Origin of the sequence: Kribbella ginsengisoli (genome assembly GCF_039537185.1) — a bacterium.
Classification (GTDB): domain Bacteria; phylum Actinomycetota; class Actinomycetes; order Propionibacteriales; family Kribbellaceae; genus Kribbella; species Kribbella koreensis.
Genome location: NZ_BAABAA010000001.1, coordinates 1378090 through 1600609, shown reverse-complemented (window position 1 = coordinate 1600609; position 222520 = coordinate 1378090). Strand labels below are relative to the sequence as shown.

211 protein-coding genes and 1 pseudogene (1 of these 212 cut by a window edge) are annotated in these 222520 nt (G+C 67.9%); 127 read left to right on the top strand and 85 right to left on the bottom strand.

The features are described 5' to 3' along the window. Window positions 1–127 precede the first annotated feature (127 nt). The 3 genes from ABD768_RS07210 to ABD768_RS07200 all read right to left on the bottom strand — a co-directional run bounded on the left by ABD768_RS07210 (window position 128) and on the right by ABD768_RS07200 (window position 3943). Window positions 128–3058, bottom strand: coding sequence for a hypothetical protein (locus ABD768_RS07210; protein ID WP_344838628.1), 2931 nt, complete (start codon window positions 3056–3058; stop codon window positions 128–130). 68 nt (window positions 3059–3126) lie between these two features. Further along, window positions 3127–3414, bottom strand: coding sequence for an Lrp/AsnC family transcriptional regulator (locus ABD768_RS07205; protein WP_343980764.1), 288 nt, complete (start codon window positions 3412–3414; stop codon window positions 3127–3129). Window positions 3415–3490: 76 nt separating this feature from the next. Continuing rightward, a complete protein-coding gene (locus tag ABD768_RS07200; RefSeq protein ID WP_343980762.1) occupies window positions 3491–3943 on the bottom strand; it encodes a hypothetical protein in 453 nt (150 codons plus the stop codon). A gap of 81 nt (window positions 3944–4024) precedes the next feature. Between ABD768_RS07200 and ABD768_RS07195 the strand changes: the two genes are divergently transcribed. Next, a complete protein-coding gene (locus ABD768_RS07195) occupies window positions 4025–5029 on the top strand; it encodes an aldo/keto reductase (RefSeq protein ID WP_344838625.1) in 1005 nt (334 codons plus the stop codon). On the opposite strand, the gene ABD768_RS07190 is transcribed toward ABD768_RS07195, so the two are convergent. Both ABD768_RS07190 and ABD768_RS07185 read right to left on the bottom strand, forming a co-directional pair. Further along, complete coding sequence (locus ABD768_RS07190; protein ID WP_344838622.1) at window positions 5015–5992, bottom strand: ArsR/SmtB family transcription factor; 978 nt, start codon at window positions 5990–5992, stop codon at window positions 5015–5017. The two genes, ABD768_RS07195 and ABD768_RS07190, sit on opposite strands and share 15 nt — an antisense overlap. Window positions 5993–6017: 25 nt before the next feature. Continuing rightward, the gene (locus tag ABD768_RS07185; protein ID WP_343980754.1) at window positions 6018–7784 is read right to left on the bottom strand and encodes a DEDD exonuclease domain-containing protein; all 1767 of its coding nucleotides are present in this window, start codon (window positions 7782–7784) and stop codon (window positions 6018–6020) included. Window positions 7785–8000: 216 nt separating this feature from the next. On the opposite strand from ABD768_RS07185, the gene ABD768_RS07180 reads away from it, so the two are divergent. The 4 genes from ABD768_RS07180 to ABD768_RS07165 all read left to right on the top strand — a co-directional run bounded on the left by ABD768_RS07180 (window position 8001) and on the right by ABD768_RS07165 (window position 10884). Further along, window positions 8001–9308 (top strand): NYN domain-containing protein, encoded by a 1308-nt coding sequence (locus ABD768_RS07180; RefSeq protein ID WP_343980751.1) that lies wholly within the window; start codon window positions 8001–8003, stop codon window positions 9306–9308. Window positions 9309–9351: 43 nt separating this feature from the next. After that, window positions 9352–10185: a GNAT family N-acetyltransferase gene (locus ABD768_RS07175; RefSeq protein WP_344838618.1), complete on the top strand. Its 834-nt coding sequence runs from the start codon at window positions 9352–9354 to the stop codon at window positions 10183–10185. Between the two features lie 88 nt (window positions 10186–10273). Continuing rightward, window positions 10274–10519 carry a hypothetical protein gene (locus ABD768_RS07170; RefSeq protein WP_343980745.1) on the top strand — a complete coding sequence of 82 codons (246 nt, stop codon included), beginning with the start codon at window positions 10274–10276 and terminating at the stop codon, window positions 10517–10519. Between the two features lie 86 nt (window positions 10520–10605). Continuing rightward, window positions 10606–10884 (top strand): LuxR C-terminal-related transcriptional regulator, encoded by a 279-nt coding sequence (locus ABD768_RS07165; RefSeq protein ID WP_343980742.1) that lies wholly within the window; start codon window positions 10606–10608, stop codon window positions 10882–10884. Between the two features lie 9 nt (window positions 10885–10893). On the opposite strand, the gene ABD768_RS07160 is transcribed toward ABD768_RS07165, so the two are convergent. After that, entirely contained in the window at window positions 10894–13149 is a 2256-nt protein-coding gene (locus ABD768_RS07160) for an ATP-binding protein (protein ID WP_344838615.1), read from the bottom strand. A gap of 267 nt (window positions 13150–13416) precedes the next feature. On the opposite strand from ABD768_RS07160, the gene ABD768_RS07155 reads away from it, so the two are divergent. The 5 genes from ABD768_RS07155 to ABD768_RS07135 all read left to right on the top strand — a co-directional run bounded on the left by ABD768_RS07155 (window position 13417) and on the right by ABD768_RS07135 (window position 20169). Beyond that, window positions 13417–14481: a C40 family peptidase gene (locus tag ABD768_RS07155; RefSeq protein WP_344838612.1), complete on the top strand. Its 1065-nt coding sequence runs from the start codon at window positions 13417–13419 to the stop codon at window positions 14479–14481. Between the two features lie 149 nt (window positions 14482–14630). Further along, window positions 14631–16163 (top strand): hypothetical protein, encoded by a 1533-nt coding sequence (locus tag ABD768_RS07150; RefSeq protein WP_344838610.1) that lies wholly within the window; start codon window positions 14631–14633, stop codon window positions 16161–16163. Next, window positions 16156–17400 carry a M48 family metallopeptidase gene (locus ABD768_RS07145; protein WP_344838608.1) on the top strand — a complete coding sequence of 415 codons (1245 nt, stop codon included), beginning with the start codon at window positions 16156–16158 and terminating at the stop codon, window positions 17398–17400. The genes ABD768_RS07150 and ABD768_RS07145 overlap by 8 nt, the downstream gene beginning before the upstream one ends. Beyond that, complete coding sequence (locus ABD768_RS07140; protein ID WP_344838605.1) at window positions 17397–18518, top strand: glycosyltransferase family 4 protein; 1122 nt, start codon at window positions 17397–17399, stop codon at window positions 18516–18518. The genes ABD768_RS07145 and ABD768_RS07140 overlap by 4 nt, the downstream gene beginning before the upstream one ends. Window positions 18519–19014: 496 nt before the next feature. After that, window positions 19015–20169, top strand: a complete 1155-nt coding sequence (locus tag ABD768_RS07135) for an alanine--tRNA ligase-related protein (protein WP_344838602.1) — start codon at window positions 19015–19017, stop codon at window positions 20167–20169. Here the strand turns inward: ABD768_RS07135 and ABD768_RS07130 are convergent. The 4 genes from ABD768_RS07130 to ABD768_RS07115 all read right to left on the bottom strand — a co-directional run bounded on the left by ABD768_RS07130 (window position 20158) and on the right by ABD768_RS07115 (window position 24384). After that, entirely contained in the window at window positions 20158–21636 is a 1479-nt protein-coding gene (locus ABD768_RS07130; RefSeq protein ID WP_344838600.1) for a carboxylesterase/lipase family protein, read from the bottom strand. The two genes, ABD768_RS07135 and ABD768_RS07130, sit on opposite strands and share 12 nt — an antisense overlap. After that, window positions 21584–22597 carry an EamA family transporter gene (locus ABD768_RS07125; RefSeq protein ID WP_344838598.1) on the bottom strand — a complete coding sequence of 338 codons (1014 nt, stop codon included), beginning with the start codon at window positions 22595–22597 and terminating at the stop codon, window positions 21584–21586. Before ABD768_RS07125 ends, ABD768_RS07130 begins: the two co-directional genes overlap by 53 nt. Window positions 22598–22720: 123 nt before the next feature. Next, window positions 22721–23392 carry a hypothetical protein gene (locus tag ABD768_RS07120; protein WP_343968800.1) on the bottom strand — a complete coding sequence of 224 codons (672 nt, stop codon included), beginning with the start codon at window positions 23390–23392 and terminating at the stop codon, window positions 22721–22723. Between the two features lie 14 nt (window positions 23393–23406). Continuing rightward, entirely contained in the window at window positions 23407–24384 is a 978-nt protein-coding gene (locus tag ABD768_RS07115) for a DUF5937 family protein (RefSeq protein WP_343968798.1), read from the bottom strand. Window positions 24385–24759: 375 nt separating this feature from the next. Here ABD768_RS07115 and ABD768_RS07110 point away from each other — a divergent pair, with 375 nt between their 5' ends. Further along, a complete protein-coding gene (locus ABD768_RS07110; protein WP_344838595.1) occupies window positions 24760–25983 on the top strand; it encodes an MFS transporter in 1224 nt (407 codons plus the stop codon). On the opposite strand, the gene ABD768_RS07105 is transcribed toward ABD768_RS07110, so the two are convergent. Continuing rightward, window positions 25949–26995, bottom strand: a complete 1047-nt coding sequence (locus tag ABD768_RS07105) for a LacI family DNA-binding transcriptional regulator (protein WP_344838593.1) — start codon at window positions 26993–26995, stop codon at window positions 25949–25951. The two genes, ABD768_RS07110 and ABD768_RS07105, sit on opposite strands and share 35 nt — an antisense overlap. Further along, entirely contained in the window at window positions 26995–28749 is a 1755-nt protein-coding gene (locus ABD768_RS07100; RefSeq protein ID WP_344838591.1) for a glycoside hydrolase family 36 protein, read from the bottom strand. The genes ABD768_RS07105 and ABD768_RS07100 overlap by 1 nt, the downstream gene beginning before the upstream one ends. Before the next feature lie 107 nt (window positions 28750–28856). On the opposite strand from ABD768_RS07100, the gene ABD768_RS07095 reads away from it, so the two are divergent. From ABD768_RS07095 to ABD768_RS07080, 4 genes are read left to right on the top strand one after another with little or no spacing between them, the layout of a single operon-like run. Beyond that, window positions 28857–30131, top strand: coding sequence for a glucosidase family protein (locus ABD768_RS07095; RefSeq protein ID WP_344838589.1), 1275 nt, complete (start codon window positions 28857–28859; stop codon window positions 30129–30131). Continuing rightward, the gene (locus ABD768_RS07090) at window positions 30128–31396 is read left to right on the top strand and encodes an extracellular solute-binding protein (RefSeq protein ID WP_344838587.1); all 1269 of its coding nucleotides are present in this window, start codon (window positions 30128–30130) and stop codon (window positions 31394–31396) included. The genes ABD768_RS07095 and ABD768_RS07090 overlap by 4 nt, the downstream gene beginning before the upstream one ends. Before the next feature lie 7 nt (window positions 31397–31403). Continuing rightward, on the top strand, window positions 31404–32468 hold the full coding sequence (locus ABD768_RS07085) for a carbohydrate ABC transporter permease (RefSeq protein ID WP_344838585.1): 1065 nt from the start codon (window positions 31404–31406) through the stop codon (window positions 32466–32468). 3 nt (window positions 32469–32471) lie between these two features. Further along, on the top strand, window positions 32472–33368 hold the full coding sequence (locus tag ABD768_RS07080) for a carbohydrate ABC transporter permease (RefSeq protein ID WP_344838582.1): 897 nt from the start codon (window positions 32472–32474) through the stop codon (window positions 33366–33368). Between the two features lie 143 nt (window positions 33369–33511). Here ABD768_RS07080 and ABD768_RS07075 read toward each other — a convergent pair whose 3' ends face one another. Further along, complete coding sequence (locus tag ABD768_RS07075) at window positions 33512–34981, bottom strand: peptidase M16 family protein (RefSeq protein WP_344838580.1); 1470 nt, start codon at window positions 34979–34981, stop codon at window positions 33512–33514. 143 nt (window positions 34982–35124) lie between these two features. Here ABD768_RS07075 and ABD768_RS07070 point away from each other — a divergent pair, with 143 nt between their 5' ends. Together ABD768_RS07070 and ABD768_RS07065 are read left to right on the top strand one after the other, a co-directional pair. Continuing rightward, the gene (locus ABD768_RS07070; RefSeq protein ID WP_344838578.1) at window positions 35125–35784 is read left to right on the top strand and encodes a hypothetical protein; all 660 of its coding nucleotides are present in this window, start codon (window positions 35125–35127) and stop codon (window positions 35782–35784) included. A gap of 128 nt (window positions 35785–35912) precedes the next feature. Continuing rightward, the gene (locus tag ABD768_RS07065) at window positions 35913–37331 is read left to right on the top strand and encodes a PepSY-associated TM helix domain-containing protein (RefSeq protein WP_344838575.1); all 1419 of its coding nucleotides are present in this window, start codon (window positions 35913–35915) and stop codon (window positions 37329–37331) included. 105 nt (window positions 37332–37436) lie between these two features. Here the strand turns inward: ABD768_RS07065 and ABD768_RS07060 are convergent, their stop codons facing one another. The 3 genes from ABD768_RS07060 to ABD768_RS07050 all read right to left on the bottom strand — a co-directional run bounded on the left by ABD768_RS07060 (window position 37437) and on the right by ABD768_RS07050 (window position 39365). Beyond that, window positions 37437–38423 (bottom strand): hypothetical protein, encoded by a 987-nt coding sequence (locus ABD768_RS07060; RefSeq protein ID WP_344838573.1) that lies wholly within the window; start codon window positions 38421–38423, stop codon window positions 37437–37439. Window positions 38424–38520: 97 nt separating this feature from the next. Continuing rightward, complete coding sequence (locus ABD768_RS07055) at window positions 38521–38649, bottom strand: hypothetical protein (RefSeq protein WP_344838570.1); 129 nt, start codon at window positions 38647–38649, stop codon at window positions 38521–38523. Window positions 38650–38693: 44 nt separating this feature from the next. Beyond that, window positions 38694–39365, bottom strand: a complete 672-nt coding sequence (locus ABD768_RS07050) for a GAF and ANTAR domain-containing protein (RefSeq protein WP_343968772.1) — start codon at window positions 39363–39365, stop codon at window positions 38694–38696. Between the two features lie 216 nt (window positions 39366–39581). Between ABD768_RS07050 and ABD768_RS07045 the strand changes: the two genes are divergently transcribed. Further along, window positions 39582–39932, top strand: coding sequence for a hypothetical protein (locus ABD768_RS07045; RefSeq protein WP_344838566.1), 351 nt, complete (start codon window positions 39582–39584; stop codon window positions 39930–39932). Window positions 39933–40011: 79 nt separating this feature from the next. Next, on the top strand, window positions 40012–41076 hold the full coding sequence (locus ABD768_RS07040; RefSeq protein ID WP_344838564.1) for a substrate-binding domain-containing protein: 1065 nt from the start codon (window positions 40012–40014) through the stop codon (window positions 41074–41076). Window positions 41077–41095: 19 nt separating this feature from the next. Here ABD768_RS07040 and ABD768_RS07035 read toward each other — a convergent pair whose 3' ends face one another. Next, entirely contained in the window at window positions 41096–42955 is a 1860-nt protein-coding gene (locus tag ABD768_RS07035; protein WP_344838562.1) for a DUF2264 domain-containing protein, read from the bottom strand. Between the two features lie 143 nt (window positions 42956–43098). Between ABD768_RS07035 and ABD768_RS07030 the strand changes: the two genes are divergently transcribed. Genes ABD768_RS07030 through ABD768_RS07010 form a run of 5 tightly spaced genes read left to right on the top strand, consistent with a single transcriptional unit; the run spans window position 43099 to window position 48418 of the window. Further along, a complete protein-coding gene (locus ABD768_RS07030) occupies window positions 43099–44436 on the top strand; it encodes an ABC transporter substrate-binding protein (RefSeq protein WP_344838559.1) in 1338 nt (445 codons plus the stop codon). Continuing rightward, complete coding sequence (locus tag ABD768_RS07025) at window positions 44433–45401, top strand: carbohydrate ABC transporter permease (RefSeq protein ID WP_344838557.1); 969 nt, start codon at window positions 44433–44435, stop codon at window positions 45399–45401. Before ABD768_RS07030 ends, ABD768_RS07025 begins: the two co-directional genes overlap by 4 nt. Continuing rightward, window positions 45398–46258, top strand: a complete 861-nt coding sequence (locus ABD768_RS07020) for a carbohydrate ABC transporter permease (protein ID WP_344838555.1) — start codon at window positions 45398–45400, stop codon at window positions 46256–46258. Before ABD768_RS07025 ends, ABD768_RS07020 begins: the two co-directional genes overlap by 4 nt. After that, window positions 46255–47268 (top strand): hydroxyacid dehydrogenase, encoded by a 1014-nt coding sequence (locus tag ABD768_RS07015; RefSeq protein ID WP_344838552.1) that lies wholly within the window; start codon window positions 46255–46257, stop codon window positions 47266–47268. Before ABD768_RS07020 ends, ABD768_RS07015 begins: the two co-directional genes overlap by 4 nt. A 22-nt stretch (window positions 47269–47290) precedes the next feature. Next, window positions 47291–48418, top strand: coding sequence for a substrate-binding domain-containing protein (locus tag ABD768_RS07010; RefSeq protein ID WP_344838550.1), 1128 nt, complete (start codon window positions 47291–47293; stop codon window positions 48416–48418). Window positions 48419–48461: 43 nt separating this feature from the next. Here ABD768_RS07010 and ABD768_RS07005 read toward each other — a convergent pair whose 3' ends face one another. Continuing rightward, window positions 48462–49964 (bottom strand): hypothetical protein, encoded by a 1503-nt coding sequence (locus ABD768_RS07005; protein ID WP_344838547.1) that lies wholly within the window; start codon window positions 49962–49964, stop codon window positions 48462–48464. Between the two features lie 30 nt (window positions 49965–49994). Further along, window positions 49995–51887, bottom strand: coding sequence for a glycoside hydrolase family 27 protein (locus ABD768_RS07000; protein WP_344838545.1), 1893 nt, complete (start codon window positions 51885–51887; stop codon window positions 49995–49997). A 276-nt stretch (window positions 51888–52163) separates the two neighbouring features. Here ABD768_RS07000 and ABD768_RS06995 point away from each other — a divergent pair, with 276 nt between their 5' ends. The 11 genes from ABD768_RS06995 (at window position 52164) to catC (ending at window position 60519) form a co-directional block, all read left to right on the top strand. Continuing rightward, a complete protein-coding gene (locus ABD768_RS06995; RefSeq protein ID WP_344838543.1) occupies window positions 52164–52556 on the top strand; it encodes a DinB family protein in 393 nt (130 codons plus the stop codon). Window positions 52557–52573: 17 nt separating this feature from the next. Then, on the top strand, window positions 52574–53485 hold the full coding sequence (locus tag ABD768_RS06990) for a LysR family transcriptional regulator (RefSeq protein ID WP_343968766.1): 912 nt from the start codon (window positions 52574–52576) through the stop codon (window positions 53483–53485). Window positions 53486–53575: 90 nt separating this feature from the next. Beyond that, on the top strand, window positions 53576–53998 hold the full coding sequence (locus ABD768_RS06985; protein WP_344838540.1) for a hypothetical protein: 423 nt from the start codon (window positions 53576–53578) through the stop codon (window positions 53996–53998). Window positions 53999–54000: 2 nt separating this feature from the next. After that, window positions 54001–54936 (top strand): ferritin family protein, encoded by a 936-nt coding sequence (locus ABD768_RS06980; RefSeq protein ID WP_344838539.1) that lies wholly within the window; start codon window positions 54001–54003, stop codon window positions 54934–54936. Window positions 54937–54961: 25 nt separating this feature from the next. Continuing rightward, a complete protein-coding gene (locus ABD768_RS06975) occupies window positions 54962–55246 on the top strand; it encodes an MmoB/DmpM family protein (protein WP_343968760.1) in 285 nt (94 codons plus the stop codon). A 2-nt stretch (window positions 55247–55248) separates the two neighbouring features. Beyond that, a complete protein-coding gene (locus tag ABD768_RS06970; RefSeq protein ID WP_344838536.1) occupies window positions 55249–56775 on the top strand; it encodes a ferritin family protein in 1527 nt (508 codons plus the stop codon). A gap of 3 nt (window positions 56776–56778) precedes the next feature. Then, a complete protein-coding gene (locus tag ABD768_RS06965; protein WP_344838533.1) occupies window positions 56779–57099 on the top strand; it encodes a phenol hydroxylase subunit P4 in 321 nt (106 codons plus the stop codon). Window positions 57100–57109: 10 nt separating this feature from the next. Continuing rightward, a complete protein-coding gene (locus ABD768_RS06960; protein ID WP_344838530.1) occupies window positions 57110–58162 on the top strand; it encodes a 2Fe-2S iron-sulfur cluster-binding protein in 1053 nt (350 codons plus the stop codon). A 16-nt stretch (window positions 58163–58178) separates the two neighbouring features. Continuing rightward, the gene (locus tag ABD768_RS06955; RefSeq protein ID WP_344838527.1) at window positions 58179–59282 is read left to right on the top strand and encodes a mandelate racemase/muconate lactonizing enzyme family protein; all 1104 of its coding nucleotides are present in this window, start codon (window positions 58179–58181) and stop codon (window positions 59280–59282) included. Between the two features lie 42 nt (window positions 59283–59324). After that, window positions 59325–60167: a catechol 1,2-dioxygenase gene (catA, locus tag ABD768_RS06950; protein WP_344838524.1), complete on the top strand. Its 843-nt coding sequence runs from the start codon at window positions 59325–59327 to the stop codon at window positions 60165–60167. Window positions 60168–60234: 67 nt separating this feature from the next. Next, window positions 60235–60519 carry a muconolactone Delta-isomerase gene (gene catC / locus ABD768_RS06945; protein ID WP_343968748.1) on the top strand — a complete coding sequence of 95 codons (285 nt, stop codon included), beginning with the start codon at window positions 60235–60237 and terminating at the stop codon, window positions 60517–60519. On the opposite strand, the gene ABD768_RS06940 is transcribed toward catC, so the two are convergent. Further along, window positions 60506–61294, bottom strand: a complete 789-nt coding sequence (locus ABD768_RS06940) for an alpha/beta fold hydrolase (RefSeq protein WP_344838520.1) — start codon at window positions 61292–61294, stop codon at window positions 60506–60508. The genes catC and ABD768_RS06940 overlap by 14 nt on opposite strands. Window positions 61295–62014: 720 nt before the next feature. Between ABD768_RS06940 and ABD768_RS06935 the strand changes: the two genes are divergently transcribed. After that, window positions 62015–62410: a VOC family protein gene (locus ABD768_RS06935; protein ID WP_343968744.1), complete on the top strand. Its 396-nt coding sequence runs from the start codon at window positions 62015–62017 to the stop codon at window positions 62408–62410. An 86-nt stretch (window positions 62411–62496) separates the two neighbouring features. Here the strand turns inward: ABD768_RS06935 and ABD768_RS06930 are convergent, their stop codons facing one another. After that, a complete protein-coding gene (locus ABD768_RS06930) occupies window positions 62497–62928 on the bottom strand; it encodes a VOC family protein (RefSeq protein WP_344838517.1) in 432 nt (143 codons plus the stop codon). A 249-nt stretch (window positions 62929–63177) separates the two neighbouring features. Between ABD768_RS06930 and ABD768_RS06925 the strand changes: the two genes are divergently transcribed. Further along, complete coding sequence (locus ABD768_RS06925; RefSeq protein WP_344838514.1) at window positions 63178–65241, top strand: phosphocholine-specific phospholipase C; 2064 nt, start codon at window positions 63178–63180, stop codon at window positions 65239–65241. A gap of 25 nt (window positions 65242–65266) precedes the next feature. Continuing rightward, entirely contained in the window at window positions 65267–67063 is a 1797-nt protein-coding gene (locus tag ABD768_RS06920) for a ricin-type beta-trefoil lectin domain protein (RefSeq protein WP_344838511.1), read from the top strand. A 3-nt stretch (window positions 67064–67066) separates the two neighbouring features. Here the strand turns inward: ABD768_RS06920 and ABD768_RS06915 are convergent, their stop codons facing one another. Further along, complete coding sequence (locus tag ABD768_RS06915) at window positions 67067–67435, bottom strand: nuclear transport factor 2 family protein (RefSeq protein WP_344838509.1); 369 nt, start codon at window positions 67433–67435, stop codon at window positions 67067–67069. Between the two features lie 59 nt (window positions 67436–67494). Here ABD768_RS06915 and ABD768_RS06910 point away from each other — a divergent pair, with 59 nt between their 5' ends. Next, the gene (locus ABD768_RS06910; protein WP_344838506.1) at window positions 67495–68367 is read left to right on the top strand and encodes an RNA polymerase subunit sigma-70; all 873 of its coding nucleotides are present in this window, start codon (window positions 67495–67497) and stop codon (window positions 68365–68367) included. A 24-nt stretch (window positions 68368–68391) separates the two neighbouring features. Here the strand turns inward: ABD768_RS06910 and ABD768_RS06905 are convergent, their stop codons facing one another. Continuing rightward, entirely contained in the window at window positions 68392–69786 is a 1395-nt protein-coding gene (locus ABD768_RS06905; protein WP_344838503.1) for a S8/S53 family peptidase, read from the bottom strand. A gap of 221 nt (window positions 69787–70007) precedes the next feature. Here ABD768_RS06905 and ABD768_RS06900 point away from each other — a divergent pair, with 221 nt between their 5' ends. Continuing rightward, window positions 70008–72638, top strand: a complete 2631-nt coding sequence (locus tag ABD768_RS06900; protein ID WP_344838500.1) for a CHAT domain-containing protein — start codon at window positions 70008–70010, stop codon at window positions 72636–72638. 5 nt (window positions 72639–72643) lie between these two features. Here ABD768_RS06900 and ABD768_RS06895 read toward each other — a convergent pair whose 3' ends face one another. Both ABD768_RS06895 and ABD768_RS06890 read right to left on the bottom strand, forming a co-directional pair. After that, window positions 72644–73120 (bottom strand): hypothetical protein, encoded by a 477-nt coding sequence (locus ABD768_RS06895; protein WP_344838498.1) that lies wholly within the window; start codon window positions 73118–73120, stop codon window positions 72644–72646. After that, window positions 73117–73665 carry an RNA polymerase sigma factor gene (locus ABD768_RS06890; protein ID WP_343968726.1) on the bottom strand — a complete coding sequence of 183 codons (549 nt, stop codon included), beginning with the start codon at window positions 73663–73665 and terminating at the stop codon, window positions 73117–73119. The genes ABD768_RS06895 and ABD768_RS06890 overlap by 4 nt, the downstream gene beginning before the upstream one ends. 330 nt (window positions 73666–73995) lie before the next feature. Between ABD768_RS06890 and ABD768_RS06885 the strand changes: the two genes are divergently transcribed. Further along, a complete protein-coding gene (locus ABD768_RS06885) occupies window positions 73996–74532 on the top strand; it encodes an isochorismatase family protein (RefSeq protein ID WP_344838495.1) in 537 nt (178 codons plus the stop codon). A 94-nt stretch (window positions 74533–74626) separates the two neighbouring features. Beyond that, on the top strand, window positions 74627–75055 hold the full coding sequence (locus ABD768_RS06880) for a hypothetical protein (RefSeq protein WP_344838493.1): 429 nt from the start codon (window positions 74627–74629) through the stop codon (window positions 75053–75055). A 115-nt stretch (window positions 75056–75170) separates the two neighbouring features. On the opposite strand, the gene ABD768_RS06875 is transcribed toward ABD768_RS06880, so the two are convergent. Further along, window positions 75171–76964, bottom strand: coding sequence for an AMP-dependent synthetase/ligase (locus ABD768_RS06875; protein WP_344838490.1), 1794 nt, complete (start codon window positions 76962–76964; stop codon window positions 75171–75173). Window positions 76965–77069: 105 nt separating this feature from the next. Here ABD768_RS06875 and ABD768_RS06870 point away from each other — a divergent pair, with 105 nt between their 5' ends. The 6 genes from ABD768_RS06870 to ABD768_RS06845 all read left to right on the top strand — a co-directional run bounded on the left by ABD768_RS06870 (window position 77070) and on the right by ABD768_RS06845 (window position 82705). Then, window positions 77070–77975, top strand: a complete 906-nt coding sequence (locus ABD768_RS06870; RefSeq protein ID WP_344838487.1) for an SRPBCC family protein — start codon at window positions 77070–77072, stop codon at window positions 77973–77975. A 4-nt stretch (window positions 77976–77979) separates the two neighbouring features. Then, entirely contained in the window at window positions 77980–79332 is a 1353-nt protein-coding gene (locus ABD768_RS06865) for an ArsA family ATPase (RefSeq protein ID WP_344838484.1), read from the top strand. Next, a complete protein-coding gene (locus tag ABD768_RS06860; RefSeq protein ID WP_343968714.1) occupies window positions 79329–79748 on the top strand; it encodes a hypothetical protein in 420 nt (139 codons plus the stop codon). The genes ABD768_RS06865 and ABD768_RS06860 overlap by 4 nt, the downstream gene beginning before the upstream one ends. Beyond that, window positions 79739–80710, top strand: a complete 972-nt coding sequence (locus ABD768_RS06855) for an ROK family glucokinase (protein WP_344838481.1) — start codon at window positions 79739–79741, stop codon at window positions 80708–80710. The genes ABD768_RS06860 and ABD768_RS06855 overlap by 10 nt, the downstream gene beginning before the upstream one ends. 61 nt (window positions 80711–80771) lie before the next feature. Continuing rightward, complete coding sequence (locus ABD768_RS06850; protein ID WP_343968710.1) at window positions 80772–81917, top strand: ROK family glucokinase; 1146 nt, start codon at window positions 80772–80774, stop codon at window positions 81915–81917. Further along, window positions 81914–82705, top strand: a complete 792-nt coding sequence (locus ABD768_RS06845; RefSeq protein WP_343968708.1) for an endonuclease/exonuclease/phosphatase family protein — start codon at window positions 81914–81916, stop codon at window positions 82703–82705. Before ABD768_RS06850 ends, ABD768_RS06845 begins: the two co-directional genes overlap by 4 nt. A gap of 6 nt (window positions 82706–82711) precedes the next feature. Here ABD768_RS06845 and ABD768_RS06840 read toward each other — a convergent pair whose 3' ends face one another. Genes ABD768_RS06840 through ABD768_RS06820 form a run of 5 tightly spaced genes read right to left on the bottom strand, consistent with a single transcriptional unit; the run spans window position 82712 to window position 86738 of the window. Then, window positions 82712–83461 carry an enoyl-CoA hydratase-related protein gene (locus tag ABD768_RS06840; protein ID WP_344838477.1) on the bottom strand — a complete coding sequence of 250 codons (750 nt, stop codon included), beginning with the start codon at window positions 83459–83461 and terminating at the stop codon, window positions 82712–82714. An 18-nt stretch (window positions 83462–83479) separates the two neighbouring features. Then, window positions 83480–83866: a VOC family protein gene (locus ABD768_RS06835; RefSeq protein ID WP_344838474.1), complete on the bottom strand. Its 387-nt coding sequence runs from the start codon at window positions 83864–83866 to the stop codon at window positions 83480–83482. Between the two features lie 31 nt (window positions 83867–83897). After that, window positions 83898–85127, bottom strand: a complete 1230-nt coding sequence (locus ABD768_RS06830; protein ID WP_344838471.1) for an ornithine cyclodeaminase, nickel-pincer nucleotide-dependent — start codon at window positions 85125–85127, stop codon at window positions 83898–83900. 56 nt (window positions 85128–85183) lie between these two features. Then, window positions 85184–85981: a hypothetical protein gene (locus ABD768_RS06825; RefSeq protein WP_343968700.1), complete on the bottom strand. Its 798-nt coding sequence runs from the start codon at window positions 85979–85981 to the stop codon at window positions 85184–85186. Next, window positions 85974–86738 (bottom strand): alpha/beta hydrolase, encoded by a 765-nt coding sequence (locus ABD768_RS06820; protein ID WP_343968698.1) that lies wholly within the window; start codon window positions 86736–86738, stop codon window positions 85974–85976. Before ABD768_RS06820 ends, ABD768_RS06825 begins: the two co-directional genes overlap by 8 nt. A gap of 196 nt (window positions 86739–86934) precedes the next feature. Here ABD768_RS06820 and ABD768_RS06815 point away from each other — a divergent pair, with 196 nt between their 5' ends. Further along, complete coding sequence (locus ABD768_RS06815; protein WP_343968696.1) at window positions 86935–87723, top strand: lysophospholipid acyltransferase family protein; 789 nt, start codon at window positions 86935–86937, stop codon at window positions 87721–87723. Between the two features lie 10 nt (window positions 87724–87733). Beyond that, window positions 87734–88126: a DUF2237 family protein gene (locus ABD768_RS06810; protein WP_343968694.1), complete on the top strand. Its 393-nt coding sequence runs from the start codon at window positions 87734–87736 to the stop codon at window positions 88124–88126. Here the strand turns inward: ABD768_RS06810 and ABD768_RS06805 are convergent. Further along, complete coding sequence (locus ABD768_RS06805) at window positions 88123–89280, bottom strand: type IV toxin-antitoxin system AbiEi family antitoxin domain-containing protein (protein WP_344838467.1); 1158 nt, start codon at window positions 89278–89280, stop codon at window positions 88123–88125. The genes ABD768_RS06810 and ABD768_RS06805 overlap by 4 nt on opposite strands. Before the next feature lie 225 nt (window positions 89281–89505). Between ABD768_RS06805 and ABD768_RS06800 the strand changes: the two genes are divergently transcribed. The 4 genes from ABD768_RS06800 (at window position 89506) to ABD768_RS06785 (ending at window position 93646) form a co-directional block, all read left to right on the top strand. Next, window positions 89506–90879 (top strand): class II 3-deoxy-7-phosphoheptulonate synthase, encoded by a 1374-nt coding sequence (locus ABD768_RS06800; protein ID WP_343968690.1) that lies wholly within the window; start codon window positions 89506–89508, stop codon window positions 90877–90879. A 64-nt stretch (window positions 90880–90943) separates the two neighbouring features. Further along, window positions 90944–91966 (top strand): threonine aldolase family protein, encoded by a 1023-nt coding sequence (locus ABD768_RS06795; protein WP_344838465.1) that lies wholly within the window; start codon window positions 90944–90946, stop codon window positions 91964–91966. Window positions 91967–92067: 101 nt separating this feature from the next. Further along, entirely contained in the window at window positions 92068–92631 is a 564-nt protein-coding gene (locus ABD768_RS06790; RefSeq protein ID WP_344838462.1) for an NADPH-dependent FMN reductase, read from the top strand. A 37-nt stretch (window positions 92632–92668) separates the two neighbouring features. Beyond that, window positions 92669–93646, top strand: coding sequence for a ribose-phosphate diphosphokinase (locus ABD768_RS06785; RefSeq protein WP_343968684.1), 978 nt, complete (start codon window positions 92669–92671; stop codon window positions 93644–93646). Here ABD768_RS06785 and ABD768_RS06780 read toward each other — a convergent pair. Both ABD768_RS06780 and ABD768_RS06775 read right to left on the bottom strand, forming a co-directional pair. Continuing rightward, entirely contained in the window at window positions 93643–94257 is a 615-nt protein-coding gene (locus tag ABD768_RS06780; protein ID WP_343968682.1) for a GNAT family N-acetyltransferase, read from the bottom strand. The two genes, ABD768_RS06785 and ABD768_RS06780, sit on opposite strands and share 4 nt — an antisense overlap. Beyond that, window positions 94254–94835 carry a mycothiol transferase gene (locus tag ABD768_RS06775; RefSeq protein WP_344838457.1) on the bottom strand — a complete coding sequence of 194 codons (582 nt, stop codon included), beginning with the start codon at window positions 94833–94835 and terminating at the stop codon, window positions 94254–94256. The genes ABD768_RS06780 and ABD768_RS06775 overlap by 4 nt, the downstream gene beginning before the upstream one ends. A 58-nt stretch (window positions 94836–94893) precedes the next feature. On the opposite strand from ABD768_RS06775, the gene ABD768_RS06770 reads away from it, so the two are divergent. After that, on the top strand, window positions 94894–95847 hold the full coding sequence (locus ABD768_RS06770; RefSeq protein ID WP_344838454.1) for a helix-turn-helix transcriptional regulator: 954 nt from the start codon (window positions 94894–94896) through the stop codon (window positions 95845–95847). Here the strand turns inward: ABD768_RS06770 and ABD768_RS06765 are convergent. The 3 genes from ABD768_RS06765 to ABD768_RS06755 form a co-directional block, all read right to left on the bottom strand. Next, window positions 95844–98444 (bottom strand): NPCBM/NEW2 domain-containing protein, encoded by a 2601-nt coding sequence (locus ABD768_RS06765; RefSeq protein ID WP_344838451.1) that lies wholly within the window; start codon window positions 98442–98444, stop codon window positions 95844–95846. The genes ABD768_RS06770 and ABD768_RS06765 overlap by 4 nt on opposite strands. A gap of 106 nt (window positions 98445–98550) precedes the next feature. Further along, a complete protein-coding gene (locus ABD768_RS06760) occupies window positions 98551–99399 on the bottom strand; it encodes a GNAT family N-acetyltransferase (RefSeq protein WP_344838448.1) in 849 nt (282 codons plus the stop codon). Window positions 99400–99414: 15 nt separating this feature from the next. Continuing rightward, entirely contained in the window at window positions 99415–102534 is a 3120-nt protein-coding gene (locus ABD768_RS06755; RefSeq protein WP_344838445.1) for an amidohydrolase family protein, read from the bottom strand. Between the two features lie 139 nt (window positions 102535–102673). Between ABD768_RS06755 and ABD768_RS06750 the strand changes: the two genes are divergently transcribed. Continuing rightward, window positions 102674–103264 (top strand): hypothetical protein, encoded by a 591-nt coding sequence (locus ABD768_RS06750; protein WP_344838442.1) that lies wholly within the window; start codon window positions 102674–102676, stop codon window positions 103262–103264. A gap of 57 nt (window positions 103265–103321) precedes the next feature. Here the strand turns inward: ABD768_RS06750 and ABD768_RS06745 are convergent, their stop codons facing one another. Then, on the bottom strand, window positions 103322–104539 hold the full coding sequence (locus ABD768_RS06745) for a hypothetical protein (protein ID WP_344838439.1): 1218 nt from the start codon (window positions 104537–104539) through the stop codon (window positions 103322–103324). Next, a complete protein-coding gene (locus tag ABD768_RS06740; protein ID WP_343968667.1) occupies window positions 104529–105035 on the bottom strand; it encodes a SigE family RNA polymerase sigma factor in 507 nt (168 codons plus the stop codon). Before ABD768_RS06740 ends, ABD768_RS06745 begins: the two co-directional genes overlap by 11 nt. A 150-nt stretch (window positions 105036–105185) precedes the next feature. Between ABD768_RS06740 and ABD768_RS06735 the strand changes: the two genes are divergently transcribed. After that, window positions 105186–106259, top strand: a complete 1074-nt coding sequence (locus ABD768_RS06735) for a glycoside hydrolase family 172 protein (RefSeq protein WP_344838435.1) — start codon at window positions 105186–105188, stop codon at window positions 106257–106259. On the opposite strand, the gene ABD768_RS06730 is transcribed toward ABD768_RS06735, so the two are convergent. Both ABD768_RS06730 and ABD768_RS06725 read right to left on the bottom strand, forming a co-directional pair. Next, window positions 106256–107515, bottom strand: a complete 1260-nt coding sequence (locus tag ABD768_RS06730; protein ID WP_344838432.1) for a glycoside hydrolase family 15 protein — start codon at window positions 107513–107515, stop codon at window positions 106256–106258. The genes ABD768_RS06735 and ABD768_RS06730 overlap by 4 nt on opposite strands. A gap of 13 nt (window positions 107516–107528) precedes the next feature. Continuing rightward, complete coding sequence (locus tag ABD768_RS06725; RefSeq protein WP_344838429.1) at window positions 107529–108410, bottom strand: DMT family transporter; 882 nt, start codon at window positions 108408–108410, stop codon at window positions 107529–107531. Window positions 108411–108881: 471 nt separating this feature from the next. On the opposite strand from ABD768_RS06725, the gene ABD768_RS06720 reads away from it, so the two are divergent. Continuing rightward, window positions 108882–109112, top strand: coding sequence for a hypothetical protein (locus ABD768_RS06720; protein ID WP_344838426.1), 231 nt, complete (start codon window positions 108882–108884; stop codon window positions 109110–109112). A gap of 53 nt (window positions 109113–109165) precedes the next feature. Here the strand turns inward: ABD768_RS06720 and ABD768_RS06715 are convergent, their stop codons facing one another. Together ABD768_RS06715 and ABD768_RS06710 are read right to left on the bottom strand one after the other, a co-directional pair. Further along, on the bottom strand, window positions 109166–109666 hold the full coding sequence (locus ABD768_RS06715) for an Hsp20/alpha crystallin family protein (RefSeq protein WP_344838423.1): 501 nt from the start codon (window positions 109664–109666) through the stop codon (window positions 109166–109168). A 647-nt stretch (window positions 109667–110313) separates the two neighbouring features. Next, complete coding sequence (locus tag ABD768_RS06710; RefSeq protein ID WP_343968657.1) at window positions 110314–110757, bottom strand: Hsp20/alpha crystallin family protein; 444 nt, start codon at window positions 110755–110757, stop codon at window positions 110314–110316. 161 nt (window positions 110758–110918) lie between these two features. Between ABD768_RS06710 and ABD768_RS06705 the strand changes: the two genes are divergently transcribed. Next, on the top strand, window positions 110919–111584 hold the full coding sequence (locus ABD768_RS06705) for a hypothetical protein (RefSeq protein WP_344838419.1): 666 nt from the start codon (window positions 110919–110921) through the stop codon (window positions 111582–111584). Between the two features lie 7 nt (window positions 111585–111591). Here ABD768_RS06705 and ABD768_RS06700 read toward each other — a convergent pair whose 3' ends face one another. Beyond that, the gene (locus ABD768_RS06700; RefSeq protein ID WP_344838417.1) at window positions 111592–112728 is read right to left on the bottom strand and encodes an epoxide hydrolase family protein; all 1137 of its coding nucleotides are present in this window, start codon (window positions 112726–112728) and stop codon (window positions 111592–111594) included. A gap of 99 nt (window positions 112729–112827) precedes the next feature. Between ABD768_RS06700 and ABD768_RS06695 the strand changes: the two genes are divergently transcribed. The 4 genes from ABD768_RS06695 to ABD768_RS06680 all read left to right on the top strand — a co-directional run bounded on the left by ABD768_RS06695 (window position 112828) and on the right by ABD768_RS06680 (window position 115128). Further along, the gene (locus tag ABD768_RS06695) at window positions 112828–113337 is read left to right on the top strand and encodes a CGNR zinc finger domain-containing protein (RefSeq protein ID WP_344838414.1); all 510 of its coding nucleotides are present in this window, start codon (window positions 112828–112830) and stop codon (window positions 113335–113337) included. Window positions 113338–113352: 15 nt separating this feature from the next. Further along, window positions 113353–113745 carry an ester cyclase gene (locus tag ABD768_RS06690; protein WP_344838411.1) on the top strand — a complete coding sequence of 131 codons (393 nt, stop codon included), beginning with the start codon at window positions 113353–113355 and terminating at the stop codon, window positions 113743–113745. Between the two features lie 67 nt (window positions 113746–113812). Then, window positions 113813–114667 (top strand): enoyl-CoA hydratase/isomerase family protein, encoded by an 855-nt coding sequence (locus ABD768_RS06685; RefSeq protein WP_344838409.1) that lies wholly within the window; start codon window positions 113813–113815, stop codon window positions 114665–114667. A gap of 35 nt (window positions 114668–114702) precedes the next feature. After that, window positions 114703–115128, top strand: coding sequence for an OsmC family peroxiredoxin (locus ABD768_RS06680; RefSeq protein ID WP_344838407.1), 426 nt, complete (start codon window positions 114703–114705; stop codon window positions 115126–115128). A gap of 37 nt (window positions 115129–115165) precedes the next feature. Here ABD768_RS06680 and ABD768_RS06675 read toward each other — a convergent pair whose 3' ends face one another. From ABD768_RS06675 to ABD768_RS06665, 3 genes are read right to left on the bottom strand one after another with little or no spacing between them, the layout of a single operon-like run. Then, the gene (locus tag ABD768_RS06675) at window positions 115166–115765 is read right to left on the bottom strand and encodes a TetR/AcrR family transcriptional regulator (protein WP_344838405.1); all 600 of its coding nucleotides are present in this window, start codon (window positions 115763–115765) and stop codon (window positions 115166–115168) included. A 26-nt stretch (window positions 115766–115791) separates the two neighbouring features. Beyond that, window positions 115792–115932: a hypothetical protein gene (locus ABD768_RS06670; RefSeq protein ID WP_344838402.1), complete on the bottom strand. Its 141-nt coding sequence runs from the start codon at window positions 115930–115932 to the stop codon at window positions 115792–115794. Between the two features lie 42 nt (window positions 115933–115974). Next, window positions 115975–117027 (bottom strand): aldo/keto reductase, encoded by a 1053-nt coding sequence (locus ABD768_RS06665; protein ID WP_344838399.1) that lies wholly within the window; start codon window positions 117025–117027, stop codon window positions 115975–115977. 162 nt (window positions 117028–117189) lie between these two features. Between ABD768_RS06665 and ABD768_RS06660 the strand changes: the two genes are divergently transcribed. The 3 genes from ABD768_RS06660 to ABD768_RS06650 all read left to right on the top strand — a co-directional run bounded on the left by ABD768_RS06660 (window position 117190) and on the right by ABD768_RS06650 (window position 119904). Continuing rightward, window positions 117190–117822 carry a cysteine hydrolase family protein gene (locus ABD768_RS06660; protein WP_344838397.1) on the top strand — a complete coding sequence of 211 codons (633 nt, stop codon included), beginning with the start codon at window positions 117190–117192 and terminating at the stop codon, window positions 117820–117822. Next, window positions 117822–119321, top strand: a complete 1500-nt coding sequence (locus ABD768_RS06655; RefSeq protein ID WP_344838395.1) for an MFS transporter — start codon at window positions 117822–117824, stop codon at window positions 119319–119321. Before ABD768_RS06660 ends, ABD768_RS06655 begins: the two co-directional genes overlap by 1 nt. Before the next feature lie 100 nt (window positions 119322–119421). Beyond that, window positions 119422–119904: a winged helix-turn-helix transcriptional regulator gene (locus tag ABD768_RS06650; protein ID WP_344838392.1), complete on the top strand. Its 483-nt coding sequence runs from the start codon at window positions 119422–119424 to the stop codon at window positions 119902–119904. On the opposite strand, the gene ABD768_RS06645 is transcribed toward ABD768_RS06650, so the two are convergent. Together ABD768_RS06645 and ABD768_RS06640 are read right to left on the bottom strand one after the other, a co-directional pair. Further along, window positions 119901–121130: a low temperature requirement protein A gene (locus ABD768_RS06645; protein ID WP_344838389.1), complete on the bottom strand. Its 1230-nt coding sequence runs from the start codon at window positions 121128–121130 to the stop codon at window positions 119901–119903. The two genes, ABD768_RS06650 and ABD768_RS06645, sit on opposite strands and share 4 nt — an antisense overlap. Beyond that, window positions 121127–122368, bottom strand: a complete 1242-nt coding sequence (locus tag ABD768_RS06640) for an MFS transporter (protein WP_344838387.1) — start codon at window positions 122366–122368, stop codon at window positions 121127–121129. Before ABD768_RS06640 ends, ABD768_RS06645 begins: the two co-directional genes overlap by 4 nt. Between ABD768_RS06640 and ABD768_RS06635 the strand changes: the two genes are divergently transcribed. The 5 genes from ABD768_RS06635 to ABD768_RS06615 all read left to right on the top strand — a co-directional run bounded on the left by ABD768_RS06635 (window position 122367) and on the right by ABD768_RS06615 (window position 126912). Beyond that, window positions 122367–124181: an FAD-dependent oxidoreductase gene (locus ABD768_RS06635; RefSeq protein ID WP_343968629.1), complete on the top strand. Its 1815-nt coding sequence runs from the start codon at window positions 122367–122369 to the stop codon at window positions 124179–124181. The genes ABD768_RS06640 and ABD768_RS06635 overlap by 2 nt on opposite strands. Window positions 124182–124229: 48 nt before the next feature. After that, window positions 124230–124784, top strand: a complete 555-nt coding sequence (locus ABD768_RS06630; protein ID WP_344838385.1) for an alpha/beta fold hydrolase — start codon at window positions 124230–124232, stop codon at window positions 124782–124784. Beyond that, window positions 124781–125134, top strand: coding sequence for a UBP-type zinc finger domain-containing protein (locus ABD768_RS06625; RefSeq protein WP_343968625.1), 354 nt, complete (start codon window positions 124781–124783; stop codon window positions 125132–125134). Before ABD768_RS06630 ends, ABD768_RS06625 begins: the two co-directional genes overlap by 4 nt. Window positions 125135–125179: 45 nt before the next feature. After that, complete coding sequence (locus tag ABD768_RS06620; RefSeq protein ID WP_344838382.1) at window positions 125180–125992, top strand: alpha/beta hydrolase; 813 nt, start codon at window positions 125180–125182, stop codon at window positions 125990–125992. 80 nt (window positions 125993–126072) lie between these two features. Next, the gene (locus ABD768_RS06615; protein ID WP_343968621.1) at window positions 126073–126912 is read left to right on the top strand and encodes an alpha/beta fold hydrolase; all 840 of its coding nucleotides are present in this window, start codon (window positions 126073–126075) and stop codon (window positions 126910–126912) included. Window positions 126913–126956: 44 nt separating this feature from the next. Here ABD768_RS06615 and ABD768_RS06610 read toward each other — a convergent pair whose 3' ends face one another. Further along, the gene (locus ABD768_RS06610) at window positions 126957–127364 is read right to left on the bottom strand and encodes a winged helix-turn-helix transcriptional regulator (RefSeq protein WP_344838380.1); all 408 of its coding nucleotides are present in this window, start codon (window positions 127362–127364) and stop codon (window positions 126957–126959) included. A gap of 1157 nt (window positions 127365–128521) precedes the next feature. Between ABD768_RS06610 and ABD768_RS06605 the strand changes: the two genes are divergently transcribed. From ABD768_RS06605 to ABD768_RS43090, 6 genes are all read left to right on the top strand, one after another. Then, entirely contained in the window at window positions 128522–129115 is a 594-nt protein-coding gene (locus tag ABD768_RS06605) for a PadR family transcriptional regulator (RefSeq protein ID WP_344838378.1), read from the top strand. Window positions 129116–129216: 101 nt separating this feature from the next. Continuing rightward, the gene (locus tag ABD768_RS06600) at window positions 129217–130182 is read left to right on the top strand and encodes an ATP-binding cassette domain-containing protein (RefSeq protein ID WP_344838375.1); all 966 of its coding nucleotides are present in this window, start codon (window positions 129217–129219) and stop codon (window positions 130180–130182) included. Further along, the gene (locus ABD768_RS06595) at window positions 130179–131024 is read left to right on the top strand and encodes an ABC transporter permease (RefSeq protein WP_344838372.1); all 846 of its coding nucleotides are present in this window, start codon (window positions 130179–130181) and stop codon (window positions 131022–131024) included. The genes ABD768_RS06600 and ABD768_RS06595 overlap by 4 nt, the downstream gene beginning before the upstream one ends. 103 nt (window positions 131025–131127) lie before the next feature. Beyond that, a complete protein-coding gene (locus ABD768_RS06590) occupies window positions 131128–131550 on the top strand; it encodes a DoxX family protein (protein WP_344838369.1) in 423 nt (140 codons plus the stop codon). Between the two features lie 48 nt (window positions 131551–131598). Next, the gene (locus tag ABD768_RS06585; RefSeq protein WP_344838367.1) at window positions 131599–132411 is read left to right on the top strand and encodes an alpha/beta fold hydrolase; all 813 of its coding nucleotides are present in this window, start codon (window positions 131599–131601) and stop codon (window positions 132409–132411) included. 12 nt (window positions 132412–132423) lie between these two features. Continuing rightward, a complete protein-coding gene (locus ABD768_RS43090) occupies window positions 132424–132774 on the top strand; it encodes an ATP-binding protein (protein WP_425558405.1) in 351 nt (116 codons plus the stop codon). Window positions 132775–133002: 228 nt separating this feature from the next. On the opposite strand, the gene ABD768_RS06575 is transcribed toward ABD768_RS43090, so the two are convergent. Next, window positions 133003–133395 (bottom strand): winged helix-turn-helix transcriptional regulator, encoded by a 393-nt coding sequence (locus ABD768_RS06575; RefSeq protein WP_344838365.1) that lies wholly within the window; start codon window positions 133393–133395, stop codon window positions 133003–133005. A 56-nt stretch (window positions 133396–133451) separates the two neighbouring features. On the opposite strand from ABD768_RS06575, the gene ABD768_RS06570 reads away from it, so the two are divergent. From ABD768_RS06570 to ABD768_RS06560, 3 genes are all read left to right on the top strand, one after another. Continuing rightward, entirely contained in the window at window positions 133452–134216 is a 765-nt protein-coding gene (locus tag ABD768_RS06570) for an alpha/beta fold hydrolase (RefSeq protein ID WP_344838363.1), read from the top strand. A gap of 224 nt (window positions 134217–134440) precedes the next feature. Continuing rightward, complete coding sequence (locus tag ABD768_RS06565; protein WP_344838361.1) at window positions 134441–134965, top strand: hypothetical protein; 525 nt, start codon at window positions 134441–134443, stop codon at window positions 134963–134965. Window positions 134966–135055: 90 nt separating this feature from the next. After that, a complete protein-coding gene (locus ABD768_RS06560; protein WP_343968602.1) occupies window positions 135056–135685 on the top strand; it encodes a DUF305 domain-containing protein in 630 nt (209 codons plus the stop codon). Window positions 135686–135866: 181 nt separating this feature from the next. Here ABD768_RS06560 and ABD768_RS06555 read toward each other — a convergent pair whose 3' ends face one another. From ABD768_RS06555 to ABD768_RS06530, 6 genes are all read right to left on the bottom strand, one after another. After that, window positions 135867–136778 (bottom strand): sulfite exporter TauE/SafE family protein, encoded by a 912-nt coding sequence (locus ABD768_RS06555; RefSeq protein WP_344838357.1) that lies wholly within the window; start codon window positions 136776–136778, stop codon window positions 135867–135869. A 187-nt stretch (window positions 136779–136965) separates the two neighbouring features. Next, window positions 136966–138135: an ROK family transcriptional regulator gene (locus tag ABD768_RS06550; protein ID WP_344838355.1), complete on the bottom strand. Its 1170-nt coding sequence runs from the start codon at window positions 138133–138135 to the stop codon at window positions 136966–136968. Window positions 138136–138174: 39 nt separating this feature from the next. Next, the gene (locus ABD768_RS06545) at window positions 138175–139674 is read right to left on the bottom strand and encodes a glycoside hydrolase family 36 protein (protein ID WP_344838353.1); all 1500 of its coding nucleotides are present in this window, start codon (window positions 139672–139674) and stop codon (window positions 138175–138177) included. Between the two features lie 33 nt (window positions 139675–139707). Continuing rightward, window positions 139708–141051 (bottom strand): ABC transporter substrate-binding protein, encoded by a 1344-nt coding sequence (locus ABD768_RS06540; RefSeq protein WP_344838350.1) that lies wholly within the window; start codon window positions 141049–141051, stop codon window positions 139708–139710. Window positions 141052–141087: 36 nt separating this feature from the next. Then, on the bottom strand, window positions 141088–141975 hold the full coding sequence (locus ABD768_RS06535; protein ID WP_344838348.1) for a carbohydrate ABC transporter permease: 888 nt from the start codon (window positions 141973–141975) through the stop codon (window positions 141088–141090). Window positions 141976–141986: 11 nt separating this feature from the next. Further along, the gene (locus tag ABD768_RS06530; RefSeq protein WP_343968590.1) at window positions 141987–142868 is read right to left on the bottom strand and encodes a carbohydrate ABC transporter permease; all 882 of its coding nucleotides are present in this window, start codon (window positions 142866–142868) and stop codon (window positions 141987–141989) included. A gap of 114 nt (window positions 142869–142982) precedes the next feature. On the opposite strand from ABD768_RS06530, the gene ABD768_RS06525 reads away from it, so the two are divergent. Both ABD768_RS06525 and ABD768_RS06520 read left to right on the top strand, forming a co-directional pair. Continuing rightward, complete coding sequence (locus ABD768_RS06525; RefSeq protein ID WP_344838344.1) at window positions 142983–144923, top strand: DUF4832 domain-containing protein; 1941 nt, start codon at window positions 142983–142985, stop codon at window positions 144921–144923. A 78-nt stretch (window positions 144924–145001) separates the two neighbouring features. After that, the gene (locus ABD768_RS06520; protein WP_344838341.1) at window positions 145002–146060 is read left to right on the top strand and encodes an ABC transporter substrate-binding protein; all 1059 of its coding nucleotides are present in this window, start codon (window positions 145002–145004) and stop codon (window positions 146058–146060) included. Between the two features lie 3 nt (window positions 146061–146063). Here ABD768_RS06520 and ABD768_RS06515 read toward each other — a convergent pair whose 3' ends face one another. Both ABD768_RS06515 and ABD768_RS06510 read right to left on the bottom strand, forming a co-directional pair. After that, window positions 146064–146735 (bottom strand): ANTAR domain-containing protein, encoded by a 672-nt coding sequence (locus ABD768_RS06515; RefSeq protein WP_344838339.1) that lies wholly within the window; start codon window positions 146733–146735, stop codon window positions 146064–146066. Window positions 146736–146908: 173 nt separating this feature from the next. After that, window positions 146909–147466 (bottom strand): hemerythrin domain-containing protein, encoded by a 558-nt coding sequence (locus ABD768_RS06510; protein ID WP_344838336.1) that lies wholly within the window; start codon window positions 147464–147466, stop codon window positions 146909–146911. A gap of 182 nt (window positions 147467–147648) precedes the next feature. Here ABD768_RS06510 and ABD768_RS06505 point away from each other — a divergent pair, with 182 nt between their 5' ends. Both ABD768_RS06505 and ABD768_RS06500 read left to right on the top strand, forming a co-directional pair. Beyond that, window positions 147649–148113: an SRPBCC family protein gene (locus tag ABD768_RS06505; RefSeq protein WP_343968580.1), complete on the top strand. Its 465-nt coding sequence runs from the start codon at window positions 147649–147651 to the stop codon at window positions 148111–148113. A 15-nt stretch (window positions 148114–148128) separates the two neighbouring features. Next, window positions 148129–148539: an SRPBCC family protein gene (locus ABD768_RS06500; protein WP_344838333.1), complete on the top strand. Its 411-nt coding sequence runs from the start codon at window positions 148129–148131 to the stop codon at window positions 148537–148539. Between the two features lie 80 nt (window positions 148540–148619). On the opposite strand, the gene ABD768_RS06495 is transcribed toward ABD768_RS06500, so the two are convergent. Together ABD768_RS06495 and ABD768_RS06490 are read right to left on the bottom strand one after the other, a co-directional pair. Next, on the bottom strand, window positions 148620–149381 hold the full coding sequence (locus ABD768_RS06495) for an ABC transporter permease (protein WP_344838330.1): 762 nt from the start codon (window positions 149379–149381) through the stop codon (window positions 148620–148622). Next, window positions 149378–150157 carry an ABC transporter ATP-binding protein gene (locus ABD768_RS06490; RefSeq protein WP_344838327.1) on the bottom strand — a complete coding sequence of 260 codons (780 nt, stop codon included), beginning with the start codon at window positions 150155–150157 and terminating at the stop codon, window positions 149378–149380. Before ABD768_RS06490 ends, ABD768_RS06495 begins: the two co-directional genes overlap by 4 nt. Window positions 150158–150342: 185 nt before the next feature. Here ABD768_RS06490 and ABD768_RS06485 point away from each other — a divergent pair, with 185 nt between their 5' ends. Both ABD768_RS06485 and ABD768_RS06480 read left to right on the top strand, forming a co-directional pair. Beyond that, window positions 150343–151335 (top strand): glutathione S-transferase family protein, encoded by a 993-nt coding sequence (locus tag ABD768_RS06485; RefSeq protein ID WP_344838666.1) that lies wholly within the window; start codon window positions 150343–150345, stop codon window positions 151333–151335. Between the two features lie 101 nt (window positions 151336–151436). Then, window positions 151437–152423 (top strand): hypothetical protein, encoded by a 987-nt coding sequence (locus tag ABD768_RS06480; protein WP_344838323.1) that lies wholly within the window; start codon window positions 151437–151439, stop codon window positions 152421–152423. Window positions 152424–152436: 13 nt separating this feature from the next. Here ABD768_RS06480 and ABD768_RS06475 read toward each other — a convergent pair whose 3' ends face one another. From ABD768_RS06475 to thiO, 6 genes are all read right to left on the bottom strand, one after another. Further along, window positions 152437–153360, bottom strand: coding sequence for an alpha/beta fold hydrolase (locus tag ABD768_RS06475; RefSeq protein WP_344838321.1), 924 nt, complete (start codon window positions 153358–153360; stop codon window positions 152437–152439). 422 nt (window positions 153361–153782) lie between these two features. Continuing rightward, window positions 153783–155774: a Stk1 family PASTA domain-containing Ser/Thr kinase gene (pknB, locus tag ABD768_RS06470; RefSeq protein WP_343968568.1), complete on the bottom strand. Its 1992-nt coding sequence runs from the start codon at window positions 155772–155774 to the stop codon at window positions 153783–153785. An 87-nt stretch (window positions 155775–155861) separates the two neighbouring features. Further along, on the bottom strand, window positions 155862–156854 hold the full coding sequence (locus ABD768_RS06465) for a LysM peptidoglycan-binding domain-containing protein (protein WP_344838317.1): 993 nt from the start codon (window positions 156852–156854) through the stop codon (window positions 155862–155864). Window positions 156855–157060: 206 nt separating this feature from the next. Continuing rightward, entirely contained in the window at window positions 157061–157837 is a 777-nt protein-coding gene (locus ABD768_RS06460) for a thiazole synthase (RefSeq protein WP_343968566.1), read from the bottom strand. Window positions 157838–157846: 9 nt separating this feature from the next. Next, window positions 157847–158047, bottom strand: coding sequence for a sulfur carrier protein ThiS (gene thiS, locus ABD768_RS06455; RefSeq protein WP_343968564.1), 201 nt, complete (start codon window positions 158045–158047; stop codon window positions 157847–157849). Next, window positions 158044–159198 (bottom strand): glycine oxidase ThiO, encoded by a 1155-nt coding sequence (gene thiO / locus ABD768_RS06450; RefSeq protein ID WP_344838312.1) that lies wholly within the window; start codon window positions 159196–159198, stop codon window positions 158044–158046. The genes thiS and thiO overlap by 4 nt, the downstream gene beginning before the upstream one ends. Window positions 159199–159240: 42 nt before the next feature. Here thiO and thiE point away from each other — a divergent pair, with 42 nt between their 5' ends. Genes thiE through ABD768_RS06435 form a run of 3 tightly spaced genes read left to right on the top strand, consistent with a single transcriptional unit; the run spans window position 159241 to window position 160783 of the window. Further along, window positions 159241–159906 (top strand): thiamine phosphate synthase, encoded by a 666-nt coding sequence (thiE, locus tag ABD768_RS06445; RefSeq protein WP_343968561.1) that lies wholly within the window; start codon window positions 159241–159243, stop codon window positions 159904–159906. Then, window positions 159906–160358, top strand: a complete 453-nt coding sequence (locus ABD768_RS06440) for a guanyl-specific ribonuclease (RefSeq protein ID WP_343968560.1) — start codon at window positions 159906–159908, stop codon at window positions 160356–160358. The genes thiE and ABD768_RS06440 overlap by 1 nt, the downstream gene beginning before the upstream one ends. Next, the gene (locus ABD768_RS06435; RefSeq protein ID WP_343968559.1) at window positions 160355–160783 is read left to right on the top strand and encodes a barstar family protein; all 429 of its coding nucleotides are present in this window, start codon (window positions 160355–160357) and stop codon (window positions 160781–160783) included. The genes ABD768_RS06440 and ABD768_RS06435 overlap by 4 nt, the downstream gene beginning before the upstream one ends. Here the strand turns inward: ABD768_RS06435 and ABD768_RS06430 are convergent. Further along, on the bottom strand, window positions 160761–161456 hold the full coding sequence (locus ABD768_RS06430; protein WP_344838307.1) for a YqjF family protein: 696 nt from the start codon (window positions 161454–161456) through the stop codon (window positions 160761–160763). The genes ABD768_RS06435 and ABD768_RS06430 overlap by 23 nt on opposite strands. Then, on the bottom strand, window positions 161434–161775 hold the full coding sequence (locus ABD768_RS06425; protein WP_343968557.1) for a DUF4180 domain-containing protein: 342 nt from the start codon (window positions 161773–161775) through the stop codon (window positions 161434–161436). Before ABD768_RS06425 ends, ABD768_RS06430 begins: the two co-directional genes overlap by 23 nt. Window positions 161776–161840: 65 nt before the next feature. Between ABD768_RS06425 and ABD768_RS06420 the strand changes: the two genes are divergently transcribed. Then, window positions 161841–162251 (top strand): helix-turn-helix domain-containing protein, encoded by a 411-nt coding sequence (locus tag ABD768_RS06420; protein ID WP_343968556.1) that lies wholly within the window; start codon window positions 161841–161843, stop codon window positions 162249–162251. Between the two features lie 21 nt (window positions 162252–162272). Here the strand turns inward: ABD768_RS06420 and ABD768_RS06415 are convergent, their stop codons facing one another. Continuing rightward, window positions 162273–163343, bottom strand: coding sequence for a polyprenyl synthetase family protein (locus ABD768_RS06415; RefSeq protein ID WP_344838302.1), 1071 nt, complete (start codon window positions 163341–163343; stop codon window positions 162273–162275). A 58-nt stretch (window positions 163344–163401) separates the two neighbouring features. Here ABD768_RS06415 and metF point away from each other — a divergent pair, with 58 nt between their 5' ends. Both metF and ABD768_RS06405 read left to right on the top strand, forming a co-directional pair. After that, window positions 163402–164316: a methylenetetrahydrofolate reductase [NAD(P)H] gene (gene metF / locus ABD768_RS06410; RefSeq protein WP_344838299.1), complete on the top strand. Its 915-nt coding sequence runs from the start codon at window positions 163402–163404 to the stop codon at window positions 164314–164316. An 18-nt stretch (window positions 164317–164334) separates the two neighbouring features. Then, entirely contained in the window at window positions 164335–164865 is a 531-nt protein-coding gene (locus ABD768_RS06405; protein ID WP_344838295.1) for a SixA phosphatase family protein, read from the top strand. Here the strand turns inward: ABD768_RS06405 and ABD768_RS06400 are convergent. From ABD768_RS06400 to ABD768_RS06385, 4 genes are all read right to left on the bottom strand, one after another. After that, a complete protein-coding gene (locus ABD768_RS06400) occupies window positions 164862–166313 on the bottom strand; it encodes an alpha/beta hydrolase (protein ID WP_344838292.1) in 1452 nt (483 codons plus the stop codon). The two genes, ABD768_RS06405 and ABD768_RS06400, sit on opposite strands and share 4 nt — an antisense overlap. Window positions 166314–166333: 20 nt before the next feature. Then, on the bottom strand, window positions 166334–168553 hold the full coding sequence (locus tag ABD768_RS06395; RefSeq protein WP_343968546.1) for a HelD family protein: 2220 nt from the start codon (window positions 168551–168553) through the stop codon (window positions 166334–166336). A gap of 72 nt (window positions 168554–168625) precedes the next feature. Next, window positions 168626–169933 carry a phytoene desaturase family protein gene (locus ABD768_RS06390; RefSeq protein WP_344838288.1) on the bottom strand — a complete coding sequence of 436 codons (1308 nt, stop codon included), beginning with the start codon at window positions 169931–169933 and terminating at the stop codon, window positions 168626–168628. Then, the gene (locus tag ABD768_RS06385) at window positions 169933–170544 is read right to left on the bottom strand and encodes a DUF4126 domain-containing protein (protein WP_344838285.1); all 612 of its coding nucleotides are present in this window, start codon (window positions 170542–170544) and stop codon (window positions 169933–169935) included. The genes ABD768_RS06390 and ABD768_RS06385 overlap by 1 nt, the downstream gene beginning before the upstream one ends. A 139-nt stretch (window positions 170545–170683) precedes the next feature. On the opposite strand from ABD768_RS06385, the gene ABD768_RS06380 reads away from it, so the two are divergent. Continuing rightward, on the top strand, window positions 170684–172618 hold the full coding sequence (locus ABD768_RS06380) for an N-acetylmuramoyl-L-alanine amidase (RefSeq protein WP_344838282.1): 1935 nt from the start codon (window positions 170684–170686) through the stop codon (window positions 172616–172618). Between the two features lie 2 nt (window positions 172619–172620). After that, entirely contained in the window at window positions 172621–173400 is a 780-nt protein-coding gene (locus ABD768_RS06375) for a hypothetical protein (protein WP_344838279.1), read from the top strand. Here the strand turns inward: ABD768_RS06375 and ABD768_RS06370 are convergent. The 3 genes from ABD768_RS06370 to ABD768_RS06360 all read right to left on the bottom strand — a co-directional run bounded on the left by ABD768_RS06370 (window position 173397) and on the right by ABD768_RS06360 (window position 175561). Continuing rightward, the gene (locus tag ABD768_RS06370; protein WP_344838276.1) at window positions 173397–173867 is read right to left on the bottom strand and encodes a YbaK/EbsC family protein; all 471 of its coding nucleotides are present in this window, start codon (window positions 173865–173867) and stop codon (window positions 173397–173399) included. The two genes, ABD768_RS06375 and ABD768_RS06370, sit on opposite strands and share 4 nt — an antisense overlap. A gap of 10 nt (window positions 173868–173877) precedes the next feature. Then, window positions 173878–174909: a DUF4037 domain-containing protein gene (locus tag ABD768_RS06365; protein WP_344838274.1), complete on the bottom strand. Its 1032-nt coding sequence runs from the start codon at window positions 174907–174909 to the stop codon at window positions 173878–173880. A gap of 76 nt (window positions 174910–174985) precedes the next feature. Continuing rightward, on the bottom strand, window positions 174986–175561 hold the full coding sequence (locus ABD768_RS06360) for a DM13 domain-containing protein (RefSeq protein ID WP_344838271.1): 576 nt from the start codon (window positions 175559–175561) through the stop codon (window positions 174986–174988). 349 nt (window positions 175562–175910) lie between these two features. Here ABD768_RS06360 and ABD768_RS06355 point away from each other — a divergent pair, with 349 nt between their 5' ends. Next, the gene (locus tag ABD768_RS06355) at window positions 175911–176270 is read left to right on the top strand and encodes a DUF6504 family protein (protein ID WP_343968530.1); all 360 of its coding nucleotides are present in this window, start codon (window positions 175911–175913) and stop codon (window positions 176268–176270) included. Next, window positions 176267–176740, top strand: coding sequence for an SAV_6107 family HEPN domain-containing protein (locus tag ABD768_RS06350; protein ID WP_344838268.1), 474 nt, complete (start codon window positions 176267–176269; stop codon window positions 176738–176740). Before ABD768_RS06355 ends, ABD768_RS06350 begins: the two co-directional genes overlap by 4 nt. Before the next feature lie 529 nt (window positions 176741–177269). Here ABD768_RS06350 and ABD768_RS06345 read toward each other — a convergent pair. Both ABD768_RS06345 and ABD768_RS06340 read right to left on the bottom strand, forming a co-directional pair. After that, window positions 177270–177725 (bottom strand): pyridoxamine 5'-phosphate oxidase family protein, encoded by a 456-nt coding sequence (locus ABD768_RS06345; RefSeq protein ID WP_344838265.1) that lies wholly within the window; start codon window positions 177723–177725, stop codon window positions 177270–177272. Further along, complete coding sequence (locus ABD768_RS06340) at window positions 177722–179491, bottom strand: right-handed parallel beta-helix repeat-containing protein (RefSeq protein WP_344838263.1); 1770 nt, start codon at window positions 179489–179491, stop codon at window positions 177722–177724. Before ABD768_RS06340 ends, ABD768_RS06345 begins: the two co-directional genes overlap by 4 nt. 79 nt (window positions 179492–179570) lie before the next feature. On the opposite strand from ABD768_RS06340, the gene ABD768_RS06335 reads away from it, so the two are divergent. The 4 genes from ABD768_RS06335 (at window position 179571) to ABD768_RS06320 (ending at window position 182057) form a co-directional block, all read left to right on the top strand. Next, window positions 179571–180266, top strand: coding sequence for a phosphotransferase (locus tag ABD768_RS06335; RefSeq protein ID WP_344838261.1), 696 nt, complete (start codon window positions 179571–179573; stop codon window positions 180264–180266). Next, window positions 180266–180499 (top strand): hypothetical protein, encoded by a 234-nt coding sequence (locus ABD768_RS06330; protein WP_344838258.1) that lies wholly within the window; start codon window positions 180266–180268, stop codon window positions 180497–180499. Before ABD768_RS06335 ends, ABD768_RS06330 begins: the two co-directional genes overlap by 1 nt. 103 nt (window positions 180500–180602) lie before the next feature. Beyond that, window positions 180603–181349, top strand: a complete 747-nt coding sequence (locus tag ABD768_RS06325) for a class I SAM-dependent methyltransferase (RefSeq protein WP_343968520.1) — start codon at window positions 180603–180605, stop codon at window positions 181347–181349. 243 nt (window positions 181350–181592) lie between these two features. Further along, window positions 181593–182057: a DUF3040 domain-containing protein gene (locus tag ABD768_RS06320; protein WP_343968816.1), complete on the top strand. Its 465-nt coding sequence runs from the start codon at window positions 181593–181595 to the stop codon at window positions 182055–182057. Window positions 182058–182269: 212 nt separating this feature from the next. On the opposite strand, the gene ABD768_RS06315 is transcribed toward ABD768_RS06320, so the two are convergent. From ABD768_RS06315 to ABD768_RS06305, 3 genes are read right to left on the bottom strand one after another with little or no spacing between them, the layout of a single operon-like run. Continuing rightward, complete coding sequence (locus ABD768_RS06315; protein WP_344838255.1) at window positions 182270–184633, bottom strand: transglutaminase TgpA family protein; 2364 nt, start codon at window positions 184631–184633, stop codon at window positions 182270–182272. Then, window positions 184630–185916: a DUF58 domain-containing protein gene (locus ABD768_RS06310; RefSeq protein WP_343968516.1), complete on the bottom strand. Its 1287-nt coding sequence runs from the start codon at window positions 185914–185916 to the stop codon at window positions 184630–184632. Before ABD768_RS06310 ends, ABD768_RS06315 begins: the two co-directional genes overlap by 4 nt. Window positions 185917–185919: 3 nt before the next feature. After that, window positions 185920–186873 carry an AAA family ATPase gene (locus ABD768_RS06305; RefSeq protein WP_343968814.1) on the bottom strand — a complete coding sequence of 318 codons (954 nt, stop codon included), beginning with the start codon at window positions 186871–186873 and terminating at the stop codon, window positions 185920–185922. Between the two features lie 304 nt (window positions 186874–187177). Here ABD768_RS06305 and mraZ point away from each other — a divergent pair, with 304 nt between their 5' ends. From mraZ to ftsZ, 13 genes and pseudogenes are all read left to right on the top strand, one after another. Beyond that, window positions 187178–187609 (top strand): division/cell wall cluster transcriptional repressor MraZ, encoded by a 432-nt coding sequence (mraZ, locus tag ABD768_RS06300; RefSeq protein ID WP_344838252.1) that lies wholly within the window; start codon window positions 187178–187180, stop codon window positions 187607–187609. Between the two features lie 209 nt (window positions 187610–187818). Then, a complete protein-coding gene (rsmH, locus tag ABD768_RS06295) occupies window positions 187819–188799 on the top strand; it encodes a 16S rRNA (cytosine(1402)-N(4))-methyltransferase RsmH (protein WP_344838248.1) in 981 nt (326 codons plus the stop codon). Then, window positions 188799–189470 (top strand): cell division protein FtsL, encoded by a 672-nt coding sequence (gene ftsL, locus ABD768_RS06290; RefSeq protein ID WP_344838246.1) that lies wholly within the window; start codon window positions 188799–188801, stop codon window positions 189468–189470. Before rsmH ends, ftsL begins: the two co-directional genes overlap by 1 nt. Before the next feature lie 406 nt (window positions 189471–189876). Further along, window positions 189877–191844: a peptidoglycan D,D-transpeptidase FtsI family protein gene (locus ABD768_RS06285; RefSeq protein WP_343968509.1), complete on the top strand. Its 1968-nt coding sequence runs from the start codon at window positions 189877–189879 to the stop codon at window positions 191842–191844. A gap of 50 nt (window positions 191845–191894) precedes the next feature. Further along, window positions 191895–193436, top strand: coding sequence for a UDP-N-acetylmuramoyl-L-alanyl-D-glutamate--2,6-diaminopimelate ligase (locus ABD768_RS06280; protein ID WP_343968508.1), 1542 nt, complete (start codon window positions 191895–191897; stop codon window positions 193434–193436). Next, window positions 193433–194857, top strand: a complete 1425-nt coding sequence (locus tag ABD768_RS06275; RefSeq protein ID WP_344838243.1) for a UDP-N-acetylmuramoyl-tripeptide--D-alanyl-D-alanine ligase — start codon at window positions 193433–193435, stop codon at window positions 194855–194857. The genes ABD768_RS06280 and ABD768_RS06275 overlap by 4 nt, the downstream gene beginning before the upstream one ends. Further along, window positions 194854–195930, top strand: a complete 1077-nt coding sequence (gene mraY, locus ABD768_RS06270; protein WP_343968505.1) for a phospho-N-acetylmuramoyl-pentapeptide-transferase — start codon at window positions 194854–194856, stop codon at window positions 195928–195930. Before ABD768_RS06275 ends, mraY begins: the two co-directional genes overlap by 4 nt. Beyond that, window positions 195927–197366 carry a UDP-N-acetylmuramoyl-L-alanine--D-glutamate ligase gene (gene murD, locus ABD768_RS06265; RefSeq protein ID WP_344838241.1) on the top strand — a complete coding sequence of 480 codons (1440 nt, stop codon included), beginning with the start codon at window positions 195927–195929 and terminating at the stop codon, window positions 197364–197366. The genes mraY and murD overlap by 4 nt, the downstream gene beginning before the upstream one ends. A 15-nt stretch (window positions 197367–197381) precedes the next feature. Then, the gene (gene ftsW, locus ABD768_RS06260; protein ID WP_344838238.1) at window positions 197382–198659 is read left to right on the top strand and encodes a putative lipid II flippase FtsW; all 1278 of its coding nucleotides are present in this window, start codon (window positions 197382–197384) and stop codon (window positions 198657–198659) included. Between the two features lie 5 nt (window positions 198660–198664). Beyond that, complete coding sequence (murG, locus tag ABD768_RS06255) at window positions 198665–199753, top strand: undecaprenyldiphospho-muramoylpentapeptide beta-N-acetylglucosaminyltransferase (RefSeq protein ID WP_343968499.1); 1089 nt, start codon at window positions 198665–198667, stop codon at window positions 199751–199753. Beyond that, window positions 199750–201189, top strand: a complete 1440-nt coding sequence (murC, locus tag ABD768_RS06250) for a UDP-N-acetylmuramate--L-alanine ligase (RefSeq protein WP_343968497.1) — start codon at window positions 199750–199752, stop codon at window positions 201187–201189. Before murG ends, murC begins: the two co-directional genes overlap by 4 nt. Before the next feature lie 21 nt (window positions 201190–201210). Next, complete coding sequence (locus tag ABD768_RS06245; RefSeq protein ID WP_344838235.1) at window positions 201211–201951, top strand: cell division protein FtsQ/DivIB; 741 nt, start codon at window positions 201211–201213, stop codon at window positions 201949–201951. A 232-nt stretch (window positions 201952–202183) separates the two neighbouring features. Next, window positions 202184–203179 (top strand): annotated as a pseudogene (gene ftsZ / locus ABD768_RS43085) (cell division protein FtsZ); the annotation flags it as partial. Between the two features lie 676 nt (window positions 203180–203855). On the opposite strand, the gene ABD768_RS06235 reads toward ftsZ, so the two are convergent. Continuing rightward, window positions 203856–204407, bottom strand: a complete 552-nt coding sequence (locus tag ABD768_RS06235) for an ArsR/SmtB family transcription factor (protein ID WP_344838229.1) — start codon at window positions 204405–204407, stop codon at window positions 203856–203858. Window positions 204408–204464: 57 nt separating this feature from the next. Here ABD768_RS06235 and ABD768_RS06230 point away from each other — a divergent pair, with 57 nt between their 5' ends. From ABD768_RS06230 to ABD768_RS06205, 6 genes are all read left to right on the top strand, one after another. Continuing rightward, window positions 204465–205466, top strand: a complete 1002-nt coding sequence (locus ABD768_RS06230) for a S41 family peptidase (RefSeq protein ID WP_344838226.1) — start codon at window positions 204465–204467, stop codon at window positions 205464–205466. 108 nt (window positions 205467–205574) lie between these two features. Then, window positions 205575–206318: a peptidoglycan editing factor PgeF gene (pgeF, locus tag ABD768_RS06225; RefSeq protein ID WP_344838223.1), complete on the top strand. Its 744-nt coding sequence runs from the start codon at window positions 205575–205577 to the stop codon at window positions 206316–206318. Then, window positions 206315–207031: a YggS family pyridoxal phosphate-dependent enzyme gene (locus ABD768_RS06220; protein WP_344838220.1), complete on the top strand. Its 717-nt coding sequence runs from the start codon at window positions 206315–206317 to the stop codon at window positions 207029–207031. Before pgeF ends, ABD768_RS06220 begins: the two co-directional genes overlap by 4 nt. Before the next feature lie 37 nt (window positions 207032–207068). Beyond that, window positions 207069–207593 (top strand): cell division protein SepF, encoded by a 525-nt coding sequence (locus ABD768_RS06215; protein WP_343968488.1) that lies wholly within the window; start codon window positions 207069–207071, stop codon window positions 207591–207593. A gap of 38 nt (window positions 207594–207631) precedes the next feature. Continuing rightward, window positions 207632–207937: a YggT family protein gene (locus ABD768_RS06210; RefSeq protein ID WP_343968486.1), complete on the top strand. Its 306-nt coding sequence runs from the start codon at window positions 207632–207634 to the stop codon at window positions 207935–207937. Window positions 207938–208122: 185 nt separating this feature from the next. Continuing rightward, the gene (locus ABD768_RS06205; protein ID WP_343968484.1) at window positions 208123–208893 is read left to right on the top strand and encodes a DivIVA domain-containing protein; all 771 of its coding nucleotides are present in this window, start codon (window positions 208123–208125) and stop codon (window positions 208891–208893) included. Between the two features lie 148 nt (window positions 208894–209041). Here ABD768_RS06205 and ABD768_RS06200 read toward each other — a convergent pair whose 3' ends face one another. Further along, window positions 209042–209509 carry a pyridoxamine 5'-phosphate oxidase family protein gene (locus tag ABD768_RS06200; RefSeq protein WP_344838215.1) on the bottom strand — a complete coding sequence of 156 codons (468 nt, stop codon included), beginning with the start codon at window positions 209507–209509 and terminating at the stop codon, window positions 209042–209044. 46 nt (window positions 209510–209555) lie between these two features. Here ABD768_RS06200 and ABD768_RS06195 point away from each other — a divergent pair, with 46 nt between their 5' ends. Continuing rightward, the gene (locus ABD768_RS06195) at window positions 209556–210035 is read left to right on the top strand and encodes a MarR family winged helix-turn-helix transcriptional regulator (RefSeq protein ID WP_344838212.1); all 480 of its coding nucleotides are present in this window, start codon (window positions 209556–209558) and stop codon (window positions 210033–210035) included. 341 nt (window positions 210036–210376) lie between these two features. Here the strand turns inward: ABD768_RS06195 and ileS are convergent, their stop codons facing one another. Further along, on the bottom strand, window positions 210377–213532 hold the full coding sequence (ileS, locus tag ABD768_RS06190; protein ID WP_344838209.1) for an isoleucine--tRNA ligase: 3156 nt from the start codon (window positions 213530–213532) through the stop codon (window positions 210377–210379). A 665-nt stretch (window positions 213533–214197) separates the two neighbouring features. Here ileS and ABD768_RS06185 point away from each other — a divergent pair. The 7 genes from ABD768_RS06185 to ABD768_RS06155 all read left to right on the top strand — a co-directional run. Next, entirely contained in the window at window positions 214198–214653 is a 456-nt protein-coding gene (locus tag ABD768_RS06185; RefSeq protein WP_343968476.1) for a TraR/DksA family transcriptional regulator, read from the top strand. Beyond that, a complete protein-coding gene (gene lspA, locus ABD768_RS06180) occupies window positions 214626–215240 on the top strand; it encodes a signal peptidase II (protein WP_343968472.1) in 615 nt (204 codons plus the stop codon). Before ABD768_RS06185 ends, lspA begins: the two co-directional genes overlap by 28 nt. Window positions 215241–215260: 20 nt before the next feature. After that, window positions 215261–216169, top strand: a complete 909-nt coding sequence (locus ABD768_RS06175) for an RluA family pseudouridine synthase (protein WP_343968812.1) — start codon at window positions 215261–215263, stop codon at window positions 216167–216169. A gap of 2 nt (window positions 216170–216171) precedes the next feature. Next, entirely contained in the window at window positions 216172–216813 is a 642-nt protein-coding gene (locus tag ABD768_RS06170; RefSeq protein WP_344838204.1) for a Type 1 glutamine amidotransferase-like domain-containing protein, read from the top strand. Between the two features lie 131 nt (window positions 216814–216944). Continuing rightward, window positions 216945–220493, top strand: coding sequence for a DNA polymerase III subunit alpha (gene dnaE, locus ABD768_RS06165; RefSeq protein WP_343968468.1), 3549 nt, complete (start codon window positions 216945–216947; stop codon window positions 220491–220493). A 22-nt stretch (window positions 220494–220515) separates the two neighbouring features. Next, window positions 220516–221145: a hypothetical protein gene (locus tag ABD768_RS06160; protein ID WP_343968466.1), complete on the top strand. Its 630-nt coding sequence runs from the start codon at window positions 220516–220518 to the stop codon at window positions 221143–221145. Window positions 221146–221191: 46 nt separating this feature from the next. After that, on the top strand, window positions 221192–222520 hold the 5' portion of the coding sequence (locus ABD768_RS06155; RefSeq protein ID WP_344838201.1) for a DUF3352 domain-containing protein. The gene runs 597 nt beyond the window's last position; only the first 1329 of its 1926 coding nucleotides appear in the window; it begins with the start codon at window positions 221192–221194; its stop codon lies off the right edge, out of view.

Here is a 222520-nt window from a genome sequence, read left to right as displayed (position 1 = left end):
GTCGGCGAACCAGTAGTCCGTGGGGGACGGGGCGGTGGGGTGGGGTGCTGACGGGGGTGTGTGGTTGTCGGCGGGGGGTGGGGGCGGCGGGGCGCTGTGGCGGGCAGGGGGGCGGGGTGGTTCGTTTTCAGCCAACGTTGATTCCCTTGTAGACCTGGCTCTCGGCCGTCCTCAGATCCGGCCGGTTGGTGGGGATGTCACTGATGTAGGCGACCGCGGTTCCGTCGCCGAGGTCGAAGACCGCGACCGTCAGCAGGAGTACCGACTTGACCTTGGGTGACTTCGCCGTGACGGTCTCCTGGAAGTACCAGCCCGCCTTGTCCGAACGCTTGATGGCGCCGTTGCCGACGGCCTTGTACGTGACCGGGATGTCGCCGTAGTTCCAGGTGTGTACCTGTCCGAGCAGTACCGCCGCCGTCGCCTTCGGGTCGCCGCTGAACGGGGTCTTGTTGCCGAGCCCGCCGACGAACATGTCCGCGTACCAGTCGTTGCTGCCGTCGAAGTCCTTCTGCAGCGTGACGTACTGGCCGCTGGAGTTCAGCAGTTGCGGGATCAGCCGCTTGCGGTCGGACCAGCCGTTGCCCTGGCGCGGGAACGAGATCGCGTCGGAGGTGATCCGGTTGCCCTCGTGGAGCTTGGGGTTCTTCGACTGGCCGGGTGTGCCGCCGGCGTTCGTCGGTACGCTGCCGGTGGGCGGCGGAGTCGGGTCGGCGGTGTTCTTGTCGCCCTGGTTGGTGATCAGGAAGATCGCCGCCACGACGAGCAGTACGACGGAGATTGCCCCGCCGACGATCAGCGGCGTCCTACCGCCGCCACCGCCACCGCTCCCATCCTTGCCCTTACGGGTCCCACCACCCTGCGGTCCATCATCACCCTGCCAAGGCGAAGCCTCGCCCGCCTGCGGCCCGGTAGTTCCCCACGGAGCACCACCCTGCTGCTGGGTAGCCACAGAGTTACCCCACTGGTCTGTACTGGCCTGCTGAGCCGCAGAACTACCCCACTGCCCCGCATCAGCTTCCTGTACGCCGCCAGTTCCCCACCCATCCCCAGCCGCTCCACCCTGCTGACCACCAGCTTGACCCCACCCACCAGCCAAACCCTGCTGCGCACCGGCCTCACCCCAACCACTGGTTCCGCCCTGCTGCGCACCGGCTTCACCCCAGCCGCTGGCGCCACCCTGCTGCGCACCGGACGCACCCCAGCCAGCAGCACCGTTCGCCTGCGTGCCGGACTCGCCCCAACCCGCAGCACCGTTTGCCTGCGTGCCGGACTCGCCCCAACCCGCAGCATTGTTCGTCGGCGCGGCGGACTCGCCCCAGCCTGCAGCACCGGTCTCCTGTGCGGGCGAAGATCCCCAGCTCGCGGCGCCGGTCTCCTGCGCTGCAGACGACCCCGAGCCCTCTGTACCGGCCTGCGTGCTGGGGGAGCCCCAGCCGTTGGTACCTGCTTCCGGCGAGCCAGAAGCTGCCGAGCTGTCGGGTCCGCCGGTCTGCGGGTCAGTGGAACCCCACCCGTTGTCGCCGGCCTGTTGTGTGCCGGAACCCCAGCCCACCGCACCGGTCTGCTGTCCGCCGGAGTCCGGGCCCACGATGCCGGTCTGCGGTACGCCGGAGTCCGGGCCGTTGGTGCCGGTCTGCTGAGGGCCATCGCCCCAGCCCTCGGCGGCCGTGTTCTGGGTGCTGGGGGTGTTCCAACCGCTGGCTGCCGCCTGCTGGGTGCCGGATGCTTTTGCGTCGTTTGCTGTGCCATCAGTACCTGCCTGAGGGCCACTGGTTGCGCCCCAGCCATCGCCACCAGCCTGCTGACCGTCGGCCTGGGTCCAGGCTCCTGCACCGCTCTGCTGGTTGCCTGCCTGGCTCCAGCCGCCCGTACCGGCCTGCTGGCCGTTGGCTTGGGGCCAGGTGCCTGCGTCGGTCTGCTGGCCGTTCGTCTGGGGCCAGGGACCAGAGCCGGTTTCTTGCGCGGGGGTTTGGCTCCAGCCGTCTGTGGCTGGTTGCTGGGGACTGGAGGTCCCCCACCCGGTGCTGGTAGCGGCGGGCTGTTGGCCGCTGGAGTTCTGGTTCGAAGCAGTTAGGTCGTCGCCGGCGGCCCAGGGGTTGCCTGCAGGTTGGTCGTCGGCCGGTTGACCGGTTTGCGGCGAGGTGGCAGGTGCTGTCTGGTCGTTGGTGGCGTTTGCGGTCTGCGACCAGCCGTCGGCTGCGTTCTGAGGTGACTGACCCCAGCCGGTCGCTGCTGCGCCTTGGGCTTGGGTGCCGCCGGCTTGGCCCCAGCCGCCGTCAGTACCTGTCGAACCAGCCTGCTGCTTCGAGGAATCGACCTGCGTGGTGTCTGGGGTTGGTACGGGGCCCTTGGGGGTCGGGGCGACCGTGGGGGGCTCGGTCCAGTTGGTGGCTGACCAGGACTGGGGTTCTGGGTCGGGAGTCGCAGTCGTTTCCGAGCTGGAGGTGTTGGGGGCCAGCTTCAGGGTCCAGCCGGTTTGGGGCGTGGGCTCGGCCTCGAACTGCTCCTGGGTGATCGGCTCCGCGTCGTCCGGTACCGGGCGCTGGGTCCAGTGGTTGGCGGCTTCCGGGATCTCGACGGGTGCCATCCATGTCGACTTCGCCTTCTCCGCCGGCGTCAGCGCCGCCGCCGAAGCAGCAGCATCGAGCACCGCACCATCAGGTTCGGCGTCGGCGGCGGGCCAGAAGCCGTTCGACGTCGAAGCGGCCGCGCCAGACGTGGGGGCTGTGCCACCGGACGTCGAAGCGGCGGCGCCGGACGCGGGGGCTGTGCCGCCTGACGTGGAGGCGGTGGCGCCGGACGTGGGGGCTGAGCCGCCCGACGCGGAGGCGGCGGCTCCGGAGGCCTTGGCGTCAGGGGTGACCGCCTTGATGCGGGGTGCCGACGAGGCGTCGGTCGCGGGTGACGGGTCGGGCGCGGCCGGGTCGTCCGTGGGGGCGGAGTCCGCAGCGGGGTCTTCTTTGTCGGTGCGGTTGGTCCATTGCGTCCCGTTCCACCAGCGGATGGTGTTGGGCTGTCCGGTGGGGTCCGGATACCAGCCGGCGGGAGGGTTGCTCATGCGTTCACCGTAACTTCAGCGCGTGTCAGTCAGACCGTGGAATTCTGCCCTCGAAAACCAGGAGAACCTCAGAAACCGGATTCCTCGCCCAGGCTGAAGGCAGCCTCGAGGTCGTGCGTCGAGTAGGCCCGGAAGGCGATGTGCGTCTCCGTGCTCAGTACGCCGGGCACCCGGTTGACGTGGTCGGGGATGACGGAGGCGAGGTCGTCGTGGTGGGCGACCCGGATCATCGCGATCAGGTCGAGCCCGCCGGTCACGGAGTACACCTCGCTGACGCCCTCGATCGCGGCCACCTGCTCGGCGACCTCCGGGATGCGTGCGACGTCGGCCTTGATGAACACGATCGCGGTGACCATGTCGTCCTCTCCTCGAAACCAGCCCCCTACCGCGCTGAAGCATAGTGCCGACCCCACCGGCACCACCCCAGCCGGTTCAGAACTTGGGGAACCGCGGAGCCGCCAGCACCCGGTAGTTGTACGTCCGCCCGCCGGCATGATCGATCAGCACCTGGAACCCCGCCTCCCGGAGCACCTCGACCAGCGCCCGCACGATGATCTCCGAGGCGTTCACCACGTAGGAGAACAGCCCGCTCGTCACGTCCTGCGTCAGCACCTTCTCGACGTACTCCGGACTGCCGGTGACCGGCGGATCCCAGTCGATCGTCACCCCGAACGGCTCGACCGTGTTCACCCAGACGTGCGCGCCAGGCGGCAACCCCTGCGGATCACCACCCGGTACCACGGAAGCCGCGAACCCCATCCGCTCCAGCTCCCGCCGCACCTCCTCGGCCAGCTTCTGCCAACTCTCGATCGCGTCGTCCGGCGCCCGATAGCCGGGGCCGCCGTGCCGGTGCGAGGGCGTGAAGAACTGGAACGGATCGGTCACCCCCCAACCTTGCCATGCGCGCCGATTAAGCGTCCGCCTTAATCGATTCGTGGACAGGCAGGCGAGCGGTTGGCTGGACCCATGACAGAGACGAAGGTCGGAGTACGACGCGAGCTGGGCCGGACCGGGGTCGAGGTGACCGCACTGGGGTTCGGCGGCGGCCCGCTGGGCGGACTGTTCGAGGCGCTGGACGACGAGACGGCCGCGGAGACGCTGGCCAGCGCGTGGGCCGGGGGAGTCCGGTACTACGACACGTCACCGCACTACGGCATCGGCCATTCCGAGCGCCGGATCGGCGAATTCCTCCGCCAACACCAGCGGGACGAGTTCACCCTGTCGACCAAGGTCGGCCGGTTGCTGGTCGAGCAGGATCCGCAAGGGCGGATGGACGAGGCGTTCCAGGTCCCGGCGACGCATCGAAGGGTCTGGGACTTCTCGCGCGACGGGATCCGGCGCAGCGTCGAGGACTCGCTCACGCGACTCGGGCTGGACCGGGTCGACGTGCTGTATCTGCACGACGCCGAGAAGCACTTCGATGATGCCCTGCGCAACGGCTATCCCGCGCTCGCCGAGCTTCGCGAAGAAGGCGTTGTGAAGGCGATCGGGGCCGGGATGCACGACCCGGCGTTGCTGACCACCCTCGTCCAGGAGACGGAGGTCGACGCGGTCATGCTCGCCGGGAGGTACACGTTGCTCGAGCAGAGTGCGTTGGACACGCTGCTGCCCGCCTGCGCCGAGCGTGGGGTGTCGATCCTGGCCGCGGCGGTCTTCAACTCGGGGTTGCTCGCGTCGGCGCGGCCGGCCGAGGGGGCGCGGTTCGACTATGGGCCGGCGTCGCAGGAGTTGCTGCAGCGGGCTCATCGGATCGCGGATGTCTGCGAGGCGCACGGGGTGACGTTGCCTGCGGCGGCGATCGCCTTTCCGTTGGCTCATCCGGTGGTGGCGGGGGTGGTGATCGGGATGCGATCGGCGGGTGAGGCACGGGCCAATCTTGGGTCGTTCGACACGCCGGTACCGCCGCAGTTGTGGGTGGATCTGCGGGCCGCAGGGCTGATCGACGAGAGGGCGCCGCTACCCGTCGAGTAGTTGGTCGCCGAGGGTGCTGCGGCGGTACAGGAGATACCGGCCGTCGCGCGCCCGGGTGACGAGGTTGGTTGCGTGGAGCACCTGTAGGTGTTGGGAGACGGCGCTCGGGGTGACCTCGAGGCGACGCGCGATCTCGATGGTCGGGAGCGGCTCGTCGAGCATCCGCAGCAGGACGGCGCGGGGCTGGCCGAGTAGCGCGGTGAGGGCGGCGGATCCGGCCGGTTTGTTCGAGGTGGACAGGGTGGCGACGCCCCGGCTGGGGTAGGCGAGTGCGGGGGATTCGTGCGGGCTGAGCGGTGGTACCGGTTTGTAGGCGAAGATCGACGGGACCAGTAGCAGTCCGCGCCCGGACACGGAGACGTCGTGTTTGCCGAGCATCTGGTCGATCCGTAGTACGCCGTCGTTCCACTGCACGTTCGGATGCAGATCGGCGAAGAGCAGCCGCGCGCCGCCGACCGCCAACTGCCGGGCCCGGTACGTCGTATCGCCCTCGAGCACGAGTCGCATCCTCGCCCACGACGGCGCGAGCGCGATCTCCCAATAGGCCTTGAGCTCCGAACAGATCGTGTCGAGCAGCCTGGCCACCTGGGCGTCATCGGACGATCGCGCAGCAGCCAACGCGTCCGGCGGCCGACCGCCATGCGTAGCCAGCAGATCCCGCCGGACCATCCCGACAGGCGTTGCCCGTACGACCTCCAGCTCCTCGTCGAACGACACCGCAAAACTCGTCGGCCGAGGAGTCAGAAAATCCGGCAGCGCCAGCGTCTCGCCCACCAACGACAACAACAGCCCGGTATCAACCGCCCCCAACTCGTCCACCACGGAACGCCGCCACGGCAGATGAATCGCCAGCAACCCCGGATCCCGCACCACCCAAAGGCTGAACAACGCCTCCTGCACTGGCGAAATCGCAAACCGCGTATCCGCCAGATCCTCAACCCCGAGCTCGAACCGAACCACCACGGCAATCACCACCCCGCACGTGAGGTCAGCGGGCGGTGGGGCTGAGGGGGCGCATTCGGCGGCGGCGTTCGCTGGGGTGGTGGTGAGCTTCGGAGTGGGAGTTGTCGAGGCGGGCGATGTGTCGGCCGGCGCCGCTGATCGGGCAGGTCCAGGTGCCGTCCATCTCGACCAGGCGGATGCCGGGGGAGTCGAGCCAGCGCAGTACGAGCTCGATCTCTTCCGGTGAGGCCGACGCGACCGGACCGATGCCTGGCAGGACCGTCTCGGCGGAGGCTCGGAGCATTTCGAGGTACTTGCGGGGATCCGTGCCCCGCGGGCTGATCCCGGCCGCCGCGAGCCGGCCGCGCCGGATCACGTGCAACTCCCACCCACCGTCGTCAGTACGCCGAGCCGCGCAGATCTCCGCGCAACTGGTGACGGACGCCATCCGCTGCATCTTCGCGCTGCTCCGCACGAAGGCGCTCAACCGATCCCGCTGCACGGCCGCATCCTCGAACCGCTCATCCGCCGACAGCACATCGATCCGCCGATCGAGCGCGGCGACCACCGGCGCCGGATCATCCGTCAGCGCAGCCCGCAACCCCGTCACGAACGGCGCATACGACTCCACCGAGATCCGCCCGTCGCAAGGCGCCACACACCGGCCCATCTCGGCCAGCACACAGGGCGACCCGGCAGGCGACCGCGACATCCGGTCCGTGCACTGGCGAATCGGAAACGCTTCATGCAGCGCCGCCATCGCCCGCTCGGCCGTCTTACGCGAGCTGAACGGCCCGAGATACCCGGCGTCGTCGTCCTTCACCTGCTTGACCAGCGACAGCCGCGGGAACGGCTCGACCGTCACCTTCAGCCAGTGCTGGCGCTCGGGAAACTTCGATCGCCGGTTGTACCGCGGCTTGTGCTCGGCGATCAGCCGCAACTCACGCACCTCGGCCTCCAGCGCGGTACCGCACTCGATTCCCCGTACGCCGGAAGCGATCCCGATCATCTCGCCGATCCGCGTGCGTTGCTCCGACGCGGTGAAGTACGACCGGACCCGGTTGCGCAGATCCTTCGACTTGCCGACGTACAGGACCTCGCCGCGATCGTCGGTGAACAGGTACACGCCAGGTGCGTGCGGCAACGACTCGGCCAGATGCCGCTTCGCCCGGACCTGCGGCGCGACCCGCGAGGAGAACGTTTGCAGATCCTCCAGCGTCTGTACGCCGAGCGAGCCGACCCGCTCGAACAGCCCGTGCAGCACGTCGACGGTGGCGCGTGCGTCGGACAGCGCCCGGTGGTTCGGCGTGACCGTTGTCCTGAACAACTTCGCGAGCGTGCCCAGCTTGCAGTTCGGTGTCTCGTCGGGCGTCAGCACCCGGCGGGCCAGCTGCGCGGTGTCGACGACGGCGAAGTCGGGCCAGTCGTAGCCGTGCACCTGGGTGTCGTGTTTGAGGAAGCCGACGTCGAAGGGCGCGTTGTGCGCGACCAGCACGCAGCCCCGGGCGAACTCGAGGAAGGCCGGCAGCACCGACTCGATCCGCGGCGACGAGGCGACCATATGGTCGGTGATCCCGGTCAGCACGGCGATGAACGGCGGAATCGGCTCGGCCGGATTGATCAACGTCTGGAACTCCGCGACCAGCTCGCCGGCCCGCACCTTGACCGCGCCGATCTCGGTGATGCCCGACTCGCCCGGCGCGCCACCGGTCGTCTCCAGGTCGACGACGCAGAAGGTGACGTCGCGCAACGGCGTACCGAGGTCGTCGAAGCTCGGCTGGACGCCGCGGATCGGCGAGCTTTGACTGCTCATGCCGACGACGCTAGAAGCCGCCACCGACAATTCCGTCCTGGGACACGCCACTTCGGTGAAGCATCAACAACAAACAGCGTGGCTGACGGGGGTGAACCGACTACGCTCTAGTCATGCGTACACAAGCGATCACCGCGATTCCGGGCCGCGCGCCCGGGCGTTGTGGTCTGCATCACTGGCTGTGCCAGGGGGCCGTTCCGACCGGACTGCGGACCGGTGGCTGAGGCAGGCACCGCCGCGAGCTCCGCTGCCACCACCTTGCCCGAACCCGTCCGGCAACGGGTTCTGACCCTGGCCGCCCAGGCCTTGGGGCAGTTGCCCGCGACAGACATCCCGGCTCCGCTGCGGCGGTTCGCCAGCTTCGCGCCCGGCAAGCGCGCGAAGCTCTCGGCGTCCGTACTCGGCCCGATCCTCGAGACCGACGACCACTTCCGCAAACTGGTCGCTTTCGAGGTACGCCGTGGGCACCCCGAATTGGGTGATGCCGTAGCCGACGGGCTCGCAGTACCGGCCGCCGAGCCGACAGAGGTCGCGGCACTCGCCTACCTGCTCAGGCCCGACGACTGGGAGCAACGCGTCGCCGAGGCCGCCCAGTTGCCGCCGGAGAAGCCCGGCGTCGACGAGGACGCCGTCACGCGCCTGCACGACCAGCTCGACCAGGCCCGGACCGAGACACGCCAGGTGCGCGAACGCCTGCGCGAGCAGGTCACCGAGCTCAAGGCCGAGAACGTCACGCTGCGCCGCAAGCTGAACGAAGCGCGCCAGCGGATCGCCGGCCTGCAGACCGATCTCGAACTGCGCACGGTCGAAGCCACGACGGCCGACGAGCGCGTCGACGCGGCCCGGGCCGAGGTCGAGCGCGAGCTGCGCAAGCTCCGGGCCCGGATCACCGAACTCGAGGCAGTCGAGCACGCGGCCCGGCGTACCGCGGGGCAGGAGAAGGAACTGGCCTCGACCAGAACCCGCCTGCTGCTGGACACCTTGGTCGAAGCAGCGGGAGGACTCCGTCGCGAACTGACCCTGCCACTCGGGGGAGACCTCCGCCCGGCCGACACAGTTGCCGGCGTCGAGCCCGCGACGGCGCCGGTCGGCCGTACCGCGCCCGCCGACGACCCAACGCTCTTCGACGAGCTGCTCGCGCTGCCGCAGGTGCACCTGATCATCGACGGCTACAACGTCACCAAGACCGCCTGGCCGAACACCCCGCTGCACTCCCAGCGCCAGCGCCTCGTCACCGCCCTCGGCGCACTGGTTGCCCAACGGCGAATCGAGGTCACCGTCGTCTTCGACGGCGCCGAACTGTCCGGCCCGGTCCAGCTGAACCCACCCCGCGGCGTCCGCGTCCGCTTCAGCCCCGCCGGTGTGATCGCCGACGAGGTGATCCGCCAACTGGTCCGCGCCGAGCCCCCGGGCCGCCCGATCGTGGTCGTCTCCACCGACCGCGAAGTGGCCGAAAGCACCGTCACGATGGGTGCCCGCGCCCTCTCCGCAACCACCCTCATCAACCGGATCGCCCGCGGTTAAAACCAATGGCCGGGTCGCCGTCCCGCTGCGTACCGTCGACCAGGTGGAGCTCAGACAGTTGCGGGAGGACGACCTGGCGGCCGTCGAACGCGTGTCCGAGCAGGTGTTCCTCGAGCCGGGGGAGTCCGCCCGGCCGCCGCACATCATCCAGGCATGGATCGGCTGGGCGCGGCACCTGCTCACCGTCGATCCGGCCGGCTGCTGGATCGCGGTCGATGCCTCGGGCATCAAGGGGTTCGCGCTTTCCCAGAACCGCGACGATTTCTGGTACCTGGCCACGTACGGCGTACTCCCCGAACTTCGCGGCACCGGCATCGGCAAGCAACTCCTCGACACAGTTCTCGCGTACGCCGGTGAGCGCCCCGGCATGTTCTCGTCGACGACCCACCCCGCCGCCACCCGCCGCTACCGGCTGGCCGGGTTCTCGCTGATCCCGCAGATGCGCATGATCGGCGCTGTCGACCGCTCCACGATCCCCGCGATCACCGGCCTCACCGAGGGCGACGAGAGCGACTTCGGCTGGATGGACGAGCTGGACACCCGCCTGCGCGGCGCCGGCCACGGCCCCGACCACGCCTTCTTGCTGACCACGCAGCGACTCGTCGTCGACCGCCCGCACCGCGGCTACGTGTACATCGACCAGCGTGCCCGCCCATCACTCCTGGCGGCCACCGACGCCCAAACGGCCCAAACCCTCCTCTGGGAGGCTCTGGCGGCCTCCTCGGACGACACTTTGGTCAACTGCATCACCAGCGCGAACGAGTGGGCGGTCGACGTCGGCATGGCCGCGCGACTCAACCTGGCGACCGAGGGATATCTAGCCGTCCGGGGCCTGCCCGCACCGGCCCCGTACCTCCCCGGCGGCCGCTTCCTCTGAGTGCTCCGCAGAAAACTGTCGGTGGGGGTCTTTAGCGTCCTTCTCAGCCGGATGCAAGTCCGGGTGCTTCCCCACTTTGGAGGACGTTGTGCTGATCGACTGCGACGCGTGTGCGATGAGAGGCCCCGGCTGCCGGGACTGCGTGGTCAGCGTGGTGCTCGGCATGCCACCCGAGCAAACCTCACTACGCATCGACGACGAGGAACTGGCCGCCCTGGACGTCCTCGCCCAATCCGGCCTGGTCCCACCCCTACGCCTGGTCCACGCCGTCAGCAGCATCGAGCTGCCGGCTGATGGACAGCAAGGTCCGCAGGCGTCCGCGGATACCGCCTGACTGCCGGGAAACTGCCGGTCAACCGCCTGTCACCGGGCGGTGACCCTGGATAGCGTCAGACCATCTACTGGGGAGAAGAGATGTCGATGGAGCAGTTGGTCTTGGCCGGGCAGAGAAACGACCAGATGCCGGCGGGGGTGTGCCAGGTCTACGAGCTCGGTGCGCTGGACCGCCCACCTGTCTTGAGCGACCGTCAGCGCGTCATCGGCGAGCTGATGGCCACCGGCGCCAAGGACGCCGCCATCGCGCGACAGCTGGGCATCTCGCTGCGCACCGTCCGAGCTGAGATCAGCGCGATGGTCGTCGCGCTCGGTGCCACGTCCCGCTTCCAGGCGGGCTGCCTGCTGGTACGCCGCTTCGGCTGAGGCCGGCTGTCATCGGACAGTGCCGGCCGCAGGCAGCGCGTCCAGGTCCGATTGCAGCTCAGCCTGCAGGCGTCGATCGCCGAGTTGCTCGGCCGCCTCGAGAGCAGCCAGGAAGACCGATCGCGCTTCGGCGGGCCGGTCCAGCGCGGCGAGTGTCTGCGCGATGTTTCCGCGAGCCTCGGCGAGTCCGATGAGATTGCCGTTCTGCTCGGCCACGGCGGCGCTTTGGCGGAATCGGTCGAGGGCGGGCTCGAGCTGTCCGTCGGCTTGCAGGATCAGGGCCAGCGCATTGATGGACCCTCCGATGACGTCGGCGGCGCCGAGCGTCTCACCCATCGGCAGGGCTTTCTCGAAGAGAACCCGGGCCTCGTCGAAGTTCTCCGCCCACAGGTGGGCGTAGGCGGTGTTGAAGACGGCGAGCATCGCGCCGTACGGGTCCTGGTCCTCCGCTGCGAGTCGCTCGCACTCGGCGAAGTGCTCCACGGCGGCTGCGTAGTCGGCCCGGTGCATCGCGAGAATGCCCAGCGCCGTCAGAGCCCGGGCGAGCGGAAAGCGGTGATCGCCTGCACGGGCGATGCCGGCAGCGGTTTCCTGGTACTTCGTTGCCTCGTCGATCCGGCCGAGTTCGAGACAGGCGATTCCCATCCCGGACAGCAGGATGCCCTCGTGCTCGCGGTCACCGACCCGGCGCGCGACCTCCAGCGCTGTCTGGTGAGTGGCCAGCCAGACCGGCCAGTGTTTGCGGACATGGAAGAAGTCGATCATGCTCGTCGGCAGCTGGATCGCGGCTGCTGAAAGGTTCGCGGCGGCGGCCACGTCGACGGCATCGGCGATCGTCGGCAGTTCCTCGGTGCACCACCGCAGGGCGGCGTCCGGAGTACTGAGTTCCTCCACGATCACGCCGTCGAGTGCCGGATCGATCGGGGACCGGACCCTGGTCGGCCGCAGTTGCCGGTTGGCCTCGTCAGCAGACTGCAGGTAGTAGTCGAGTGCCCGTTTCTGGGCGGCTTCGTCCACGGGCGCGCAGCGCTGGGCGAACAACTTGACGAGGTCGTGCAGCGCGAAACGGCCGTCGGCCCGGCTCTGCACCAGATTGAGTGCGACCAAGCGCTGGAGTCGTCGATCCGCGAGCTCGGCGGAGGTGGCCGTCAGCGACGCTGCGGCGTTCGTCCGGAAGATGCTGCCCGGCAGCAGGCCCAATCGGCCGAAGAACTCCTTGAGGTCACCGGGTAACCGGGCGAAGGACAGTTCGAAGGCCGGCAGGACCGACGAGGTCGGATCACCGGGCAACGAGAGGCGTTCCAATCGGTCCGCGGAGCTCAGTTCGTCGGCTGCCTGCCGGAGGGTTCGGTAGTCACCGAGCGAGATGCTGGCTCCGGCGACCCGCAGGGCCAACGGCAGCCGGCCACACAGCGAGATGATCTCTGCCGCGGCGGCACGGTCCTCGTCCACCCGGGCGTTGCCGAGGACGGTACGGAGAAGCTCGCCGGCCTCGGACTCCGTCATCGGGTCGAGGATCAGGGAATGAGCGCCTTCCCGCACCATCAGACCGGGAAGCCGCTCCCGGCTGGTGACGATCGTCGCGCAAGTGGGGGAGCCGGGCAGCAACGGCCGGACCTGGTCAGCCGTCGCTGCGTTGTCGAGAATGACGAGCATGCGGCGCCCGGCGACCAGAGATCGGTACAAGGTCGCGCGCTCTTCCAGCGTCGGTGGCTGATCGGCCGGCTTGACGTCCAACGCGGTGAGGATCCGGCCCAGCCCCTCGACCGGGTCGAGCGGTTCCTGGCCAGGTGTGAAGCCGCGCAGATCGACGTACAGGCGGCCGTCGGGGAAATGGCCGGTCGCTCCGTGGGCCCAGTGGACGGCAAGGGCGGTCTTTCCGCTGCCACCGATCGCCGAGATCGTCGCGATCCGGGTGGGTGGGCGTTCGGAGATCAGCAGATCCAGATCCCGGAGCTCGGCGAACCGGCCGGTGAAGTGGATGTCGTCCAGCGGAAGCTGATCGGGCCGGAGGACCGGTCGGGGCGTGGCGGCCGGTGCCGGTGTCTCGTCAACGATCAGGCTCAGGAGCTGCCGGGTCTCGTCGGTGGACAGTTCCAGTGCGCTGGCGATCAGCCGGATCGATTTCGCCCGGGGCTTGGTGACCCGGCCCGACTCGAGATCGCGTAAGGACCGTTCCGACAGCGATGACCTGTCGGCCAGCTCTTCCTGGGTCAGTCCTGAGCGCTGGCGCAGCGCTTTGACCCGCCGGCCGATCTCGCTCATCCCACCCCCGCCATCGATCCGTCCGTGTCGGGGGCAGTCTAGTGACCCCAAAGCAAAGGCTTTCCGGACGTTAAGTTTGGATCAAACCAGAGGGGCGGATTGCACCGGTCACGAATCGGTTACTACTGTTACCTCTCGTTGCCTCACAGTGTCGGTCGACCAGGCCGGACGGGCAGCGAAGATGTAGCCGAGGGGTGACCGACCGGCTGTAGTGGCCAGGTGGGTTGACGGGGACGGCGTCGAGAAGAGGAAGGGACCGACCGGGCTGTGTCCATCGGCCGCACGAAGCGCTTCAAGGGAATTGCCCTCGCCGCCATCACCTCCACCGCCGTCGTAGCGGGAGTGATCTTCATCCAGACGGGGGCGGACGCGGATCCGAAACCGACTCTGGAGCAGGCGAAGGCCCAGGTGGCGGCGCTGCAGACCAAGGCAGCTGACATCGGTGAGGCGGCCAACGACCTTCGTGGCCAGATCACCGCCGCGCAGATCCGGGTCAAGGCGCTGCAGGCCGGGATCGCCAAGCAGCAGGTGCAGGTCGACGCGGTCAAGCGCCAGATCGGCTCCCTCGCGGTCGCCGGGTACCAGACCTCCGGGATGACGACGACGGCGCAGTTGCTGCTGTCGACGAACCCCGACCAGTTCCTCAGCCAGGCCTCCACCGCGCAGGCGTTCGCCGGCCAGCAGAACTCGGCGCTGCGCCGGTTCCAGGCCGCCCAGGGCAAGCTCACCGACCTGCAGGCCAGTGAGCAGAGCGAACTCGCCGCGCTGCAGGCCGTGCAGTCGCAGCAGGACAGCCTGAAGAAGCAGGTGCAGGCCAACCTGGACGCCGCCGAGAAGGTGCTGGGCAAGCTCAGCGACGCCGAGCGCGACCGGCTCAAGCAGGAAGCCGACAAGGAAGCGGAGAAGGCCCGCGACGAGCGGCCGACCCGCGGCGGCGACCGGACCTCCGACGACCCGATCGGCAATGTGCCGGTCAGCGGCCGCGCAGGCGTCGCCGTCCAGGCCGCGCTGGACCAGCAGGGCGACAGCTACGTCTGGGGCGCCGACGGCCCGAGCTCGTTCGACTGCTCCGGTCTGACGATGTACGCCTGGGGCAAGGCCGGCGTCTCGCTCTCGCACTCGTCCAAGGCGCAGTACAGCGAGGGCCGGCACGTCAGCCGCTCCGAGCTCCGCCCCGGTGACCTGGTCTTCTACGGCAACCCGTCGATCCACCACGTCGGGATGTACATCGGCAACGGCCGGATGGTGCACGCCCCGAACCCGGGCAAGCCGGTCAAGACCGACGACCTCGACTACATGAGCGGCTACGTCGGCGCGGTCCGCCCGGGCTGAGCCCAGTCAGACATGCATCACGGCTCCGGGGACATCAGCCCCCGGAGCCGCCCTCGTTTGTTCACCCCCACCTCGCCCATGCTTGACTGTCCCCGGAGGGCTCTGAATTGACTCCTCTGACTGGGGCAGGCGAGCAGCGAGGGGCCGAGGTGGTCGACGAGCGCGGCAGCACGATGCCCCCTGCCGACCCCAGCGAGCACCCCGGCGGCGACCTCAGCCGGCACGACGACTTCGCCGAGCACCGGGTCTCGCCGTCCGAGCAGACCACCATCCAGATCCCGGCCCAGCACGCGGTCGGCGACGGTCCGGGTCGCCCGACCGCGATCCAGACGGTGAGCACCTGGACCTCCGCGCACGGCCCGATCGTCAAGAAGGTCGCGCTCGGCGTCGCCGTCTGCCTGGTCGGCGTGGCCGGGTTCGCCGGGCTCCGCAAGATCGCCGACGCGCCGGCCGATCCGGACGCGCACGGCCGCAGCGCCCAGACCCCCGGCACCGAGAAGTCCACCCCCGACGAGGCAGCCGAGGGCGTACGCCGGGCCGCCGCGGGCCAGGCCGTCCTGCAGAAGATGGCCGACTCGATCGACGAGAAGCGCAAGTCGGCCTTCCTCGGCACCATCGACCCGCTGGCCAAGAGCTTCGACGCGCAGGCCCGGACGATCTACAGCAACCTGGGCAAGTTGCCGCTGGCCACTTTCCAGTTGCGCTACGTCAGCGACGACATCGGCGCGCTGCCGCCGGACCGGCAGAGGGAGCTCGGCGGCACCGAGTCCTGGCTGGCCCAGGTCGAGGTGTCCTGGCAACTCAGCGGCTTCGACACCAAACCGGCCCGCGAGACCCTGCCGGTCACTTTCGTCACGCGCGACGGTACGACGTACGCGGCGTCCTTCAGCGAGCGCTTCGTGGCCGGCCAGCGGCGGCCGATCTGGGCGCTCGGCGGGATCGAGGTCGCCAAGGGCGAGCGCAGCCTGGTGATCAGCCTGGACTCGCAGGCCGACGCGGACGACTACGCGGACGTGACGGATCGTGCGGTCACCTCGGTGACGAAGGTCTGGGGCAAGAACTGGAAGCAGAAGGCGGTCATCTACCTGCCCGCCAAGCAGTCCGACATGGAGTACGTGCTCGGCGCGCAGCCGGGCACCTACACCCAGATCGCCGCTGTCACGATGGCCGAGCTGGACACCCCGGCGACCGGCGCGCCGACCCGGATCGTCGCCAACCCGAAGCTGTTCGACGAACTCGGCCGGCAGGGCCGCCGGATCGTGCTCACCCACGAGACCACCCACGTCGCCTCGACCGCTACCGCCTCGCCGGTACCGTTGTGGCTGGCCGAGGGTTTCGCCGACTACGTCGCCTTCACCGCCGTGTCCGTCCAGGACGAATCGGCGGCGAAGGAGCTGTTCAAGGCGGTCCGGGCCGGCAAGACGCCGAAGACGCTGCCCACCCCGGAAGCCTTCGCCGCCTCGTCGGCCGAGCTGCCCCAGGCCTACGAATCGGCCTGGTTGGCCTGCCGGCTGATCAGCGAGCGGGAAGGGCAGGGCAAGTTGGTGGAGTTCTACCGCGCTGTGCACACGTCGAAGAGCCGGACCGGACTGGCCGACGCCTTCAAGACCGTGCTCGGGACGACCGAGCAGGAGTTCACGGCTGACTGGCAGAAGTACCTGAAGAGGCTCGCCGGTGTCTGAGCGGGCCGCCAAACTGGCTCCCGCCGGAGCCGCCCTGGTGCTCGCCGCCGCCCTCGCCGTCGTGATCATCACGACGACGCCCTGGCACCTGATCGACCTGCCGAAGCCTGATGCCGCGCTCGACTTCAGCGCGGCCGAGATCGACAAGCAGAACCAGTTCCGGCACGAGTTGTTGCCCTGGTCAACGGTCTCCTGGGTGCTCTCGCTGCTGGTTCCGCTGACGATCGGGTTCAGCCCGCTCGGCCGCCGCCTGTACGCCGTGACGCGGATCCGCCGCTGGTACCTGGCCGTCCCGGTCGTGGTGCTGGCGCTCGGCCTGATCGCCAGCCTCATCACACTGCCGACCGACGCGATGGCCGAGCGGGTCACCCGGAAGTACGGGCTGTCCACCGAGGCGTGGGACCTGTGGCTGCGGGACCGGCTGGTCAACTGGTTGCTGCTGTCGCTGGCGTTGGTTGCCATCAGCCTCGGGTTGATTGCCTTGGCCAAGCGCTGGAAGACCTGGTGGTGGGCGCCGGCGGCGATTGCGTGCGCGGTGCTGGTGCTCGGGGTGTCATTCGCCTATCCAGTGATCGTCGAGCCTCGGTTCAACGACTTCACCTCGATGCCGGCCGGTGCTCAGCGCGACGAGTTCATCCAGTTGGCGAAGCAGGACGGCGTACCGATCAAGGACGTGCTCGTCGCCGACGCGTCCAAGCGGACGACCACGCTGAACGCGTATGTGTCCGGCTTCGGGTCGACGCGGCGGCTGGTCGTCTACGACACGCTCCTGAAGGATGCGACGCCGGCGCAGGTTCGGCTGGTGGTGGCGCACGAGCTCGGTCATGCTGCTGAGGACGATGTCTTGCACGGCACGTTGGTCGGCGCGTTGGGGTCGGCCTTTGCGATCGTGCTGCTGAGGTTGTTGCTCGGGGCCCGCGTCTCGGATCCACGCGGTACTGCGCTGTTGCTCGCGCTGATCGTCGCCGGTACGACGCTCGCGTCGCCGGTGCAGAACCTCGTCAGCCGCCGGATCGAGGCTCGGGCGGACTACCACTCGTTGCAGCTGACGAAGGATCCGACGGACTTCGTCGAGATGCAGCATGAGTTGTCGGTGAAGAACATCAGCGGGCTGGAGCCGAGCCGCTGGCGGTACTGGCTGTTCGCCAACCACCCGACGCCGCCGGAGCGGATCGCGATGGGGCGGGCGTGGGCTGCCGAGCATGGCGAGACCGTTCCGCCGCTGGTCGAGAAGTGACGGTCCTGGTCGTCACCAACGACTTCCCGCCCCGGCAGGGTGGGATCGAGACGTTCGTCCGGTCGCTGTGTTCGGAGTTGCCGGATCTGGTGGTGCTGACGTCGCGGATGGCGGGCTGTTCGGAGTACGACGCCGGGCTGCCGTTTCCCGTCGTGCGGGATCGGACGTCGATGTTGTTGCCGACGCCGCGGGTGACGCGGAGCGCGGTGCGGGTGATGCGGGAGTACGGGGCAGATCGGGTCGTCTTTGGGGCCGCGGCGCCGCTGGGGTTGATGGGGCCGGCGCTTCGGAGGGCCGGCGCGCGGCGGATCGTGGCGCTGACTCACGGGCATGAGACGTGGTGGGCCGGTACGCCGGGAACGCGGCAGGCGCTGCGACGGATCGGCGACGCGGCCGACACGTTGACGTCGGTCTCGGGGTGGTGCGAGGAGCAGATCGCGCCGGCACTGTCTGCCGATGCGGCCGCCCGGATGCGGCGGCTGACGCCTGGGGTCGATACGTCACGGTTCTTCCCGGATTGCGGGGGAGAGCAGGTCCGCAAGGGGCTCGGGCTCGAGGATGTGCCGGTCGTTGCCTGCGTCTCGCGGTTGGTGGCGCGGAAGGGGCAGGACACGCTGATCCAGGCGTGGCCGCGGGTGCTGGCCGGCGTACCGGAGGCCGTCCTGCTCCTGGTCGGCGGCGGCCCCGACCGAGACCGGCTCGAAGACCTGGCCAGACAAACTGGTGTAGCCCACGCCGTCCGCTTCACCGGCGCGGTCCCCTGGGAGGACATCCCACCGTACGTCGATGCCGCCGACATCTTCGCAATGCCCTGCAGAACAAGGCGTTTCGGCCTCGAACCCGAAGCCCTCGGCATCGTCACCCTGGAAGCCTCCGCCACCGCCAAGCCAGTGATCATCGGCGACTCCGGCGGCGCTCCGGACACCGTCCGCCACGGCGAAACCGGCTACCTCGTAGACCCCTACAACCCGATCGCCACCGCCCTCCGCATCACCGAACTCCTCACCAACCCGACCCGAGCCAAAGCCATGGGCAAGGCCGGCCGCGATTGGGTGCAAGCCGAATGGACCTGGCCCCGCTCCGGCCAACTCCTCCGCTCCCTACTCGACCTCCGCTGACCCCCCACCCCAGCCCAGCCCACCCACTCCAGCCCACCCACCACCCCACCCCATCTGAGGGGTTAACCCCTCAAATGGTGGGTTGCCCCTCCAGATCCCGAGGGGGCAACCCACCATCTCAGGGGTTAACCCCTCAGATGGGGTGGTGGGTGGGGCTGGCTCGCGCGGTGGGTTGCCGCTCGAGATCCCGAGGGGGCAACCCACCATCTCAGGGGTTAACCCCTCAGATGGGGTGGGGTGGCGTGGGGTGGTGGGTGGGGCTGGCTTGCGGCGTGGGGGGAGTGGGCTGCGGTGGAGGTTCGGGGGTGGTCGTGTAGTGTTGGTGACATGCATCAGATGTCGTTCCTCGCAGTAGCCGTACGAGCTTCGTGCTCTCCGGCTGCCGCTGCCTGACATCTTCTTCACCCAACCGGCGACCGGAAACGGTCCGCCGGTTTTTTGATGCCCCGGCCGCGGTCCCTTTCTGGTCAACACCTCAGACAAGGACAAAACCGCGATGACCATCGACCAGACCTTCATCGACTTCTTCCGCCGGCATGGCCACATCCCCACCACGGGATCCTCGCTGATCACCCGGCCCGGCGACCCCGTGCTGTTCACGACCTCGGGGATGCATCCGCTCACGCCGTACCTGGAAGGCGATCCGCATCCACTCGGCCGACGACTGGTCGGCGTGCAGCGATGTCTGCGCACGACCGACCTCGACGAGGTGGGTGACCCGACCCACCTGACCGTGTTCGAGATGCTCGGCTCCTGGTCGCTCGGCGACTACGGCACCGAGCAGACCCTCCGCTGGGGTTACGAGCTGCTCACCGAGGGCTTCGGCATCCCCAAGAGCAGCCTGTACGTGACCGTGTTCGGCGGCGACGACCAGGTCCCGCTCGACCAGGAGTCACTCACCACCTGGCAAGACCTCGGCCTGCCGATCGAGCTGACCACCGACGACAACTGGTGGTCGAACGGCCCGACCGGACCCTGCGGCCCCGACTCGGAGATCTTCGTCTGGACCGGCGACGGCGACCCCGAGGGCACCCCGACCACGGACGACCGCTGGGTCGAGGTGTGGAACCACGTGATGATGCGCTACCGCCGCCTGGACAACCACGACCTGGAACCCCTGCAGCAGCAGAACATCGACACCGGCCTCGGCCTCGAGCGCCTGACGATGCTGCTGGAGGGCAAGAACTCGGTCTACGAGACCAGCCTGTTCGAGCCGTGGACCAGGATCATCCCCGGCCTGTGGAAGCTCGACGAGCACGACGAGCGGATCGTCATCGACCACCTGCGCTCCAGCATGGTGATCATCGGCGACGGCGTGCACCCGTCGAACACCGGCCGCGGCTACGTCCTCCGCCGGCTGATCCGCCGGGTGCTCACCCTGCTCTGGCGCTCCGACGACACCCGGACGCTGTCCGACCTGCCGATGGAGCTGTTCGAGCACACCAGCGAGCACTTCCACCAGGGCGAGGTGCTCACCCTGATCCGGCGGATCCTGATCGACGAGGAGATCCGGTTCACCAACCTGCTCGACCGCGGCCGCCGGATCCTCAGCCACGAACGCTTCCAGAAGACCCTCGACGACTCCGACTTCGAGTACCTGCATGAGACCCACGGCTTGCCCCGCGATCTCGTCCTGCAGCTAGTTGCCTGACATCCAAAGGGCCAGCTCGTCAGCCCGCGGGTCCTCCACCAACCGAGTGGGGAGCCCGAACGTCATCACCGGCCGGGTGGTCCGCCGGTACGCCGTCCAGCCCGGCCGGCCGGTGGCAGCGAACGCGACCCACGCGGCGTGCATCGCGTCGGCCACCTCCTGCGGCGGCTGATCGCCGTACAGGGGTGACGTCGCCGTCGCCAACGTGTCGAACACGAACGGCAACTCGAGCGCATGGCAGGCATGCAGCCCGTCGAGCGCCGACTGCCAGTCGAACTCGTACAGGTACGCCGTCGCATGCGCGCGCTGAGCAAGAGCGAGCTGCAGCGTCGGCAAGCTGAAGAACCCGTCGCCGATGACCGCGCTGAAGATCTCACCGGGCGACTCGCCAGGCCGGTTCGCCGCATAGACCGCCGCGATCGCCGGATCGATCCCCGACCGGCCGAGCAGCACCGGCAACGCCTCGGCCGTGATCGCCGCGGCCATCCCGGACGGAATCGAGAAGAGCCGCATCTCCTCGGTCGTCGTACCGATCAACAAGTCGACCCCAGCTGCGGAGCCCGCCGCGATCGCGTCGAGCGGCCGCGCGTGCACCGACTCACCGTCGATCACCGGGAAGAACGGCATGATTCCGCCGCCCGCGCTGACCACGGTCGCACCCCAGCGCGCCGGATCCGGGTTCTGCCGCAACTCCAGCGCCACCACCCGTTGCGCGGCCAGCAGCTCCTCGATCGCCACCGACGCAAAACCGGCCGCAGTCGACTCGACGCCGAGCCGCTTCGCCACCTCCGCGGTGATCACAGCGCCGTCGGCCTCCAGGGCCGTGGCTGTCGCCGAACCACTCTGTACGATCGCCCGCTGGAACAGACCTCGTGCGGACGGCATCGACATCAGCGTCGCGACGCTCATCCCGCCCGCCGACTGCCCGGCGATCGTCACGCGTCCCGGGTCGCCGCCGAAGGCCGCGATGTTCTCCTGCACCCAGCGCAGGGCCGCGACCTGGTCGAGCAGCCCACGGTTGCTCGGCGCATCCTTCAGCACCCCGAAGCCCTGTACGCCGAGCCGGTAGTTGACCCCGACCAGGATCACCCCGTCGCGCGCGAACGCGGTTCCGTCGTACGCCGGAGTCGCGTTCGACCCGTTGCGGAACGCTCCACCGTGGAACCACACGACCACCGGCAACCCGGACCCGCCCGGCGTCCAGACGTTGAGGTTGAGGAACTCGGGTCCGGGGCGGAGCGGGTTCGTCAGCAGTACGTCGTACGGGGGCTCGTACGGCGGTTGTGGAGAGGTCGACCCCATGGCGGTCGCATCCCGGACGCCGTCCCAGCCCGGCGCCGGCTCGGGTGCCTGGAAGGCTTTCGGGCCGGCCGGGTCGGCGGCGTACGGGATGCCGAGGTAGGCGGTGATCCCGCTAGTGGTCGTTCCCCGAAGCTGCCCCGACGATGTCGTCGCGATGGAGTCCATACAGGTCATCATCTCGTGCGGGCGGAATTTCCGGCGGTGCGACCTTGCCCACCGACGACTGCGCGACGAAGGCGCCGAGCAGCACGATCACGCCGCCGATGATCTGGTTGGTGGTGAGCGTCTCATTGAGCAGGATCCAGGCGAAGATGCTGGCCGCCACGACCTCGACGTACGCGACCGCGCCGCCGATCGCCGCCGACAACCGCTGGACTGCTGCCGCGCCCGCCAGGTACGCCACGACGGTACTGACCACGATCAGCCAGGCGGCGAAGATCCAGCCGGGCGCGGACCGGTCGCCGATCGCGATCGTGTCGGTGAGGGTGTGCCACGGGATCGTCCACGGCACGGCCACGGCGGTCAGCGCGATGGCGCCGACGATGCTGCCGGCCGCCGTCATCACGAGTGGGTCGGCGACGCCGGTGAGCTTGTCGATCAGGATGAAGTACGTTGCCTGGCAGGCGGCCGCGCCGAGGCCGGCGAGCAGGCCGATCAGGTCGAGCTTGAGGCCGGACCAGATCTCGACGACGGTGGCCAGGCCGACCAGCGCGATGGCGACGCCGATGACGGCCGAGCGCGGTACGGCGACCTTGCGGCCGAACTTGAGCCAGCCGACCACGAGCAGCGGGCCGGAGAACTCCAGCAGCAGGGCGATCCCGACCGGGAGCCTGCTGGCGGCGACGAAGAACAGGGTCTGGCAACCGGCGATCCCGGTCAGGCCGTACAGAACGAGCTGCGGCCAGGAGCGCCGGGCGGCCGAGATGCCGGCGGTGCCGCGGAAGATCAGCACCAGCGGGACGAGGATGACGGTCGCGCCGAGGATCCGGATCCAGGCCGCCTGTTCAGGCGACATCCCGGCCTCGATCAGCGCCTTGGCGAACGGCCCTGATCCGCCGAAAGTGATCGCCGAGAACAGAGCGAAACCCAGCCCCACGGACTTGGTCCGCGCCGCGTCGTGTGCCACCTCACTACACCTCCCACCAGCTCTCCCCGGCCTTCATCAGGCAGGGGTCCTGTACATGGGCGTAACACTCTCACACTCATTACAGGGCCGTCGAGAGCTTTGCCGAGGCGTGGACGGGGGCGGTCAGAGCACGTTGACCGCCCGGGCGGCGATGACCGCGATGGTGAGCAAGGCCATCCCGGACTGGATCCCCATCAGGGTCTTGACCCGGGCGGTGAGCGGCATCGTGTCGGTCGGGCTGAACGCGGTGGACGCGGTGAACGCGACGAACAGATAGTCGGTGAAACCCGGGAGCCAGCGTTCCCAGCCCGGGAGATCGACGGTCATTTGCGGGAACAGCAGATCAGCGCGCTCTTCCTCGTGCTCATGCTCGGGCATCCGCGCGAACGGACCGCCGCGGTCGATCTCCCAGTACCAGAGCGCGAAGGCGACCACGTTCGTCACCCAGATCAGCAGCGCGGCCTTCACCAGCACCCTGCCGTCCGCTTGCTCTCCGGAGGCGAGCAGGACGATCAGGCTGATCAGATAGACGGCGTTGATCACCACCAGCACTGCCACCAGGACGAGCTCGATCCATCGCAGCCAGACCTCGTCCCGCTGCAGGTGGAACGGGTTGGTCCAGATCAACGGGATCAGCAGCCCGGCCCCGATGGCCGGCATGATCCAGCGCGGCGCTTCCATGATCTGCGGCGGCACGGCCAACTGCAGGCCCAGCGCGACGATCACGGCCAAGGAGGCCGGCCAGCGCCGGGTATGCCGGTTGGTGGGCGCAGGCGCTTTGCGAACCTTGCTCATCCGAGCATTCTCACTCACCCGATCGACGCGTCGACCACGGCTTGCCCTACGTCAGTACGCCGATAGTGCACCTGGTGACCGGTACGGCGGCGGGTCGCGAGGCCCGCGGCGTACAGGGCGGAGAGGTGCTCGGCAACGGTCGCCAGCGCCAGGCCGTACTGCTGGGCGAGCGCGGTGGTGGTGGCCGGGGGATCGAGGGCCACCAGGAGGGTGGCACGGGTGCGGCCGAGCAGGGTGGCGAGTGGGTCGGGCGGTGCCGGGGCGTCGGACCAGAGGCGGGCGGAGCCGCGGGCCGGATAGACGAGCGTGGGCTGATAGCCCTCCGTCGCGACGATGACGAGGAACGGCCAGGCGAAGGCGCCGGGGACGAGCAGCAGACCTTCGCCGGTCAATTCGTGGTCGGGGGAGTGGTGCCGGGAGGCGATCAGCTGCCCGTCCTCCCAGGTGAGCGTCGGATGCAGATCATCGAAGAGCTTCGCCAGCCCACCCGACGTCAACTGTTCACCCCGATGCGCGATGTCGTCGTCGAGAACCCGGCTGATCATCGGCCAGTCGGGCTTGATCAGCACCTCCCAGGCACTCTCGATCTGATCGGCCATCCGCTCCCGAGTCCCCGCAAGATCCTTCAGCATCCGCTCGATCTCCGGAGCCCCGGGATTGTTCCGCCCGTCCCGGGACCAGATCAGTTCCTGCCGTACCCGTTCCAACGGCGTACTCCGAACCCGAGCGATCTCCGTCGAGAACTTCGCCCGCGATGCCCGGGGTGGCGGCGTCAAGAAGTCCGGCGTAAACCCGAACCGAGGCTGCACCGCCCGCAACAACCCCAACTCAAGCCCCGCCGCCGGCCCCGCCTTCCCCTCCACCCACGGCGAATACAACGGCCGGTACTTGTGCAGATGCAGCACCCGGACCGCCGACATCGTCTCCCACAACGGCGAAGTGCCAAACCGGCACCGCAACGTGTCAGCCTGACTGAACCGCAGAACCGTCATCTTTCGGTCACAACCGAAGAATACAAGCGCAGGTACCGGACCGCGTGGTGCTTGCGGCACGAGCCGTGGCAGGCGGGGATTGGTTGCTGCAGGCAATGGCCGGAGCGCCCTGCACGCCCAAGCCCGGCGAGCAAACGGTTTCCTCGGCGTGGCGAGGCGATTTGCGGAGGTTATGCATGCCGGGGCAGTCGGCCCGGTGCGACCGGGGCTGTCGACTCGGCCCGGCCGGTGCCGTCGGCCTGGTCGGGCGGGCGGTGCCGTCGGCGCGGGCGGAGGGCGGTTGCTCAGGGGTGATCGATGGTGGCGCCCGGTGAGTTCTTTCGGGTGTCGCCGAAACAGTGGGGCGGTAGTGGAGGGTGCGTGCAGAGTCGGAGGGTGAGCGCGACTTCGTTGGGCGTCGGGTACCGGGCGGTGCTGCAGGTCCGTGGGATGCGGAGTGTGTTCTTGGCGCACGCCGTGTCGATGGCTGGGACGGTGGCGGCGCAGGTTGCCTTGTCGATCTTGGTGTTCGAGCGGACCGGGTCGAGTTTGTTGTCGGCGTTGGTGCTGGTTTGCTCGTTCTTGCCGTATGCGGTGGGTGGGGTGGCGCTCTCGTCGGTCTCCGATCGGTTTCCGGCTCGGAGGGTGTTGGTCTGTTGTGATCTGGTCAGTGCGGCTTGTATCGCGGCGATGTTGGTGCCGGGGCTGCCGGTGGGGGCGTTGCTGGGGTTGTTGTTGCTGACGGGGATTGTGGCGCCGGTGTTCGCGGGGGCTCGGGCGGCGAGTTTGGCGCAGTTGCTCGAGGTGGAGTTGTTTCCGGTGGGGCGGTCGTTGCTGAGGGCAATTGCTCAGGTGACGGTGCTGGCAGGGTTTGCGGTGGGGGCGGTCGCCGTGGCGGCGGTGGGGCCGAGCTGGTTGCTGGCGGTCGATGTGGTGACGTTTGTGGCGTCGACCGTGTTGATCAGGTTCGGTACGCCGTACACGCCGGCGGTCGGTAGTACGGGGAGTACCTGGCAGGACTCACTGGCCGGACTCCGGTACCTGCGCAGCAACGTCCCCTTGCGTCGACTCATGTTGCTCTCGTGGGTGGTGCCGGCGTTTTCGTCGATGCCGGATGGGCTCGCCGTCGCCTACGCCGTGCAGACCGGCGCGGCCGCCAGCGCTGCGGGTGCGCTCTTCGTCGGGTACTCCGTCGGCGGCATCCTCGGCGAGCTCGCCGCCGCCCGGCTCAGCCCGCGGACCAGGCGCCGACTCGTGCTCCCGCTCATCCTGCTCAGCCAGACCCCGGCGATCGCCTTCATCGCCGAGCCGTCCATCCCCACGGCTGCGATCCTCCTGGCGATCTCGGGCAGCGGCTACGCGTTCAACCAGGGCATCGACCCACTCGTCCTGCAAGCGACAGATCCGGCGTACCGGGGGCGGCTGTTCACCGTGCAGACGAGCGGCCTGATGGCGATCCAAGGTCTGGGTATCGCTCTGGCCGGTGCTGTCGGCACCCTCCTCCGCCCCAGCCTCACCATCACCCTCGCCGGCCTCGTCGGCACCACCGTCACCCTGCTCGTGGCCAGAAGAGCACTCGGACAGGTCAGGCGCTCGACCGAACGATCAGGGGAGCGGTGACCAGACGTCCTGGCTGATCGGCGTCGCCGTTGATCTCCGACAGGGCTCGGGTGAAGAGGCAGGCGGCGATGTCGCGCAACGGGATGCGGGCGGTGGTCAGGGGAGTGTCGAGCATACTGGCGAAGGGGAAGTCGTTGAAGCCGGTGACTGCTACGTCCTCGCCGACCTTCACCCCGCGCTGCTGGAGCGCGCGCATCGCGACCACGGCGAAGGCGTCGTTGTCGGCGACGAACACGTCAGGACTGTCGGGCCGGCCGAGAGCGCTCTCCACAAAACCGGCCACCGCATCCAAGGACCCGAACGACTGCAGCGAGTGCGGCGAGGTGAATTCCTGGAGGAAGCCGGCTTGGCGTTGGTGGACCCAGGGGAGGCCGCTGTCGGTCGCGAGGTAGGCCGCCCGCAAACGGCCGGTACCGCGGACGTGGCGCGCGATCCCCGCCATCGACTTCTCGTTGTCGACGTCCACCCAGCACTGCCGCTGGTCGTGGCCGGTCCGGCCGAATGCGACGAACGGGAACCCGCGCGAACTGAGGAACTCCAGTCGCGGATCATGCGGCATCGTCTCCAGTACGACGATCGCGTCGACCTGCCGGGCCGCGATCAGCTTCTCGTAGAGCGCGATCTCGGTCGCCCCCTCGGTCGGCGTCGTCACGTGGACGCCGTACCCGGCGACGGCCGCCGACTTCACCAGCCCGCCGAGCAGCCCATGCAAGAACCCACCAAGACCAGGGTTCTGATCGCTGAAGGTCTCGTCCTCGAGGTACAGCGGCAGCCCGATCACCTGGCTGCGACCCGACGACAACGCCCGCGCCGCGTGGTTCGGGGTGTAGCCGAGCTCGTCGATCGCGGCCTGCACGGTCCGTACCGTCGGCTCGCTCACCCGGTGCGGCGCATTCAGCACGTTGGACACCGTCATCGCCGAGACGCCGGCCAGCTTGGCCACGTCGGCCACCGTCGTCCGGCGTACCGGCCGTTTCTTCTCGCCTGCCATCGGGCCCCCCACGTCAGTCATCAGATCAGCTCGAGCCGGGCCACCCCGCCGGCCGGTACGTCGATCGGCCACGGCCCCGCAGGCGGCGTGACCGTCGCCCGGGACAGCTCGACGCCCGAGCAGTCAGACACTACGAGCTGGACGGGTCCGGCGCCCGCACCTTCGACGTACAGGCGTGGTTCGCTGCTGCCGTTGACCAGCAGTGTCACCCCAGGCCCGGTGCTCAAACGCACCACGGGGTTGGCGAAAACGACGACGACGGTCTCCGACCCACCGAAGGCAGCCACCTGCGTGTAGCGAGCGTCGGGCCGAGACGGAGTCAGTACGCCGTGCAGCAACGCCTCCGCGTGCTCCGCCATGAACCCGAGCCAGAACCGCACCACCCGCTCATGCTCCGGCGACAGCTCAGACAACGAGACCGACACCTGCGGCGTACTGAACAACACCCCGATGAACTGCTGAGCAACCGCCTCGGCCGAGGCTGACGGATGCCACATCAGCATGTCCGAGTGCACCGCCCGACCACCGGCCAACAGCCGGCAGTCGATCGTACGAACCCTGTTCTCGACCGCGTCCAAAGCGCAGTCGCCCGCCCGCAGGAACGTCCCGAACTGCCACAACCGCGGGCTCACATAACTCTGCCGGAACTCGATCAGCAGACTCGGCCGCAACCGGCGCAACTCAGCGGCGATCGCGGCGAAGACCAACTCGACACCCTCATCGATCGTCGCGCAATCGCCACCCGGCGCCGGGGGAGCGTCGTCCCAAGCCCAGGAGTCGATGAAGTCGAGCTTGAGCCCGTCCACACCCCAGTCCCGGACCGGCCGAATGCACGCCTCGACGATGTGCTCGCGCACCTGCGGGTACCGCGGATCGAGGATCCACGCGCTCAGCCCGTCGACGTACCCGACGGTGTAGTCCTTGAACCGCTCCCAAGCCTTCGAGTGCTCACCGATCAGCGGCGGCGCGATCCACAGCACGTAGTCCAGCCCGGTCTCGTGCACCTTCGCAACATGTGCAGCCATGTCGGGGAACGTGCTGCTCGTCGGCTCCCAGTCGCCGCAATGCGCATAACCGCGCGCAGTGTCCTCGGTCTGCCACCCGTCATCGACGATCACCGCACGGCATCCGTACTGCGCTCCCTCACGCGCGTGCGCTTCCACGGACACCGCCGACACGTGCTGATGATCGCTGTACCAAGTCGAGTACATCGCCGCACGCGCCAACTCAGGCACCGGCGTCACTCGGTCGCCGAGCTCAGCCGCCCAGGCTTCGGTGACGCCACGCAGCGCCTCGGCGAAATGCAGGCCGCGCAGGTCGATCCTGAGCGTGAAGCGGTGGACGCCGTCGACCGCCTCGACGTCGTCGATCGCCAACTGGAACAGCTGCTCCGCGCTCTCTTCGTTCACCCCGACCGCGAAGTCGCAGCCGCGAACGTCGGAGGACAGCGAGACCGTGCAAGGGCTCGAATCGTCCAGGTTCACGAACGACGCGACCGGCGCCGACCGCACCGAGCGGATGTCGCGATGCGAACCCCAGTCGGTCGGCAGCGTCCGGGCCGTGCCCTGGATCGCCTGCCACAGGGTGGCCGCGGAATCGACCGGCCAGGTCCACCGGAGCCGGACCGGCTCGGCGCGCAGGTCGGTGGCGATCACTTCGTAGTGGAGGACGCCAGGCCCGGCCGACGGCAGGGCGGTGACGGTGCCGGCGGACACCGTGCCGATCCGGCAGATGTCTCCGGCAGGGGAGCGGACCTCGAAGTCGGTGGCGGGCATGACACCGACTATAGCGGTAAAATCGAGGTGGTCGAAGGTATTGACGAATGCAATCCGGCTGCCTAGTTTTAGCGCTAATATCCCCTGTAGCCGGAAGTAGGCCAAGGATGTCCGAGCTGACCGTGGCGGCGGATCTCGGCTATGTCGAGGACGCGTTCGCCTGGGCCCGGAAGCGTGCCCTGGAGTGGGTCCGGACCGACGCCGCGCCGGGCAACCTGCCGTCGTACTGGGCGGGCTACCCGTCCCGGCCGATGTTCTACTCGCGCGACGTCTGCCACCAGGCGGCCGGCGCGCATCTGCTCGGGCTGGACGCGGAGAACTTCGCGATGTTCCGGCATTTCGCCAGGTCGGCGACCGCGGAGCGGAAGTGGTACCCGCTCTGGGCGTTCCATTTCGACGGGAGTATCGCCGCTCTCGACTATCACGGTGACGAGCACTTCGTCCGGGAGATCCCCGCGGTGTTCGACCTGACCTACCGGGCGCTGCGCCAGTACGGCTGGACCGGCGACCGTGAATGGCTCGACGATCCCGATCTGGCCGCGTACTACGAACGCTCGGCCGGCGACTTCGTCCGGGCACACGACCACGATGGCGACGGGCTCCCGGAAGCACCGGGCACCGGCGACATCTTCGAAGGCACCGCCACCTACAACGAGCACCCCGAACGGCCGCTGACGGTTGCGGCGGACGGTCTCGCCCTCCAGTACGCCGCTCTGCTCGAGCTCGCCCGGCATTTCGGGGACAACCACCGCTTGGCTGCCGAAGCTGTCCAGCGCGAGTTCCTGGGTTGGTGGGACGAGGCCAGCGGCAGCTACGCCCGCGGCCGGCTCGGCGACGGCACGCTCGACTTCGGCTGGGGGCTGGAGACGAGTTGGTTCGTACCCATGACGGGGCTGGGCGGGTCCGGCGTACGGGCCGAGCGGTTCCTGGATTTCATCGAGCAGCAGCTGGAGTCCGATCCGCCGCCGAACATCGAGGCGTTCAGCTATCTGCCGGAGGTGTTCTTCCGGTCTGGCCGCGACGAGTCGGCGTGGCGCTGGCTGCGGCACCTGATCGACAGCCGGGACGACTACCCGGAGATCTCTTTCACCGTTGTCGAGCATCTGGTGGCAGGCCTCCTCGGCCTGGTCCCGGATGCTGCTGAGGCAAGCCTGACCATCGACTCCCATCTGCCGGCCGAGATCGGTTGGCTCACCGCCGACCACGTCCACGTCGGCGACTGGGACCTACGCATCACCCAAGAAGGACGGCACACGACCGAGCTCACCGTGCACGGCGGACCGGGTCCGCTGACGGTGACGGTCGGCTCCGCCGGTCCCTGGATCCTCGAGCCCGGCCAGACGGTCCGGGCCACGTCCCCACATCCGAAGGACCTCCCATGAAGCTGTTCAACCGCCACCTGCTCCCGGTCGGAGCCGGTCTCGCCGCCCTCCTCCTCGCCGCCGGCTGTGCTTCCGGCAGTGCGCCCGCCGCCAACAACGCGGGCGGCGCCGACGACAACGGCGACATCACCTTCTCGTTCTGGGGTACGAACTCCGAGGCCGCCTCGCTGAAGGCGATCGCGGCGGCGTTCGAGAAGGCCAACCCCGGTACCAAGGTGACCACGAACTGGATCCAGGCCGACTACGAGCAGAAGATCCAGACCTCGATCGCGGCCGGCACCCAGTCCACCGTGATGGAGATCAGCAACACCAGCCTGGCCGGCTTCGCGCCGAGCTTCGCCGAGCAGCAGGTCGATCCGGGCAAGTTCATCCAGCCGAACATCAGTGAGGCGCTCAAGTTCGACGGCAAGTACTACGCGATGCCGTTCACCGCGAAGCCGAAGGTGATGGCGATCAACGTGGACGCCTTCAAGGCGGCCGGGCTGCCGTTGCCGAGTGCAACGACTCCGCTGTCGCTGGACGAATTCAGGGCGGTGGCCGCGAAGCTGTCGCACGGTGAGGGAAAGACGCGGGTGTTCGGGACGAGCAACCTGTGGTTCAAGGGCTGGCTGACCGCGGCCGGTGGCGGGTTCTACAACGCGGATGCGACGGCTTGCACCTTCGGGGACGCCCAAGGGGTGAAGACGGCGCAGTACGTCGTGGACATGCAGAAGGACAAGTACGCGCCGAACTCGCTCGACATCGACGGGCAGGACCAGGCGCAGTGGTTCGCGGCCGGCCGGCTCGGGACGTTCAGTGACTTCGGGCCGTGGACGGTCGCGGACTTCGCCAAGATCTCGAAGCCGAACTGGACGCTGGTACCGGTTCCTGGCAAGGGATTCCCGATGGAGGTCGGCGGGCTGGCGATCGCGAAGAACGCGTCCGGCAAGAAGGCGGAGACGGCGAAGAAGTTCGTCGAGTTCGCCAGTACCGACGCCGATGCGCAGAACCAGCTGATCCAGGGCAACACGGCGCTCGGCGTACCGATCATCGCTGAGTCCGTCGGGACCTTGGAGAAGATCCTGCCGGCCGATCGCAACCTGGCCGCGTTCACGACCGCGCTCAAGACGGGTCTGGTGAGCCCGTCGGTGCCGCGCGAGGCGCAGATCTCCGGTGACGCCGACAAGGGCATCACCAGCTACACCCCGCTGGGCAGCGGCAAGGACGACGTCGCGAAGATCCTGCCCGGCCTCAACGACAAGTGCACCGCCGCGCTGAAGAAGTGAGGCGGCCATGAACCCGACCATCGGCTGGATCCGCACGCTCGCGGAGTCCTGGGGTGTTCCCGCGGTGCTCGTGCCGCTGGTCCCGTTCCTGGTGCTGCTGATCGTCCTGTACGCCGCCATCGGACTGGCGGCGTACGGGGCTCGCCGGAAATGGCCGCGGGCGGACAAGACGATCGCGTTCTGGTTGTTCATCTCGCCCTGGCTGATCGGCTTCGTGGTCTTCACCGTCGGGCCGATGCTTTCTTCGGTCTACGTCAGCTTGACGTCGTGGGACTTGATCACACCGCCTCGCTTCGTGGGGGTGGCGAACTACACCGAGGCGTTCCAGGACCCGCGGGTCGGGCAGGCGATCAAGGTGACGCTGCTGTATGCGGTGATCTCGGTGCCGTTGCAGACCTTCCTGGCGTTCATGGTCGCGTTGCTGATGAATGCCGAGCTGCCGGGGATCCGGTTCTTCCGGACGATCTGGTATCTGCCGTCGCTGGTGTCGGGGGTTGCTCAGATCGTCTTGTTCCTTTGGGTTTTCAATCCGCAGTACGGGCTGGCCAATGATCTGCTCGCCAAGCTCGGGGTGCAGGGGCCGGGGTGGTTCAACGACGCGTCGTGGGCGTTGCCGACGGTGATTCTGATGAGCCTTTGGACTGTCGGTGGCGCGATGGTGATCTATCTCGCGGGTCTCAAGGACGTGCCTTTGAATCTCTATGAGGCGGCGGCTCTGGATGGCGCTGGACCGTTGCGGCTGTTCTGGCATGTGACGTTGCCGCAGTTGTCGCCGATCATCTTGTTCAATGCTTTGACCGGGATCATCGGGGCGTTGCAGATCTTCACCCAGGGGTTCGTCGCGAATGGTGGGCCGAAGGATTCGCTGTTGTTCTTCGTGTACTACCTGTACGACAACGCGTTCCAGAACTTCCGGATGGGGTATGCGTCCGCGCTGGCCTGGATTCTCTTCGTCATCATCCTGGCGCTGACCGCCGTCACCCTGCGCGGGAGTGCCTTCGCCGTGTACTACGAAACCGAACTCGGCGGCCGCCGCCGACTGCGGGCCGGCCGTCCCGCCAGGAGGAGTTGACCCATGGCGACTCTCGTCTCGACCCGAGCGCCTCTCGAGGTATCCCGTGCGGTCCGCCGCGCCGACCGGCCCTTCTGGCGCCGCAACCTGCCGCTGACGGTCGCGCTGTACGTCGTACTGGCGCTCGGCTCTCTTGCTTTCGTGTACCCGTTCCTGTGGATGATCGCGACGTCGCTGAGGTCTCTGGCCGGGGTGGGATCGTCGGGCGCGAGCATCTGGCCGCACGAGTTCCTGTGGGACAACTACAGTCGCGCGATCACGTCGTTCCCGTTCTGGCGCTATGCGCTCAACTCGGTGCTGACGACGCTGATCCCGATCGTCGGGACGGTGTTCTCCTGTTCGCTGGCCGGGTTCGCGTTCGCCCGGCTGCGGGTGCGTTTCTCCGGAGTGGTCTTCGGTGTCGTACTGGCGACGATGCTGCTGCCGGGGGAGGTGACGATGGTGCCGCAGTTCATGCTCTTCAACAACCTCGGCATGATCGACACCCTCTACCCACTGATCCTGCCGGCCTTCTTCGGCTCGCCCTTCTACATCTTCCTCTTCCGCCAGTTCTTCTCCCGAATGCCTTCGGAGCTGGCCGACGCGGCGGTCGTCGACGGCTGCGGCTGGTTCAAGATGTTCCTGCTCGTGTACTTCCCGCTGGCGCGACCCGCGGTCGTCGCCGTCTCGATCCTGCTCTTCATGGGCTACTGGAACAACTTCCTCGGCCCCGCCATCTACATCAACTCCGACCAGTGGAAAACCCTCCCGCTGGCTTTGGCCGGCTTCCAATCAGTCAACGGCACCGACACTCCGTTGCTGATGGCAACCTCAGTCCTCATCACCTTGCCCTGCTTGGCGATCTTCTTCTTCGCCCAAAAACAAATCACCAACGGAATCACCTTTACGGGCGGCCGCTGAACAACAACCCCCACGCCAGCCGTCTCCGCTCGCTCCTGCGTCGGGCGCTGGGTCTGGCTGGCGTGGGGCGGGTGCCGAATGGCTGGCGCTCCTGACGCTCGTGCAACCCGCTCTCGGCGGCCGCTCTCGCCCTCGGCAATTGGCTAGTGGTCGTCCTGGTCGCGGGTGAAGGCCGACTCGTCGAACCACAGGCCGGGGTCGGTACGGCGCGCCAGTTCGTCCAGGGCGGCGCCTGAACCGCGGAAAAGGTGTGGGTCCACCGGGATCGCGCAGCCGTTGATGCCAAGGACCACGGTGGGGTTGTCCGTGCGCATCACTCCGGCCACGTCTTGCCAGCGGATCTCGTGGACGCCGTCCTCGTCGCGCAATGCGAGTCCCTGCTCGGTCTGCACCAGTACGAGCGAGCGAGCGTCCTTGAAGAAGGTCCTTGCCGCCAGGGACGGCTTGTAGACCTTCCCCGCCGGCAGTTCGGGAATCACCCGGCAGTGCGTCTCGGGACGGAACCCGTGCGCCTTCCAGACGTCCACTACCTCCTGTTCGGCATATCCGATGGCCGAAGGAAGGGCGTCCCGCAGTACTGCCGCGATGTCCGTCGGGTGTACTTGCTTGGCCAGTGCTAGGTCAATCGGTGCCAGCGGCGGGTCACCCATCAACTGGTGCATCGTGGCGCCGAATGCCGAAGCCAGCTCTCTATCGGTGGTGGCAAGGTCCTCCTCCAGACGGGCAACCGCCAGCGCCAGCTCTTCTTCGCTGGGCCCATGGGCGGCGAGGTCGGTCAGGGCCGCTGCCACTGCCTGCGCTACCGGTTCCTCAGTGCCTTCGCGGGCTTCGGCAAAGATGACGAAGTCCCTACCCACGACCTGGCTGTCGACGACGTAGCTGTGTCCAGCGACGTGGCGACACTGCTCCTCGATCCTGTTCTCCAGCACACTCATCGCCAGTCTGGGCACGCGTGCAGCGTCGCCTGGTGGCACGGTGAGCAGTACTGCGGCTCCCGGGATGCCGTACCCGACCGCTGACGGTCCATCCAGCAACCGTCCGCGCGGGTACTCCCTGGTCGGCGCGGGCCCTTGCGGCAGCTTCAGCTCCAGCCCGTCCGGCAGCGGACCGCTCACCTGCAGTACTGCGTTGCCAGGCACGAACCACTTCCGCGCGAATGAGGTGACGTGCTCTGCCGTCAGGCCGTCGTACCCCGCACCTTCCAGCCAGGCCAGCCCCGGACCGGCAGCGCCGTACCGGACGAAGAGCAGGAAGGCAGCGATCGGATGCGCCGCCCAGCCGTCCTCGGCGGCCAGTACCCCGGCCTCGACCGCAAGCCGATCCACCGGCGGGTCGGCCAGCGCGGCGCAGAGCCGGTTCAGGAACTCGCCGACCCGCGCGGGCGATCCGGACGCCGCGAAGGTGGTCGTCATCAGATCGACCTCGGCCTCGACCTGGATCGGCAACTGACGCACCGTGCTCATCACCAGATGCTCGACGGCGTGCGCGACCCCGACGGTGCGCAGCGTCTCGTCCCGGGCTCCGACCGCGAAGGTCAGGGTGACGTCTGTGTGGTCCTGGGGATCCCGGTGCCGCAGCAGCCGCACGCCATCGACAAGCTCCGTTTTGATCACCGGCGAACTGTACTGCCGGAGCTGACGTCGGCAGGTGGGGGAGAGTTCCTGATCTGGTTGTGGGACTTGCCACAGGCGGGGGAAGGGGTTTGAGGTCTGGGCAGGTTCGTGATGGGGATGTGAGATGTCACGATGTCCGGAGCATGGCTGAACAGGGGTGGTCCCGGGTAGTGCGGGCGGCGTTGTTCGCAGTCGTCTGTGTGCTGCTCACTGCGCTGGGGCACGTGTTGATGTCCGGTGCGTCGCTGCCTTGGTGGGCGATCGGTGGGGCGTTCGCCGGGGTCTGGAGCTGCGGCTGGCGGTTGGCTGCGTGCGAGCGGGATGTTGTCTCGGTGACGGCGATCGCGGTTGCCGTACAGGCTGTCCTGCACGTTGGCTTCACCATCGCCGAGATGGTCGGCTCGGCCGGTGCCGCGCATCCGCAGATGGTGATGCCGGATGCGACTCCGGTCGCTCACCACCACGGGATGGCACACGCCCACGAGATGGCGCACGTGCAAGGGATGGGGCACGGCGGTGGCTTGGTGCTCGGGTCGATGCTGGGGATGTTTGCTGCTCACCTCGTCGTCGCGCTGCTGAGTGGGCTTTGGCTGGCGTACGGGGAGCGGGCGGTGTTCCGCATCGTCCGGTACGCCGCTCAGCGGGTGCGGGCCTCGTTGGCGCTGGTGGACAAGGTGTCTGCGCCGCTGGGGTTGCCTCGGATCAAGCCGGGGCTGGTGTTCCGCGTCCGCACCATGCGTCGGCTGCGTCTGGTGCACGCGATCGTTTCGAGGGGTCCTCCCGCTGGGGTCGCTGTCGGTTGACAGCTCGACCCACCCGTCGCTGAGCCTCTGGGGCCGCGGCGGGTTCGGCCATGCCTGCCCGGGCGTGGCCGTCGTGCGATCGGATCCGGCCGGACTGCCCGTCGGATCGTGGATTCCTGGAGAAGCAGATGCAATTCAGTGGTGATGTGGCAACAGAAGCCGGTGGCGCACCGGCGAAACAAGGTGTCAAAGGGGCCGGGTTGTTCCGGGCCTTTTGGCGATGGCATTTCTATGCGAGTTTTCTGGTCGTTCCGGTGGTGCTGGTGCTGGCGGTGACCGGTCTGATCTACCTGTTCCGGTTTCAGATCGAGCCGGTTCTGCATGCCGATCTGATGAAGGTGCAGCAGCCGGCCGGACTGGTGGCGCAGCCGTACGACACTCAGCTGGCTGAGGTGAAGAAGGCGTTTCCGGACGCGACCGTGGTGTCGATGACCGAGCCGTCCGGCGCCGATCGGTCGACGGTGTTCTCGGTGGAGACGGCGGGCGGCGCCACCCGGGACGTGTTCGTGGATCCGTACCAGGGTCAGGTACTGGGATCGCTGGATCCGGACTCGACGCTGTCAGGTGGCGCGATCCTGCTGCACGGTGAGTTGATGGCCGGTCGTTGGGGTGACGCGGTGATCGAGATCGGTGCCTGCTGGGCGCTCGTGATGGCGATCACCGGGTACTACCTGTTCGTCCGCGGGCGAGTCGCCCGGGCGCGTCGGCGTACGGCGAAAGCAGCGGGCGCCGTACTCCGGTCGCGGCACGCGTTGACGGGCTCGGTGCTGGGAGTCGGGCTGCTGTTTCTGATCGTGTCGGGCCTGCCGTGGACGGGGTTCTGGGGCGCGAAGGTGCAGCAGATCGCGACCAGCCAAGGCAGCTCGATGTGGGGCGAGGACCCTGGTGCGCTGTCGAATCCGACGTCGACCCTGGACGAGTCGCTGCCGCACAGTCATGCGGTGCCGTGGGCGCTGGGGGAGTCGAAGGTGCCGAAGTCGGACCCGGACCAGGACCGTCGTTCGGTGGCCACCATCGACACCGCGGTGGCTGTCGGCGTCCAGAACGGTCTGGCGCGGCCGTTGACGATCGCGCTGCCGAGCGGCGAGGAGGGCGTGTACTCCGTGATCGGGTACGCCTTCCGGAATCCGGCCGAGGAGCGGACGCTGCACGTCGACCAGTTCGGTGGGCAGGTGGTCTCGACGTACGGCTATCAGGACTATCCCTTGCTGGCCAAGACGGTCGCCCAAGGGATCGCGTTGCATGAGGGCCGGCGGTTGGGGACCGCGAACATGGTCGTCACCACGGCGTTCTGTCTCGGGGTGATCTTCATGTGCGTCTCCGGCCCGCTGATGTGGTGGCGCCGTCGCCCGAAGACGGCCGGCGCTGTCGGTGCACCACGGGGCCGGTTGCCGTTGAAGGCGACTCCGGTGCTGGCGGTTCTCGTGGTCGCGCTGGCGCTGTTCCTGCCGATGTTCGGGATCACGCTCGTACTCGCCCTGCTCCTCGACCAGTTGGTGATCCGGCGTACTCCGAGACTGCGCGCCTGGTTCAACACAACCGACTGAGAACGCCTGCAGCAACGGCGCCTGACGCGAAGCGCCGTTGCTGCCGGCAAGTCAGAGGTCGCGAGTGACGATCAGTCCGGTGGGCAGGGGCGGACGGCTTGGGGTTCAGTCGTGGGAGAGGCGGTCGCGGCGGTCTTGCTCTCGTTTGGAGTAGGCGGCGGCCCGGATTGCTTCGTCGGACTCGAGGCCGGAGCCTAGGCCGCCGCCGAGGGTTGCGGCGGAGGCGACGAACCAGGTGAGGACGAAGAGGTCCGCGTGGCTCATCGGGTTCTGGAGGTAGCTGCCCATCACGTCGGGGTCGAGGACGAAGTACGCCCAGGCGAGGTTCACGACGTAGAGGGCCGCGTAGCAGATGAGGACTCCGGCCGTGAGGGTCAGCAGTGTGGAGCCGTTGTAGAGGCGGGATCGGTGGCGTGCCTGGGTGGAGTCGTCGTCGGGGCGGTCCCACAGTTCACCGTCGATGACCAGCCAGCCGACGACCAGGGCGATCGAGGCGACTGTCGCGACGACCAGGCGCCACCACGACATCGAGCTGGCCAGTAGCCAGACCGTGGAGTTGACCGTGGCGACGGCTCCGGTTGCCAGTGCGGCGACGAGCGCCGATTTCAGGCCCGGTACCAGCAGCCACGGACGGTTGGCGAGCACCATGCCCGTGAGCAGACGCCAGTGGCCGCGGCGGCGGGGGAGGGTCACATGGTGCTCATCCGTCGGGTGGGGGTCTGACATGTCGGTGATCAGGGAGCGCACTGCACGGCGGGTGCGGGTACGCATCCGGAGTCCGCCCAACGCAGGCAGGGACAGTACGGCGGTCCGTTGCTCCGGGTCGGTCTCGACCAGCAAATGCCGGCCCTCGTGATCGTGGAGCGGGAGCTCGGTCAGGCCGACGACGAGGTCCCAGTCGTGTTCGCGCGCCCGGTCCTGCAGCCGGCCCACGGCCACGCCAACATCCTCGGAGCCGGTGGTGAACGGCTCACTCAGCACTGTGATGTCCCAGTGGCCACTGCCATCGTGGGGGCCCAGATCGGTCAGCCTCCGTGCGATCGCGGTCGGTGCGGCTGGATCTGCTACAAGGCCGACGCGGATGGGTTGCATCCCGGGCTGGTACCCCACTCGCTGCGAAGACACGCACAGCCACACCATGCAGCGGCACGAATCGGTTGCCCGGATCAACTGTCGGCGATCGGCTCGTTCAGCAGGACGGCTGGCCGGACGACGACACGGTCCTGCCGGTGCCGCAGGGTGGTGCCGCCTTGATCGCCCCGATCACCAGTTCCCTCGGGAGGTACGCCGTCTTCGCCGACCGGACCGGCACTTGCATCCGGCTGCTGTGGGTGTACTGCGGTTCCGTGGTGGCGCGACGGGCTAGACGGGGAGTTTGCCGGTGGTGGTGACGTGGGCGGCTACGGCGTACAGGCGTTGGTTGCGGTCCTGGGAGTAGCGCCGCAGGACGAGGAAGGCCTGGACGGCGTCGAGGCCGTAGCGCTCCATCAGGCGGCCTACTGCCTGACCGACGATCTTGCGGGAGTCGACGGCTTGCTGGAGCGAGGACTCCAGCCGGGACGACGCGATCGCGATCGACGCATGCAGGGCGAGCAGCCGGGCCGATTCGCGGTCCGCGTCGGTGAAGACGGTCGGCCGGGAGGTCACCAGGTTCAAGACCCCGCTGGTCGAGTGGGCGGTGACGAGCCGGATGGCCAGCAGGCTGCGGATTCCGTTGGCGGCCGCCGTGGGCGTCCAGGTGGGCCAGCGGTCGTCCGTGGCGGTGTCCTCGACCAGTACGTCCTCGTGATCGGAGATGGCCAGCAGGCTCGGGCCTTCCCGGAAGTCGATCTGGTACTGGTCGGCCTTGGTGATCAGCTCATCGGTGGCCGCGATGGTCTCGGGGTGGCGCCGGCGCATCAGCATCACCGAGGCGTGGTCGTAGGACAGTGCCTCGGTCGCGAACTGGAGAACGGCCTCGACCGTCGCCAGGGTCCCGATCTGGTCGTGCAGGTGCATGGCCAGCTCACCGAAGTCGCCAGCTTGGTTCGTCATCTGTCACTCCTCGTAACAGGCAATGCGCAGTACTGGCGCCAGCTTCTCGACGCCGCAAAGTTCCCGAAAATTATGCCTCAACCGGTTCAGCGACCCGGCTTCGGTCGTCAGCCCGGGCGGCGCGGCGTTTCACGGGCCAGCAGGGTGGGAACCGGAGCAGCACTCGTCCGGCAGTGTGCGGGGTTGTTGTGGTACCGGACGGCGGGTGGGGCTCAGATGGTCATCGATGGTGTTGCGCATGGCAGCGCGGCTGTGCAGTGGGAATGTGACGCGGGCGTCTTCAGGATCGTGGTCGGCCGAGTGCTCACCGAGACGGTCTCGGCGGCCGTGCGTGAGTTGCTGCTGGACGCCTGTGAGCGAGGCACGCACGGCGTAGTACTGGTCGTCGAGGCCGAACTGGAGCCGGGTAACCACGACGTACTCCGCCACCTGGTGGACGTGGCCCAGAGAAGGTGCTGGGCGGCCAGCCGCCGATTCGAGGTGGTCGCGACCGATCCAGAGATCTGCGAAGCCCTCGCAACCGCCGGAATCTGGCCGTCACCACCGACGGACCCCGCCGACGCGTAACGACCCCGACGGTCTCGGTGAGGCGAAATACTCCTGATCATATTGACCAAATGATAGCTTTGGCGCTGCGAAATGATCAGTGACCGAGAGGGAGACGATGACCGTCAACGCGGACCAGCGCCGGGAGTTGATCTACGCCACCCTCCGCGAGGCGGGGACGCTACGGCTGGTCGACCTGGCGGAGCGCATCGGGCTGCCTGCTGTCACTGTCCGCAGGGATGTGGCGAGGCTTGCGGACAGCGGCCTGCTTCAGCGGTCGCACGGCCTGGTGTCGATGCCCGCCGACGAGCGCGTGGCGGCGTCGGAGCGAGTGATCGGCGTCGTGGTGCCAACCGTCGAGGGGTACTACGACGAAGTGGTCGAGGGGGCGCGGGAGATCGCCACGTCGACGGGCACCCGGCTGGTGCTCGGAATCGCGTCCTACGAGCGGGCCGACGACGAGGCGCAGGTGAAGCAGTTGCTGGAGTCAGGCGCCGAAGGACTGTTGCTGACGCCGAACCTCCTGCCCGGCAGCGGTGACATGAAATGGATCCGGGAGCTGTCGGTACCGGTTGTGCTGGTCGAGCGGCGTCCGGCCAGGGACAGCGTGCTGGCCGAGCTCGACTCGGTGACCTCCGACCACGACCATGGCGTTCTCATCGCACTGCGGCACTTCGCGGAGCTCGGTCACACCTCGGTGGCACTGGCCGCGCTGGCGGACACGTGGACGGCGTACCAGGTGCGCTCCGGTTACGCGACGGGCATGCAGTTGCTGGGACTCACACCGCAGCCGGTGATCGACATCCCTGACAGGGGTGCTGATCGGACCGGGGTGGCCGCGGCGATAGCCGAGCAGGTAGAGGCCGGCGTAGGGGCCGTGCTGGTGCACAACGACCAGGCGGCGATCGCGCTGCCACCGTTGCTCCGAAGCCACGGACTGCGGGTTCCGGAGGATGTCGCGCTGATCTCCTACGACGACGTGTTCGCCGGTATGGCCGCGCCGCCGCTGACGGCCGTCGCGCCACCCAAGCGGGCGGTCGGCGTAGTAGCCATGGAGCTGATGGCACGCCGGTTGCGCGGCGGCCCGGAGCTTCCGGTTCAGCACGTGGGCCTACTCCCACGGCTGTCGGTCCGCACGTCCTGCGGAGCCGGCGGAGAGGGCTGACGGGCGGTGGCGTCCAGCCTCAGGTGTGACGCGTGACGTGGATGGCGGCGGTCGTCAGCGTGGCCTCGAAGCGGGCGTCCGCGATGCTCACGACGACCTTGTCGGCGTCGAGCGTCAACTGGACGTCCCTCGTTGGTTCCGCTGACCCCGACAGCCTCGCCTGGCATGCGAAGACAGTGTGCTCGGAGCGAGTTCGGCCGGACAGCACGGGCATCCTCGCGTGACTGCCGAACGCGGTTCCGCCGACGATCGTGCGCGTCGTCGCGGAATCGAACCCGGCCAAGGAGAGCAGCACTGAGCTGAGCGGTCCGCGCTCGGTCACCGCCCAGCCGCTGTGCCGGACCGTGGTGTCCGACGGCGCCCCGGACACCAGGTGGACATGCACTTCGTCGGCGCCGTGCGCGAAGACGACCGAGGTGATGGTCACCTCCGAGAGATCCGTTGCGCCGGCCCGGGGCCGGTGTGCGGACGCGGCCCAGCCGGGGCCGGTGCCGAGCGGATGGATGGGTCCGCGCTCGGTCAGTACGCCGGAGACGACGAGACCGAAGTGGTTGTCAGGATCCTGATCGAAGACGGGCCCGGTACCGGTCGAGTAGGCGAGTCGGGCGTACATCGGGTCGTCGGCGATCAGCTGGTTGCCGGGCTGATTGTCGCTGCCGTGGTTGTGCATCCGGACGATTCCATCGGCTGCCGTGCTCTGGATCAGCCAGCCGGGCCGGCCCAGGGGATGGACGGCATCTTGTTCCTCGACCGGCGCGGGCCGCTCGGTCGCGGTCCATTCAGGATGGTCGGCGGGAAGCAGCAGCCCGACGAATCCTTTGCTTGCCCAGTACGGCGACGCCGGTCCGGAGTACGACTGGATCATCGGTGGCCAGGGGTGGTGCCACCCCAGCGACAACAGGCCGTCAGGGTCGGCGGCACCGTGGTCGAGGAAGTGGCGAAGTGCGCCGGAGGCCAGCCGCCGGGTCTGGCCGACGGGTAGTGGAGTGTGGCCGGTGAGGGCTCCCATCCACAGTGGCGCGGTTGCGGCGAACCGGTAGCAAAGGGACCGGCCTTGGTGGAGCGGGGCGCCATCGCTGCCGAACATTCGGGCGTATCCGGTGAGGAAGGCCGACAGGCGTTCGCCGTACAGGTCGAGCAGACCTTGATCGCCGCTGAGGTGGGCATGCAGCGCGGGGTAGAGGTGGAACGCCCAGCCGACGTAGTGGTCGAAGGCGCGCGGGCGGCCGTCGGTGTACCAACCGTCGCCGCGGTACCACTGCTCGATCCGGGCCAGCCCTCGACTGACCGCCCGCTTGCCGGCGAGGCGGGGATCGGCGCCCACCTCGGACAAGAACGCGCCCACCATCGCCGGGAACAGCCACCAGTTGTTGTCGACGTGATCGACGTGCAGGCCGCCTTCGAGCCAGTCGGCGATCCGTTGCTGGGCGGCGGGGTCGAGCCGGTCCCACAGCCAGGGCCGGGTCAGCCGCAGACCGACCGCGATCGACGCGGCCTCGACCAGCGCCTGCCCATGGTCGGTCATGATCGGCCAGGACACCGGATCGGCCGAACTCAACTCGCGGTCGGTCGTCGGTCTCGCAGTACCGGCCACCAGGCCGGACGCATAGCCGGCGAGCAGGCCGCCGGGATCGTCGCCGCCGGCGCCCGCCACCCGGAAGGCGGCGAGCAGGAAGGTCCGGGCGAATCCCTCCAGCCCGTCGGCACGCGGCCCTGCCTGGCCCGGCCGGCCCACCGGGAGGCTGATCAGGGCGTGGCCGGGGCCGGCGTACCTGGCGGTGGCGGTGAGCAGACTGTCTGCCGCAGCTTCCCAGTGCGCCCTCGTCCAGCCGGTCCGCGGACTGAGCCGGCGGTCTTCGGGTGGGAGCGACAGCTCCATCTGGCCCCCTCGATCAGCGATCACCTCTATCGAATGATCAGAAATCATACGATACAGATCATTTAATCAGAAAGTCTTGACTTCGATCACAATTCGGTCGCACGATGTGGCGCAATCCGCACCCACACCCTGGAGTCGAACTCATGTCGCCTACATCGTCCCGCCGAAGCCGCGTCCGGCTCGCCGTCGCCGCACTGTCCGCCACCATGGCGGTGTCACTGCTCGCAGCCTGCGGGGGGAGTGACGCCAGCACCGCAACAGGTGCCAAAGCGTCCAGTGGCCCGGCGACCATCACCTTCTGGGGCTGGGCGAAGGGCACGGAGGATGTCGTCAAGGCGTTCAACGCCTCGCACACCGACGTCAAGGTGAACTTCGAGAAGATCCCGTCCGGCATCGCGGGCGGCTACGCCAAGCTGACGACGGCGGCCAAGGCCGGCAACGCCCCGGACCTGTTCAACGTCGAGTACGGCGCGCTACCCGACTTCGTCACCCAGGGCCACGTCGCGGACATCACCTCGCTTGTCCCGGACGACCTGAAGAGCAAGTACCTCCCGCAGGCGACCCAGCTGACGACGCTGGCCGGCAAGACCTGGGCGCTGCCGCTGGATGTGGCGCCGCAGGCGCTCTTCTACCGCAAGGACCTGTTCGCGAAGGCCGGCATCACCCCGCCGGCCACCTGGGACGAGTTCCGGGCAGCGGGTCAGAAGCTCAAGCAGCGGATCCCGAACAGCCGGATCGCCACCTTCTTCCCCGATGACGCCGGCCCGCTCGAGGCGTTCGCCTGGCAGTCCGGCGCCCGCTGGTTCGGCACCTCGGACGACAGCTGGAACGTGCGGATCAACGGCCAGGACGGCAAGCGGGTGGTCGACTACTGGCAAGGCCTGATCTCCGACGACCTGGTTCGCGTGATGCCGTCGTTCAGCCAGCAATGGACCGCTTCGCTGGAGAAGGGCGAGACCGCGGCGTATGTCGGCGCCGCCTGGGGTGGCGGCGTACTGAAGGGCACCGTCGCCGACCAAGCAGGCAAGTGGGCGGTCGCGCCGGTGCCGAGCTGGGATGGCAAGCCCGCCAGCGGAATGCTCGGCGGCACCACCTTCGCCGTGTCGAAGGACAGCAAGAACGCCAAGGCCGCACTGACGTTCGCTGAGTGGGCGACGACGACCCCCGAGGGCATCAAGGCCCGGATCGCCTCCGGCACCTCGTCGATGTTCCCCGCGTCTCCCGCGCTGGTACCGACCGCCCGGTCGGCCTTCAAGGTCGACTTCTACGGTGGCCAGGACATCTACGGTCTGTTCACCGAGGCGGCCAAGTCCATCCGGCCCGACTGGCAGTGGGGCCCCGCGATGGGTACGACGAACACCGCTCTGGCCGACAGCTTCGGCAAGCTCGCCCAGGGCGGAACCCTGAGCGCAGCGGTCGACTCCGCACAGAAGGCGACAACGGCCGAACTGGCGAACCGAGGGATCAAGGTCGCCCAGTGACCACCACTCTCACCCGTACGACTCCCGTCCGCGCCGCTTCCCCCGAGCGGCGCCGACGGAGCCGGCGGCGGATCCGGGGCCGGTTCCGGGCCCCGGCGCTGCTACTGGCGCCCTTCCTGGTGTTGTTCACGGCCTGCACGCTGACCCCCATCGCGTACGCCGTCTACCTGAGCCTTTTCTCCGTGCGCCACTCCGGCCTCGGTTTCGGCGAGGCGGGGTCGGTCTTCACCGGCCTCGGCAACTACACCAGGGCGTTGGCGGACCCGGCCTTCCGGGCCGGGTTCGCCACCGTGGGCCAGTACTGCCTGCTCTACATCCCGGTGATGATCGGGGCATCGCTGCTGCTGGCGCTGCTCCTCGACTCGACGCTGGTGAAGGCACGCAGGTTCTTCCAGCTGGCCTTGTTCCTTCCACATGCGGTCCCCGGCATCATCGCCGCTCTGATCTGGGTCTACCTCTACGCACCCGGGATCAGCCCGGTGCTCGGCGCGCTCGGATCGGCCGGCGTGACCGTCGACATTCTCGGCCATCCGCTCCCTGCCGTGGTGAACATGGCGGCATGGCAATGGACCGGCTACAACGTCGTCATCTTCTACGCCGCGCTGCAGGCGATCCCGCGCGAGGTGCTGGAGGCCGGGCTGATGGACGGGGCCGGCCAGCTCCGGACGTCCGTCAGTATCAAGCTCCCGCTGATCCGGGGCTCGCTGACGACCGTCGCCATCTTCACCGTGATCGGCGCGCTGCAGTTGTTCACCGAGCCGATGATCCTGTACGGGACGGCGCCGGCGGTGGACAGTTCGTGGACGCCCAACATGTTCGCCTACACCGCGGCCTTCCAGCGCAACGACAGCGGTCTGGCGGCCGCGGCCTCGGTGCTGCTGGCGTTGGTGGCAGCGGCGCTGTCCTTCTTTGTGACCGGGCTCGCGCGCAGGCGCGAAGCCAAGACGACCGGAGGTCATCAGTGAGCACCCATGCCGCCGCCCGACGGCCGCGAGCGATGTCGAAGCTCGTGGTCAACGCGGTACTGATCGTGGCGGCCGCCTACATGCTGATGCCGCTCGGCTGGCTGCTCACAGCGGCGGCCAAGAACACCAGCGACCTGCTGTCCGGCCGTTCCTTGTCGCCGTCGACGTGGCATCTGGGCGAGAATCTGTCGGCCTTGGCCAGTACCGAGGACGGGGTGTACTTCCGCTGGTTCGCCAACTCGCTCCTCTACGCGGGAGTCGGCGCGGCATTGTGCGCATTCCTCTGTATCGCCGCCGGCTACGCCTTCCAGGTCTACCGGTTCCCCGGCCGGGAGAAGGTGTTCGGACTGGTCCTGATGGGGGTGATGGTGCCCACCACCGCCCTGGCGCTGCCGATGTACCTGCTGGCGTCGAAGGCCGGCCTGGTCAACACCTACTGGGCTGTTCTGCTGCCGTGCCTGGTGAACCCGTTCGGCGTCTACCTGGCCAGGGTCTTCTGCGCCGGGTACATCCCGCTCGAGGTGCTCGAGGCGGCCCGGATCGACGGCACGGCCGAACTGCGCATCTTCTGGTCCGTGGGCCTGCCGATGGTGAAGCCCGGCTTCTTCACCATCTTCCTGTTCCAGTTCACCGCGATCTGGAACAACTTCTTCCTGCCGCTGGTGATGCTCTCGAACACCAAGCTGTTCCCGCTCAGCCTGGGGCTGTATGCCTGGAACACCCAGACGCACGCCTTCCCCGAGTTCTATCCACTCGTGGTGACCGGCTCGCTGCTCGCCATCCTCCCGTTGGTCGTCGCCTTCGTCATCCTCCAGCGGCACTGGAAGGCCGGCCTGTCCGCGGGAGCGGTGAAGTGACCGCGGCGCGCAGGCCCCGCGCCATGCTCGCCATGCACGCCGAACTCGTCCACCGGTTGATCACGCCTGCCACGATGACGCGGATCACCCAGCTGGCCGACATCGACCCGGCGCTGGTCGTGGAGGACTTCAGGGACCCCTCGGCCGCGGCGACGCTCGGGGACGTCGAGGTGATCTTCAGCAGCTGGGGCTGTCCGACGATCGATTCCGCGATACTCGACGCCGCGCCCCGGTTGCGCGCGATCGTCCATGCGGCGGGATCGGTACGCCACCACGTCACCGATGCCTGCTGGGACCGGGGCATCGAAGTCACCTCGGCGGCCTGGGCCAACGCGATCCCGGTCGCGGAGTACACGCTGGCCGCCATCCTGTTCTCCAACAAGCAGGTACTCCGCCTCAGCTCGGCCTACCGCGACCGGCGCCGCGGCCTCGACTGGCTCGGGGTCGATGCGGTCGGCAACTACCGGCGTACGGTCGGTGTCGTCGGCGCCTCCCAGATCGGGCGGCGCGTGCTGGCGCTCCTGCGGCCACACGACTTCGAGGTGCTGCTGTACGACCCCTACGTCGCCGAGGCCGAGGCTGCCGAGCTGGGCGTCCGGTCGGTGACGCTCGACGAACTGTGCGCGAACAGTGATGTCGTCAGCGTGCACGCGCCCGAGTTGCCCGAGACTCACCACCTGATCGACCGGCGGAGGCTCGGGTCGATGCGCGACGGCGCGGTACTGATCAACACCGCGCGAGGTTCGCTGGTCGAGCAGGACGCGCTGGTCGAGGAGCTGTCCGCGGGCCGGCTGCAAGCAGTCATCGACGTGACCTCGCCGAACGTACTGCCTGCGGACTCGCCGCTGTACGACCTGCCGAACGTGCTGCTGACCCCGCACATCGCGGGTTCGCTGGGCAACGAGATGCACCGTCTTGCCGACGCCGCGGCCGACGAACTGGCCCGGTACGCCGCGGGGGAGCCGTTCGCCCACCCGGTGCTCCGGGCCGAGTTCCACCGCACCGCCTGATTTCTGGGTCACAATCGGCTTGATGGCTGAAGGTGGTGACGGGATGCGGGATGACGTGCCGATCAGCTCGCGGGAGCTGAAGTTCCGCGCGCTCGCCGCGGATCTGCGCCGCGGCATCACCGACGGCACCTGGCCCGTGGGAAGCAAACTCCCCACGGACGAGTCCCTCGCGGCCGAGACGGGGATGTCGATCTCGACCGTCCGCCGGGCCTACGACGAACTGGTGGCCGGCGGCCTGGTCGAACGACGACAAGGCGCCGGCACCTTCGTGACCAGCCGGGTGCCGCCCGCACCGCCGAAACAGATCGTCATCGGCGTGATCGTTCCGCACACCACGCTGTACTACCCCAGGGTGCTGCGTGGGATCGAGGCAACCCTCGGGCCGGCCCGGGCCCGTACCGTCGTGGCCTGCTCGAACTACGACCCGCTGGCGGAGCGGGCCGCGCTGGCCAGGCTGCTCGCCGATGGAGTGTCGGGCCTGCTCCTGGTGCCGTCCCTGCACGAGCTGTCCGACCCGGTCGCACGAGGTGAGGAACTGCGTCGACTGCCGGTGCCGGTGGTACTGATCGAGCGACGCGTGGCGACCGCCGGGCCGGCGGACGCGATGGAGTACGTCTGCACCAATCACGAGGGCGGCGCGTACGAGGCGGTCCGTCATCTGCAGGGTCTGGGCCATCGCCGGATCGGGCTGCTGTTGCGAACCGACGGCCCGACCGCCGCCTCGATCGTGTCGGGCTACGAATGGGCCCTGAGCGCGTTCGGCCTGCCCGCCGTACCGCGGGAGCTGGACCGGATGGCGGATTGGACGCCGAGGCGTGCGGACCGGGCGGTCCGGGCCTTCCGGGACGCCGGGGTCACCGCCGTCCTCTGCTTCGGGGAGTACGAGGCGCTCGCTCTTCTCGCCGCGGCGGAACGGGCGGGCCTGTCCGTGCCCGAGAACCTCGCAGTGGTTGCCTACGACAACGAGCTGGGCGAGAACGCGGAGATACCGCTCACCTCGGTGTCACCACCCAAGTTCCAGATCGGCCAGCTGGCCGCTCGGGTGCTCCTCCAACGCCTCCGCTTCGGCGAAGACTTCCCCGTCCACCAGATCCGCCTTCGCCCACGGCTGGTGATCCGGGCTTCCTGCGGCGCCGCGACACGCCAGTAGGGGCGGCCCCTTCGGGAGGTGGACCGCCCCTACGTCAGGGGAGCTACTTCTGAGTGATGACCAAGGTCGCGTCGTGTGCCGGTACGGTGACGGTCACCTTGTTCGTTCCGGTCACGGTGAGGGGTGTCGCGGTACCGGTGAAGTTGCCGGTGGCATCGACCGTGCCGCCGCCGACAGTGATGTCGGAGGTGCTCAACTGCGGGCCTGCCAGCTCGTAGGACCTGGCCGAGACGGCGGTGTCGGCGAGCGTGATGGTGGCCGTGATCGGGTAGTCGCTCTTGTTGTTGACGATGACGTTGTTACCGATTCCCCACGAGGTCAGCCCGGGGGAGGTGATGACGCTGGGGTCCGCATCGATGGTCGTCTTGTGCAGCCGTCCGGTACCGGCCAGCTTCCAGAGCAGTTGCGCGTAGTACACGGCCTGTACGCCGGAGGGCGTGACACCGTCGCTGTTGAAGGCGATCGGGGTGTAGTAGAGCGTGAACTGCGACGAGACCCCGCCGTGGAAATTCACCCCGGACCCACCGTTCTCGGCGACGCCTTCGAGGAAGTCCAGCGCCCACAGCGACGCGGCCTTCGAGCTGCTGACGCCGGCCTTGCCGCCGGTGTAGTACGAGTTGGCCTCGGTCATCCGCCAGCCGATGCCGGCGGCCGCCGCGGCGGCGTTCAGCTTGGTATCGGTACTGAGCGGACCGGACGGGTTGTTCGTCATCATGCTGGTCGTCGTCGTGGTGGAGGTTGGCGCGCCGATGTAGTAGTGGGCGGCCAGGAAGGACAGGGCGGGCGACTTCTCCCGCTGGGCGAACGGGGCGGCCCAGCTTTCGGAGTACAGACAACCCGGTCCGTCGAACTTCGCGTTCGGGACGCTCTTCAGGATCTCCGCGGTGAAGGACTCGTAGACGCCCTCGTAGTCGGTGAGGGTGTTGGCGCTGGAGTACTGATTGGGTTCGTTGCCGATCTCGAAGGCGACCAGGTTGCCGCCCAGCTTCTGCGCCGCATAGGCCGCCTCGCCGGCGGCGTTGACCGCCGTGTTGGGGACCACGCCGCGCTGGACGTCGCTGTCGCTGAGTGTGCGACTCGTCCCGTTGATGCCGTAGACAACCTTCCAGCCGGTCGCTTGGAGGAAACCGGCCAGCTTGTCGACGTCGGCCGGCGCGATCTCGCCGATCACTCCGCCCGTGCCGTTCGGCTTCCAGGTGGCGTGGTTGACCAGGTTCCCGCCGATCCGCAGATAGCCGTGGCCCAGCAGTCTGAACAGGTTGACCAGCGCGGTGTTCGAACTGGCGAACATACCGGCTGCCATCCGGTCCTTCTCGTAACTGAATCCGGTGAAGCTCTCATCGGCGTAGCCCGCCCGGGTGGCGTCTACCGTGATCGCCACCGGAACCGGCGTCGCGCCGGCAGCGGGTCCAGCGGCAAGCAAACCGGCACCAAGAGCCAGCGCCAGTACTACGGGTGAGTACCGCCGGAAGAAGCGGTTTCGCATAGCAGTACCTCCGGGGAAGTCGTGCAGGTGGAATCCCGAAGGGGCGGTCGTCTCGACCACGGGCCGCCCCTTCGGGGGATCGGGGGACTGTCAGGAGGCGTTGACGGAGAAGATGTGGAGTGCGGGCTTGTTCGGGAGGGTGAAGGACTTGATGGTCTTGCCCGCCGTGACGGTGATCGGGCAGTACGAGACCAGGTAGTGGGTGCTGGGCTGGTCGGGGCCGATCTGGCTGTTGCGCCCCTTGGCGTCGATGGCCGTGCTGCAGCCGAACGCTGTCGGGTTGGCCGTGACCCAGTTGGGGAAGCCGAGGGTGGCCGTACTGGTCGTACCGTCGGTGTAGTTGACGGTCAGGGTGCCGGAGGTGTCGCCGCCGCTGGAGGAGCCGAGGAACGCCAGCTTCGTGCCGACCACGTGGCTGATGGTCTGCCCCTTGGCCACGATGTTGTCCAGCTCGCCGGATCCGACCCCTGGCCACTGGAATGCGCTGCCGCCGAAGGTGAGGACGTCGCCCCGGTCGACGCCGGCCGCGGCCAGCTTGTCGGCGGAGTAGCTGTCACAGGCGCTGTCGAAGCAGCCGGCGGTGGCCGCGTCCTCGTCGCTGATCGCGGTCGCGTTGCGGGCCTTGGTCCAGCCGGTGAAGGTGGTCCCGGGGGTCAGCCGGTAGAGGATCGCACTCCCGGCCGGGACGTTCGCGGAGATGGTTCCGGTGCTCGTGCTGGTTGCCTTGGTCCACAGCTCCTTGAGGGTGAAGCTGGTGGCCGACGTACCGACCGCCGTACCGGTGGTGCTGATGGTCCGCGCGGTGGTGGTGTTCTTGTTCAGGAGTGCGACTGCGATATCGCCGTTGGCAAGCGGCTTGGTGTAGACGTCGGCATCGGCGCTGGTGGAGATTCGCTTGCCCTGCACGCCCAGGCGGTCCTGGCTGATCGCGATGACGTCGGTGTTGCCCGCGTCCGCGACGAGGTTCGCGCTGAAGGCGGCCGTGCCCTTGAGCTTGAGGTTCAGCGCTGAGTTGACCATCGCCCACATGCTGAACTGCGCCTGCTCCTGGGTCCTGGTCATGGTGCCCTTGCCGAAGCTGAGCTGATCCAGGTCGTTGGTGTGGCCGGCCTTCGCGAACTCGCGAGCACCTTCGCCCTGCTCGAGCTGGGTCAGGCTGGCGGCCCAGGTGCCGCCGGTGTCGACGCCGGCGCGCCAGGCCTGGGCGGCCGTCTGCATGCCGGTCACGACCTTCTTGTACGCCGCCGTGCCGGTGGCGTCGCTGTGCCAGTTGAAGTAAGCCGGTGCCGAGGCGTTGAGCACCATGTGCGTTCCGTACTTGGTGTTCGCGGCCTTGATCGCGGTGGCGAACTCCCGGTAGGCGGCGACCGCGATGTCCGCGTCGTGATCGGTGGTCAGCGGCCAGCCGTTCGACGTGTTGTCGTAGTTGTAGCAGTAGTCGGACTTGATGTAGTCGACGCCGAGGCTGGCGAAGTAGTCCGCGTCCTGGGTGAAGTGACCGTAGCTGCCGGCGCCGCCGTCACAGGTCAGGGTTCCGGCGTCGTTGTAGATGCCGAACTTCAGCCCCTTGCTGTGGACGTAGTCGATGGTCGCCTTGATGCCGTTCGGGTACTTACTGGGCGAGCTGATGAAGTTGCCGTTCAGGTCGCGGCCGTTCTGAGCGGCCGGCGCGACCTGGGTGCCGTCCCAGTCCTGGCCGTTCGACTTGATCATCCAGTCGTCGTCGACGGCAACGATCTTCCAGCCCTTGGCGGCCAGCCCGGTGGACACCAGCGCGTCGGCGTCCTGCCGCACCAGGGTGTCGTTGGTCTCCCGCCAGGAGCCGGGCCGGACCACCATCGGCGGGGTGGCCTGCAGCGTGTGGTCGGCGATGTTGCCGGGCACGGACACGGCTTCCGCCGCTCCGCCGGCCACAACACTGGCTCCCACCGCTGTGGCCATGAGCACCGCCATGGCTGCGGCGCCGCGTTTCGAGGGGTGCACTTGGATCTCCTTGGGGTTTGTCGGCTGCGTAGAGACGAACCAAGGGGGAGCTCTCCCCGCGTTTCGACGCTCAGTTGAGACGGCACCGGTGCCGAGGTGCCGAGCAGTCTCACCAGGCCCCCAGGTCACCGTCAAGGAAGTCCTCTTCGATTCATTCGCTCGCCGCGAACGCGAGGACCTCGCCGGCGAGCAGCATCCGCCAGGGGCCGGCCGCTGCTCCAGGTCCTGGCATCGGGTTCGCCGAAAGCGTCCGTGGCCGCTGTCAGACTTCGCGGCATGAACGACTACACGCGGGCGGGTGGCTCCCAGTTGCGGGCGGCCTGGGCGGCGCTTGAGCGGGTCCGCGACGAGGTTCGCACTGAAGGCGGCCGGGCGGCGGTTCCTGGGCGGCCGAACGCGGAGTACGAGACCGATGGGAACGACATGTCGGTCTTCGCGACGGTCACGCCGTCGTACGACGAAGTGCTCGCGGTCCGGGCGGAGCGGGTGGGGATGGTGCGGGAGTTCCTCGGGGGCGTCACCGTTGAGGAGTTGGCGACGGTGAGGTCGCATCCGTGGGCTCCTGAGTATCCCGAGACCACGTTGTCGTGTCTGCACACGATCCTCGAGGAGGAGTGGGAACACCACCGGTACGCGGTGCGCGATCTTGACACCATCGAGGGCAGGTAGCGCGGTACTGTCCGCAGATGGAACTGCGTCGGGTGCAGTACTTCGTGGCCGTCGCCGAGGAGTCTCATTTCGGGCGGGCGGCGGCGCGGCTCAACATGGCCCAGCCACCGTTGTCCCAGCAGATCAAGCTGCTCGAGGCCGAGGTCGGGGTGCAGCTTCTGCATCGGACCACTCGGAAGGTCGAGTTGACCGAGGCCGGGCGGCGGTTCTTGGAGCGGGCCCGGGAGATCTTGGCGGCTGTGGACAGCGCGGTGGTCGAGGCCAACGAGGTCGCCAGTGGGACCTTGGGGCGGATTGCCATCGGCTTCACGGGGTCGGCCACGTATGACTTGTTGCCGTCGTTCGTACGGGCGGTGCGCGCTGACCTGCCCGGGATCGAGCTCGACATCCACGGCGAGATGCTCACGCCCCGGCAAGTTGCTGCACTCCTGGACGGAACTCTCGACCTGGCCTTCCTCCGCCCACCGGTCCGCAGCCCACAGATCGAGGTTCGGGTGTTGCGACGGGAGCCTCTGATCGCAGTACTACCCACCCAGCATCCACTCGCCGCCAGCGACAAGGTCCGCCTGTCGGACCTCGCCGACGACCCGTTCATCACCTACCCGTCACACAACCGGTCAGTCGTCTACGACGCCGTCCTGGACACCTGCCAACACGCAGGCTTCGTCCCCGCGACGATGCACGAGGTCGCCGAAACCTCCACCCTGGTTTCCTTCGTCGCGGCCGGCCTCGGCGTCGCGCTGGTACCGGCATCGGTCCAGCATCTCCAGATCACCGGCGCCGCCTACCTGCCCCTCGCCGGCACGACCAGCGAGGTCGAACTGGCCCTGGCAACAAGAGCCGACGAGCCGTCACCCCTGGTCGCAAGAGTCCGAGCCCGAGCCGAAGGCCTAATCGGCGGCGGCCGCCGCCTACCTCCTAACCGCTGACCGCGTGTGCTGGGATTGAGAGGTTGGGCGTCTTAGTACCGACTTTTTAGGTATTTCACTTGTGTTGCCGGGGAGTTGAGACTCGGTGGCATGACGCCGTTCATGCTCAGTGTTCAGGCACTTCTCGATGGGGAGGCCGCGCCGGTCGCCGGGGTCGAGGACAGTGTGCCGATGCCGATTCCGGTGGCGACGGACGTGCAGGTGATCGTCCGGTCGCTGGCCGAGCAGCTGGTCAGTGAGGCCAACGCGATCCTGCGGCCGCGTGGTGACGTGATCGAGCTGGTCGATCAGGTCGGGCCGGGGGAGTTGACCTTCACGATGACCTATCACGAGCGGGCCGCGCAGGTTCGGACGGTGATGTCCGGGCATTCCGCGCTGGTCAGCCTCATCCTCTCGGGCCAGCAGAACCAGCAAGGCCAGCAGCCGCGGCGGCTCAGTAGTGAGGACGAGCTGCAGGGGCTCGTTCTCACGCTGATCGAGCCGCAGCGCGTCGACGCCGACCGTCAGGAGTGATCGTGCAGTACGAGTTGCGCTACAACGTCATCGAACCCAAGCGGAACACCTACCAGAACGTCATCGACCGCCTGGGCGACCAACCGGCCACCCGCTACCAGGAGGCGACACTCGACGTCGAGCCGCGGGAGAACTTCCACTACCGGCCGACCTGGATCCAGGACCGCGAGCTGTACGACCCGCGCTACACAGCCCTCCAGCTCACCGACCCCTACTCCTACGCCGATCCGCGCAACTTCTACTACACCCCGTACGTGACCAACCGGGCCGCGCTGCACGACGAGTTCGGCAAGACCCTCAGCTACTTGGAGGGACGCGACCTGCTCGGCCGGATGCCGGAAGCCTGGCGCGACGTCCTAGGCACAGTCGTCATCCCCCTGAGGCACTACGAGTCCGGCGCTCAACTGGTGACGGTCGCCGGCGCACGCTTCGCCTACGGTACGTCGCTCGAGCAGTGCTGCACCTTCGCCGCATTCGACCGCATCGGCAACGCCCAGATGCTGTCCCGCGTGGGTATCGCCCTAGGCGCCGGCGCCGGCGGAGTACTGACCACAGCCAAGCAGGACTGGCTCACCGGCGAACACCTGCAGCCACTCAGGAAGCTGGTCGAAGAGATCATGATCGTCGACGACTGGGCCGAGGGTCTGCTCGCGATCGACCACGTCGACCAGCTCATCTATCCCTTGCTCTACACAGGTCTCGACGAGCAGGCCCTGCTCACCGGCGCCGGCGCCTACTCGCTGTTCGCCCAGCACCTCAGCACCTGGTACGCCGACCAGCGCAAGTGGCTCGACGCCCTCATCACCGCCTGGAACACCGACTCCGACCACGGCCCGGCCAACACCGAACACCTGGCCCGCATCGCGACCACCTGGCAACCAAGAGCGCAGGAAGCCGTCGCAGCACTCGCCACGAAGCTGGACGGAGTACAGGCATGACCACCAAGCTGGACGGAGTACAGGCATGACGACCACCCTGCGCCAGGTCGGTATCGACCTCCAGGACGCCGAGGAGAACCGCCCGCTGGTCGACGCGATCAAGGCGGACAACCCGGAGCTCACCATCCGGCACCTGCCCGGCCTGCTCAAGCTCCAGTCGGCCGGACGGATCGTGATCAACCGCGAGACCGTCGAGGCCCAGCTCGGTCACGAGTGGGACACCGGCGAGTTCCAGCTGGCGATCGTCTCGTACGCAGGCAACTTCACCGAGTGGGACGACGACCAGATCATCGTGAGTTGGGAGCACTGACCATGACCGAAGCCATCACCCGCCCGAAGAAGCTCCCACTGAAGGAGCGCTATGCGCTGCTCACCCGCGACCTCGACTGGGAGCCGAGCTACGTCAGCAAGGAGCAGCTGTTCCCGCACACGTCGTACGAAGGCATCAAGGTCCACGACTGGGACGGTTGGCAGGACCCCTTCCGGCTGACCGTCGACGCTTACTACAAGTACCAGGCGGAGAAGGACAAGCGCCTGTACGCCGTACTCGACAGCTTCGCCCAGAGCCAAGGCCATCTCGGGTTGTCGGACGCGTCGTACCTGAACGCGATCAAGCTCTTCATCCAAGGCGTCACCCCGCTGGAGTACGCCGCCCACCGGCACTTCGCCTACCTCGCGCGCTACCTCGAAGGACCGGCCCCGCGGTTCGCCGCGTTGTGCCAGAGCGTCGACGAGCTGCGGCACTGCCAGACGCAGATCCACACGATCAGCAACTACAACAAGTACTACGGCGGCTTCCACAGCTGGTCGAAGATGCACGACCGGGTCTGGTACCTGTCGGTGCCGAAGTCGCTGTTCGACGACGCGATGACGGCCGGTCCGTTCGAGTTCCTGATCTCGATCTCGTTCAGCTTCGAGTACCTGCTGACCAACCTGCTGTTCGTGCCGTTCATGAGCGGCGCGAGCTTCAACGGTGACATGCCGACGATGTCGTTCGGGTTCTCGGCGCAGTCCGACGAGAGCCGGCACATGACGCTCGGGCTGGAGGCGATCAAGTTCCTGCTGGAGCAGGACGAGGGCAATGTGCCGATCATCCAGGACTGGATCGACAAGTGGTTCTGGCGGGCGTACCGGATGTCCGCGCTGGTCGCCGCGATGATGGACTACATGCTCCCGAAGCCGGTGATGAGCTGGAAGGAAGCGTTCGAGCTGTACTTCGAGGACCAGATGCTCGGCGGGCTGTTCCCGGATCTGGAGTTCTACGGCATCCGCCCGCCGCGGCATGTCGAGCAGGCGATCGCGGAGAAGGACCACCTGTCCCACCAGGTCTACAAGATCCTGCACAACTTCAGCTTCGCCGCGTCGTTCACCACGCAGACGCCGACCGAAGAGCACTCGAAGTGGCTGGCCGAGCAGTACCCGGAGACGTATCCGCAGCAGTACAAGCCGGTATGGGACAAGCACGCTCGTATCGAGGCGGCCGGCGGCCGGGTCTTCTTCCAGGGACTGCCGCAGTTGTGCCAGGTGTGCCAGATCCCGATGGCGTTCACCGAGACGGCCGACCCGGCCGCGATCTCGTTCCGGCGCAGCGAGTTCCGTGACGAGACGTTCCATACCTGCTCCGACGGATGTCAGTGGATCTTCGAGCGAGAACCGGAGAAGTACGTCCAGGCGTGGCTGCCGGTGCACCAGATCTACCAGGGCAACTGCGGCGGTCCGAGCGTTCCCGAGGTGCTCGAGTGGTACGGCATCCAGGACGGTGACGCCGGTGAGTACCGCGGATCGCCCGACGCGCGGTCTTGGGCCGAGTGGCACTCGAACGCGACGAAGGAGGCGTGAGCGATGCCGGTGAAAGCGTTGTACGACTACGACTTCCCGTCGGCTGATCGGCAGGAACTGTTCGGGGACGACCAGCTCGTCTACGTCCACTGGGACGGCAATCCGCTGTTCTGTTCGGCCGCCTGCTTCCGGGTGCCGCGGGCTCTGTCTTTCGGCGAATTCGTCGCGGGGACGGTCGCGCCGTGGGCCGGGTCCGACCCGGACTTCGACGCGACGGCGACTCTCGACTGGCGGCTGTTCGACGAGCCGCTGAGCGCCGTACCGGATGCGTCCTTGACCGATCTCGGGATCGGGCACAAGGCGCTGCTGCACTTCACCGTCTGAGGTCGTGGGTATGAGCGACGAGACGTACACCGTGACGATCGAGCCGATCGGTGCCGAGATCAAGTGCCGGGCCGACCAGACCGTTCTCGATGCCTGTCTGCGCGAGGGGGTGTGGTTGCCGCATGCCTGTACGCACGGGACTTGCGGCACGTGCAAGGCGCAGGTGCTGGAGGGCGACCTGGATCTCGGCGACGCTTCGCCGTACGCGTTGCTGGAGAGCGAGCGCGACGAGGGAGCCGCTCTGCTCTGCGTGGCCAAGCCGCGCAGCGATGTGACCATCGAGGGCGAGGTGGATGTCGACGACGGGGTCGAGATCCATCCGGTACGTGACTACGCCGGGCGCGTTGTCGAGCTGGCCGAGGTGAGTGCCGGCGTACGACGGCTGCGGGTCGCGTTGACGTCGCCGATTCCGTTCAACCCGGGGCAGTACGTGCTGCTGCGGACGCCTGACGGTGAGACCCGGCCGTACTCGCTGGCTGGTCTGCCCGGCGACACGATCGAGTTGCACGTCAAGCGATCGGCGGACGGGCTGGCGACGGATGGGTGGATCTTCAAGGACCTGGCCGTCGGCGACGACGTGTCGGTCTCCGGACCGTACGGGCAGTTCTTCCTGCGGCCGGCCCGGGACGAACCGGTGCTGCTGCTGGCCGGCGGGACCGGGCTCGCGCCGATGAAGGCGATCCTCCAGTCTTTGGCCTCGACTGGTTGCTCTCGGCAAGTAGTCCTGTACCACGGTGTGCCGACTGTTGATGATCTCTACGAGCACGAGTGGCTGGAGCGGTTCGCGGCATCGCATCAGTGGTTCTCGTATCGGCCGGCGTTGTCGCGGGACTCCTTTGACGGGCGCACTGGGCGGGTGCCGGTCCTCGTTGCAGAGGACTATCCGCGGGCGGCCGGGCATGTGGCGTATCTGTGCGGCAGTCCCGAGTTCGTCGCCGACTCGATGAAGGCGTTGATGAAGGCCCGGTTGTTCCCGCGCGACATCTACCGGGAGGACTTCTTCGACTCCGCCGACCGGGCCTCGGGGCGGAACGTCGTCCGCAGTCCGCTGATCGGGCGATGACGATGGGAGAGCAGCCTTGAAGATCACGAAGGTCGAAGCGATCCCGTTCGCGATCCCGTATCGCAAGCCGCTGCGGTTCGCGTCGGGGGAGGTGACCGAGGCGGCGCATGTGCTGGTTCGGGTTCATACCGATGACGGGCTGGTGGGGGTCGCGGAGGCGCCGCCAAGGCCGTTTACCTATGGCGAGACGCAGGCGTCGATCGTCGCCGCCGTCTGCGGTCTGTTCGCCGACCTGGTCATTGGGCTGTCGCCGTTGGAGCGGGAGCAGGTGCGGGTCCGGCTGGGGCGTACGGTCGGCAACCCGACCGCCAAGGCGGCGATCGACATGGCGTTGTGGGACCTCGCCGGGCAGTCGCTCGGGGTGTCGGTCACCGAGCTGCTCGGCGGGTACGGCGATCGGATGCGGGTCGCTCACATGGTCGGGTTCGCGGAGCCGGCCGAGATGGTCGCCGAGGCCGGGCGGGTGCGGGAGCAGTACGGAATCTCTACTTTCAAGGTGAAAGTGGGGCGACGGCCCATCCATCTTGATGTGTCGGCCTGCCGGGCGCTGCGCGAGGCGATGCCCGATGCTGAGCTGTACATCGACGGGAATCGTGGCTGGACCGCTGCCGAGGCCGCCCGGGCGCTGCGGGCGATGACCGATCTCGACCTGCTGTTCGCCGAGGAGCTGTGCCCGGCTGATGACGTCCTCGGGCGGCGTTGGCTGGTCGGGCAGAGCGGCATACCGATGTACGCCGATGAGAGCGTGCCGACGCCTGGCGATGTGACGCGCGAACTGCTTGGCGGGTCGGCGACCGGGGTCAGCATCAAGACCGCGCGTACCGGCTTCACCGGGTCGCATCGCGTGCTCGCGCAGTGCGAGGGACTCGGCGTGGAAGTTGTCATGGGCAACCAGATCGACGGGCAGCTCGGGTCGCTCTGCAGCCTCGCTTTCGGCGCCGCCTTCGAGGCGACGTCCCGGCAGGCCGGCGAACTGTCCAACTTCCTGGACATGGCCGACGACCTGCTGACCGAGCCGTTGGAGATCCGCGACGGCCTGCTCCGGGTCCGGGAAGCGCCCGGGCTCGGCATCGACATCGACGCGAGCAAGCTCGCGCACTACCGGACCGACCGTGTCTGACCGTCCTTTTGCCGGTTGGGCGCCCGCCAGAGAGGAAACACCATGACCACGACCGAGGAGTCGGCCACCGCTGCCGCCACCGGCGCATCCGCGACCGAACGGTTCCGCGCCGACAAGACCGCTGTCGCCGACACACCGCCAGAACGGGTCAGCATGCTGGCTCGGGAGGTACTGGCTGCGATCCACGCGACGATTCGCGCCAACCAGGTCAGCTATGCGGAGTACGACGCTCTGAAGGCCTGGCTGATCCAGGTCGGTGCCGATGGCGAGTGGCCGCTGTTCCTGGACGTCTTCCTCGAGAACGTCGTGGAGGAGGTTGCTTCGGCCGATCGCGAAGGAAGCAAGGGCACGATCGAGGGGCCGTTCTACGCTCCCGGCGCGCCGGAACTACCCGCCGAGGCGACTCTTCCGATGCGCCCTGACGAGCCGGGCACTCCGCTGGTCTTCCACGGCCAGGTCCGGTCGGCCGACGGTACGCCGCTGGCCGGCGCGCGGGTCGACATCTGGCATTGCGACGCTCTTGGGTACTACGCCCAGTTCGCCCCCGGCCTGCCCGAATGGAACCTGCGCGGCGTCATCACGGCCGACGACCAGGGTCGCTTCCGGATCCATACGATCCAGCCGGCGCCGTACCAGATCCCCACCGACGGAGCCACCGGCGCCCTGATCCGAGCCGCCGACTGGCACGCCTGGCGCCCCGCTCACCTACACCTCAAGGTCTCGGCTGACGGCCACCAACTCGTCACCACGCAGCTGTACTTCCCGGGTGACCCGCACAACGAGGACGACATCGCCTCGGCGGTCAAGCCCGAACTGATGCTCGACCCCAAACCGTCCGGCGACGGCGTGGACGTCGAATACGACTTCGTCCTGGCCCCGTCCTGAACCCGAACCGTCCCGTCGCCCCGGCTGCGTTGTCCGGGGCGACGGGACCTCTTGGTAAGGAGACACCATGCTGTTCGCGGTGACCATGCGAGTGAGCCTGCCCACCGACCTCGACCCGGCGGTGCGGGACGACATCCTCGCGCGGGAGAAGGCATACAGCCAGGAGCTACAACGAGCCGGCAAATGGCCGCACATCTGGCGGATCGCCGGGCAGTACGCCAACCTCAGCATCTTCGACGTCGACACCAACGAAGAACTCCACCAACTCCTCTGGAATCTCCCGCTCTTCCCCTACCTGAGCGTGGACATCCAGCCTCTCGCCGAACACCCGTCCGACATCAGACCTTCGTGAGGATCGCGGCGACTCGATCGGGAGCTTCGATCGGAGCCAAGTGAGCCACGTCGTCGAGGATCGTCAACTGCGCACCCGGCGCTCCGTTGACGATCCGCTGTGCATCCGCGATCGGAGTGGCGACGTCGTCCCGCCCGGCGATCAGCGCGAACGGCCGGTCGATCTTCCCGAGCCTGTCCCTGATATCGAACTCAGCCAACGCCTCACAAGCCAACGCATAGCTCTCGTCATCAACCGCCCGCAACGACTCGATCAACCCGTCGACCGCCGTCGGCTCCCGATCCGCGAACCAAGGCGAGAACCATCGCTCCCGCGACCCTTTCACCACCGCCTCGGTCCCTTCAGCCCGTACCAACGCCGCGCGCTCATGCCACATCCGCGGCGCCGAGAACCGCGCGCTCGTACAGGCCAAGGTCGCGCCACTCACCCGATCCGCGTGATCGACCAGCAGCACCAACCCAACGGCCCCGCCCAGCGAATCCCCGGCGTACCGAAACTGTTGCGGCCCGCAGATCTCATCGACGCCGGCAACAACCCGCCCCGCCAACTCCTCGATGCTGAACGCCGCCGTCGCCGGCGCTCCGCTCCCATGCCCGGGCACCTCCCACCCCAGCACATCGAACCGCTCCCCAAGCCGCTCGACGCACGTCCGCCACAGCGCCTCAACCCCCGTCCCCAAACTGGCCCCCACCACAAGCAGCTCCCGCCCACCCCGAAGCTCCCCAACCCACCCAAGCCCCGCAACCACCCGCCGCTCCGAACCCAAAAAACCCATACCCCCGAGGCTACGACCCCCGCTATGTCCCCAACAAAGACCAATCCAGTCCCACTCGATAGCCCCCAAGTCTCAATCCGCCGCCACCCAACTCACCCACCTCCACCCCAACCCAACTCACCCACGCTGGCCGTCCGCTTGCTCCTGCGTCGCTGCTCCGCGCCCGGCTCCGACCCGCCCTTCTTTGCGGGCTGCGCCATCGGACGACTACCGGATTGGCTGGTCGCCTGGGGTCGGTGGACTGTGTGGTGGGTGCCCGGGCAGCCGGCGCTCGGGGGCTGACGTGCTACGTGGGCTGATGTGCTGCATGGGCTGGGCGCGGGACTCGTCTTGCCCACGAGTTAGCTGCTGGTGTGGGTCGGCCGACTCGGTCGCTCCGGGGGCGCGCTGGTGTGCTGTCGGGTGAATGGGCTGCTGTCGTTGGGCGTTGGGTGCTTGTCGAAGGACGGATGTGCCTAAGGACAGGCAGTAGTCGACGCCAGTTAGTGCACTGTGAGCGCGGATGGCGATTTCGTGTATGGCGTCTCGAGGTGCACTACCTGTTGTTCGGTACGCCACTAGAGCCCCGCTGCGGGCAGCACCCCGCCGTCGGGTGTCCGTTGGAAGTGGTTGGCGGATGGCGTCGAGGTGGAAATGTCGAGGTTCGTCGTGGGGGTTCGACAGACGGTATGAGAGGTCGCGGGGTTCTGATCAAGCAGTGCTAACACGAGGAGTAGCAGGATGTCCGTATCGCCGGTAGCAGGTCTGGATGAGCTTGAGGTCATTACCTTGCTGGTGGATGACGTTGCTGGTTGCAAGGAGTTCTATGTGGGGGTGTTCGGGCTCGAGGTCATCTTCGAGGATGAGGATTCGGCGTTGCTGAAGCTGCGCAACCTGATGCTGAATCTGGTGACCGTCGCCGAGGTTCCGCTGCTGATCGGGCCCGCGACGGCCGGTAGTGGTGGGCGGTCGTTGTTCACGATCCGAGTAGATGACGTGGATACAACGGCCGCTGAGCTGAAGGCGCACGGAGTGGAGCTGGTGAACGGTCCGATCGACCGTCCCTGGGGCCGCCGGACCGCCGCGTTCGCCGACCCGGCGGGCAATCACTGGGAGATCGCGCAGATCATCTCCTGAGCGCCTGCCTGGGCCGGCCGCCGAGATGCGGCTGGCCCGGCAGGTCAGCCGGCGAGATGCGAATGGCCCGGCCGGCCAGCGTGGGGTCAGCCGGCCGCCGTGCGCGTGCGCGCCTGGAGGATTTCCAGGTAGTGGGGGTTGTGCATGATGCCCAGGACGTTGCCGAAGGGGTCTATGACGGCGGCGGTGGTGAAGTTGCTGTCGCCGTGGGAGGTGATGGGGGTGTATTCCTTGGCGCCCATCGACAGGAGCTTTTCGAAGGTGGCCAACAGGTCGTCCACGTGCCAGTGCATGACGGCGCCGCCGGGGGCGTTGGCGGCGCCGGGCGGGGCGTATTTGCGGTCGATGAAGCCGAGTTCGTCCTCGTCGTCGCCGATCCGGAACTCGAAGTACGCGGGCGGTGCCGGAGCGGGCGGGAACTGGAAGTACGCCTCCTGGTCGAGCAGTTCGGCGTACCAGTCGCGCGCGGCGGCGAGGTCGTCGGCGTAGAAGCTGATGGTGGCGAATCCTCGGAACATCGGGGCACTCCCTGGGTCGGTGTCGAGCTGGTGAAGCCATCATGCCGGGGTGAAGTGCTCACCAAGTGAGCACTTTTCCCGAGAGGTTTCCCTTCAGTGCCGGCGGAGTTCTTGACAGGGCCATGAGCCGGTTCGATGATGCATGCGGGTGCCGAGTAATGCGCACTTAAACGCACTTTCTTTCATTAATGAGCACTGCTGCTGCGTCGCTGTATCCCGCCCCGGATCACGCCCACGAGGAGATGTCCCGTGACCGACGTCAATCGCCGTAGGTTCCTGCAGTTCGCGAGTGCGGCCGCCGCGGCCACCGCGCTGCCCGCCGTCATCGAGAAGGCCGCCGCGATCCCGGCGGCGATCAGCTCCGGCACGATCGCGGACGTCGAGCATGTCGTCGTCCTGATGCAGGAGAACCGCTCCTTCGACCACTACTTCGGATCGCTGCGCGGTGTCCGTGGATTCGGCGATCCCCGCCCGCTCCCGCTGCCCAGTGGGAAGAGCGTCTGGTACCAGGCGGATGGCAGCGGCAAGGTGACGCTGCCGTTCCGGCCGGCGGTGAGCAACCTCGGCCTGACCTTCATCGAAGACCTGCCGCACGGCTGGAACGACACGCACAACGCCTGGAACGGTGGCCGCTGGGACCGCTGGATCTCCGCCAAGGGCACCACCGCGATGGCCCACCTGACCCGCAACGACATCCCGTTCCACTACGCCCTCGCCGACGCGTTCACGATCTGCGACGCGTACCACTGTTCGTTCATGGGCGCGACCGACCCGAACCGCTACTACATGTACACCGGCTGGGTCGGCAACGACGGCACCAACGGGGGACCGGTGGTCGGGAACGAGGAAGCCGGCTACGGCTGGAACACCTTCCCCGAGGTCCTCCAGCAGGCAGGAGTGTCCTGGAAGGTCTACCAGGACGTCGGTTCCGGCCTGAACGCCGCTGGCAGCTGGGGCTGGGACAGCGATCCCTACATCGGCAACTACGGCGACAACTCGTTGCTGTACTTCAACAAGTACCGCAACGCCCAGCCCGGCAACCCCTTGTACGACAAGGCCCGCACCGGTACGAACGCGAAGAACGGGGACGGGTACTTCGACAAGCTCAAAGCCGACGTACTGGCGGGCAACCTGCCGCAGGTCTCCTGGATCGCCGCCCCCGAAGCCTTCACCGAGCACCCGAGCTGGCCCGCCAACTACGGTGCCTGGTACGTGTCCGGCGTCCTCGACGCGCTCACTGCCGACCCGGCCGTGTGGAGCAAGACCGTGCTGCTGCTCACGTACGACGAGAACGACGGCTTCTTCGACCACGTCGTCCCGCCGTACCCGCCGGCGTCGGCCGCGCAGGGTCTGTCGACCGCGAGCACCTCCGGCGAGATCTACACCGGCGGCGGGGGATCGGGCTACACGACCAATCTGCAGTACGGGCTCGGACCGCGGGTGCCGATGCTGGCCATCTCGCCCTGGAGCCGCGGCGGCTGGACCTGCTCGCAGACCTTCGACCACACCTCGATCATCCAGTTCATCGAGAAGCGTTTCGGAGTCCACAGCCCGAACGTGTCCGACTGGCGCCGGACGGTCTGCGGCGACCTCACCTCGGCCTTCGACTTCACCGGGTCCGACAGCACGAAGCCGTCGTTGCCGAGTACGACGGCGTACAAGCCGCCGGCCTCGCACACCTCGCCGCCCGACTACCACCCGGTCCCGCCCAAGACCGGCGCGCTGCCCATGCAGGAGTCCGGTGTGCGCAAGGCACGGGCGATTCCGTACGACCTGGCAGTCGACACCGTGGTGGTCAACGGCCGGATGCAGTTCACCTTCACGAACCGGGGCACGGCAGGAGCGGGGTTCCTCGTCACCTCGGCGACCCGTAGCGACGGACCTTGGCCCTACACGGTCGGGGGCGTCAAGTCTCTCACCGACACCTGGGCGCTGCCGTCGACCCGCTACCAGTTCGGTGTGTACGGACCCAACGGCTTCGTCCAGGAGCGGGCCGGGACCATCGCGGAACTGGGACCGGAGGTCACCGCCCGGCACAATGCGGCGACCGGCTACGTCGACCTGACCTTCGTCAACGGCGGGACCAAAACCGTGACCTTCACCGGCGTGGACCGCTACGCGCCGACCCAGCCGTACTCGTACACGGTCCAGCCCGGCACCTCCCGCGTGGTGCCCAACTGGGGTGTTGCCGCCGGCAACCGCTGGTATGACATCAGCGTCACCAGCAGCACCGATTCGGCGTACCTGCGTCGTTTCGCCGGCCATATCGAGACCGGTGCGGCCTCCACCAGCGACCCGGCCATCGGCTCGTGAAACTCCTCCTGAAAGGAGCCCGCCCATGAGAAGGCTGGTCACCCTCGCATCAGCAGCCGCGCTGGCCACCACCGGACTGGTCGTCGGCACGTCACCCGCAGCCGTCGCCGACCCGATCGCCGCGAACACCAGCACCGCCATCGGCGTGAAACCGATGATGGGCTTCAATAACTGGGCGCGCTTCACCTGCGCCGCGCAAGCACGTCTCGACGGCACCAGGACCGGCTATTCGTTCCAGCAGTTCATGCAGGACCAGGCCAAGGCCATGAAGGACACCGGTCTCGTTGCTGCCGGCTACACCAACCTCACTGTGGACGATTGCTGGATGCAACGGACGAGCGCCGGTTACCTGCATGGGGCGGCAACCTGGGGCAGCAGCAGCCAGCCCGGGTTCGACTGGGAGCTGACCGACTACTCCAACTACGTCCACAGTCAAGGGATGGAGACCGGGCTCTACAGCACCTCGGGCGTCAACACCTGCCAGGGCGTACCAGGCGGGGTGATGGGACACGAACAAGCCGATGCCAACTCGCTGGCGTACTGGGGGATCGACTCCCTCAAGCTGGACAACTGCGGGACGACCAGCAGCAATCGTCAGCAGATCTTCACCACCATGGCCAACGCTCTGAAGACGGCCACGGCCGGTACCAGCCGGAAGATCCTGTTCAACGAGTCCGCACCCGCCGGGTACGGCCCGACCAGCACCGAGAAGTACAACTCGATGGATTGGGTCCGCACCCTCGGCCAGATGTGGCGGGTCAGTCCAGACATCGCCGTCTGGCATGGCGACAACGCCTCGGCCTGGAACTGGCCGCATGGTGGCGACTACTACGAGGGTGGCGTCTACCAGAACCTCACCGACACCATCGCGCTGGCCCGCTACAACGGCCCGGGCAACCACAACGACGCGGACATGCTGCTGATCGGTGACAACAAGCAGCTCACCCTCGCCGAGCAGCGCAGCCAGTTCGCGCTCTGGTCAGCGATGGGCTCGCCGCTGATGATCAGCTCCGACCTCCGCAAGCTGGCCGCCGACCCGACGACGTACGCGCCGCAGCTGAACATTCTCAAGAACAGCGACATCATCGCCGTCGACCAGGACGCGCTCGGTGCAGGCGGCTACCTCGCGTCCCGCAGCAACGCCTCGGCCACCGCCGGGATCGACGTCGTCGTCAAGCCACTGGCCGGCGGTCGCCGCGCGGTCGCGGTACTGAACAAGAACTCCGCCTCGACCAGCTACACCCTGGACCTGGCGCGGGTGGGTTTCGGGAACACCGGCTGCACTCGCACCGCCCGGGACCTGTGGAGTCACACCAACCAGTCGGTGCAATCGTCCATCACGATGACGATCGCCAGTCACGACACCGCCATCTACACGATCGACCCGGGAAGCTGCGGCGCCGCGATCCCGGTCGGTCAGATCCAAGCGCCGCAGAGTGCGTTCCAGGCAACCGCCCTGTGCTTGGACGCCTATACCGGTGCTGCTGTCGGCAACAAGGTCGCTTTGTACGGCTGTACCGGCAACAGCAACCAGCAGTGGCAACGCCAGCCCACGGGACTCATATCCTCCTTGGCGAACACGGCGCTGTGCATCTCCGGCGACTCCACCGGCCTCCGGCTGGCCGCCTGCAACAGCAGCGACACCAAGCAGAAGTGGACCTACAACCGCTCCGGCCAGCTCAGGCAGTCCACCGGCGTCTGCATCGACATCGCCGGCGGCAACCTCGCTGACCCCAATGCAGTAGTCGCGACCTACTCCTGCGGTACCCACCAGCCCAACCAGACCTGGAGTGCCCCCTTCGACGGCCCGCCCGCGCCGTAGTCGTCAGGCGGGCTTGCCCTGGGCAGCGCGGGCCTGTTCGAAGGGGAGTCGGTCGAAGATGATGCGGAGGTCGACGATCTTGCCGGCGCGGACGGTGTGGAGTTCAGCACCGGGCGCGTCGGCAACTGGGCGGGTGGTGGTGCCGTACATCAGCAGCACGGTCGTGTCGTCGCCGTACGACGCGAGCAGTTCCGCTTTGAGCAGGATCTGGGAGAACGGCTCCATGAAGGCGCGGAACGCCTCGGCGCCTTCGATCCGCCCGGCCGGCGCGTGGCAGACCAGGTCGTCGGCGAGGTAGGTCATCGCCTGGTCGAAGTCGTGGCCGGTCCAGGCGTTGTAGTAGGCCAGGACGGTGTCGAGTGGTGTTGTCATACCTGGATAGACACCGTCGGGTTCGCGATCGGAACGGTGAGGGCTGGCACGATGTGGGGATGCAGAGCTTCGAGGAGCTGACCGCGCCGTACCGGCGTGAGCTGCATCTGCATTGCTACCGGATGCTCGGCTCGTTCACCGATGCGGACGATCTGCTCCAGGAGACGTTGCTGGCCGCCTGGCGCGGGCTGCCCGCTTTCGACGAACGTTCGTCGTTGCGCACCTGGCTGTACAAGATCGCCACCAACCGCTGCCTCAACGCGATCCGGGACAGCAAGCGCCGCCCGCCGGCCGAGCCGCTGCCACCGTTCGATCCGCCGGAGCCGACCAGCCGCGGCGACGTCACCTGGCTCCAGCCGTACCCCGATGCGCTGCTCGACGATCAGCTGGTCAAGCGCGAGAACATCGAGCTCGCCTTCATCACCGCACTCCAGCGGATGCCCCCGCGTCAGGCGGCCGCCTTGATCCTGGTCGACGTGCTGGACTTCTCCACGCCCGAAACCGCCGAGCTGCTGGACACCACGCCGACAGCCGTCAAAGGCGCACTCCAACGCGCCCGCGCATCCCTGCACAGCCCGCCACCACCGCGCGACACCGAGACCGAACGCGACGTCGCCCGGAGATTCGCCGAAGCCTTCGCCGCCGACGACATCACCACCATCAAGACCCTGCTCACCGACGACGCCTGGCTGGCCATGCCTCCGGCACCACACCAGTACTACGGCCCGCCGGCGATCGCCGCGTTCCTCGAGGCCAGCGCCGGCGGGCGCGACTCAGCGACCCTGGAGTTGGAGCCGGCCGGCGCCAACCGGCTGCCGGCGTACCGGTGCTACTTCGTGACCGGATCCGATCGCCGCGACACCGGACACGTAGTCCTGACCATCAGCGACGACCGGATCAGCTCGATCACCCGTTTCCTGAACCCCGGCTAGCCGGCGAGGTCCCCTGGATGCCGCCTACTCGGGGAGCAGGACAGCGCCGACGGCAGGTTGCGCGTTCAGTTGGCCCTCCTTGACGAGCGCCGCAGCCGCGTCGCGGCCGTTCTCGCCGGTGCGGGTCATCCGGGCGGCGACCAGGCCGGCGACGATCGGGGTGCTGAACGACGTACCGCTCCAGCGAGCCATCCCGTAGAACCGCTCCACCCGCGGCGGCTGCCCCGGGACCACGTTCGGCGGTTCGTGGTACTCGTAGCTCCCGACCGGGAACGCGTTGACGAGATCCTGCCCCGGCGCATAGACATCCACCCAGCCACCGAAGTTGCTGAACGGCGCCCGTCCCTGCCAGCTGGTCGCGAGCGCCCCGACCGAGACGCTGAACGGCGACGCGGCCGGCCAGAACGGCTTCCGGCTAGCATCGTTGCCTGCCGCAACGATCAGGGCGACGCCCTTGTGGTGGCTCAGCCGCAACTCGTCGAAGACCCGGAAGCTGAGCAGACCGGTCGCGTCGTACGCGTGGGTGCCGGCCGACATGCTGATGATGTCGGGGAAGTCCTCGTTCAGGACGGCGTCGAGCGCCTGGACGAGGTCGGACTCCAGCGCCGAGCCGCCGAAGTTCAGCACCCCCCGGACGTACACCTCGGCCCGCGGCGCGACGCAGCGGATGAGTCCGGCGATGAAGGTGCCGTGACCCGCGTACTTGTTCAGCGTGTCGCCGATCTGGGCGTAGTCGGGGTCACCCTCCACGCCCTCCAGCCACTGGCTGCGTCCCGGCGCGGCCGCGTCGAACCCGGTGTCGACCACGACGACCTTGACCCCGTCACCGGCCCCGCGATCCGGGGTGTAGCCGGGGTACGGCGCGCTGACGGCGGGTACCGGCTCGGGCTCGGTCGCCGGACATCCGGCACCGTTGCCACACAGCGGGACGACATGGTTCAGCGCGACACTGTCCCGGCCGACCCCGCTGATCTGCGTGGCGGCCCGTCCGTCGACGCTCGGCCGGCCGCCCTTGGTGACGGCTTCCAGTACCTCGATCGTGTCGTAGTCCCGTTCCGACGAGAGCCGAACGAGCCGCAGGCCCGCCAGCACGGGTTCGACGAACTGACGCTCGGCCCGGCCCTCGGCATCGGCTGCCCGCCGCTCGGCCGCCTGGTCGTCCTCGGAGGGGAACAGCCCGAGCTGCACGAGGATCTCGCGCACCTCGTCGAAGTACTGCTGCCGGACGAGCAGCACGCCTTCCTCGTAGAGGAATTCGGTGTCACCGGCACCGGTGCCGATCCCCACCCGCCACCGCGACTTGCCCGGCCCGGCGCCATAACTTTCCTGAATGGCCCGGCGCTGCTCGGCCCACGGCGTCTCGGGAACATCCTTCGGACCGGCGGCCGCCGCCCCTTCGCCCGATGTGTCTTCCTGCATTACCCCTCCAGATTTCGACCCTGCAGTTTCTGTGTCCAGCAACTTAGTGTCCTGAGTCGGACGTTGGCGCACATCTCCAGCGCCCAGGCACGCACCTCCCGGCACTGGCGCAGCATCCACGATGCTCCGCATCGAGGACGCTCCTCCAGCACCGCGATGCACGCACCTGGGCGCTGGAGCTGAAGCGCCAACGTCCGACTCAGGACACTAGACTCGTCCCCGTGTCAGTTGCCAATGGCGACCCCCGACCAGGCCGTCAGCAGGCAGCTGACGATCTGCTTCCGCTCGCGGTGGCGCGGCCGGCCGAGGCTTTCGGGGCGGCGGAGACCCTGCTCGCGCAGTCGCCGGATCCACGGACCGCGTCGATCGCTCACCAGGCGAAGGGCATCGTGCTGCGCGACTCGGGGCGGGCGGCCGAGGCCATCGCGGAGCTTCGCCGGGCGGTTCGGCTGGCGGGCAGGTCGGGCGATTCGGAGCGGACGGCCGACGTCGAGGCGACCCTCGGGCTCACCCTGGGGCTGGCCGGCCGCGCGGCGGAAGGACTCACGGCGCTGGACCATGCCGTTGCGCTCAGCAATGGAATTCACAGTGGTCGCGTCCTCATGCGCAGGGGCTATCTGTTGCGGGTGCTCGGCCGGTACGACGAAGCGCTCGCCGACCTTCGCCGGGCAGTCAAGGTACTGCGCACAGGGGGCGACCGGCTGTGGGAGGCGCGCTCGCGCACCCATCGCTTCCTGGTGTACGCCGCGCTCGGGCAGGCGACGCGGGCCGACCGCGACCTGGTGATCGCCGAGCAACTGCTGACCGCGGAGGGCCAGGACCTGGAGTCGGCGATGGCGGTCCACAATCGGGCAGATCTGGCCTATCAGCGGGGTGACTTGCCCGAGGCGCTCGGATTTCTCGACGAAGCGGGGGCTCGCTACGCGGCCCTGCAGACGTCCTGGCCGAGCTTGGCCATCGACCGCTCGGCGGTGCTGCTCGCTGCTGGGCTGGCGGGTGAAGCGCTTGCCAGCGCGGAGGAGGCGTTGGCCAATGAGACCGGCAACGGGACTGCGACGGCTGATCTGCTCTTCGCTGCGGCGCAGGCTGCACAGGCGGCAGGGCAGGCCGCTCTGGCGGGGGAGCGGGCTGCGGCTGCTGCTGAACTGTTCCGTCGGCAGGGGCGGAAGAGTTGGCAGGCTCGGGCGTCGTTCGTCGTGCTGCAGTCGCGGTACGACGCTGGCCAGCGTGGTGCGCGGTTGAGCACTCAGGCCGGGCGGGTGGCTGATCGGCTTGACGAGCTGCACTCTGCCGAGGCGGCGTCGGCGCATCTGTTCGCCGGCCGGCTGGCTGCTGAGGTCGGTCGGCGAGACGACGCGGATCGGCACCTGGCCACTGCTGCTCGATTCCGTCGGCGCGGGCCTGCGTACGGTCATGCGGCGGGTTGGCTCGCGGAGGCGCTGCGGGCGGAGGGTCGGGGCGCCACCGCCGCGACGCTGATCGCTTGCCGGCGCGGGTTGCAGGCGGCTGGGGATCACCAGCGTTCGCTGGCGGCGCCTGAGTTGCGCGCGCATGCGGCGGCGTACGGGACCGAGCTTGCGGCCCTCGCCCAGCGACACGCCGTACGCCGGGGAGACGCGCGCATGCTCCTGCGCTGGAGCGAACTCTGGCGAGCCGGCGCCCTCGCCGTACCACCGGTCCACGGCCCCGACGATCGAGAACTCGCCGGAGAACTCGCCGCCCTCCGCAACATCACCGCCCGCCTCAACGAGTCCGCTCCAGGCCCCGCCACCGACCGACTCCTCACCGACCGCACCCGCCTCGAATCCGCCATCCGGTCCAGGACCCGCCGCCTCGCCGCCCGCCCCACCAGCACCCCGACCACCTCTGGGGATCTGGAGGAACTGCTGGGTGGGCTGGGGGAGCATCGGCTGGTCGAGCTCACCGAGGTAGATGGCGAGCTGTTTGCGATCAGCGTGGTCGGGCGCCGGGTGCGCATGCATCGGGTCGGGCCGGTGGCCGCGGCCGTCCGGGAGATCGAGCTGGCCAGGTTCATGCTGCGCCGGCTGGCTCGAGGGCGGCCACCGGCCAGAGCTCTGGAAGCTCTTGAAACCGCCGGCAAGCGACTGCAGCAGGTTCTTCTCGGTCCAGCCGCGGCCGACCTGCACAGAGGCAACCCGAGCGGACCCGTCGTCGTCGTTCCCACTGCTCGGTTGCAGTCGGCGCCCTGGGCGATGTTGCCGGCGTTGGGTGCGGTGCCGCTGACCGTGGCCCCGTCGGCCGCGCTGTGGCTGAAAGCCGGCCGGACGAAGGCCCCGTCGCGCCGCCGGGTGGCGCTGGTCGTCGGCCCAGGTCTGGACGGCAGCGGCAGCGAACTCGAACTGATCAACAAGGGCTACCCGGACGCGATCACCCTGCTGGACCAGAGCGCGACCGCCGAGGCCGCCCTGGCCGCGCTCGACGGCGCCTGGACCGCGCACATCGCCGCCCACGGCATCTTCCGCACCGACAACCCGCTCTTCTCGAACTTCACCCTGCACGACGGCCCATTGACCATCTACGATCTCGGCCGCCTGCGCCGGGCCCCGCAAAGACTCGTCCTGTCCAGCTGCGAGTCCGGCGTCGCCGCTGCGGTCGGCGCCGACGAACTCCTCGGCGTCGTCTCCGCCCTGGTCCCACTCGGCACGGCCAGCCTGCTCGCCAGCGTCGTACCGGTGAACGACGCCGCCACCGCCGGCCTTATGGTCGACTTCCACGAGCACCTGCGCGGCGGAGCATCCTTCGGTACTGCGTTGCGCGCCGTCCGGGCGAGCATCGCCGACGACCCGGTCATGCTCGCCACCGCGCTGTCCTTCGTCGCCCTCGGGTGCTGACAGCGTCAAACCATCACCCAAGCTGTCGTGACCGAAGCGCCTGTCGCCGACCTGCACCGCACTCTCAAAGGCCCACCGGACAACCCGTCGACCAGGAACCGCCCCAGCTCGTCGGTAGGCAGCGCGACCCGGCGACTGTCGCCGTACTCGAGTGAGCAGTCCACCGGCGCAGTACCGATCACCTGACCGATCAGCGTCAGCTCGTCGCCATCCCGCACGACCTCCAACTCGACCTGGAGCTCGCCGCTGTCGAAGGAAAGCAGCCGATCCAGGTCGACGGCTCCACCCCGGACCAGCTCGAACTCGAGCTCCGCCTCGGTCGCCGAGGAGTCGGCAACCAGTTCGGCCAGCTCGCTGTCGAGGTCGCGGGTGAGAATCGCCGCCCGGGCAGCGGCCATCACGTGCTCCGGTACGGCGTCCAGTTCGCCGGCGAGCCGACTGAGTTGAGCCATCAGCTCGTCGTCATCGTCGAAGGCGTTCATGGCATGGCCAGCTTCCGTAGGTTGGCGAGGCAGCGCTGGCGCGACGGGCCGATGCTTCCGACCGGCATGTCGAGGGACGCGGCGACATCGGCGTACGCCGGTGGTGGATCTGCCATCAGCACTCGCAGGAGCGCCTGGCACCGCGGCTTGAGCAGGCGGAACGCTCGCCAGAGAGCAGATTCCTGCTCCGTCTTCAGCAGACCGGCGTCGAGTGGAGCGGCGTCGTCGTCCGGCAGGCTGTCCCAGTCGGAATCGGTCGGCGTCGGCACCCGGCGGCGGAGGATCGCGAGGCATTCCCGGCGTACGGTCGTCGCCAGCCAGCTGCCCAGGTGTTCCGGCTCACGCACCGTGTCCAGACGCTCGACCAGCCGCAGCCAGGTCGTCTGGACGGCGTCGGCAGCGTCGTCGCTGCCCAGGCGCATGCCGCGGGCCACCGACCACAAGAGGTTGGTGTACCGCGCCGTCAGCGCGTTCCACGCCGCTTGGTCAGCCGCCTGCGCTCGCTTGACGAGCTCGGCGGTGCTGACATCTCGCAGCAGATCCATTGCAAAGACTCCGGTTCTGTCGGCGGCCCCGCCAGCCACTCACTCATTGTCGCGGTTGCGGCGGACTCCGTCCACGATCGGTCTGTTCTGCCGGAGAGGAGGCGGCCGGCGACCCTGAGATACCGAAGCCGCCGAAATTATCCGGGAATCGGACGTATCAAGCGGGTATCTCGGTCCTCTTGTACATCAAGCCGGTGATCAGAAACGCGACCGGCACAGTGCCTTGGAGGGGGGAGGCGCGACTCAGCGGTGGTTTCAGGGGGCCACTGCACCCCTGCGGTGGCGTTGGAGGGTGCGCCACCGCGGGGCACGAGTCGTTACGCTCGCGCCATGCAATCAGTCCAGGCGCTGCTGATCATCGACCTCCAGCTGGGCAGCCTCGCCGCTGTACCTGAGTCCGAGCGGTTGCTCGAGCGGGTGGGCGAACTCCTGGCGAAGGCACGGGCGGCCGGCGTACTGATCGTCCACGTCCAGAACGACGGTGCCCCGGGGACCGCGGATGCACCGGGCGGACCGGGGTGGGAACTCCATTTCGGTGTCGAGCCGGGGGAGTCGATCATCCGCAAACTGCGGGATGACTCCTTTGCCGGTACTCCGCTCGCCAAGCTTCTCGCCGCTCACGACGTACAAGCGGTAGCGATCTGCGGACTGATGTCCGAGATGTGCGTCAGTGCCACAGCCCGTACTGCGCTCGCCCGCGGCCTGCGCGTCGTCCTGCCCCACGACGCCCACAGCACCACCGGCATCCCCGCCACGGCGGTCACCCCGGCGATCTCCGCCGAGACCGTCTCGCGGGTGGCCGAGTGGGCGCTCGGCGATGAACTCGAGCTCGTCGAGCACGCCGGCGAGCTGTCCTTCAGCAACTGACCCGCCACTGAGCTGTCCCTCGGCAGGTAACGCGCCACCGAGCTTTCCGATGTAGCAGATAGGCCCTCCGCCAGAAACTTGCCCTGGAGGAGTCATGCCCGCTGAGGATCGGGAAGCACTGCAGCAGTTCGTCAGGCAGCTGGACGAGTTCCTGCGGCTGGCGATCGGGCCGGACGGATTGTTGCCGTCCGAGCAGAGTCAGGAGCTGCTCGCGGCGTACGACGAGTTGGCCGACCGCGACGCGTTCGCCGAGCTGCGGGAGGTGGTCGGCGACGCGGCGTACGACGAGCGCCTGTTCGTCTGCGGCCTGACCGGCGCCAACCTCCGGGTGAAGCTCGCGGGCTGGGCTCGATCGCTGGCCAGACTCTTCAACGCCGTCGGCCCGAGCCCCCGCCGGTACCTCAGCGCCTTCAAGTGGGCCAACACGATCCTCGGCAGCATCCTCGCCGCCACCGGCGTAGGCGAAGCCGTCAAGGAGCTCAAAGAAGCCGCCGAGAACACCTACGAAGACCTCACCGACTGATCCGCCCGCCACAACCGGCGACCTTGAACACCCACCGGCGACCCTGAACAAGAAATAACGTGTTCAAGGTCACCGCTACCTGTTCGAGGTCGTCAGTCGGTGGCGGAGGCGGTGCCTATTTGGCGTAGAGCGCCTCGACGTCGGCTTCGTGCTTCTTCATCACGATATGGCGGCGCAGCGACAGCTTCAGCGAGAGCTCGCCGTTCTCCTGGGTCCAGTCCTCGGTCAGGATGCTGAACTTCTTGATGCCCTCGGCCTTGGAGACGGCCGTGTTGGCGTCGTCGATGGCGGTCTGGATCTCGGCGATCAGGTCCTTGTCGTCCACCAGGACCGACATGTCGTTCGGCTTGCCGTGCTTCTCGGCCCAGGCCGGGATGGTCTCCGGATCGATCGTGACGAGCGCGGCGATGAACGGCTTGCCGTCGCCGACGACCATGCACTGGCTGACCAGCGGGTGCAGCCGGATCCGGTCCTCCAGTACTGCGGGGGCCACGTTCTTGCCGCCCGCCGTCACCAGGATCTCCTTCTTCCGCCCGGTGATCTTGATGAACCCGTCCGCGTCGAACTCGCCCAGGTCGCCGGTGTGGAACCACCCGTCCGAGTCGATCGCCGCAGCCGTCGCCTCGTCGTTCTTCCAGTAGCCGAGCATGACCTGCCCGCCCTTGAAGAGCAGCTCACCGTCGTCGGCCACACCGACCGTCACACCGGGCAGCGGCTTGCCGACCGTCCCGATTCGGATGTCGTCCGGCAGGTTCACGGCCAGCGCGGCAGTCGTCTCGGTCAGCCCGTAACCCTCCAGCACCGGTACGCCGATGCCGCGGAAGAAATGTCCGAGCCGGTTGCCCAACGGCGCCCCACCGGACACGGCGTACTCGACCTGGCCGCCGAGCACCGCGCGCAGCTTGCCGTAGACGAGCTTGTCGTACAGCGTGTGCTTGGCCTTCAGCCCGAAGCCCGCGCCACCCTTGTCCTGCGCCTCCGAGTACGCGATCGCCGTCTCGGCGGCGGCGTCGAAGATCTTGCCCCGGCCGGCCGAGTGCGCGGTCTGCGACGCGGTGTTGAACACCTTCTCGAACACCCGCGGCACGCTCAGGATGAAGGTCGGCTTGAACGAGCCGAGGTCCGGCACCAGGTTCTTCACGTCGGCGGTGTGCCCGACCTTCACCCGCATCAGCACGCAGCCGACCTGGATGATCCGGGCGAACACGTGCGCCAGCGGCAGGAACAGCAGCGTCGACGCGCCGTCCAGCTTGAACAGGTCGGGCAGCACCTTGGTGGCCGTACCGAGCTCGTCCATGAAGTTGGAGTGGCTGATCTTGCAGCCCTTCGGCCGCCCGGTCGTGCCGGATGTGTAGATCAACGTCGCGAGATCACCAGGGACGACCGCCGTACGCCGCTTGTCCAGCTCGGCGTCGCTGACCTGCTGGCCGAGGGCGGTGAGCTGGTCGACGGCGCCCGACTCGATCTGCCAGACCTCCTGCAGGGCGGGCGCCTCGGCCCGGGCGGACTCGACGACGACCCCGTGCGCGGCGTTCTCGACGACCGCCACGACCGCTTCGGAGTCGGTCAGGATCCACTGGATCTGCGAGGCCGACGAGGTCTCGTAGATCGGCACGGTCGCCGCGCCGATGCTCCAGATCGCGTAGTCGATCAGGGTCCACTCGTACCGCGTGGCGCTGAGCAGCGCGACCCGGTCGCCGTGCTTGACGCCGGCCGCGATCAGGCCCTTCGCCACCGCACCCACCTGCTGCGCGAACTCGGCGGCGGTGATGTCCAGCCAGCCGCCACCCTCGACCCGTCGACTGAACACCGCGGTGTCAGGATGGGACGACGCGTTCGCCCAGACGGGATCGCTCAAGCTGCCGGTGGTCGGCGGCTCGATGACGGCAGGGGTGGTGAACTCACGCATTCGCGTCTCCTCAGACGGTTACGAATGGACAACTCAGACGCACGCTACCGTCAACCTACCCACAAGTAGTCAGATCTGTGACTCACTGGACACCAGGATCAAGGCATGCCGGCGCTAGACATCAGTTGCGACGATCTCCTCGTCGCCGAACCAGCCTACGTTGCCCAGCGGCTCGGCGCGGACACCCTGTGGAAACAGTGGTGGCCGGGCCTGATCCTGACCCCGACCGAGCGGCGCGGCCCCGACGGCGTGCGCTGGGCGGTGACCGGCGAGGGCATCGGTACGGCGGAGTGGTGGCTGGAGCCGGTGCGAGACGGAGTGGTCGTGCACTGGTACCTGCGGATCGACCCGGTCAAGGCGGTCGGCGGTCACCGGCTGGGCAAACTGCGGGAACGGTACGTGGCGCAGTACCGGGCGAACATCTGGCGGCTGAAGGACGAACTCGAGCAAGGCCGCGCCGCGGGTGAGGGCAGGGAGCAGTCCGATCCCGCGATAGTCTCGTCGCTGGACCCCGGGGCCGCGCGAGCGACCTCCGATCAGTCCTGGCAGAACCCGTCCCGGCAGCGAAGAGGTGAATCGATGGCAGAGCAGACCACCTCGACCATCGTCGTGAACGCGACCCCGAAGGCGATCATGGCGGTGATCGCGGATTTCGAGGCGTACCCGGAGTGGGCCGACTCGATGCGGGAGACGCAGGTGCTGTCCACGGACGAGGCCGGCCGGCCCAAACAGGTCCGGTTCAAGGTGGATGCCGGGGCGATCTCGGACGAGTACACGCTGGACTACGTCTGGTCCCGCAACGAGGTCACCTGGACGCTCGTCCAGGCCAAGATGGTGAAGGGCATGGACGGCTCGTACGTCCTGCGCGACCTGGGCGACCAGGGCACCGAGGTGACGTACCGGCTCGCCGTCGACGTGGCGATCCCGATGATCGGCCTGCTCAAGCGCAAGGCCGAGAAAGTCATCATCGACACCGCCCTGAAGGGCCTCAAGAAGCGCGTCGAGTCCTGATCCAGTGACTCGCATTCTGCTGTACACGGGTAAAGGCGGCGTGGGGAAGACCACCTCGGCGGCCGGTACCGCGACGCTCGCCGCGTTGCGGGGGCTGCGCACGCTGGTGCTCTCGACCGATGCCGCGCACTCGCTGTCGGATGCGTTCGACAGCGAGGTCGGGGGAGAACCGACCGAGATCGACAACCTGCTGTTCGTCCAGCAGATCGACGCGCAGCGCCGGTTCGAGCGGTCCTGGGGTGACATCCAGGCGTACCTGCGCTCGGTGCTGAACGTGATCGGGGTCGACCCGATCGAGGCCGAGGAGCTGACCGTGCTGCCGGGCGCCGAGGAGGTGCTCGCGCTGCTCGAGGTGCGCGACCACGTCCGGTCCGGCCGCTGGGACGTGATCGTCGTCGACTGCGCGCCGACCGCCGAGACGCTGCGGCTGCTCGCACTGCCGGACGCCCTGACCTGGTACCTGGGCCGCATCTTCAATGCCGAGCGCAAGGTCGTCCGCGCCTTCCGGCCCTGGCTCAGCAAGGCTTCCGGGCTGCCGATGCCCGACGACACCGTTTTCGACGCGCTGCGCCGGCTGCAGGGCGACCTGGCCGACATCCGCACGTTGCTGACCGGTCCCGATGCCTCAGTACGGCTGGTACTGACCCCTGAAGCCGTCGTCGTCGCCGAAGCCCGACGTTCGCTCACGACCCTGTCGCTGTTCGGCTATCGGGTCGACGGCGTCATCGCGAACCGGGTCTTCCCGGCCGCCGGCGCCGACAACTGGCGACGCCAGTGGGTCGCTGCTCAGCGCGGGATCCTCGACGACGTCGCCGACTCGTTCCGGCCGCTGCCGATCTGGGAGTCGCCGTACCGTGCGTGCGAGCCGGTCGGGGTCGAGGAGCTCGCGGCGTTCGCGGTCGAGATGTACGGCAAGGACGACCCGTTCACCCGGGCGACCGACGAGACGTCGCTGTGGGTTGATCGGCATATCGACACCGACGGGCGGACGTACACGCTGACCATGCCGCTGCCGCTCGCGTCGGCCAGCGACCTGGAGCTGGCCCGGCACGGGGACGAGCTGATCATCACTGTTGGCTCGTACCGGCGGGTGCTGCCCTTGCCGGCGGCGCTGGCCCGTGGAGTTGTCGCGGGCGCGCGGCTGGACGATGGGCGGCTGCAGGTGCGATTCGCGCCGCGTGAGCCGTTGCCGCGGGCTGTCGATCTGCCGCCTGCGAACGGGTCCGCGAACGGGTCCGCGAACGGGTCTGCGAACGGGGCGCTGGACTCGGTCGAGGCGCTGGCACAGGAGATCCGTGAGCAGATGAGTCAGCAGTTCGACAACGAGCCGACGGCGATCTCGGAGGGCACCAGATGAGCAAGGAGCCCGTCGGCTCGGTCGCCGAAGAGGCAGCCAAGCTGTTCGCGGTACTGCAGCAGGCCGCCAAGCACGACCACCAGGAACCACCGAAAGCTGAAAAAGAAGAACCAGCACCCGAAGAAGAGCACCAGCACAGTACGTCGCGTAGCGGGCCCGAGTGTCAGTGGTGTCCGCTGTGCCAGTTGATCGCGAAGGTGCGGACGACCAGCCCGGAGACGATCGAGCAGCTGTCGACGGCCGCGGCCGGGGTGCTCGGATCGGTACGGTCGCTGCTGGAAGCTGCCGCGGAGGCCGCGCGGCAGGCCCGGGAGGACGCAGAGTCGCGGACCGCCAAGGCGCAGGAACCCGAACGGCCCGCCCGGTCCCGCGTGGACCGGATCGACGTGAGTGAGGACCCCGAACCATGGGATTGAGCATCGGCATCGATGTCGGCGGGACGAAGATCGCCGCCGGCATCGTGGACGCGGACGGCGCCATCGGCGCGCGCACGCATCGCGACACCCCGGCCGACTCGGTCGACGCGACCGCGGCGGCGATCATCGACGCGGCCGCCGAGCTGATCAAGGACCACCAGGTCGAGGCGGTCGGAATCGGCGCTGCCGGGTTCGTCTCCTCGGACCGCTCGACCGTGCTCTTCGCGCCGAACCTGGCCTGGCGGAACGAACCGCTCGGCGCACGGGTCGCTGACGCGCTGAAGGTTCCCGTGGTGGTCGAGAACGACGCCAACGCGGCCGCCTGGGGCGAGTTCGCCTTCGGTGCGGCGAAGGATGTCGAGCACATGGTCTGCGTGACGGTCGGCACCGGGATCGGTGGCGGCGTGGTGATCGACGGCGAGTTGCTGCGCGGCGCTCATGGGGTCGCGGCGGAGCTTGGGCACATGCGCGTCGTACCGGGCGGGCATCGGTGTGGGTGTGGGGCTCGTGGGTGCTGGGAGCAGTACGCGTCGGGGCGGGCTCTGGTGCGTGAGGGACGTGCGCAGGCGGAGTCTGGGTCGCTGGCGGCGGCGCAGATGTTGAGCGTCTGTGGGATCACCGACCCGGCCGCGCTGACCGGTCCGATGATCACCGAGGCGGCGGCGCAGGGCGACCCGTGTGCGGTCGAGCTGCTGGATGATCTCGGGCGCTGGCTGGGCGAGGGGCTGGCGAGTATCGCGACCCTGTTCGACCCGAGCACGATCGTGATCGGTGGTGGCGTGAGCGCGGCCAAGGAGCTGCTGCTGAAGTCGGCCCAGGTCGCCTTCGAGAAGAACCTGCCGGCCAAGGCGAATCGCCCGCACCCGGCCTTCGGCCTCGCCGAACTGGGCAACGACGCCGGCCTGATCGGCGCCGCCGACCTGGCCCGCAAACCGGCCCCGGCCCCGGAGAAACACCGTTGAGCTCATCAGCGGTAGGTAGGCTTGCTATGGAATCCGGGGGATTCACCAGGAGGGTCGTGACATGGCTCTGACGCAGGCGCTGACGATCGGGATCGACATCGGTGGCACCAAGGTGGCCGCCGGAGTGGTCGATCCGGAGGGCAACATCCTGGACCGGTTGCGCCGGGACACGCCGACCAAGGACCCGCGCGAGACCGAGGACGCGATCGCCGAGATCGTGCACGACCTCGAGTCGCGGCACGACGTGATCGCGGTCGGGATCGGCGCGGCCGGCTTCGTCGACGGCACGCGTTCGTCCGTACTGTTCGCCCCGCACCTGGCGTGGCGGCACGAGCCGCTGCGCGACGCCGTCGAGCGCCGGCTCGGGCTGCCGGTGGTGGTCGAGAACGACGCCAACGCGGCTGCCTGGTCGGAGTGGCGGTTCGGCGGCGGGCAGGGTGAGAGCCATCTGGTCTGCGTGACGCTTGGTACCGGTATCGGCGGCGCGATCCTCAACGACGGCGCTCTGCAGCGCGGCAAGTTCGGTATCGCCGGCGAGTTCGGGCACATGCAGGTCGTACCGGGCGGGCACCGCTGCGAGTGCGGCAACCGTGGGTGCTGGGAGCAGTACGCGTCGGGCAACGCGTTGACGCGTGAGGCTCGTGAGCTGGCGCTGTCCGGTTCGCCGGTTGCTCACAACCTGTTGCGGGCGGCCGATGGCGACCCGCGCAAGATCAACGGTCCGATGGTCACCGCGCTCGCGAAGGACGGCGACCCGGTCGCGGTCGAGTTGCTGGAAGATGTCGGCCGCTGGCTCGGAATCGGCCTGGCCAATCTGGCGGCTGCGCTCGACCCCGGCACGTTCGTGATCGGTGGTGGCGTGTCGGATGCGGGGGAGTTGCTGCTGGCTCCGGCGCGGGAGGCTTTCAAGCGGACGCTGACCGGGCGTGGGTTCCGGCCCGAGGCGCGGATCGTACGGGCGGTACTGGGTCCTGAAGCCGGCATGGTCGGTGCGGCCGACCTGGCGCGCGAAGAGGCGACCTGGCTGCGTCGGGTGCGGGTCAAGACGACCGCGGTGACGGCCAAGACGGCCGCCGCGCGTGGCGCCCGGTCGACCCGGCTCGAGCGGGCGGCGCGCAAGTCGGTTGGCCGGCGTACGGGCATGCGAACGGCCGAACCGATCAAAGAACCGGCGCCCGCCGAGCTGAACGGCGACACCGAGGCATGACGAACGGCCCCGACCCGGTTGCCGCGAGCGACGAGGGCGCGGCCAGCTCCGAGCCGGTTGCCGCGAGCAACGGGGGTGCGGCCGGGCCTTCGATGCGGGTGCTCTCGTACAACGTGCACCGCTGGGGCGACGACCGGGAGGCGCTGGCGCGCGTGGTCAAGGCCTGCGCGCCGAACGTCATGCTGGTCCAGGAAGCGCCGACCTGGTGGGGCACCCGCCGCAAGCGCGAGGCGATGGCGGCAAGCTTCGGCCTCCGGTACGTCGCGGCCTCGGCACGCAACGCGATCTTGGTTGCCGATGGCATCGACCTCGCGGATCCCTTGCACTGGAGGGTTTGGCGGCCGTTCGTGCGCCGCCGCTTCCGCTTCATCGCGACCCAGCTCCCCGGCGGCTCGGTCGGCGGCCGAACCACGCTGGGTGGCGTCGACCTGGCCCTGATCGTCTGCCATCTCGGTCTCCACATCCGCGGCCGCCAGCACGAACTGGAGCAGGTACTCCGGGGCTGTAAGTCCTTCAACCTCCCCTACCTCCTGGTAGGCGACCTCAACGAAGAACCAGGCGGCCCGGTCTGGGACCGCCTAGCCGCCGAAGGCCTGACCGACCTGGGCCTCAACGCCGGCAACACCTTCCACTCCGACAACCCAGTCAAACGCATCGACGGCGCCTTGCTGTCCCCAGGCCTAGCCGGGCGGGTCATCCCGCTCGACTCCGTCGAAGGCGTCACCCGCGCCGACCTGGCCGCAGGCTCCGACCACCTCCCGATGCTGGTCGAACTCACCCTGCCGTGAGTTCGGCTACTTCTTCTTGCGGTTGAGGAAGGCGAGCATCGCCTCCTGTGCGGCGGGGGAGCCGAACAATGATGCGGACAACTCAGCGAGGTCGGTGCCGCGGGCGTCGATGTCGGCGAGGAGTTCTCGGTTGAGGAGTTTCTTCGACTCGCGGAGGCCTTGGGGGGCGCCCTTGAGGAGGGACTTGAGGGTTTCGGCGAGGGTGTAGTCGACCTCCGCGTCGGGGACCGACTGGGTGACCAGTCCGAGGCTCGCTGCCTCGACGCCGTCGAAGCTGTTGCCGGTGAGGAAGGTGAGGGAGGCGGCGCGGTCGGTCAGCCGGGGGATCACGGTCAGCGAGATCGTCGCGGCGGCCAGGCCGAGGCGGACCTCGGTGAGGGCGAAGGTCGCGCTGTGGCCGGCGATACTGATGTCGGAGGCGGCGACGATACCGATCCCGCCGGCCCGTACCGGTCCGGCGACCCGGGTGACGACCGGCTTGGAGTTCGCCACGATCGCGCGCTGGACGTCGACCATCCGCTGCGCGCCGACCTTCATCCCGACCGATGTCGCCTCGGACAGATCCGCCCCGGAGCAGAACACGTCCAGCGCCGACCGGATCACGATCGCCCGGACGGCGTCGTCCCGGTCAGCCGTCTCCAGGTGAGCCAGCAGCTCGCTGGTCAGCTGCTGGGAGAGCGCGTTCTTGTTGTCCGGCGAGTCGAGCGTGATCGTCGCGATGCCGTCGACAACCGCCAGGTGCACGAGTTCCGTCATGGAACCCATCCTGCCTGCTCAGCCCAGATACAGGCAGAACGGGTGACCATCTGGGTCGAGCATCACACGAACCCGCTCCTGCGGCTGGAACTCCGGCAGCTCCGCCCCGCACCCGACAGCATGCGCCACAGCCTCGTCGAGCGAGTCCACCTCCAGATCGAGGTGGAGTTGCATCTGCGGCTTCCCCGCCTCAGCCGGCCAGACCGGACGCTCGTACAGATCCTCACGCTGGAAGGCAAGGTTGTACCCCGCCTCCTCCGACGGCGCCAGACTGACGAAGTCGGAGTCGTCGTCCGACGGATACAACGTCCACCCGAGCAACCGCTGATAGAACTCGGCCAACGCCTTCGGATCAGGCGAGTTGAGCACCACACCAAACCAATGAGCTTTCGTCCTGAGTGCCATGGATCCACCATGGCACTCGGCACCGACAAAGTCAGTTGGCGTCGGCGTAGGCCGGGGAGAGTTCTCGGGCCAGGTGTTCGATGAAGAGGCCCACGTCGGTGACGATGCCTCGGGCCTGGGCGGAGCCCCGGTCGGCGAGCTTGGTGACGGTGGCTGGGTTGATGTCCACACAGGTGAGCGGGACCGACGCGGGCAGGATGTTGCCGGTGGCAACCGAGTGGAGCATGGTCGCGGCCATCAGGCAGTAGCCGACGCCTTCGAGTTCGGCGCGCATCGCTCGCTGGCCGGCCAGTACGTCGGTGTAGACGTCCGGCAGCGGGCCGTCGTCGCGGACCGAGCCGACCAGGACGAACTTGTTGCCCTTCTTGACCAGCGCGTGCATCACGCCAGAGGTCAGTACGCCGGACTCGACGGCCGCGGCGATCGAGCCGGCCTTGCGGATCGTGTTGATCGCCCGGATGTGGTGCTCGTGCCCGTGCTCGACCCCGCGGCCGCGGGCCAGGTCGACGCCGAGCGACGTACCGTACAAGGACGACTCGATGTCGTGGGTGGCCAGCGCGTTGCCGGCGAACATGACGTCGACGAAACCCGCCTCGACGATCGCGACCATGGCCGGCGCGGCGCCGGTGTGGACGATGCCCGGGCCGCCGACCCAGAGCACCTTCAGCCCGGCCGCCTTCGCCTCGCGCATGCCCTCGGCGACCTGCTTGACCAGGACGCCCTGCGGCTTCTCGCTGGACACGTCCGACTCCATGAAGCCGAACGACTCCTCGTCGTGGGTGACGATCGGCGGAGTGACCTTGACGCCCTGGGCGCTGGAGATGATCCGCATCCCGGCCTTCACCTCGGACATCGGGATGGTCCGGACGTCCTCGCCCTCGACCAGCAGGCCGCAGTCCATCTCGGGGTTGCGGACCGGTACCCAGTGGCCGTTGAGGCGGACGCTGGTGGGCAGGTTCGTGGTCGAGTAGAAGCCGTCCGGGAAGACGCCGTCCTGGAGTACTTCGGAGATCTCCGGCGTACCGGGGTTGACCAGGTTCGCGCCCTTGGTCTGGATCCGCATCAGCAGGCGCTGGAGCGCTTCCTCGTCCTCGGCGCCGACGGTCATCCGGACGGTGGACGGGTCGTCCTTGTCGTAGCCGAGGTCGAACTTGTCCAGCGTGTACTCGCCGCCGTACCCGCGGATGTCGTCGAGGACCCGGGACAGCAACCCGGTATCCATCAGGTGGCCGGTGATCTCGACCGTCTCGGTGACCTGCACGGGTGCCTCCTTCGGCTCCATCTCGTCGGATTGTCCGACGATCTGCAGCCTAACGGCTAGACGACGGCGCCATCGTCCGGGGTGTCCTCCGGTGGCAGCCGGTCCTTCATCCGGATCACCAGGGTGAGGAATCCGCCGATGAACCCGACCACCGCCAGCGTGGTGATCCGTCCCGTCCCGAAGTCGAGCAGCGCCGCCAGAATCAGCAGCACCGGCCCACCGATCAACCCGAGCCAAGCAGCCCGGCTGATCCAGTCCAGCTTCGGTCCCTTCGGCGGCTCCGGCGGCACGAAATGATCATGATGATCCTCTTGCCGCCGGGCCGGGGGCTCCTCCGGCGGATCCTCATCGGTATCCCCGACGATCAACCCGGCCGGTACGTCGATGAGCGGCTCGTACGACCCCTCCTCGACATCCTCACTCACCGGCCACCGCGGCACCGGAGTCGCGTCATGCCCCTCAGCCGACGGCAGATTGAACTGCTCCACCAAAGACGCCCACTCGGCATCCTCGGTACTCCGGGCAATGACCCCCCGGGCCCTGACCTCGGCCGCAGCATCGACGAAGATCTCGTCGAACCCGACGGGAATCCGCGGGGGAGCGGCTTCGTCAGCCATCGCCGGCGCCGGTGCGGCCGACTCGGCGACGGCGGTGCTTTCCGGGTCGGTAGCGGCCTCAGCGTCAGTTTCAGCTGATTCCTTGGGTACGTCGTCCGCCTGCGCGGCCTGGCGCGGAGCCTTGGTGTACGCCGCGATGTCCGCCTCGGCCAGGGCGTTGAGGACTGGTTCGGCGATCTGGGGGTCTATGCCGCCCATCGACGTGTAGGTCGACGCGGTCAGGCCGTTGTCACGCATCGGCGGTCACCCGGTGGATGAAGGAGGTGGAGTCGGCGAAGATGCGGGGTGCGTCGTTGTCCAGAGTGGCCACGTGGTAACTGTCCTCGAGCAGGGTCTCGGTCACGTCGCGGGACGAGATCGACGCCAGGATCGACCGGCCCGAGCTCGGTTCCACGACATGATCGACAGTACTGCGGAAAAGCAGCACCGGCTGGGTGACTTTGGCCAGATCCGCCCGGGTGATCGTCCAGAGCTGCGAGAGCGAGTGGAGCGCGCGCAACGGCATCCGGGAGTAGGCGCCCTCGTCGACGCCGGGCTTCTTGATGTCGTTCGAGATGCCGGGGAACGACGGGACGAGCCGCTGCAGCACCGGGAGCAGCACGAGCCGCTTGTCGTCGGTCTGCACGGACGGGTTGACCAGGATCACACCCGAGATGTCCTCCCCGTGCTGCTCGGCGAGCCGTAGTACCAGGCATCCGCCCATCGACAGCCCGGCCACGAACACCCGGTCGTGCTCCTTGCGCAGGCGCTCCAACTCGTTGTCCAGTACGGCGTACCAGTCCTGCCAGCGGGTGTTGTTCATCTCCTGCCACGTCGTCCCGTGCCCGGGCAACCGCGGTACGGCGACCCCGAAGCCCTCGGCCGCCAGGTGCTCGGCGAACGGCCGCATCGACCGTGGCGAGCCGGTGAAGCCGTGGCTCAGGAGCACCCCGGTCGCGGCGTTCGCACCGGATCCTGGGCTGCGGAACTCCTCCGCATGAGCTTGCACTGCCACGGGTACTCCTCGACGGTCGGACGGATCCAGCAGATGCCAATGGTCGCAGCCACGGAGCCACCCGCCCACCCCGGCATGAGTGTCGTGATCGACATCGCACCCAGTCTGCAACCACGGGACAACACAGAGTGCAACCCGCCTATTCCTGGCGGTCACGTTGCTTCTGGAGGATGGTGGACCGTAGGCTCTCGGCCGAGTGACGGAGGTGAAGGCGTTGCTGTACCTGTTCCTCAGGCGGTTTTTCGTCGGACCGATTGCGAAGCTCCTCTTCCGTCCCAGGGTCGAGGGGCTGGAGAACATTCCCTCGACCGGGCCGGCGCTGCTGGTGAGCAACCACCTGGCGTTCACCGACTCGGTGTTCCTGCCGGTGGCGGTGCCGCGGCAGATCGTCTTCCCCGCGAAGTCGGAGTACTTCACCGCGCCCGGGCTGAAGGGCCGCCTGATGGCGACCTTCTTCCGCTCGGTCGGCCAGATCCCGATCGACCGCTCGGGCGGCCGCGCGTCGCTGGCCGCGCTGAACATCGGGCTGGAGATCCTCGCCAAAGGTGAGCTGTTCGGCATCTACCCCGAGGGCACCCGCTCGCCCGACGGCCGGCTCTACAAGGGCAAGACCGGCGTGGCCCGGATGGCGATCGTGGCCGGCGTGCCGGTCATCCCGGTGGCGATGATCGACACCGAGAAGCTGAACCCGCCCGGCTCGGTCTGGCCGAAGTTCCTGATCCGCGAGCCCGGCCGCCGGCTGCCCCGGCTGATCCGCCCGGGCGTGTCGATCGGCAAACCGCTCGACTTCTCCCGGTACGAGGGGATGGAGCGCGACCGCTTCGTGCTGCGCTCGGTCACCGACGAGATCATGTACGCCCTGATGGAGCTGTCCGGCCAGGAGTACGTCGACATGTACGCCGAGAAGGCCAAGGAACTCATCAAGGCCGGCGAGTCGGTCGACGACCACATCAAGCCCCGCCTCGGCGACACCAAGGCATCCTGACCGACCTCCGATGGAGAACGAACTCAACGTCCTGGGCGAGGCGCTCCAGGAGTGCGGTACCGATCCGGTCACCGGCTTCTATCGCGACGGCTGCTGCAGCACCGGCCCTGAGGATCTCGGGAGTCATACCGTGTGCGCGGTGATGACGACGGAGTTTCTGACTCATCAGGCGTCGATCGGCAACGATCTGTCCACGCCCCGGCCGGAGTTCGGCTTCACCGGCCTGCGCCCGGGGGACCGGTGGTGTGTCGTCGCGGTCCGCTGGCTTCAGGCGTACCACGCGGGTGCGGCAGCGCCGATCGTCCTCGCCTCCAGCCACCACCGAGCGCTCGAGACGATCCCGCTGAGCGTCCTGCGGGAGCACGCGGTCGACGTCCCACCGGACCTCAGCTCGCTCAGCTAGCCGGGGAGGTTTCTCGCCTCCGGTGGGGAGGATGTTGCCCCCGAATGGGGGTATTTGCCTCCCCGGATCCGGACAGGATCCTCCCCAAGCGCACAGGTGGGGGAGCAGAGGCGAGGGGCACCGGTCCAACCGCGGTGGCGCAGGGCGGTCACCACCTGGGCTGCGGTCTCGCAGGGGTGGCTGACGAGCTGGTACCCGAACCGCAACGTGAGCTTCCCGCTCGTCGCAGCGGCGTTGTCCCGGCTCATGTCACGCCAGCGGGACAGCGCGTCGGAGTGGCCGAGCCGGCCGTCGAGTTCGACGATCACGCCGTACGGCGAATACTCGACGTCGCGATAGACGACTCGTTTCGACGGCCTCGCCGGGGGAGTGGTCGTGGACTCGGCCGTGCCGGAGTGGTCGACCGTGGTGGAGTCGGCAGCTGTGACGGCTCTTACCTGGCGGTCGGCAGCGGGCAGGCCGTGAGCGCGCTCGACCCGGCGCAGGTAGCACTGTTCGAGGAACGACTGCACACCGTCCACAGTGTCGAGCAGGATCTGCCGGATGACGTCTCGACCGGCCAGCTGCCCGAGCGATTCCAGCTCGGCCAGCAGCCGTTGTGGAGTGGTCCGGCGCTGGCGACAGGCGTCCAGGAGCATTGCTGCCTGTCGTGCGGTCTCTCGTTCCCGGCTCGCGGTCGTCAACAGGGCGACCTCCAGCCGTACGGTCGGTGGCTTGCGGGTTGGATGCAACCGGGCATCGAGTTCGCGCCAGCGGGTCACCCGGATCTTTCCCCGGCGATCGAGGCGACGCGCGTGGGGTACGGCCAGGTGGATCGGGTCGTTGTCATCCCAGTCGCCTTCCAGCCCGTAGTACCGGAGCGCGGTCTTGCCGGTCAGGGCAGCCTCCGGTCCGCAGGCGAGCCAGGCAGCCCACATCCTGGTTTCCCACGGCAACGGACCGGTGAAGTCGACGTACACGCCGTGATGCACCCGCTGCAGTTGCCGCACCCGGCACCTGCGCTGGAGCACCTTGTCGGTGATCCCGTGCTCCAACGCTTGCGTCCGACTGAAGGCCCCCTTCTGCCGCTGCCGCAACTCCACGAACAACCGAACCGACTCATCACCCCCACCCCTCAACGCCGCCCCCACTCGCCCCTGCTGATCGTTCTCCACACAGACAAGATGCCCTCGACCCACCACCCGCGGCGCCCTCCTCTCCTGGCCCTGTGGACACCCCAGCCCGGGGAGGATTTTGGCCGGCGCCGGGGTGGATCTTGCCCCCGGAGCGGGGTATTTCCCTCCCCAAGTGGGGCGGGCGGCGGGCGCGACTGGCGGGGGCGGGGTGGACGGGGTGAGACGGCTGGGCAGAGGGTGAGACGGCTGGAATAGGCTGGGGACATGCAATTTGCGACGTTGAGTGCGGGGGAAGTGCCTGGGGTTCCTACTCTGGACGAGCTGCGGGCCTTGAAGCCGTTGCAGCAGCCGGAGTGGCCGGATCAAGAGGCGCTGGAACACGTCATCGGGCAGCTCAGGACGTTGCCGCCGCTGGTGTTCGCCGGTGAGTGCGACGACCTGACCACCAAGATCGGTGCGGTGGCGCGCGGTGAGGCGTTCCTGCTGCAGGGTGGCGACTGCGCGGAGACGTTCGACGGGGTGACCGCCGAGAACATCCGGGCCAAGCTCCGGGTGCTGCTGCAGATGTCCGTCGTGCTCCAGTACGCCGCGAGCGTGCCGGTCGTGAAGGTCGGGCGGATCGCCGGGCAGTACGCGAAGCCCCGCAGCTCCGGCGACGAGACGCGCAACGGCGTGACGCTGCCGTCGTACCGGGGTGACGCCGTGAACGGGCTGGACTTCACGCCGGAGTCGCGGATCCCAGACCCGCAGCGGCTGCGAGGCGTCTACAACGCGGCCGCCGCGACGCTGAACCTGACCCGCGCGTTCACCACCGGTGGGTACGCCGACCTGCACCAGGTGCACGCCTGGAACACCGACTTCGTGAAGTCCTCGCCCGTCGGGCAGCGCTACGAGCAGCTGGCCGGTGAGATCGAGCGGGCGCTCGCCTTCATGCGCGCCTGCGGGGCGACCGCCGACGAGTTCAAGACGGTCGACTTCTACGCCTCCCACGAGGCGCTCATCCTCGAGTACGAACACGCCCTGACCCGGATCGACTCGCGCACCGAGCTGCCGTACGACGTGTCCGGCCACCTGCTCTGGGTGGGGGAGCGGACCCGTCAGCTGGACGGCGCGCACATCGAGTTCCTGTCGACGCTGAGCAACCCGCTCGGCGTGAAGATCGGCCCGACCACGACCCCGGAGTACATCCGGGCCCTGATCGACAAGCTGAACCCGAAGGGGATCGAGGGCCGGCTGACCTTCATCACCCGGATGGGCGCGGGCAAGATCCGCGCCGGGCTGCCGCCGCTGCTGGAGGCGGTCCGCGACCACGGCTCGCCGGTCGCGTGGGTGTGCGACCCGATGCACGGCAACACCTACGAGACGCCGAACGGCTACAAGACCCGCAACTTCGACGACGTGATCGACGAGGTCCAGGGCTTCTTCGACGCGCACGAGCAGGTCGGCACCTGGCCGGGCGGCATGCACATCGAGCTCACCGGCGACGACGTCACCGAGTGCCTCGGCGGCGGCGAGGAACTGGTCGCCGAAGATCTCGTCAACCGCTACGAGACCGCCTGCGACCCCCGCCTCAACCGCCACCAGTCCCTCGAACTGGCCTTCCTCGTCGCCGAACGCCTCCGCGGCGCCCGCGCATGATCCGGTACTACGCAACGCCGGCGCCCGCCTCGATGGCCGGGACGGCGACGGGAGCGGAGGCGGCATGATCGACCTTCGCTCCGACACGGTGACCAAGCCGTCCGCGGGGATGCTGGCCGCGATGACCAGCGCTCCTCTCGGCGACGACGTGTACGGCGAGGATCCCACGGTCACCGAACTCGAGGAGACGGTCGCCGCGCTGCTCGGGCATGAGGCCGGGCTCTTCACCGTGACCGGGTCGCTGGCCAACATCCTCGGCGTCCGGGCGCTCGTCCCACCCGGCTCCGAGGTGCTCTGCGAGGCGAGCGCCCACATCGCCCGCGCCGAGCTCGGCGCCCACGCGGCGATCAGTGGCGTCACCACCCGCACCTGGAGCGCCCCAGCCGGCCAGATCGACCTCGAGCAGATCCGCACCCTGATCGCCCCCGACCTCGGCCCGTACTTCGTCCAGACCGCAGCCGTCTCGGTCGAGAACACCCACAACTTCGGTGGCGGCGCCATCCAGCGCTCGTACGACGCCCTGGCCGACGAGCTCGACTCGATCGGCATGCCCCTCCACCTCGACGGCGCTCGCCTCTGGAACGCATCGGTCGCCTCAGGCGTCTCGCTGAAGGCCTACGCCTCCCGAGCGGCCGCCGCCAGCGTCTGCCTCTCGAAGGGCCTCGGCGCCCCCGTCGGCTCCGTCCTGGTCGGCTCGACCGAGCTCATCAAGGAAGCACGAGTCTGGCGCAAACGCCTGGGCGCGGGCTGGCGCCAAGCTGGCGTACTGGCCGCCGCCGGCCTCTACGCGATCAACCACAACGTCGAGCGCCTGGCCGAAGACCACGCCAACGCCCGCCAGATCGCCGAACTCCTCGCCGACGCTGCCCCCGGCTCGGTCAAACCCGACCAGGTCGACACCAACATCGTCGTCGCCGACCTCGCCGGTACCGACCACTCCGTCGCCGAGGTTGTGGCAGCCGCCGAGGCAGCCGGCCTACGAGTTGGCGGCGTCGGCGCCACCCAGCTACGGGTCGTCACCCACCTCGACGCCTCAGCCGAGGACTGCCGGACCGCGGCAGAGATCCTGGCCCGCATCCTCAGCTGAGCCCACCGGACCACGGCGGCGACCTCAGCTGAAGCGGTGAAGTGACCTCACTCACCGTGGGCAGGGAATTGCGAGCAGATAGTTTATGTTTAAATTGTTTCGTGACTGACTTCAAGGTTCTCGGTATCTCCGGCAGTCTCCGCGCCGGCTCCCTCAACACCGCGTTGCTGCGGGCCGCGCAGAAGTTCGCGCCCGACGGTGTGGACATCTCGATCTACGAGGGCTTGGCCGACCTGCCCTGGTACGACGGCGACCTCGACACCCCCGAGAACCTGCCGGCCCAGGCGCGCCGGCTCCGCGAGGAGATCGCGGCCCACGACGGGCTGCTGATCGCGACCCCGGAGTACAACTACTCGATCCCCGGCGGACTGAAGAACGCGATCGACTGGGCCTCGCGCCCGTCGGCGACCTCGGTCCTGCTGCACAAGCCGATCGCGATCATGGGCGCCGCGCCGACCAACTTCGGTACCGTCCGGGCCCAGCTGGCGCTCCGGCAGGTGTTCGTCTGGACCCACTCGGACGTGGTCGTGAAGCCCGAGGTGATGGCGTTCCGTGCCCACGAGCGCTTCGACGAGGGCGCCAACCTGATCGACGACGACACGATCAAGCTGGTGCAGGGGCTGCTGGACGCCCTCAAGGCGAAGATGGAAAACCCCGCGAGATAGGCTTCAAGCCGTCGGGTCACAGCGTTCGGGGAGAGCCGTGCGAGAGATCGTCGTGTTCAGTGGCAGTGCCCATTCCAGCCTTGCTCAGCAGATCTGCACCGATCTCGGTGTGGACCTGTCGCCGGTGGAGATCCACCGGTTCAGCAACGACTGCCTACAGGTTCAGTTGCAGGTGAACTGCCGCCAGCGCGATGTCTACATCGTTCAGCCGCTGGTTCCGCCGACCCAGGAGCACCTGATGGAGCTGCTCCTCATGATCGACGCGGCCAGGGGCGCCTCGGCGGCTCAGATCACCGCCGTGATGCCGCACTACGCCTATGCGCGCTCGGACAAGAAGGACGCCTCCCGGATCTCGATCGGCGCCCGTCTGGTCGCCGACCTGCTCGTCGCGGCCGGTGTCGACCGGGTGCTGACGATGACGCTGCACGCACCTCAGGTGCACGGGTTCTTCTCGGTGCCGGTCGACCACCTGACCGCGATCGGCGTACTGGCCGAGCACTTCCGCGGTACCGACCTCACGAACACGGTTGTCGTCAGCCCCGACCTGGGCAATGCGAAGACGGCGACCCAGTTCGCCCGGCTGCTCGGCCTGCCGGTCGCCGCGGGCAGCAAGCAGCGGCTCTCGGACGACCGGGTGGTGATCGACGCGATCGTCGGCGACGTGGCCGGCAAGAAGGCGATCGTCCTGGACGACGAGATCGCCACCGGCGGCTCGATCATCGAGCTGCTGGACCGGTTGAAGGACCTCGGCTGTACGCAGGCCGCCGTCGCCACCACGCACGGACTGTTCGCCGGCAAGGCGGTCGAGCGGTTGCGGTCGCACCCGTCGATCACCGAGGTGATCAGCACCGACACCGTGCCGCGCCCGGACGGCTTCCCCGAGCTGCAGGTCAGCTCGGTGTCCGGCCTGTTCGCCGAGGCGATCAAGCGGATCCACGACGGCGAGTCGGTCAGCAGCCTCTTCGACGGCGTCGACCCGACCCACGCTCCGCCGCAACCCAAGCTGCCCTTCTAGAAATCGACCCGCATCACAAACCGCCGCAACGTCGGATGGCTGACTTCCTTGAAGCCGGCCTCCTCGAAGACGCTGTAGTGCCCGACGTGCAGCTCACCCCACGGCACGTCCTTTCCGGCCGCCGGCATCATCGGATACCCCTCGAGCGCCCGGGCCCCACGCGAGCGGGCGTAGTCGATCGTCGCGCGAGCCATCCCGTAGCTGACCCCGCGCCGCCGGTACCCGGACCGCGTGACGAAGCAGGTGATGACCCAGACCGAGTCGTCCTCCTTGTCCTCGTCGCGACCCTTCCACGGCACCGGCGTACGCCCGAACAGCCGCGGGTACGCCGTCCGCGGCTCAACCGCACACCACCCGACCGGCTCGTCATCCAGATAGGCCACCAGCCCACTCGTCTGCTTGGCTCCCGGGTTGTCGCAGTTGGTCTGCTCCCGCATCAGCCCGGCCCGCTCGGGCTCGGTGGTCACCGCCCACATCCACCCGCGTGTCTTGAACCGCTGGCAATGACACTGCCCGGCATCGCTGTCGCCCAAGACGAGCTGCAGGTCCTCCCACGACGCCTCGTTGGCCAGCCGGAAGGTCAACTGGTCCGCAACGGAGTCGAGCGTCATCGCGGTGGCTCTTCACCGGTCAGCCCGTCCACCGCCTCGCGGATCAGGTCCGCGTGGCCGGCATGGCGGGCGTACTCCTCGATCAGGTCGATCAGGAGCCGCCGCAGCGTCGGCGTCTCGCCACGAGAGTTCTTGTACTGCGCCAAGTGGTCCAGCCCACCGTCCGGCAGGACCGAGGCGACGGCTGCTCGTGAGCGGTCGGCTGCCGCGTTCCAGAGCTCGTAGATCTCCTCGGCCGTGTCGTCAGTAGCCGAGTGCCACTCCCACTCGGAGTCGGCGTCCCAGTCGACCGCATCCCACGGCGCGCCCAGTTCGGTGCCAAGCAGCCGGTGGGAGAAGTACTCGTCCTCGCACAGCGCCAAATGCTTCATCAACCCGCCGAGCGTCATCGTCGACGGCGGATGGGACTTCTGCAGGCCGGCGGAGTCCAGGCCGCCGCACTTCCAGGCGAAGATCGCGCGTTGCCGCTCCAGCGAGCCGAGCATCGTCTCGAGTTCGGTCCCCGCGATCGGCGCCTCGTGCGGCAGGTCGTATGCCTGACCGGGGTGGTGGGGTGGGGTCAGAAAATGCGCAGTCATGGGTCTGGACGTTAATATCCAATGCGGACGTTCTGCTTCCGGGATTGGAGGTTGACTGGTGATCGTGGACGAACTGAGCCCGACGGCGAAGGCGCTGATGGCGCTGGAGCTGATCCAGGACAACCCCGGAATCAGCGGTGAGCGCCTCGGCCAGCGGCTCGGCGTCACGGACCGCGCCGCCCGCCGGTACGTCGGGATCCTCCGCGAAGCCGGCATCCCGATCGAGTCCACCCCAGGCCGGTACGGCGGGTATCGCGTCGGCCGCGGCTTCCGCCTCCCACCGTTGATGTTCTCCACCGCCGAAGCACTCGGGCTGATGATGGCCGCGCTAGAAGGCCATCACCGAGCCTCGGACCCGGAAGACCCGGCCGGCAGCGCCCTCAACAAGATCATCCGCGTACTACCCAAGCCGGTCGCAGAGCCCGCTGAGTCGATGCGCCGCATCATCACCCCACGCCAAGCAGCCGAAGGCACCTACCCCAACCCCGAGACGACCGCAGCCCTGGTCCAAGCCTGTACTGCGGCCCGCCGGCTGCGCATCGGCTACACCAGGGGAGACCGCGACCCGATCACGATGGACGTCGATCCCTGGGCCGTCTCCGTCCGCCAAGGCCTGTGGTACCTGCTCTGCTGGTCGCACACCAAGGACGCCCAGCGAGTACTCCGCGTCGACCGCGTCACCACGACGGAGCTGTTGGACGAGACCTTCGACCCACCGGAGGTCCTCGATCCGATCGCCGCCATCGAGGACCACTTCGCCCAGGGCTGGCGCTACGCCATCGAGGTGGTGATCGACGCGCCGCTCGCCGATATCGTGCTCGCCCGCAAACTCGGCCGGCTCGAGCCGATCGACGAGACCCACACCCGGCTGATCGGAAGTACCGACGAGCCCGACTGGTACGCCTACCGCCTCGCGTCGCTCGAAGCGACCTTCTCGGTGATCGAGCCACCCGAGCTCCGCGAGGCACTCCACACCCTCGGCCAGCGCATCCTCAAAGCCTCCGAAGGCTAAGAAGCACAAGCGAGCGACGCCGTTCCCCAATCGGCATGATCGCTGTTCTTCCCGTCGCCGCCGTCCGTGGTCGACAACGTCAGCCGCTTGATCCCGCTGACGTCGAGATCCAGATGAGTGGCGGTATCACCGGAGCGGATGACCGGAGTACTGGCCAGCGTCCTGCCATCGCCGACCACCACGAAAGTGACCGAACCTTCGGCCGACTCGACGTCGTCATCGATCCCGACGTCGGCCACGAACCGCGTGCAAGCAGCACCGAGCCAAGTGGTCAGCGAGCTCGCCGCGTGCGAACCGATGCCCTTGGCAAACGTCTTGCCCGCGATCGACAAGGTCGCTGGCGGCAAGTCCCCGCCGTGGCTGCGATCCCGCTGCTGTGGCCGGCCGTACCCGTTGGTCTCGTTCATCCACGGTTGATCACTCACGTACGTCGAACCCCGCGGGGCAGGAGGCGCCGCGAAGACCGGCGCCGCCCCGGCCGAGTGGATCGCCCGCCCGTCTGCCGTCGTGTAGTCACCGGTGACCACCAGCTCGAGATCACCCCGAGCGCCACCCGAGTCGAGCCGCAGCGACCAGCTCGCCGTCTCGCTCTCCCCGTTGTTCAACCGGTTCCGCACCACCGGCGCACCCGCAACCAGCGTCCATCCGGCCGGTACCTCCGGAGCCAGCGTCAGATCGCGCACCGGCCCATTGGCCTGAACGGCGAACACCCCTTGCACGCTCACTGTCTCACCCGTCGCCACCTCGCCGGCCGAAGCAGTCACCGTGACCTTCGTCGTCGGAACGGCCGGGCGCGCCTGATCGCAAGTCGCCAGCCCAGCGGAGTACGGACAAGCCTGCAAGGCAAAGCCGCCATGGTTGCCAACAGCAATCGACAGCTGGTCGGCTGCCTTGCGCACGGACGAGGACCTGGCAAGCTGAGCGCCGTTGTCAGTGATCACCTCGACGAGCCACTGCTGTGTCCCGCCGAGAAACGTCAGCGGTACTGCGAAAGTGCTCGCCCCACCCGCCGTGATCCCACCGGCGAACCACCTCGTCCCACTCCGTCGAGCCATCACCACCTGACTACCAGGCGCTCCCGCGACCAGTCGCGTGTCATCCCACGTCGTCGGCAGCTGACCGAAGAATCGCGCACCCTCGGGCTGCGACGCCAACTCCTCCGGCGAGCTGACGACATGTGTCCAGGCCGATTCGTAGACGACCGGGAGGGCGAGCTCATGCGCATTGGTGGTCTGCGGCTTCGGGTTGGCCGCTGTCGCGAACCGGGTCGGGGTGTAGTCCATCGAGCCGATCACGTTCCGGGTGAACGGCAGGATCGTGTTGCGCGACGCGTTCAGCCCGTTCTCCTCGCCGCGGACGCCCTCCATCGTCATCAGGTGCGGCCAGGTCCGGGCCAGTCCGTGTGGGACCGTCGAGCCGTGGAAGTTGATCATCAGCTTGTACTTCGCGGTGTCGGCGAGGATCGCGTCGTACCACTGGTAGCGGGCCTGGGTGTCGGACTCCATGAAGTCGACCTTCACGCCTTTGATGCCCCAGGCAACCAGCTTCGGGAACCAGTCGTCGCGCTGGGCCTGCGTCTGCAGGTTGGTCCAGTGGAACCAGACGAGTACGTCGACACCGCGGGCACGGGCGTACCGGGTCAGCTCAGGCAGCCAGGCCGCGCTCCAGCCTTCGTCGACGAGGATGTACTTGAAGCTGTTCTTCGCGGCCGCGTCGACGTAGACCTTCTGGCGTTCGAAGTTGCGTGGACTGTCGTTCTCGGCGAGCCAGGACCAGGATGAGAGGCCGGGTTTGATCCAGCTGGTGTCGGTGAAGCGGGCCGGGTCGGCGAGGTCGTCGACGAGGGTCGAGGCGGTGACGGCGGGGAGGTCGCCGACGATCATCGTTCGCCAGGTGGTTGCCAAGGGCCCCGATGCTGCGACTTGTGGGTCGGCCAGCTGGACGTCGTACCGGATGGAGCCTTGGGTGTGGGTGAGGCGCCCGCCGGAGTACCGGCCGTCGAGTCCTGATTCGGCCAGTAGTGCGTAGTTGGCTCCGGTGCGGAACAGTGCGGGGTGGCCGAACTGGCCGGTCGGTGCGGTGGCGGCGGTCGCTTGGGCGTGCTCGTTCTCGTGTTGCGGGCTGTACGGCTGCAGCCAGTTGGTCGCGTCGGCGGCGAACTCGTAGCCCCCGGTCTCGCGTTGGACGGTGACCGGGCCGGGCAGCTCATACCGGAAGGCGACGCCGTCGTCGGACACCCGGACGACCAACGCGAACGACCCGCTCGAGTTGCCGAAGGTCAGCCGGCTCTCCTGCTGGAACACGGTCCGGTCCCGCTGCTTCCCGGTCGTCATCCGGTACGACGAACGCAGCGTCTGATGGGTCTTCGAGGTCAGCGCCAGGTTCTTGGACAGGTCACCGGCAGCGGTCAGTACGCCGAGGTCCGCGACGCTGACCACCGTGGCGCCCTTCGAGCTGACGTCGAGGCGGAGCTTGCCCCCGGTCGACTGCACGGTCGCGCCGACGCCGCCCACACCGGGCAGCACCCAACTCTGGTCAGCGGCCTGCGCCGGCACCCCAGGAACCATCAGCACAAGTGGCAACAACAACTTGAACATTGAGCATCCTCACGATCGGTGAACGGGCGGGTACACCAAGTCGCGATCACGCTAGGAGCTAATGTTGATTACTGCAAGATGCCGTGCGGAAATGTCGGATTCCCGCCTATCCGAGCTCGAGCGTCGTCGTCGCGAAGATCCCCGCCTGATCGACGACCGGCGGCGGACCACCGGCATACATCCGCGCACACTCGAAGGTCGGGCTCAGCCCGAGGCGGGTGGCCACCCTGATCGCTGCCGCGTTCACATCCGGTACGTCGAGCGCGATCTCCTCGCCCGAGGTCGCGAGCCTGCCCACGACGGCCTCTGCGATGCCCTCCGACGCTGCATAGAGCGGGCCGATCCGCGCGCCGCTGTCGGTAGGCCGCAGCACCCCGAAGCCGACGAGCTCATCGTCCTTGACCGCAGCCACCGACCGGTGCCCAGGCAACCCCACCCAGACCGAAAGAAACGCCTCCCGCTCCGCCGGAAAGAACCGCCGATCGTAATCAGCCACCTGCCGAAACGGCAGCGACCGCCCATCCACCAACTCAACCCCGGCCGGCACTGAACCAGTCCCAACGGTTGGCACACCCGAGTAGCGCACGTGGTTGAGGGCGTGTTTGAAGCCGGATTTCCGGTAGTTGTCTTGCTGGTCGACTACTCCATCGAGACCGACTGTGCGCTCAGCCAGATGCGCCATCACCGCCTGCCAGAGGGCGATCCCATAGCCCTGCCCCCGCACCTCCGGTCGCGCGATGTAGAACCCGAGGAACCCGTAGTCCCGCCCGTACCGAACCCCAGAGCAACAAACGATCGGCGAGCCGTCCACCCGCCCGACCAGGAACCCCGCAGGATCCGCGGCACCGAACGCCAACATGTCCGAGACCCCCGGATCCCATCCCTCGTCAGCAGCCCACTGCCGCATCATCACAAGCTCCGCCGCACTGGCCGCCGAGATCCCCAGGTCGCTCATGCACCCGAGCCTATTTCACCCTTCGCAGCAAAGTCTGTGTAACCACTCCGGCTCATGCCACCAGTACTCCGGGTCATGCGCGTGCGCCTGCGACGCGGTCAGCGGCTGCGGAGTGTTGCCTGCGGCAACCAGCGCCGGCGCCACCTGCTGACCCGTGAACGGCGCGAGCAACTGGTCCACGGTGTGCAAGCGACCACCCACCATCACCTGCTGAACCGCGGCCGCCTGCGTGATGTCCGCCAGCGGATTCCCCCGCACGAACGACAGATCGGCCTGCGCGCCCGCCCGCACAACCCCGAGCTTGTCCTCCAGCGCCAGCCACTTCGCCGGATTCCGCGTCGCCGTCGTCAGCGCCTCGTACGGCGTGAAGCCACCCGCGACCATCGAGCGCAGGTTGGCATGCAGCGAGATCGCGGGATTGTCCAACGGCGAATCCGTACCGGAGATCACCAGCCCACCACCCCGATGAATCCGCAACACCATGTCCACGTTCCCCGCCAGCAACGCTCGCGTCGTCACCCCGGCCGGCCCAGCAGCCGCCTGCACCTTGGCCTGCAGCGCGGCGTACTCCCACGCCGGATACAGCGTCGTCGTCCGCACATCGTTCACCAGCGACGGATCATCCACATGCGCCATCGTCGAGTTGAACAACGTCGGCGTCACCGACAACCCGGCCCTGGTGAACAGCGTCACGACATCGCCGTACGCCCGCCCGAGCCGGCTCACGGTATGCGAGTAGCCGAGCCGATTCGTCGCGCCCGTGTGCTCCATCCCGTCCATCCCAAGATGCTCAGCCGGGTACAGATAATGCGACGACAACTGCAGCCCGAGCCGATGAACCGCGGCGATCACCCGCCGCTGGTACTCGACCGGCAACCGCACATACGTCTTCACCAGGTCGTACGCGAGGCCCTCGACCCGATCGAGCTCCAGGCCCAGCTGCCGCAACGACAGCGTCGGCCGCATGAAGTTGTAGTACACCCGCGACCCGTCGATGGCCTCACCCGTCGCGAAGTACCGCGGCCCGGTCAGCGACCCGTGCGAGAGCGCTTCCCGAGTCTCCTGCATCTGGTACGCCGGATCGCCCGGCGACCGCGTCGTCGTCACCCCGTAGGCCAGCCAGACGTTCCCCTGCCGCGACCCCCAAGCGCGCCCACGCAGATGCCAGTGCACATGCGCATCGATCAGCCCGGGCATGACGGTCAGCCCACTCGCGTCGATGTCCGCCTTGCCGTGATGCGGCCGGACCGCTGCGATCCTCGACCCGTCCACAACGACATCGACGTCCTGTCGCAGGTCCTTCGCCCGCCCGTCCCAGAGCGCGCCGGCGTGGATCGTCACGTGCTGGTTGACCTGCGCGCGCTGCCACTGCAGGTCGAGCTTGACGGTCTGCGGCCGCGAGCCCCGCAGGTCCGTACGGCGTAGTTGCCCGTTGTGCAGGTAGAGCAGCGTCCGATCGTCTTGCCAGACAGGCGAATCGGTCGCCTCGTCAGTGATCGCTCGTGGGTTGCCGGTGAAGCGGCCGCGACGGTCGACCGGTGCGACGTACAGGAGGCTCTCGACGACGAAGGCGAGCCACTTGCCGTTGGGCGAGAAGGCTGGGCCGTCGTCGCCCCGGGTGGCGAGCGAGCGGAACGGCATCGGTTCGACGTACTCGAGGGCGGTGGTCGCGACGTCGACGTACAGGAGCTGGCTGGTGCCTTCGCGGAAGCGCTTCGAGAACGGTTTGACCGCGCCGAGCACGATCGTGCTGCCGTCGGCGGACCAGCTGACCCGGCCGGGTTGGAAGAGTGTTGGCGTGAGTTGGCGGACTTGGCCGGACCCGAGGTCGAGGACCCAGGCGATGCCGTCCTGGTCCTGGTAGGCGATCTGTTTGCCGTCGGGGGAGTAGCGCGGCGCGGTCTGGGCGCCGGGCAGCGACGAAAGCTTGGTGTCGGCGCCGGTGGCCAGATCGTGTGACCAGAGGTCGGCCGTGCCGTCGCGGTCGCTGGCGTAGAGCAGCGTCTTGCCGTCTTTCGAGAAGTCCGGGTCCGAATTGAAGTAGCCGTCGGCAACGAGCTTGCGTGGTTGGCCGCGGCCGCTGGTCCCGGCGAGCCAGAGGGCGTTCAGGGCTCGGAAGGCGAGCCAGCGGCCGTCGGGGGAGACGGTCGGGCCGGCGATGCCCAGGACGCGGTGGCGCTTGGTCGACTCGAGGTCGGGCGACTTCGGTCGCGGTCGCTTCGCTGTGACCGGCACGGCGGCCGTGAAGGCGACGACGGTGTCCGCCTTGAGCTTTCGTACCAGGCCGTCGGCTGAGTAGAAGAGCTCGCCGGTGGCGTCCCAGGAGGGTGGCAGGGCGAAGACGTCCTTGCCGCTCGTCGCCGGTTGGTCGCCGATCATGAGTTCGCTGACCGGGCCGGTGAGGCGTACGTAGGCGAGTTGGCCGGTGGGGGAGTACGACGGGCCGTAGAGGCTGCTGCCGGTGCGCGCTGCGACCGCAGTACGGCGTTGTCCGGTGGTCAGGTCGAGCTCGATGATGGCGGACGCGTCGACGGTGAAGGCGATCTTGGTTCCGTCGGGTGAGTAGACCGGTTCGGCCTCTTCGCTGGGGTCGTCGGTCAGCGCGACGATCGCACCGGTGGCGAGGGTGAGGCGATGGATTCCGTAGCTCCCGTTGCCACCGCGGTCCGACGAGAACAGTACGGACTTGCCGTCGGGCGCGATCATCGGCTCGCGATGATCGAAGCGTCCGGTCGTCAGCTGCCGGAGCCCGGACCCGTCGGGCCGGATAGTCCACAGATGGAAGTTCCCGTCCCGATAGGACTGGAAGACGATGCTCTCTCCATCGGGCGCCCAGCGCGGCCGGGTCGCGTCCTGGAGGTCATCGGTCAGCCGTCGCGACTGACCGCCTTGGGCGGGCGTCACCCAGATCGCGGTGACCAGGTCGAACGCCAGCCATCGCCCGTCCGGCGATACCGACACCATGAAGTTGGTGCCTTGGCTCAGACTGGCCGACCCACCGGTACTGCGAGACTCGGCGGCCGGTGTGGCGTCGGCCGAGCCGATCGGCAGGGTGCCTGCGACGGCCACTCCACCGGTCAGCTGCAGCGCCCGGCGACGCGAAACACTCCAGAATCCAGGGTCCTCAGAACTCATGACGGCGTCCAATCCCTCGGGGCGGTGGGGACTCCTTCGAACCTGCCACCGTCACCCCGATCGTTTGCCCTCACCCGGCGCGCCACTCGGCGAACGGCCGATTCGCTGCGACGAACGGCACCCCTCTATCGTCAGCGCCATGAGTTCCGAGCTGCCCGACACCGACGCCGTACCGCCGGAGGCTGGGGTTGTGCCGTCTGGGGTTCGGGCGGTGTCGCCCAACGCACGGGCTGCGATTGCCGCGGTTGCCTGTGTGGTGATTGCGCTGGTCGCCGCCCTCGCGGTCGACAGCCGGCTCGACCGGCACTGGATCATCCGCGGGGTCACGCTGCTGGTCGCGCTCGCCTGCGCGGCGATCCTGGCGGCGGACAACGCCCGCAAGGCCCGCCTGATCATCGGCCTGGTCGGTCTGGTGATGTTCGGCGTGGTCTTCCCGGCGACCTCGACCACCTGGTCCCAGCCGCCGGAGATCAAATTCGCCCTCGCAGTGGCGGACGACGCGAAGGCCGCCGCTGAGAAGCAGTCCGCGAGCACCGTCACCATCGCCGACGTCAAAGCCGCCGCCGAGGCCCGAGGCGGCGCGATCGGCACCCTCAAAACCGATCGCAGCCCCACCGTCCGCGGCGCCGACGCCTACCCCCTCATCATCCGCGCCAAGCAGGACCAGGGCCGCCCCTGGTCCTGCCTGTCCTTCGAACACGGCCTCACCGCCAAGGTCCGCGCCTGCTGATCACCTACGCTGCCGCGCTCACGCCGCAGGCCCGTGCCGTGCGCCCACGTGGCGCGCTCATCTCGGGGCGGGGATCGCCGTCGCGATGTCGAACCAGGTGGCCTGGTCCGTGCTGCTGGCGGCGAGCTGGAGGCCTTGGGCGACCTTGACCAGGTCGGCTTGGCTGACCATGCCGCCGAGGCTCTGGACGGTGACCTGCACACGGTGGCCCTCGAGGTGGACCGCCGTCTTCGCGTCCTCGGCCCCGCCCGCCGACCCGCTGTCGCCCGCGATGCCGTCACCGACGTACCAGCCGTCCATGCCGTTGATCTTCAGATCAGGCAGCGTCCGGATCCTCGACACCGTGTCCCAGAACTTGCTGGTGTTGTAGGTGATCTTCAGATCGTCACCCGGCATGGGTTCCCAGGGCGAGCGCTTGTAGACCGGATCCTTCGGCTTCGGCTGATAGCCGGTCGCCGGATCACCATCGGACAGCAAGGTGATGAAGTTGTGCCCGGTACCCGCGACCTCACCGATCGGACTCTGATAGGTCACCCGGTTCGGCTTGATCCCGCTCGGCAGATAACCGATCTTGTACGGCGAGACGAGCTGTCCACCGACAGAGATCGCCCGCGCCAGCTCCGTCGCCTTCGGCAGGTCGACCTTCCACGGGGTGTCGAGCTTGGGGACCTGGGGAGTGCCACCCTCGAGTTGGGTCTGGCAGCTCACCAGCACCCAGAGACCGGGAGCCGGCTGCCAGACGATGGTCTTCACCGGGTAGGTCATGAATCCGCGCATGAAGCCGCTGTCAGGCTCAGGAACCAGCGGGTGGTTCTTGGTCGAGGTGATAACCCGCGCGCTCGCCCCGTTGATGTCCACGTCCGGACTGCCGGCCGGAATGGTCTTCGGATCGAAGTCCCCGTTGCGATGCGCGGTGACCAGACAGGTCGCCGACCAGGGCCCCATGACCTTGTCGAGCTCCCAGGTCTGCCGGTTCGCGGTGCTGACGCGGGGATTGATCCGCATCCCCTTGAGCGTCGGGACGTCGAGCCAAGGCGTCCAGGCGGTGCCCGTGGTCGGCTGGGCCGCTTGCCCGGATTCCCTCAGGTGGGAGATCAGCAGTGGCCCGCCGACGGCTGCGGCTGCAGTCGCGAGGGCCGTGGCCAGGACGAGCGGCGTGCGGGTCCGGCGTACCGGCTTGGCGTCGGGTGTGAGGCGGGCGAGGATCTCGTCGGCGGCGGGGGCCGTGCCGGCCAGGTGGTCGAAGGCGTTGCGGAGGTCTTCCTCAGTGCGCATGGGTTACTCCAGTGTTCTGAAACGACTTGGGGGCGGCCAGTTCGATCCGCAGGGCGGCCAGCGCGCGGGAAGCGTGGGCGCGGACGTTGCTGGCCGAGCAGCCGAGGGTCTCGGCGATCTCCGCGTCGGACATGCCGTCGAAGTACCGCAGTACCAGGACTGCGCGCTGCCGGCGGGGCAGCTTCGCGAGCTCGGTGATCAGCTCGTCCCGGTCGGCTTGCTGGACCGCGTGGTCGGCGACCGTCTCGGTCGCGAAGATCTCGGGCCGGGGAACGATCCGGGACCACTTGCGGCGCCAGGACAGGTACTCGTTGACCACCATCCGGCGCAGATAGGCATCGGGTACGTCGGCCGCGGCGACCCGGTCCCAATGCCGGTGCGCCTTGATCGCGACGTCCTGCACCACGTCGCCGGCGAGATCGCCGGATCCGCACAGGACGGTCGCGAACCTGAGCAACTTGGGCAGCCCCACCCGGGCCCATTCGTCGAACGTCACACCGTCTCCTCGTCCGGGCCGGCTGATGCCGGCCTGCACCACTAAAGACTGCGCCCGGGTCGGATCTGCTGTCCCACTCTTTTGACCAGAGTGTGAGAAATCGATTTCCAAGTCTGTCGACGGGCGATCCCGGACCCTAGGCTCGGGCGCATGACTCTTCCGAACCTGTCCGGGATCAGCGCGGTCGTCGACGTCCAGACCCGCTCCATCAGCGCGGAGAACCCCACTGGCGAGCCCGGCCAGGGCGGTCGGCGTACCGAGGGAACCGGGGCTCATGCGGCGCGCGATCTCGGGGTCGGCTGGAAGGTGTCGCCGTCGATCGAGATCGCGGCGGGGGAGACGGTGACGCTCGCGGACATCGCCGGGCCGGGGTGCATCACGCACATCTGGCTCACCACCCATAGCGACAACTGGCGTCGGCTGGTGTTGCGCGGGCATTGGGACGGCGACGAGGCGCCGGCGATCGAGGCGCCGGTGGGGGACTTCTTCTGCTCGGGGTGGGGGCGGTTCGCGCAGGTCAACTCGCTGCCGGTCGCGGTGAACCCCAATGGCGGCTTCAACTGCTACTGGGAGATGCCGTTCCGGTCGCAGGCTTTGCTGACGCTGGAGAACACGGCCGACACGTCCGTGGTCGTCTACTTCCAGGTGGACTACTGGCTGGGTGCGGTGGCCGAGGGATCGGCGTACCTGCACACGCAGTGGCGGCGGAGCAATCCGCTGGCCTCCAAGGCCGTTCACGTGCTTTTGGATGGCGTGGAGGGACCTGGCCATTACGTGGGGACGTATCTGGCGTGGGGTGTGAACAGCAGTGGCTGGTGGGGTGAGGGGGAGGTCAAGTTCTACGTCGACGACGACGAGGAGTTCCCGACGATCTGCGGGACGGGGACCGAGGACTACTTCGGGGGTGCGTGGAACTTCGATCTGGGCGCGGATCGGGGTGGATACACGGAGTTCAGTACGCCGTATCTGGGGTTGCCTCAGGTTTTGCGGCCGGATGGGCAGTATCAGAGTCAGCAGCGGTTCGGGATGTACCGGTTCCATTTGCCGGACCCTGTGCGGTTCCGGACGCGGCTGCGGGTCGACGTACAGGCGCTGGGATGGCGGTCGGGCGGGCGGTACCTGCCGCTGCAGGACGACATTGCGTCGACTGCGTTCTTCTACTCCACCGCGACGTCGACTGCGCGGCCTGCCGCACCTACTGCCGATGTGATGGAGATTCTTTAGGGGATCGGTAGTGGGTGATCCAGCGCGGAGGCCGTGAGGACTACCAGGGCGGTGGTCCAGGCGAGGGGGGCTTCGCCGGCGGGCTTGAGGTCGCGGTTGACTTTCTCCGGCAGCGAGCCCGTCGGTGTGCGGTGGGTGTCGAGCCAGTCAAGGAGTTCTCTTGCTGTACTGCGGTCGCCGCGGGCGGCCGCGCTCAGTGCGAACAGGGCGGTCTGCGGCGTCCACGAGACTCCGTCGGTACGCCACTCCTCGCCCGGGGTGACGCCGCCGTTGGGCTGGGTGAGTACGTTCCGGGCGTGCTCGATCGCCTTCGTGGTCACGTCGCGGGCGGGGGCGAAGGGTGGGCCGAGAACCGTGACGATCGCGTCGGCGCCGCCTTGCAGAGCTACCGGTTGGATGCCTGGCTCGACGAAGCTGACGGCCTTGGCGGGGGTGCGGGGGTAGGTCGGGCCGAACTGCTTGTCGGTCGCCTTGGTCAGTCGCCCGAGCGCTGTTTGCCAGTGCGCTACTTCGTCGCTGTGGTTGAGGGTTCTGGCGATCGCCAGACCGGAGCGGAGTCCGGTGATGAGTGGGGCGATGGTGCCGAGGGTCACCTGATCCTCAGGGCGCTCCCAGTAGTCCGGGGAGGGGTCGGGCAGGCCTGTGGCTTGGATCTCGGCGACGATCTGATCGCCTGACTCCTTCACCATCGGCCAGTACTTGCTCAGGGTTGTGGTGCTTTCTGCGCCTGACTTTGCGGTTTGGGTCTCTCCACAGAACCAGGTTGCCCAGAGAATCCAGCCCGAGCCGTCGAGTTGGGGTTCGCGACCGTCTTGGGGTTCGGTGCCTTCCGGAGCGGAGTACCTTGCTGCCCAGCGGCCCTTGTCCGGCCTGATCTTGTCGAGGAATCCGAGCACCTTGTCGGCTTCGGCGTACTGTCCGATCGAGCAGCGCGCGGCGGCGACGAACGACGCGTCCCGCGGCCACACGAACCGCCAGGGCCCGTTCCACCCGGCCAGCGTCGCGCCATCGGGCAGCGTGAGAGCGTCGAGATCGATCAGCGCATCGCGGATCAGCTCCGGCCTGGCCAGGTCAGCCTCGTTGGTGGGGGACTCCAGCGCGGTCGGGCCGGCGCGGCCGGTGATGCCTTCGGCAACCAGTTGCGGTTGGGGATTGCGGTCGAGATTGACCGCCGTACCGGTCGCGAGGACGGCGAGGAGGAGCGCGATCACGGCGTACGGAAACCAGCGCACCCTTGGCGCACTGTTGTCGCGCATCTCACCCTCCCTCCTACTGCCCCAAGTGCTGAACCTCGGCCTCGAACTTCCGCCGCGGCGCCAGCTCGACCAGATACATCGCCGACATGACCAGCGCGCCACCGATCAGCATCCGCCCGGTCACACTCTCCGTTCCGAAGAGTACGGCGAAGGCCGAAGCGAACACCGGCTCCATTGTCATCGCGATCGCCGCCCGGGTCGGCGTCAGGTGGGCCTGTGCCCACGTCTGCACAATCAACGCGACCGCCCCAGCGATCAACGCCATGTAAATGACCGCGATCCAGTCACCCGTCCCACTGGGCAGCGAGAACCCGCCCGGAATGGCCCCAATACCACAAACCGCAGTGATCGTAACCATCTGCAACGCCGACAATCCGAACGCGTTGCTCGGTGTCGACCAGGCCCCAAGCCCAATGATGTGCAACGCGTACAACCCAGCCGACGCAAGCGTCAGCAACTCCCCGGTCCCCATGCTGAACCCACGCAGCGACAGCACCCCGAGCCCCACCGTCGCCAGCACAACCGCGACCCAAGCCCACTTCCCGATCTTGTGCCGCAGAATTACCGCCGCCAGCAACGGCGTGAACACCACGTACATCCCGGTCACAAATCCCGACACACTCGCCGACGTATGCCGCAACCCCTCGGTCTGCACCAGCTGCGCAACCCCATACATGATGCCCAGGGCAACACCCCGCCCCCGATCCAGCCGACTCAGCTTCGAGATCGCCGGCGGATGAATGGCAATCAACGCCACCGCCGCGATCAAGAACCGCAACGCCAGGTAATCAGCCACATCCATCCGCGTCAGCAGATCCTTGGTCAAAAAGAAGGTCGACCCCCAAGCCGCCGCCACCGCAAGCAAGGCCAACACAGCAATCCGCGACCGATTCACGACCAAAGCCTCTCAGACACCTGACAAACCCAAGGAATCGACTGGCTCTGCTACTCCCCACGCTGCCTCTGTCGCCCGGCTGCGTGCTGGGTTACCGGAGTTCGCCACCTTCTGGGAAGACCATGCTGTGGCCGGGCTCAGCGTGACCGAGAAGGTCATCAACCACCTGAGGTCGGCCAGCTCACCCTGACCTACCAGACCCTGGACGTGCGCGAAGCGCACCTCATCGATACCCGCAAGCTCCCGTCCTGACGGCGGACCGGCGGACACTCGACGGCGCGGCTAGAGGGGGTGACTTGGTAAGGCTCAGCCACTTCGCGGGCCCTGGCTTGCGGAGGGCTCCCAGCGCACCGGCCCGACCCGGAGCGCCGGCCCGACCCTGATCGCGGTAGGAGGTGTGGAGGGCTGCTGCACGGCGTGGACTCGGGTTGGCGGTGTCGTCATCGGTGTCGTGGCCGATGCAGCCGCACGGTGGGGGGCCGGCCTGGTTCGGGTGCGGTCGTACGCGGCGCGGCTGATGGGGTTGCGCAGGGTGGCGTAGGCGGTGAGGAGCTCCTGCAACCGCCGGTCGGCATCGGCGTCGACGGCAAGGTCGGCGTCGAGGTCACTGTCAGCGCGGGTGTTTGGTGCCGGTGGTGTGCGGGTGTCGGGATGGAGCCGGCGGACGAGGCCGCGGAAGGCGTGGTCGAGGTCGTGGTCTGAGGCCTCGACGGTAACGCCGAGGACCAGGTATGGGTCGGGTTCCCGTGCTGTGGTCATGGCTGCCCTCCGCTGGAAGTGTCGAGATCGGCGTCGGGGTCGACGATGAGGACGCGGTGAGCGGGGCCGGGGTCGGCCTTCGGGGCGTGGATGGCGAGGAGACCATGGGTCAGCCTCGCGGTGATCTTGTCGCCCAGCACGGGTCCGGGAAGGCGGATGGTGTGGTGCAGTGGCCCGGTGTGGCGGGTGCGCTGGCGCAGTACGCCGGTGTGATTGCGGGCAGGGATCTGGCCGTGCACGGTGAGGGAGTGGTCGTTGCGTTCCAGCACCACGTCGTCGGTGCAGGCGCCGGGCAGGTCGACCTCGATGAAGTACTCGTCGTCGGTCTCTTCGATGTCGACCGCGGGTTTCCAGTCCGTTGGTGCAGGGTTCGTGGTGAGTTGCTGCATCAGCTGGTTCATCCGGCGGTGGATGTCTTCGAAGTGGGCGAACGGGTCGGTCGGCAGCCATCGCACGGTCTTCGTCGAGGCCGGTCGCTGGGCCACATTGTGATTCATCGCGCTCACCTGTGCCGGGGGAATCCACTGCGAAGTCAGGACTGTGGTCGTGAATCGGGGTGATCGACCGGGGTGATGCGGCGGCCCGCGCCAGCGTGTGTCGTCCTAGGAAGGACAGGCGGCGGACAAAAGGTCTCGTCGCTGCGGGTCGAGGATATGACTGCGGGCGGCCGCATCACCGGGTCAAGGCTTCATTTGTCCGGGATCTGCTCACCTCCTCACGGGACTGTCACCGGGGCGTCCTCACTGGACCGCCTCGGCCGGACTACTCAAGGAGTGGGCACGACCCGGCCCCGGAGGGCCGCGTCCCCGTCCGCGCGGCCGGCTAGTGGGCGCGGTCGAGCGCACCGGTTTCCTTGGTTGGCGGGGCCACCTGGACGGTGGCCCTGCCGACCATCCGCCGGCGGGTGGACAACCCTTGTCCAGGGGTGGTTCGCACGGCGATTCCCAGCAGTCGGCGATCAGTTCGTCGAACTCGGTGCGTACCCAGTCGTCGTTGCTGAGCACGAGGTCGACGAACACCTCGGCCTCGTCGAGTCTTTGCTGCTGGATTGCGGTCATCGATCTCACCCCATCGACAACGTGTCCCTGACCTTGTTCTTGTCGAGTCCCGACGGTTTCGGCGCGCCACGGCGCACGCCGACGGGTCAGGCGTCGATCTGCTTGCGGTCGCCGTCGTTGTTGGCGATCGCGATCTTGCGTGCCTTCGCCTGCTCGGCGATCGGGATCTTCAGCGTCAGCACGCCGGCCTCGTAACCGGCCTCGATCCGGTCGGCGTCGAGGGTGTCGCCCAGGAACAACTGGCGGGAGAACACCCCGAGCGGACGCTCGGCGACCTGCATCTCCACGTCCTCGCCGAGCTCGAGCGGCCGGCGTTCGGCTTTCACCGTGAGCACGTTGCGCTCCACGTCCAGATCGATCGCCTCCGGCGAGATCCCCGGCAGATCGAACGCCACCACGTACTGATCGCCCTCGCGGTAGGCATCCATCGGCATCGCCGTCGGATGTGACCACGTGCCCGGCCCCTGGCTCCCGAAGAACTGCTGGGCAAGCCGGTCGAACTCCCGGAACGGATCGGTACGGATCAACATCGTCCCTGCACCTCCTCAGTCCTCGAACAGACTTCAGTTCGGTCTTCAATCCACGGGTGGTGTCACCCTGCATTTCCGATATAGCATGTCAACGGAACGATGACAAGTAGAAAATGTCATCGAAGTGCTGACATGTTCGATGAGCAGACGGGAGCGTGACGATGGCGGCCGATGGCATGGTCCAGGGTCACCAGGAGGCGCCTCCCGCGGCTGCGATCGCCGCCGTGGAACGTACCGTCCGGCAGCTCACCGCCCTGGCCGGCGACGAAGCCGACCGGGCGGGCTCGGCAAGCGTCACCTCGACGGACGTCCTGACTGCGCTGGCGGAGCTGCGCGTCGTCCAGGACCGGCTCGCGGCGTGGGAACCGATGCTGATCGGCGCGGCCCGCGACCGTGGCGCGAGCTGGGTCGAGATCGCCCCTGCGCTCGGGGTGTCCAGCCGTCAGGCCGCCGAACGCCGCTACCTGCGGCTCAACCCCCACACCACCGACCCGGAAGGAGTGACCGGCGAACAACGGGTCCAGGCGGCCCGCGACCGGCGCGCCGGCGACCGGGCCGTCACTCAGTGGGCGCGGGAGAACTCCGCGAGGTTGCGCCGGCTTTCCGCGCAGATCACCGTGCTCGACAACCTCGACCCGGCCACCCAGGCCAGCGTCGACCGGGTCCTGCACGCCCTCGGTGACAGCGACACCGCAATGCTGCTGGCACCGTTGGCCGAGGCCGGCGCCAAGCTCGAGCACAGCCACCCGACCCTGGCCGGGCGGGTCGCAGGCATCAACGTGGCCACCGACCAGCTACGAACCGAACACACAACCAGAAAAGAATGATCCGACCTCAGGCGAGCTCGGAGAAGAAGGCGGTGAGGTCGGCGGCGAGCAGGTCTGGTTCCTCGAGGGCGGCGAAATGTCCTCCGCGGACCATGGTGGTGTAGCGGGTGAGGTGGTAGGTCCGCTCGATCCATTCGCGGGGTGGCCGGCCTCCGAGGTCGTGGGGGAAGACGGCGATCGCGGTCGGCACCTCGACACGTTCGACGCTCGGCCTGATTCCGTGAGCTCGCTCGTAATAGGGGCGGAACGAGGTCGAGATCGTATTGGTGAACCAGTACAGCGACGCTTGGGTCAGGAGGAAGTCGTCCCCGAACCGGCCTGCCGGGTCGCCGCCACAGTCGCTCCAGGCCCGATACTTCTCGAGAATCCAGGCGAGCAGGCCCGACGGAGAATCGGACAGACCCTGGGCGAGGGTCAGCGGGCGGGTCTCCTGCTGGTGGGCGTAGCTGCCTTCGGCGTCGAACCAGGCCTTCTCTGCTGCCAGGTAAGCGCGTTCGTCGTCGGTCAACCCCGCCGGGTCGTAGCTTTGCGGTCCGGCGGCGTCCAGGAGATGTACGCCGGCCACCGCCTCCGGATGGGCCTGCGCGAGCAAGCTGGACTCTCCTGCACCTAGGTCGGAGCCGTGTACGCCGTACCGCTCGAAACCGAGAACGTCGTGCATGAGCCGGTGCCAGATGTCGTGGGTCAGCGGGGCCTGGTCGAGGGTCGGTCGCTGCGGAGACAGTCCAAACCCGGGCAGGCTCGGGACGACAACCGTGAACGAGTTCTCCGCGTTACCGCCGTACCGCGAGGGCGTGGACAACCGGTCTGCCAGGCCGGTCAGTTCGAGGAACGAACTGGGCCAGCCGTTGGCCAGCAGGAGCGGTAGTGCCCCGTCGCGCTCGGCGTCGAAACGCAGGTAGTGAACAGATGTGTCCCCGACGTCGGCGAACCCGGACGGCAGGGCGTTGACCGCCGCTTCGTGCTCACGCCAGTCGTACGCCGTGGACCAGTAGCCGACCAGTCGACGCAACTCGTCGCTGTCGGTACCGGTTGTCCAGGCGTCGACCGGCCATGGCTTCGCCCACCGCGTCCCGCGCAAGCGTGCGCGGAGGTCGTCGAGGTCGGCGTCGGGCACCGTGAGTACTTGCTGGGAGCCGGGCATCTCTGCATCCTTTCCATCGACACCGTTGAACGCTAACAGTGGTGTTTATGGTCTGCAACACCAGTATTTGTGTATGGTGGTGTCGTGGATGGATTGGACTTGATCGCCGAGTTCCTCAACACGGTCGACCAGCGATCGTTCAGCCGGCACGGTCAGAACCATGCCGGCGGTGAGCGGCTGACTTCGCCGGGCGGCTTGGTGGACTGGCTGGGGGAGTGCGACCTGCACCCGGCCGGGGATGAGTTGGGTCCGGAGGATCTGACGGCTGCCGTCGCTCTTCGTACGGCGCTGCGTCAGTCGCTGTCGGGTGAGTTCGATGTCGCCACGGCGTTCGCGGATTATCCGCTTCAGCTCGTCCATGACGATGCGGGCGGGTTGCGAATCGCGGCCCGGTCGGGAAGGCCTTGGCTCGACACCCTCGTCGAGACGGTGGTTGTGGCCGTGGGCCGCGGAGACTGGAACCGGGTCAAGCTCTGCGCGGCGCCGGACTGCCGGTGGGCCTTCCATGACACATCGCGCAGCGGTCGAGGGCGCTGGTGCGACATGAATATCTGCGGCAACCGCCACAAGACCCGCGTCTACCGCGAGCGCCACCAGCAAGCCGGCTGATTTGAGGGAGAACCCGTGGTTCACGACCACCTGGAGTCCACGTACCTGGCGTACCTCGACGCGTTGAACGGCCGGCGGTTCGACGAGCTGGACCGTTATGTCTGCGACGAACTCGTCTACAACGACAAGCTGCTGACCCGCCAGGAGTACGCCGACATGATCGCGGAGGATGTTCGCGCGGTCCCGGACCTGCGCTTCGAGGCCCAGTTGCTGTCCATTGGCGACGACCTGGTGGCCTGCCGGCTCTGGTTCGACTGCACCCCGACGAGCACCTTCCTCGGCCTTCAACCGACTGGCAGGGCGGTCTCCTTCGCCGAGCACGTCTTCTACCGGTTCGAAGGCGGACGGATCGCCCACGTCTGGTCCCTCATCGACCGCGATGCGATCGCGGCCCAATCCAGCTTCTGATCGTCACCGGGTTTACCCGGATCCAGTCTGGCTAGCTTTTTACAAGTGAGACTTGTATGTTCGTGGCATGACCTTCATCGACGAGTACAAACCCAGGCATCTCACGCTCACTCCGGAGTCACCGACCTTCTGGCGGGTCACGTTCGACAACCCGCCGGTCAATGTGATCGACGCGGAGATGATGGGCGATCTCAAGGTGCTGCTCACCGAGCTGGAGCAGAACGAGACCGTCAACGTCGTGCTGTTCGACAGCGCCGACCCCGACTTCTATCTCGCCCACTACGACCTGGCGGGGGATCCGTCGATCGCCGAGGCGCTGCCGAGTGCGACGGGTTATCCGGCGTGGGTGGACATCACCGTGCGGATCAGCAAGCTGCCGCAGGTGACGATCAGTGCCATCCGTGGGATCGCGCGCGGCGCCGGGAGCGAGTTCGTCCTGGCCACCGACATCCGTTTCGCCAGCGTGGAGAAGGCGATTCTGGGTCAGATGGAGGTCGGCTTCACGGCCGTGGCCGGCGGCGGTGCGGGCGGACGGCTGCCGGCTCTCGTGGGCCGCGGCCGTGCGTTCGAGATCCTCCTCGGTGGCGACGACTTCGACGGCGCGCTCGCGGAGAGGTACGGCTATGTGAACCGCGCAGTCCCCGACGCCGAGTTCGAGGCCTTCGTCGATGCCTACGCCACCCGCGTGTCGAACTGGGATCACCGTGCACTCGGCGAGATCAAGGGCTTCATCAACAAGTACACCCGTCTTCCCGACGAGGAGTTCCTCTTGCATTCGGACGCTTTCTGGGGTGCGGCGGCACGTCCGGAGTTCCAGTCGGTCGCGGCTCAGTTGTTCGACAACGGCCTGCAGCAGAAGAGCCCGTTGGAGTATCACCTCGGCGAGGAGATCGCCAAGATCAAGCCCGCAGCCGGCAAGTAGCCGCCGTCGTGCCCGAACGACTTCAGGAGACATCCATGATTGTTACCGGTACCTCAGACTGGCACGGGCCTTTCAAACAAGGCAAAGGAAGTCTCTCGACAACCACCGGCACCTTGCGCGACGCCGCGTATACCTACGCGAGCCGCTTCGACGGCGCCGCTGGGGCGATCCCCGAAGAACTGCTCGCCACCGGCCATGCCGGCTGCTTCAACCACGCGCTCGCCAACATCTCCGATCACCACGACCTGACGGTCGACTACGTGCATACCTCGGTCGCCCTCACCATGGCCACCGATGACCACGGGCCGTCCATCGCGGGGATCCACCTGACAGTCGAGGCCAAGGTCCCGGGCGCGTCGCAGGAGAAGTTCGCCGAGATCGCCGAAGGAGCCCGCGCATGGTGCGCCTTCTCCAAAGCCCTCTCGGTACCGATCACGATGAACGCAACCCTGGCTGCGTGAGTGGCTGTATGACGACCGGTCCCGCCGGCGCGCTGTTCTACTGAGCGAGCCGATGCTTGGTGTCCGAGAGAATCCGCTCGGACAACCAGGGATCGGTCTCGCGTACCGACCGGGCAAGGACGACAGCGCCGATCATGGCTGACAAGGTTGCCAGGTCCAGCTGATCCGTGCTGTCGCCCGCGCTCTGTACCGCGGTGGGTCGGATCACATGGACAGCCTCGGCCATGCCCCGAACGCCGGCCGCCAACTGCTCCTGCACTCGTTCGCCATGCCGGCCGGCGTCACCCGCAAGGGCAGCCACCGTGCAGCCGTTGCCGGGCTGGTCGCGATGCTTCGCGGACAGGTAGTCGTCGAGCAGCGCCGCGAAGGCACTAGAGCTGCCCGTCTCGCCCTGCCGGGCCGCGGAGAGCGCTTTGTCGAAGGCGGCGACGCTGTCCGCCGCGCCACGGGCGCACACCTCGGCCTGGAGAGCTTCCTTCGAGGTGAACTGCTTGTAGAAGCCGCCGTGTGTGAGACCCGCAGCACCCATCAGGTCCGCGATCGACACCGCGTCGAAACCCCGCTCACGAAACAGCCGCCCGGCAACGGCCAGTACCCGCTCCCGATTCTCTGCCGCCTGCTCGCGCGAGACTCGCACAGCCCGTCCTCCTTCTTGGGCTGACATCACTCAGCCTGATGGATGACGACGATCATATATAAGACTTCGCCGCCGTTCTTCCCGAGTACCGGCCCGAACGCGCTGGCGACCAGGCGCCCGTCACCAGCACCACGGCGTTCTTGATCTTCGTCATCTGTCCTACTCATCTCTGGTAGTGAATCGTGTTCGCAAATGGGGGACGGGCTGCGTCAGCTGACGGCGCCCAACCGGTCGAAGTGATCGAGCTGACCGCCGAGAACGGCGTTCGTGGTCTGCCGGGCGCCGTCGTGCGGAATGCCGAGTGGGGGAGTGGACACCTTCTCGAGGCGGTCGTACTGCTCGCTGGTCAGGGTGATCTCCAGTGCGGCGAGATAGTCGTCGAGTTGGTCGGTGGTGCGCGGTCCGATGACTGGCACGACCGCGGTCGAGGATCGGCGAGCGCGCTGATTGAGCCACGCCATCGCTACCCGGGAAGGCTTCTCGCCCCGCTCGGTCGCGACAGCCAGAACCTCATCGACGACGGCGGTCTTCTGGTCGGTGTCCTCGCGCTGGATGATGGAGTTCATCGTGGTGAGGCGACCCTCTTTGCTGTGCCGGTACTTGCCGGTGAGTAGTCCGCCGCCGAGTGGTGAATAGAGGGTGCTTCCCAGCCCGAGACCTTCGGTCATCGGCAGGAGTTCGCGCTCGGCGTCCCGGGCGGCGAGGCTGTACTCGAACTGGGCCCCGATCAATGACGCGGAGCCGCGCAGGTCAGCGAGCGTGGCACCGCGGGCGATCCGCCAGGCGGGGAAGTTGGACAGGCCGCCGTGCAGGATCTTTCCCTGCTGCACAAGGTGATCGAGCGTGCTGACGATCTCCTCGATCGGGGTCACGAAGTCCGGCGAGTGGACCCAGTACAGATCGAGGTAGTCGGTGTCGAGTCGCCGCAGAGACGCTTCGAGCGCGCGGACCATCGTCTTGCGGCTGTTGCCGGTTTCCAGCAACCCGCCGTTGGGGACGGAGGCGTGAGAGTACTTGCTCGCGACAACGAAGTGGTCCCGGCGGCCGGCCAGGAACCGGCCGAGCAGGGTCTCCGATTCGCCGAACTGGTAGGTGTCGGCGGTGTCGAGAAAGGTCCCGCCGGCCTCCGCGAACACCTCGAACATCTGCCGGGAGGACTCCTCGTCGGCCCCGGTGGGCCAGCGGGTGCCGAAGTTGGACGTGCCGAGCGCGTACTGCGAGACGCGCAGGCCGGTCCGTCGGCCGAAGGTGGTGTACCGCATCTGCAGCTCCCCTGAAGAGTAGTGAGTCCGACGCCGTCGATTCTGACTAGTGTTAGACAAGTCAGCATACGTTAGATTACAGTCGCCATCTAATTAAGAGCTGCGCATCAGTGGCTGCAGGCGACCAGCGACTCCGACCACGCCCAGACGAAGGACCCCTCGATGGACTCCGCTCAGTACGACGCCGTGAGCACCGGCCTGATCCTGATCGACGTGCTGAACGACTTCCTGGCCGACGACGGCAAGCTCAACACTCAGATCGGTGAGATGCGCGACAAGCTCGATCTGAGGTCACAGTTGGCCCGGCTGCTCGAAGGCGCCCGGGGCGCCGGGGTGAAGACTTTCTACGCCCCGCACGGCCTGGACGAGCACAGCTTCGACGACCTCAAGTACGTCCACCCGACCTTCCAGGGTGGCCTGGCCCACCAGTTGTTCTGGAAGGGCAGCTACGGAGCCGACTTCTACGAGCCGCTCAGGCCGGCCGCCGGTGACGTCGTCGTGAGCAGGCACCGGATGTACGACTCGTTCAGAGGCACCGATCTCGATGATCTGCTCAGGGAGAACAGGATCGAGAAGGTGGTGTTCGCGGGGCTGACGTCGCAGACCTGCGTCGAGGGAACCGGCCGGCATGCTCTCGAGGCCGGGTACCACGTGACCTTCCTGACCGACGCGGTCGCCGAGTTCACCGAGGAGGCGCACCGTGCCGCGATCGACATCTCCTACCCACGGTTCGGTCACGTCGTGTCGACCATCGACGAGTTTCTGGCCGGCATCCGTCAGCCCGGGCTGACCTGATGACGGTCGCAGGTGACGGACGGGCCGCTGTGGCGGCCGGCTCTGCTGCACCGGGCCGGCTGGCCTTGTCCTCGCGCGGGGGCCGATGGCTGATCGCCGTCACCGCGCTCGGTTCGGGCATCGTCTTCCTGGACGGCTCGGTCGTGAACGTGGCGTTGCCGTCGATCGCGCGGAACCTCGGTGGTGGGTTCGCCACTCTGCAGTGGGTGATGGACGGCTACCTGCTGACGCTGAGCGCCCTGTTGCTGCTGGGCGGAGCCCTCGGGGACCGGCGCGGCCGGAAGCAGCTGTTCCTGATCGGCCTCGTCATCTTCACCGCTGCGTCCATCGCCTGTGGACTCGCGCCGACACCCGCCGTCCTGGTCGCGGCAAGGCTCGCGCAGGGCATTGGGGGAGCGCTGCTGGTGCCCAGTAGCCTCGCGCTGATCGACGGCGTGATCCGCGCCGACGACAGGGGCCGCGCGATCGGAGCGTGGGCCGGGCTGTCCGGAGTTTCGAGTGCCCTCGGTCCACTGCTGGGAGGCTGGCTGGTCGACACGATCTCCTGGCGAGCGGTGTTCCTGATCAACGTGCCACTGGCCGCAATCGCATTGGCCGCCACAGTCCGGCACGTACCGGAGAGCCGCATGGCCGCGCCAGGCAGGCTGGATGCCGCCGGGGCAGTCGCCGCCACTCTCGGCCTGGGAGGAGTGACCATCGCCCTGATCGAGGTGCCCATGAACGGATGGACACCCGTCACGATTGCGGCAGGTGTCTGCGGTGCCGCGCTCCTTGTCGCCTTTGTGGTCATCGAATCGCGTCATCCGGCGCCGCTGCTGCCGCTGACGATGTTCCGGTCGCGCCAGTTCGCCGGGGCGAACCTTCTGACCTTCATGATCTACGGAGCCTTGAGTCTCGGTTTGTTCCTGCTCAGCTTGTTCCTGCAGATGTCCATGAGGTACTCCGCAACCCAGGCGGGCCTGGCCACCTTGCCGATCACGCTGGAGATCCTGCTGCTGTCGACCTGGGTCGGTGCAGTGACCCAACGCACCGGCCCCAGGCTTGCGATGGTGGCGGGCCCGCTGTTGGCCGCGGCCGGATTCGTGCTGCTGTCAGGTATCGGGCTGGACACCCGGTATCTGAGCGGTGTCCTGCCTGGTGTGTTGGTGTTCGGGCTGGGCCTGGCGATCACGATCGCGCCGCTGACCTCCGCGGTGCTGGCATCCGTCGGTGACGATCGGGCCGGCGCAGCATCGGGCGCGAACAATGCGATCGCGCGTGTTGCTGGTCTGATTTCCGTCGCGGTGCTGCCGGGTGCGGCCGGCGTCGAGGTTCGTAGTGCCGCGGATGCCGGGTCCCTGAGCGCAGGATTCGGTACCAGCATGCTGATCAGCGCGGCGATGTGTGCAGTGGGGGGACTCATCGCGTTCCTGACGGTTCGTTCCGGGGTAAGCGTGCGCCGCAACGCTCTGCCCGGCGTACAGCACGCCTGCCAGCCGGTCGTGTTGCGGCACGACTGACCAAGTTGGCGTTCAGGAGTCGTGACTCACAGCACTGTCGTGACTGCGTCCGGCGTCGAGGCGCTGGCTAGCGCTGTGCTACCTGGCCTACGCTGTCGGGATGAGTCTTGCCCTGACCACGCCGGCAGAAGCCGCGTTCTGCTCGATCGAGCGGACTGTTGGGATCGTCGGCGAGCGGTGGACGTTCCTGATCCTGCGTGAGGCGCTGATCAACGGTGTGACGAAGTTCGCCGATTTCGAGGACGCCTTGGGGATCGCCCCGAACATTCTCACCGCCCGGCTGGCGACCTTGGTGACGTCGGGTGTGCTCGAGAAACACGAGTATCGCGAACAGGGCTCACGTCCTCGGATGAGTTATCACCCGACCGAGGCGGGCCGGCAGTTGCGGGTGGTACTGGCGGCGCTCCAGCAGTGGGGAGACGACTTCGTTCCTCCGGCCTGTGGCCCCACCATGGTGCGGGAGACGAAGGGAACCCATCGACCGGTCCGGGTCGGTTTCGTCGAGAACCCGGCCAAGCTGCGTGGCGTCGACGACGTCGACTTCGTGCGCACCGCCGCCTATCCGGTCCGCAGCGCCGACTAGCGGCCCACGGTGATCGGCTCGGTCCGGGTGCGGCGCAGGTAGAGGATCTCGTCGCAGATGGCGATGAGGAGCATCGTCGCCATGGCGCCGGTGGCCAGTTCCAGCAGCGTGGCTGAGACGGCGTGCAATGCGGAGAGTCCGAACAGGGCGGTCAGGCTGGCGATACCCAGCAGATGTGCGGGAATCTGGCCGACTCGCACGCCGATCGATGACTTGAACGCAACCAGTCCACCCAGATAGAGGGCGGGGCCGAGAAGTACCAGAACGCTGTCCGGTGTCGTCGCAAGCTCCATCGGGCGGTGCAGGGCGAGTTCGGAACCATGGATGGTGGCGACCAGGCCGACGATCAGCGCTCCGTGCAGATAGGTGTACGAGAGCCGGGCGACGGGTCCGGTCGAGATCCGGCCGGCGAGGAAGTCGCGGCCTCTCGCCTGCCCGTGCGCGAAGTAGAGGAACCACAGCAGGGCGGCGCCGATGAAGCTCACCGCGGCGGCCAGTACGACCGGCCGGGTCAGTTGATCGGTGTCGAGCGCGTTGCCGATGACGAGGATCGACTCACCGAGCACGATGATCACGAAGAGCGCGGATCTCTCGGAGAAGTGCCCGCCCCGGATCCGCCACGCGCCCCAGGAGGACCTGCCCAGACCTGGGAGCCAGAACAACGCCGCGGGCCCGGCGTACTCGGTGGCAATCGCCAGGCCCCAGCAGGCGACCCGCCAGGTCTCGCGATGTTGAGCGGCGCCGGCCGTCCACAACGCTCCGGAGCCGATCGACCAGGCGAGGATGCGCCACTGCCCGGCGGCGACAGTAGGTGCTGCGGTACGCGTGGCTGCGATCACCCCGACTGTGCGCAAGGTTCCGTAGGCAAGATAGGCCGCGACGAACAGGTGCGCGCGATGGCCGAACGCGGACGGGATGGATTCGCTGATCACCAGGCCGATCGCGGTCAGGGCCAGCAGGAGCCGCAGGACCGACCGGGTCTCGGGGTTGAGCCAGTTGGTAGCCCACGCGGTGTAGACCCAGACCCACCAGACCGCCAGGCAGATGATCAGACCCTGGGCCAGGGTCAGGAATGTCGGCTCCACGGTGAGCACGGCCGAGATCTGGGTGATCGCGAAGACGAAGACGAGATCGAAGAAGAGCTCCAGGTAGGTGACGCGTTCCGGATCGGGGGAGTTGTCCCGCAGTACGCCGGAGACGCCGGCCGGGGAGGTACTGGAAGTCATCGATCAGACCCACGGCTCGCGAATCGTTTGAGCATCAGGTTGCCCAGGGCGGCCGACACCGCGGTCAAGGCGCAGAAGACGGTGATGACAGGCCGGGGCCCGACCGAATCGATGAAGGCGCCTGCTGCCACCACTGGTAAGCCGAAGCTCAGATAGCTGACCACATACATCGCGGTGAACAGCTCGGCGCGATCCTCGGGACCAGTGGTGGGGGTCAGGAGCCGGATGTAGCCGCCGAATCCCGTACCGACACCGATTCCGGCCACGACCGAGGCAACCAGATAGATCACCAGGTTCGTGGCCACCACACCGACGCCGATCCCTGCGGCTGCTGCCGCCAGCGTGGTCGTGGCGATCAGTCCACTGGAGCGGGCGTCGAGATGCCGCGTGACGATCGCTGTCGCGGTGGACACACCCATCACCAGGGCGATGATGCCGCCGTTGGCAAGGCCGTTGTGCAGGTCGAAGACATCGCGGTTGATCACCGCGACCAGCCCAAGGCAGAGCCCGCTGGTGGTCCAGACCGCGACGTTGAGGAACGAGCTCGCGACGAAGGCTGTCCTGGCAGCCGACGGGATCCGGAGGCGTGGCACCAGGCTCTTCCAAGCGCCGCCGCGGCGCTGTACCGATTCGGGCGCGGCTACGACGACCGCCAGGCCGATCACGAAAAGGACGTCGAGCGCGGTGAAGACGATCGGTATGGGGGTGTGCGCCGCGTGCACGATCAGGCCGGTGGAGATCGCGCCTACCGACAGTCCGGCCAGCGGGGCGATACCGGCGATCACGGCACCGAGTTGCCGGTTCCTGTTTGGCGCCAGATCGGTCAGCGCGGCCGAGACGGTTGCGGTCGCGACTCCGGTGGCGAACCCTTGCAGGGTCCGGGCTGCGAGAACCGTGCCGATGTTCGGCGCGACCAGGAACAGCGTCATCGCTGTCAGCTGGGCGAGGGCGGCACCGGCCAGGACGGGTCTGCGGCCGAGATAGTCGGACAACGAGCCGACAGTCACCAGGGCCAGTAGCAACGCGAACGCGTAGACCGAGAACGCCAGCCCGAGTAGCCAGGACGCGAAACCCCACTCTGCCTGGTACAGAACGTAGAGCGGCGAAGGTGCGGCGGCCGCGATCGAGAGCGACAGCGAGACCCAGGCCATTCCCGCGAAGCCGATCCTGCGTCTCCGCTCACCTGAGCGTCGTGGCTCGATGCTGCCCGCGAGTTGCGGCGGTGAGGTTGTCGTCATGACGGGCTCCTGGTCCTCAGCTGGATGGAAGGCATACAGAAGGGGCCCGAAGCAACGAATTGCCGAGCGGTATCCGACTGGACTATCGCAAGTATGCTGGCTAGTGTTTTACAAGTCAACACGAACCGGACCTCCGCCGGAGCCGACCATCGAGGGAACGAAGATGCCGTCAGAAGATCAGGCCCACCCGCATACCTCCGCGGTCTTCAGCCCGGAACAGCTGGATCGACTCCGCATGTACGGCACCCCGCACGATGCTGAGGCCGGTGAGGTGCTCTACAGCCCCGGCGACCCTTCGTACGACCTGGTCCTGGTCGACAGCGGCGCCGCCGAGGTCGTTCGTGAGCTCCGGGCCGGCGAAGCCGCGGAGGTGATCGCGCGCGAGGGGCCGGGAGGGGTTCTGGGCGAGATCAGCCTGCTCAGCGGACAGGCGGTCTATCTGACCGGACGGATGGCTGAGGCGGGTCAGGTACACCGGATCACACCGACGGAGCTTCGCCGGTTGATGGCCGAGGATGCCGAACTTTCGGACATCTTGCTGACCACCTTCATGGCGCGCCGCAACGAGCTCAAGGCCAGCGCGGCGCGGTCGCTGGAAATCGTCGGCGAGGAGCGGACCGCGTCGTCACTGGCGCTGCGTACCTACGCGGCACGCCTGCAACTGCCACACCAGTGGCTCGATTCGGGCACGGCCGAAGGTCTCAAGTTGCTGAGAGCAACTGGGCTGACACCTGGCGATCTCCCGGTAGCGATCACCGCGGCAGGAGTGATCCGCCACGCGACACCAGGGCTGCTGGCCGAGCTCTTGGGCCTCAACTACCGGTTTGCCGAGGCAGACAAGAGTGTCGACCTGGTCGTTGTGGGGGCGGGACCGGCCGGGCTCGCGGCTGCGGTGTACGGCGCGTCCGAAGGGCTTGAGACGGTGCTGCTGGACAGCATCGGCCCCGGTGGACAGGCTGCGGCCAGTTCCCGGATCGAGAACTACCTCGGCTTCCCGAACGGGTTGAGCGGAGCAGACCTGCTCGGCCGGGCGCATACCCAGGCGTTGAAGTTCGGTGCGAGCGTCTACAGCCCGTGCGAGGTGGCACGGCTTGAGTCGAGCGGCGGTGAGCACAAGATTCACCTGGTGGACGGGACGGTCATCGCGACACGAGCCGTGGTTGCCGCGACCGGAGCGAGGTACCGCAAGCTGCCGCTCGAACGATGGCCGGAATTCGAGGGCGCGGGCATCTACTACGCCGCGACCGAGGTCGAGACCCGGAGGCTTTCCGGGTTGCCCGTAACGGTCGTCGGCGGGGCGAACTCGGCCGGCCAAGCGGCCATCTTTCTTGCCTCCAAGAAGTGTCAGGTCGACCTCGTGATCAGAGGCGCCGACATCAGGACGGGGATGTCGAGCTACCTGGTCGAACGGATCCTCGCGGACCCGGCCATCACCGTTCGGACCTCGACCCGGGTCACGGCGCTGTACGGCGACAACTACCTGACGGGCCTCACACTCACCGATGCCGCCGGCAACGAGCTCACGGGCGAGAGTTCCGCGCTGTTCTGCTTCATCGGTGCCCAACCCGCCTCGGAATGGCTCGGCGAGGTCGTCCGTGACGACCACGGCTTCATCCTCACCGACGCGCTGATTCCGCAGGATCAACTGGGACCCGAGTGGAACGGCCGCCGGCCGCTGCCGTTCGAGACCAGCACTCCCGGCCTCTTCGCAGTGGGCGATCTGCGCCACGGCTCGATGAAAAGGGTCGCGGCGGCCGTCGGCGAAGGCGCCAGCGCGGTGGCATCGACCCATGCCGCGCTGGCAAGAGCTTGAGCAGCGCCGGCCAGGCCACCATCGTCCCCAAGAATTGGAGCTCTCCAGATGTCTGACGCGTCGACGCCTCGATCGCACGTGGTCACGATCGACGGGCTGAGGTTCGGCTATCACGTAGCCGGCCGTGGTCCTGCCTGTGTCGTCCACCCTGGTGGCCCCGGGATCCATTGGCCGTACTTGCGAATGCCTGACCTCGAGCGGGAGATGACCATGGTCTATCTCGCGCCCGTCGGTACGGGGGAGTCGGATCTGCTCCCCGACGGTAACTACAGCGTCGAGAGGTACGCCTACTTCGCAGACCAAGTCATCCAGCAGCTCGGCGACGCGAAGGTCTACTTCCTCGGCCACTCGCACGGCGGGTTCGTCGCGCTGCAACTCGCTCTGGATCAGCCCGAGCAGCTGGCTGAGTGGCAGCGGACGGTCGTTCTGACGGTGGATCCCAAACGCAGGCCGAACCTGTGGGACGTACGGGATCGGCTTGCCGAGGTGGACGTCCCAACCCTGGTCGTCGGCGAGCCCGAAAGGTTCGTCAAGACCGTCACAGATTTCGTCGCCTTGCGCCAGGCCACGACGACCGCCAACAACCACGGAGGCGCAGCATGAGTCGGCAATCCGAAGCCATCGACACATCGGTCCCGCCAAGCGGGACAGGTTGCGTCGAGTGTGACGCAACAGGTGGATGGTGGTTTCACCTACGGCGTTGCGCTGCCTGCGGCCACATCGGCTGCTGTGACAACTCGCCGTCCCAGCACGCGACCGCTCACGCCGAGGCGACCGGCCACCCGGTCATCCAGAGCTTCGAGCCCGGCGAGGACTGGTTCTGGGACTACCGCACAGACAACTTCCTCGACGGGCCCGTTCTGGCAGCACCGACCCAACACCCGCAGGACCAGTCAGTTCCCGGTCCACAGGGACGGGTGCCGGCCGACTGGCCGTCGAAGCTGCACCCGTAACGCAGTCCTCAGTAACGACCGAATCTATTGCAGTCAAGGAGTGTCATGTCAGGTAGTCAAGGCAGGCCAGTGTTGTTCGTCCATGGGTTGTGGATCCATTCGGATGCGTGGGAGCCGTGGGTGCAGCTGTTTCGGCAAGCGGGCTACGACCCGCTCGTGGCTGGATGGCCAGGCGATCTCGCCACGGCGGCTCAGACCCGCGCCGATGCCAGTGGGTTGGGTGGAGTGGGGATCCAGGCTGTCACCGAGGCGTACGAGAAGATCGCGCGCAATCTTCCGGAACGGCCGATCGTCGTCGGCCACTCCTTCGGTGGACTGGTCGCGCAGAAGCTCCTTGCGCAGAAGGTCGCTTCGGCGGCGGTCGCGCTCAGCCCCGCACCGATGAAGGGCGTCACGAAGTTGCCGCTGGCCCAGGTCAGGTCTGCGCTCCCGGTGCTGAAAAGCAAGGCCAACCGGTCCAGGGCCGTGGCGCTCACCCGCCGACAGTTCCGGTATGCCTTCGGGAACGCGGTGACGAAGGCGGAGGCGGGCGAACTCTTCGAGCGATGGGCCATCCCCGGTCCGGGCCGCCCGTTGTTCGAGGCAACCGAAGCCAAGAAGGACCCGAACTCGCCGACGGCCGTCGATACCGCGACAGCCGATCGGGGACCGCTGCTGATCGTCGGCGCCGGGAAGGATCACACCGTTCCGGAGGTCGTCGCGCGGCAGGCATTCGGGCTGTATGAGCGCAACGCCAGGACCGATTACGAGGTCTTCGCGGACCGTGGCCATTCCTATGTCTTCGATTCCGGTTGGCAGGAGATCGCCGAACACACCCTGCGATGGCTTCAGGAGACGTCCGGCAGCCACCAAGGCTGAGTTGTTCGACATCAGTCGGGCCGCGGAGCCCGTAGTACGGATCAACCAATGCTCGGCTACAGCTACAACTAGGAGAGGTCATGCCCAAGATGAGGAACGCTGTCCGAGGACTGATCGCCGTGTTGGCGGTCGGCGCACTCGGGCTGACGCTGACAGGTGGTGCCGGTCGCTCGGCTGCGGCCGTTGATGATTCGTCGGTAGTCAAGCCGACGATCGTGCTGGTCCACGGCGCGTGGGCGGACGGCTCCAGCTGGTCGGCCGTCACCGAGCGGCTTCAAGGCCGCGGATATCGCGTGATGGTGGAGCCCAACCCACTACGAGGACTGGCCACCGACTCCGCCTATCTGGCCGGCTACCTGTCGAGTATCAGCGGCCCGTTGGTGCTGGTCGGTCACTCCTACGGCGGAGCCGTGATCACCAATGCGGCAACGGGAAACCCCAACGTCAAGGCACTGGTCTACATCGATGCCTTCATGCCCGATGCCGCGGAATCGGTCGTGCAACTGGCTGCGGCAAAGCCGGGCTCAGGCGTAGCCGTTGCCGATCCGAGTACGGTGTTCGACTTCGTGCCCATTCCGGGCGGCGGGGGCAACGTGGACCTCTATGTCAAGCAGGAGCTCTTCCGCCAGATCTTCGCCGCCGACGTCCGGCCGGGCACGGCGGCCGTGCTTGCCGCCAGTCAGCGGCCGTTGGCCGCCAGTGCCCTCGACGAGCCCTCCGGTACCCCCGCCTGGGTGTCGATCCCGTCCTGGGCTCTCATCGGGACCGCCGACAAAGTGATCCCACCGGCGGAGCTGGAAGTGATGGCAGCCCGGGCCAAGTCACACGTGGTCAGGATCGAGTCGTCTCACTTGGCGATGGTTTCCCATCCGTCGGACGTGACCGCGATCATCACCACGGCCGCGAAGACCGTGCGCTGACATGACTGCGACCAGGGCGCCGGGACCCCGGCACCCTGGCCTGCCTATCGGTTCGGGTAGTCGTTGAAATGCACCGTGTCGACCTCGTCGAGCGGAACCTCACGCCCGTCCTCGTCGACGAACCCGACGTGCAGGGGCTTCGACGTACCGCGTGTCTGCCTCAAAGCCGTCGGGCCGTCCGGCCAAGGCAGATTCGCGTCGCCCCACTGCTGGAGGCCGCCGATGATGACGTGGAGCTGTTTGCCGGCCTCGGTGAGCTCGTATTCGTACCGGGTGCGGCGGCCTGGCTCCTGATAGGCCTCACGTCTCATCACTTCGTACTCGACCAGGGTGTTCAGCCGGTCGGTGAGCACATCGGGCGCGATCCCGAGAGACTCCTGGAAGCTCCCGAACCGAGTCATTCCTTCCAGCGCGTCACGCAGGATCAGCAGCGTCCAGCGTTCCCCCAGCACCGAAAGACTCCGAGCGACCGAACAACTCTGATGCTGAAATTTCGCAACGGGCATTGCGCCGCCTTCCTCCTGTCCAGTGAGCCGCGAGCCTGCACGACGATCTGGCTTGCCCAGCAGCCGCCCCAGTCTAACCCCTGACTTGCCACAAGCAAGCTAGGCGTGGAAGACATGATGGCCGGGTGGAGTTGATCGAGCGGATTGAACGGGTCGAGGCGGAGTTGCTCTGGGGTCTTGGGGATGAGTCCGGTCCCGGGTCGTCTGTGCTGGGGTTGATGCGGCGTCGGTTCGGCTCGGTTGTCGCGTTGGCGGCGCCGCGGGACACTTTGTCGTTCTGGTCGCAGGCGACGGGGTTCGGACTGGGACGAGATCGCGGCGTCGTACGGAGTCGCGCCCGGTCCGACCGATGTCCAGGTCGTACGCCGCGCTGAGCCGGTCGAGCAGGCAGCCACCGACTTCCGCATCGAGCAGATCGGTCCGCAGCACGCCGACAGTTGGGTACGGCTGCAAGTGGACGTCTACCAGATGGACGACGAAGGTTTCCGTGCCATGCTCGCGGCCTACGATCCTGTCGGACCAGCCGGTTCGTTGCCTTCAGCAACCTGTACGGTTCGGCAACCCGGCCGCGACCGCCCGGACGCACATCCACTGCACGGCGGACTGCCCGCGGGGTACACGCGTCTGGCTTTGGAGGTCTCCACCAGCACCGTTTGTAGGTCAGTGCTGACACCACCCGGACCAGGAGGGCACCCTAGTGTTGGTGGGAGTTGACACCACCCTGGCGTGCGCGCAAGCGGAGCTCGTAGAGCAGGCCACGTGGCGGGAGCACCCCAATAGGGACGTCCCCGAGCACGTCCGCGATCAGGCCGAACTGTGGGCGGGACAGGCACGCACTGAACTGGAGTGGGCGAAGAGCCTGAGCAAGTGACTGTCTGAGGGCGCCTACGCCATGGCCGATGATCCGGGTCCGTGGCGAACGGTCCCCGATCACCTCAAGATGCGCGTCTAATCAAGCTTGACTAGACGTTTCTTCCTCGTGTACTTTGGCCAAGTAGTCAAACTGGACTAGCCTCAGCCGGTCCGTTCGCAACACGGGAGAAGGAATCGAACCCATGGGAAAGCTCGCGATCGAGACGAGAGGGTTGAGCGGAGGTGGGCGCATGTCGGCGACGAAGCTCCTGGTACTCGGTGTCGTGCACCTCTCCGGCGGCGCGCATGGCTACCAGGTGCGGTCCGAACTGCAGAGTTGGGGTGCGGAGAGTTGGGCCAAGATCAAGCCCGGCTCGATTTATCACGCGCTGAAGAAGGCGGCGGTTGATGGCCTTCTCACCGAACACGCCGAGCCGGGCAACTCCGGGCCGGAGCGCGTTCTGTACCGCGCGACAGCTCGGGGACGTGACGAGATGGTCGAACTGGTCCGCGACGGTCTGCGGCGCACCCACGACCCGGACATGCTCAACGCGTCCATCGCCATGTTGCCCATGCTGACCAGGACAGATGCCATCGCGCAGGTTAACGAGCGGGTCGCGCGACTGGAAGCGGAGCTCGTAGTGCAGGCCGAGTGGCGGGAGCACCCCAATCGGGATGCCCCCGAGCACGTCCGCGATCAGGCCGAACTGTGGGCGGGACAGGCACGCACCGAACTGGAGTGGGCGAAGCGCCTGAGCAAACGACTGTCTGAGGGCGCCTACACCATGGCCGATGATCCGGGTTCGTGGCGAACGGTCCCGGGTCACCTCAAGATGCGCGCCTAGTCAACTTGACCAGACGTTTCGTCCTTGTCTGCTCTGGCCAGGTAGTCAAACTTGACTAGCTCACCAATCCGTTCGCAACTCAGAGAGAAGGAATCGAACCCATGGGAAAGCTCGCGATCGAGACGAGAGGGTTGAAGAAGAGCTTCGGCACGACCCACGCGGTCGCCGGTGTGGACCTGGCCGTGAGCGCCGGGGGCGTGTACGGCGTGCTCGGTCCGAACGGGGCGGGCAAGACCACCACGATCCGCATGCTGGCCACGCTCCTGCGCCCCGACGCCGGAGAGGCGCAAGTGCTCGGCTACGACGTCGTGCGTGACGCCCAGGCGGTGCGGAGCAGGGTGGGCCTCACCGGGCAGTTCGCGTCGGTCGACGAGGACCTCACCGGGGTGGAGAACCTGTTGCTGCTCGCCAGATTGCTCGGCTACTCACGCCGGCGAGGCAGGGAGCGGGCGACCGACCTGCTCGACGCGTTCGGTCTTGCCGGGGCGGCCGACCGACAGGTGAAGAAGTACTCCGGCGGGATGCGCCGGCGCATCGACATCGCGGCGAGCCTGGTCGTCACCCCCGAACTGATCTTCCTCGACGAGCCCACGACCGGGCTCGACCCGCGCAGCAGGAACCAGGTCTGGGAGATCGTCAGGGGCATGGTCGCCGAGGGCGCCACCGTGGTGCTGACCACGCAGTACCTCGACGAGGCCGACCAGTTGGCCGACCGGATAGCGGTGATCGACCGCGGGAAGGTGATCGCCGAGGGCTCGAGCGGCGAGCTCAAGGCATCGGTCGGCGCCGGCTCGCTGCACGTACGGCTACGTGCGCCCGAGCAGCGGGCCGAGGCAGAGCGGGTCCTCGCCGGCGTCCTCGAGGTGGCGGCTGAGCCGTCCGCTGACCCGGCCGCGCTGTCCGCGCGGATCTCCGACCCCGAGCGGGTCGCCCGCGCCCTGGCCGAGCTGTCCCGCAGCGGCATCGACGTCACCGAGTTCGCGCTCGGTCAGCCGAGCCTGGACGAGGTGTTCCTCACCCTGACCGGACACGCCGCCGAGGAGACACCCGAGGAGGATGCCGCATGACCGCCACGTCCGCGGAGCAGGGGTCGGCGCCGGTCACTGAGGACGCGCTGCGCAGCGTGCTGTCGGCCGGTGAGCGGCCGTCTCGCCCCGGCCCGGTGCGCACCTCGTTGACATTCGGCTGGCGCGCTCTGCTGAAGATCAAACACGTCCCGGAGCAGCTCGTCGACGTGACCATGTTCCCGATCATGTTCACGCTGATGTTCACCTACCTGTTCGGTGGCGCGCTCGCCGGGTCGACTCAGGAGTACCTGCAGTTCCTGCTGCCCGGGATCCTGGTGCAGGCGAACGTCATGATCACCATGAACACCGGCATAACGCTGAACACCGACATCCAGAAGGGGGTGTTCGACAGGTTCAGGTCACTTCCGGTGTGGCGACCGTCGCCGCTGGTCGGCGCCCTGCTCGGCGATGTGATGCGCTACTCGATCGGGTCGGCGATCGTGATCACGCTCGGACTGGTCCTAGGGTTCCGGCCGGAGGGTGGCGCCGTCGGCGTGGTGCTCTCGGTGGTGCTGCTGCTGGTGTTCTCGTTCTGCCTGTCGTGGCTGTGGACGATGCTCAGCCTGATCCTGCGCACACCGAACTCGGTGGCGGGGGTCAGCATGATGGTGATGTTCCCGCTGACGTTCGTGAGCAACATCTTCGTGGACCCGAAGACGATGCCCGGGTGGATGCAGGCGGTCGTCGAGGTCAACCCGATCACCCACCTGGCGACCGTGGTACGCGGCCTGATGGACGGCTCGGTGCCCGCCGGGGAAATCGGCTGGGTGCTCGTCTCGTCCGTACTTCTCGTCGCGGTCTTCGGTCCCATCACCATGGTCCTCTACCGCAACAAGAAGTAGATGCCGCTACCGCGAGCACTTGGTCGAAATCAACTCCGACAGCCCGGCCCACTCGGCCAGAGCCATCACCGCTACCAGACCCGGACACGACAAGGAGAGCCGAATGAGCACCATCCCCAAGAAGAACTCGGAAACCGTTGCGCACACGCCCGGGCGGGCGAGCAGCATCGGGGTCTGGATTCTGCACGTCGTGCCGGCGGTGATAATCGCCGGCGGCGGAATCTCGAAGCTCGCCGGCGACCCGGTCATGGTGGACATGTTCGCCGACATCGGGGCTGGCCAGTGGCTCCGGTACCTGGTCGGAGCGCTGGAGGTCGCGGGAGGGGTTGGACTTCTGATCCCGGCTCTGGCGGGCCTGGCCAGTCTCGGGTTGGCGGCATTGCTGACCGGTGCTGTCATCACCGATCAGTTCGTGCTCGAGCAGAGCCCTTGGCTGCCGCTCGCCTTACTCATCGTGGCGGCCGTGATCGCAAGGACGCGGTGGTCGCGCACCGAGGCCGTCGTCGGCATGCTGCTCAGGCGCTGAGACAAACCTCTCGAACGGAGATGTGAGATGAACGAGATGGCCTTTCGCGTGACATCAAACGATGGCACCACCATCGCCTACGACCGGAAGGGAAGCGGTCCGGCCGTCATTCTGGTGGGCGGAGCACTCGACGAGGGGGTGGAGAACGCTCCCTTGGCGCCGGCTCTCGCCGAGCACTTCACGGTCTACAACTATGCCCGTCGGGGACGCGGCGCGAGCGGCTTCACCGAGCCGTACGCCGTGGAGAGGGAGATCGAGGACCTGGATGCGTTGATCGCGGAGGCGGGCGGCTCGGCACACCTGTTCGGGGCGTCCTCTGGTGGCGCGCTGGCGCTGGAAGCGGCCGCGGCCGGGTCAGCCATCGACACGATCGCCGTGTGGGAGGTGCCCTACGCGGTCGGGGACGACATCCGCCAGCGATTCGAGGAGTACGTCGCGGACACCCGACGCGCCTTCGACGCCGGGCGAGACGAGGAGGTTCTCGAACTGTTCATGCGCTTGAGCGGCGCCTCCGACGACAACATCGCGGCCAGGAAAGCGGCAGGCAAGCAGACGGCGCATTGGGCGCATTCGGTCGCCCTCGCGCCCACGCTGGTCCACGACAGCGTCTTCGTCAACCGCTACCAACTGCCGGCCGATCGACTGGCAACGGTCACCCAACCGGTCCTGGTCACCACCGGAGGACCGATCACGGTCCCCTATATGGCAGGCCTGCCCTCGGACTTCTTCGACCGCGCAGCCGACGAGCTTGCAGACCTACTACCCCACGCTCAACGGGAGACCCTCGAGGGGCCGGATCACGTCGTCGACCCACAGACCGTCGGCCCGCTGTTGCTACGGTTCTTCAGCAGCGAACACTGAGGGGCCTGCGAGGTGTTGCGGGAAGACCGATTAGGCACCGCGCAAGCAGATCTTCGTCGCGCCAGGGACACGGGGCGGACAGGTGGTGTCGAGGTTGATGGCGTCGGCGGCGGCTCCGTCGTCGGTCGTACCCCGCACTCCGGGCCGACTCAGTACCGCCCACCGAAGCCCTGCGCAGCACGTGAGGAGAAGGCCTCGGTCGCGATCGCGTCCAGTGAGTCCTTCGGCGGCTGGACCAAGACCTTCACCGACCCCCGGCTATGCGCAGCCATCGTCGACCGACTCACCTTCGGCGGCACCATCCTCGAGACCGGCACCGACTCCTACCGTCTGGCCCAAGCCACAAGGCAGCGGACAACCTGACACCCGTCGGGCGCGGAAGCGGTGTCGACGCAAACCAACATCCGCGGCACCGACACGTGCCCGGCGGTGTCAGAACTCGCCAACAAGCGGTGTCGGACGAAACCTCCGCAGCCACGCGTCGTCCGGTCGGTGCGGTTCAGCCGAACGGTAACCCGGCGCGGGTGTGGGAGCTGCCGACCGGGCATGACTGCATGATCACGATGCTTGCTGAACTCGCCGAGCTGCTGCTCAGGGTCGGGCGGCGCGGTTGATCTCGGGCATGTGGGTTTCGGCCCAGTCGCGTAGGGCTGCGAGAGGTTGGTCGAGGCTCTGGCCGAGTGGGGTCAGGGAGTAGGAGACCGCGGGTGGAACGGTCGGCTCGACTCGGCGTACGACGAGGTGGTCGTTCTCCAGTCCGCGCAGTGTCTGGGCGAGCATCTTGGCCGAGATGCCGGGGGTGCGGCGTTTGAGTTCGGCGTACCGGAGTTCGCCTGATTCGGCGAGGGTTTTGACGATCATCGCGACCCATTTGGTGCCGATGCGGTCGAGCAGTTGCCGGGTCGGGCAAGCAGGGTTGAACAGGTCGCCGCGTGGGGTGGTTACCCCCGAGTGACCTGGTGGCGCGGAAGTGCCGTCTTCCATGCTTCCTCCGGGGTTCGTAGCGTTCATCAGGTAGCCAAGGTAATCAGAGGAGCCTCGTGATCGACGTCGGTACCGGGTCAGCTGTCGTTCTACTGCACGGATTTCCGCACACATATCGGCTGTGGGACCGGATCACGCCCCGGCTCGCGCAGACGCACCGGGTGGTCGCGCCTGATCTCGTCGCCGGCGGCTCGGCACTCGAGTTGGCCGAACGCCTCGAAGGCTTGCTCGACGATCTCGGTATCGAGAGCGCGACGATGGTCGGGATCGATGCGGGTGTCGCGGCGGCGATCGGGTTCGCGTTGCAGCGTCCGGACCGTACGCAGCGGCTTGCTGTGATGGAAATGGTGCTGCCAGGCGTCGCGGGAGCAGAGGCGTTCACGCAGAACGGCTTGCCGTGGTGGTTCGGCTTCCACCAAGTGCCTGGCTTGGCCGAGAAGGTGCTGGTCGGTCATGAGCGTGAGTACATCGAATGGTTCCTTCGCGCCGGGACGGTCAGTGGGGAGGGGATCGGCTCCGAACTCACCGATGCCTTCGTCGCTTCCTACCAAGGAGAGTCAGCGCTTGCCGGCGCCTTCGAGCATTACCGGGCGAGGTCCCGTACTGCGGAGGAGCTGGCCGAGCTCCTCCCCGCCCGGGGCCTCAAAGTCCCCGTACTCGCCATCGGCTCCCACCCGGTCGGCCAGACCCTGGCGAAGCAGCTCGTTCCTTTCGCCGACGACCTCACCTCGATCCAGCTCGACGACTGCGGCCACCTGATCCCGCTGGACGCACCGGACCGCCTGCTGGCGGCGCTGATCCCGTGGCTCGACGCCGACTGATCGTTCAATCCGAGCCGCGGCGGTAGTCGTCGGGAGCGAATCTCCTGAGCTTTGATCAGCCAGTCATCGCCTTCAGGGGTCCCGCTCCTCTCGATGCACTCGTCGCCGGCACGTTCAGCTACTGGACCGAGGCAAGACCAGACTTCACCGAATTGGCCGGCTCACGGTTGCAAGCGGTAGCCCATGCCAGGTTCGGCGAGGACGTCCTGGCTAGGCTTGGGGCGATGAACTGCCTGCGCTGGTGCACACGACGAGGGTCCGTCAGGGCTCTGATCGCCGTGCTGCTCCTGGCAGGTGTGTTCGCCATGCACGGCCTGACCGGAAATCACGACGCCGCGATGGCGGTCGGCCATCAGATGGCAGGCAGCCCGCCAGGACAGTCGGCCTTCCTCGGTACCGAATCGCCGGTACCTGGTCAGCCGCAGGCCGGTGCGTCTGCTGCGTCGTACTCGGCAGATCATGGGCACGCGTACAACACCGCCATGATTGGTGTTTCCGGGCACGTCGAGTCCTCGCTTGAGCTGACCGCGCGGCCGGACGGCCACGGTCATATCCACGCGATGGACGATGTTTGCCTGGGGATGCTCGTCGCGCTCCTGCTCGCGCTGATCGTCGCTCTCGCCCGGTGCAGCCTCACCGCTGCACACCCGGTCCAGCTGACCGCCTCTCCGGTCCTCGTGGCGGTTGACGACCCGTCACCGCTCTGGCGCCGACCGGTCTTGTCGAAGCTCTGCGTTCTGCGGACGTAGGCCGAACTCTGCCCACTACCGGGTGCGATCGCCTTGAAGGCGGCGCCCGGATTCACGCAGTTGTTCAGCTTCGACGACAAGGACTCAACTATGCGACACCACCTGTGGAAGACCGCTGCCCCGACGGCCCTGATCGTCCTGGGCAGCCTCACCCTGTCAGCGTGCGGCGACGACACCGACAGCGGCTCCATGCCCGGCATGAACCACGGCACCCCGTCAGCCAGTGCTTCGACCAGTACGGCCGGAGACTTCGACGACGCCGACGTCGCGTTCGCCACCCAGATGATCCCTCACCACCAGCAGGCCGTGCAGATGGCGACGATGGGCGCCCGTAAGGCAACCACAGCCGAGGTCAGGAAGCTGTCCCTGGCGATCAAGTCCGCACAGGATCCCGAAATCAAGACCCTCACCGGCTGGCTGACCGGCTGGGGCAAGCCCGTGCCGGTCGCAAACCACCACGATCACAGCAACGAATCGATGCCCGGAATGATGACCGAGGACGAGATGTCCGACCTCGGCAACGCCCAGGGCGCGATGTTCGACCGGATGTGGACCGAGATGATGATCGAGCACCACAAGGGCGCGATCACCATGGCCAAGACCGAACAGACCGCCGGCAAGAACGCCGACGCGATCGCTCTGGCGAAGAAGATCCAAACCGACCAGAACCGCGAGATCGCCATCATGCAGCGCCTACTCGGCCGCCTCCCGGCCAACTGACCCACCGCTGATTCCCGACGGCAGACGCCGACGACCACATCGTCCGGCGTCTGCCGTCACGCTCCGGATGGACAGGGTTGCACTGTCGCAGGCGGGAGGCATGGTCCGTGCTGTGAGGCGGCGGTCGGCGCCGCAATCCGGGTGTGCCCGGTTCACAAACCCTTTGGCAACTCGGCTTGGATCAGCCGCCCGTGATCACGAGGAGGAGGCCGGAGATGACGAGGCCGGCTTCGACCAGGATGACGAAGATGGTGACGGGTAGGCGGTCGAGGATCTTCTTGCCGGCCCAGGCGCCGCCGGCTGCTGCGGGTGCGAGGGCGAGGCCGATGAGGCCGGTGTGCCAGGTGAGGACGGCGGCAGCGCCGAAGACGATCAGTTTGGTGAGGTGCATGACGACTGCGGAGGCGGCCTCGGTGCCGATGTAGGCGCCGCGGACCATGCCGCGGGCAAGGAAGAACGGGGCGACCATGGGGCCGACGCTGCCGACGAGTGCGGATCCGAATCCGGATGCGGCGCCGAGGGCTGCGAATCCGCGGTCGCCGACTCGCGCTGCGTTCGGGCGGATCCGGCGCCAGACAACCATCGCGAGCAGAAACAATCCGATGATCCGGGTCAGTGCTTGGAGCGGTGCAGTGGTTAGAAGCAGTGCACCGGCCACAGCAGCAGGTACTGCGCCGGCGGCGAAGATCATCACCAGACGCCGGTCGATCTCGTGACGGTTGAACCAGACCCGGCTCCCGTTGCTGGCCAGCTGCGCAACGGTGAGCACGGCGACCGCGTCGCGAGGACCGAAGACCGCGACGAACACCGGCAACAGCAGCACCCCACCACCGAAGCCCGCAACGGCCGACAACAACGCAGTAGCGAACGACGCCACGACCAGGAGCGCAGCCAGCAACACCTCGTGCGTCATGACGTGAGCTTCGCAGACGATCGAGGCCATCGGGCTGAGACGGAAGCCTTCCTCGATGTAGCCCTGGCCGGGCAACGGGTGGGCATGCAACGACGCATCACTAACCGCACCGTCGAGCTGTACCAGTAGCTGCTCGTTGCCCGCGCGACTCGCCCCCGCATCAAGGGATTCGCCGCGCATGCCCAACCACGCTGGCCGGACTGCGCCCGGCCCGTCACGCTCGCAGCGCCCTCATCGGACAGCCGCCCTGGACAAGCGAGTGCCTACTCTCGCATTCGCGCGACGGAAGAGCGCACACCCAGGGCGGGTGGGAGCGCCGAGGCGGCGAGCGGCGGAGGAGCGAGCAGGTGAGGCAGCGTGGGGTGGTTCAGCGGACGGTGGGGGCTGCGGGGGAGGAGAGGGTGGTGGAGAAGAGGCGGTTGTCCAGTTCGTTGAGGGCTAGGCGGATTGCGCCTAGGGCGACTGAGTCGGCGCCGAGGGTGGAGGCTCGGACTTCGGGGACTCGGAGGCAGAGGCGTTGGAGTTCGGCGGTTAGGGGAGCTAGGACGAGGTCTGCGGAGCGGGAGAAGCCGCCGCCGTAGATGACGACCTGGGGGTCCAGGGCTAGGACTAGAGCGGCGGCGCCGACTGCGAGGTCTTTTACGTAGCGGGAGACAGCCGTTTTGGCGGCTCGGTCGCCGTGGCGGGCTGCTTCGAAGACCCAGGCGGCGGCGTCGTCGGGGCTGACGCTGGCGGGGACGCCGGGGCAGTTCTCGAGGTGGGAGGGGGCGGCTAGCCAGCGGACCTCTGGGAGGGCGCCGATCTCGCCGGCGGCGCCGCCGTAGCCGCGGCGGAGTACGCCGTCGAGGATCAGGCCGGCGCCGATGCGCATGCCGGCCAGGACGTAGATGACGTCGCTCGCGTCGCTGGCGGCGCCCTTCCAGCGCTCGGCGAGGGCTGCGAGTTTGCAGTCGTTCTCGACGATGATCGGGCACGAGAAACGGCCGGCCAGGTGTGCGGGCAGGTCGACCTGGTCCCAGCCGGGGAGCGGGGTGAAGAGGGAGGTACGTCCGGAGGAGTCGACCGGGCCGGTGACACCGATGGTGACGGCCCAGACATCCGCAGGCTTCTTCTTCGTGGCGGTGAGGCATTCCTCGATCGCCTCGTCGAGCGCCGCGAGTCGTGCCTGAGGGTCGGCGTCCGCGGCGACGGAGGCGCGGTGGCTGTGGAGGACTTCGCCGTTCAGGTCGGCCACCAACGCGAGCACCTTGTGTACGCCGACATCGACGCCGAGAACATAGCCGGCGGTACTACGGAACTGGTACCGCCGTGCCGGCCGCCCCACCGCACTACTGGTACCCGCCTCGATCACGGTCGCCCAGCCATCGGCCACCAGGTTCTGAGCGATCAAATCGACGGCCGGACGCGACAGCCCGGTGCGCTGCGACAGTTCCGTCACCGTCGACGGCGGGTGATCGCGAAGCGCCCGGACGATCGTCAGCGAGTTGAGTTCGCGCAGCCGCGGAAGGTCCACGCCGGCGACGGCGCCATCTGTCACGGCTGGTCGCTCCTTCGTGTTGCCATCTCGGCAACATTATCAACTGATCGGATAGGCAGACCCGCTCTGCGGACCGACCGCGGGCGTGAAGTCGACGTCCCGCCCGTCGATCCGGTACCGGTACCGCCCGACCCGCTCGATCCGCGGCGTACTACTCAAGTACTCGTTCATCGCCTGCAACTCGTCAGGTCGCAGCCAGGAAGGCGGATCGGACACCGCCCGGAACCGGCAGATGTCGGCGAGATCGCGCAGCCACTCCTGCTGCTGCTCGGTCAGCAGGTTCAATCGGCTGCGGAAGTAGACGACATCAGGATCGACCTCGGCCAGCGGCGCCTGCCACAGCCGGTGCAGCGTGTTGACGACCGCGTTGCGGGCCATCGCGTCGGACGGATCGTCGCTGGCGTAGTTCTGCCACATCGGCGCGACATCCGGCCCGCTGCGTAGCCCGTCGAGCAGCCCGAGCGACGGCAGCAGCAGCGCACCGCTGCCCAGCAGGTACACATCATCGCCCGCAGTCCGGCGGATCAACTCCAGCGCATCACGATAGGCCTCCTCACGCCCAGCACCATTAGCCCGTACGCCGGGCGCTGCCGCCGCGTTGATGAAGTCAAGCTTCAGGTACCGGAACCCCCACTCGTGGACGAGCCGTTGCGTCAGCTCAACGAGATGCTCCTGCACAGCCGGCAGTGTGACGTCGAGCGCGTAGTACCCAGTACCCCAGTTGTACCCGGCAACAACCGGCGCACCACTCACATCGCGCAACAACAGCTCGGGACGCTCAAGGGCGATCCGGGAGGAGGGGAGCGCGATGAACGGCGCCACCCACAACCCCGGCGCCATACCGGCATCCGAGATTCGCGAAGCCAGCGCGCTCATGCCGGAAGGGAACTTGCCATTGGCGTACCAGTCGCCGACCATCTCCTCCCAGCCGTCATCGACCTGTACGACATCGAAAGGCAGCCCGTCCAGCGCCTCGATGTCCTTGGTGAGCTGCTCCTCGGTGATGTCCTCGTAGTACGCGTACCAGGAACACCACACGTTCCCCGCCCGGTTCCGCCCGTGCCCCAAAGCCTCGGCGAGCTGCCGGGCATAGGCCGCGAACACGGCTTCTTCGGGGCCATAGGCAATGAACCAGGGCGCGGCGCCCGTCTCGTACCACCCAGCCAACGTGTCGCGATCGGCGGTCAACCGCGGCACCCCCAGGCCCAGCGCGCCAAGCAGCAAGACGTTTCCGTCCTCTCCCTGGAGAGCGGCGACGGCCGACGAGTGGTGGCGACAGGGGTCGTCCCACGCGTCGTCGTCGGCCGTCACTCGGCGTACCGGATTGGCGATCCGCAGCGGCTGGTCGGACAACCGGCGCCAGCCGCAGGGGCTCCAGGAGTTCTGTCCGTGCCGGTAGAACAGGCCGTCTCCGAGGTCGTGCAGGAGGGCGACCCGCCCCGCCGGGAGGATGATGCCTCCATCGGCGGCGCGCGGAACGCCTGGTCCGTCGTGGCGCAGAGCGAGGGTGTGTCCGGCCACATCGAGGAGCAGAGTCATGCTCTTCCTTCTACTTGAGCGCTGGATACGTGGCTACTTGAACAGAGCGTTGACCTGGTCGTTGGCCTTCTTCAAAGCCGTCGCCGAGTCGGACTGGCCCAGTACCGCGGACTGGATCCCGTCCTGGACCAGCTGGGAGATCTCGTTCCCGTGCTCGCTGACCGGGAGGAAGAAGGTCCCGCCGGGCGCCTTGGCCTCGTCGACGAAGACCTGCACGTTCTGGCCCTTCGCCTTGTGCGCAGCCAGCGCCTTGTCACCGGCGGCGGTGATCGCGGGGAAGACGACGCCGTTACCACCGACGATGTTCTGGCAGTCGGCCGAGCCGAGGAACTTGACCCACTTCCACGCCTGCTCCTGGTGCTCGGTACCGGCGTTGATCGCGTCCGACAGGCCGTTGATCGCCGTCTTGCGTCCCTGCGGTCCGGTCGGCAGCGGCGCGAACGCGAACTTCACCTTGGCGTCCGCGGCCAGGTAGCTGTTGATCATCCACGAACCGGCGAAGGTGATGGCGCCCTTCCCGGCGCTGAGCAGGGCATCGCGCGACAGCGTCGAGGCCTTGTCCAGCGGGGGAGCGTACCCCTTGGCGATGAGCGACTTGAACCAGTCGATGGTCGCGGCGAGCTTCGGGTCGTCGTACTTGTACCGCGTGCCCCAAGGATTCTTGTCGAGGAACTCGAACCCGTTGCTGACGGCAAGGTTTCCCCAGCCGTTCTGGCCCTGCGACCCGTCGGCCCACTCGGGCAGGAAGCCATAGGTCTTGATCTTCGACTTGTCGAACGCAGGATCCAGCCCGTTGCGCCCCTTCTCGTCGACCGTCGCCTTGGCGATCAGTTGCTCGAAGGTACCTCCGTCGGACGGGTTCCAGGTGAGGTTCTCCAGCTCCGCCGGCGCGATGCCCTGCGCCTTGAGCTGGGTGGTGTTGTAGACCAGCGCCATCGTGTCCCAGTCCTTCGGCAGGCCGTACCGCTTGCCGTCCTTGGCGTACAGATCCGCCAGCCCGGCCTGGTACTGCGACAGGTCGACCTTGTCGCGATCGACGAACGGCTGGATGTCGAGGATCTGGTTGCTGGTGACGAACTGCGGGTAGTACGACGCCTGGTCGGTCCACACGTCCGGCGCGTCACCAGCGGCCAGCTGGGTGGTGAGGTTCTGCCAGTACTGCGCCCAGGCGGTCTGGGTGATCTTGACCGTGATGTCCGGGTTCGCGGTGTGGAACGCGTCGGCACACGCCTGGTACGACGCCTTCTGGTTGTCGTCCCACAGCCAGTAGTCCAGCGTCACCGCGCCGCCGGATCCGGAATCGTCGCTCGAGGTGCACCCGGTCAGGGCGGTCAGCGAGAGGGCCAGCGCTGCTGCGCCCAGGGTGATGCGGTTCATGACGTCCTCCGATGAATGGTTGCTGACGGCAAGGAGCTACTTGCCGCCGGTGAAACTGAGTGACTGCACCAGTCGCTTCCCCAGAAAGACGAGCAGCAGCAGGACGGGTAGGACCGAGAGGGTGGAAGCGGCCATCAGGCCGGTCCAGTCCGGTTGGGTGTTGGGCGATTGCTGCAGGAACACGCCCAGGGCGACGGTCACCAGGCGGTGTTCCTCGCCCCGGCCGACCAGCAACGGCCAGAGGAAGTCCTTCCACGCCCAGACGGTGGTGGTCAGACCGATCGTGATCAGCGGCCCACGGCTCATCGGCATCGCGACCCGCCAGAACATTCCCCACGGCCCGACGCCGTCGAGGATGGCGGCCTCCTCGACCTCGCGGGGCAGGGAGAGGAAGAACTGGCGCAGGAAGAAGACCGCGAACGGGGTCATCAGGATCGTCGGCGCGACCATACCGGCCATCGTGTTGATCCAGCCGAGCTGTTTGACCAGGATGAAGTTCGGCAGCAGGGTGAAGATCGGCGGCACCATCAACGCGGAGACCAGCAGCGTGAAGGCGAGATCGCGACCGGGGAACCGCAGCCGGGCGAAGGCGTATCCGGCCATCGAGCAGAGCAGGGTCTGTACGCCGGCGATCAGCCCGCAGTAGATCACCGAGTTCAGCAGGTACCGGCCGAAGTCCAGGTGTGCGCCCGAACCACCCGCCGCCCTCGCCTCCACCTCGGTGGTCAGACCGAGTACGCGGGCGAAGTTGATCAGCGTCGGTTGATGGGGGAGCAGCGAGCTGCTGTCGTTGTAGAGGTCGGCCGCCGGGGTGAGCGCGGTGCGGATCATCCAGTAGAACGGGAAGATCGTCGCGAGCAGGAAGACGGCCAGGAAGACCCAGGCCAGGACGCGTCCCGGGGTCCGGCGGTTGGACGATCTCATCGCTGCGCCTCTCATGCCAGGTCCGAACTCGACGCCCGGAGCAGGCGGAGCTGGACGAAGGTGAACACTCCGAGCACGAGCGCGAGGAAGACCGCCGCGGCGGCCGCGTAGCCCATGTGGAAATAGCTGAAGGCCTGCTGGTAGATGAAGAAGTAGATGACCCGGGTCGCGGACACCGGCCCGCCCTTGGTGGTGACGGCGACGGTGTCGAAGATCTGGAACGAGCCGATCAGGGACACGACCAGTACCAGCGCGAGCACCGGTCGCAGCAGCGGCATGGTGATCCGGGCGAAGATCCGCAGTTCGCCGGCCCCGTCGATCGACGCGCTCTCGTACAGGTGTTGCGGGATTTGGAGCATTCCGGCGTACAGGAGGAGCGCGGTGTATCCGGTGTAGGCCCAGGTGTTGATCCCGGCGACCGCGGGCATCGCCCAGTGCGCGTCGGTGAAGAAGCCGACCGGGCCGAGGCCGACCGCGTGCAGGAGATGGTTGACGAGTCCGAGGTTGGTGTCCAGCAACCACATCCAGAGCAGGCCGATCGTCACGTTGGGCACCAGCCAGGGCAGGAGTAGTGCTGCCCGGAGTACGACCGAACGGGTCAGCCTGTGCATCAGAGCTGCGACAACCAGGGCCAGCACGGTCTGCGAGCTGATGTTGAGCACGACGTAGTACGCCGTGACGAGCATCGAGCTCCAGAACTGCCGGTCGGCCAGCAGGTCGGTGTAGTTCTCCGCGCCGACGAACGACGGCGTACCGAGCATCGTGTAGTCGGTGAGCGAGTACCAGACGCCGCGGACCGCCGGATAGGCGTAGAAGACGGCGAATCCCACCAGGACCGGCGCGACGAACCACCATGCGACCCGCCGGTCGTCCCGTTGTCTGGCTTGGCCCATTGCTGTCCCTCGATCGGCTCCGGCGAACTCTTGTCAGGTGGCTCGCTCTGGACTAATGATGTAGTTATTCGGAAGTTTGTCAACACTTCTTCATATTCGCCCCGAGGAGAAGCCATGCCCCTTCGTATCCGCGGCCGCCGCCTGCTGGCCGCGCTCACCGCCGTCACGGCAGCGCTCAGCCTGAGCGTCGCGGCGGTGACCCCGGCCGGCGCGGCTCCGGCCGGACCGCCTGCCCGGCCCGCGCCACCGGCCAGTCCCGATCCGGCCCTGCAGGCGCACACTCTGCAGGCCGCCGACGGCCCGCTCGACAATCCACTCAAGGGGTTCGCGCGCTTCTACTCGCCGGGCGCGAACCAGAACACCGGCTACCCGCACGCGCTGACGTGGGGTTACTTCGGCCTGTCCGAGGTGATGACGAACGCCGCGAACTGCGGCAGCTACAACTGGAGCATCCTCGACAACATGCTGGCCGAGACGGCCGCGCAGGGGAACCAGGCCGCGATCCGCTTCTACATGGTCTATCCCGGCGGCACCGGCAGCCATCCGGCGAACGCGATCCCGTCCTGCTTCAACGGACAGGTCAACTACCGGACCGACACCTACTGGAACGTCACCGAACCCGACTACGACAGCCCGTACCTGGTGAACGCGCTGAAGAACTTCATCGCCGCGTTCGGGGCCCGGTACGACGGCGACCCGCGACTCGGGTTCGTCCATCTCGGCCTGATCGGGCTCTGGGGCGAGTGGCACACCTGGCCGTACGACACCGACACGTCGGACGGCTTGCCCAACTACATGCCGACCGACGCTAACGGCGCGCAGATCATCAACGCCTTCGACAACGCGTTCAACACGACCAAGCTCGAGCTCCGGTACCCCGATGCGGCCGCCGGTGCGGCGAACAGTCGGGACGTCGGCTATCACGATGACTCGTTCTGCTACCGGGAGGGGTCGCCGCTCGCGGGGGTGACGCTGCCACAGTCGCTGGGCGGAGCGTCGTACTCGCAACTGCAGCGCAACCTCGGTACCGGTACGGAGAACAAGTGGATCAGCGACTCGATGGGTGGCGAGGTGCGGCCGGAGATCCAGACCGTTGCCTTTGACAACTGGCCTGGTGGCTCTGGCGCTGTCGACAACATGAAGGCGTGTCTCGAGCTGGAGCACACGACCTGGAAGATCAACGAGCAGTCGGCCAGCTACTCGTCGGGCAACGCCAGCGTGGCCGCCGCGGTCCGGCTGATGGGCTACAACCTCACCGTGAACAAGGCCTACTTCCAGAACACGGCCAGCGGGACGACCAACCTTGGCGTACAGATCAGCAACACCGGCGTCGCGCCCTTCTACTACCCGTGGAAGGTGACGGTGGGGTTGAAGAACAGTGCCGGTACGGTCGTGCAGAGCTGGGACACGAACTGGGATCTGCGGACGATCCAGCCGCTGAAGATCCGGGCGTTCCCGGACTGGAACGTCGGTGCGGATCCGACGTACCGCGACTTCGGTTATCCGCAGTACTTCCAGACGTCGGTCAACCTGGCAAACGTGGCCCAGGGCAACTACCAATGGGTACTGCGGGTGAAGAACCCGCTCGAGGCGACCTCGGCCAACGCCAAGAAACTGCGCTTCGCCAACGCGACCCAGAACGCCGACGGGTGGGTCGGGCTGGGGGCCGTCACGGTTGGTACGGGCGGCAGCGTGCCCACCAGCTATGAGGCCGAGGCGGGCAGCCTGGCGGGTGGGGCGGTCGTTTCGTCGTGCTCCGCTTGCTCGGGCGGTTCGAAGGTCGGGTACATCGGCAACAACCTCGGTACGTTGTCGATCTCGGGTGTCAACGGCGGTACCGGCGGCGCCAAGCCGATCACGATCTATTACGCGTCTGCTGTCGCCCGCACCGCCACCGTCAACGGTCAGTCCGTCACCTTCCCGGCCACTGCCGACTGGAACACGGTCGGCTCGGTCACGGTGACTCGGACCCTGCAATCCGGTGGTGCCAACACCATCTCCTTCAGCAACTCCGCCGGTTGGGCACCGGACATCGATCGGGTGGTCGTCGGATAGCTGGGCCGCACCCCACGGCTGCTAGGTTTCCTGAAGCCTGGCAGCCCTGGGTCGGGCCTTCTCTCCTCGGGAGTCCGTATGCCCGCACCTGCCCTCCAGATCGGCGTACTGACGCCGTTGACCCAACCTGGCTGGACCTCCGCGGGCCGGAGTTTGCTTGCTGGGATGGAGCTCGCTGTCCGGGACGTGAACTCGTCTGGTGGTATCGCTGGCCGACCGCTCGAACTCCTGGTCCGAGACACCGCTGCCGACCCGTCTCGGGCTTCAGCGGCGGTCGATGAGTTGGCAGCGTTGGGTGTTGCCGCCTTGGCGGGGGAGTATCACAGCGTCGTCGCCCGCGCGGTCGCTGCCCGAGCCGATGCGCTGGAGGTGCCTTTCCTCTGCTCGTCGGCAGTCCTCGACGACCTCACGTCAGCACCTACGGACTGGGTCGCTCGACTCGCTCCGCCGCAGTCCCGGGGCTGGCGGCTCTACGCCGACTACCTGCTCGGAGAGGGCCATACGCGCATCGCAGTTACCACTCAGCCCAGCGTCTACTGGCTCACCGGGACCCGCATTCTGCAGGAGCACTTCGCCGCCCACGGCGGTACCGTCATCATACTCGACGCGAGCGATCCCCTCGTGTTGTGCGATGCCCTCGCCTCCAGCCACGTGACGGCTCTTCTCCTCCTGGTCGGCCACCCGGAGCCGGCCGTCCCCATCGTCAAAGCAATCCGTGGCGACCAGCGACTGGCCAACCTCGTGCTGGGCGCCCCAGCCGGCCAGCCGGAGTTCGCCGACTGGGCGGCGTTGCTCGGCGAATCCGGCAGCGCAATCGCGTTCCTGCGCTACCTCCCCGAACACTTGACCCCGCTCGGCTCACGAGTCCTCGATCGCCTGCCCGAAGCCTCGTCGTTCGTCGCGTATGAGGGCTACGACACGATCGCCGTCCTAGCCGAGGTACTCCGCACCCACGGCCCCGACCGCACCCGCATCGCCGCCGCCTGGCCAACCGTCGCCGTCGACGGCACCCGCGGAAAGATCCACTTCACCCGCGTACCCGGCATCAACGTCTGGCAATGGCCCACACCCCCGATCCAGATCGCCGACCGCGATCCTGCGTCCCTGAACCACTTCCGCACCCTCCACACCAGCTGAGAGCTATTCAGGCAGTCGGCCGGTGTCGATGACGTGGCGGGCGACGATGGAGAGGCGCTGGTTGCGGTCCTGGGAGTAGCGCTGGAGGACGGTGAAGGCTTGGACCGCGTCGAGCTTGTACCGCTCCATCAAGCGGCCGACAGCCTGACCGACCTCCTTGCGTGAGTCGACGGCTTGGTGCAGGGAGTCCTCCAGCCGCGCCGATGCCAGCGCGACGGAGGCGTGCAGACCCAGCAGCTGGGCGGCTTCGAGGTCGCCTTCGTTGAAGACATAGGGCTGCGAGGAGATCAGGTTCAGGGCTCCGCTGGTGGAATGCGCGGTGAAGAGCCGGATCGCCAGTGCACTGCGGATGCCGTTGCGGGCGGCGGTCGGCGCCCATTGCGGCCAGCGGGGGTCGGTCGCGGTGTCCTTGACCAGGACGTTCTCGTGGCCGGTGATGGCCAGCAGGCTCGGACCCTCCTGCAGATCGATCTGCAGCTGGTCCGCGGCGGTGACGAGTGGATCCGTCGCGGCGACCGTCTCGGCCTGCCGGCGGCGGATCAGGATCACCGAGGCGTGGTCGTAGTGGAGTGCCTGTACGGCGAACTCCAGTACGCCTTCGACGGTGGCGAGCACCCCGGTCTGGTTGTGCAGACTCATCGCCAGATCGCCGAAGTCGCCGGCTTGGTCGGTCATCGTCCTCTCCTACGCGCAGGCATGCCAAAGGCCCGGGCGCCGGACTCTGGACGCTGACAGTGGCCCGATCCTAACCGGTTCGGATTGTCCGAGTGACCGGCGGCCTGCGAGCGGTTCCAGAACAAGCAGTACGGCGCCGTGGAGGTGCCGCTGACGCCGTGGCTGCTCTGCCCTCAGTCCTTGGCTTCTTGCTGCAGCTTGTTCTGGAGGTCGTCCTTGGCCAGTGCTGACGCGCCGCTGAGGTCGAGGTTGCGGGCCTGCTGCAGCAGCTGGTCGCGGGTGACGTCTTCGGGCTGCTCGCCGAGGTGCTGTTTGCGGCTGGCGCCGAAGGCCTCACCGAGTTCGGTCAGGCGGGCGGTGGTCAGCTTGGCGCGCATGCCGGGGAGGACGCTCGACTCTTCCTCGTTGACGTGGTGGGTGATCGCCTCGACCAGCTTGTCCAGGGCCTGGTCGAAGGCTGCCGAGTCAGGGTCGATGGCGGCCAGCTTCTCGAGCAGCTGGTCGGCCTCGATGTGCTCTTCCTGGCTGTGCTCGACGTCGTCGGCGATGCCGGCTTCGGCCGCGGCGGCCGGATAGACCTCGGCCTCCTCGGCGCGGCTGTGGGCGAAGAGGAGGGTGGTCAGGACGGGTACCAGGTTCTTCCGCTTCTCCGGGTGCTTCTTGAGCTCGTCGAAGAGGCGCTCGACCTCGCGGTGGTCCTGCATGATCAGATCGACGACATCGCCGGCCATAGTGGGGCCCTTCGGTGGTGTGGCAGCCGGCGTGCGGTTCACGCCGGCGAATCAGACCTGCCGGTACCCGGCCCCAATCCTCGTGGGGCAAGTACGCCCGGAGGCGTCGGTGCATAAGTTCGTGGTTCCTCCGGCTGGGCGCGGGTACCGGTTGTGGACACCACAACTGGAGGAATGCACTCATGGGCAACACCACCGAATCGGTCGACGTCGAGGCGCCGATCAGCGCGGTTTACAACCAGTGGACGCAGTTCGAGTCGTTCCCGGAGTTCATGGACGGGGTCGACGAGATCAAGCAACTCGACGCCACCCACACGCATTGGGTGACGAGTATGGCCGGGGTGACCCGGGAGTTCGACGCGACGATCACCGAGCAGCACCCCGAGGAGCGGGTCGCCTGGAAGTCGGACACCGAGCCGCGGCATGCCGGGGTCATCACCTTCCATCGGCTGGGTGACACCACGACGCGGGTCACGGCGCAGATGGATCTCGATCCGGAGGGATTCGCCGAGCAGGTGGCCGACAAGACCGGGCTCATCGGCGTACGGGTGAAGCGGGATCTGCTGAGCTTCAAGGAGTTCATCGAGAAGCGCGGTGTGGAGACCGGCGGCTGGCGCGGCGACGTCGAACGCCCGGACGCCCGATGACGAAGGGAACTCGGCATGGGTGACTACGAGGCATCGACGACCGTGGCGGTGTCCGCGCAGGTTCTGTTCGGATACCTGTCCGACGTCGAGCATCTGCCGGACTATCTGCCGCAGATGACCGAGGCTCATCGCACCGACGGCGACCAGGTCGAGGTTGCCGCCGTCATCCAGCCTGAGGGTGGTCCGCAGCGTGAGGTTTCGGGCAAGGCGTGGATCGAGGTGGTCGAGGAGGGCAAGAAGCTGAAGTGGGGAGCGACGGGGGCGCACGACTACCACGGCGAGCTCGACATCGACCATGCCGCAGAGGGAACCTCACTGCTGACCGTCCGCCTGCACACCGACCACGCCGAAGGGCCGTCCATCGACGACGGCCTGCGACACACCCTCGCCGGAATCAAGTCATCCGTCGAGAACCAGGCCGGCTAACCGGCCTCGGCGGGGCGAAGGGCGAGTGCCGTGATACCCACGGCCCTCGCCCTTCAGGTGTCCCCGCGCAGTCGCCTCGGCTACGCGATCTGGCGGCGGTAGGTGCGGAGGGCGAAGAGGTAACCGACGATCAGGATGCCCAGGCACCAGGCCAGCGCTGTCCAGATGTCGTTGCCTACGGGCTGTTCGGCGAACAGGCGCTGGATGGTGTTGACGATCGAGGTGACCGGCTGGTTCTCGGCGAAGGCGCGGACCGGGCCGGGCATCGTGTCGGTGGGGACGAAGGCCGAGCTGATGAACGGCAGGAAGATCAGCGGGTACGAGAAGCCGGCAGCCCCGTCGATCGACTTGGCCGACAGGCCGGCGAGGATCGCGATCCAGGTGAGCGCCAGCGTGAACAGCAGCAGGATGCCGGCCACCGCGAGCCAGGCCAGCGGGCCTGCGGAGGTACGGAATCCCATCACCAGACCGACCAGCACGATGATCACGACCGAGATCGCGTTCGCGACCAGCGAGGTCACCACGTGCGCCCACAGCACGGACGAGCGGGCGATCGGCATCGAGTGGAACCGTTCGAAGATGCCGCTCTTCATGTCGGTGAACAACCGGACCGCCGTGTACGCGATGCCCGACGCGATCGCGATCAGCATGATGCCCGGCAGCAGGTAGTTGACGTAGTGGTCGGTACCGGTCTTGATCGCCCCGCCGAGCACGTACACGAACAGCAGCATCATCGCGATCGGCGTGATCGCGGTCGTGATGATCGTGTCCGCGCTACGGAAGATGTGACGCAGCGACCGGCCCAGCAGGACGCCGGTGTCGCCGAAGAAGTGGGTGGTCATGCCTGGACCTCTTTACTGTCGTTCCCAACGAGGGCGAGGAAGATCTCTTCCAGAGTCGGCTGCTTCTCGACGTACTCGACCTTGGCCGGCGGAAGGAGTTTCTTCAGCTCGGCGAGCGTGCCGTTGGCGATGATCCGGCCCTGGTGAAGTACCGCGATCCGGTCGGCCAGCTGCTCGGCCTCGTCCAGGTACTGCGTGGTGAGCAGAACCGTCGTACCGCCCTTGGCCAGCTCCTGCACCACCTTCCACACGTCGAGCCGTGCCTCGGGGTCGAGCCCCGTCGTCGGCTCGTCGAGGAAGATCACCTCCGGCTGACCGATCAGGCTCATCGAGATGTCGAGCCGCCGGCGCATACCACCGGAGTACGTCGAGACCTTCCGCGAACCCGCGTCGGTGAGGTTGAACCGGCTCAGCAACTCGTCCGCCACCTGACCCGGGTTCTTCAGGTGCCGCAACTTGGCCACCATCACCAGGTTCTCCCGGCCGGTCAGGATCTCGTCGACCGCCGCGAACTGCCCGGTCAGACTGATCGACTCCCGAACCCGCAGCGGCTCGGCCGCGACATCGAAGCCGTTGACGACGGCGGTACCGGCGTCCGCCCGCAGCAGCGTCGACAGGATCCGCACGATCGTCGTCTTCCCTGCCCCGTTCGACCCCAGCAACGCAAAGATGCTCCCCGGCGCGACCTCGAAGTCCACACCCCGCAGCACCTGCAACTCCTTGAACGACTTCTCCAGCCCCCGTACCTGGATCGCCGGGCCTTCCTGTGCCGTCATCACACCGCTCCTACCGTCGCGCTCACCAATGTGCTCATGCCGCCATGCTGTCCACCACCCCTGACACGACGCTGACACGGCGCCCCCGCGCCGCCTCGCCGCTCGCTCTAATGAGGGTTGAGCGAAGGAGGAGCGAAACGCGAGGGGGCGTGGGGGATGCGGGTGTAGGGGATGCTTGGGGGGTGATGGTCAAAGGGGAGTTTGAGCGGGATAGCCGGTACATCGCGACCCGGATTACGGAGGACGGGCGGGATGGGTTTGCGGTAGAGGCGGGGCGGTATCGGTTGGTGGTGGCTCGGGCTTGTCCTTGGGCTCATCGGGCGGTGATCGTGCGGCGGTTGCTGGGGTTGGAGGATGTGCTGTCGGTCGGGTTTTGCGGGCCCACGCATGACAAGCGGAGTTGGACGTTCGATCTTGATCCGGGTGGGGTGGATCCGGTGCTGGGGATTCCCCGGTTGCAGGATGCGTACTTCAAGCGGGATCCGAAGTACCCGAAGGGGATCACGGTGCCGGCGATTGTTGATGTGCCCAGTGGCGCCGTGGTGACCAATGACTTTGCGCAGATGACGCTTGATCTGTCGACGGAGTGGACGGCGTACCAGCGGGAGGGGGCGCCGGAGCTCTACCCGGTGCACCTGCGGGACGAGATCGATGAAGTTGCCAAGCGCATCTACACCGAGGTGAACGACGGGGTGTATCGCGCCGGGTTCGCGTCGTCGCAGGAGGCTTACGAGGCGGCGTACGAGCGGTTGTTCGTGGCGCTGGATTGGCTGTCCGAGCGGCTGCGGGACCGGCGGTATCTGGTGGGGGAGACGATCACCGAGGCGGATGTGCGGCTGTTCACTACGCTGGTTCGCTTTGATGCGGTGTATCACGGGCACTTCAAATGCAATCGGAGCAAGCTGACCGAGATGCCGGTGCTGTGGGCGTATGCGCGGGATCTGTTTCAGACGCCGGGGTTCGGGGACACGGTCGACTTCGTGCAGATCAAGGAGCACTACTACGTGGTGCACACCGGGATCAATCCGACGCAGATCGTTCCCCAGGGGCCGGAGCTGTCGGGTTGGCTCACGCCGCATGGGCGGGAGTCGTTGGGTGGAAGCCCGTTCGGCAAGGGCACCCCGCCTGGGCCGACCCGCGCCGGCGAGCAAGTACCGGCGGGCCACGGAGCCGGCTGAAGGCCCCCAGTTGCGGCCTAGGCTTGGGTATGAGCTTCTCGCAGGCTGGGTCGAATCGTCCTGAGTGGTTCAAGGTTGCTTCGGCTCAGGGTGGGGAGGGGGTGGATACCCCCGCTGGGGTGCCGGGTGGGGACTCCGACGTGCGGGAGCAGCGGAAGGGGGCGGTTTCCCAGGCTGGGCCGCCTGGATTGAACCGGCTGCTCAGTAGCGAGGAGCGGCGGGCGGTGGCTCGGGCCGCCGGACGGCCGAATACCGCGGCGGCGGCGCTCCGGGATGTGGTGACCGATCTTGATCTGATGCTGCTGCAGGCGGCGAAGCATGTGCGGGACAGCGGCGGGAAACGGTCACGCCGCAAGTTCCGGAAGGCCGTGCCGCAGCTCGTGACGGCGGCCGAGTTGGCCGAGTTGCCACTCGGTGAGGTTGCTGAGTTCCTCGGGATTTCGGCGCAGGCGGTGGACGAACTGCTACCCCGCCTGGCCGAGGTCGGTGGGATCGGGCCCGATGACCGGGCCGCGGTCTTGCAGGGGATCGAGGACCTGCGGGATCAGCTCCAGCAGGTCCAGATCGGGGTGGATCACTCGCTGCTCGACCGGCTGATCGGCGTGATCCTGCGGTTCACGCTGCTGATCGGGATAGCGATCGCGGCAACACCGCTCGGTGCTCTGGCGGTTGGGGACCCGGTCATGAACGAGGCGATCAAGACGGGCGTGATCGCCTTGGTGGCGCTGGCTCTGCAACAGTTCGCCGACCTCATTGCGGCTGCGCGTGATCGAGACGCCGACCTGACGCTGGCGACCGAGGCACATGCCGCGCTGCTGGCCGAGTTGACGGCTGCGGCGAGCCTGGCCGACGTACCGGCGTACGACGGAGAGCACGCGGTACTGCGGTTTCGCCTCGAGCTGCGCTGTGCCCGCGCGCGAGTCGCCATACTGCCTCTGACCTGGCCCGAGAAGGAGCAGTACTGGCTCGAGCTCGACCAGGTATTGCGATCCCTGCACAACGCTGAGTTCACCGACTTCGACGTCCAGCGCCGTGTACTCCGAGAGCTGACCCCCTCGAACGGTGCCGGTACTTCGGAGAACAACTGACCGCGGGCCAGACCTAGAGGTCGCCGAGGAAGGTCAGGAGGGCGTCGGTCACCTCGGTGGGGCGTTCTTCGGGGATCCAATGGCCGCAGTCGGGGAGGTCGAGGACGCCGCGGAGGTTGGGGACGATCTGGGGGAGTTGGTCGATGAAGTCCGGTGGATAGAAGGTGCGGACCACGTCGGCGCCGCCGGTGATGTAGAGGGCCGGCGGGGTGATCAACGCGCCCTGCCAGGCGGCGGTGAGGGACCAGTTGCGGTCCATGTTGCGGTACCAGTTGAGCGGGCCGGTGAATCCGTTGCGCTTGTACTGCCGGGCGTACTCGTCGATGTCGTCCTCGGTCAGCCACGACGGCAGTTCGTCGACCTCGCGAGTGCTGGCGAGGAAGCCGTTGCCGGCGATCGGGGAGGCGAGGCCGCCCATCACGCGGCGGAAGCTGGTGTGGAGGTCGGCGTTGAGTTCGGCGTCGGCGATACCGGGTTCTTGGAAGTAGAGCTGATAGAAGTCCGGGCCGAAGTGCTCGCGTACCGAGGTGAGCGTCGGTACGCCGCCGCGCTGCGTGGGAGGTACCGACAATCCGGCGACGCCACGCACGAGGTCCGGCCGTAGCAGCGCGGTGTGCCAGGCGACCGGGGCGCCCCAGTCATGGCCGACCACGACTGCGTTCTCCTCGCCGAGCGCGTGGATCAGGGCGACGACGTCGCCGACCAGGTGAAGGATGGAGTAGTCGGCGATGTCAGGCGGGGCGTCGGTACCGCCGTAGCCGCGCTGGTCCGGCGCGACGACCCGGTAGCCCGCGTCGGCCAGCGGCTGGATGACGTGCCGCCAGGCGTACCAACTGTCAGGAAACCCGTGCAGCAGCAGAACCAAAGGTCCTTCCCCCTGCTCGACGACGTGCATGGTCAGACCGTTGACGCTCAACTCGCGGTGAACGAGGCTCAAAACGAACTCCAATCCAAGTCCCCCCGAGGCTATCCCGTTGCACAAAGCAACGGTCCGGACTGCTCCGTCCGGGAGGCGACCGCGTGGCTCGCCGACGGGGAGAGCGCTCGTAGGTGATCGCGATCGGTGCCTCGGTCGGCACGGCTGTCGCGCTCAGCAGGCGGGGAGGTCGGACCGCTGGGCGTGGCGCCGGGCCCACGACGTTCGAGTGCTGAGCCCGTCGGCTGCAAAGGGCAGGAGGACGGCGCCCGGCCTCGGGCGATCGAGCAGTCGGTCCGTGGGCACCACGCCAGACCTCAGCCCGAGCAAGGCAGGTGCCTACTCTCGCTTTCGCGCGACGCAGGAGCGCATACCCCGGGTGGGCGGGGGCGCCGAGTGGTTAGCGACGGAGCAGCGAGCGGTGAGGCTGCGTGGGGAGTTCTTCAGAGGACGGTGACTGTGACCGTGGTGCCGGGTTTGGCCATTTGGTTGGCGGCGGGGGATTGACCGGCTACCAGGTTGAGGCCCAGGTTGAAGGGGGCTTTTTCGACTTTGACGAGGAAGCCGGCTTCGGTGAGGATCTTTTGGGCGTCGACCAGTTTCTTGCTGCGGACGTTGGGGACCTTCCGCAGGGCGGGGCCCTTGGAGACGACCAGGGTGACCTTGTCCTTGGCGAACAGGGTGCCGTTGCTGGGGGTCTGGGAGATGACCTGGCCTTGGGGGATCGTCTCGTTGGTCTGGTCGGTGCGGGTGACGGTGAAGCCGGCCTTCTTCAGGGTGCGGGTTGCTTCGCGGACCGGTTTGCCGGTCATGTTCGGGACCGCGATCGGCTTCTTGCCCTTGCTGATGGCGAGGTTGACCGACTCGCCGGGCTTCATCACCGAGTCGAACTTCGGCGAGAAGATGATCACCCGACCGGTGGGGACGGTCTCGCTGTAGGCCTGGCTGACCTGGCCGACGTTCAGCTTGATCGACTCCAGGGCACGGCGGGCCGCATCCTCGTCGAGGCCCTTGAGCTGCGGTACGCGGTAGCGCTCGGGTCCCTTGGAGACCGTCAGCTCGACCTCGCCCTCCTTGCGGATGCGAGCGCCGGGCTCGGGGTTGGTCGCCATCACCTCGCCCTTGGCGACGTCCTCCGAGTAGTCCTGGTTCGCCAGGACGGTCGTCAGCCCGGACTCGCCCGCCTTCGTCTTCGCATCGGCCGCGGTGATCCTCAGCAGATCAGGCGTAGACGTGTAGCGGTGTACGCCGTAGAACCACGCCGCCGTCCCGACGCCGATCGCCAGAGCCAGTACGCCGATGAGCGCGATGAACCCTCGACCGCGACGCTGCTGTTGCGGTTGCCGAGTCAGTGGTTCAGCGGGCTGATGCTGCCGAGTCGCCCCGGCCGGTCGCAGCAAGGACTGAGCAGGCTCGTACGGTACGACGATGGTGTCGTTCCGCGGCGGCTGCTCGACATGCTCGACGTACGCGCTCCCACGCGAGTAGCCGTCGTCGTACCCGTTGTCCTGCCGCATCTGCTGGATCGGCACGGTGAGGTCGCCGGTCAGCTCGGGGTCGTCCGGCAGCCCCTCCTCGATCGCGCTGCGCACCCGGTGGACCTGACGACTGAAGACCCGCGCGTCTGCCGGCCGCAGATCACGGTCGCGCGCGGTGGCCCGCTGCACCAGCGCATCGACGTACGGCGGAATGCCCGGTACGAGTTGCGAAGGCGGCGGTACGTCGGCATGGACGTGCGCGTACGCGACCTGGATCGGCGTATCGCCCGTGTGCGGCTTGCTGCCCGTCAGCAGCTCGTACAGGAGGATCCCGGACGAGTAGACATCGGAGCGTGCGTCGGCGCGGCCGTCGGTGACGAGCTCTGGGGCCAGGTACGAGACTGTGCCCATCAACAGGCCCTGCGTGGCCGTGTTGCCGGTCGTGGTGACCGCGCGGGCGAGGCCGAAGTCGGCGACCTTGACGGTGCCGTCGTTGGAGATGAGCACGTTCTCGGGCTTGATGTCGCGGTGCACGATGCCCGCGTCGTGGGCGGCAGAGAGTGCCGACAGTACCGGCGCCAGCAGGTCCAGGGCCCGGGCGGGCGGCAGCGGCGACTGCTGGCGGATCACGTCACGCAGGGTGCGGCCGGGGACGTACTCCATCGCGAGGAACAGGGTGTCGTGGTCGGTGCCCTGGTCGAAGACAGCGACCACGTTCGGGTGCGAGAGCTTGGCGGCGGCCCGGGCCTCGGCGACGAACCGGCGGCCGAACTCGGCGTCGTCGCCCATCCCGAGGTGCATCACCTTGAGCGCGATGATCCGGTCGAGCCGCATGTCGAGGGCCTCGTAGACGGTCGCCATGCCACCCTTGGCGACCCGCGAACCCACGCGGTACCGCCCGTCGAGCACTCGCCCGACAAGGCGGTCGCCCACCTGGGTGCCTACGTCTTCCGTCACTTGCGGTGAGCCGCCTCTCAAAGCTGTCTGCCCTGAGAGTGTAAATAAGGCGCAAGGTCGCGCCTCCACCGCCGCGCCGCACAGAGGCTAGCGGAGCGGGTCATACCCCTTCTCGAAGCTCGCTTTCAGGCGGAGGACGCTCTTCACGTACTGCTTCGTGTCCGGGTACATCCCGTTGCGGCGGACGCCGCCGAGGCCCTGGTAGTAGCCGGCCACCGCGATGTCGAGCCGGGCCGCGGAGGTCAAACGGTTGAGCAACACGACGCCGGCGATCACGTTGTCCTGGGGTTTGAGCAGGTCGAGCCGGCGGCCGACGAAGCTGGAGGCGAACTTCCCGGTCGACGGGATCACCTGCATCGTGCCGATCGCGTTGGCGGGGGAGACGACCCGCTGCTTCCAGCCGGACTCCTGCCAGGAGATCGCCAGCGCCAGCTCGGGGTCGACGTGGTAGCGCTTGGCCGTGTGGATGATCATCGTCCGCATCTGGGCCCGGGTCGGCAGCTTGCGCTTGCTGAGGGCCGCGCGGTTGGCGTCCGCGGCCGAGACGATGTGGTCGGCGTACGTCCGGCCCGCGAAGGTGTTGTTCTTCTTCTTGCCGGGCTTCGACGCGGCCGGCTTCTTGTGAGCGACCGGCTTGGCGACGATCTTGACCGGGATCAGGATCTGCTTGCCGATGTAGATGTGGTCGGTGGCGCGCAGCCCGTTCGCGGCCAGCAGGTTGGCCTGCGAGCAGCGGAAGCGTTTGGCCAGCTTGCTGATCGTGTCGCCGGGCTTCACGACGTACGGGACCCGCCCGCCGGTCAGGGACTTCTTCTTCACCGGGCTCTGCTTGGGCGCCTTGCCGGGCAGCTGGAGCACCTCGCCGGCGTAGATCGCGTTGCCGTTGCCGGGCAGGTTGTTCAGCGCGACCAGGGTCCGGACGTTGGTCCCGTACGCCGCCGCGATGTGGCTGAGTGTGTCACCGTGCTTCACCTTGTACTGGCCGAAGCCGGGCGAGCCGGCCGTGATCACCCCGGCCGCGAGCAGCGGGACCGCGAAACCAGTCGTTACCCGCAGGACCTTTCGCCACGTGTTGCCCATCTTTCCATCTCCCCGTGTGAATGTCCCTTGACGGTAAGTGGTGGTACAGATGTGACAACAGGTGCGCATGGGTCATTTGTTACGGCTGTGATGAAAAGGTAACAATTTAAGGCTGAACTACACGATTGTGGTTCACAATCGAGTGTTTGCCGCCGGCAACTGGTGCCGAGGGCATCCAAAAACAGAAAGACGAAAAACGGAGGTTGTCAGAGGCTGGCTCGGCCATCCAAGGGTGACGACGCCTGGGCCGAGTGGTAGCGGCGCGGGATCCGCCCGGCCAGCAAGGCTCCCCGCCCAGCCGTCACGGCGTCGCGCATCGCGGCAGCCATCAGCGCCGGTCGCTCGGCCCGGGTGACGGCGGTAGCCAGCAGTACGGCGTCGCAGCCCAGCTCCATCGCCAGCGTCGCGTCGCTCGCCGTACCGATGCCCGCGTCGAGCACGATCGGCACCTTGGCCGCCTCGACGATCATGCTGATGTTGTGCGGGTTGCGGATCCCCAGCCCCGACCCGATCGGCGAGCCGAGCGGCATCACCGCCACACACCCGACCTGCTCCAGCCGCCGAGCCAGGATCGGGTCATCGTTCGTGTACGCGAGCACCGAGAACCCATCAGCCGCCAAGGTCTCAGCCGCATCCAGCAGCTCCACCGGGTCAGGCAGCAGCGTGTGGTCGTCCGCGACGACCTCGAGCTTGATCAGGTCGGTCTGCAAGGCCTCCCGCGCCAACCGCGCAGTGAGCACCGCTTCACCGGCAGTGAAGCATCCAGCAGTGTTGGGCAGTACTGCGATGTCGTGCTTGCGCAGCACATCGAGGACGGACCCCTGCTGGCTCGGGTCGAGCCGCCGCAGCGCCACCGTCGTCAGCTGAGTACCGGACGCGACCAGCGCCTCCTCCAGTACTTCGAGACTCGGCGCCCCGCCGGTACCCATCACCAGCCGCGACGTGAACTCTCGGCCCGCGATCACCAGGGTGTCGTCACTCATTGTTCCTCCTCAACCGCCCTGGACCGCGGTGAGGATCTCCACCCGGTCGCCTTCGGCCAGCGTCGTCCCGGGCCACTCTGTCCGGGTCACCACGGCCTCGTTCACCGCCACCGCCACACCGATCGGGCTGCGCGCCCAGCGCTCGACCACATCGGCCACAGTCGTCCCAGCGGCGATCTGCTCAGTACTGCCGTTGACGAGCACGTTCATGGCGCCACCTTAACTTCGGTGAAGCGGCTTGCTTGGAACGGTCTCGCAAGGGAGGGAAGGACGCCGGTATGGACCGTCTCGGCGATGATCTGTGCGGTAATCGGAGTCAGCAGTACTCCGTTGCGGTAGTGCCCGGTCGCCCACAGCAGGCCGTCGATGCCGGACGGTCCCAGGATCGGCGCGTTGTCGGGCGTCGCCGGCCGCAAACCGGCCACTGCTTCCACAAGCTCCAGCTCGTCCACCAGGGGCAGGATCATCCGCGCATCCCGCAGCAGCGCGAACACCCCACCAGCGAGCACCCGGGTGTCGTAGCCAAGCTCAGAGGTGGTCGCCCCGACCACCAGCTCGCCACCGGGCCGCGGTACGAGGTACACGGCGAACCCGCGAGCAGTAGCCCGCACCGTGTGGCTGAGAGCAGGCCTGTACGCCGGAGGCACCCGTAGTCGCAGGATCTCGCCCTTGAGCGGCCGGACGGGGATGCGGAGCTCTGCCGGGAGGCCGTCCAGCTGGGATGACCAGGGGCCGGCTGCTGCGATGACCTGGCCGGCGTGGATGGCTGACCCGTCTTCCAGCTCGACGCCGACTGCCGTAGTACCGGTGATCAGGACTCGGTCGACTCGTTGGCGGACCAGCTCGACCCCTGACAGCTCACAAGCTCGGAGCAGGGTGGAGACGGCTTGGCGGTTGTCGACGGAGTGGTCGCCGGGGACCCAGACGCCGGCGGTGACTCCCGCGGCGAGCAGAGGCTCGCGTTTGCGGGCCTCCCGGCCGGAGAGCTCCTCGACCTCCAGGCCGAGCCTGCGCTGGTAGTCGGCCAGCCGGCGGATCGCGGCCGCGTCGTCGACGTCGTACGCGACTGAGAGAGTTCCGGTGCGGTGGAGGCCGGCCGGCTCGCCAGTGAGGGCTTCCAGCTCGGAAGCGAAGGCGGGCCAGGCGGCGACGCTGGCCAGGTTGAGGGCGAGCAGTTCGTCCTCGCCGTACTCGACCTCGGTCACCGGGGCGAGCATGCCGGCGGCGACCGAGGACGTCTGGCTGCCGGGTGTCGGGTCACATACCGTCACCTGGATACCGTCTACAGCGAGTCGCCAGGCGGTGGCGAGACCGATCAGCCCCGCGCCGATGATGACGACATCGCAGGTTCGCTCAGCCATGCCGCCAAGACTACGTGTGTATACACATGGCAGGCTGACCCTGTGACTGAGCACACCGCTGACGCCGGACTGCGTGACCGGCTGGCCGACGCCCACCTCTACCTCTGTACGGACGCACGGGAGAAGCAAGGCGACCTGGAGCAGTTCCTGGACGCCGCGCTGGCCGGTGGCGTCGACATCGTGCAGCTGCGGCAGAAGGACCTGGAGGCAGCAGACGAGCTGGCGCACCTGGAGGTGTTCGCCGACGCCTGCAAGCGGCACGGCAAGCTGCTCGCGGTCAACGACCGCGCCGACATCGCCTTCGCCGCGGGAGCCGACATCTTGCATCTCGGCCAGCGGGATCTTCCGGTCCGGGCCGCGCGGGCCATCACGGGGATGGAGCCGGTGATAGGCCGCTCCACTCACACCTTCAGCCAGGTGAACGCCGCTGTCGATGAGCACGGCTCCGACTACTTCTGTGTCGGCCCGACCTGGGCAACCCCGACCAAGCCTGGTCGTGCGGCCGCCGGGCTCGAGCTGGTCTCGTACGCCGCCAGTCGCCAGCCCGCCAAGCCGTGGTTCGCCATCGGCGGGATCGACCTCGACAGGCTGGACGAGGTGGTCGAGGCGGGGGCGACGCGGGTGGTCGTCGTGCGGGCGATCACTGAGGCGGATGACCCGGCCGCGGCGGCGGGGGAGTTCAGCCGGCGGTTGCGGGGCGCCGGATGATGAACAACCCGAAGGCCGCGCGGATCATCGCCGCGGTCGTGATCGCGATGATGGTGATCACGCTCGCCGCCTCTCTGCTCGGCTGCAGCGCTTCAGGCTCCGGTACGGCGACCAAGTCCGAGTCGGTCAAGACCCAAGCGACCAAGGCGGGCAAGGACCCGGTCAGTGGGCTTCGGTACGTGTCGGCCGCCGAGCTGCCGAAGGAGGCGCGGCAGACGCTCGCGCTGATCGACAAGGGCGGGCCGTACCCGTACAGCCGCGACGGGATCGTCTTCGGCAACCGCGAGAAGATCCTGCCGAAGCAGAGCAACGGGTACTACCACGAGTTCACCGTGAAGACTCCGGGCGAGAACGACCGCGGCGCACGCCGGATCATCACCGGTCGGAGCGACGAGCGTTACTACACTGACGACCACTACAAGTCGTTCCGCCGGATCCAGGAGGACGGATGACTGAGCTGCGCACGCTGTTGAGCGACGGCTTGCGCCCGGGCGTCTACCGGTGGCACTCCAAGCTCACCCACGACCAGGTACGCCGTAGTGTCACCGCGGCCGGCTGGAACTTCGTGCTGCTCGACACCACGAGCGTGCACGACAAGACCGGCTTCCTGGACGTCTGTGCGACCGCGTTCGACCTGCCGCGCTGGTTCGGGCGCAACTGGGACGCACTGGCCGACTCGCTGAGCGACAGGTCGACAGGGGAGCCGGAGGTCGTCCTCTGGGACGGTTGGCGGGAGCTGCTCGACCATGACCACGACACGGTCGACGTGGCGCTCCAGATCTTCGCCGAAGACGCCAACGAGTCAGGACAACTGCGGGTGCTGCTCCGCGAGGCCGACGACGTACCAGACCTGGTCAGCGAAGTACCGGTCCTCTAGGCAGACCAAACCGTGCCGGTACGCCGGTACTGAAGGCCACGTGGTCTGGCGGCCGACTGCCGAGGTCGCCTAGCCCGACTGAGGCGAGCAGGCCGTGATCCTCGAAGGTCATGAGCTCTGCTCGGTGCAGGACCCAGGGCGGGTGCTCGTTGGGCATGTACCAGGTGCGGCCTGCCTTGCTGAGGTGTAGACCCCAACGGGCGGTCAGAAAGTGCTCCAGTGGGCCGAGCTCGATCCGGTCGCCTACCTGCGTCTCGATCGTGCTGCTGGCCTTGATGCGCGGCCAGCGGAGCGTCGAGGTGTAGGTGTGCCAGCCGCCGTCCTGGTTGTGCTGCATGCGGGCCCAGCGATAGGGGATGCCCAGGGTGCTGCGCGATCCGGCCACTAGTGGGAGCCAGTTGGTGTCGAGGCTGAGGAAGACAACGCCTCGACGGCCGGTGGCGTCCACGGAGTACAGGCGGACGTTGGTCTCCAGGAACGACCGGAACATGACCATGCGGAAGGGCACCAGGCCGACATACGTCCGTCCCTCGAACGTGTCGGGCCTGGTGCCCGCCGGGAAGTACTGGGCGACCCTGGCCGGCTCAACTGCCCAGTGGATGAAGGACAGGTCGAGCCACCGCTGCCTGAGCACCCGCGGCCGGGCGAGCTCAGGTGCCTGCGGCCAACTCATGCAGGCAATCTAGTCCTGCCTGGTCCGGTACGAACCGCAGCTCCCGCCCGCGATTCGCCTCCCGCACCCAGTCCCGGAACGGCTTACTGGCCGCTTCATGCGCGGACACATCGCCCAGCACGACCAGGCCCATCCGGTAGGTGACGAACTTCTGCACGATCGCGCCCGCCAGCCCACTGCTCAGCTGGAAGAACTCAGCGGGCAGCAACTCGACCGGTACGACCAGCCACTCGGCCTGATGCCAGTAGTGCGCGTCCGCAATGGCGTCGACCGCGTCCTGTTCATTGGCGATGGCTTTGGTCGCGCGATAGGTGCGCAAAGTACCGTATCCTTCCCTTAGATTTGATCTATAGGGAATTCTAAGGCATATGATGAGGATCTAGCGTGTTGTTTTCGGTCGAGCAGGTGGCGGATCAACTCGGGCTGCACGTGCGGACGGTGCGCAACTACGTCCGTGACGGCAAGCTGAACGCGGTCCGGATCGGGAAGCAGTACCGGATCAGCCCCGGCGATCTCGAGGCGTTCACGGGGATCCCGGCCGCCGCCGACGGCGGCGGCGCGAGCGATCGGCGGGTCGAGGTGTCGAGCATCGTGCAGGTCGACGCGATCGACCGGGCAGGGGCGGACCGGATCAGCACGCATCTGCATGCGGCGGTCAATCAGGGCGGGCTCGGGCGGCTGCGGGTCGAATCGGCGTACGACGAAGACCGCAGCAGCCTCAAGCTGATCATCCTCGGCGATCCCGAGGTGACTGCCGACCTGCTGCGGACCGTCAGCCTGCTCGCGAAGGCCTGACGCTCAGCGCCGGTTCAAGGCTCAGAGGTGGCGGGCGGTGGCTGCGATGGCCAGGTCCGCCAGGGCCTTACGGGAGGTCTCGTCGTCGATCGGGGCGCGGTCCAGCGCGTCGAGGGCGTCCTCGGTGCGATCGGTGATCAGGTCCTCGCAGGCCTGGACCGCACGGCTGTCCTGCAGGATCTCGCGCAGCAACTGGATCTCGTCGTCATCCAGATCCGCCCGCCCGAACAGCCGGTCGAACTCGGCCAGCTGCACCTCCGACGCGTGCTCCACCGCGTACGCCGTGAGCACCGTCCGCTTGCCCTCCCGCAGATCGTCCCCGGCCGGCTTCCCGGTCAGCGCCGGATCCCCGAACACACCCAGCAGGTCGTCCCGCAACTGGAACGCCTCACCCAACGGCAGCCCGTACGCCGAAAGCGCATCGATCAACTTCTGTCCGCCCCCACCGAGGGCCGCGCCGATGTGTAGCGGCCGCTCAACGGTGTAGGTGGCAGCCTTGTACCGCAGGACGCGCAGTGCCCGGTCCATGTCGGCCTCACCCGACGCCTGGGCGACCAGGTCCAGGTACTGCCCGGCCGTCACCTCCACCCGGACGGCGTCGAAGAACTTGGAGGCAGCCGCCAGCGAGGCAGCGTCGAACCCTGACGTGTGCAGCATCTCGTCGGCCCAGATCAGGCAGAGATCGCCGAGCAGGATGGCAGCGCCGATCCCGAAGCCGACCGGGTCGCCGCCGTTGCCGGTCTTCTCCGACCTGGCCCGCTGCAGCGCCTCGAAGCGACGATGGGCGGCCGGTGCTCCCCGGCGTACGTCGGAGGAATCCATCACGTCGTCGTGGACGAGCGCGCTGACGTGCAGCATCTCCAGGCTGGCCGCGGCCTTCAGGATCGGCTGCTTCGGGTCGCCGCCGGCTGCCCGGAATCCCCAGTAGCAGAAGGACGGTCGCAGCCGTTTGCCGCCGCTGGTCGCGTCGCGGGCGGCGAGGACCTGTTCCTCGAGCTCCGGTCCGATCGCGGCGAGCCGCACCTGCTGGACGTCCAGGAACGCGGTCAGGGCGTGCTGGATCTCGGTCGGGATGTCTGCGTCGGCATACACGTCTCGGAGAGTAGTCGGTCCGCGCGCGGACCCCCACGCCCCGGGTAGCCTTGACCTCATGGCAACCGGTCTCCCGTCCACCCTCCCGGGCAGTACGCCGACGATCCGCGAGCTGTTGTCGGGCGACCAGCCATCGTTCTCCTTCGAGTTCTTCCCGCCCAAGACGCCCGAGGCGGAGGAGGTGCTGTGGCACTCGATCCGCGAGATCGAGCAGCTGCGGCCGACCTTCGTCTCGATCACGTACGGCGCCGGCGGCACCACTCGTGACGGCACGATCCGGGTCACCGAGCGGGTCGCCCAGGACACCTCGCTCACTCCTCTCGGGCACCTGACCTGCGTATCCCACTCGCGCGACGAGCTCCGTTCGGTCGTCGGCGCGTACGCCGGGGCCGGCGTGCGCAACGTGCTCGCCCTGCGCGGCGACCCGCCGGGTGGCCCGGCGCAGCCGTGGGTCGCGCATCCCGAGGGGCTGAACCACGCGATCGAGCTGGTCGAGCTGGTGCGCGAGCTCGGCGACTTCTGCGTCGGCGTGGCGGCCTTCCCCGACAAGCATCCGGAGGCGACGGACCTCGAGACCGACGCCCGCGTCCTGGCGGCGAAGGCGGCGGCCGGCGCCGACTACGCGATCACCCAGATGTTCTTCGGCGCGGACGACTACTTCCGGCTGGTCGAGCGGGCCTCCGCGCTGGGCTGTGACATCCCGATCCTGCCGGGCATCATGCCGGTGACCAATATCAAGCAGATCGAGCGGATGGCGCTGCTGACCGGGATGGCGCTGCCCAAAGCCGTCACCGATCGGCTGGAGGCGGTCGCCGAGGATCCGGCGGCGGTCCGGGCCGTTGGGATCGAGATCGCCAGCGAGCTGTCCGACGCGCTGCTCACCGGTGGTGCGCCCGGCATCCACTTCATCACGCTGAACCGTTCGACGGCGACCCGTCAGGTGTTCCGCAATCTACAGCCGGCGGTTGTCTAGACGCCCTATCCTGATCCGATGGCTGACCCGTCGGATCTCCTGATCGACCGCACCCTGGTACTGCTCCGGCATGCGAAGGCGGTGCCGCCCGAGTCGATGCCCGACCTCGAGCGGCCGCTCGCCGATCGCGGCCGGGCCGACGCCGCCGCGGCAGGACGCTATTTGGTTGCCCAGGGCATCGAAGCCGAGTTGGTCCTGTGCTCGCCGTCGATCCGCACCAGGGAGACCTGGCAGTACGCCGCTGAGGCCGGCGCGGTGGCGACCGATGTCTGGTACGACCGGCGGATCTACAGCGCCGGCACGGAGGAGCTGCTCCAGGTCATCTACGACGTCCCGGCCGAGGTCCGGACGGTGGTCGTCGTCGGCCACGCCCCGGGCATCCCGTGGCTCGCGGACGAGCTGGCGCTGGACGGCACCAGCCCGAACCGCGTCGAGCTCACCCAGAAGTACCCGACCTCTGGGCTGACGGTCCTGCACACCACCAGCCGCTGGGCCGACCTGGGTGCGGATGACGCCGACCTGGTCGACTACGTCATCCCACGCGGTTAGCCTGCCGGCCTAGAAGCCGGGCAGGTGCCATTAGCGGGCAGCTTGCCGGTCAGCCAGTACTTCGCCGCCGGTACGTCGGTACACGGGTTGTCGGTGAACAGGTACGACGCATGGTTGCCACCGGCATCGACGAGCAGCCGCGAGCCGGGTAGCACGAGTTGCATCCGCTGCGCGCCGGCCAGCGGCGTCGGGCCGTCGTACCGGCCCTGGAGCAGCAGGATCGGCGGGACCTTGCTGGAGCCGATCCGCCCGGCCTTGGCGGGACCGACGGGCCAGAACGCGCAAGGGGCGCTGTACCAGGTGTTCAGCCACGCGTAGTGGGGCGCCTGGCGATCCGAGCGCACAGTGTCGCGGTGCCAGCGGGACCAGGTGGGTGGCCAGCCCTTGTCATTGCAGTTGTAGGCAAGCTGTGCCGGGTCGACTCCCAGAGCCAGCTGGTCGGCCGCGGACAGCAGTCCTTCCGGATCTCCCTTGAGGTACTGCGTCACGGCCTCCAGCAGGGTCGGCCAGGAGTCCTCCGTGTACATGCTGGAGGCGAGCATGTCGTCGAGCTCAGGCTTGCCGACCTTGCCGCTGACGGGCTTGGCCGCCAGCCGTGCCCGGATCCCCTCCCAGGCCTTGGCAACGGCCTGCCCGGTCTTGCCGAGGTGGTAGGTCTTGTCGTTGGCAGCAACCCAGGCGAACATCTGCTGCGTGCGCTTCTCCAGCGCGACGTTCTGCTCGAAGCCTGACTGATAGGTGCTGACCAGTGGGTCGACGACGCTGTCCAGGATGAACCTGCCCGCGTGCTGCGGGAACATCGTCGCGTAGGTCGCCCCTAGCTTGGTGCCGAAGCTGTAGCCGAGGTAGTCGATCTTCTGCTTGCCCAGTGCGATCCGGATCCGGTCCATGTCCCGGGCGGCGTTCTCGGTGGTGATGTACGGCAGCAGCCACTTGGCCTTGGCTCCGCACTGGTCGGCCACCTTCTTGGCCAGGGCGACCCGCTGCTGCTCCTGCTTGGCATTGGCGGGCTTGTAGGGCAGCGCCGGGTGGGGGCTCAGCTTGGTCAGGTCACCGCAGTCCACCGGTGTACTGGCGCCGACACCACGCGGGTCGAAGCTGAAGACGGAGTACTGGTCGGCTACTGCCTGGGGGAGTGCGGCGGAGACGAGCTTCTCGGTGCCGATCCCCGAGGCACCCGGGCCGCCCGGGTTCACCAGCATGAAGTGCGGTGAGCTCAGTGAGCCGTTGGCCGACAGCGTCAAGGTGATCTGCCGGCCAGTGGGCTTGCTGTAGTCCAGCGGCACCAGCAGCTTGGCGCAGTACACGCCGCGAGGTGCGCCCGCGGAGTCCGGGCACGCACCCCACTTCAGCTTCGGGGTCGCCGCACTCGCGGCGACCAGTGGCGTGCTGAGCAGCACGGTTGCGGCAACGAGTGCCGCACACCGCGTCAGGTGGTTCTTCGTCAAAGCGCCGCTCTACTTCCTTCTCAGGAGGCGCGGGCGGGCAACCAGTGGGTAGTGCTGTTGATGGTAATCATCCGTTGGGTCGCCCGGGTCAGGACGACATACAGGGCCCGTACGCCGCCCAGAGTGTCGCTGACGATCCGGTCCGGCTCGACGACCACAACTGCGTCGTACTCGAGGCCCTTGGAGTCCAGCGGGCTGAGCGCGACGACCCGGGAGTCGCCCAGCTCGGCGAGGACCGAGTCGATGGCGGGTCGTAGTACCGGCGGGACGATGACGCCGACCGTGCCCTCGACGAGCGCGAGCAGCTCGCCTGCTGCGTCGGCGGCCGCCTCGGCGACCTTGCCCGCGTCGAAGATCCGGTGCTCCGGATCCACGCCGGTCTGGCGTACTGCGTTCGGTAGGTCGGCGTCTGGGATCTGCTGCCGGATCACCTCGCCGGCGAAGGCGTAGATCTCCGCCGAGTTCCGGTAGTTCGTCGAGAGCCGGAACGTGTGCCGCTGCAGGTGCGACAGCATCGAGTCCATGGCGGCGCGCGCCTCGGCCGGGTCAGGCCAGGAGCTCTGTGCCGGGTCGCCGACGATCGTCCAACTCGCCTGCGGGCCGCGACGCGTCACCATGCGCCACTGCATGGGGGAGAGGTCCTGTGCCTCGTCCACCAGCACGTGCGCATACTCATCCGGCTCCTCGGCCTCAGCAGCCGCGATCGCCCGCTGACGCCGCTCAGAGGTCGTCAGTACTTCGTTGACGCCGTCCGAGAGCCCCTCAAGCCAGTCGAACTCCTCGTCCTTGCCAGCCTCGACCACTGGCGGCCGTCCGAGCAGGTTGCCCAGCTCATCCAGCAGCGCGACGTCCGCGATGGTGAACTCGTTCGTACTCCGAATAGCCGCCGACAGCTGGTCGATCTCGGTCGTAGTGAAGTCTCCCCGCGACCAGCGCTGTGCCCGCCGGGAGTCGCCCAGCCAGCGCAGGACGGAGCCCGGAGTGAGCACCGGCCACCAGGCCGAGAAGAACTGCTTGTACGCCGGCAGGTCCGTGACGATGTCGCCGAACGACTCGCGGTCGGCGTAGACGCCGTTGCGCAGGTCATCGGGGAACCGCTGCCACAGCGCGGCCACCAGGCCCTTGCGAGCTTCCGAGCCGGCCTTGTTGCGCGGTGTGCGGCGCAGGGCGTTGCGGCGGACGTTGTCGAGCTGGTTCGCGTCCAGCTCGACGGTCGCGCCGTTGATGAATACGCGCAGGTTGGTGGGCGCATCGGGCACCCGGTCGCGTGCTGCCCGGGAGAGCAGGCCGGTCATCCGCAGGGAGCCCTTGATGGCTGCTACGTCCGCCTGGTCGACAGCGGTCGCGCGAACGCCGTCTACGAGCTCGCCGACGGCCCTGAGGGAGACGGTGTTCTCGCCGAGGCTGGGGAGCACCCGCTCGATGTAGGCCATGAAGGCGGCGGACGGGCCGACCACCAGGACGCCGCCGCGTTCGAACCGCCTGCGGTCGGAGTACAGGAGGTAGGCGGCGCGGTGCAGCGCCACGACCGTCTTGCCGGTGCCGGGGCCGCCGCCGATGACGGTTACGCCGCGGGCTGGCGCCCGGATCGCCTCGTCCTGCTCGGCCTGGATGGTGGCGACGATGTCACGCATCGTGTGGCCACGGGCACGCGACAGGGACGCCATCAGGGCACCCTCGCCCAGTACGGGCAGGTCTGAGGGGGAGCGTTCGGGGGCGAGCAGGTCGTCCTCGAGCCCGGCGATGCGGGGGCCCTTGTTGCGCAGTACGCGGCGGCGGACGACCTTCAGCCGGTCGGTCGCGGTAGCGCGGTAGAACGGCTCGGCGGCCGGGGCACGCCAGTCGATGACCAGCGGCTCGTACTCCGCGTCGCGGACGCCGATGCGGCCCACGTACAGGCTCTCGAGGTCCGCTGCGGCCGCTACCGGCTCGGTGTCGTCGCCCTGGTCGGAGTCGAGCCGGCCGAACACCAGTCCCTCGTGCTCGGCGTCCAGCTCGGCGATCCGGCGGGCGGCGGCGAACACCAGTACGTCGCGCTCGTACAGACCGGTCTGCTCCTCGTCGCGGACCCGGCCGACGTTCTGGGCCTGACCGCGCTGGTGCCCTTCGACCGCGATCCGGGACGCGGACCGGGCCGCTTCGGCGACCCGCTCGTAGACCCGGTCGACGTGCTGCTGCTCGGCCTCGAGCTCAGCTCGCTCGACGTTCTCGAGATCGGTCGACGTGGGGGATTGATCCACCGGGGTCCTCTCTACTGCCGGGACACCTCCCCGACACGGCACACATGAACGGTCAATCTTAATGCGCCGCGATCAAGCCTTGCCGACGGCGTCCGCAACGATGGCCGCACCGAGCGTGGTAGCGGGCACTCCGACGCCTGGATGGGCGCCCGCGCCGACGCAGTACAGGCCCTTGATGGGAGAGGCGTTCGCTGCCCGACGCCGGGCGGTTTTGTAGCCCTCCCAAGCCACTCCTGCCCACCAAGAGGGAGAGGTCTGCCGGGAGACGACCTTGTCCCGGATGTGGAGCCCCCTGGCGACCAGGAGATCTAGTACGTCGTCTGTGGGGTAGCCGTGGACCAGTACTGACCAGGCCTGATGCCCTGCGGGAGCCTGTCCGCCGGTGCGGACCACTACCGTCGGCTTGCCGTGCAGAACGGTCTCGAAGGGCAGGGACGGCACTGGGTCCTTGAGACCTAGGTGGACGACGTACGCGGCCTGGGCCTGGTGGGTGGAGAGCACCTTACGGCGGACCTTCTTGGCCTGAGGGTCGTCGACCAGTTGGCCGTAGAGGTCGCGGGGGTCGATGTCGCTGACCACTACCTCGGCAGGGAGCGTCTTGCCGTCCGCCAGTCGGACACCGGTCACCTGTCCGTGGTCCGTATCGACTCCGACGACCTCTGTGTTGGCGTGGATGTCGATCTTGCGTTCACTCGCTCGCTGCGCCAGAGCGTCGGCCAGTACGCCGAATCCGCCGTCGATGGTCCAGCGGCCGAAAGTGCGCTCCAAGTAGGACCAAACGCCGACATACCCGGGCGTGAGCTTCGGGTCGGAGCCGTGCTGGATCGCGTAGTAGCGCAGTACCGCGCGGGCACGCTCGTCGTCGAGGCTGCGCTGGGCAGTGCGCTCCAGCGACTGCCATGGCTTGAGGCTGCGGATCGCCGCCAGGGGAAGCTTGTCCATCAGCGGCGGCTCCAGCGAGGACTTGCGCAGGATCTGCCAGGTCTCGCCGTACTTGTCGACCAGGTCCGTCCACTGCTTCGCCGTCTTGTCGTCGGCGAGGTGTGCCCAGGCATCTGACTGCAGTGCTCGGTCGCCGACCGGCAGGTCGAGAATCGAGCCGTCGCCGAACAGGTGACGACGCGGCTCGGTGATCGGCTCCAGTTGGGCCAGGCTCTCGATCGGACGGCCGCTCTTGCGGAACAGGTCACGCAGGGCGGCCGGGAGCGTAGTACTGGCTGCTCCTGCGTCCCAGCTGAAGCCGTCGGCCTCTACCCGGCCCAGGGCGCCGCCCAGGCGGTCATCCTTCTCGCAGACGGTGACTTGGTGGCCGAGCTTGGCCAGCCGTACGGCGGTGGCGAGACCGGCTAGGCCGGCCCCGATGACGATCACGCGGGCCATCAGACTGCACTGCTCCCAGTTGCTGGATTGCTGTTTCTCTCCCGCCAGGCGCGGAACCTGGCGAGTCCCCGGCGGATCGCGCGGAACGCGAAGTACACCGAGATCAGCCCGATCAGCAGCAGGATCGCGGCGATGATCAGGGCTGCGGTCGGGTGGAAGGCCGCGAGCGAGACGACACCGGCCACCGCGACGTCCTCACCGGACGAGGCGGCGATGTTGGTGACCGGCTCGGGGGAGGTGTTGATCGCCAGCCGCAGGCTCGACTTCACCGTGTGGGACAGCAGCGCGACCACGCCGCCGGTGGTCGCGATGACGGCCTGGTGCAAGCTGCTCGCCTGACCGGCCAGCAGGGCGGCGATGATGGCGCCGACGGTCGGCCGGATCAGGGTGGAGATCGCGTCCCAGGCCGAGTCGATGTACGGGATCTTGTCGGCGACGAACTCGAAGGCGAACAGGGCGCCGGCCGCGATCAGCACCCCGTTGGTGGTGAGCGCGTGCGGCACGTCGTCGACACCGGCGAACCGGCCGAGCAGACCGAGGATCAGCACGCAGGCGTAGGCGTTGATACCGCTCGCCCAGCCGGTCGTGAACGCCAACGGCAACGCTTCCATGGCCCCTCGCTTGTCGTCAGAATCGAACGCTCTGACCTCAAAAATGGTTAACCGTTGACATCCGGTCCCGCGCGACCCAGAGTGAACGGGTTGCCGGTCTGAGTGACCGTAGTCCCATCAGGGTCAGGGAGAACAGAACATGCGTCGTCGTCCGAAGATTCTCGCCGCACTGGCAGTGGTAGCGCTGCCCATCAGCATGACCGGCGTGTCGTCTGGTGGTCCACCCGCGGCGACCGCTGCCACCCCGGGTCCCGCGTCCGCCACATCAGCCTCCGCGGCTGAGGCGTTCCGGTCCGCGTCGGCCAAGTACGGCGTACCGGAGTCCGTACTGATGGCTGTGTCGTACGCCGAGACCCGGTGGGACGACCACCAGGGCAAGGCGAGCACGTCCGGCGGGTACGGGCCGATGCACCTGACGGCTGTGGCTCCGACTGAGCTCATGGAGCGGTCGAGTGGCGAGCAGTTGGCCAAGGGGGAGTCGCTGCGGACGCTGTACACCGCCTCGAACCTGACTGGGCTCGACCCTGTTGCGCTGCGCAATGACACCGCTGCCAACATCGCTGGTGGTGCAGCACTGCTCGCCTCCTACCAGCGGTCGCTGAATCTGCCTGTGGGCGCTTCTACCTCCGCTGCCTCTTGGTATGGGGCTGTGAGCACCTATGCCGGCGCAGCGGACCGCACTAGCGCCGCAGGCTTCGCCGACGACGTCTACGCGATCCTGGCGCGCGGTGCAGCCCGTACTACGAACACCGGCCAGCAACTCGTCATGCCGGCGCTCAAGGTAACGCCGGACAAGGCGCAGTTGGCCAAGACCGCTCTTCCGGTAGCCAAGGCGGCGGCTGCTGCGACTCAGTGCCCGAAGCAACTGGCTTGTGAGTCGCTGCCGGCGCCGTACTCGCAGTACGGGCCGGGTGCTGGTGACTACGGCAACCATGACCTGGCGAACCGGCCGGAGACGGGCAAGATCGACTACATCGTCATCCACGACACCGAGGGCGGCTGGCAGGGCACTCTGAACCTGATCCAGGACCCGACGTACGTGTCGTGGCAGTACACGATGCGCTCGTCCGACGGGCACGTCTGGCAGCACGTGAACGCCAACGACGTCGCCTGGCACGCAGGCAACTGGTACGTGAACATGCACGCCATCGGGATCGAGCACGAGGGCTTCGCCGCCCAGGGCGCGACCTGGTACACCGAGGCGCTCTACCGCAACTCGGCCAAGCTGGTGAAGTACCTGGCCAAGCAGAACAACATCCCGCTCGACCGGGCACACATCATCGGCCACGACCAGGTGCCTGGCACGGTGCCGTCGACAGTCGCGGGCATGCACTGGGATCCGGGACCGTACTGGGACTGGGAGCACTACTTCGACCTGCTGGGCGCGCCGATCTACGGGCACAGCGTCTTCCCGGTCAAGGCCGGCACCACTGTGACCATCAAGCCCGGCTTCGCCTCCAACCAGCAGGTCGTGACCGACTGCACCACTGCTGGCCAGCCGTGTGCGCCGCAGGGGACCAACTTCGTGTACCTGCGCCAGGCGCCGGACGACGCGGCCCCGCTGGTCAAGGACATCGGTAACCGGCCGAGCGGTGCCGACTCCACCACGCAGGTGTCGGACATCGGCGGGCGTGCGGCTGCTGGCTCGCAGTATGTGGTGGCGGAGCGCTCGGGCGACTGGGTGGCCATCTGGTACCTGGGTGCGAAGGCCTGGTTCAAGAGTCCTGTCGGCGCGCCTGACGCCTTCGCCAAGCCGGGGCTGGTGGTGAAGCCCAAGGAGGGTAAGGCTTCGGTGCCGGTCTATGGGCGGGCATACCCGGAGCAGGCCGCTTATCCGGCGGGCATCCCTTACCAGGCCGTCACGCCGCTGCAGTACTCGATCAGTGCGGGGCAGGCCTACCCGGTGGGCGACGCGAACATCGAGACGGACTACTACCGCGCTACGACGTTCGCTGGGCAGCCGCCGACGGATCACGTGCAGGTGCTCGGCAAGGACCGCTACTACCAGATCTGGTTCGGCCACCGGATGGCATACGTCCGCGCTGCTGACGTGGACTTGAAGCTAGCCTACTGAGCATGCCCTATGACGAAGCCGTCCAGCGTCTGCTGGACGGCTTCGTCGCGTCTCTGCCGTCGGTGGTGCCATTGCGTGCTCTATGGCTGCATGGGTCGCTTGCTTTGGGCGACTATCAGGTCGGGGTCAGCGATCTGGATCTGATCGCTGTGCTCGATCGGCCTGTTGGTGATGCTGCTGCTTTGCAGGCGCTTCATCGGTCGCTGGAGGTGGCGCACCCGTTGGCTCGTGGGCTGCATTGCAGCTACCTGCTGGTCTCGCAGCTGGGCGACTCGTCGCTGCGGCATCCGACCTGGGCGCACAGCGAGTACTTCTCGCGACCGGTGACTGCGGTGACCCGGCGCGAGCTGATGCTGGGTGATCTCAGCATCTACGGCCCAGCGCCGTCTTCCTTGCTTCCGGCAACTACTGACGAGGAGCTGGCGGCGTTCATCCGGCAAGACCTGGAGACGTTCTGGTACCCGGCCGCCCGTCGATGGAAGAGATGGTGGGCGGACGTCTGGGTCGACCTCGGGCTCATCACAGTCGCCCGCGCCGGCGTGACGTTGGCCGACGGCCGCCTCATCACCAAGCGCGAAGCGCTTGAGCTCCTACCGTCGCTCGGCGCCCCGACAGCGGTGGTCGCAGACATCTACCACCGCCGCTATGGCCCTGCTGCGCCGCCCGCCAAGGCTCAGCGCGACGGCGCGCCGCGACGCAATCCGATCTCACGGGTCCGGCGCGGCTTCGCAGCGCGGCGCTTCGTCCGTTCGACCATCGACGGTCTGCTCGGGCCCGGCTAGTTGACCGTGATCGGAGTGCCGTTGGTGAGCTTGAGCAGTTCGGCGTACGAGGTCGGGAAGACCGAGTGGGGGATGCCGGCGGCGGCCCAGACCTCGGCGTACTGGTCGAGGGTGGTGTCGACCAGTGTGCGGACCTGCTGCGGATGCCCGACCGGGGCGACCCCGCCGATCGCCTGGCCGGTGTGTTCCCTGACGAACTCCGGTGTCGCGCGGCGGAGCTTGGTGATGCCGAGCTCGGCGGCGACCTTCGCGGTGTCCACCCGGTGCGCGCCGGAGGTCAGGATCAGTACGGGTGCGCCGTCGCCGTCGAAGATCAGGCTGTTCGCGATCGCGCCGACCTCACAGCCGAGCTCCTCGGCCGCCGCGGCCGCGGTCGGTACGGCGTCGTCGAGGATCTTGATCTCACCGGTGGCGCCGGCCGCCGCCAGCGCGTCGGCCACCAGTTGGACATTGGGATGAGTGCTCACGGACGAAACCCTACTCATAGATGCTGATCAACTTGCGGTATGCCTTGGGATTGCTCAGTACGCCGGTGTTGTCGGCGAACTGATCGATCGCGCCGACCAGGCCGAGCTCCCGCACCTTCTGGTCCTTCACCGCCTTGAGGCTCGCCTCGGCGAAGCGCCCGGCATGGAGCACGATCGCCGGCCGCTCGTGGAACTGGTGCGGCTCCACGTCGACGGCGTCCGTCAGCCTCAACGCGTTGAACCGGATCGCGGCCTTGCGGTACGCCGATGTCAGCGCGCGCTCGCGTTCGTCGTGGGTGCCGGCTTCGAGCGTGTCCTCGAGATCGCGATCCAGGCCGTCAGGGTGGCCGAGCCGGCTGAACGCGGTACCGAGCCACTTCGTATAGGGCGCGTAGGTGCGCTCCATCAGCAGGGCGAGCCGCATCAGGTCGCGGACGAGCCGGGCGGCGACGACGCGCGAGCCGAGCTCGTCGCCGACCTCTGACGTGCGTTGGACGAAGGTCTCTTCCTCGGCGATCCGGGACCACTGGCAGGCGATCATCCAGCGCCAGAGGTCGTCCGGGTACCACCGGAGCTCGTCCCGTACCACCTGCAGCCGGCCGTCATCGGCGTACACCTGGCCGGCGACCACCCCCAGCAGCTTCTGCTGTGGGGTCACGAGCCAGTCCTGGAGGCTCAGGTGGCGGCCGTTGAGCACGCCTAGGTGCTCCTCGAGCCAGGCGTCGATGGTGGTGACCGTGATGTGGTGGATCGGCTCTTGGGTGTCCCAGCCGAAGCGCACGGGATGACCTCGGTACTCGTCCGGCAAGCCTGTCTCGATCGCCGTGGTGGCGTGGTCCACCTGGTAGGCATCGACGAAGACGTGCAGGCGCGGACCCCAGCCGTGGTCCATCGAGCGCTCGGTGTCGTAGCCGAGTACGTCCGAGCCCCAGCCGAGGAGGCCTGCGGCGTAAGGGATTCCGGCGAGCAGCGGGCGGATGATCTCGTCGTGGAAGCCCTGGCTCAGGGTCCGCGCGGAGATGAAGGCGCTGCCGGTGGTCATGGGGTGACAGTAGTTCGGGGGAGTGGGTGGTCACATCCGGTTTTCGATGAATTCCGGGGTCTGGCTTTGTCTGGTTTCAGGTCAGCTCGGCGGCGCCGAAGGAGACGTTGAAGCGGTTGCACCAGATCGAGACGCTGGTCAGGGCTTTCAGGTCGACATCTTTGGGGATCTCGTAGTTCTGGTTGCCTTGGTTGCCTTTGAGCTGCCCGAGGCTGCGGTACCTGCCGTCGTCGAAGACGTGCCAGCCTCGTTTGCCGTCGAGCACCTTGGCGTCGCTGAGCCAGACCTCGAGGTCGGGGCCGTCGGAGGTGTCGAGGGCCTCCAGGCGTAGTACGCGGGAGCCGTCGGGCAGTTCGAGGATGGCGGCCGTGCCGGTCGTCTTGTGCTCGTGGCTGATGAAGGTGCCGGAGGTGAGTCTTCTGGGCGTCTTGGGCCGGGTCGCGGAGGGGGTTGGCCGGCGGTCGCCGGAAATTGTCGGTGGCGGCACAGAGGATGTGGTCATGGAGATCGGATCGGCGCCCGGAAGCGCTTCGTCGACCACCTTGCCGGTGAAGAGCCGCCAAGGCTGGAAGAGCGGCAGTGCGACGGCCGCGACCACGGCGGCGACCGCCACGGTGGCGACGGCCAGGGTACGGCGGCGGGTGCTCGGCATCGATCGGCTCCAGTCCGTCACCCGGCGGATCCGGGCACTGGATCCAGTCTGGCGGCGGGAGCCCGCGCCGCGGCCCGCCCGCCGCTTACGTCCCGTTGACGATTGCCGACGGGCAGGGTTACGCTTTCAGTGTTCGAACAGATGTTCGATTGCCGCAGATCCGGTTTCGTCGGGAGAGCGGGCAGTGGCGATCGGGACAGCTGAAGGACTCCGGTGCGGAGTTGCGGCCGCATCGGTAACCGGTGGTCCCGGTGGGCCGGGCGCCGAGGTGGACCTCGACCCCCACCTGGCGCCCACCCACCGGGCCGCTGACCAGGGGAAGAAGTTCGCGCACAGGAGGCGATGCGGTATGTGGGAGTTCGATGAGTCCGTCGAGGTGCGTTCAGACGTCGTGGACGGGATCGAGACTCCACAGCAATTCCTGTGGCGCGGGCGGTTGTGGCGGGTCTGCGCGGTCGAAGCCCACTGGGTGGAGACGGCGGCCTGGTGGGAGCGTGGCGTGATCGGCGCCGGCGTGGGTGCTGCGACGGCCACCGCCGTGGCGGGATCGTCCGCCGCCGTCGGGGTGCTGGACGCGGATTGGGGGCCGCAACGGGCGGTCTACCGCGTGGAGGCGGGGTGCGGCCGGCACGGCCGGCGGGAGATGTTCGATCTCGCGCACGACCCGGACTCCGGACGTTGGCAACTGGAGAGGGTGACGGACCGATGACAGTTTCACCGGTTTCGCCGGCAGCAGCCGGCTCGGCCAGCCGCGATCTTTCCCGGGCGCGTACGGCGCTCGCCGAGGCCCGCGAGGCCGACGACCACCTGATCCGCTACTCGAGTGCCCACGTGGCCGCCCTCCGAGTCGCGGCCGCGGTGCTCGCCGTCCGCGCCCGCCCGGTCCGCTCCGGCGCCCGCCGTCGCATCCAGCGCAACGCCTGGGTGTTGCTCTCCGAGGTCGCCCCCGAGTTCGGCGAATGGGCGTCCTTCTTCGCCGCCGGCGCCACCCAGCGCGCCGCCGCCGAAGCCGGCCTCGAGCGAGCCGTCACCACCCGCGAGGCCGACGACCTGGTCCGCGCCGCCGAAACCTTCTACGACCTGGTCGAGTCCAGCCTCAACCTCACCACCCAGCCCGTCCTCCCCAGAGCCTACGACCCCCAGTCGGTCCTAGCCCAACCCTGGATGCAGGCCAGCTAACCGCCGCTCCACCCCAATCAGCGCCCGCGGGTCCCCGTCCCGCGGGCGCTCACCCATGCCCACCCCACGCATTCACCCCACGCACCCGGCGCGTCTGCTCCTGTGTCGCTTCCGCTCTGGGTGCTCCCGCCCGCCCTCGGCTGGGCGCTCCTACGTCGTGCGATGTGGCCACGGCCGTCGTCACCTAGTCGCTGGCCAGCAGGTGTTCGAAGCGCTCCCCTGGGGCAAGTGCCCCGGCGTATCCGCTGCACTGCTCGTGCGTCCTCACCAGCATCGGGTACACGAGTGGGTTGTGATGGTTGGCCGCCTTGGTGGGCGGGGCGTACAAGCGATTGCGTGCGGGTGGGGAGGATTTTCGCGGGACCTTGGGAGGGGATTGGCCCGAATCGGGGGTATTTGCCTCCCCGGTTGCAACTGGCCGGGCTTCGACCGCGTGGTTGGGTTGAGCGCCGTCGAGAGCGGGGTGATGGATGCCGGGTGGTCGAGTGTTCGCCTGGGATGGGGTGCTCTGGCTGGCGGGGGGAGACCGCTAGATCGGAAGGTCGAGTGGGACGCGGAGGTCGGGGCCGTCGTCGTTCAGGAGTACGGAGGCTTCTGCGGCATGGGCGCGGTACAGGCGTAGGGGGGTAGGGGCTTGTAGCTGTTCGGGGGTGAAGGTGGTCAGGTCTGGGTGGCGGCCGCGGTAGATCTCGGTGCAGCGGGCGAGGTCGGAGTTGTCGACCTGTTCGGCATGGGCGGTCAGATAGACGGCTTCGGCGTGGAAGACCGGTACCTGGGAATCGAAGATGACGATGGCGACCTCGGGGCGATCGGTGAGGTTGGTGGAATGGCGGCTGTCGGGGCGCGAGACCCAGTAGAAGTCGATGCCGCCGTCGGGGGTGAAGTACACCGGAGAAACCCACGGCCGACCGTCGTGGTCGGCGGTGGCAAGGGTCAGATAATTGTTGGCGTCGATGATTCGGCGGGCGGTGTCCTGGGGAGTCATTGGCCCTCGCTCGTCTGATGTGAGTACGAGTTGTCAGCGATCTGGATGTCTGTACTACCGGTGAAGACGAACAGTGGCGCGGTGTACGGCGGCCGGCCTGGTCCGTCGATGGGGCGGATCGTGTTGGTCGTGAAGTGGAAGCCGGCGACGCTCTTGGCGTTGACCAGGGTGAGGTCGCCGACGTCGAAGGTGTTCTCGGTGACCGTGATGTTGCGATGCACCGGCTTGGCTGGGTCGACGTCGCGGTTGGTCGGTTCGACGAGGATGACCGGATCGGCGGGCCTGATGAACGAGTTGCCGCGGATGGTGACGTCCGTGACCGAACCCGATTCGTACCACTGGTAAGCGTCCGCGGAGATGAAGATGCTGGCCATCGACATCGCCTCGAAACGGTTGCCGGTGATCAGTACCGGCTTGCGGGTCGTGACGAGTACGCCGCGGGTCGGCACGTTGCGGAAGACGTTGCCGGAGATGACGACCGACGGCGTGTAGGTGATGTTCTCGGCGACGGTGTTGCCGATCTCGACATCGTCGGGCAGTGGCCGGTCGAAGGTGACGGTCATCGTGGTCAGCGGTTTCGCATGGTCCATCCCGCTCGGCCCGTCGACAGCGACGACCACGGCCCGGCCGCTCTCGAGTGGCGACATCGTGAGCTTGTCGACGAACTCCACCTCGTCGCCTGGATAGAACTGCGGGAAGCCGGCCGTCTGCGGGTGTTCGTAGCCGAGGGTGAGCGTGTCCGGTGACGGGATCCCGACGACCTCGAGGTACGTGCCGTGGATGTTGATCGGGTCGTCGTGCGGGCCGTCGAACACGCAGTCGGTGATCGTGATGTCGCCCTTGATGCCGGACAGCTGGACGAAGTCGGCGAACGAGGCGGTGGTACGGCCGGAAGCCGGGTCGGGCGTGAAGTTCACCTGGTCGATGGTGATGTTCTCGCTGAACTGCCCGACGACGCCGAACGTCTGCAGGTAGTGGGCGTCGATCGACCGTAGGATCACGTTCGACGACTCCCAGATGAAGGCGCCCGGCTCCTCGCGTTCGATCAGCCGCATCTGGTAGACGAGGCCGGCGTCGTCCGGTCGGGCGGCCGTCGCGTAGTCGATGCGGATCTGGCCGTCGCCGAGATCGAGCAGGCCGGCGACGTCGGTGAAGAGCGGGTTGTCGTCGCGCCAGGTGCGTTGCGCCGCCGGGTCGTGGATCTGGGTGTACTCGAGTCCATCGGTGCCCGACCAGTACGGCGTACCGGTGGCCGGGCTGATCTCGCCGAGCCAGGTCAGGTGAGTGCCGTTTACCTCGTACGGGCTGCCGGCGGGCACCGACAAGATCCGGTACGCGCGGCCGTCGGTCACGCCCGCGTCGGCGACCGTGACGTCGACAACCTTCGGGGCGGCGTAGTCGAAGGAGAAGTTCGTGAAGGTCACGTCCGTCGAACGGATCGCCGCGAACGCGGTCTGCAGTCCGTGGTAGACGAGCTTCGCGCCACGCCCGTCGACGATGACGTCGTGCATGTCCTCGACGAGCAGGCCGATCTTCTTGTCGCGGTAGCGCTGGTCGGCTCCGACGGTGTTGGAGACGTACAGCTCACGCGTCTCCGCCTGCTCGGGATAGAGCTGGAAGGTGCCTTCGGAGAAGACGATCCGTACCGGGCGGCCGAGGGTCTTGGCGTGCCGGAAAGCTGCGGCGACCGCCGGTGCGGAGTCGGTCCGCCCGGTCGGGTCGGCGCCGAAGGCAACCACATCGACAAGCTCCGGTACTGACGCCATGGCCACCATGATCCTTGGCCCGGGCGGTCGCGGGAAAACCGGTGTCGGTCGATGGACGACCGCACCTACGCTCGGCCGGGTGAAGCCGCCGCCGATCCGCCCCGAAGCGATCCAGAACTGGCTGGGCGGCGACGCGGTCGTCGTCGGGATCGGGCGACGGGTGGCACTCACCGGTGGCGCGACGGCGAGGGTGATCGAGCGGGTCGAAATCTTGTACCGGACAGGGGAGTGCTCCTGTCAGGTCGAGGTGGTTGCCAAGCGAGCGACGGCGGGTGAGGTGGCTGCGCTCAGCAGCTTGGATGTTGTGGACCCGGTGTTCCCGGAGTTGATCGACCGCGGTGTCGATGAGGACGGGCCCTGGATTGTGGTGCCGTTCGAGGTTGGCGGGGCGATCGGGTGGACGGTCGAGCCGCCAGGGGTTGTGTACGCCGCGCTGGCACGACTACATCTGCGACACCTCGGCCGGGTCGATGAGTTGCCGGCTGAGATCCCGAAGGTCGATGAGCAGTTCCTGCGATCGGCGTTCACCGGGTTTGCGCCGGCTGGCATCGCCAAGGCGGTGGCTCAGCACGGACAGCATGCGGTGCTCGATCGGGCGCTCGAGATGCTCGCGCGGTTTGCTGAGGAGGAGCGGCTGTTGCTCGGGTTGGAGGTGTTGCCGGCGACGCTGATCCACGGCGATGTGTACGGCGACAACGTCATCGCGAGCGAGCCGTCGCCGCGGTTGATCGACTGGGGAGTGCGCGGGTCGGGCCGGGGATGCTCGATGTGGTGATGGCCGGGCGGAGGGCCGGGATGGCGGCGTACAAGGAAGCCTGGATGAAGGAGGCCGGTACGCCGATCGACGAGTGGCTGGCGGCGACGGGGGCGGCGTGGGCGACGGCGGTGAGCAACGCGACGTTCGTCGGGGCGACTGCGGAACGGTCGGTGGAGGTTGCCGAGTTGATGGTCGAGGAGGCCGAGGAAGCCGTCGAGCGGCTCGGCGAGTTGCTGTCACGTCGCCCTTGAAGGCTGTCCCGCCGGGGGTGAAGAGGCGGTGGTGGTGAGGAGGGTCGGTGCTCGGCCAGTAGGGTGTGGCTCGAAGTGGTGTTGTCGCGAGAAGGGCTTCAGGATGGTCGACCGACGTCGGCGCTCGGTGCGAACGGCGCTGGTCGCCGAGGCTCTGCGAGTGGCACTTGCGGGCCGGGCTCGTATCGACCCCGGAGCAGGTCTGGACATCGTCGATCTCGGCGGTGGTACCGGTGGATTCGCTGTCCCGTTAGCAGTTGAGGGGCACCGCGTCACCGTCGTCGACCCCAGCCCCGACGCGCTCGCCTCGCTCGAACGGCGTGCGGCCGACGAGGGTGTGAGCAAGCTCGTCCGTGGTGTCCAGGGGGATGCCGCCGAGCTCCCTGAGGTCGCGGGGGAGTCGACTGCCGACGCAGTCCTCTGCCACGGCGTGCTCGAGGTTGTCGACGACCCGGTTCAGGCGCTGCAGGCGATGGCGTCCGTACTACGGGAAGGCGGGGTACTCAGCCTCCTGGTTGCCCAGCGCAACGCCGTCGTATTGGCTCGCGCGCTGGCCGGCCACCTCACCGAAGCTCGCGTCGCGCTGCAGGACGCCGACGGGCGCTGGGGTCCGACCGACCCGATGCCCCGGCGCTTCGACGAGGCGGGCATCATCGCCCAGCTGGCCGAGGCCGGCTTCATGGTGCACACCGTGCACGGGGTGCGTACGTTCGCCGACCTGGTCCCCGCGGCCTTCGTCGACTCCGAGCCAGGTGCCCCCGAGGCACTAGCTGAGCTCGAGCGAGCCGCCAGCCAGCACCCCGCCTTCCGTGCCCTCGCCCCCCAACTCCACATCCTCGCCACCCGCTGACGCCGGCCGGCCTCTGCGGGTTGGCTGGGTCAATCGTTCGTACTAGTTGGTGGAGCCGCCGGGAATGCCTTTCGGGGCATTGCGTGCTGCTCGGAAGTTGATTACTTGCTGTGTCCGGATGGCGGCGACACGCCGGATGAATACCTGCCTTCCAGCGCTGAAACCGGTGCCGGAGCAGCGGTTACCGTGCGGAGTTGCCGGACCGTGACGCGCGGGACAGGCAGTCAGGGTTTCGTGGACCGCATGGTCGGCCTAGACTGGACTCGGCCTATCGAGATCGCGCTCACCATGGAGGGATCGACGGTGCCCCTCTCGGAAGAAGAGCAGCGCCAGTTCGAGCAGCTCGAACGTGCCCTCGCTGCGGAAGACCCGAAGTTTGTTTCCGCCATGCGAGGCACCAATGTGCGCTTGTACTACAAGCGCCGGGCAGTGCTTGCCGGCGTTGGATTCGTGCTGGGTATTGCCATCTTGATGGCCGGCGCGATCATCCCCAACACCATCATCGGAGTCATCGGCTTCGTCGTGATGGTCGCCTGCCTGTACATCGCGGCGCTGAGCATGAAGCGGATCAGCAACGCGAGCGACGGCGATGACCTGCCGCCGCCTCCGCCGCAGTCCAAACGGCACCGGACCAGACACGATTCGTCCGGCAGCTTCATGGAGCGGATGGAAGACCGCTGGCGCCGCCGCCGCGACGAGGACCTCTGAGCCTCTAGCCGTTCCCGAGCCACACCCGCGCGCCCGCGCCGGGTGTGGCTCTGTCTACGCCAGTACTACGTACGCACGGCCCGGCCTGCGCTGTCGGCTGCCAGTTGGTGCCTGGCTGGGTTAGCTTCCACCCGCCCACCAGATGGCTGGTGGTCCAGTTCCCTGCGGGCGGGTGAAAGCAGTTGTTGTCGAGGAGGCTGCGCGTGTGGTGGCTAGCCGGTGTGGCGGCTGGTGCGGTGGGGGGTTAGGGCGGAGCGGATTCGGGCTAGGAGGAGGTCGAATTCGTCCAGGAGGTCGGACGCTTCGGAGCTGCCTCGGTTGAGGTACCAACGCCAGGACGGTGGGAGGAGCCGGGCGCGGAGGCGGCGGAAGAAGCGGACGTCTTGCCAGAGGGCCTTGCGGACTTGCTCGGCTTCGGGGCGGAGGTCGGGGAACGAGTCGCCGAGGCCGGCGTACCGCATGGCTTCGACGCCGCGGGCCAGGCGGAGGGCAGCAGGCTGCGTCTCCTCCGGGACCTGGGTGATCAGCCAGTCGCCCAGCTGCCGAGGTGTTGCGACCTCCGACCAGTCCAGGCCGAGATCGCGAGCAGTGTCGCGGACTTCGGCCCACAAGCCCTCGATCCCGATCCGGCTCGGTTCGCGGCTGTAGCGGCGACGTCTGGTCAGCGTGCGGACCAGCCACGGCACGCCGAGCAGCAGGATCACGGCCAGCGAGCTGCCGATGATCTTGGCGCCGCCGTTGGTGAACCAGTTGCCGCCGCCGACCGGAGCGAGGCCACTCTCGCCGGGCAGGTTGCGCTCGCCGGGCAGCCGGGGGTTCTCGGGGTCGACGGTCGAGCCAGGAGTCGTCGGCGCCGTGGTCGGCGCGGTCGTCGGGTTGCTCGGGGTGATGTTGGCCGGGTTGCTCCAGCTCGGCGTGGTCGCGGCCCGGACCGACGGAGTCGGCTCGAAGCGGACCCAGCCGCTGCCCTCGAAGTACAGCTCCGGCCACGCGTGCATGTCGTGCATCTTCACGATGTGCTGGTTGTTCTTGCCCGTCGTACCCGGCAGGAAGCCGATCCCGACCCGGGCCGGAATGCCGAGCGTGCGGGCCAGCAGCGCCATCCCGGTCGCGAACTGCTCGCAGTACCCGGTCTTCTCCTGGAACAGGAACTTCTCCAGCGCACGCATGCCGCTCGAGCTGTCCGTCGCCGTGCTGTAGGTGAAGTCGCCGCCGCGGAACCAGTCCTGCAGCATGGTCGCCTGCAGGTAGTGGTTGCCGTTCGCCTTGGCGGTGATCGAGCGGGCCAGCTCCGTCATCTTCGGCGGGGTCCGCGCCGGGACGTCGCTGGTGGTCTGGTCGGGCTCGCCGCCGGGGACGCTGTCGTTCAGCTCCTCCGCGGTCGGCTTCAGGTCGTACCAGCTGAGGTTGAAGTCCTGGCCGCCGACGACGCTGCCGTTGGTGGACAGCACGTCCAGCGTGCTCGCGTCGAACTTCCAGTTCTTCTTCAGCGAGATCGTCCGCAACGGGTACGGCACCGGCGCGAACTGGGACCGGAAGCTGCGGCTGACCTGGATCTTCAGCTTGTTCTCCGGGACCTTGCTCAGGTCGCCGGTGTAGCCGGGCGGCGGGCTCAACGGACCGTTGCCGATCTTCTGGCCTTCACCCGAATCCGACCTGCGCCAGGTGTTGCCGTCGAAGAGGTCCAGCGCGGTCAGCCGCAGATAGACGCCTTCCGGCGGGCCGCCGGTGTAGGTCAGCGCCGTCACGTTGTCGCCGCGCTTCAGGTTCTTGCCCATGTCGAGCATGGTGTCGTTGGGGGAGACGATCGCGCCGCTACCCGACCCGCCACCACCGGCTGAGCCGTTGCCGATCACGCCTTCGGGCAGAGCGGGAATCAACGCCGGCAGCAATGCGGCCAACGCGACCACACTCAGCCCGATCCGTCGCCCGGCCTGGCCGAGCGCGGAGGCCTCGATCGGCTCGGCCGCGTCCAGATGCGAGACCCCGGAGATCCGGCGCCCCCAACGGCTGAGCCTGGTCCGCCCTTCCGCAGACAACAAGATGATGTAGCCGACTGCCGGCGGGATGAACAGCAACGCGGGCAGTCCGCCGTGCACGGTCGCGGCAGGCACCGTGTACATCGTCAGCAGCAACAGACCGGCCCATGCAGCCTGCCTGATCTGTACGGCGACCAGGTGGATCAGCAACCCCGCAAAGGCGATCACCGTCGACGCGAACAGCAACAGGTGCCGGTCGTACGGCAGCGGTGCGCTGTACCGGTTGATGGCGTCCATCGCGTCGACCATCTGATCGTTGAAGGCGATCGCCGTGGCCTTCCATGGGACCAGCCCCCACTTCATCGTGTTGTGCAGGAACGACAGCGAGATCAGCTCGATCAGCACCACCAGCTGCACGATCGGTACGACGATGCGCGGCGCCCGCCAGTTCTGCAGCCCGATCCCGACCGCGGTCACGATCGCGCAGAAGAAGGCGCTGATGAACAGGAACGGCCCGGAGAACACCGGCGTCAGCACCAGCGCCCCGAGCACGGTCGCGACCCAGGCGGCGATCGAGATCCTCACATGGCCTGTCATGCGATCCTTCCGCTCCGTAGTCCGAGGGTGGACCACACGGTCGGGAGATGGTCTCCGCGCTGCACTCTGGCGACTCGCCAGCCGTTGCGGCGCAGATCGTTCTCGGTGGCATCAGTGGCCGCGGTGAGCCGGGCGGCCTTCTCGGTGCCCTCCGCGCCCACCGACCAGCTTGCCGCATCGAGCAAGAGCGCCACCCCGGTCGCCTGGGTGGTCCGCCAGCGGTTGAGCGAGGTGACGTCCTCGGTGTTGCAGGCGCCGACGATCGCGACCACCAGGCTCGGCTCTTGGATGTGCCGGTCGACAGTCAGCAGCGGGCCGATCTCGGCGTACTTGTGCTCCTCCACCGTCGCGCACTCGGTCAGCAGTTGCTGGCTGGTGAGCGGATGATGGATCGCCGTCGAGTTGCGGTGACTGATCGCCGACAGCGTCGTCGGTCCGCCGAGCAAGGTGGTGACATAGCCGCGCCGGATCCGGTCGGTACCGACCGAGGCCGCGGCGCTCACCGCCCACTCCAGGCTCGAGGACGGCCCGTGCCCGTGGTGCGAGATGCTCCGGGCGTCCAGGAAGATCGCGCACCGGCTCTGCCAGGGCTGCTCCTCCCGGCGCACCATCATCGCCCCACGCCGCGCGGTCGACCGCCAGTGCACCCGGCGCAGATCGTCGCCGTCGCGGTACTCGCGCACAGTCGCGTCCTCTTCGCCTGCCGACGCGATCGCCCGCGGCCGGTTCTCGCCGGACCCCGCCCGATCAGCTCCCAGCCGTACTTCGGGAAGCTGGTAAACCCGTGGTGTCACCAGCAGATGCTGGCTCCGGGTGAAGGTCCGGCTCGTCTCCACCAACCCGAACGGGTCGGCGACCGTCAGCATCAGCGGGCCGACCTGGAACAGTCCACGCACGTCGGACTTCACCGGGTAGGTGACCGTGCGCCTCCAGTTCGGGCTGACCCGGTCGACGACGAATCGCGGGCGGTGCCCCAGTACATAAGGAATGCGGTCCTCGAGCAGCAGCAGTCCGGCCGGCATCCGGCCCTGGTTGGACAGCGTCAGCTCCACTGTCGACTGGGTGCCCACCGGTACCTGGTCCGGAGCCAGGCTGCGCCGCACCTGCAGGCGCAGCCGGGTCCGGCCGACCACTAGTGCCGCCACCAGCGGCAGCGCGACCAGCAGGATGCCGACGCGCAGCAGGTCCTTCTGGCCGAGCAACAGCGCACAAAGAGAAGCAGTGATCCCGGCTGCGACGAACGCCCGCCCCCGGGTGGTCAGTCCGCGCAAAGCCTGCCGCATGTCTCAGTCCCGACGAGTGCGGGGCAGCGGCACCGAGGCCACGAGCCCAGAGATGATGTCAGCCGCGCCACGTCCACCGAGGTGGGCTTCGGCGGCCGGTAGTACCCGGTGTGCGAGGACTGGTACGGCGAGCTCCTGGATGTCGTCCGGGAGGACGAACTCCCGCGAGTCCAGCGCGGCAGCGGCCCGGGCGGCCCGGATCAGGTGCAGCGTGGCGCGCGGGCTGGCGCCCAGGCGCAGCTCCTGCGAGCGGCGGGTGGCTCCGACCAGGGCGACGGCGTACTCCTTCACCGACTCCGATACGTGCACCGAGTGCACTGTCTTCACCAGGCGGAGGATCTGCTGTCCGTCGGTCACCGGCTGCAGCGACTCCAGCGGCTCGGCGGCGGCGTGCCCGTCGAGCATCCGCAGCTCGGCGGCCGGCTCCGGGTAGCCCATCGACAGCCGGGCCATGAAGCGGTCGCGCTGTGCCTCGGGAAGGGGATAGGTCCCTTCCATCTCGATCGGGTTCTGCGTCGCGATCACCATGAACGGCGCCTCGAGCTGGTACGTCGTGGTGTCGACGGTGACCTGGCGCTCCTCCATCGACTCCAGCAGCGCGGCCTGGGTCTTCGGCGACGCGCGGTTGATCTCGTCGCCGACGACGATGTTCGCGAACACCGCGCCCGGCTTGAACTCGAACTCGCGGTTCTCCTGGTTGAAGACCGACACGCCGGTGATGTCCGACGGAAGCAGGTCCGGCGTGAACTGGATCCGGCGCACGGTGCAGTCGATCGACCGGGCCAGTGCCTTGGCCAGCATCGTCTTGCCGACGCCGGGCACGTCCTCGATCAGCAGATGTCCTTCGGCCAGTAGCACGGTGACGGCTACTTCGACCACATCGGGTTTGCCTTCGATCACAGTCTCGATGGCTCGGCGGACCCGTCCCGCCACCTCTGTCAGCTCGTCGAATTCCATGGCCGAGCTGGTCGCGGTGGTGCTCACCCTGAGTCCTCCCCATTGGTTGTTGGCCGACTCATTCTGACCCGGCGTAGGGGTCGGGCCTAGATCTCCGTGCGTTTCGTTACCAGTCGTTTCGGCGTTCATCTCAATCGCCCTCACCCGTTGTTGCCGGTTCGTGACCTCCAGCGTACGGGGGAGCGAAACGGGGCGAATCTGGTTGACGGTGGGGCAAAGTGGAGTAAGGTGGAGCGCAGTGGTACTGAAATGGTGGACAACAAGCTCGACCTGAGACGGAGAGTCCGCAACGGGGAGGTGGAGCGTGTTCCTTGGAACGCACTTCCCCAAGCTCGACGACAAGGGCCGACTGTTCCTGCCGGCGAAGTTCCGCGACGAATTGGCTGAAGGCCTGGTGATCACCCGGGGACAGGAGCGGTCGCTGTCCGTGTGGCCGGAAGGCGAATTCGTGCAGATGACCGAGCAGTTGAAGCAGGCTCCGATCACCAACAAGGGTGCTCGGGACTACCTACGGATGTTGTTCGCCGGGGCCTCCAACGAGGTGCCGGACAAGCAGGGCCGGGTCACCATCCCGCCGATGCTTCGCGATTACGCAGGGCTGGATCGCGACTGTGTCGTCATCGGGGCGATGAACAGGGTGGAGATCTGGAACACGGAGAACTGGAACACGTACTCAGCGGCACAGGAGCAGGCGTTCGCCGACCTGTCCGAGGAGGTACTGCCCGGCATCTTCTGACAGCCCGAGGTAGCACCGGATCGTCCGGTGAGATCACGGGTCCGACTTCCGACCTGAGTGTTGGCGCCACTTCCCCGGCGCCAAGGCATCAGGTACTTCCCCGGAAGGCGAACCCGCGATCTGACCGGACGATTTCCGCTCCACTCTGCTCCACCACCGCCCCTCGCACGATTCGCAAGGCCGGCAGGTAAAGCTATGGAGGGGTCGAGATGGACGGTGCTGAGCGCGGAGCAGAGGGACGCCACGTCCCGGTCATGCTCGACCGCGTCGTCGCCCTGCTCGCCCCTGGCCTGCAGCACCCCGGTGCCGTCCTCGTCGACGCCACCCTCGGACTCGGCGGACACGCCGAAGCCTTCCTGCAGCGTTTCCCCGACATCCGCCTGATCGGCCTCGACCGCGATCCCGAGGCGCTGCGGCTGACCGGCGACCGGCTCGCCCCGTACGCCGAACGCGTGACGCTGGTGCACGCCGTGTACGACGAGCTGCCCCAGGTGCTGTTCGACCTGGGCATCCCGGCGATCGACGGCATCCTGTTCGACCTCGGTGTCTCCTCCATGCAGCTCGACGAGGCCGGCCGCGGCTTCGCGTACTCGCAGGACGCGCCGCTGGACATGCGGATGGACAGCACCGCGCCGACGACGGCCGCGGACATCCTCAACACGTACAGCTCGGCCGAGCTGGCCCGGATCCTGTTCCAGTACGGCGAGGAGAAGTTCTCCCGCCGGATCGCGGACCGGATCGTGAAGGCCCGCGAGACCGAGCCGTTCACGAACAGCGCGCGGCTGTCCGAGCTGGTGCGCGATGCGATCCCGCAGGCGGCCCGGCGTACCGGGGGACACCCGGCGAAGCGGACCTTCCAGGCGTTGCGGATCGAGGTCAACGGCGAGCTCGAGGTACTGCGTCGCGCCCTGCCCGCTGCCGTGGCGTCGCTCGCGCTGCACGGCCGGATCGTGGTGATGAGCTACCAGTCGCTCGAGGACCGGATCGCCAAGCAGGTGCTGGCGGCCGGCGCGAAGAGCGACGTACCGGACGACCTGCCGGTGATTCCGGCGGGGCATGAGCCATACCTCAAGTTGCTGACGCGTGGAGCGGAGAAGCCGACGGAGGAAGAGGTCGCGGAGAACCCGAGGGCTGCATCGGCCCGGGTCCGAGCGGCGGAGCGCGTACGCGAGAAGGGGTTGGTGGCCTGATGAGCACTGTGTTCAGCCCGTCGAAGGCACGGGTCACTCCCGCGCAGCCGGTGGTCAAGCAGGAGCCGAAGCTCCGGGTCGTCTACGGTGCGCCGTTCCGGCCGCCGCGGATGCCGTTCGTCATCTTCGTGGTCGCGCTGCTCGCGGCCGGTCTGGTCGGGTTGCTGCTGCTCAACACCGAACTGCAGCGTGGGACGTTCCAGGTGACCGCTCTGAACAACCAGGCTGATCAGCTGCGTGACCAGCAGGAGCAGCTGGAGAAGCAGGTCCGCACGCTGGAGGCGCCGCAGAACCTGGCGGACCGGGCGGTGCGGATGGGGATGGTGCCGAACCCGAACCCGGTCTTCCTGCGGCTCTCCGATGGCAAGGTGCTCGGCGTACCGGCGGAGGGTAAGGCCGGTACGGCGAAGGCGATGTTCGGCCCTGCGCTCCCGGCGACCAACACGCCGGTCGTACCGAAGCCGCCCGTCAAGCCGGCCACCACCAAGCCACCGGTCACAGCAACCGGCACCAAGCCGCCGGTGACCGCCAACAAGCCGCCGGTGACGGCCAACAAGCCGCCGGTGACGGCCAACAAGCCAGCGAACAGCACCAAGCCGCCCGCGAACAACAAGCCGGCGACTACGAACAAGCCCGCGACTACTGGGGCCAACACGACGACCGGGGGATGATCGGATGACGGAGCGACGGGGCAGCGAACCGCCACGCAAACGTGGCGGCGACCCCGGCCGGGAACCCCCGCGCCGAGCCACCCCGCCGCGCCGTCGCCCCACTACAGACAGCACCGGCTCCAACACACCCCGCCCCAAAAGGCCTGCTGCAGACGAGTCCGGCAGCAGCCGCCGCGCGGCGGGGGGTGAGCCACCGCGTCCCTCCCGCCCAGCCGCAGGCGGCCGGAGGACGTCTGCTGGCGATGGCGAGCCGCCGAAGCGGCAGCGGGCCCCCCGGGATAGCGGCAGTACGCCTCGCCGGGCAGGGCCCGGTGCTGAGGGGCGGAAGGCTGCTGGACCTCGCAAGGCCACGGGAGAGCCTCGCAAGTCTGTCGGCCGTAGCGGTGAAGCGCGGAAGGCGCGTCCGGTGGGTGGGGACGCGCCTCGGCGTACTGCCAAGAAGGCTGCTGCTGCTCGTCCGGTGCGGGCGGGGGCGGCGCCTCGGCGTACGGGTGAGCCAGCAAGGAAGCGCCCGGCCAACGGGGGACCGCGGAAGCGGCCGCCGCAGAACCGGCGTCCTCCGCGCAAGCCGCGGGTGAAGAAGCCGCCGCGCACGCTGAAGCTCGGCCGTCCCGCGCTCCGGCTGCGGATGACGTTCGGCGTGATGGCGTTCGTGCTGTCGCTGTTCGCCGGCCGCCTCATCCTGCTGCAGGGCGTCGACCCGGACTCCTACGCGCTCGCCGCGACCAAGGAGAACACCAAGCCGTTCGTACTGCACGCGACCCGCGGCGCGATCCTCGACCGCAACGGCGTGCCGCTGTCGGTCTCCGAGGACGCCGTCGCGATCACCGCCGACCCGACCCAGACCGCACCGGTCGCGGCCCAGCTGGCCAGCCTGCTGACCTCGAAGATCCCCGGTACGACGTACGCGAAGTTCTATGCCGACCTCACCCTGAAGAAGCGCTACGTGCTGCTCGCGCACCAGGTCAGCCCGCAGACCTGGAACCAGATCTCGGCCGAGATCAAGAAGCAGAACGCCGCGATCAACGAGCAGAACAAGGGCAAACCGGCCGAGGCCAAGGCGCCGCTGCTGGTCGGCCTGTTCACCGAGTCGGATCCGATCCGCAGCCACCCGCTCGGCTCGGTCGGCGCCAGCGTGGTCGGCGTCGTCGGCGACGAGGGCAAGGGCCTGGCCGGGCTGGAGTACGGGCTGAACGACAAGCTGTCCGGTTCCGACGGCAAGGCGATGTACGAGGTCGACACCAAGGGCAACAAGATCCCGAACGCCGACCACACCGTCGAGGAGCCCAAGCCCGGCGTCAGCGCGCAGCTCACCCTGGACTCCGACCTGCAGTGGTTCGCCGAGAAGCGGATCGAGGAAGCGGTCAAGCAGTGGAAGGCCGAGTCCGGCACGGTCGTGGTGATGGACGTGAAGACCGGCGAGCTGGTCGCGATGGCCAACTACCCCGGCTACGACCCGAACAAGCCGCTCAAGGGCCAGTCGCTGAAGAACAACGCGCTGGAGCAGGTCTACGAGCCGGGCAGCGTGCAGAAGGTCGTCACGATGGCCGCGCTGGCCGACGCGAACAAGATCTCGCTCGACACCAAGCTGGAGGTGCCGGGCAGCATCACCGTGCAGCGGCGCAAGATCAAGGACCACTTCGACCACGGCGTGCTGAAGCTGACCATCGCCGGGGTGATCGCCAAGTCGTCCAACGTCGGCACCATCATCGCCTCCCGCGAGATGCCGATCCCGCAGTTCGTGAAGTACCTGCACGACTTCGGCTTCGGTGAGCCGACCGGCCTGGACTTCCCCGGCGAGAGCCGGGGCGTGATGCCGCAGGGCGACGAGTGGCCCGAGCTGACCCGCTCGACGGTCGCCTTCGGGCAGGGCCTGGCCGTGAACGCCGTACAGATGACTGCCGCCGTCAACGCTGTCGCCAACGGCGGTGTCTACGTACCGCCCAAGCTGGTCAAGAACTACGTCGACTCCAACGGCAACGACATCCCCAACCCGGCCGGCCCGTCCCGCCGGGTGGTGAGCGAGACCGCTGCCAAGGAGGTCGCCACGATGATGGAGTCGGTGACCGCTGACGGCGGTACCGCGCTCCAGGCGGCCATCCCCGGCTACCGCGTCGCAGGCAAGACCGGTACGGCGCAGGAGACCGGCGAGGGCTGCGAGGGGTACTGCAAGTGGGCGACCTCCTTCGCCGGATTCGCCCCTGCAGACAACCCGCGCTTCGTTACGTACGTCGTACTGCAGAACCCGACGAATGGGCGGGGCGGTGGTTTCCAGGGAGGTCCGGTGTTCCGCGACGTGATGAGCTACGCGCTCCAGAAGTACGCAGTACCGCCGACCGGCGCGAAGCAGCCCAACGTCCCGCTGACCTGGTGACGCCGGGTCAGATAGGTGTCACCGGGTCCGGAGCGGTAACCTCTGGGCCCGTGTCCACCCCAACCGCCGCAGGCGGAGCCGTTGCCGCGATCAGGCCGCAACGGACCGTGCCGGTCGGCCTCGCCGACCTCGTCCAGACCGCCGGAGCCAGCGCTTCGACGGACCTCGCTGACGTCTCTGTGACCGGTGTGTCACTCGACTCCCGGTCGATCCACCCGGGCGACCTGTACGCCGCCCTGCCGGGCCTGGTGACCCACGGAGCTGCCTTCGCCGCCAACGCGCAGGCGGCCGGCGCTGTCGCAGTACTGACTGACCCAGCGGGGGAGGAGCGGGCCCGAGCCACTGGCCTGCCCGTGCTGGTGGTGGCCAAGCCACGCGACGTGCTCGGCGCCGTTGCCAGCCGCATCTACGGCGAGCCGACGAGCGGCCTGCACCTGTTGGGAATCACCGGTACGAACGGCAAGACGACGACGAGCTTCCTGCTCGACTCGGTGCTGAAGACTCTCGGCCGGTCCGCGCTGATCGGCACGATCGAGACCCGGATCGGCGACGAGGCGGTCAAGAGCGCCCGGACGACGCCGGAAGCCACCGATCTGCAGGCGTTGTTCGCGGTGATGCGGGAGAAGGCCGTCGCCTGGTGCGCGATGGAGGTCTCCAGCCATGCGCTCGCGATGGGCCGGGTGGACGGCGCGCGGTTCGCGGTCGCCGGGTTCACCAACCTGACGCAGGACCACCTGGACTTCCACAAGACTTTCGAGGAGTACTTCGCCGCCAAGGCGTCGCTGTTCACCCCGGAGCGCTGCGACCTTGCCGTGGTGAACATCGACGACGAGTACGGCCGCCGTCTCGCCGCGCAGACGGTTGTTCCGCTGGTGACCGTCTCGACCACCCGCGACGCCGACTGGACCGTCGGCGGCACGCACCAGTCCGAGCACGGTACGACGGTGATCGACATCCAGGGGCCGGACGAGGCGCTGACCGTCGAGATCGGGCTACCTGGCGATTTCAACGTGGCGAACGCGCTGCTGGCGACGGTGATGCTGCGGCAGATCGACGTACCGGCCGAGGCGATCGCTGCCGGGTTGCAGCACGCCGCGGTACCGGGCCGGATGGAGACCTTCAGCCGCGCCGACGGTCTCAGCGTGATCGTCGACTACGCGCACACGCCTGACGCGGTCGAGCTCGCACTCAAAGCAGCCCGTACCGCCACCAAGGGCAAGCTTTTCGCCGTAGTCGGCTGCGGCGGCGACCGTGACCCCGGCAAGCGGCCCGCGATGGGCGCTGCCGCAGCCCGCGCGGCCGACGTCGTGATCGTCACCGACGACAACCCGCGCAGCGAGGACCCGGCGACGATCCGTGCCGCGGCGATCGAAGGCGCTCGGGCCGCAGTTCCCGCCGTGGATCTGCAGGAGGTCGGCGACCGTCGGCAGGCGATCGCGACCGCGATCAGGCTGGCCGGGCCCGGCGACACCGTGGTGGTGCTGGGCAAGGGCCATGAGACCGGCCAGGACGTCGGCGGCGTGATCCACCCGTTCGACGACCGGCAGACCGTGCGCGAGCTGATCGCGGCGACCGGAGAGGCAGCAGTGTGATCCCCCTCAGTTGTGCCCAGATCGCCGAAGCAGTGGGCGGTGAGCTGGCCGGGGTCGATCCCGCCGCGATCGTCGACGGCAGCGTCGAGCGGGATTCCCGCGCGATCACCGCGGGTGGCCTGTTCCTCGCCTTCGCCGGGGCGAACGTCGACGGGCACGATTACGTCCCGGCGGTGACTGCTGCCGGCGCGACCGTCTCGATCACCACGCGGCCGGTCGACGGCAGCCCGTGCATCGTGGTCGCCGACGTACAGACGGCGGTCGGCGAACTGGCGAGGTACGTCATCTCGCAGCTGCCCGACCTGACCGTGATCGGCCTGACCGGTTCGCAGGGCAAGACCAGCACCAAGGACCTGATCGCCCAGCTGCTCGCGCCGTACGGCCCGACGGTGGCCGCGGCCGGCTCGATGAACAACGAGATCGGCCATCCGCTGACCTCGCTGAAGGCGGACCTGACCACGCGTTTCCTGGTCGCGGAGATGGGCGCCCGGCATGTCGGCGACATCACCTACCTGTGCCGGATCACGCCGCCGAAGGTCGGGCTGGTGCTCAACGTCGGCCACTCGCACATCGGCGAGTTCGGCAGCCAGGACGCGATCGCCGCCGCCAAGGGCGAGATGATCGAGGCCGTACTTGCGGGCGGAACCGCCGTACTCAACGCAGATGACCCACGCGTCGCCGCGATGGCCGACCGGACGAGCGAGAACGTCGTGTTCTGGGGCGAGGCGCCTGAGGCGACCGTCCGGGCCAACGGGGTCGAGCTCGACGCGCTGGGCCGGGCGGGCTTCACGCTGGAGCTAGGCGGCGAACAGCACGCGGTGCAGCTGCAGGTCGTCGGGGAGCATCAGGTCGCCAACGCGCTGGCCGCGGCGGCCGCCGTCCAGGCGGTCGGACTGACTCCCGCCCAGATCGCGGAGGGGCTCAGCACTGCCACCGCCGCGTCGAAGTGGCGGATGGAGGTGACCGAGCGCGCGGACGGCGTGACGATCATCAACGACGCGTACAACGCGAACCCCGAGTCGATGCGCGCGGCGCTCAAGGCGCTGGTCGCGATCGGCCGGAGCCGCGCAGGGCAGGCCGGAGCAGGGCAGTCCGGCGGTGGGCGGACCTGGGCGGTGCTAGGTCCGATGGGTGAGCTGGGGGACAGCCACACCGAGGAGCATGATGCGATCGGCCGGCTGGCTGTCCGGCTGGACGTGCAGCGGCTGGTGGTCGTCGGTGAGGGGGCCCGCCCGATCCACCTCGGCGCCTCGCTGGAAGGATCCTGGGGCAACGAGTCGGCGTACGTCGACAGCTTCGACGAAGCACTCGAGTTGCTTCGCAAGGAATTGCAGCAGGGAGACGTGGTGCTGGTGAAGGCGTCCCGATTCGTCGGGCTGGACCGGCTGGCGACCGCCCTGCTCGAGGAGGCTTCGCAGTGATCTCGATCCTGTTGGCCGGTGCCATCTCGATGGTGCTGACGCTGGTCGGAACCCGCGGGGCGATCACCCTGCTGGCCCGCCGTGGATACGGGCAGGAGATCCGCGACGACGGCCCGACCTCGCACCACACCAAGCGCGGCACCCCGACGATGGGCGGCACGGTCTTCATCGTCGCGACCATCGTGGGCTACTTCGCCGCGAAGATCTTCACCGGCCGGGCGCCGAGCGCCTCGGCGCTGCTGGTGCTGTTCCTGTTCGCCGGGATGGGCGCGGTCGGCTTCCTCGACGACTTCATCAAGATCTTCCGGCAGCGCAGCCTGGGCCTGCGCAGCAAGGCGAAACTGGCCGGCCAGACGATGGTCGCGGTCGCCTTCGCGGTACTGGCCCTGCAGTTCCCCGACGAGCGCGGGCAGAAGCCGGCCTCGCCGTTCATCTCGTTCATCCGCGACATCGAGTGGCTGCACCTGCTGCCGGTCCTGGTCGTGATCTGGATCCTGCTGCTGATCGCCGGCATGTCGAACGGCGTCAACCTGGCCGACGGCCTGGACGGTCTGGCGACCGGCGCGTCGATGATGGTGTTCGGCGCGTACACGCTGATCTGCATCTGGCAGAACAACCAGAGTTGCGCGACCGCGCCGGGCTCGAAGTGCTACGAGATCCGCGATCCGCTCGACCTGGCGGTGGTCGCGGCCGCCCTCACCGGCGCGTTGTTCGGCTTCCTGTGGTGGAACGCGTCGCCGGCCAAGATCTTCATGGGCGACACCGGTTCGCTGTCGCTGGGTGGCGCGGTGGCCGGCTTCGCGGTGATGACCCGGACCGAGCTGCTGGTGCTGCTGCTCGGCGGCCTGTTCGTCATCATCACCGCGTCGGTGATCCTGCAGGTCAGCTGGTTCAAGATCACCAAGAAGACCGGCGGCGTCGGGAAACGGTTGTTCCGGATGGCGCCGCTGCAACACCACTTCGAGATGCTCGGCTGGGAACAGGTGAACGTGGTGATCCGGTTCTGGATCATCTCCGGCCTGTGCGTCGCGATGGGTCTCGGCTTGTTCTATGCGGAATGGGTGGCCGGATGAGCCTCACGACACGGGCCGACGACGGCTGGGCGACGACGCGTTTCGTCGTACTGGGCTTCGGTACCGCGGGCTACGCCTGCGCCGACTCGCTGCTGCAGGCAGGCGCCGAGCACGTCACCGTCCTCGACGACCGCGACAACGAGGCGCTGCGCGAGAAGGCGCTGATCCTCGAGACGCTGGGCGCCGACATCAACCTCGGCGAGGGCAGTACTGCGGGACTGCCGGCCGACGTCGAGGTCGTCGTCACGTCACCCGGCATCCCGCCCCACGCGCCGCTGCTCGCGGCCGCCGTCGAGCGCGGGATCCCCGTCTGGAGTGAGATCGAGCTCGCCTGGCGCCTGCGCGATCCCGCCAACGCGGCCCCCTGGCTCTGCATCACCGGTACCAACGGCAAGACCACGACGGTCCAGATGCTGACCTCGATCCTGACCGCGGCCGGCCACCGGGCAGTTGCCGCAGGCAACGTCGGGCTGCCGCTGCTGGAAGCCGTGATGGATCCCGAGCCGTACGACGTGATCGCGGTCGAACTGTCCAGCTACCAGCTGCACTTCACCGACTCGATGTCGGCGCACTCGGCCGCCGTCCTGAACATCGCGCCCGACCACGTCGACTGGCACGGCTCGATGGACGCCTACACGACCGCGAAGGGCAAGATCTACGAGAACTGCCAGGTCGCCTGCGTCTACAACGTCGCTGACCCCGCGACCGAACAGCTCGTCGAGGAAGCCGACGTGATCGAGGGCTGCCGCGCGATCGGCTTCACCCTCGGTACGCCGGCCATCTCGATGCTGGGCCTGGTCGACGACCTGCTGGTCGATCGAGCCTTCGTCGAACAACGAGCCAGCTCAGCCCTCGAGATCGCCAGCCTCGCCGACATCACGCCCGCCGCACCGCACAATGTCGCGAACGCGCTCGCGGCCGCTGCCTTGGCCCGAGCGTTCGGCGTACCGGCATCAGCCGTCCGGGACGGGCTGCGGGTGTTCCGCCCGGACGCGCACCGGATCGCGACCGTCGGCGAGGTTGCCGGCGTCAACTACATCGACGACTCCAAGGCCACCAACCCGCACGCCGCGCAGGCCTCCCTGCTCGCCTACGACCCGGTCGTGTGGATCGCCGGTGGGCAGGCGAAGGGCGCGACCTTCGACGAGCTGGTGATCGCTGCCAGGGAACGGTTGCGCGGCGTCGTACTGCTCGGCCAGGACAAGGTCGTGATCGCCGAAGCACTTGCCCGACACGCGCCGGATGTCCCGGTGATCATCGTGGAGGCAACGGACACTGGAGCCATGGAGACGGTGGTGGGGGAGGCGGCGAAGCTGGCGCAGGTGGGGGACACCGTGCTGCTCGCGCCCGGCTGCGCTTCCTGGGACATGTTCGCCAACTATGGAGCCCGCGGAGACGCCTTCGCCGAAGCCGTACTGCGGCTGGGCGACAACTGATCCGGAGGTGATCGGGTGACGATCACGGATCAGTCCAAGAGCAAGACCGGCGAGGCGCCCGAACGGCCCTGGCTGGCGGCGATCAAGGACGTACTGGACCGGCCGCTGACGTCGTACCACATCCTGCTCGGCGCCAGCGGTCTGCTGCTGGTGCTCGGCATCCTGATGGTGCTGTCGGCGTCCAGCGTGCAGTCGCTGCGCACGACCGGGAACAGCTACACGATCTTCTACCGGCAGCTGATCTGGGTCGGCGTCGGTCTCCCGATGGCGTACGTCGCGTCGCGGATGACGCCCCGGCACTTCCGGATGCTCGCGTACGTCGCGCTGCTCGGCTCGGTCTTCCTGCTCGTCCTGACCTACATCCCGGGTATCGGCAAGGAGGTCAACGGCAACACGAACTGGGTCAGCTTCGGTGGACCGTTGCAGATCCAGCCGAGTGAGTTCGCCAAGCTGGCCCTGGTGATGTGGTGCGCGGACCTGTACGCCCGCAAGCAGAAACTGCTGACCCAGTGGAAGCACCTGCTGGTCCCGATGGTGCCGGTCTGTGGCCTGGTGATCGCGTTGATCGTCGGCCAGCACGACCTCGGTACGTCGCTGGTGCTGATGGCCGTGATGATCGGGATGATCTGGGTGGTCGGCGCGCCGACCCGGCTGTTCGTGGCGATGATGGCGATCGTCGGCGCGATCGCGGCGTTCTTCGTCAGCCAGGAGAGCTACCGGATGAAGCGGGTCACCCAGTTCATGGACCCGTTCGCGGACCCGAGCAACGTGGGCTGGCAGGCGTACCACGCGTTCTACGCGCTCTCCACCGGTGGCTGGTGGGGGGTCGGGATCGGCAACAGCCGGCAGAAGTGGGGCAACCTGCCCGAGGCGCACACCGACTTCATCTTCGCCGTGATCGGCGAGGAGCTGGGCCTGATCGGTTCACTCACCGTGCTCGCGCTGTTCCTCGCGGTCGCCTACGCCGGGGTCCGGATCGCGACCCGGAACACCGACCCGTTCGTCCGCTACGCCAGCGCCGGAATCACCGTCTGGCTGCTCGCCCAGACCCTGGTCAACCTGGGCGCCGTGATCGGTTTGCTACCCATCGTGGGTATCCCCCTTCCGCTTTTGTCGTACGGTGGGTCCGCACTGCTGCCGTCGCTGATCGCGATCGGCATGTTGCTGTCCTTCGCGAAGGCCGAACCCGGCGCGCAGGCCGCTCTCAAGGAGATCCGGCGGCCCCGATTCGGGTGGATGTCTTCGTGGCGCACACCTGGCCGTACTGGCCGTGAGAACACGCGGGAGCGTTGAAAGCTGTGCCGAGCATCGTCCTGGCCGGTGGTGGTACCGCCGGCCATACTTCCCCCCTGATCGCTACCGCCGACGCCTTGCGCCGGATCGACCCGACGGTCGAGATCCTCGCCCTCGGGACCGAGCGCGGACTCGAGGTCCGGGTCGTGCCCGAGGCCGGGTACCGGCTCGAGCTGATTCCGCCCGTCCCGTTGCCGCGCAAGCCCACGCCGGCCCTGTTCGCCGTACCGGGCAAGATGCTCAGCTCGGTCAGCGCGGCCCGCAAGGTGCTCGACGAGGCCAAGGCGGACGTGCTGGTCGGCTTCGGCGGGTACGTGTCCACCCCGGCGTACGTCGCCGCCTGGCGCCGCAAGACGCCGATCGTCGTGCACGAGGGCAACGCGACCCCGGGCATCGCGAACAAGTTCGCCGCCCGCTACTGCACCGAGAACGTCATCACCTCCTTCCCCGGCACGGACCTGCCGCACGCCCAGTACGTCGGGCTGCCGATCCGCCGGGCCATCTCGACGCTCGACCGGGCCGCGCTGCGGGCCGAGGCGCGTGAGTTCTTCGGGCTCGACCCGGAGGCGCCGACCGTCTTCATCACCGGTGGATCGCAGGGCGCCCGGCAGCTGAACGAGGCGTTCGGCGGGGCCGCGGCCGACCTGCTCGCCGCCGGCGTCCAGGTGATCCACGCGATCGGCTCCAAGAACAGCCTCGAGGTCGCCCAGACCGGGCCGTATCCGTACCGGGTGCTCAACTACATCGACCGGATGGACTACGCGTACGCCGCCGCCGATCTGGTCGTCTGCCGCTCGGGTGCGAACGCGGTCACCGAGGCGTCGGGTGTCGGCCTGCCGGCCATCTACGTTCCGTTGCCGCACGGTAACGGTGAGCAGCGCCAGAACGCCAAGGCCGTGGTCGAGGCCGGCGGTGGCCTGCTGGTCGACAACGCCGAGGTGACTCCGGACTGGGTTCGCGCCACCGTGCCGCAACTTCTGCACGACCGGGAGCGTCTGACAGCCATGTCCAACGCAGCCAAGGGTCTGATCAAGCTGGACGCCGACGACCGGTTGGCGCGGATCATCCTCGATGTGGTGAGGTCTTCCTCGTGATCGTCACCGCACCTGACAGCCATCTGCCCGCCGAGAAGCTCGGCCGGGTGCACTTCATCGGCATCGGCGGCGCCGGGATGTCCGGGATCGCCCGGATCATGGCCGCGCGCGGCATCGAGGTCTCCGGTTCGGACGGCAAGGACAGCAAGGTGCTCGGCGCCCTGCGCGCGCTCGGCGCGACCTGCTGGGTCGGCCACGCCGCCGAGCACGTCGCCGAGGTGGACACCGTGGTCGTCTCGACCGCGATCCGGGAGAACAATCCCGAGGTCGTCGCCGCGCGCGCCGCGGGCATCCCGATCCTGCCGCGAGCGGCCGCCCTGGCCTCGGTCATGGTCGGCCGGCGGACGATCGCGGTCGCCGGTACGCACGGCAAGACGACCACCACGTCGATGCTCACGGTCGCGTTGCAGCACTGCGGCGCGGACCCGTCGTACGCGATCGGCGGGAACCTGAACGAGTCCGGTTCGAACGCCCACGACGGCAGCGGTGACCTGTTCGTCGCGGAGGCCGACGAGTCCGACAAGTCCTTCCTGACCTACAGCCCTGAGGTGTCGATCGTCACCTCGGTCGAGCCGGATCACCTGGACAACTACGGCGACGAGGCCAGCTACCGGCTCGCGTTCGAGCAGTTCTGTGATCGCGTTCTGCCCGGCGGCTTCATGGTCGTCTGCTACGACGACGCCGGCGCGCGGCAGCTGGTCGAATTCGCCCGCGCCAAGGGGATCGACGTCCGGACGTACGGGGAATCGCCTGATGCGGACACCCGGGTGACCGAGCTGGTCGCGAGTGGATCGACCCAGTCGTACGTGCCGGTGTTCCACGGCCGGAAGCTGCCGGCGGTGAAGCTGCAGCAGGCCGGCAAGCACAACGCGCTGAACTCGGCGGCGGCGCTGACCGTAGGACTCGGGCTGGGCTTGTCCGCGGCCGACCTGGCCGAGGGGCTCGCTGCCTTCACCGGCACCGGCCGGCGGTTCGAGTTCAAGGGTGAGGAGGACGGTGTGCGGGTGTTCGACTCGTACGCCCACCACCCGACCGAGGTAGCCGTCGATCTGGCCGCCGCCCGGACCGTGGCGGGGGAGGGGCGAGTGATCGCCTGCTTCCAGCCGCATCTGTTCAGCCGCACGCGGATCTTCGCGACCCAGTTCTCCGAGGCGCTCGCGCTGGCCGACGAGGTCGTCGTGATGGACATCTTCGCGGCCCGCGAGGACCCGGAGCCGGGCGTCACCGGTGCGCTGATCGCCAACCACATTCCGTTGAAGCCGGATCAGGTCCGGTTCGAGCCGTCCTGGTCCGCCGTACCGCAGGTGATCGCCGACCTGGCCGAGCCGGGTGACCTGGTGGTCACTGCGGGTGCCGGCGACGTGACGCTGATCGGACCCGAGGTGCTCGGCCTGCTGGCCGAGCGGGCCGCACTCGCGGCGGCGGCCGCGGAGTGAGTTCGCGGATGCGGTGGTGAGATGAGTCAGAGCACTGACCTTGCCCGGGCACAGGAGCGGTTCGCGCGCCGGCAGCGGTTGGTGCGCTGGCGCGGCTGGTTGCCCTGGGCGGTCGGCGGTGTGATCGTCCTGCTCGCCGGGGTGATCGCCTGGTTGTTCTACTTCTCGTCAGTGCTCGCGGTCTCCGGGGTGAAGGTGGCCGGCGCCGATACGGTGCCGGTGGCAACCATCACCCAGGTCGCCGCGGCACCGCTGGGAACGCCGCTGGCCAAGGTCGACCTGACCGCGATCGCGGACCGGGTGCGGACGATCCAGTCGGTCGCGGACGCACAGGTGACCAGGGCCTGGCCGAACCAGCTCAAGATCGTGGTGACCGAGCGGGTGCCGGTGGTGGTCGTCACCGACGGCAGCAACTTCGAGCTGGTCGATGCGACCGGGGTGGCCTTCAAGACGGTGCCGGCCCGGCCGGTGGATCTGCCCGAGGCGCTGGTGGTCGGGACGCGACGGGAAGTCACGATCAGTTCGGTGGTGAAGGTTTCGGCGGCCCTGCCGGAGACGCTGCGGGCGCAGGTGAACTCGATCTCGGCCGCTTCGCCGGACTCGATCACCCTCAACCTCGGGTCCAACGTGAAGGTGGTCTGGGGCAGCGCCGATGACAGTGAGCGAAAGGCCGAAGTACTCAGCGTGCTGATGAAGCGGGACGCGAAGGTCTACGACGTCTCGGCGCCCGATCTCCCTGTCACCAAAGGGGAAAAGAAGTGACCGTGCCCACATCGGGCATACATCGTGGTACCGGCGGCGAGGCGCGTGGACATTGCCGGAGCGTCTCCCGTAGCGTTCGAGGGAATCTAGGGTTGACAGAACTCTAATCATGTACTTGAGGTAAAGGCTTTTCCGTCGTCGAAGCGATCGGCGGACGGGAGGGTCCGAGGCAGGCGCAGCTCGGACGGCCAACTGGCCATAACGGGAACAGAACGAGGCGAGAGGCGCGGACGTGGCGGCACCGCAGAACTATTTGGCACTCATCAAGGTCGTCGGCATCGGCGGAGGCGGCGTCAACGCCGTCAACCGGATGATCGAGCACGGTCTGAAGGGCGTTGAGTTCATCGCCATCAACACCGACGCCCAGGCGCTGTTGATGAGCGACGCGGACGTCAAGCTCGACATCGGCCGGGAGGAGACCCGGGGCCTCGGCGCCGGCGCGAACCCGGCGATCGGGCAGAAGGCCGCCGAGGACCACGCGGAGGAGATCGAGGAGGCGCTGAAGGGCGCCGACATGGTCTTCGTCACCGCGGGTGAGGGCGGTGGCACCGGTACCGGCGGCGCGCCCGTGGTGGCCCGGATCGCCCGCTCGCTCGGCGCGCTCACCATCGGTGTGGTCACCCGGCCGTTCTCGTTCGAGGGCAAGCGCCGCGCGACCCAGGCGGAGGACGGTATCTCCGCCCTGCGTGAAGAAGTCGACACCCTGATAGTGATTCCGAATGACCGCCTCCTCACCATCTCCGACCGCGCCGTCTCCGTGCTGGACGCCTTCAAGCAGGCCGACCAGGTGCTGCTGCAGGGTGTTTCCGGTATCACCGACCTGATCACCACCCCCGGCCTGATCAACGTCGACTTCGCCGACGTCAAGGCCGTCATGTCCAACGCCGGCTCGGCGCTGATGGGGATCGGCTCGTCCCGCGGCGAGGACCGCGCGGTGGCGGCGGCCGAGGCGGCCATCTCGTCTCCGTTGCTGGAGGCAAGCATCGAGGGCGCGCACGGCGTCCTGCTGTCGATCGCGGGCGGTTCCGACCTGGGCCTGTTCGAGATCAACGAGGCCGCCCAGCTGGTCTCGGAGTCGGCGCACACCGACGCGAACATCATCTTCGGCGCCGTGATCGACGACGCGCTCGGCGACGAGGTCCGGGTGACCGTGATCGCGGCCGGCTTCGACGGCGGGATGCCGAAGCGCCGCGAGCAGGCGATGAACCAGGCCCGCCCGCAGAACAAGCTCCCCGCCGCCGGCGGCGACGTCGCCACCCAGGGCATCCCCCGCGCCACCCAGGCCGAGGCCCACACCCAGGCCCAGCAGCCGGCGAACCAGCCGCCCTACGGCACGCCGCCCGCGAACACGACGGCCGCTGCCGAGCCCGCCAACCAGAACACTGGCGGCCAGGCCGCTAATGGTCAGGGAGCTGCTGGCCAGGGCGCCGCTGGGCAAGGGAACTTCGGGCAGGGGACTGCCGGCCAGGGCGCCGGGGGCCAGGGCGGGTTCGGGCAGGGCACGACCGCAGGGTCGCCTGCGCCGAGCTACCAGCCGCCGGCGGGGACGCCGACCGACGACACCGTGCCGGTGCCGAACACGGACCAGCAGCGGGGCACCACGCACTCGGCCCGGCCGCAGGGCGGCGAGCCGGTCCGTACGGCGCAGCCGACCGGCTCGCCGTCGAACCAGCCGCCGGTGCCGCACACGCCCGCCTCTCCGGCACCGTCTGCCCAGCCGACCCAGCACAGCTGGCCGACCACCGGCCCGTCGAACTCACCGTCCTCGCAGCCCGCTCCGCAGCGTCAGCCGCGCAAGCCGGACAACGACGAGGACGACCTCGACATCCCGGACTTCTTGAAGTAAGCGGACAACTTGTGGTGCACCGGGTCGGTGCCGGCGATCAGCCGGCGCCGACCCGGTTTCAGTTCGGCGGTGTCAGCTGGGCGGTGTCAGTTGGGTGGGTCGGCTCGGGCTGCTGGGGGCGGTAGACCGAGACGAGGACGCCGTAGCGGGCTTCGCCCGGGCCGGCGTCCACGAGGTTGTGGACCATTTCGTCGAGGCGGGCCTGGAGTTCCTCGGCCTGGGTCTCGGTCAGGCGGATGTTGCGGAGGTTCAGCATCGGCCGGCCGGTGGCTGACTGCAGTTCGGCTGCGACCGCCTGGAGGGTGACGGCGGTGTTGGCGCGTTCGCCTTCGCCGGTGAAGTCGAACAGCTTCGCTGCGCGGCGGTAGTACTGCTCGGTCCCGCCGCGCACCTGGCGGGTCTCCACGACGCGGACCATGCCGGCGTCTCGCAGTACGCCGAGATGGTGGGCGACGTTGCCCTTCGCCGTACCGAGTGAGGTCGCGAGCTGGCTGATCGTCGCCGCCTCCTGTCCGAGCGCGAACAGCAGTCTGTGCCGCAGTGGATGCCCCAGCGCCTTGAACTGCTCCGCGGTGGAGATCTCCAGCCGGTCCACCATCTCGTCGGTCATGGATCAAGCGTCAAGGGTTCTTGACGCTTTGTCAATCCGGGTGTTTGAATCCTCGCCATGCGCACAGACGAGATTGCCGAACTGATCGACCGGCTCGCGACCCTGGTCAGCGAGCTCTACGTGTTCCCCGAGGTCGGCGCCGAGATCGCCACCCGCCTGAAAGCGGCCGCGGCGGACGGGCGGTACGACGCCCTGGCCGAGCCCGAGGAGTTGGCGGCCCGGGTGACGGCTGACCTGCAGGAGGGCAACCAGGATCGGCACCTGCGGCTGAAGTTCCATGTCGACGAGGTGGTCGACGAGACCGATCCGGTGGCCGAGGATGCGGCGTGGCGCCGGCATGCCGAGCTGACCGCGGGCGGGATGGCTCGGGTGGAGCGGCTGGCGGGCAACATTGGTCTACTCGAGATCCGGCCGTTGATCTTCGATCCGACGCATGCCGGTGCCGCCGTGAGCGCCGCCATGTCGTTGCTGTCGGCAACGGATGCGCTGATGATCGACCTGCGCCGCTGCCTGGGTGGTTCGCCGGACATGGTGACGTTCCTGTGCAGCCACTTCTTCGACGGCGAGCCGGTCCACCTGAACGATCTGGTCACTCCCGCCGACGGTACGGTCCGCCAGTTCTGGACCATTCCGCACCTGCCCGGGCCGCGCTTCGGTGGTACCAAGCCGATCTGGGTGCTGACCAGCTCGACCACCTTCTCGGCCGCCGAGGAACTCACCTACGACCTCCAGCAACTCGGCCGCGCCACCGTCATCGGCGAGCGCACCGGCGGCGGCGCCCACCCGCGCGACGGCTTCAAACTCCACCCCCACCTCGAAGCCACCATCCCGATCAAGCGCGCGATCAACCCCACCTCCCAAACCAACTGGGAAGGCACCGGCGTCATCCCCGACCTGGAACTCCCCGCCCCAAGCGCATTCGACGAGGCCTACAGCCAAGCCCTCGACCACGTCCTCGCCCTCCCCACCGACCCCGCCCGTCGCGCGCTGAACGACGAGGCGCGCGAAGCGCGCGAGGCACTGAGCGCCGCCCCCGCGCACGCCGACGCTCCGCGCTGACCCTCGACCCGGCTCCCACTCCGCGCTGTGCGCGCGCACCTCGCTCTTCCCCGTCCGCCGCGCCCGCCTGCGCAGCAGGTGGGCGCGGCGGACGGATAGCCTTTGAATGTGTTCGGTTATGACGAGGTTCGAGATGGTGTCCGCTTCGCCTTCACCGATCGGTTCGGGGGAGCGAGCCAACCGCCGTACGGGGAACTGAACCTGGGGAGTGCGCAGGGGGACGAGGCTTCAGCGATCGCCGAGAACTTCCGGCTGGTCGCGACCGAGTTCGGGGTCGCGCCGGAGCGGGTGATCCGGGTCAACCAGGTCCACGGCCCCGACGTCCACGTCGTCGGACCCGGCGACATCGCGATCGACCCGCGCCCGCGCGCCGACGCGATGGTGACCACCCAGTCCGATGTCGTGCTCTGCGTCCGCGCCGCCGACTGCCTCCCCGTCCTCCTCGCGGACCAGACCAATGGCGTGATCGGCGCCGCCCACTCGGGCCGCAAAGGCCTGTACGTCGGGGTGGTACCGGCCACCGTCAAGGCGATGCGCGCCCTCGGAGCCGAGCACATCACCGCAGTACTCGGCCCGTACGCCTGCGGAAACTGCTACGAGGTCCCCGCCGACATGCGAGCCGAGGTCGCCGAACGTGTCCCGGCCTCGTACGCCGAGACGAGCTGGGGCACCCCGTCGATCGACGTCGCCGCCGGTGTCGCCGCCCAGTTGGCCGAGCTCGATTGCACCGTCGTCAAGGCGACCGCCTGCACGATCGAGTCGGAGAACCTCTACTCGTACCGCCGTGAAGGCGCCGTCAGCGGCCGGATGGCCGGCCTGATCAGGCTGCCGTCGAGACTGGCCGCCGCGTGACCGGCACCCGGGAGGAGGAGCTCAGCGCCAACGTCAAGGCGGCACGTGAGCGGATCCAGGCGGCCTGTGTGGCGGCCGGGAGGCCTGAGGGGTCGGTCACCCTCATCGGGATCACCAAAACCTTCCCGATCAGCGATGTACGGGCACTGGCGGCGCTCGGAGTACGGGACCTGGGCGAGAACCGGGAACAGGAGCTCAAGGTCAAGGCGCCCGACTGCCAGGACGTCACCTGGCACTTCGTCGGCCAGCTGCAGTCGAACAAGGCCCGTTCGGTCGTCCGCAACGCCTCGGTGGTGCACTCGGTCGACCGGTCGTCCCTGGTGACGGCACTGTCCCGGGCTGCAGTCGACGAAGGCCGGGTACTGCGCTGCCTGCTGCAGGTGAGCCTGGCGGAGTACGGGCGGGAAGAGGTGGCGACGGGGATGAGCCGCGGTGGCGTCGCGCCTGCCGACGTACCGGCGCTGGCCGCTGAGGTCGCCGCGGCTGACGGGCTGGAGCTGGGTGGCGTGATGGCTGTGGCGCCGCTCGGGTCCGATCCCGACGAGGCGTTCGCCGGCCTGGAAGCAGTAGCGTCCCGGCTACGCTCCGAACATCCGGGCGCGGACTGGATCTCCGCTGGGATGAGCGGCGATCTGGAGGCCGCGATCAGGCGTGGGGCGACACACGTTCGGCTCGGGCGCGCATTACTCGGTACACGTACTCCTCTGGGCTAGTGTCGACATCGAGACTCGACCGAAGGGCTGGAGGGCCATGAGCGGCGCGTTGCGCAAGATGGGTGTGTACCTCGGCTTGGTCGAGGACGGCGAGCGCTACAACGCGCGCTATGACGACGAGTACGACGATGGCTACGACGACGAGTACGACGAAGAAGCCGTCGACGGGGAGTCCGACGAGACCGCGCCGGTGCCGGATCGCGGCGCCGAGCAGCAGGTCGGCACGGTCAGCAAGTTTCCAGATCGACGTGGCGTCACCGCTTCATCCCCGGAGGTTACCGAGTTGGCCCGCATCACCACCGTGCACCCGCGCAGCTACAACGAGGCGCGCGTGATCGGTGAGCACTTCCGCGACGGCACCCCCGTCATCATGAACCTGACCGAGATGGACCACGCGGACGCCAAGCGGCTGGTGGACTTCGCCGCCGGGCTGATCTTCTGCTGCCGGGGCTCGATCGAGCGGATCACCACCAAGGTCTTCCTGGTCTGCCCGCCGAACGTGACGCTGGCCGCGGAGGAGAAGGAAAAGATCGCCGCCGACGGGTTCTACAACCAGAGCTGAGGACGTGGCTTCGGCCGTCTTCTACACTCTTGTCTGACATGGATGCTCTCGTGCTCGTCCTCGGTGTTCTGAGCTGGGTTCTGCTCGCCTTCTTCCTGATGCTGGTGGCCCGGTTCGTCCTCAGCCTGATCGTGATGTTCGCGCCGCAATGGCACCCGAAAGGGCCGCTGCTGTTGCTGTTCGAGCTGATCTACTCGGTGACCGATCCGTTTCTCCGGCCACTGCGCCGGATCCTGCCGCCGATCGGCGCGGGTGGCATCCGGGTCGACCTGTCGATGCTGATGTTGTTCGTCCTCGTCTCGCTGGCGATGTCGATCAACTCCACCGCGATCCGGTCGATCTGAGCCGGTGACGACAAGCGTGAGGATGCGACCAGCTGGGTAGGAGCCGCCCGGAAACACCGACCATGGGGACCGTTATCGCCCGCCCGGATTCCGCCAGAACACAACGAAGCGATAACGTGATCTACTGAGTCGCCGAGGTCCAGGCCACGACGACTCCGCCAAGACACAGACAAACGAGGTGAAAGATGCCGCTGACGCCGGATGACGTCCGCTCGAAGCAGTTCACGCCCGTCCGATTGCGGGAGGGCTACGACGTCACTGAGGTCGACTCCTTCCTCGACGAGGTCGAAGCAGAGCTCGAGCGACTTCTCGCCGAGAACGAGGAGCTGCGGGCCAAGCTTGCCGCGGCCCAGCGCGCCGGCAGTGGGCAGGACCGCCCGGTGGTCGACCAGACCGCCGCCCTGCCGCCTGTCGTGCAGCAGCCCAAGCCGGCCCCCGTGGTCGTCGAGAAGCCCAAGGAAGAGCCGCCGCCAGTCGTCGCTCCGGTTGTAGCCGCCGCGGGGGCTGCTGCGGCAGCAGGAACCGTCGGCGACGCCTCCAGCTCCGCCGTGCGGCTGCTGGAGATGGCCACCAAGCACTCCGACGACCTGGTCCAGGAGGCGAAGGACACCGCCGACAAGATCATCGGCGAGGCCCGCGCCAAGGCCGAGCGGCTGGAGAACGAGGCACGGGGCAAGGCCGACCGGATGACCGGTGAGGCCCGTGCCCGCGCCGAGAAGCTGGACGGCGAGATCGCCGAGCGCCGTGCTCAGATGCTCGGCACGCTGGAGAAGCAGAAGGGTCAGCTCGAGCGCACCATCGACGACCTGCACGCGTACGAGCGTGAGTACCGCAGCCGCCTGAAGACGTACTTCACCGAGCAGCTCAAGGCGCTCGGCAACGGCGACGACACGCTCAGCCCGCGCAACGGCTTCCGCCCGGAGGCCCGCGCCCAGGCTCACGGCCACGGCGTTTAAGCACTACCTGTAGTGACGTAGTACCTGGTCTTTGGCGTGACTAGGGGCGGTGCTAATCCGGCAGCACCGCCTCTTTGTCATGTCCGGACTTTTCTGACTCAGGGTTGTTCTTTCGTGACTAAGGGTCCCCACTGCCGGCCGCCGGAATTCACGGCCAGCTGAGTGGGGCCTTCTGTCCGCTGAGCCTCGCGACATCGGTGATCCGCAGCCGGTAGGGCGTCAGTCTCAGGAGCGAGACGATTTCGCTCGGCGGTCCGTCCGCGAAGACGGACCAGAAGTCGAACCCCAGTGGTTCGGGGGCAGCTCGGTACAGCTCCCAGACGCGTTGCCGGGTCGGCACGTCGTCGATCCACTCCGCCCGGCAGTCCGCGAACGCGGTGTCGTGGCTCGGATCCCAGTAGCTGCAGCTCAGGTACGGCGAGTTGGCCAGGTGGGCCACCTTGACCGGAGTCGGCCTGGTGACGATCCAGCCGACCAGCTGGTCGCCGTCGAGCTCCCAGTACGGATGCAGGACCCGTGACCGCGGCCGGCCGTGCCGGTCGACCGTCGCCACCGTGCACCAGACGATCCGGTGCGCCACCTCGATGAACTCCTTCTGCACATTTTCCACAACCATGGTTGTAGATTATCCGATGCACAACCATGGTTGTACAGTTCTGGGCATGGCAGCCTTCGACCCCGCCGACGCAGACCTCTCGCTGGCCTCCCTCTTCACCGGCTGGGCCCTCGCCGACGAACTCCAGCGCCGCCTGGCCGTCGACGGCTTCGAGGACTCACGCTTCGCCGACGGCGTCGTCTTCCAGCATCTGGTCACCGCACCTGTGACGATCAGCACTCTCGCCGACCTCCTGGGCGTCACCCAGCAAGCCGCCTCGAAGTCGGTCGCCGACCTGCAAGCGCGTGGCTACCTTTCCCGCGCCGCGGACCCCACCGACGCCCGAGCCAAACTCGTCACCCTCACCCCTCGCGGCCAGGCGATCATCGCCGCTGCCCGCAAACACCGAGCCGCCATCGACCGCGAACTCCAAAAGGCACTGGGCCCCGACCGGGTCGAGTCCGCCCGCCAACTCCTGATCGACGCCCTCCACCACCTCAACGCAACCCCAGCCCTCCAGTCCCGCCGAGTCCGCCCACCCACCTAACCCCTCCGCAATCAGTCGCCAACAGCAACGACCCGCCCCCCACGCACGCACAACCCCCCGAGCAATCGCTCACCCCCGGCGTGTCGGGCCAGTCAGCGGGAGTTGTGCATGCACGGCGATCCGCCCCGCGACGAACCGACTCATCCGGCCTGATCCGGCCTGATCGGGCGCCGGCTGGCGGGTTATTCGGCCGCTGGCGACCTGTAGGGCGTCAGCGGCCGAAGGAACGCCGTTCGCCGGCGGGTTCTTGTACCGCCGGCGTGATGCTGACGTCGGCGGGCCGAAGAGCTGTCAGTGGCCGGCCGGCGTATCGGCAACCCCGGATCCACCCGATCGTCGGGTTAGGCCTTGGTGAGCCAGTAGGTCAGGCCCAGGTCGTCGTCGGTTCCGGTGGTCAGGGCGTCCGTTGCCGGGGGAGCCGCCTGGGTGAGGGTGGTGGCGAGTACCTCGCGACCGATCTCGTCCGCGTGCTTGCCGAGGGCATCGGACAGCTCCGAGTCCGTGCTGGTGAGCCAGACGGTGATCCGGTCGGAGACCTCGAGGCCGGAGTTCTTGCGGGCCTCCTGCAACGTCCGGACCACCTCGCGGGCGAGGCCGGCCTGCTTCAGCTCGGGGGTGATTTCGAGGTCGAGGGCAACGGTCTCGCCCTGCTCGTTCACCACCGACCAGCCCTCCCGCGGCCGCTCCGACAAGAGCACCTCGTCGGCGCTGACCTGGACCTCTTCGCCGTCGACCAGGACGGTCGCCGTGTTGGAGGCCTTGAGCGCCGCGGCCAGACCCGCGGCGTCGGCAGCAGCGATGGCGGCCGCGACGACCGGGGTCTGCTTGGCGAAGCGCTTGCCGAGCTCGCGGAAGTTGCCCTTCGCCGAGTAGTCGATCAGGTTCTCGCCGGCCGACGACAGCGGCGCGACCGTGCCGACGTTGAGCTCTTCGGCGATCTCGCGGAGGAGCTCGTCGTCCAGATCAGCGATCGCGGCCGACCCGACCAGCGCGCGGCCGAGCGGCTGCCGGGTACGGACCTTCGCCTCGGCCCGCGCGGACCGGCCGAGTTCGACAACCCGCCGAGCCATCGACACGTGCGTCGCCAGCCGGTCGTCGATCACGGAGGCGTCGTACTCCGGGAAAGCGGCAAGGTGCACCGACTCCGCCAGCCCCGGCGTGACCGGGCGGAACACGTCCTGCCAGACCCGCTCGGTGACGAACGGGGTCAGCGGCGCCATCAGCCGGGTCAGCACGTCGAGCGTCTCGTGCAGCGTGGCCAGTGCGCCGGCATCGCCCGCCCAGAAGCGCCGGCGCGAGCGGCGTACGTACCAGTTGGACAGCGCGTCGACGAACTGGCTGATCAGAGCGCCGAGCTTCTGCGTGTCGTACGCCGCGTACGCCTCGTCCGTGTCGCGGACCAACCGGTGCGTCTCGCTGACCAGCCACCGGTCGAGCACCGAGCGCTCGGCCACCGGGGGAGCGGCAGCCGTCGGCGACCAGTCGGCCAACCGGGCGTACAGGGCGTGGAAGGCGGCCGTGTTCCAGTAGGTCAGCATGACCTTGCGGACGATCTCGTTGAGCACGTTCGGCCCAATGCCGCGCGCCTTCCACGGCGAGCCGGAGCAGGCCATGAACCAGCGCACCGCGTCGGCGCTGTGGTTGTCCATCAGCGGGATCGGCTCGAGGATGTTGCCCAGGTGCTTGGACATCTTCCGGCCGTCCTCGGCCAGGATGTGCCCGAGGCAGACGACGTTGCGGTACGACGACTCGTCGAACACCAGCGTGCCGATCGCCATCAGCGTGTAGAACCAGCCACGCGTCTGGTCGATCGCCTCGGAGATGAAGTCCGCCGGGTACGACTTCTTGAACTTCTCCTGTGACCCCTCGGCCCACGGGTAGCCCCACTGCGCGAACGGCATCGCGCCCGAGTCGTACCAGGCGTCGATCACCTCGGCGACCCGCGTCGACGCCTCGCCACAGGTCGGGCAGGCGAAGGTGATGTCGTCGACGAACGGCCGGTGCGGGTCGGTCGCGCTCAGGTCGCGACCGGCCAGCTCGCCGAGCTCGGCCAGCGAGCCGACGCAGACCTGGTGGTCGTCGGCGCAGCGCCAGATCGGCAGCGGCGTACCCCAGAAGCGGGAGCGGGAGACGGCCCAGTCGATGTTGTTGCGCAGCCAGTCGCCGTACCGGCCCCACTTGACCGAGTCCGGGTACCAGTTGGTCTTCTCGTTCTCCCGGAGCAGTGCGTCCTTCACCTGGGTGGTGCGGATGTACCAGGACGGCAGCGCGTAGTACATGACAGGGGTGTGGCAGCGCCAGCAGTGCGGGTACGGGTGCTCGTACGGCACGTGCTTGAACAGGACGCCGCGGTCGCGCAGATCGTTGACCAGGTCCTCGTCGGCCTTCTTGAAGAACTGTCCGCCGACCAGCGGCACGTCAGCCTTGAACGTGCCGTCCGACTCGACCGGGTTGACCACAGGGAGGTTGTAGGCGCGGCTGACGATGAGGTCGTCGGCACCGAACGCAGGAGCCTGGTGTACCAGACCAGTACCGTCCTCAGTGGTCACATAGTCGGCCAGTACTACGTAATGCGCCGCCTCAGTGAACTCCACCAGCTCGAACGGCCGCTGGTACGTCCAGTGCTCCATGTCATGTCCGACGTACCGGTCAGTGACCGTCCAGCCCTCGCCCAGCGCGCTCACCAGCGGCTCAGCCACGACCAGCGACTCGTTGCCGTCGGTGGCGACCACATAGTCGACGTCCGGGTGCACAGCGACAGCCGTGTTGGACACCAGCGTCCAGGGGGTCGTCGTCCAGACCAGGAGCGACGCCTTGCCGGCCAGCGGGCCAGAGGTGAGCGGGAAGCGGACGTAGACCGACGGGTCGATGACTGTCTCGTAGCCCTGGGCGAGCTCGTGATCCGACAGGCCGGTGCCGCAGCGGGGGCAGTACGGAGTGATCCGGTAGTCCTCGACGAGCTGACCCTTGTCGTGGATCTGCTTGAGCGACCACCACACCGACTGCACGTACTCCGGGTCCATCGTCCGGTACGGGTGCTCCATGTCCACCCAGTAGCCCATCCGGGTGGTCAGGTCGGCGAAGGCGTCGACGTGCCGGAGTACCGACTCGCGGCACTTGGCGTTGAACTCGGCGATCCCGAAGGCCTCGATGTCCTTCTTGCCGCTGAACCCGAGCTCCTTCTCCACCGCCACCTCGACCGGCAGGCCGTGGCAGTCCCAGCCGGCCTTGCGCTCGACCGAGAAGCCCTTCATCGTCCGGTAGCGCGGGAACACGTCCTTGAAGACGCGCGCCTCGATGTGGTGCGTGCCGGGCATGCCGTTCGCGGTCGGCGGGCCCTCGAAGAAGGTCCACGGCTCACCGCCGGCAGTCTGCTCGAGACTCTTCGCGAAGGTGTCCTGCTCGTCCCAGTGCGCGAGCACGTCGCGCTCGATCGCCGGCAGATCGACCTGCGCCGGGATCTGTAGCCAACCGTTGGTGGTGGGGTTCTCCGCCATTTCCTTCGTTCCTTCGTCGAGCGTCGTGCCTGCCGGACGAAGGGACGAGGCCTCGGCGTCGTCGCCGGGCTCCGCGGTACCACCCTCCTTGGCCGGTCCCTGGGGACCTGCCCACTTCGTTACGCTCCGCTGCCGGGTCTAGTGAGTCCGTGATGGACCGTTCTTCCGGCGGCTCCGGGGTGATCGCCCCATCACTGCCTTGCGGTGTGCCGGGCCAGTGTACGACTCCGTACCATCCGGCTACGAATCGTTAATCGCTGGTCAGGACGGGATCCGTCCCCGACAATGCTCGTGCGGGTTGCTGAGACGGTGCCGAAACTGAAGCAATTGCTTGCCTGAAGAAGCTCCGAGACGCGGCTGTGACGCGCGGAACATCGAGTGGGCTTGAAGAACCGACTACCGTATGTCCACGGTCTGCGCGTCGGGCTGGCACGTGGCCTTCACGTGACCTACTGTCTTGCGACCAGTCCGCTTCAGTCTCCGACGAAGGCAGGGGGTAGTCGACCATGGCTACATCGGCTCCGAAGAAGTCCGCCCCCAGACGTCCCGCCGCGGTCTCGAAGAGTGCCGCGCAATCCGCCGAACCGGTCGCCACGAAGGCACCGGCCAACCAGCCTTCAGCGAAGAAGGCCGCTGCCAAGCAGACTCCGACGAAGAGGGTGGCCATGAAGACGAACGAGAACCGCAGTCCGGCGACTGCACCGGCCAAGGTGCCTGCGAAGAAAGCCGAGAACTTCACCGTCAAGGACGGCGAGACGCCGTGGACCGCGGCCGAGATGGAGGAGCTGCGCGGCGAGCTGGAGGCCGACGCGATCCATCTGAAGGAAGAGATCCGCGACGCCGAGCAGGAGATCGTCGGGCTGCTCCGCGACGGTGGCGACGGGGCCGGCAACGACCAGGCCGACGTCGGGTCGACGACGCTGGAGCGCGACCACGAGATGTCGCTGGCCCGGAACGCGAGCGACATGCTCGACCAGATCGAGCGCGCCCTGTCCCGGATCGACGACGGCACCTACGGCGTCTGCGAGAGCTGCGGCAAGGCGATCGGCAAGGGTCGGTTGCAGGCGTTCCCGCGTGCGACACTGTGCGTGTCATGCAAAGAACGCGAAGAACGCCGCTGAGCAACCCCGAACCGTCCGACCTGCCAGCGGACGACTCACCAGACCCCAAGCCGGAACCGGCCGACCTCGAGTCGGCCGGTTCCTCGCCGTCCCGTTCCCCTCGACTGATCGGCCTGTTCGCCGCGGTCGGTCTGCTGGTGCTTGGGCTGGATCAGTTGACCAAGGTGCTGGCTCTGCATCATCTGACGCCGGGGGAGCCGGTCAATGTCATCGGCTCTCTGCTCAAGTTCAATCTGATCCGGAATCCGGGAGCGGCTTTCAGTTTGGGGTCGAATCTGACGCCGGTGATCAGTGCGATTCAGATCATCGTGGCGGTCGGAGTGGTGTACCTGTCGCGCAAGCTCGGGTCCATCGGGTGGGCGGTGGCGTTCGGGCTGCTGTTCGGCGGGGCGATCGGGAACATCACGGACCGGGTGTTCCGGGAGCCGTCGCCGTTCCACGGGCATGTGGTCGACTTCCTGCAGACGCCGCACTGGGCGATCTTCAACGTCGCGGACATGGCGGTGACCTCGGCGGCGATCCTGCTGGTGATCCAGACCCTGCGCGGCATCCGGCTGGACGGTACGAAAGATATGGGGAAGAAGTGAGCGGCGACGCACGCACGGTGATGATTCCCGACGGCCTCGCCGGTGAGCGGCTCGACGCCGCGCTGTCCCGCCTCTTCGGGGTCTCCAGGACCAAGGCCGCCGAGATGATCGAGTCCGGCCTGGTCCAGATGGACGGCTCGCCGGCGCTGAAGTCCGCCCGCGTCTCCGCCGGGGTCATGCTCGACGTCGAGCTCCCAGCGCCGCCGGGTGAGATCACCGTCGTACCGGAGACCGTCGACAATCTCCGCATCGTCCACGACGACGACGAGATCATCGTCGTCGACAAGCCGGTCGGAGTCGCCGCCCACCCGTCGCCGGGCTGGACCGGCCCGACCGTGATCGGCCACCTCGCCGGCGCCGGCTTCAGCATCTCCACCAGCGGCGCCGCCGAGCGCAAGGGCATCGTCCACCGCCTCGACGTCGGTACGTCGGGCCTGATGGTGGTCGCCAAGACGGAGTACAGCTACACCGTGCTCAAGCGCGCCTTCAAGGAGCGCACGGTCAAGAAGATCTACCACGCGCTGGTCCAGGGTCACCCCGACCCGTTCACCGGCACCGTGGACGCCCCGATCGACCGCCACCCGCACCACGACTACAAGTTCGGCGTGGTAGCCGGCGGCAAACCGAGTGTCACCCACTACGAGACGCTCGAGGCGTTCCGCTTCGCCACTCTCCTCGAGATCACCCTCGAGACCGGCCGGACCCACCAGATCCGCGTCCACATGTCCGCCATCGGCCACCCCTGCGCCGGCGACCTCACCTACGGCGCCGACCCGGTCCTGGCCGAACGCCTCGAACTCTCCCGCCAATGGCTCCACGCCATGCGCCTCGGCTTCACCCACCCCGGCAGCGGCGAGTACGTCGAGTACACCTCGGAGTACCCGGCCGACCTCGACAACGCACTGAACAAACTCGCCGCCGACCAGTAGCGATGAAGCTGTACCTGTCCTCCTTCCGGCTGGGCGACCACCCCGAGCACCTGGTCGCCCTACTCCCGGAGGCCGGCCGGGTCGCAGTCATCTGCAACGCCATCGACGCCGAGGATCCCGCGGTACGCCGGGACGAAGTCGCGGCCGAGCTCACCTGGCTCCGCGACCTCGGACTGCGCCCCGAGGAGTTGGACCTGCGCTCGTACTCCGAACGCGGCGCCCGCGCCGGCCAGGACCTCGGCGCGCGCCTCGCGGAGTACGACGGTCTATGGGTCCGCGGCGGCAACGTCTTCGTACTCCGGGCCGCCATGGCCACCAGTGGCGCAGATCTGATCCTGCCCGGGTTGATCACCTCGGAGACTGTCGTCTACGCGGGGTACAGCGCCGGCTGCTGCGTGCTGGCCCCGAGTCTGCGCGGGCTGGAGTTGTGCGATCCCGTCGGGGACGTCGACGGCGAGGTGGTCTGGGACGGCCTCGGGGTGCTCGACGAGGCGATCGTGCCGCATCTCAACTCGCCGGGACACCCGGAGATGGAGTTGCTGGAGAAGGTCGTCGAGCTGTACGAACGCAGCGGGGTCGAGCACCTCAAGATGCGTGACGGGCAGGCGCTCGTGGTGGACGGACAGCGGCGCGAACTGGTGTGAAGTGGTGTCGTCCACGAACGGATATCGGGCGCTGAGTCCAGCCCTCGGTGAGCCGATTCAAAGACTGTCCATGGCCCCGCATAGGCTGGCGCAGTTCCACTCATTCACGCCTCTGGGAGGTCTGCGAAGACATGGCGTCCAGCGACAGTTTCGTGCATCTACATGTGCACACCGAGTACTCGATGCTGGACGGCGCCGCGCGGATCGACGAGTTGTTCAAAACGGCCCAGGAGATGGGTCAGCCGGCCATCGCGACCACCGACCACGGATTCGTCTTCGGGGCGTACGAGTTCTGGAAGACCGCGAAGAAGTACGACGTGAAGCCGATCATCGGCGTCGAGGCGTACCTGACGCCGCACACCCACCGCAGCGAGCGCAAGCGGGTCAAGTGGGGCGATGCGAACTCCGGCCGCGACGACGTCTCGGGTAGCGGTGCGTACACGCACATGACGCTGCTGGCGAAGAACACCGGCGGCATGCACAACCTGTTCCGGATGTCGTCGCTGGCCAGCCTCGAGGGCTACTACTTCAAGCCCCGGATGGACCGCGAGCTGCTGCAGACCTACGGCAAGGGCCTGATCGCGACCACCGGCTGCCCGTCCGGCGAGGTGCAGACCCGGCTCCGGCTGGGGCAGTACGACGAGGCCATCAAGGCGGCCGCCGAGTTCCGCGACATCTTCGGCAAAGAGAACTACTACTGCGAGCTGATGGACCACGGGCTCGGCATCGAGCGCGACATCCAGGGCGACCTGCTGCGGCTGGCCAAGGAGCTCGGCCTGCCGCTGGTCGCGACCAACGACCTGCACTACACCAAGCCCGAGGACTCGGTCGCGCACGCGGCGCTGCTCTGCGTGCAGTCCGGCTCGACCCTGTCCGACCCGAACCGGTTCAAGTTCGACGCCAACGAGTTCTACGTGAAGACCGCGGCCGAGATGCGCGAGGTCTGGAAGGACTACCCGGAGGCCTGCGACAACACACTGCTGATCGCCGAGCAGTGCGACGTGAGCTTCACCGAGGGCGAGGGCCGGTTCATGCCGCGCTTCCCCTGCCCTGAGGGCCACAACGAGGAGTCCTGGTTCGTCGCCGAGGTCGAGACCGGCCTGCACAAGCGGTACCCCGCCGGGGTGCCCGATCACGTGCGCAAGCAGGCGGAGTACGAGATCGAGGTCATCACCTCGAAGGGGTACGCCGGCTACTTCCTGGTCGTCGCCGACTTCATCAACTGGGCCAAGGAGAACGGCATCCGGGTCGGCCCGGGCCGTGGCTCCGGCGCCGGCTCGATGTGCGCGTACGCGATGCGGATCACCGACCTCGACCCGCTCCAGCACGGCCTGATCTTCGAGCGCTTCCTCAACCCCGAGCGCATGTCGATGCCCGACTTCGACATCGACTTCGACGACCGTCGCCGCCCCGAGGTGATCCGCTACGTCACCGAGAAGTACGGCGACGACCGGGTCGCGATGATCGTCACCTACGGCACGATCAAGGCCAAGCAGGCGATCAAGGACGCCGGCCGGGTGCTCGACTACCCGTTCGCGATGGGCGACCGGATCACCAAGGCGATGCCGCCGGCCGTGATGGGCAAGGACGTGCCGCTGTCCGGCATCTTCGACCCGCAGCACAAGCGGTACTCCGAGGCCGGCGAGTTCCGTCAGCTGTACGAGGCCGACGCCGACGTCCGCAAGATCGTCGACACCGCCCGCGGCCTGGAGAACCTGAAGCGCCAGTGGGGTGTGCACGCGGCCGGCGTGATCATGTCCAGCGAGCCGCTGATCGACCTGATCCCGATCATGCGCCGCGACCAGGACGGCCAGATCATCACCCAGTTCGACTACCCGAGCTGCGAGACGCTCGGCCTGGTCAAGATGGACTTCCTGGGTCTGCGCAACCTGACGATCATGGACGACGCGGTCAAGAACGTGGAGGCCAGCCGCGGGATCAAGCTGGACCTGGACGCGCTCGGCCGCAGCCTCGACGACAAGCCGACCTTCGAGCTGCTCGGCCGCGGTGACACGCTCGGCGTCTTCCAGTTCGACGGCGGCCCGATGCGGGCCCTGCTGCGGCTGATGAAGCCGGACAACTTCGAGGACATCTCGGCCGTCGGCGCGCTCTACCGGCCCGGCCCGATGGGCGCGAACAGCCACACCAACTACGCGCTGCGCAAGAACAAGCAGCAGGAGATCAGCTACCCGCACGACGAGCTCGCGGTCGCGCTGGAGCCGATCCTCGGGACGACGTACGGGCTGATCGTCTACCAAGAGCAAGTCATGGCGATCGCCCAGCAGCTCGGCGGCTACACGCTCGGCAAGGCGGACCTGCTCCGCCGGGCGATGGGCAAGAAGAAGCGCGAGGTGCTCGACGCGGAGTACGTCGGCTTCTCCGAGGGGATGAAGGCCAACGGCTTCTCCGCCCAGTCGATCAAGGCGCTCTGGGACGTCCTGGTCCCGTTCTCCGACTACGCGTTCAACAAGGCGCACTCGGCGGCGTACGGGCTGGTCTCGTACTGGACCGCGTACCTGAAGGCGAACTTCCCCGCTGAGTACATGGCCGCTGTGCTGACGTCCGTGAAGGACGACAAGGACAAGATGGCCATCTACCTGAACGAGTGCCGCCGGATGGGCATCAAGGTGCTGCCGCCGGACGTGAACGAGTCCGACTCCGACTTCACCCCGGTCGGCACCGACATCCGCTTCGGCATGTCCGGGATCCGCAACGTCGGCGTCAACGTGGTGGCCGAGATCGTCGCGGCCCGCCAGTCCGAGGGCCGGTTCACCGACTTCGTCGACTTCATCGACAAGGTGCCGCTGCCGGTCTGCAACAAGCGGGTGATCGAGTCGCTGGCCAAGGCCGGCTCGTTCGACTCGATGGGTCATGCCCGGCGCGCGGTCGTCGCGGTGCACGAGCAGGCCGTCGACGAGGCGATCGACCTCAAGCGGAACGAGGCGCACGGCCAGTTCGACCTGTTCTCGATGGGCGACGACGACGAGACCGAGGCCGACGGCAACAGCCGGCTGACCGTCCGGGTGCCCGAGATCGAGGAGTGGGACAAGGCCACCAAGCTCGCCCACGAGCGGGACATGCTCGGCCTGTACGTCTCCGACCACCCACTGTTCGGCGTCGAGCACGTGCTCACCAACGGCACCGACTGCACGATCGGCCAGCTGCTCGCCGACGAGGACCGGCCGGACGGCAGCAGGGTGACGATCGGCGGTCTGGTCACCGCGGTCCAGCGCAAGGTGAACAAGCGCGGTGACATCTACGCGATCGTCACCATCGAGGACCTCGAGGGTTCGATCGAGGTGATGATGTTCTCCTCGGCGTACCAGTTGCACGCGCACCTGCTGAGCAACGACGCGATCATCTTGATGAAGGGCCGGATCCGCCGGCGCGAGGACCGGGTCGAGCTGAGCGGTGACGAGGTCTCCGTGCCCGACCTGACCGAGGGACCGAGCGGCCCGGTCGTGATCACCATGCCGGTCAACCGGTGTACGCCGCCGGTGGTCGATCAGCTCCGCGACGTGCTGCAGTCGCACCCGGGCATGACCGAGGTGCAGTTGCGGTTGCAGGCGCGGCAGAAGACGACGGTGATGCGGATCGGCGACCGATTCCGGGTGACCCCGACCTCGTCGCTGATGGCGGACCTGAAGGCATTGCTGGGCCCGTCGTGCCTGGCCGGCTAGCGGGACCTGCAACACTTGCCACGTGAGTCAGCCAGTTGAGAACCCGCTCGGTCCGTCAGCGTACGGACAGGGCTATGGCCAAGCGCCCTTCGGTACGCCGGTAGTGGTTGAGGAACCCAAGTTGCCGTGGAGCCGGGCGATCGCGGTGACGATCGGGGTGTTCCTCGTCGCCGGGGCGATCGCGGGGTGGGCGTGGCAGCAGTTCTCGCCGCTCGCGCAGTACACGGTGGACGAGAACGGCGGGTCGCTCGGCGAGGAGCAGATGACGAAGGTCTTCGGACCTGACGGCACCTTCACCGCGATCGGGTTCCTGGCCGCGCTGGTGCTGGGCGCGTTGCTGTTCTGGTGGTTGCGCAACTACGGTCCGTGGGCGGTCAGCATCGTCGTACTCGGGTCGGCGCTCGGCTCGGGCGTCGCCTGGGGGGTCGGGATGCTGCTCGGGCATGACCCGCTGCAGGCGCGGCTGGAGACGGCCAAGCCGGGGGATCTGCTGGACGCTCCGCTGGAGCTGCACACCTGGACACCGCTGGCCGCCTGGCTGGTGGGCGCAGCGCTCGCCGCGGCCATCATCGCCGCCTCCACCTGGCGTGCAGATCCTGTTGCAACCGGATCGGTATCTGCCGCGTCAGAATCGTCACCGCAGGTGCATTAGCCTGTTTCGGCCGGTGGTGAGGCTACCGGCGACGTGAGGGGGGCATATGTCTGACGACACCAATCCGCCGACCGGCGGGCACCACCCGGGTGCCGCTGGCGGGCAGGGGCCATACAGCGGCCAGCCGCAGCACAATCCGTACGCTCCGCAGGGCCAGCAACCAGGCTATAGCGGCCAGCCGCCGCAGGGCGCGCCGTACGGCGGGTCGCAGCCCGGCCAGCCAGGACAGCAGCCAGGACAGCCGCCGCAGGGGCCGCAGTACGGTCAGCCGCCGGCGCAGGGCCCGCAGTATGGTCAGCAGCCGCCGCAGGGGCAGCCGTTCCCGCAGTACGGGCAGCAGCCGCAGGGCCCGCAGTACGGGGCCGGGCAGCCGCAGTACGGGGCAGGGCAGGCGCAGCCGGGGCAGTACGGGCAGCAGCCGCCGCAGGGTGGGCAGTTGTGGCCGCAGCCGGGGTCGCCGGACTACCCGCAGCAGGGGTATGGCGGTGGCGGGCAACCGCCGTACGGTTCGCCGGAGACCATGGAGTGGCAGCCTGAGCCGAAGAAGCGCGGCAAGCTGATCCCGCTGATCGCAGGGGTCGCGGTCGTCGCAGTAGTCGCCGGTGGTGGCATCTTCGCCTACGGCAAGCTCGCTGGTGGCGGGCAGCCGGCAGACGTGCTGCCGGGCAACGCCGTCGCCTACGCGCGGGTCGACCTGAACCCGTCGGCCGGCCAGAAGGTCGCCGCCGTCCGGTTCATGCTGAAGTTCCCGTCGGCCAAGGAGAAGATCGGGCTGACGAGCGACAAGGACGATCTGCGCCAGAAGCTGTTCGACCTGATCAAGAAGGACTCCGACGACGAGCTGGCCGACGTCGACTTCGACAAGGACATCAAGCCGTGGCTGGGTGACCGCGCGGGTGCCGCCGCGGTGCCGGGCAAGGACGGCGAGGAGCCGGACGCGATCGTCGCGGTCGAGGTGAAGAACGAGGACAAGGCGAACGCCGGGCTGGACAAGTTGTTCGCAGGAGAGGACAAGAAGCCGGGCCGGGTGTTCACCGAAGGCTACGTGCTGCTGTCCGAGGACCAGGCGACCGTCGACGCGGCCGTTGCCGCCGGCAAGGACAGCCCGCTGTCCGAGAACGCCACCTTCAAGGCCGACATGGACGCGCTCGGCGAGCAGGGCTTCGTCTCGATGTGGGCGGACCTGAAGGGGCTGTCGGCGCTGGCTCCCAAGGGGATGGCCTCGGAGAGCTCCGCGCTGCCGGAGGGGAGCGCGGCCGCGGCGCTGCGGTTCGACTCGCAGTACGTCGAGCTGAAGGGCATCGCCCGCGGCGACAAGTCGATCAAGGTCAACTCGGCCAACGCCGGTGACCAGATCGCCAAGCTGCCCGACACC

Bases quoted from the DNA above. Each gene is read 5' to 3' on its own strand.
- ABD768_RS06975 (WP_343968760.1), top strand. From the start codon at position 54,962: ATGACGACCACCCTGCGCCAGGTCGGTATCGACCTCCAGGACGCCGAG.
- ABD768_RS06385 (WP_344838285.1), bottom strand. From the start codon at position 170,544: ATGGAAGCGTTGCCGTTGGCGTTCACGACCGGCTGGGCGAGCGGTATC.
- ABD768_RS06665 (WP_344838399.1), bottom strand. From the start codon at position 117,027: ATGCGGTACACCACCTTCGGCCGACGGACCGGCCTGCGCGTCTCGCAG.
- ABD768_RS06440 (WP_343968560.1), top strand. From the start codon at position 159,906: ATGAACAACCCGAAGGCCGCGCGGATCATCGCCGCGGTCGTGATCGCG.
- ABD768_RS06350 (WP_344838268.1), top strand. From the start codon at position 176,267: ATGACAGTTTCACCGGTTTCGCCGGCAGCAGCCGGCTCGGCCAGCCGC.
- ABD768_RS06485 (WP_344838666.1), top strand. From the start codon at position 150,343: ATGGTCAAAGGGGAGTTTGAGCGGGATAGCCGGTACATCGCGACCCGG.
- rsmH (WP_344838248.1), top strand. From the start codon at position 187,819: ATGGACGGTGCTGAGCGCGGAGCAGAGGGACGCCACGTCCCGGTCATG.
- ABD768_RS06930 (WP_344838517.1), bottom strand. From the start codon at position 62,928: ATGTTCCGAGGATTCGCCACCATCAGCTTCTACGCCGACGACCTCGCC.
- ABD768_RS06920 (WP_344838511.1), top strand. From the start codon at position 65,267: ATGAGAAGGCTGGTCACCCTCGCATCAGCAGCCGCGCTGGCCACCACC.
- ABD768_RS06555 (WP_344838357.1), bottom strand. From the start codon at position 136,778: ATGCGCGGCGAATCCCTTGATGCGGGGGCGAGTCGCGCGGGCAACGAG.
- ABD768_RS07095 (WP_344838589.1), top strand. From the start codon at position 28,857: ATGTCCGAGCTGACCGTGGCGGCGGATCTCGGCTATGTCGAGGACGCG.
- ABD768_RS06375 (WP_344838279.1), top strand. From the start codon at position 172,621: ATGCCCTATGACGAAGCCGTCCAGCGTCTGCTGGACGGCTTCGTCGCG.
- ABD768_RS06850 (WP_343968710.1), top strand. From the start codon at position 80,772: ATGGCTCTGACGCAGGCGCTGACGATCGGGATCGACATCGGTGGCACC.
- ABD768_RS06875 (WP_344838490.1), bottom strand. From the start codon at position 76,964: ATGCGTGAGTTCACCACCCCTGCCGTCATCGAGCCGCCGACCACCGGC.
- ABD768_RS07205 (WP_343980764.1), bottom strand. From the start codon at position 3,414: ATGGTCACCGCGATCGTGTTCATCAAGGCCGACGTCGCACGCATCCCG.
- ABD768_RS06660 (WP_344838397.1), top strand. From the start codon at position 117,190: ATGGACTCCGCTCAGTACGACGCCGTGAGCACCGGCCTGATCCTGATC.
- ABD768_RS07195 (WP_344838625.1), top strand. From the start codon at position 4,025: ATGACAGAGACGAAGGTCGGAGTACGACGCGAGCTGGGCCGGACCGGG.
- ABD768_RS07105 (WP_344838593.1), bottom strand. From the start codon at position 26,995: ATGACTGACGTGGGGGGCCCGATGGCAGGCGAGAAGAAACGGCCGGTA.
- ABD768_RS06535 (WP_344838348.1), bottom strand. From the start codon at position 141,975: ATGAGATCGTCCAACCGCCGGACCCCGGGACGCGTCCTGGCCTGGGTC.
- ABD768_RS06530 (WP_343968590.1), bottom strand. From the start codon at position 142,868: ATGGGCCAAGCCAGACAACGGGACGACCGGCGGGTCGCATGGTGGTTC.
- ABD768_RS06405 (WP_344838295.1), top strand. From the start codon at position 164,335: ATGGCTGACCCGTCGGATCTCCTGATCGACCGCACCCTGGTACTGCTC.
- ABD768_RS06825 (WP_343968700.1), bottom strand. From the start codon at position 85,981: ATGCGTGACAACGGCCTGACCGCGTCGACCTACACGTCGATGGGCGGC.
- ABD768_RS07130 (WP_344838600.1), bottom strand. From the start codon at position 21,636: ATGGACTCCATCGCGACGACATCGTCGGGGCAGCTTCGGGGAACGACC.
- ABD768_RS06715 (WP_344838423.1), bottom strand. From the start codon at position 109,666: ATGAATCACAATGTGGCCCAGCGACCGGCCTCGACGAAGACCGTGCGA.
- ABD768_RS06860 (WP_343968714.1), top strand. From the start codon at position 79,329: ATGAGCAAGGAGCCCGTCGGCTCGGTCGCCGAAGAGGCAGCCAAGCTG.
- ABD768_RS07070 (WP_344838578.1), top strand. From the start codon at position 35,125: ATGGCTGAACAGGGGTGGTCCCGGGTAGTGCGGGCGGCGTTGTTCGCA.
- ABD768_RS07100 (WP_344838591.1), bottom strand. From the start codon at position 28,749: ATGCCCGCCACCGACTTCGAGGTCCGCTCCCCTGCCGGAGACATCTGC.
- ABD768_RS06435 (WP_343968559.1), top strand. From the start codon at position 160,355: ATGACTGAGCTGCGCACGCTGTTGAGCGACGGCTTGCGCCCGGGCGTC.
- ABD768_RS06810 (WP_343968694.1), top strand. From the start codon at position 87,734: ATGGAGAACGAACTCAACGTCCTGGGCGAGGCGCTCCAGGAGTGCGGT.
- ABD768_RS06205 (WP_343968484.1), top strand. From the start codon at position 208,123: ATGCCGCTGACGCCGGATGACGTCCGCTCGAAGCAGTTCACGCCCGTC.
- ABD768_RS06745 (WP_344838439.1), bottom strand. From the start codon at position 104,539: ATGCGCACTGAGGAAGACCTCCGCAACGCCTTCGACCACCTGGCCGGC.
- ABD768_RS07050 (WP_343968772.1), bottom strand. From the start codon at position 39,365: ATGACGAACCAAGCTGGCGACTTCGGTGAGCTGGCCATGCACCTGCAC.
- dnaE (WP_343968468.1), top strand. From the start codon at position 216,945: ATGGCGTCCAGCGACAGTTTCGTGCATCTACATGTGCACACCGAGTAC.
- ABD768_RS06755 (WP_344838445.1), bottom strand. From the start codon at position 102,534: ATGAGTTCTGAGGACCCTGGATTCTGGAGTGTTTCGCGTCGCCGGGCG.
- ABD768_RS06315 (WP_344838255.1), bottom strand. From the start codon at position 184,633: ATGACAGGCCATGTGAGGATCTCGATCGCCGCCTGGGTCGCGACCGTG.
- ABD768_RS06780 (WP_343968682.1), bottom strand. From the start codon at position 94,257: ATGACGCTCGACTCCGTTGCGGACCAGTTGACCTTCCGGCTGGCCAAC.
- ABD768_RS06895 (WP_344838498.1), bottom strand. From the start codon at position 73,120: ATGAACGCCTTCGACGATGACGACGAGCTGATGGCTCAACTCAGTCGG.
- lspA (WP_343968472.1), top strand. From the start codon at position 214,626: ATGCAAAGAACGCGAAGAACGCCGCTGAGCAACCCCGAACCGTCCGAC.
- ABD768_RS06365 (WP_344838274.1), bottom strand. From the start codon at position 174,909: ATGACCACCGGCAGCGCCTTCATCTCCGCGCGGACCCTGAGCCAGGGC.
- ABD768_RS07080 (WP_344838582.1), top strand. From the start codon at position 32,472: ATGGCGACTCTCGTCTCGACCCGAGCGCCTCTCGAGGTATCCCGTGCG.
- ABD768_RS06215 (WP_343968488.1), top strand. From the start codon at position 207,069: ATGAGCGGCGCGTTGCGCAAGATGGGTGTGTACCTCGGCTTGGTCGAG.
- ABD768_RS06870 (WP_344838487.1), top strand. From the start codon at position 77,070: ATGCCGGCGCTAGACATCAGTTGCGACGATCTCCTCGTCGCCGAACCA.
- ABD768_RS06890 (WP_343968726.1), bottom strand. From the start codon at position 73,665: ATGGATCTGCTGCGAGATGTCAGCACCGCCGAGCTCGTCAAGCGAGCG.
- ABD768_RS06840 (WP_344838477.1), bottom strand. From the start codon at position 83,461: ATGACGGAACTCGTGCACCTGGCGGTTGTCGACGGCATCGCGACGATC.
- ABD768_RS06565 (WP_344838361.1), top strand. From the start codon at position 134,441: ATGAACTGCCTGCGCTGGTGCACACGACGAGGGTCCGTCAGGGCTCTG.
- ABD768_RS06330 (WP_344838258.1), top strand. From the start codon at position 180,266: ATGGCCGGGCGGAGGGCCGGGATGGCGGCGTACAAGGAAGCCTGGATG.
- ABD768_RS06325 (WP_343968520.1), top strand. From the start codon at position 180,603: ATGGTCGACCGACGTCGGCGCTCGGTGCGAACGGCGCTGGTCGCCGAG.
- ABD768_RS06170 (WP_344838204.1), top strand. From the start codon at position 216,172: ATGAAGCTGTACCTGTCCTCCTTCCGGCTGGGCGACCACCCCGAGCAC.
- ABD768_RS07065 (WP_344838575.1), top strand. From the start codon at position 35,913: ATGCAATTCAGTGGTGATGTGGCAACAGAAGCCGGTGGCGCACCGGCG.
- ABD768_RS06880 (WP_344838493.1), top strand. From the start codon at position 74,627: ATGCCCGCTGAGGATCGGGAAGCACTGCAGCAGTTCGTCAGGCAGCTG.
- ABD768_RS06200 (WP_344838215.1), bottom strand. From the start codon at position 209,509: ATGGTTGTGGAAAATGTGCAGAAGGAGTTCATCGAGGTGGCGCACCGG.
- ABD768_RS07030 (WP_344838559.1), top strand. From the start codon at position 43,099: ATGTCGCCTACATCGTCCCGCCGAAGCCGCGTCCGGCTCGCCGTCGCC.
- ABD768_RS06305 (WP_343968814.1), bottom strand. From the start codon at position 186,873: ATGGAATTCGACGAGCTGACAGAGGTGGCGGGACGGGTCCGCCGAGCC.
- ABD768_RS06775 (WP_344838457.1), bottom strand. From the start codon at position 94,835: ATGACTGCGCATTTTCTGACCCCACCCCACCACCCCGGTCAGGCATAC.
- ABD768_RS06210 (WP_343968486.1), top strand. From the start codon at position 207,632: ATGGATGCTCTCGTGCTCGTCCTCGGTGTTCTGAGCTGGGTTCTGCTC.
- ABD768_RS06430 (WP_344838307.1), bottom strand. From the start codon at position 161,456: ATGAGTTGGCCGCAGGCACCTGAGCTCGCCCGGCCGCGGGTGCTCAGG.
- ABD768_RS06640 (WP_344838387.1), bottom strand. From the start codon at position 122,368: ATGACGACAACCTCACCGCCGCAACTCGCGGGCAGCATCGAGCCACGA.
- ABD768_RS06965 (WP_344838533.1), top strand. From the start codon at position 56,779: ATGCCGGTGAAAGCGTTGTACGACTACGACTTCCCGTCGGCTGATCGG.
- ABD768_RS06615 (WP_343968621.1), top strand. From the start codon at position 126,073: ATGCCCAAGATGAGGAACGCTGTCCGAGGACTGATCGCCGTGTTGGCG.
- ABD768_RS06655 (WP_344838395.1), top strand. From the start codon at position 117,822: ATGACGGTCGCAGGTGACGGACGGGCCGCTGTGGCGGCCGGCTCTGCT.
- ABD768_RS06620 (WP_344838382.1), top strand. From the start codon at position 125,180: ATGTCAGGTAGTCAAGGCAGGCCAGTGTTGTTCGTCCATGGGTTGTGG.
- ABD768_RS06915 (WP_344838509.1), bottom strand. From the start codon at position 67,435: ATGACAACACCACTCGACACCGTCCTGGCCTACTACAACGCCTGGACC.
- ABD768_RS06345 (WP_344838265.1), bottom strand. From the start codon at position 177,725: ATGACTCCCCAGGACACCGCCCGCCGAATCATCGACGCCAACAATTAT.
- ABD768_RS06540 (WP_344838350.1), bottom strand. From the start codon at position 141,051: ATGAACCGCATCACCCTGGGCGCAGCAGCGCTGGCCCTCTCGCTGACC.
- thiO (WP_344838312.1), bottom strand. From the start codon at position 159,198: ATGGCTGAGCGAACCTGCGATGTCGTCATCATCGGCGCGGGGCTGATC.
- ABD768_RS07045 (WP_344838566.1), top strand. From the start codon at position 39,582: ATGGTCATCGATGGTGTTGCGCATGGCAGCGCGGCTGTGCAGTGGGAA.
- ABD768_RS06380 (WP_344838282.1), top strand. From the start codon at position 170,684: ATGCGTCGTCGTCCGAAGATTCTCGCCGCACTGGCAGTGGTAGCGCTG.
- ABD768_RS06845 (WP_343968708.1), top strand. From the start codon at position 81,914: ATGACGAACGGCCCCGACCCGGTTGCCGCGAGCGACGAGGGCGCGGCC.
- ABD768_RS06235 (WP_344838229.1), bottom strand. From the start codon at position 204,407: ATGACCGACGAGATGGTGGACCGGCTGGAGATCTCCACCGCGGAGCAG.
- ABD768_RS06670 (WP_344838402.1), bottom strand. From the start codon at position 115,932: ATGAGTAGGACAGATGACGAAGATCAAGAACGCCGTGGTGCTGGTGAC.
- ileS (WP_344838209.1), bottom strand. From the start codon at position 213,532: ATGGCGGAGAACCCCACCACCAACGGTTGGCTACAGATCCCGGCGCAG.
- ABD768_RS06545 (WP_344838353.1), bottom strand. From the start codon at position 139,674: ATGACTCTGCTCCTCGATGTGGCCGGACACACCCTCGCTCTGCGCCAC.
- ABD768_RS07210 (WP_344838628.1), bottom strand. From the start codon at position 3,058: ATGAGCAACCCTCCCGCCGGCTGGTATCCGGACCCCACCGGACAGCCC.
- ABD768_RS06795 (WP_344838465.1), top strand. From the start codon at position 90,944: ATGATCGACCTTCGCTCCGACACGGTGACCAAGCCGTCCGCGGGGATG.
- ABD768_RS06360 (WP_344838271.1), bottom strand. From the start codon at position 175,561: ATGCCGAGCACCCGCCGCCGTACCCTGGCCGTCGCCACCGTGGCGGTC.
- ABD768_RS06635 (WP_343968629.1), top strand. From the start codon at position 122,367: ATGACGGGCTCCTGGTCCTCAGCTGGATGGAAGGCATACAGAAGGGGC.
- ABD768_RS06185 (WP_343968476.1), top strand. From the start codon at position 214,198: ATGAAGACGAACGAGAACCGCAGTCCGGCGACTGCACCGGCCAAGGTG.
- ABD768_RS06855 (WP_344838481.1), top strand. From the start codon at position 79,739: ATGGGATTGAGCATCGGCATCGATGTCGGCGGGACGAAGATCGCCGCC.
- ABD768_RS06940 (WP_344838520.1), bottom strand. From the start codon at position 61,294: ATGGGTTTTTTGGGTTCGGAGCGGCGGGTGGTTGCGGGGCTTGGGTGG.
- ABD768_RS07060 (WP_344838573.1), bottom strand. From the start codon at position 38,423: ATGCAACCCATCCGCGTCGGCCTTGTAGCAGATCCAGCCGCACCGACC.
- ABD768_RS06710 (WP_343968657.1), bottom strand. From the start codon at position 110,757: ATGTTGATCCGTACCGATCCGTTCCGGGAGTTCGACCGGCTTGCCCAG.
- ABD768_RS06730 (WP_344838432.1), bottom strand. From the start codon at position 107,515: ATGCGCGACAACAGTGCGCCAAGGGTGCGCTGGTTTCCGTACGCCGTG.
- ABD768_RS06510 (WP_344838336.1), bottom strand. From the start codon at position 147,466: ATGGCCGGCGATGTCGTCGATCTGATCATGCAGGACCACCGCGAGGTC.
- ABD768_RS06605 (WP_344838378.1), top strand. From the start codon at position 128,522: ATGTCGGCGACGAAGCTCCTGGTACTCGGTGTCGTGCACCTCTCCGGC.
- ABD768_RS06490 (WP_344838327.1), bottom strand. From the start codon at position 150,157: ATGACGGCACAGGAAGGCCCGGCGATCCAGGTACGGGGGCTGGAGAAG.
- ABD768_RS06320 (WP_343968816.1), top strand. From the start codon at position 181,593: ATGGTCGGCCTAGACTGGACTCGGCCTATCGAGATCGCGCTCACCATG.
- ABD768_RS07185 (WP_343980754.1), bottom strand. From the start codon at position 7,784: ATGAGCAGTCAAAGCTCGCCGATCCGCGGCGTCCAGCCGAGCTTCGAC.
- ABD768_RS06960 (WP_344838530.1), top strand. From the start codon at position 57,110: ATGAGCGACGAGACGTACACCGTGACGATCGAGCCGATCGGTGCCGAG.
- ABD768_RS06645 (WP_344838389.1), bottom strand. From the start codon at position 121,130: ATGACTTCCAGTACCTCCCCGGCCGGCGTCTCCGGCGTACTGCGGGAC.
- ABD768_RS06760 (WP_344838448.1), bottom strand. From the start codon at position 99,399: ATGAGCGACCTGGGGATCTCGGCGGCCAGTGCGGCGGAGCTTGTGATG.
- ABD768_RS06575 (WP_344838365.1), bottom strand. From the start codon at position 133,395: ATGGAAGACGGCACTTCCGCGCCACCAGGTCACTCGGGGGTAACCACC.
- ABD768_RS07035 (WP_344838562.1), bottom strand. From the start codon at position 42,955: ATGGAGCTGTCGCTCCCACCCGAAGACCGCCGGCTCAGTCCGCGGACC.
- ABD768_RS07120 (WP_343968800.1), bottom strand. From the start codon at position 23,392: ATGAGCAAGGTTCGCAAAGCGCCTGCGCCCACCAACCGGCATACCCGG.
- murD (WP_344838241.1), top strand. From the start codon at position 195,927: ATGAGCCTCACGACACGGGCCGACGACGGCTGGGCGACGACGCGTTTC.
- ABD768_RS06560 (WP_343968602.1), top strand. From the start codon at position 135,056: ATGCGACACCACCTGTGGAAGACCGCTGCCCCGACGGCCCTGATCGTC.
- ABD768_RS06700 (WP_344838417.1), bottom strand. From the start codon at position 112,728: ATGCCCGGCTCCCAGCAAGTACTCACGGTGCCCGACGCCGACCTCGAC.
- ABD768_RS06600 (WP_344838375.1), top strand. From the start codon at position 129,217: ATGGGAAAGCTCGCGATCGAGACGAGAGGGTTGAAGAAGAGCTTCGGC.
- ABD768_RS06175 (WP_343968812.1), top strand. From the start codon at position 215,261: ATGATTCCCGACGGCCTCGCCGGTGAGCGGCTCGACGCCGCGCTGTCC.
- ABD768_RS06650 (WP_344838392.1), top strand. From the start codon at position 119,422: ATGAGTCTTGCCCTGACCACGCCGGCAGAAGCCGCGTTCTGCTCGATC.
- ABD768_RS06995 (WP_344838543.1), top strand. From the start codon at position 52,164: ATGAACGACTACACGCGGGCGGGTGGCTCCCAGTTGCGGGCGGCCTGG.
- ABD768_RS07115 (WP_343968798.1), bottom strand. From the start codon at position 24,384: ATGACGGTTCTGCGGTTCAGTCAGGCTGACACGTTGCGGTGCCGGTTT.
- ABD768_RS06245 (WP_344838235.1), top strand. From the start codon at position 201,211: ATGAGTCAGAGCACTGACCTTGCCCGGGCACAGGAGCGGTTCGCGCGC.
- ABD768_RS06685 (WP_344838409.1), top strand. From the start codon at position 113,813: ATGACCTTCATCGACGAGTACAAACCCAGGCATCTCACGCTCACTCCG.
- ftsL (WP_344838246.1), top strand. From the start codon at position 188,799: ATGAGCACTGTGTTCAGCCCGTCGAAGGCACGGGTCACTCCCGCGCAG.
- ABD768_RS06800 (WP_343968690.1), top strand. From the start codon at position 89,506: ATGCAATTTGCGACGTTGAGTGCGGGGGAAGTGCCTGGGGTTCCTACT.
- catC (WP_343968748.1), top strand. From the start codon at position 60,235: ATGCTGTTCGCGGTGACCATGCGAGTGAGCCTGCCCACCGACCTCGAC.
- ABD768_RS06520 (WP_344838341.1), top strand. From the start codon at position 145,002: ATGCCCGCACCTGCCCTCCAGATCGGCGTACTGACGCCGTTGACCCAA.
- ABD768_RS06390 (WP_344838288.1), bottom strand. From the start codon at position 169,933: ATGGCCCGCGTGATCGTCATCGGGGCCGGCCTAGCCGGTCTCGCCACC.
- ABD768_RS06910 (WP_344838506.1), top strand. From the start codon at position 67,495: ATGCAGAGCTTCGAGGAGCTGACCGCGCCGTACCGGCGTGAGCTGCAT.
- ABD768_RS06525 (WP_344838344.1), top strand. From the start codon at position 142,983: ATGCCCCTTCGTATCCGCGGCCGCCGCCTGCTGGCCGCGCTCACCGCC.
- ABD768_RS06705 (WP_344838419.1), top strand. From the start codon at position 110,919: ATGGCGGCCGATGGCATGGTCCAGGGTCACCAGGAGGCGCCTCCCGCG.
- ABD768_RS06230 (WP_344838226.1), top strand. From the start codon at position 204,465: ATGCGCACAGACGAGATTGCCGAACTGATCGACCGGCTCGCGACCCTG.
- ABD768_RS06460 (WP_343968566.1), bottom strand. From the start codon at position 157,837: ATGAGTGACGACACCCTGGTGATCGCGGGCCGAGAGTTCACGTCGCGG.
- ABD768_RS07010 (WP_344838550.1), top strand. From the start codon at position 47,291: ATGGCTGAAGGTGGTGACGGGATGCGGGATGACGTGCCGATCAGCTCG.
- metF (WP_344838299.1), top strand. From the start codon at position 163,402: ATGGCAACCGGTCTCCCGTCCACCCTCCCGGGCAGTACGCCGACGATC.
- ABD768_RS06985 (WP_344838540.1), top strand. From the start codon at position 53,576: ATGACGCCGTTCATGCTCAGTGTTCAGGCACTTCTCGATGGGGAGGCC.
- ABD768_RS06515 (WP_344838339.1), bottom strand. From the start codon at position 146,735: ATGACCGACCAAGCCGGCGACTTCGGCGATCTGGCGATGAGTCTGCAC.
- ABD768_RS07135 (WP_344838602.1), top strand. From the start codon at position 19,015: ATGACCATCGACCAGACCTTCATCGACTTCTTCCGCCGGCATGGCCAC.
- ABD768_RS07055 (WP_344838570.1), bottom strand. From the start codon at position 38,649: ATGCAAGTGCCGGTCCGGTCGGCGAAGACGGCGTACCTCCCGAGGGAA.
- ABD768_RS06595 (WP_344838372.1), top strand. From the start codon at position 130,179: ATGACCGCCACGTCCGCGGAGCAGGGGTCGGCGCCGGTCACTGAGGAC.
- ABD768_RS07160 (WP_344838615.1), bottom strand. From the start codon at position 13,149: ATGAGCGAGATCGGCCGGCGGGTCAAAGCGCTGCGCCAGCGCTCAGGA.
- ABD768_RS06765 (WP_344838451.1), bottom strand. From the start codon at position 98,444: ATGTTCAAGTTGTTGTTGCCACTTGTGCTGATGGTTCCTGGGGTGCCG.
- ABD768_RS06735 (WP_344838435.1), top strand. From the start codon at position 105,186: ATGACTCTTCCGAACCTGTCCGGGATCAGCGCGGTCGTCGACGTCCAG.
- ABD768_RS06500 (WP_344838333.1), top strand. From the start codon at position 148,129: ATGGGTGACTACGAGGCATCGACGACCGTGGCGGTGTCCGCGCAGGTT.
- ABD768_RS06195 (WP_344838212.1), top strand. From the start codon at position 209,556: ATGGCAGCCTTCGACCCCGCCGACGCAGACCTCTCGCTGGCCTCCCTC.
- ABD768_RS06935 (WP_343968744.1), top strand. From the start codon at position 62,015: ATGTCCGTATCGCCGGTAGCAGGTCTGGATGAGCTTGAGGTCATTACC.
- ABD768_RS06465 (WP_344838317.1), bottom strand. From the start codon at position 156,854: ATGGGCAACACGTGGCGAAAGGTCCTGCGGGTAACGACTGGTTTCGCG.
- ABD768_RS06905 (WP_344838503.1), bottom strand. From the start codon at position 69,786: ATGCAGGAAGACACATCGGGCGAAGGGGCGGCGGCCGCCGGTCCGAAG.
- ABD768_RS06590 (WP_344838369.1), top strand. From the start codon at position 131,128: ATGAGCACCATCCCCAAGAAGAACTCGGAAACCGTTGCGCACACGCCC.
- ABD768_RS06990 (WP_343968766.1), top strand. From the start codon at position 52,574: ATGGAACTGCGTCGGGTGCAGTACTTCGTGGCCGTCGCCGAGGAGTCT.
- ABD768_RS06495 (WP_344838330.1), bottom strand. From the start codon at position 149,381: ATGACCACCCACTTCTTCGGCGACACCGGCGTCCTGCTGGGCCGGTCG.
- ABD768_RS06970 (WP_344838536.1), top strand. From the start codon at position 55,249: ATGACCGAAGCCATCACCCGCCCGAAGAAGCTCCCACTGAAGGAGCGC.
- catA (WP_344838524.1), top strand. From the start codon at position 59,325: ATGACCACGACCGAGGAGTCGGCCACCGCTGCCGCCACCGGCGCATCC.
- ABD768_RS06680 (WP_344838407.1), top strand. From the start codon at position 114,703: ATGATTGTTACCGGTACCTCAGACTGGCACGGGCCTTTCAAACAAGGC.
- ABD768_RS06505 (WP_343968580.1), top strand. From the start codon at position 147,649: ATGGGCAACACCACCGAATCGGTCGACGTCGAGGCGCCGATCAGCGCG.
- ABD768_RS06835 (WP_344838474.1), bottom strand. From the start codon at position 83,866: ATGGCACTCAGGACGAAAGCTCATTGGTTTGGTGTGGTGCTCAACTCG.
- ABD768_RS07085 (WP_344838585.1), top strand. From the start codon at position 31,404: ATGAACCCGACCATCGGCTGGATCCGCACGCTCGCGGAGTCCTGGGGT.
- ABD768_RS07090 (WP_344838587.1), top strand. From the start codon at position 30,128: ATGAAGCTGTTCAACCGCCACCTGCTCCCGGTCGGAGCCGGTCTCGCC.
- thiS (WP_343968564.1), bottom strand. From the start codon at position 158,047: ATGAACGTGCTCGTCAACGGCAGTACTGAGCAGATCGCCGCTGGGACG.
- ABD768_RS06885 (WP_344838495.1), top strand. From the start codon at position 73,996: ATGCAATCAGTCCAGGCGCTGCTGATCATCGACCTCCAGCTGGGCAGC.
- ABD768_RS06625 (WP_343968625.1), top strand. From the start codon at position 124,781: ATGAGTCGGCAATCCGAAGCCATCGACACATCGGTCCCGCCAAGCGGG.
- ABD768_RS07165 (WP_343980742.1), top strand. From the start codon at position 10,606: ATGGAGCAGTTGGTCTTGGCCGGGCAGAGAAACGACCAGATGCCGGCG.
- ABD768_RS06340 (WP_344838263.1), bottom strand. From the start codon at position 179,491: ATGGCGTCAGTACCGGAGCTTGTCGATGTGGTTGCCTTCGGCGCCGAC.
- ABD768_RS06310 (WP_343968516.1), bottom strand. From the start codon at position 185,916: ATGCGGCAGGCTTTGCGCGGACTGACCACCCGGGGGCGGGCGTTCGTC.
- ABD768_RS06355 (WP_343968530.1), top strand. From the start codon at position 175,911: ATGTGGGAGTTCGATGAGTCCGTCGAGGTGCGTTCAGACGTCGTGGAC.
- ABD768_RS06630 (WP_344838385.1), top strand. From the start codon at position 124,230: ATGTCTGACGCGTCGACGCCTCGATCGCACGTGGTCACGATCGACGGG.
- ABD768_RS06750 (WP_344838442.1), top strand. From the start codon at position 102,674: ATGAGTTCCGAGCTGCCCGACACCGACGCCGTACCGCCGGAGGCTGGG.